The organism is Chitinophaga sp. sic0106 (assembly GCF_019219075.1).
Lineage (GTDB): Bacteria > Bacteroidota > Bacteroidia > Chitinophagales > Chitinophagaceae > Chitinophaga.
This window is the reverse complement of the sequence record NZ_JAHUWJ010000003.1, coordinates 57,672-288,357: the sequence shown is the minus strand read 5'-3', so window position 1 is coordinate 288,357 and position 230,686 is coordinate 57,672. Positions and strand designations below refer to the sequence as shown.

The 230,686-nt window shown below is 48.7% G+C and carries 190 protein-coding genes (2 of these 190 only partly in view); 124 read left to right on the top strand and 66 right to left on the bottom strand.

From position 1 onward, the window contains the following. The 6 genes from KW844_RS06205 to KW844_RS06180 form a co-directional block, all read right to left on the bottom strand. Positions 1-1,200 carry the 5' portion of a beta-N-acetylhexosaminidase gene (locus KW844_RS06205; protein WP_218375847.1) on the bottom strand. The gene continues 342 nt to the left of window position 1, outside the view, so the window shows 1,200 of its 1,542 coding nt (coding positions 1-1,200); it begins with the start codon at positions 1,198-1,200; its stop codon lies beyond the left edge, outside the window. Continuing rightward, entirely contained in the window at positions 1,197-2,162 is a 966-nt protein-coding gene (locus KW844_RS06200; RefSeq protein ID WP_218375846.1) for a glycosyl hydrolase family 18 protein, read from the bottom strand. The genes KW844_RS06205 and KW844_RS06200 overlap by 4 nt, the downstream gene beginning before the upstream one ends. Next, positions 2,159-3,496 (bottom strand): glycosyl hydrolase family 18 protein, encoded by a 1,338-nt coding sequence (locus KW844_RS06195; RefSeq protein ID WP_218375845.1) that lies wholly within the window; start codon positions 3,494-3,496, stop codon positions 2,159-2,161. Before KW844_RS06195 ends, KW844_RS06200 begins: the two co-directional genes overlap by 4 nt. Before the next feature lie 21 nt (positions 3,497-3,517). Beyond that, positions 3,518-5,101 carry a SusD/RagB family nutrient-binding outer membrane lipoprotein gene (locus KW844_RS06190; protein ID WP_218375844.1) on the bottom strand — a complete coding sequence of 528 codons (1,584 nt, stop codon included), beginning with the start codon at positions 5,099-5,101 and terminating at the stop codon, positions 3,518-3,520. 21 nt (positions 5,102-5,122) lie between these two features. Beyond that, entirely contained in the window at positions 5,123-8,344 is a 3,222-nt protein-coding gene (locus KW844_RS06185) for a SusC/RagA family TonB-linked outer membrane protein (RefSeq protein ID WP_218375843.1), read from the bottom strand. 426 nt (positions 8,345-8,770) lie between these two features. Continuing rightward, positions 8,771-9,835 carry a LacI family DNA-binding transcriptional regulator gene (locus tag KW844_RS06180; RefSeq protein WP_218375842.1) on the bottom strand — a complete coding sequence of 355 codons (1,065 nt, stop codon included), beginning with the start codon at positions 9,833-9,835 and terminating at the stop codon, positions 8,771-8,773. Between the two features lie 219 nt (positions 9,836-10,054). On the opposite strand from KW844_RS06180, the gene KW844_RS06175 reads away from it, so the two are divergent. The 6 genes from KW844_RS06175 to KW844_RS06150 all read left to right on the top strand — a co-directional run bounded on the left by KW844_RS06175 (position 10,055) and on the right by KW844_RS06150 (position 16,010). Then, positions 10,055-11,866 carry a glycosyl hydrolase family 18 protein gene (locus KW844_RS06175; RefSeq protein ID WP_218375841.1) on the top strand — a complete coding sequence of 604 codons (1,812 nt, stop codon included), beginning with the start codon at positions 10,055-10,057 and terminating at the stop codon, positions 11,864-11,866. 192 nt (positions 11,867-12,058) lie between these two features. After that, a complete protein-coding gene (locus tag KW844_RS06170; protein WP_218375840.1) occupies positions 12,059-12,544 on the top strand; it encodes a hypothetical protein in 486 nt (161 codons plus the stop codon). 20 nt (positions 12,545-12,564) lie between these two features. After that, the gene (locus KW844_RS06165) at positions 12,565-13,302 is read left to right on the top strand and encodes a hypothetical protein (RefSeq protein WP_218375839.1); all 738 of its coding nucleotides are present in this window, start codon (positions 12,565-12,567) and stop codon (positions 13,300-13,302) included. Between the two features lie 10 nt (positions 13,303-13,312). Further along, positions 13,313-13,873, top strand: a complete 561-nt coding sequence (locus KW844_RS06160; RefSeq protein WP_218375838.1) for a LemA family protein — start codon at positions 13,313-13,315, stop codon at positions 13,871-13,873. Positions 13,874-13,888: 15 nt separating this feature from the next. Continuing rightward, positions 13,889-14,881: a DUF3137 domain-containing protein gene (locus KW844_RS06155; protein WP_218375837.1), complete on the top strand. Its 993-nt coding sequence runs from the start codon at positions 13,889-13,891 to the stop codon at positions 14,879-14,881. 154 nt (positions 14,882-15,035) lie between these two features. After that, positions 15,036-16,010 (top strand): DUF2167 domain-containing protein, encoded by a 975-nt coding sequence (locus KW844_RS06150; RefSeq protein ID WP_218375836.1) that lies wholly within the window; start codon positions 15,036-15,038, stop codon positions 16,008-16,010. A 67-nt stretch (positions 16,011-16,077) separates the two neighbouring features. Here the strand turns inward: KW844_RS06150 and KW844_RS06145 are convergent, their stop codons facing one another. Beyond that, positions 16,078-20,472 (bottom strand): T9SS type A sorting domain-containing protein, encoded by a 4,395-nt coding sequence (locus tag KW844_RS06145; RefSeq protein ID WP_218375835.1) that lies wholly within the window; start codon positions 20,470-20,472, stop codon positions 16,078-16,080. Positions 20,473-20,867: 395 nt separating this feature from the next. On the opposite strand from KW844_RS06145, the gene KW844_RS06140 reads away from it, so the two are divergent. From KW844_RS06140 to KW844_RS06120, 5 genes are all read left to right on the top strand, one after another. Further along, the gene (locus KW844_RS06140; RefSeq protein WP_218375834.1) at positions 20,868-21,449 is read left to right on the top strand and encodes an RNA polymerase sigma factor; all 582 of its coding nucleotides are present in this window, start codon (positions 20,868-20,870) and stop codon (positions 21,447-21,449) included. A 226-nt stretch (positions 21,450-21,675) separates the two neighbouring features. Further along, on the top strand, positions 21,676-22,806 hold the full coding sequence (locus KW844_RS06135) for a FecR family protein (RefSeq protein WP_218375833.1): 1,131 nt from the start codon (positions 21,676-21,678) through the stop codon (positions 22,804-22,806). A 99-nt stretch (positions 22,807-22,905) separates the two neighbouring features. Beyond that, positions 22,906-26,430 (top strand): SusC/RagA family TonB-linked outer membrane protein, encoded by a 3,525-nt coding sequence (locus KW844_RS06130; protein ID WP_218375832.1) that lies wholly within the window; start codon positions 22,906-22,908, stop codon positions 26,428-26,430. Between the two features lie 21 nt (positions 26,431-26,451). Continuing rightward, positions 26,452-27,918, top strand: a complete 1,467-nt coding sequence (locus KW844_RS06125) for a RagB/SusD family nutrient uptake outer membrane protein (RefSeq protein ID WP_218375831.1) — start codon at positions 26,452-26,454, stop codon at positions 27,916-27,918. A gap of 99 nt (positions 27,919-28,017) precedes the next feature. After that, positions 28,018-29,154 (top strand): TlpA disulfide reductase family protein, encoded by a 1,137-nt coding sequence (locus KW844_RS06120; RefSeq protein ID WP_218375830.1) that lies wholly within the window; start codon positions 28,018-28,020, stop codon positions 29,152-29,154. A 168-nt stretch (positions 29,155-29,322) separates the two neighbouring features. Here the strand turns inward: KW844_RS06120 and KW844_RS06115 are convergent, their stop codons facing one another. After that, on the bottom strand, positions 29,323-29,655 hold the full coding sequence (locus KW844_RS06115; RefSeq protein WP_218375829.1) for a hypothetical protein: 333 nt from the start codon (positions 29,653-29,655) through the stop codon (positions 29,323-29,325). A gap of 131 nt (positions 29,656-29,786) precedes the next feature. On the opposite strand from KW844_RS06115, the gene KW844_RS06110 reads away from it, so the two are divergent. The 9 genes from KW844_RS06110 (at position 29,787) to KW844_RS06070 (ending at position 38,562) form a co-directional block, all read left to right on the top strand. Then, positions 29,787-30,431, top strand: coding sequence for a sigma-70 family RNA polymerase sigma factor (locus KW844_RS06110; RefSeq protein WP_218375828.1), 645 nt, complete (start codon positions 29,787-29,789; stop codon positions 30,429-30,431). Between the two features lie 287 nt (positions 30,432-30,718). Next, positions 30,719-30,895, top strand: a complete 177-nt coding sequence (locus KW844_RS06105) for a hypothetical protein (protein ID WP_218375827.1) — start codon at positions 30,719-30,721, stop codon at positions 30,893-30,895. 46 nt (positions 30,896-30,941) lie between these two features. Further along, a complete protein-coding gene (locus tag KW844_RS06100) occupies positions 30,942-31,139 on the top strand; it encodes a hypothetical protein (protein ID WP_218375826.1) in 198 nt (65 codons plus the stop codon). An 85-nt stretch (positions 31,140-31,224) separates the two neighbouring features. Continuing rightward, complete coding sequence (gwsG, locus tag KW844_RS06095; RefSeq protein ID WP_218375825.1) at positions 31,225-32,199, top strand: grasp-with-spasm system ATP-grasp peptide maturase; 975 nt, start codon at positions 31,225-31,227, stop codon at positions 32,197-32,199. A 59-nt stretch (positions 32,200-32,258) separates the two neighbouring features. Continuing rightward, positions 32,259-32,438: a hypothetical protein gene (locus KW844_RS06090; RefSeq protein ID WP_218375824.1), complete on the top strand. Its 180-nt coding sequence runs from the start codon at positions 32,259-32,261 to the stop codon at positions 32,436-32,438. 2 nt (positions 32,439-32,440) lie between these two features. Continuing rightward, complete coding sequence (gene gwsS, locus KW844_RS06085; RefSeq protein WP_218375823.1) at positions 32,441-33,511, top strand: grasp-with-spasm system SPASM domain peptide maturase; 1,071 nt, start codon at positions 32,441-32,443, stop codon at positions 33,509-33,511. Between the two features lies 1 nt (position 33,512). Next, entirely contained in the window at positions 33,513-35,720 is a 2,208-nt protein-coding gene (locus KW844_RS06080; protein ID WP_218375822.1) for a peptidase domain-containing ABC transporter, read from the top strand. Further along, on the top strand, positions 35,710-37,011 hold the full coding sequence (locus KW844_RS06075; RefSeq protein WP_218375821.1) for an HlyD family secretion protein: 1,302 nt from the start codon (positions 35,710-35,712) through the stop codon (positions 37,009-37,011). The genes KW844_RS06080 and KW844_RS06075 overlap by 11 nt, the downstream gene beginning before the upstream one ends. Before the next feature lie 228 nt (positions 37,012-37,239). Next, positions 37,240-38,562 carry a glycoside hydrolase family 28 protein gene (locus KW844_RS06070; protein WP_218375820.1) on the top strand — a complete coding sequence of 441 codons (1,323 nt, stop codon included), beginning with the start codon at positions 37,240-37,242 and terminating at the stop codon, positions 38,560-38,562. Positions 38,563-38,629: 67 nt separating this feature from the next. Here the strand turns inward: KW844_RS06070 and KW844_RS06065 are convergent, their stop codons facing one another. The 8 genes from KW844_RS06065 to KW844_RS06030 form a co-directional block, all read right to left on the bottom strand. Next, positions 38,630-41,140 (bottom strand): zinc-dependent metalloprotease, encoded by a 2,511-nt coding sequence (locus KW844_RS06065; protein ID WP_218375819.1) that lies wholly within the window; start codon positions 41,138-41,140, stop codon positions 38,630-38,632. A gap of 5 nt (positions 41,141-41,145) precedes the next feature. Continuing rightward, on the bottom strand, positions 41,146-42,012 hold the full coding sequence (locus KW844_RS06060) for a peroxiredoxin (protein WP_218375818.1): 867 nt from the start codon (positions 42,010-42,012) through the stop codon (positions 41,146-41,148). Between the two features lie 89 nt (positions 42,013-42,101). Beyond that, a complete protein-coding gene (locus KW844_RS06055; RefSeq protein ID WP_218375817.1) occupies positions 42,102-43,568 on the bottom strand; it encodes a PKD-like family lipoprotein in 1,467 nt (488 codons plus the stop codon). A 19-nt stretch (positions 43,569-43,587) separates the two neighbouring features. Next, positions 43,588-44,412 carry a DUF4843 domain-containing protein gene (locus KW844_RS06050; RefSeq protein WP_218375816.1) on the bottom strand — a complete coding sequence of 275 codons (825 nt, stop codon included), beginning with the start codon at positions 44,410-44,412 and terminating at the stop codon, positions 43,588-43,590. An 8-nt stretch (positions 44,413-44,420) separates the two neighbouring features. Then, a complete protein-coding gene (locus tag KW844_RS06045) occupies positions 44,421-45,920 on the bottom strand; it encodes a RagB/SusD family nutrient uptake outer membrane protein (protein WP_218375815.1) in 1,500 nt (499 codons plus the stop codon). A 12-nt stretch (positions 45,921-45,932) separates the two neighbouring features. After that, on the bottom strand, positions 45,933-49,283 hold the full coding sequence (locus tag KW844_RS06040) for a SusC/RagA family TonB-linked outer membrane protein (RefSeq protein ID WP_255578248.1): 3,351 nt from the start codon (positions 49,281-49,283) through the stop codon (positions 45,933-45,935). A 338-nt stretch (positions 49,284-49,621) separates the two neighbouring features. Next, positions 49,622-50,839 carry a FecR family protein gene (locus KW844_RS06035; protein ID WP_218375813.1) on the bottom strand — a complete coding sequence of 406 codons (1,218 nt, stop codon included), beginning with the start codon at positions 50,837-50,839 and terminating at the stop codon, positions 49,622-49,624. Positions 50,840-50,893: 54 nt separating this feature from the next. Then, entirely contained in the window at positions 50,894-51,478 is a 585-nt protein-coding gene (locus KW844_RS06030) for an RNA polymerase sigma factor (protein WP_218375812.1), read from the bottom strand. 354 nt (positions 51,479-51,832) lie between these two features. On the opposite strand from KW844_RS06030, the gene KW844_RS06025 reads away from it, so the two are divergent. From KW844_RS06025 to KW844_RS06015, 3 genes are all read left to right on the top strand, one after another. Next, positions 51,833-52,708 carry a porin family protein gene (locus tag KW844_RS06025; RefSeq protein ID WP_218375811.1) on the top strand — a complete coding sequence of 292 codons (876 nt, stop codon included), beginning with the start codon at positions 51,833-51,835 and terminating at the stop codon, positions 52,706-52,708. 149 nt (positions 52,709-52,857) lie between these two features. Beyond that, the gene (locus tag KW844_RS06020; protein ID WP_218375810.1) at positions 52,858-53,367 is read left to right on the top strand and encodes a hypothetical protein; all 510 of its coding nucleotides are present in this window, start codon (positions 52,858-52,860) and stop codon (positions 53,365-53,367) included. A gap of 207 nt (positions 53,368-53,574) precedes the next feature. Beyond that, positions 53,575-54,024 carry a hypothetical protein gene (locus KW844_RS06015; RefSeq protein ID WP_218375809.1) on the top strand — a complete coding sequence of 150 codons (450 nt, stop codon included), beginning with the start codon at positions 53,575-53,577 and terminating at the stop codon, positions 54,022-54,024. Between the two features lie 3 nt (positions 54,025-54,027). Here KW844_RS06015 and KW844_RS06010 read toward each other — a convergent pair whose 3' ends face one another. The 3 genes from KW844_RS06010 to KW844_RS06000 form a co-directional block, all read right to left on the bottom strand. After that, a complete protein-coding gene (locus tag KW844_RS06010) occupies positions 54,028-54,885 on the bottom strand; it encodes a hypothetical protein (RefSeq protein WP_218375808.1) in 858 nt (285 codons plus the stop codon). 5 nt (positions 54,886-54,890) lie between these two features. Then, positions 54,891-56,039, bottom strand: coding sequence for an HNH endonuclease (locus KW844_RS06005; protein ID WP_218375807.1), 1,149 nt, complete (start codon positions 56,037-56,039; stop codon positions 54,891-54,893). Positions 56,040-56,233: 194 nt separating this feature from the next. Then, positions 56,234-56,740, bottom strand: a complete 507-nt coding sequence (locus tag KW844_RS06000) for a GNAT family N-acetyltransferase (RefSeq protein ID WP_218375806.1) — start codon at positions 56,738-56,740, stop codon at positions 56,234-56,236. 231 nt (positions 56,741-56,971) lie between these two features. Here KW844_RS06000 and KW844_RS05995 point away from each other — a divergent pair, with 231 nt between their 5' ends. After that, positions 56,972-57,526 (top strand): NADPH-dependent FMN reductase, encoded by a 555-nt coding sequence (locus KW844_RS05995; protein WP_218375805.1) that lies wholly within the window; start codon positions 56,972-56,974, stop codon positions 57,524-57,526. A gap of 18 nt (positions 57,527-57,544) precedes the next feature. Then, the gene (locus KW844_RS05990; protein WP_218375804.1) at positions 57,545-58,570 is read left to right on the top strand and encodes an NAD(P)-dependent alcohol dehydrogenase; all 1,026 of its coding nucleotides are present in this window, start codon (positions 57,545-57,547) and stop codon (positions 58,568-58,570) included. A gap of 53 nt (positions 58,571-58,623) precedes the next feature. Here the strand turns inward: KW844_RS05990 and KW844_RS05985 are convergent, their stop codons facing one another. Then, positions 58,624-60,987: an arylsulfatase gene (locus tag KW844_RS05985; RefSeq protein ID WP_218375803.1), complete on the bottom strand. Its 2,364-nt coding sequence runs from the start codon at positions 60,985-60,987 to the stop codon at positions 58,624-58,626. A 198-nt stretch (positions 60,988-61,185) separates the two neighbouring features. On the opposite strand from KW844_RS05985, the gene KW844_RS05980 reads away from it, so the two are divergent. Genes KW844_RS05980 through KW844_RS05965 form a run of 4 tightly spaced genes read left to right on the top strand, consistent with a single transcriptional unit; the run spans position 61,186 to position 62,963 of the window. Continuing rightward, complete coding sequence (locus KW844_RS05980; protein ID WP_218375802.1) at positions 61,186-61,509, top strand: helix-turn-helix transcriptional regulator; 324 nt, start codon at positions 61,186-61,188, stop codon at positions 61,507-61,509. 6 nt (positions 61,510-61,515) lie between these two features. Further along, positions 61,516-61,983, top strand: coding sequence for an SRPBCC domain-containing protein (locus KW844_RS05975; protein WP_218375801.1), 468 nt, complete (start codon positions 61,516-61,518; stop codon positions 61,981-61,983). A gap of 6 nt (positions 61,984-61,989) precedes the next feature. Next, on the top strand, positions 61,990-62,373 hold the full coding sequence (locus KW844_RS05970) for a DoxX family protein (RefSeq protein WP_218375800.1): 384 nt from the start codon (positions 61,990-61,992) through the stop codon (positions 62,371-62,373). A gap of 11 nt (positions 62,374-62,384) precedes the next feature. Continuing rightward, on the top strand, positions 62,385-62,963 hold the full coding sequence (locus KW844_RS05965) for a YdeI family protein (protein WP_218375799.1): 579 nt from the start codon (positions 62,385-62,387) through the stop codon (positions 62,961-62,963). Between the two features lie 45 nt (positions 62,964-63,008). Here KW844_RS05965 and KW844_RS05960 read toward each other — a convergent pair whose 3' ends face one another. Continuing rightward, positions 63,009-63,893 carry a helix-turn-helix domain-containing protein gene (locus tag KW844_RS05960; protein WP_218375798.1) on the bottom strand — a complete coding sequence of 295 codons (885 nt, stop codon included), beginning with the start codon at positions 63,891-63,893 and terminating at the stop codon, positions 63,009-63,011. Between the two features lie 126 nt (positions 63,894-64,019). On the opposite strand from KW844_RS05960, the gene KW844_RS05955 reads away from it, so the two are divergent. From KW844_RS05955 to KW844_RS05915, 9 genes are all read left to right on the top strand, one after another. Continuing rightward, the gene (locus KW844_RS05955; protein ID WP_218375797.1) at positions 64,020-65,012 is read left to right on the top strand and encodes an aldo/keto reductase; all 993 of its coding nucleotides are present in this window, start codon (positions 64,020-64,022) and stop codon (positions 65,010-65,012) included. A 152-nt stretch (positions 65,013-65,164) separates the two neighbouring features. Then, positions 65,165-65,713 carry an RNA polymerase sigma factor gene (locus KW844_RS05950; RefSeq protein ID WP_218375796.1) on the top strand — a complete coding sequence of 183 codons (549 nt, stop codon included), beginning with the start codon at positions 65,165-65,167 and terminating at the stop codon, positions 65,711-65,713. A 42-nt stretch (positions 65,714-65,755) separates the two neighbouring features. Then, positions 65,756-66,769 carry a FecR domain-containing protein gene (locus tag KW844_RS05945; RefSeq protein ID WP_218375795.1) on the top strand — a complete coding sequence of 338 codons (1,014 nt, stop codon included), beginning with the start codon at positions 65,756-65,758 and terminating at the stop codon, positions 66,767-66,769. Between the two features lie 13 nt (positions 66,770-66,782). Further along, positions 66,783-70,304, top strand: a complete 3,522-nt coding sequence (locus tag KW844_RS05940; protein ID WP_218375794.1) for a SusC/RagA family TonB-linked outer membrane protein — start codon at positions 66,783-66,785, stop codon at positions 70,302-70,304. 10 nt (positions 70,305-70,314) lie between these two features. After that, positions 70,315-71,703 carry a RagB/SusD family nutrient uptake outer membrane protein gene (locus KW844_RS05935; RefSeq protein ID WP_218375793.1) on the top strand — a complete coding sequence of 463 codons (1,389 nt, stop codon included), beginning with the start codon at positions 70,315-70,317 and terminating at the stop codon, positions 71,701-71,703. A gap of 66 nt (positions 71,704-71,769) precedes the next feature. Beyond that, the gene (locus tag KW844_RS05930) at positions 71,770-72,831 is read left to right on the top strand and encodes a TlpA disulfide reductase family protein (RefSeq protein ID WP_218375792.1); all 1,062 of its coding nucleotides are present in this window, start codon (positions 71,770-71,772) and stop codon (positions 72,829-72,831) included. A gap of 11 nt (positions 72,832-72,842) precedes the next feature. Continuing rightward, positions 72,843-74,102: an amidohydrolase family protein gene (locus KW844_RS05925; RefSeq protein WP_218375791.1), complete on the top strand. Its 1,260-nt coding sequence runs from the start codon at positions 72,843-72,845 to the stop codon at positions 74,100-74,102. Positions 74,103-74,109: 7 nt separating this feature from the next. Next, entirely contained in the window at positions 74,110-74,700 is a 591-nt protein-coding gene (locus KW844_RS05920) for a hypothetical protein (RefSeq protein WP_218375790.1), read from the top strand. A gap of 458 nt (positions 74,701-75,158) precedes the next feature. Further along, positions 75,159-75,572, top strand: coding sequence for a GNAT family N-acetyltransferase (locus KW844_RS05915; protein WP_370626478.1), 414 nt, complete (start codon positions 75,159-75,161; stop codon positions 75,570-75,572). A gap of 166 nt (positions 75,573-75,738) precedes the next feature. Here KW844_RS05915 and KW844_RS05910 read toward each other — a convergent pair whose 3' ends face one another. Further along, positions 75,739-76,440: a hypothetical protein gene (locus KW844_RS05910; protein WP_218375788.1), complete on the bottom strand. Its 702-nt coding sequence runs from the start codon at positions 76,438-76,440 to the stop codon at positions 75,739-75,741. Between the two features lie 147 nt (positions 76,441-76,587). On the opposite strand from KW844_RS05910, the gene KW844_RS05905 reads away from it, so the two are divergent. Together KW844_RS05905 and KW844_RS05900 are read left to right on the top strand one after the other, a co-directional pair. Beyond that, on the top strand, positions 76,588-77,718 hold the full coding sequence (locus KW844_RS05905; RefSeq protein WP_218375787.1) for an RtcB family protein: 1,131 nt from the start codon (positions 76,588-76,590) through the stop codon (positions 77,716-77,718). Positions 77,719-78,059: 341 nt separating this feature from the next. After that, complete coding sequence (locus KW844_RS05900; protein WP_255578247.1) at positions 78,060-79,520, top strand: right-handed parallel beta-helix repeat-containing protein; 1,461 nt, start codon at positions 78,060-78,062, stop codon at positions 79,518-79,520. A 64-nt stretch (positions 79,521-79,584) separates the two neighbouring features. Here the strand turns inward: KW844_RS05900 and KW844_RS05895 are convergent, their stop codons facing one another. Next, on the bottom strand, positions 79,585-80,082 hold the full coding sequence (locus KW844_RS05895) for a methylated-DNA--[protein]-cysteine S-methyltransferase (RefSeq protein ID WP_218375786.1): 498 nt from the start codon (positions 80,080-80,082) through the stop codon (positions 79,585-79,587). 154 nt (positions 80,083-80,236) lie between these two features. Between KW844_RS05895 and KW844_RS05890 the strand changes: the two genes are divergently transcribed. Then, the gene (locus KW844_RS05890) at positions 80,237-80,674 is read left to right on the top strand and encodes a hotdog fold thioesterase (protein ID WP_218375785.1); all 438 of its coding nucleotides are present in this window, start codon (positions 80,237-80,239) and stop codon (positions 80,672-80,674) included. A gap of 4 nt (positions 80,675-80,678) precedes the next feature. On the opposite strand, the gene KW844_RS05885 is transcribed toward KW844_RS05890, so the two are convergent. The 5 genes from KW844_RS05885 to KW844_RS05865 all read right to left on the bottom strand — a co-directional run bounded on the left by KW844_RS05885 (position 80,679) and on the right by KW844_RS05865 (position 86,870). Beyond that, entirely contained in the window at positions 80,679-81,773 is a 1,095-nt protein-coding gene (locus KW844_RS05885) for an acyltransferase (RefSeq protein WP_218375784.1), read from the bottom strand. 146 nt (positions 81,774-81,919) lie between these two features. Next, positions 81,920-82,675: a M57 family metalloprotease gene (locus KW844_RS05880; protein ID WP_218375783.1), complete on the bottom strand. Its 756-nt coding sequence runs from the start codon at positions 82,673-82,675 to the stop codon at positions 81,920-81,922. A 362-nt stretch (positions 82,676-83,037) separates the two neighbouring features. Further along, the gene (locus tag KW844_RS05875; RefSeq protein ID WP_218375782.1) at positions 83,038-83,802 is read right to left on the bottom strand and encodes a M57 family metalloprotease; all 765 of its coding nucleotides are present in this window, start codon (positions 83,800-83,802) and stop codon (positions 83,038-83,040) included. A gap of 276 nt (positions 83,803-84,078) precedes the next feature. Beyond that, positions 84,079-85,755: a phosphoethanolamine transferase gene (locus tag KW844_RS05870; protein WP_218375781.1), complete on the bottom strand. Its 1,677-nt coding sequence runs from the start codon at positions 85,753-85,755 to the stop codon at positions 84,079-84,081. Further along, positions 85,755-86,870: a BamA/TamA family outer membrane protein gene (locus tag KW844_RS05865; protein ID WP_218375780.1), complete on the bottom strand. Its 1,116-nt coding sequence runs from the start codon at positions 86,868-86,870 to the stop codon at positions 85,755-85,757. Before KW844_RS05865 ends, KW844_RS05870 begins: the two co-directional genes overlap by 1 nt. A 116-nt stretch (positions 86,871-86,986) precedes the next feature. Here KW844_RS05865 and KW844_RS05860 point away from each other — a divergent pair, with 116 nt between their 5' ends. After that, positions 86,987-87,496 carry a YtfJ family protein gene (locus tag KW844_RS05860; protein ID WP_218375779.1) on the top strand — a complete coding sequence of 170 codons (510 nt, stop codon included), beginning with the start codon at positions 86,987-86,989 and terminating at the stop codon, positions 87,494-87,496. 81 nt (positions 87,497-87,577) lie between these two features. Next, positions 87,578-88,156, top strand: coding sequence for an RNA polymerase sigma factor (locus tag KW844_RS05855; protein ID WP_218375778.1), 579 nt, complete (start codon positions 87,578-87,580; stop codon positions 88,154-88,156). Here KW844_RS05855 and KW844_RS05850 read toward each other — a convergent pair. The 4 genes from KW844_RS05850 to KW844_RS05835 all read right to left on the bottom strand — a co-directional run bounded on the left by KW844_RS05850 (position 88,133) and on the right by KW844_RS05835 (position 91,606). Beyond that, positions 88,133-89,275 (bottom strand): NAD(P)/FAD-dependent oxidoreductase, encoded by a 1,143-nt coding sequence (locus tag KW844_RS05850; protein ID WP_218375777.1) that lies wholly within the window; start codon positions 89,273-89,275, stop codon positions 88,133-88,135. The two genes, KW844_RS05855 and KW844_RS05850, sit on opposite strands and share 24 nt — an antisense overlap. Positions 89,276-89,380: 105 nt before the next feature. Beyond that, positions 89,381-89,983, bottom strand: a complete 603-nt coding sequence (locus KW844_RS05845; protein WP_218375776.1) for a TetR/AcrR family transcriptional regulator — start codon at positions 89,981-89,983, stop codon at positions 89,381-89,383. Between the two features lie 172 nt (positions 89,984-90,155). Next, positions 90,156-90,827 carry a hypothetical protein gene (locus KW844_RS05840; RefSeq protein WP_218375775.1) on the bottom strand — a complete coding sequence of 224 codons (672 nt, stop codon included), beginning with the start codon at positions 90,825-90,827 and terminating at the stop codon, positions 90,156-90,158. A 38-nt stretch (positions 90,828-90,865) separates the two neighbouring features. Continuing rightward, the gene (locus tag KW844_RS05835) at positions 90,866-91,606 is read right to left on the bottom strand and encodes a hypothetical protein (RefSeq protein WP_218375774.1); all 741 of its coding nucleotides are present in this window, start codon (positions 91,604-91,606) and stop codon (positions 90,866-90,868) included. A 275-nt stretch (positions 91,607-91,881) separates the two neighbouring features. Between KW844_RS05835 and KW844_RS05830 the strand changes: the two genes are divergently transcribed. From KW844_RS05830 to KW844_RS05795, 8 genes are all read left to right on the top strand, one after another. Beyond that, positions 91,882-93,063, top strand: coding sequence for an acyltransferase (locus KW844_RS05830; protein ID WP_218375773.1), 1,182 nt, complete (start codon positions 91,882-91,884; stop codon positions 93,061-93,063). Positions 93,064-93,122: 59 nt separating this feature from the next. Further along, the gene (locus KW844_RS05825; RefSeq protein WP_218375772.1) at positions 93,123-94,661 is read left to right on the top strand and encodes a M20/M25/M40 family metallo-hydrolase; all 1,539 of its coding nucleotides are present in this window, start codon (positions 93,123-93,125) and stop codon (positions 94,659-94,661) included. Positions 94,662-94,888: 227 nt separating this feature from the next. Further along, positions 94,889-95,848 carry a MoxR family ATPase gene (locus tag KW844_RS05820; RefSeq protein WP_218375771.1) on the top strand — a complete coding sequence of 320 codons (960 nt, stop codon included), beginning with the start codon at positions 94,889-94,891 and terminating at the stop codon, positions 95,846-95,848. Beyond that, positions 95,841-96,782: a DUF58 domain-containing protein gene (locus KW844_RS05815; protein ID WP_218375770.1), complete on the top strand. Its 942-nt coding sequence runs from the start codon at positions 95,841-95,843 to the stop codon at positions 96,780-96,782. The genes KW844_RS05820 and KW844_RS05815 overlap by 8 nt, the downstream gene beginning before the upstream one ends. Position 96,783: 1 nt before the next feature. Then, entirely contained in the window at positions 96,784-97,266 is a 483-nt protein-coding gene (locus KW844_RS05810) for a DUF4381 domain-containing protein (RefSeq protein ID WP_218375769.1), read from the top strand. Beyond that, positions 97,256-98,248: a VWA domain-containing protein gene (locus tag KW844_RS05805; RefSeq protein ID WP_218375768.1), complete on the top strand. Its 993-nt coding sequence runs from the start codon at positions 97,256-97,258 to the stop codon at positions 98,246-98,248. The genes KW844_RS05810 and KW844_RS05805 overlap by 11 nt, the downstream gene beginning before the upstream one ends. Further along, entirely contained in the window at positions 98,241-99,971 is a 1,731-nt protein-coding gene (locus tag KW844_RS05800) for a VWA domain-containing protein (RefSeq protein WP_218375767.1), read from the top strand. The genes KW844_RS05805 and KW844_RS05800 overlap by 8 nt, the downstream gene beginning before the upstream one ends. Next, positions 99,965-101,293, top strand: coding sequence for a BatD family protein (locus KW844_RS05795; protein WP_218375766.1), 1,329 nt, complete (start codon positions 99,965-99,967; stop codon positions 101,291-101,293). Before KW844_RS05800 ends, KW844_RS05795 begins: the two co-directional genes overlap by 7 nt. Position 101,294: 1 nt before the next feature. Here KW844_RS05795 and KW844_RS05790 read toward each other — a convergent pair whose 3' ends face one another. The 9 genes from KW844_RS05790 to KW844_RS05750 form a co-directional block, all read right to left on the bottom strand. After that, complete coding sequence (locus tag KW844_RS05790; RefSeq protein ID WP_218375765.1) at positions 101,295-102,056, bottom strand: DUF2490 domain-containing protein; 762 nt, start codon at positions 102,054-102,056, stop codon at positions 101,295-101,297. A gap of 154 nt (positions 102,057-102,210) precedes the next feature. Then, a complete protein-coding gene (locus KW844_RS05785) occupies positions 102,211-103,776 on the bottom strand; it encodes a discoidin domain-containing protein (RefSeq protein ID WP_218375764.1) in 1,566 nt (521 codons plus the stop codon). Positions 103,777-103,991: 215 nt separating this feature from the next. Then, complete coding sequence (locus KW844_RS05780) at positions 103,992-104,750, bottom strand: SDR family oxidoreductase (RefSeq protein ID WP_218375763.1); 759 nt, start codon at positions 104,748-104,750, stop codon at positions 103,992-103,994. Between the two features lie 200 nt (positions 104,751-104,950). Next, entirely contained in the window at positions 104,951-105,550 is a 600-nt protein-coding gene (locus KW844_RS05775) for a TetR/AcrR family transcriptional regulator (protein WP_218375762.1), read from the bottom strand. A 74-nt stretch (positions 105,551-105,624) separates the two neighbouring features. Beyond that, positions 105,625-106,578, bottom strand: coding sequence for a metallophosphoesterase (locus KW844_RS05770; protein WP_218375761.1), 954 nt, complete (start codon positions 106,576-106,578; stop codon positions 105,625-105,627). A gap of 121 nt (positions 106,579-106,699) precedes the next feature. After that, a complete protein-coding gene (locus tag KW844_RS05765) occupies positions 106,700-107,089 on the bottom strand; it encodes a hypothetical protein (RefSeq protein WP_218375760.1) in 390 nt (129 codons plus the stop codon). A 3-nt stretch (positions 107,090-107,092) separates the two neighbouring features. After that, on the bottom strand, positions 107,093-107,953 hold the full coding sequence (locus KW844_RS05760) for a sigma-70 family RNA polymerase sigma factor (RefSeq protein ID WP_218375759.1): 861 nt from the start codon (positions 107,951-107,953) through the stop codon (positions 107,093-107,095). A 25-nt stretch (positions 107,954-107,978) separates the two neighbouring features. Then, positions 107,979-108,431, bottom strand: a complete 453-nt coding sequence (locus KW844_RS05755) for a carboxymuconolactone decarboxylase family protein (protein ID WP_218375758.1) — start codon at positions 108,429-108,431, stop codon at positions 107,979-107,981. A gap of 137 nt (positions 108,432-108,568) precedes the next feature. Beyond that, complete coding sequence (locus KW844_RS05750; protein ID WP_218375757.1) at positions 108,569-109,177, bottom strand: alpha-ketoglutarate-dependent dioxygenase AlkB; 609 nt, start codon at positions 109,175-109,177, stop codon at positions 108,569-108,571. Positions 109,178-109,481: 304 nt separating this feature from the next. Here KW844_RS05750 and KW844_RS05745 point away from each other — a divergent pair, with 304 nt between their 5' ends. After that, positions 109,482-110,801: a DUF5077 domain-containing protein gene (locus tag KW844_RS05745; RefSeq protein WP_218375756.1), complete on the top strand. Its 1,320-nt coding sequence runs from the start codon at positions 109,482-109,484 to the stop codon at positions 110,799-110,801. 91 nt (positions 110,802-110,892) lie between these two features. On the opposite strand, the gene pth2 is transcribed toward KW844_RS05745, so the two are convergent. Together pth2 and KW844_RS05735 are read right to left on the bottom strand one after the other, a co-directional pair. Next, complete coding sequence (gene pth2, locus KW844_RS05740) at positions 110,893-111,288, bottom strand: aminoacyl-tRNA hydrolase (RefSeq protein WP_218375755.1); 396 nt, start codon at positions 111,286-111,288, stop codon at positions 110,893-110,895. Positions 111,289-111,327: 39 nt separating this feature from the next. Further along, positions 111,328-111,765 (bottom strand): DinB family protein, encoded by a 438-nt coding sequence (locus KW844_RS05735; protein WP_218375754.1) that lies wholly within the window; start codon positions 111,763-111,765, stop codon positions 111,328-111,330. A gap of 114 nt (positions 111,766-111,879) precedes the next feature. Between KW844_RS05735 and KW844_RS05730 the strand changes: the two genes are divergently transcribed. Both KW844_RS05730 and KW844_RS05725 read left to right on the top strand, forming a co-directional pair. Then, positions 111,880-112,758 carry a hypothetical protein gene (locus KW844_RS05730; RefSeq protein WP_218375753.1) on the top strand — a complete coding sequence of 293 codons (879 nt, stop codon included), beginning with the start codon at positions 111,880-111,882 and terminating at the stop codon, positions 112,756-112,758. Positions 112,759-112,862: 104 nt separating this feature from the next. Continuing rightward, positions 112,863-116,081 carry a S41 family peptidase gene (locus KW844_RS05725; RefSeq protein WP_218375752.1) on the top strand — a complete coding sequence of 1,073 codons (3,219 nt, stop codon included), beginning with the start codon at positions 112,863-112,865 and terminating at the stop codon, positions 116,079-116,081. A gap of 83 nt (positions 116,082-116,164) precedes the next feature. Here the strand turns inward: KW844_RS05725 and KW844_RS05720 are convergent, their stop codons facing one another. Further along, positions 116,165-116,866, bottom strand: coding sequence for a DUF92 domain-containing protein (locus KW844_RS05720; protein WP_218375751.1), 702 nt, complete (start codon positions 116,864-116,866; stop codon positions 116,165-116,167). Positions 116,867-117,258: 392 nt separating this feature from the next. Here KW844_RS05720 and KW844_RS05715 point away from each other — a divergent pair, with 392 nt between their 5' ends. From KW844_RS05715 to KW844_RS05700, 4 genes are read left to right on the top strand one after another with little or no spacing between them, the layout of a single operon-like run. Next, positions 117,259-118,620 carry a TolC family protein gene (locus KW844_RS05715; protein WP_255578242.1) on the top strand — a complete coding sequence of 454 codons (1,362 nt, stop codon included), beginning with the start codon at positions 117,259-117,261 and terminating at the stop codon, positions 118,618-118,620. A gap of 12 nt (positions 118,621-118,632) precedes the next feature. Further along, positions 118,633-119,865 carry an efflux RND transporter periplasmic adaptor subunit gene (locus KW844_RS05710; RefSeq protein ID WP_218375750.1) on the top strand — a complete coding sequence of 411 codons (1,233 nt, stop codon included), beginning with the start codon at positions 118,633-118,635 and terminating at the stop codon, positions 119,863-119,865. Further along, complete coding sequence (locus tag KW844_RS05705; protein WP_255578241.1) at positions 119,862-120,608, top strand: ABC transporter ATP-binding protein; 747 nt, start codon at positions 119,862-119,864, stop codon at positions 120,606-120,608. Before KW844_RS05710 ends, KW844_RS05705 begins: the two co-directional genes overlap by 4 nt. A gap of 9 nt (positions 120,609-120,617) precedes the next feature. After that, positions 120,618-121,838, top strand: a complete 1,221-nt coding sequence (locus KW844_RS05700) for an ABC transporter permease (RefSeq protein WP_218375749.1) — start codon at positions 120,618-120,620, stop codon at positions 121,836-121,838. 2 nt (positions 121,839-121,840) lie between these two features. Here KW844_RS05700 and KW844_RS05695 read toward each other — a convergent pair whose 3' ends face one another. Then, positions 121,841-122,767: a DUF6268 family outer membrane beta-barrel protein gene (locus tag KW844_RS05695; protein WP_218375748.1), complete on the bottom strand. Its 927-nt coding sequence runs from the start codon at positions 122,765-122,767 to the stop codon at positions 121,841-121,843. A gap of 133 nt (positions 122,768-122,900) precedes the next feature. On the opposite strand from KW844_RS05695, the gene KW844_RS05690 reads away from it, so the two are divergent. Continuing rightward, on the top strand, positions 122,901-123,395 hold the full coding sequence (locus KW844_RS05690; RefSeq protein ID WP_218375747.1) for a hypothetical protein: 495 nt from the start codon (positions 122,901-122,903) through the stop codon (positions 123,393-123,395). A 72-nt stretch (positions 123,396-123,467) separates the two neighbouring features. On the opposite strand, the gene KW844_RS05685 is transcribed toward KW844_RS05690, so the two are convergent. Both KW844_RS05685 and KW844_RS05680 read right to left on the bottom strand, forming a co-directional pair. Continuing rightward, the gene (locus KW844_RS05685) at positions 123,468-123,890 is read right to left on the bottom strand and encodes a VOC family protein (protein ID WP_218375746.1); all 423 of its coding nucleotides are present in this window, start codon (positions 123,888-123,890) and stop codon (positions 123,468-123,470) included. Between the two features lie 101 nt (positions 123,891-123,991). Then, on the bottom strand, positions 123,992-124,414 hold the full coding sequence (locus KW844_RS05680; RefSeq protein WP_218375745.1) for a hypothetical protein: 423 nt from the start codon (positions 124,412-124,414) through the stop codon (positions 123,992-123,994). 39 nt (positions 124,415-124,453) lie between these two features. On the opposite strand from KW844_RS05680, the gene KW844_RS05675 reads away from it, so the two are divergent. From KW844_RS05675 to KW844_RS05660, 4 genes are all read left to right on the top strand, one after another. Then, positions 124,454-124,942 carry a 2'-5' RNA ligase family protein gene (locus tag KW844_RS05675; RefSeq protein WP_218375744.1) on the top strand — a complete coding sequence of 163 codons (489 nt, stop codon included), beginning with the start codon at positions 124,454-124,456 and terminating at the stop codon, positions 124,940-124,942. Between the two features lie 71 nt (positions 124,943-125,013). After that, complete coding sequence (locus KW844_RS05670; protein WP_218375743.1) at positions 125,014-125,601, top strand: Crp/Fnr family transcriptional regulator; 588 nt, start codon at positions 125,014-125,016, stop codon at positions 125,599-125,601. A 96-nt stretch (positions 125,602-125,697) separates the two neighbouring features. Continuing rightward, entirely contained in the window at positions 125,698-126,480 is a 783-nt protein-coding gene (locus KW844_RS05665; protein ID WP_218375742.1) for an alpha/beta hydrolase, read from the top strand. Between the two features lie 13 nt (positions 126,481-126,493). After that, on the top strand, positions 126,494-126,973 hold the full coding sequence (locus tag KW844_RS05660) for a DinB family protein (protein ID WP_218375741.1): 480 nt from the start codon (positions 126,494-126,496) through the stop codon (positions 126,971-126,973). Here KW844_RS05660 and KW844_RS05655 read toward each other — a convergent pair whose 3' ends face one another. Then, complete coding sequence (locus KW844_RS05655; RefSeq protein WP_218375740.1) at positions 126,974-127,675, bottom strand: XRE family transcriptional regulator; 702 nt, start codon at positions 127,673-127,675, stop codon at positions 126,974-126,976. A 98-nt stretch (positions 127,676-127,773) separates the two neighbouring features. Beyond that, a complete protein-coding gene (locus tag KW844_RS05650) occupies positions 127,774-127,968 on the bottom strand; it encodes a YwbE family protein (RefSeq protein ID WP_073086560.1) in 195 nt (64 codons plus the stop codon). 38 nt (positions 127,969-128,006) lie between these two features. Here KW844_RS05650 and KW844_RS05645 point away from each other — a divergent pair, with 38 nt between their 5' ends. The 13 genes from KW844_RS05645 to dinB all read left to right on the top strand — a co-directional run bounded on the left by KW844_RS05645 (position 128,007) and on the right by dinB (position 142,095). Beyond that, positions 128,007-128,609, top strand: coding sequence for a pseudouridine synthase (locus tag KW844_RS05645; protein WP_218375739.1), 603 nt, complete (start codon positions 128,007-128,009; stop codon positions 128,607-128,609). A gap of 32 nt (positions 128,610-128,641) precedes the next feature. Continuing rightward, positions 128,642-130,012 (top strand): exodeoxyribonuclease VII large subunit, encoded by a 1,371-nt coding sequence (gene xseA, locus KW844_RS05640; protein ID WP_218375738.1) that lies wholly within the window; start codon positions 128,642-128,644, stop codon positions 130,010-130,012. After that, entirely contained in the window at positions 129,990-130,193 is a 204-nt protein-coding gene (gene xseB, locus KW844_RS05635) for an exodeoxyribonuclease VII small subunit (RefSeq protein WP_218375737.1), read from the top strand. The genes xseA and xseB overlap by 23 nt, the downstream gene beginning before the upstream one ends. Before the next feature lie 46 nt (positions 130,194-130,239). After that, positions 130,240-130,803 carry an HPP family protein gene (locus tag KW844_RS05630; protein ID WP_255578239.1) on the top strand — a complete coding sequence of 188 codons (564 nt, stop codon included), beginning with the start codon at positions 130,240-130,242 and terminating at the stop codon, positions 130,801-130,803. Positions 130,804-130,892: 89 nt separating this feature from the next. Further along, positions 130,893-131,285 carry a DoxX family membrane protein gene (locus tag KW844_RS05625; protein WP_218375736.1) on the top strand — a complete coding sequence of 131 codons (393 nt, stop codon included), beginning with the start codon at positions 130,893-130,895 and terminating at the stop codon, positions 131,283-131,285. Between the two features lie 339 nt (positions 131,286-131,624). After that, positions 131,625-131,975 (top strand): hypothetical protein, encoded by a 351-nt coding sequence (locus tag KW844_RS05620; protein ID WP_218375735.1) that lies wholly within the window; start codon positions 131,625-131,627, stop codon positions 131,973-131,975. A 12-nt stretch (positions 131,976-131,987) separates the two neighbouring features. Continuing rightward, a complete protein-coding gene (locus KW844_RS05615) occupies positions 131,988-132,386 on the top strand; it encodes a hypothetical protein (RefSeq protein WP_218375734.1) in 399 nt (132 codons plus the stop codon). Positions 132,387-132,579: 193 nt separating this feature from the next. After that, complete coding sequence (locus KW844_RS05610; RefSeq protein ID WP_218375733.1) at positions 132,580-135,732, top strand: glycoside hydrolase family 2 TIM barrel-domain containing protein; 3,153 nt, start codon at positions 132,580-132,582, stop codon at positions 135,730-135,732. A gap of 347 nt (positions 135,733-136,079) precedes the next feature. Continuing rightward, the gene (locus KW844_RS05605; RefSeq protein ID WP_218375732.1) at positions 136,080-137,156 is read left to right on the top strand and encodes a DUF1573 domain-containing protein; all 1,077 of its coding nucleotides are present in this window, start codon (positions 136,080-136,082) and stop codon (positions 137,154-137,156) included. A 19-nt stretch (positions 137,157-137,175) separates the two neighbouring features. Then, positions 137,176-137,436, top strand: coding sequence for a chitin binding peritrophin-A domain-containing protein (locus tag KW844_RS05600; RefSeq protein ID WP_218375731.1), 261 nt, complete (start codon positions 137,176-137,178; stop codon positions 137,434-137,436). Positions 137,437-137,512: 76 nt separating this feature from the next. Beyond that, on the top strand, positions 137,513-138,223 hold the full coding sequence (locus KW844_RS05595) for a hypothetical protein (protein WP_218375730.1): 711 nt from the start codon (positions 137,513-137,515) through the stop codon (positions 138,221-138,223). A gap of 54 nt (positions 138,224-138,277) precedes the next feature. Beyond that, positions 138,278-140,938: a TonB-dependent receptor gene (locus KW844_RS05590; RefSeq protein WP_218375729.1), complete on the top strand. Its 2,661-nt coding sequence runs from the start codon at positions 138,278-138,280 to the stop codon at positions 140,936-140,938. 38 nt (positions 140,939-140,976) lie between these two features. Further along, positions 140,977-142,095 (top strand): DNA polymerase IV, encoded by a 1,119-nt coding sequence (gene dinB / locus KW844_RS05585; RefSeq protein ID WP_218375728.1) that lies wholly within the window; start codon positions 140,977-140,979, stop codon positions 142,093-142,095. Between the two features lie 38 nt (positions 142,096-142,133). On the opposite strand, the gene KW844_RS05580 is transcribed toward dinB, so the two are convergent. Together KW844_RS05580 and KW844_RS05575 are read right to left on the bottom strand one after the other, a co-directional pair. After that, positions 142,134-142,439 carry a hypothetical protein gene (locus KW844_RS05580; RefSeq protein WP_218375727.1) on the bottom strand — a complete coding sequence of 102 codons (306 nt, stop codon included), beginning with the start codon at positions 142,437-142,439 and terminating at the stop codon, positions 142,134-142,136. A 127-nt stretch (positions 142,440-142,566) separates the two neighbouring features. Next, positions 142,567-143,403 carry an ankyrin repeat domain-containing protein gene (locus KW844_RS05575; protein WP_218375726.1) on the bottom strand — a complete coding sequence of 279 codons (837 nt, stop codon included), beginning with the start codon at positions 143,401-143,403 and terminating at the stop codon, positions 142,567-142,569. A gap of 169 nt (positions 143,404-143,572) precedes the next feature. Between KW844_RS05575 and KW844_RS05570 the strand changes: the two genes are divergently transcribed. Both KW844_RS05570 and KW844_RS05565 read left to right on the top strand, forming a co-directional pair. Then, the gene (locus tag KW844_RS05570) at positions 143,573-144,106 is read left to right on the top strand and encodes a DUF4251 domain-containing protein (protein WP_218375725.1); all 534 of its coding nucleotides are present in this window, start codon (positions 143,573-143,575) and stop codon (positions 144,104-144,106) included. A gap of 37 nt (positions 144,107-144,143) precedes the next feature. Further along, positions 144,144-144,764, top strand: a complete 621-nt coding sequence (locus KW844_RS05565) for an HAD family phosphatase (protein ID WP_218375724.1) — start codon at positions 144,144-144,146, stop codon at positions 144,762-144,764. A 283-nt stretch (positions 144,765-145,047) separates the two neighbouring features. Here the strand turns inward: KW844_RS05565 and KW844_RS05560 are convergent, their stop codons facing one another. Next, positions 145,048-145,533 carry a DUF1440 domain-containing protein gene (locus KW844_RS05560; protein WP_218375723.1) on the bottom strand — a complete coding sequence of 162 codons (486 nt, stop codon included), beginning with the start codon at positions 145,531-145,533 and terminating at the stop codon, positions 145,048-145,050. Positions 145,534-145,753: 220 nt separating this feature from the next. Between KW844_RS05560 and KW844_RS05555 the strand changes: the two genes are divergently transcribed. From KW844_RS05555 to KW844_RS05535, 5 genes are all read left to right on the top strand, one after another. After that, positions 145,754-146,386, top strand: a complete 633-nt coding sequence (locus tag KW844_RS05555) for a TetR/AcrR family transcriptional regulator (protein ID WP_073086933.1) — start codon at positions 145,754-145,756, stop codon at positions 146,384-146,386. Next, the gene (locus KW844_RS05550) at positions 146,376-147,746 is read left to right on the top strand and encodes a TolC family protein (RefSeq protein WP_218375722.1); all 1,371 of its coding nucleotides are present in this window, start codon (positions 146,376-146,378) and stop codon (positions 147,744-147,746) included. Before KW844_RS05555 ends, KW844_RS05550 begins: the two co-directional genes overlap by 11 nt. 64 nt (positions 147,747-147,810) lie before the next feature. Continuing rightward, positions 147,811-148,899 (top strand): HlyD family secretion protein, encoded by a 1,089-nt coding sequence (locus KW844_RS05545; RefSeq protein WP_218375721.1) that lies wholly within the window; start codon positions 147,811-147,813, stop codon positions 148,897-148,899. Positions 148,900-149,073: 174 nt separating this feature from the next. Continuing rightward, the gene (locus tag KW844_RS05540; protein ID WP_218375720.1) at positions 149,074-150,657 is read left to right on the top strand and encodes a DHA2 family efflux MFS transporter permease subunit; all 1,584 of its coding nucleotides are present in this window, start codon (positions 149,074-149,076) and stop codon (positions 150,655-150,657) included. Between the two features lie 127 nt (positions 150,658-150,784). Then, positions 150,785-151,360, top strand: a complete 576-nt coding sequence (locus KW844_RS05535; protein WP_218375719.1) for a hypothetical protein — start codon at positions 150,785-150,787, stop codon at positions 151,358-151,360. Here the strand turns inward: KW844_RS05535 and KW844_RS05530 are convergent. Continuing rightward, positions 151,357-151,818, bottom strand: a complete 462-nt coding sequence (locus tag KW844_RS05530) for a DUF962 domain-containing protein (RefSeq protein WP_218375718.1) — start codon at positions 151,816-151,818, stop codon at positions 151,357-151,359. The genes KW844_RS05535 and KW844_RS05530 overlap by 4 nt on opposite strands. Positions 151,819-151,861: 43 nt before the next feature. Beyond that, entirely contained in the window at positions 151,862-157,600 is a 5,739-nt protein-coding gene (locus KW844_RS05525; protein WP_218375717.1) for an alpha-2-macroglobulin family protein, read from the bottom strand. Between the two features lie 156 nt (positions 157,601-157,756). Here KW844_RS05525 and KW844_RS05520 point away from each other — a divergent pair, with 156 nt between their 5' ends. Then, positions 157,757-158,641: an NAD(P)-dependent oxidoreductase gene (locus KW844_RS05520; protein WP_218375716.1), complete on the top strand. Its 885-nt coding sequence runs from the start codon at positions 157,757-157,759 to the stop codon at positions 158,639-158,641. Between the two features lie 503 nt (positions 158,642-159,144). Here KW844_RS05520 and KW844_RS05515 read toward each other — a convergent pair. Continuing rightward, positions 159,145-159,510, bottom strand: a complete 366-nt coding sequence (locus KW844_RS05515) for a helix-turn-helix domain-containing protein (RefSeq protein ID WP_218375715.1) — start codon at positions 159,508-159,510, stop codon at positions 159,145-159,147. Positions 159,511-159,730: 220 nt separating this feature from the next. Between KW844_RS05515 and KW844_RS05510 the strand changes: the two genes are divergently transcribed. The 3 genes from KW844_RS05510 (at position 159,731) to KW844_RS05500 (ending at position 165,696) form a co-directional block, all read left to right on the top strand. Further along, the gene (locus tag KW844_RS05510; protein ID WP_218375714.1) at positions 159,731-160,612 is read left to right on the top strand and encodes an ROK family protein; all 882 of its coding nucleotides are present in this window, start codon (positions 159,731-159,733) and stop codon (positions 160,610-160,612) included. Between the two features lie 428 nt (positions 160,613-161,040). Continuing rightward, the gene (locus tag KW844_RS05505; protein ID WP_218375713.1) at positions 161,041-162,312 is read left to right on the top strand and encodes a Gfo/Idh/MocA family oxidoreductase; all 1,272 of its coding nucleotides are present in this window, start codon (positions 161,041-161,043) and stop codon (positions 162,310-162,312) included. 12 nt (positions 162,313-162,324) lie between these two features. Further along, the gene (locus tag KW844_RS05500) at positions 162,325-165,696 is read left to right on the top strand and encodes a DUF1080 domain-containing protein (protein ID WP_218375712.1); all 3,372 of its coding nucleotides are present in this window, start codon (positions 162,325-162,327) and stop codon (positions 165,694-165,696) included. A gap of 103 nt (positions 165,697-165,799) precedes the next feature. Here the strand turns inward: KW844_RS05500 and KW844_RS05495 are convergent, their stop codons facing one another. Further along, positions 165,800-166,543: a zinc-dependent peptidase gene (locus KW844_RS05495; protein WP_255578236.1), complete on the bottom strand. Its 744-nt coding sequence runs from the start codon at positions 166,541-166,543 to the stop codon at positions 165,800-165,802. A 76-nt stretch (positions 166,544-166,619) separates the two neighbouring features. Continuing rightward, positions 166,620-168,239, bottom strand: a complete 1,620-nt coding sequence (locus KW844_RS05490; RefSeq protein ID WP_255578235.1) for a M28 family metallopeptidase — start codon at positions 168,237-168,239, stop codon at positions 166,620-166,622. A 59-nt stretch (positions 168,240-168,298) separates the two neighbouring features. Between KW844_RS05490 and rpiA the strand changes: the two genes are divergently transcribed. Next, positions 168,299-168,994, top strand: coding sequence for a ribose-5-phosphate isomerase RpiA (gene rpiA, locus KW844_RS05485; protein WP_255578234.1), 696 nt, complete (start codon positions 168,299-168,301; stop codon positions 168,992-168,994). Here the strand turns inward: rpiA and KW844_RS05480 are convergent. Then, positions 168,991-170,280, bottom strand: coding sequence for an MFS transporter (locus KW844_RS05480; protein WP_255578233.1), 1,290 nt, complete (start codon positions 170,278-170,280; stop codon positions 168,991-168,993). The two genes, rpiA and KW844_RS05480, sit on opposite strands and share 4 nt — an antisense overlap. 245 nt (positions 170,281-170,525) lie before the next feature. Between KW844_RS05480 and KW844_RS05475 the strand changes: the two genes are divergently transcribed. The 21 genes from KW844_RS05475 (at position 170,526) to KW844_RS05375 (ending at position 196,011) form a co-directional block, all read left to right on the top strand. Continuing rightward, entirely contained in the window at positions 170,526-170,717 is a 192-nt protein-coding gene (locus tag KW844_RS05475) for a cold-shock protein (RefSeq protein WP_073086969.1), read from the top strand. Positions 170,718-170,930: 213 nt separating this feature from the next. Beyond that, positions 170,931-173,150, top strand: a complete 2,220-nt coding sequence (locus KW844_RS29290) for a helix-turn-helix domain-containing protein (protein WP_218375708.1) — start codon at positions 170,931-170,933, stop codon at positions 173,148-173,150. Between the two features lie 107 nt (positions 173,151-173,257). Then, complete coding sequence (locus KW844_RS05465; protein WP_218375707.1) at positions 173,258-173,995, top strand: (Fe-S)-binding protein; 738 nt, start codon at positions 173,258-173,260, stop codon at positions 173,993-173,995. Beyond that, positions 173,995-175,383, top strand: coding sequence for a lactate utilization protein B (locus KW844_RS05460; protein WP_218375706.1), 1,389 nt, complete (start codon positions 173,995-173,997; stop codon positions 175,381-175,383). Before KW844_RS05465 ends, KW844_RS05460 begins: the two co-directional genes overlap by 1 nt. Then, positions 175,367-175,936, top strand: a complete 570-nt coding sequence (locus KW844_RS05455; protein ID WP_218375705.1) for an LUD domain-containing protein — start codon at positions 175,367-175,369, stop codon at positions 175,934-175,936. Before KW844_RS05460 ends, KW844_RS05455 begins: the two co-directional genes overlap by 17 nt. 498 nt (positions 175,937-176,434) lie before the next feature. Continuing rightward, a complete protein-coding gene (locus KW844_RS05450; protein ID WP_255578231.1) occupies positions 176,435-178,372 on the top strand; it encodes a nucleoside-diphosphate sugar epimerase/dehydratase in 1,938 nt (645 codons plus the stop codon). 44 nt (positions 178,373-178,416) lie between these two features. Then, positions 178,417-179,244, top strand: a complete 828-nt coding sequence (locus KW844_RS05445) for a polysaccharide biosynthesis/export family protein (RefSeq protein ID WP_073086994.1) — start codon at positions 178,417-178,419, stop codon at positions 179,242-179,244. A gap of 9 nt (positions 179,245-179,253) precedes the next feature. Then, positions 179,254-181,626, top strand: a complete 2,373-nt coding sequence (locus KW844_RS05440; protein WP_218375704.1) for a polysaccharide biosynthesis tyrosine autokinase — start codon at positions 179,254-179,256, stop codon at positions 181,624-181,626. A gap of 18 nt (positions 181,627-181,644) precedes the next feature. After that, the gene (locus KW844_RS05435; protein ID WP_218375703.1) at positions 181,645-182,931 is read left to right on the top strand and encodes a nucleotide sugar dehydrogenase; all 1,287 of its coding nucleotides are present in this window, start codon (positions 181,645-181,647) and stop codon (positions 182,929-182,931) included. 25 nt (positions 182,932-182,956) lie between these two features. After that, positions 182,957-183,955, top strand: a complete 999-nt coding sequence (locus KW844_RS05430) for an SDR family oxidoreductase (protein ID WP_218375702.1) — start codon at positions 182,957-182,959, stop codon at positions 183,953-183,955. 34 nt (positions 183,956-183,989) lie between these two features. Then, positions 183,990-185,279, top strand: a complete 1,290-nt coding sequence (locus tag KW844_RS05425) for an oligosaccharide flippase family protein (protein ID WP_218375701.1) — start codon at positions 183,990-183,992, stop codon at positions 185,277-185,279. Beyond that, positions 185,276-186,319 (top strand): RimK family alpha-L-glutamate ligase, encoded by a 1,044-nt coding sequence (locus KW844_RS05420; RefSeq protein ID WP_218375700.1) that lies wholly within the window; start codon positions 185,276-185,278, stop codon positions 186,317-186,319. Before KW844_RS05425 ends, KW844_RS05420 begins: the two co-directional genes overlap by 4 nt. Further along, entirely contained in the window at positions 186,316-187,527 is a 1,212-nt protein-coding gene (locus KW844_RS05415; protein ID WP_218375699.1) for an O-antigen ligase, read from the top strand. Before KW844_RS05420 ends, KW844_RS05415 begins: the two co-directional genes overlap by 4 nt. Positions 187,528-187,545: 18 nt before the next feature. Beyond that, on the top strand, positions 187,546-188,610 hold the full coding sequence (locus KW844_RS05410; RefSeq protein ID WP_218375698.1) for a glycosyltransferase: 1,065 nt from the start codon (positions 187,546-187,548) through the stop codon (positions 188,608-188,610). A 28-nt stretch (positions 188,611-188,638) separates the two neighbouring features. After that, complete coding sequence (locus KW844_RS05405) at positions 188,639-189,709, top strand: glycosyltransferase (RefSeq protein WP_218375697.1); 1,071 nt, start codon at positions 188,639-188,641, stop codon at positions 189,707-189,709. Positions 189,710-189,712: 3 nt separating this feature from the next. Beyond that, positions 189,713-190,852: a right-handed parallel beta-helix repeat-containing protein gene (locus KW844_RS05400; RefSeq protein WP_218375696.1), complete on the top strand. Its 1,140-nt coding sequence runs from the start codon at positions 189,713-189,715 to the stop codon at positions 190,850-190,852. Positions 190,853-190,883: 31 nt separating this feature from the next. Next, positions 190,884-192,011, top strand: coding sequence for a glycosyltransferase family 4 protein (locus KW844_RS05395; RefSeq protein ID WP_218375695.1), 1,128 nt, complete (start codon positions 190,884-190,886; stop codon positions 192,009-192,011). Beyond that, entirely contained in the window at positions 192,011-192,952 is a 942-nt protein-coding gene (locus KW844_RS05390; RefSeq protein ID WP_218375694.1) for an NAD-dependent epimerase/dehydratase family protein, read from the top strand. The genes KW844_RS05395 and KW844_RS05390 overlap by 1 nt, the downstream gene beginning before the upstream one ends. Before the next feature lies 1 nt (position 192,953). After that, a complete protein-coding gene (locus KW844_RS05385) occupies positions 192,954-193,907 on the top strand; it encodes a glycosyltransferase family 4 protein (protein ID WP_218375693.1) in 954 nt (317 codons plus the stop codon). Next, the gene (locus KW844_RS05380) at positions 193,904-194,437 is read left to right on the top strand and encodes a hypothetical protein (RefSeq protein ID WP_218375692.1); all 534 of its coding nucleotides are present in this window, start codon (positions 193,904-193,906) and stop codon (positions 194,435-194,437) included. The genes KW844_RS05385 and KW844_RS05380 overlap by 4 nt, the downstream gene beginning before the upstream one ends. A gap of 29 nt (positions 194,438-194,466) precedes the next feature. Continuing rightward, positions 194,467-196,011, top strand: coding sequence for a gliding motility-associated C-terminal domain-containing protein (locus tag KW844_RS05375; protein WP_218375691.1), 1,545 nt, complete (start codon positions 194,467-194,469; stop codon positions 196,009-196,011). On the opposite strand, the gene KW844_RS05370 is transcribed toward KW844_RS05375, so the two are convergent. Together KW844_RS05370 and KW844_RS05365 are read right to left on the bottom strand one after the other, a co-directional pair. Continuing rightward, positions 195,995-196,756, bottom strand: coding sequence for a tyrosine-protein phosphatase (locus KW844_RS05370; RefSeq protein WP_218375690.1), 762 nt, complete (start codon positions 196,754-196,756; stop codon positions 195,995-195,997). The two genes, KW844_RS05375 and KW844_RS05370, sit on opposite strands and share 17 nt — an antisense overlap. A 41-nt stretch (positions 196,757-196,797) precedes the next feature. Next, positions 196,798-197,271, bottom strand: coding sequence for a GAF domain-containing protein (locus tag KW844_RS05365; protein WP_218375689.1), 474 nt, complete (start codon positions 197,269-197,271; stop codon positions 196,798-196,800). 231 nt (positions 197,272-197,502) lie between these two features. On the opposite strand from KW844_RS05365, the gene idi reads away from it, so the two are divergent. Together idi and KW844_RS05355 are read left to right on the top strand one after the other, a co-directional pair. Continuing rightward, positions 197,503-198,042 carry an isopentenyl-diphosphate Delta-isomerase gene (idi, locus tag KW844_RS05360; protein WP_218375688.1) on the top strand — a complete coding sequence of 180 codons (540 nt, stop codon included), beginning with the start codon at positions 197,503-197,505 and terminating at the stop codon, positions 198,040-198,042. A gap of 339 nt (positions 198,043-198,381) precedes the next feature. Further along, positions 198,382-199,353, top strand: coding sequence for a hypothetical protein (locus KW844_RS05355; protein ID WP_218375687.1), 972 nt, complete (start codon positions 198,382-198,384; stop codon positions 199,351-199,353). 164 nt (positions 199,354-199,517) lie between these two features. Here KW844_RS05355 and KW844_RS05350 read toward each other — a convergent pair whose 3' ends face one another. After that, entirely contained in the window at positions 199,518-200,546 is a 1,029-nt protein-coding gene (locus KW844_RS05350; protein WP_218375686.1) for a hypothetical protein, read from the bottom strand. Positions 200,547-200,582: 36 nt separating this feature from the next. Beyond that, the gene (locus KW844_RS05345) at positions 200,583-201,287 is read right to left on the bottom strand and encodes a TMEM175 family protein (protein WP_218375685.1); all 705 of its coding nucleotides are present in this window, start codon (positions 201,285-201,287) and stop codon (positions 200,583-200,585) included. A 161-nt stretch (positions 201,288-201,448) separates the two neighbouring features. Between KW844_RS05345 and KW844_RS05340 the strand changes: the two genes are divergently transcribed. From KW844_RS05340 to KW844_RS05325, 4 genes are read left to right on the top strand one after another with little or no spacing between them, the layout of a single operon-like run. After that, positions 201,449-202,795: a TolC family protein gene (locus tag KW844_RS05340; protein ID WP_218375684.1), complete on the top strand. Its 1,347-nt coding sequence runs from the start codon at positions 201,449-201,451 to the stop codon at positions 202,793-202,795. 26 nt (positions 202,796-202,821) lie between these two features. Further along, the gene (locus KW844_RS05335) at positions 202,822-203,973 is read left to right on the top strand and encodes an efflux RND transporter periplasmic adaptor subunit (RefSeq protein ID WP_218375683.1); all 1,152 of its coding nucleotides are present in this window, start codon (positions 202,822-202,824) and stop codon (positions 203,971-203,973) included. 23 nt (positions 203,974-203,996) lie between these two features. Then, positions 203,997-207,170 (top strand): efflux RND transporter permease subunit, encoded by a 3,174-nt coding sequence (locus KW844_RS05330; RefSeq protein ID WP_218375682.1) that lies wholly within the window; start codon positions 203,997-203,999, stop codon positions 207,168-207,170. 2 nt (positions 207,171-207,172) lie between these two features. Next, complete coding sequence (locus KW844_RS05325; protein WP_218375681.1) at positions 207,173-207,925, top strand: class I SAM-dependent methyltransferase; 753 nt, start codon at positions 207,173-207,175, stop codon at positions 207,923-207,925. Between the two features lie 75 nt (positions 207,926-208,000). Here the strand turns inward: KW844_RS05325 and KW844_RS05320 are convergent, their stop codons facing one another. Beyond that, on the bottom strand, positions 208,001-210,925 hold the full coding sequence (locus tag KW844_RS05320; protein ID WP_218375680.1) for an FAD-binding and (Fe-S)-binding domain-containing protein: 2,925 nt from the start codon (positions 210,923-210,925) through the stop codon (positions 208,001-208,003). An 85-nt stretch (positions 210,926-211,010) separates the two neighbouring features. After that, positions 211,011-211,904 carry a DUF72 domain-containing protein gene (locus tag KW844_RS05315; RefSeq protein WP_218375679.1) on the bottom strand — a complete coding sequence of 298 codons (894 nt, stop codon included), beginning with the start codon at positions 211,902-211,904 and terminating at the stop codon, positions 211,011-211,013. Positions 211,905-212,012: 108 nt separating this feature from the next. Here KW844_RS05315 and KW844_RS05310 point away from each other — a divergent pair, with 108 nt between their 5' ends. The 6 genes from KW844_RS05310 to uvrA all read left to right on the top strand — a co-directional run bounded on the left by KW844_RS05310 (position 212,013) and on the right by uvrA (position 221,345). Next, entirely contained in the window at positions 212,013-213,431 is a 1,419-nt protein-coding gene (locus tag KW844_RS05310) for a glycogen synthase (RefSeq protein WP_218375678.1), read from the top strand. Positions 213,432-213,459: 28 nt separating this feature from the next. Next, the gene (locus KW844_RS05305; protein WP_218375677.1) at positions 213,460-214,731 is read left to right on the top strand and encodes a glucose-1-phosphate adenylyltransferase; all 1,272 of its coding nucleotides are present in this window, start codon (positions 213,460-213,462) and stop codon (positions 214,729-214,731) included. Between the two features lie 18 nt (positions 214,732-214,749). Continuing rightward, positions 214,750-216,219: a glycoside hydrolase family 130 protein gene (locus KW844_RS05300; protein ID WP_218375676.1), complete on the top strand. Its 1,470-nt coding sequence runs from the start codon at positions 214,750-214,752 to the stop codon at positions 216,217-216,219. Positions 216,220-216,415: 196 nt separating this feature from the next. Beyond that, on the top strand, positions 216,416-218,002 hold the full coding sequence (gene bshC, locus KW844_RS05295; RefSeq protein ID WP_218375675.1) for a bacillithiol biosynthesis cysteine-adding enzyme BshC: 1,587 nt from the start codon (positions 216,416-216,418) through the stop codon (positions 218,000-218,002). A gap of 184 nt (positions 218,003-218,186) precedes the next feature. Beyond that, positions 218,187-218,762, top strand: a complete 576-nt coding sequence (locus KW844_RS05290; RefSeq protein ID WP_218375674.1) for a hypothetical protein — start codon at positions 218,187-218,189, stop codon at positions 218,760-218,762. Positions 218,763-218,852: 90 nt separating this feature from the next. Next, on the top strand, positions 218,853-221,345 hold the full coding sequence (uvrA, locus tag KW844_RS05285) for an excinuclease ABC subunit UvrA (protein ID WP_218375673.1): 2,493 nt from the start codon (positions 218,853-218,855) through the stop codon (positions 221,343-221,345). A 332-nt stretch (positions 221,346-221,677) separates the two neighbouring features. On the opposite strand, the gene KW844_RS05280 is transcribed toward uvrA, so the two are convergent. Beyond that, positions 221,678-223,906: an FUSC family membrane protein gene (locus tag KW844_RS05280; RefSeq protein WP_218375672.1), complete on the bottom strand. Its 2,229-nt coding sequence runs from the start codon at positions 223,904-223,906 to the stop codon at positions 221,678-221,680. A gap of 268 nt (positions 223,907-224,174) precedes the next feature. Here KW844_RS05280 and smc point away from each other — a divergent pair, with 268 nt between their 5' ends. Both smc and KW844_RS05270 read left to right on the top strand, forming a co-directional pair. Beyond that, on the top strand, positions 224,175-227,705 hold the full coding sequence (smc, locus tag KW844_RS05275; RefSeq protein ID WP_218375671.1) for a chromosome segregation protein SMC: 3,531 nt from the start codon (positions 224,175-224,177) through the stop codon (positions 227,703-227,705). Between the two features lie 72 nt (positions 227,706-227,777). Then, positions 227,778-228,176, top strand: a complete 399-nt coding sequence (locus tag KW844_RS05270; protein ID WP_218375670.1) for a DUF4259 domain-containing protein — start codon at positions 227,778-227,780, stop codon at positions 228,174-228,176. A 109-nt stretch (positions 228,177-228,285) separates the two neighbouring features. Here KW844_RS05270 and KW844_RS05265 read toward each other — a convergent pair whose 3' ends face one another. Beyond that, positions 228,286-229,554 carry a NupC/NupG family nucleoside CNT transporter gene (locus tag KW844_RS05265; protein ID WP_218375669.1) on the bottom strand — a complete coding sequence of 423 codons (1,269 nt, stop codon included), beginning with the start codon at positions 229,552-229,554 and terminating at the stop codon, positions 228,286-228,288. Between the two features lie 167 nt (positions 229,555-229,721). On the opposite strand from KW844_RS05265, the gene KW844_RS05260 reads away from it, so the two are divergent. Further along, positions 229,722-230,686, top strand: partial view of a c-type cytochrome gene (locus tag KW844_RS05260; protein WP_218375668.1) — the 5' end (the start) only. 1,300 nt of this gene lie beyond the right edge of the window; the window shows 965 of its 2,265 coding nt (coding positions 1-965); the start codon lies at positions 229,722-229,724; its stop codon lies beyond the right edge, outside the window.

The following is a 230,686-nucleotide window of genomic DNA, read 5'->3' as shown; positions in this document are numbered from 1 at the left end:
ATCCAGCAATGCAGCCAGACTAATGTTGGCGCCCACCACCTTTCCCTGGGAAACCTCATAGGGTGCGCGTTTTAGCGCATTCCAGAAAGCTGCCGATTGCGCAGTGCTAAAGCCGAACTGATTTTTCGTATAGTCGTTAACGAAATAATCGGTTTGAAGTGGTGATATGCTGTTTATACTTTGCAGATAGGCGGCTATAGTCATATCAAAGCCTGAAATAGGATACACTCTCCTGACAGCTACCAGGTCATTGACTCCCGAAGCAGTTTCAAACACCGGAGAATATATGCCGGAGGTAGACCAGGAAGTCATGATGATGCCGGTATATCCCAGCTGCCGCGCCTGTGGTATAAAATCACGTATGTTGTTGAAATGTTTTTGCCAGTCGGTCAGGAAAAAGTTATCAGGGCCGCTGCGGATCGCCGGCGCTCCCCATATTTCAAACCCGCTCTGCATCAGTTTTTCATGATCCCCAAAGCGGTTCAGGTCCCAGCCGTAATTCCAATCTACAAAAACAGTTTGTTTAGGAAGGCCCTGCAGTGCATCAGGATATTTCAGGGCGATGTCCGCCCATACTACCGGAATTTTGTGCATGCTCACCACCAGTTCGCATAGCATTTTGATGTAATCGCCATATAGTCTGCCTTTGCCGAGTTTATCCGCTTTGGCTTTAGACTCCGGTGAATGCCCCAGCAGGTACGTTTCATCGCCGCCGATATGGAAGTATTTGGAGTGGTGGGTACTCATCAGATCCTTGTAGAGGTCCGCAAACAGGGCCTTGCAGGCTTCCTCCCGGATCGGGTTTACCTGGGAGTAGTCTTTCTGGTCTTCCCGGAGTGCTTTATAGCGGGCATGCCTAAGAATGTATTCCACGTGCCCAAAGCTCTGCTGCAAAGGAATTACATCAAGGTGCAGGCTGTCGCAATACCGGATGAATTCTTTCACCTGCTCCCGCGTATAGGCGTATTGGTTAGCGATCACTGCATGTTGCTGGTATGGGTAGCTGGCTTCCCATTCCATCACAAGGGTGTTAATGCCGTGGCGACTCAGCTGTAGTGCAAATTGCTTTAAGGCGGGCAATTTCATTACCTGAATGCGCAGGTCCAGATGGAAGCCTTTTATTTTAAAGTCCTGCTGCTGCGCCATGGCGGTGTAACAGCTAAAGCTTACCAGGCAACATGCTACGATCTTTCGTATCATCGTTTCGTAGATTTGATGGTTTGGTCAATGACGTTCAACAGCGAGGTATCGTCCCTGGTATCGGCCAGCAGCTGCCAGATCATGACACCACTGCCTTTGGCCAGCGCTACCTGCGTTTTTTCACGGATAGTAGCTACACCGTTATAGTACAGGGTACCGCCATTGTTGGGTAGTGGCACTTCATCAGTGGCTGCTGCATTGGGAAAAGCAGCAATGATATCTTTATACACCATCGACTGATACCGCTTGCTGGTATCCGCCAGCGGACCGAATCCATAACCGTAAAAAGGAACGCCCACGACTAAACGTTCTTTTGGCACTTTTCTTTCCTGACCCCAGTAGTTCAAATGATCCATTACATACGACATAGGGGAGTGCTGCCCGGGATTGGCAGGCCGCCAGGGACCTGTTTTATCGTAAGCCATCAGGTTTACAAAATCAAATTGCTGCAGGGCACGATCGGAGATGCGGTTCCGGGTGTAGTAGGCCAGCGCCGCTGTCAGCAATTTGTTTTGCTGATGTAGTGGCTGGCTGAGGGCCACTACAAAATTTTCATAGTTATCGTCGATATCATCACCCTCAATGTCTACGTCAATTCCGTCCAGATGGTACTTGTCCGCAAACGCAATGAAGTTGTTGACTACCTGCTCCCGGCAGCTGTCTGACAGCAGTTTGGCATAATAAGTATGCCGGCTGCCACCGCCGCACGACATCAGTACCCTTACTCCGTGGTCATGCGCCATTTGTACCACCGTATCCAGTGCCGGAAAAGGCATGAATACACCGGTGGTATCGGGATTGATAAAGGCAATATTCAGGTGGGTGATTTTGTCCAGCTCGATTTTTTTCATATCGGAGACAATATTCCCGCGGGAAAAGATGTATCCGATCACTTTCACCTGCGCCATGGCAGGCATGGTAAACAGTAGGGCTGCCGTAGCAAATAGTTTTATCATTTTCATTGGAGAGAATTATAGACATTAGCTGTTAACGATTGCTGCCCGGTTACATCGTATTCACCTGCCCAGAGGTAGGCGCCGAGAAATCCGTTTTGCTTTAACCATGCGGCCTTCTGCGTGGCCAGCGGTATCCCGTTGAAATAAACCCCTTTGGCAATCTCCGCATATTCTTTGGTGGCAGCGGCAGGAACCGCGGCCAGGATTTCTTTATAAGGGATGTAGTTATAGGATGTCCAGCTAAGGTTGTTGCCATTGGCATCGAGACTATTATATCTCAATCCGAAAGCCGGAATGCCCATCACAATTTTTGCGGCCGGGTACTTTGATTTCCATAAGCCGGCACATTGCACAAAATAATCGAATCCGGATGGTTGTCCAAGCGGTTTTCCGGGCCCTACGTGTACACCGTCTTCATAGGCGTGTACATTGATCCAGTTGGCGGCGGAGAGGTCGGGGTAGCGGTCGTAATAGGTGGAGCCGGCTACGGTTGCAGTAAGGATGGCATTTGCGCCCAGTGCGGCCCTCAGCTCAGTGAGCAAGGTGCCGGTAGCGGCAATATTCGCGTTGATGATGCTTGCGGACGCGTTGATGTCTGTCATCAGGAGATCTACACCGTCCATGCGTTTGGCTGCCACGTATGCTTTGATGGATTGTACCAGGGCGGCACGTTTAGCCACGTCCGTTATAACGGCCCCAAACTGGTTGCTCTGGCTTACACTCCAGCCATCAGCAGACAATGCGCCGCTGATGCCCAGTAACACCGGCACTCCCGCCACATGGGCGCGGCCTACGGTTTCTTCGGCCTTACGGGCTATTTCACCTTTGGAAATATCCATGGTGCCGGCAGCGGTAATGGTGGCCACCTTGTAGGCCATATGGGTCATTGCGGAGAAGTCCACCTGTTTGTAACTGGCGGTATCACTGATATACGCCATCACCACATTAGCCGCGGCTTTCGGCTTATAGGTATTCGGTATTACGAAGATATCCCGGTAGCGCGAGGTGGTATAGCCCTGGTAGGTTACGTTTACGCTTACACGAAAGGCCCCTCCTTCTCTTGCTATAAAATAATATTGCTTGTCAGTAGCCGCCACGGAATCATTGATTTTCCAGGCAATGTCTGCCTGTACCGGAGAATACTGGAGGCCGGTGAAGGCCATGGTGTCGCCCACGTTTAAAATGCGGATGCTGTCGCGACTCTCCGGGAACAATGATATCTCATTAAACACCCGCGGTGTAAATGGCTTGCCTGCCGCCTGATCGGCTGCTTCATCTTTTGTGCATCCGGCTAGCAGGCCTGCTGCTAAAAGGAAGCATATATGTAGTTGCTTTTTCATTGATAGTAGTTTTGCAGATGATTATTCTTTGTCCCACCATACGCGCCTGGTCCAGTCATCCTCGCCAATGCGCTCCACTGCTGCCTGTACGTTTACCGCGTTCTGCTCTTTCTCTGATAATGGATACTGGAAGCGGCGGGGAATAGTGGTGGAGGTTGACTCATTGGTAGGCGTGGCTTTTAATTCAGGATAACCCGAGCGGCGCCAGTTGGCGAATGTTTCCGGGCCATTGAGCATGAGCGCAATGTAAAGCTGTGAGTTAATCTGCTTCAGCTCTGTACCGGCTGCCAGCGGGTTTTCGGTGAGGAACCGTGCAATGGCCGTATCGGGTACTACAGGGCCGTTAGGGTACAGACTCAGCTGCTTCATAGCCGCTTCAATGCCCTTGCGATAATGGGTGGCTGCATCATCTCCCAAAGTAATACCCAGCCGAATGCTGGCATCCGCGAGTAACAGCTCCACTTCCGCATAGGTCAGATGCAGGAAAGGCGCATTGTTACGGATGAAGCAGTTGTTCAGTTCGCATTTCAGGTCCCCGTTTACGGCGCTGTAGTTGGTGCCATTGGCCAGTTTGATGGTCACAGGGCCTACCCAGTCGTCATACACATACCTGCCCGGATTGGAACCGGTCAGGCCTACAGTGGTCACTTTCACCTGCTCGGTAATATCTTCCCGTTCAAAAGGTTTCATGGGATTATTCTGTTTGTAACAGCGGGGGATGTAGTTCAACCGCGGATCATTGGTGTTTTTCAGCAGGTTGAGGAAAGTGCTGATGATTTTAGGCATGCCCGACTGCTGGTTGATGGCCACGGAAACTGCGTTGCCGCGCACATCGGAATAGGTGCTCTGGATATCCAGGTGTTTGGTCATGCAGATATCCGCATTGCTGGTCATCACCCCACCACTATATGCCTCCGTAATCTCCGTTTTCGCCTTGTCGGGATTTCTTTTGGCAATGCGCAGTGCGAGTCTGATGCGGAGGGAGTTGGCAAATTTTTTCCAGGCATTGATATCTCCCTTGAAAAATACTTCCTCGGGTACCTTGTCTTTTGTAGCGTCCAGCTGGGCGGCAGCGGCTTTTAATTCTGCCAGGAAATCATTGTATATATCTTCCTGTTTATCGTATACCGGTCGTTTGATTTGCGAGTAATAAGCGGTGCCGGCCTGCGAGTACGGGATATCACCATACAGGTCCGTAAGGCGGGCAAAGGTGTATACCTTCATAATGCGGCACATGGCATTTAGATTGGATTGCGTAGCTACGTCCTTCGTACGTTCAGCGGCATCCACAATGTTGACCACATCATTCGGATAACTGTTTTCCCACATCACCCACATGCGGGTAGCATCTTTTACATACATGCCACCTACACGTGCATAGTACACAGCGCCAAACTGCTGTACCAGCGGCAGCAGCACGATGCTGTTCGTTCTTTCCTGGGTGGACAGATCCCCTGAAAACCAGAGCTGTGCATAGATCAGCTGGTTTTTGGGATTCATGGAGCTGGATTTTGTAGGATCTGTATTTAGTGTTCCGAACTTACTACAGGCGGTAAGCAGCAGTAGCAGCGGAAGTATATAGTTATAGTTGCGATTTTGTGTCATAGCGGTAAATTATTTTGTCCGTTAGAACTTCACATTCAGGTTAAAGCCCCATCCTCTCCTGGATGGCAGTGAGCCATATTCCAGTCCCTGTCCGTTACCGTTGTTGTAGTTGGAGTCGGGGTCTACGTTTGGAATATCTTTATAGATGATAAAAGGATTTCTGGCTACCAGCCCAAACTGGGCGTCTTTGATGTGGAGGCGGTTACTGATATTACGGGGAAGCCTATACGATAAAGTAATTTCACGGACTTTTACATAAGTGGCTTTGTAGATGAATGGTACCGCAATACCGTTGCCATCCGAGTAGTAGTTGGCCCAGTACACGGAAGGGTCTACCGCGCGGGTATTCTTTTCGTACACCGGCTTACCATCCGCATCAGTACCGGTTTGCACCACGCCTTCAGGTACGTATCCTCTTACCATGCCCATGCTTCTCCATTCACCTGCAGTTTTTTTGGCGGCCAGTCGCTCCTGCTCGGATTGTATCCATTCTTCGCGGCCAGGCAGCGTTTTTTTGCTGGCGCCGCGTACAACGGAGAACAGGTCGGTCATGGAGAAGATATCGGCGCCATACTTCACATCAAATACTGCATTGAGACTAAAATTCTTATAGTTGAAACGGCTGGTCAGGCCACCGGTCCAGTCGAATACGCCTTTGCCAAGTACGCGCCTGTCCGTAGTAGGTACCGGTGCCAGGGTAGTAGGGTTCAGGATAATGTTGCCCTTAAGATCGCGCTGATAGTCGTAGCCAATGATAGAGCCATAGCGCTGCCCCGGCATAGCCGCCACCAGGAGTCCCAGCCAGCGTGCCTCTGAGAGCGTGATAAAGGGTACATCCGGCGCAAGCGACTGCACATTGTTGATATTCCTTGCGAAGTTCACGGATACATCCCAGCTGAAATCCTTTTTGGAAATGGGCGTACCGGAGAGCATCAGTTCCAGGCCTTTGTTGGTGATGAGGCCGGCGTTGATGATCTGTTTGGTAAAGCCGGAAGATACCGGTGCAGGTACAATGTTGATCTGATCGCGGGAGCGGCTGGTATAATAGGTACCATCGAAAGTGAGTCGGCCGTTGAAGAACTTCATGTTCAGCCCTGTTTCGAAACTACGTGTACGCGTGGGCTTTAGTTCTTTATTGGGAATGATTTTAGTAGAAATATTTGCAGGTTGTGATCCGTTAAACGACAGCGGGTAGAGGCTGTAATAGAGATCGAGCATATACGGATCTGTATCGCTGCCTACTTCTGCCCAGGAGGCGCGGAGCTTACCGAAGCTCAGGATATTGCTTTTAATGTTGAAAGCATCGGTAAAGATGAGGCTACCGGATACAGACGGGTACGTATATACGTTGTTGCCTTTAGGCAGAGTAGAAGAGGCGTCTGTACGTATGGTACCGTCGATGTAAAGGAAGTCTTTATAACCTAGTGTAACCAGACCGTAGCCGGAGCGCACTTCCCTGCGGATATTACTTTCTTCGATGCTTTTATCCTGGTAGCTGTTGATGCTTTTTACATCGGTAACGGTCATGTTGGAAAATGTGCCGGCGGTGCCTTTGCGCTGGCGCTGGTTGAGGCTGGCGCCCAGGCGTGCGGAGAGGTTGATATCGCGACTCAGTTTATGCGTAAACGTTGCCATCACGTCCGCCTGGTTGGTCATGTATTTCTGGTCGAGGGTGTTCATCATACCGGAGATTGCCAGTGGCGTGGTGGGTGGACTATACTTCTGATAGTTCAGGAACGTGATGTCAGTAGATGCCCTGGCGAGGATGCTGAAATGTTTGTTAACGGTGATGTTGGCGTTGAAAGCGCCGGTGAGGCGGTCTTTCATTGTTACGTTCGACATTTCATACAGCACCCAGTATGGGTTGAGGCGGTATTGTCCGCCGCCCCATTCTACATATTGTCCGCTGGCAGTTTTGTAGTTGTCACCAAATACGGACTGGTCGATATTATTAGCGAGGCCGTTGAAGTTCTGGCCTACATTGGTAGGCGCATCGCCGAGGCCGGCCCGGTTATTCACTCTTTCGTTGAGGTAGGTGGCCCTGGCATCGAAATCGAGGTACTGACCGAATTTGGACCTTGCGGAGAAGCTGAAGTTATCACGTCGGATATCACTGTTGGGCACGATATCCTTGTAGCGGAGGTCGCCTACGGAAAAGCGGAAATTTGATTTGTCGGTAGCGTTGGTGAGGGACAAGGTATTGTTGAAAGAAGAGCCTGTCCGGAAGAAGCTACCGAAATTATTTTCTGCCAGTGCGTATGGGCGGGTTTTACCGTCGAAGCCGATGATATTGACGTTGGGATCGAGGCGGGGCCCGAAGTTGGTAAACATGGTATTTTGTGCCTGCTGCTGGTCCTGGGGTAGGTTGCCGTTGTTACCCTGGCCGTAGAGGTACTGGTTGCCGTTTACTTTGGTGAGTTGTTTTTCGATGGTGGAGGTACTGGAAAGTTCTATACCGAGTTCTTTCTGTTTACTTCCTTTTTTTGTGGTGATGAGAATGACGCCGTTGGCAGCGCTGCTACCGTATAAAGCGGCGGCAGAGGGGCCTTTGAGCACTGATATTTTTTCAATGTCATCCGGGTTGATGGCGGAGATGGCATCTCCCATATCTACGCCTTCGGCATATTTGGTATCGCCTACCTGTCCGTAGTTGGAGTTATCCATGGGGATACCGTCGATTACATAGAGTGGTTGGTTGTTGCCGGTGATGCTGGTGTTACCGCGGATGATGACGCGGGAGGAGCCGGAAGGTCCGCCTGCGGTGCTGTTGATCACCAGCCCTGCCACTTTACCGGCGAGGGAGTTGATGACGTTGGTTTCTTTGGCTTTGTTGATATCATCCCCGTTTACTTCCGTGAATGCGTAGCCGAGTTCGCGTTCTTCCCTTTTGATGCCGAGTGCGGTAACCACTACATCTTTCAGGTTTTGTGAGCGGGAGTGGAGGGTGATATTGACTGGCTGTCCGGATAATTTGGCGACGAATCCGTATCGGTCGTAGCCGATCATCTGGATGATAATACTGTCTCCGTTTTGTGCTTGTATGGCGTACTGGCCGGCAGCAGTGGAGATGTTGTTTTGTCTTGAATTTTTATTATAGATACTGGCGCTGGGAATGATGTTACCGTTTTCATCGTTTATTTTCCCTTTGATGGTACCGGGCGACTGCGCGTTAGCGTAGTACTGGCATAAGGTCAGCACGGCTGCACAGCAGCCTATGTGCTGTAGTTTGACAATAGCATTCATATCGGTGGTAATTTTGGTTGTCTTATTGCAAATTGTACACGCAATAATCAATAAATACTTGTCCTGTGGTAATCACGGGCTTTCTTTCAATACATGTTGGTTGACGGCAATGATGAAAAGTGGTTCCAGGCTTTTGTTTCATTTTACGTTAACGTACACGAAAAGTTGGTAAAAAAATCAGGCTGGTTGCCTGTATAGTTCGTGTACGTTAACGGTTTCGTTGTGTAAAAAAGAACTCGCTGGAGTTCTTGAATTTTTCGTTAACGTACACGAATATAAAACTAAAAATTAAAAAGAAGGATTTTTTTTGAAATTAATTTCTGCAGATGCGGAGTTTCCGTTGGTGCCACTGCGGCTGGGTATACCAGGTGCATCTTTAAAAAAGCTATGACCTTAGTAAGGCCGTGCTGGCAATACCCTTACACATTAATTCCTATAGTTCCGGTAGTTTTCCCGCGTAACAATATCAATGGGCATATGCTGCGCATCTTCCACCGGAAGCCCCTGTACCAGGTAGTTATAAAGCGCCATCACGCCCTTATGCCCTTGTTCCTGCGGCTTTTGGCAGATCAGGAAATCAATCACCGACTTTTCGAGGAAAGCAATATTTTCTGCCAGGAAATCATAGCCGATCAGGCGGATGTTTACGTCCCCGGATTCCTCGAGGAAACGCGCCACCGTGTGTACGCGGGAGTTAGTTACGAATATGACATCGATATTATTTTCCCGGAGGAGTTTGGAGAGTTTAGTTTTAACGGAGTGATAATCTGTTTGTCGTATATCCGTTTTGTTTAGTTTTACCGGGCGCTTATTATTTCTGAAATAGGCCCTGAACCCTTCTTCCTTTTTCAGCAGGTGGTGGTGCAGGTCCATTTCCTTGGAGATGTTAACGATGAGGACTTCCTGCTGGTCCTGTAATAAATAATTAACAAGATGTGCTGCCAGGTGGCCGCTCTGGTACAGATCCGGTCCTATATAGCTGAGGCGTTCCTGCCCTTCAATATCGGAGTTAATAAACACATAGGGGATCTGTTTGGTATTGCATTTTTTAATCAGCTTGAGCGATTCCTCTTCAAACATGGGCGCAAACAGCACCCCGTCGAACTGCTGTTTTAAAATGCTATTGGCATTGGCTGTAAAAGTCTGCTTATCATTTTGGTCAAAGAGAAAAACCTCTACCTGTGCACCAAAATCGCGTATTTCCGCCGCGGCCTGACGGATGCCTGCCAGAGGAGCATTCCAGTAACCGGTTTCAGACGACGTGCTGGGTATCAGCACGGCAAACTTCCAGGTGCGCCTGGATGCCAGCCGCCGGGCCATCAGGTTGGGCTGGTAGTCCAGCTCCTTGATGATCTCCAGTACCCGCTCCCGCGTTTTGGCAGCCACCCCGGTGCGATTGTTCAGCACCCGGTCCACCGTGCCTATCGAAACATTTGCACGCCTCGCAATTTCTTTTACGCCCGCCGGTGCCGATTCTACTGTTTTTTTCATGAATACGCAGCTGTTTTTTTTGATACAGCTCTTGGAAAAATAAAAATAAGGATTATTTTTGTGTACGTACACGAAATTTTCAGTTAATTCTTGTTAACCACTTCCGGAACCCCGGAAAGCTACGGCTATTACGTCTTCCCAATACATATTTATATCACCCCTTCCTGTTTTCCTTTTAGGGAGATAGTTACTTGTATTCACGCTAAAAACAACCAAAAAATGAAAACAAAACTCTTGTTCTCCGTTGCCTTTTCATTACTGGTACTGGCCTGTAATAAGCAACAACAGTTATTCAATACGGATAAGCCATCCGCGGCGCGAACAGAGCTGCTGTCGGCCCCGGCGGGATTTAAAATCATCGCCTACCTTCCCAAATACACCACCACACTGGCAGATCACATCAATGCATTCGACTTTACGAAAGTCACGCATATCAACATCGCCTTCTTCAACCCGGACGTAAACGGTAACTTCCCCGCCTCACAAGGCACCGGCCTGGATACCATCGTATCCAAGGCGCACGCCAACAACGTGAAGGTGCTGCTTTCCCTGGGCGGTGGCTCCAACCAAAGCCAGTACGCCAACCTGCTCACCAGCGCCAACAGGGCTGCCTTTATCAATAAGGTAATAGCACTGGTATCACTGTACAACGTGGACGGTATCGACGTTGACCTGGAAGGCGATAACATCGATACCAACTATGAAGCCTTTGTAACCGGCCTCTCCGCACAACTGAAGCCCAACGGCAAGCTGCTCACCGCAGCAGTTGCCTGGTGGACGCGTAGCCGCATCACCGACAGCTGCCTCGCCGCCTTCGACTTCATCAACGTAATGGCCTATGATATGGCCGGCAGCGAGCACTCGCCCTACAGTTACGCCACCCAGCATCTCAACTACTGGACGGGCGACCGCGGCCTCGCCGCCTCCAAAGTGGTGATAGGGGTGCCTTTCTATGGCTACTATCCAAACGGTACCGCACAAGGGGAAATGAAATTCAGCCAGATAGTTAGCGCCTACCCCGGCAGTGAATGGAAAGATACCACCCGGCGTACAGACGGTAACGTTGTCAACTACAACGGCATCACCACCATTCAAAACAAAACAGCCCTGGCTGCGGAAAAAGCCGGTGGTATTATGTTCTGGCAGGTACTGCAGGATGCATCCGGATCTTTGTCCCTGCTACAAGCTATCACTGATAAACTAAGCAGCAACAACGGGTGGAATGATCCGTATGTTACCTGGAAATATGATCTCGGCAGCACGGCCACCGTCACTTATGGCGACAGCACCGCCATCAGGCAATCCGTGTCCGTAAAAGGGACACCCGGATTTTTGCCGGCGCCTTATTACGGCTATAGCCGCGTTTTCCTGCCCGCCAACAGCGGTGGCTATTTCCAGACCCAGCCCGGTACCACACCAAAAGTGAAACTGGCCGCCAGCAGTACCAGCACGCCTGCCAAGTTTTCCTGGTATGCAATAGATCCGGCAAAAGCTGTGACCACGCTCAGCTTCACGCTGGCCCTCGATGCTGCCAATACCAACGGACAGCTTATCATTCCTTTCGGCTACAGCACCACCAGCAGCACTACCTTCAATAATACCAACCAACTCACCGGAGTGAACACCCCCGGCGTGTTCGGTACCATGCGACTGGATTTCTACGGCGGTACCAATGCCACTTTATCCTACCGCACTAACACTTATAGCTATACGACGATTAACAACACCGTATTCAATAAGGTAGGCACCTACGTGGTGCAGATCTATTGCAACAACGGTACTAACAGTACCGTATATACGAAAAACGGGACGAGCTTTAGCCTGGGCGTACAAACCTATCACATATGGGTAAATAACGTGCAAATGCAGACCAGCGCCGCTGTGAGCAACTTCCCGGCCACGGGCGAACTAGCCACCGGCACGGCGCTCAACAGCTTCTCCATCAACGCATCGGGCAATACCAGCCCCACACCAAACACCTTAATGGCTACCCTCTCGGACATCAATATGGCTTATAGGCTGAAAGATTAATGGAATAGTGAGCATTCAGTTTGACCCGCGGCGCCTCCCAATGGGGGCGCCTTTTTAATGTTTTGTAGACCTACGGAATCATTTCCTATACGCAGCCACCCCTTTCGTATACTATTCCACGGTACTTACCAACTTCATTTTTTTGATCCGCCGCCACGTTGCACATTTATGGTGTAATTACAACCGACGACCATGAAAAAATACATCTACACTTGCTGTGTCCTGCTGGCAACCGCCACTGTTGCACAAGCACAGCACAGCTCTCCTTCGCCATCCAAACAAGTTGTTGTCCCTAAAAAAGGTGCGGAAGTACCCTATGCCATTGCCAAAAACTACTATGTAAAAAATAGCTATCCCGAAAAAGGCATTCATGCAATGCAACTTAAATCGCAGCAGGAATTTGATCAGGTTTTCGGTATGGCACCACTGGCAACCAAGGATGGAAATCCGACTGCTATTGACTTCTCCAAAAAAATGGTATTGGCACTGGTGAATGGCAGCAGCAATAACGTGGCAGACCTCCGGGTAAAATCACTAACCAAAGTGGGAAAGAAATTGCAGGTAAACTATACACTGGTAACAACCCCTGCACCGCAGTCGTTTACCTCCCGGTATTGCCACCTGCTTATTATTGATAAGAAATACGCCGGCAACCAGGTGGTCCTTACAGCTTTGTAAACAGTCCTTAAAATATTCGCATGAAAAAACTAATTGCATTATTCGCCGTAACGGTGATGACCTTCTATGCCCGAGCCCAAACAAAAGTCTGGCTGTCCGGCTACCATTCCAACGCCTCTATCAAGTACCTGTACAATGGCAGCTATACCACCACTGATGCCGTGTGGGAAGGTGGAACACCAAAAAGTAACAGCAATGTGGTAGTGTACGGGCAATTTAAAAAAGACGCATCTGGCAGAAGTTATTTCTCTATTGAAAAATCTGCGAACACAGTTACATTATTTACCGGCAATTACACGCGTGCCCGCTATAACTGCGCCATCAACGGTGATGAAGGACAAATCGTTACCAATACCGGCTCAAAGATTATTTATACCAGCCTGGAACCCTTGGGGGACGAAGGTTACATCAAAGTAACCCGGGCAGAATGGGGGGTAAAGGTGTGTCAAAACAAATTATCCAGTGTGTACTATATCCGGGAGTTCAATACTGAAGAACCCCGCCAGAGTGCCGGCGCATCCAATGAAAACACCATGGGCCAGGTAAGCGGTAAAATCATCAGCGTGCAGAAACCTGCGGAGCTTAATGTCCCTAACTACGCGGTGCTGCTGAATGAAGACGGAAATGAAATTGAAATTTCTGCCGCCAGACCTATGAAGGTAGGAGAGTGGGTTAACCTTCAGGGTTATACGAAAACGGTGTACTGGAATGGTGTGATGAAAGTCAGCCAGGTGTTTTACGTAAAAAAATCATCTTAAAATTATTACCATGCAAATGATCATTATCCTCGCCATCATAGTACTTGCAGTGGCCATATATTATTACAACAAATTAGTCCGCAAGCAAAATGAAGTGACCAACGCCACCGGTAGTATCGACGCCATGTTAAAAAACCGGTACGACCTGATCCCCAACCTGGTGGATACCGTAAAGGCATATATGTCGTACGAAAAAGAGGTGCTGGGTAAACTCACCGCTATGCGTACAAAAGCGCTGTCCGACGATGTTTCAGCGGAAGATAAATTGAAGCTGAACAGCGAAATATCCGGCGCACTACGCCAGGTGATGGTAGCCGTGGAAAATTACCCGGACCTGAAATCAAGCAACAACTTCCTGCAATTGCAACAGAGCTGGACGGATATAGAAGACCGCATTTCCGCTTCCAGAAGATTTTATAATAATGCGGTAACTGAATACAACAATGCTATTCAATCTTTCCCTGGAACGCTCTTCGCTTCCCTGATGGGCTATAAGCCCAAACCGGTTTTTGAAGCGGCGCCTGCCGAAACGCAGGGCCTGAGCGCAAAGGGATTATTTAGTCATTCCTAATACCACCGCAAAAGAATGAATAGCTCCAAACTGTTAGTGCTGGAGGGCCTGCGCAAAAAACTGCTGTTAAAAGTGCTGATGAGAGTTGGCATTTGGATGGCCGTATTTTTGCCGGCCCTCGGTTGGCTGACCTGGAAAGTAATACAGGTATACAGTCACGAATTTCGTATTACAAACGATGGGGAGATATTATTGGCAGCTATTGGGCTGTTACTTTTCGCCTATTTCCTGGCAGCCATATATCTCTCTAAAAAAATTAAAAAGATTATTTATAAATACCTGTACCAGGGCGGGTATGCGGACATGTACAAAGCGGAAATTTTGGTAAAGGCCATCCCGGAAATGCTGCCCGGACTGAGTTATAACGCTACACAGGGCATCCCACGGGATGATTTTAGTCAAAGCGGTTTTCCCTTGTTCCGAAACCCGGACAGATACTATTCCTCCGGTGAGTTGACAGGCGCCATAGGCAGTACTGCCTTCAGTTTCGCCGAAGTGCTGGCAGAAGAATACCGGCAGGATGGGGACTCGCAACCGACCTGGCAGGACCTCTTCCGCGGTGTGTTTTTTGTAGTCGATTTGCAGAAACACACGGATTCGAACACCTTAGTATATCCCGATGGGGTTAAGTATTTTGCGCCATTGCTGCTGGGAAAGCTGAGTCAGGAAAAACTCAGGTACCAAAGGGTGAAACTGGAAGATGTAGCTTTCGAAAAATATTTTGAAGTATACGGTACCGATCAAACGGAAACGCGCTATATGTTGTCGCCCGCACTGATGGACAGGATGGTGGATTTTACAAAACAAACCGGCAAGAAGTTGCAGTTTTCTTTTAAGGGATCTAAGGCCTATTTTGGTATTTATTACCCAATGGGCAAAATGTTGTTTATACCGCCGCTTTTCAGCAGCGTCAATGATACACGGACATTGGAAACCTATGTAGCGCAAGTCCGCATGATGACGGAAATTATCAAAGCGCTCAATATGAATGCTGCATATGTAAAATAGGAACCGGGCGTGCAGGAAAAGCATGTTCATGGAGAAAACTGACGTACTTGATAATTTGCGCTGATTTGCCAATCCGCCATGGACAGTGCTTTCAGCGCATTTTTTTCTTCTTCCCGTATTTTGTCGCAATTTGCCCCCGAAATTTTTCATCATTATGCGCAAATACCTATACCTGGCTGCCACCTTTCTGTTAGCAGCTCTTCAATTAAAGGCGGACCCTGTCCGCGATTCAGCCGAAATCTACCAGGAGCAGGTCAACCACATTATTGATTCCATCCGCAGCACACAAAAGTATGAAACCGGTACAATTCAACTACCCGGCGGCAAGGCGGAGATCAAGATCCCTGCAGGGTTTAAATTCCTGAATGCCGAACAAAGCAAGTACGTACTCACCAAGCTGTGGGGCAACCCGGAAGCCAATGCTGCCAATACCCTCGGCATGATCTTTCCTGAAAAATCTGATCCGTTTTCTGACAGTAGTTATGCCTTCATCGTAGAATTTGAGGACATCGGATATGTAAAAGACGATGATGCGGAGAAAATCGATTACGACGAGATGCTCAAAACCATGCAGAAAGAGGAGAAAGGCGAAAACGAAGAACGTGCGAAAGCTGGTTATGCGGCCATACACTTTGTAGGATGGGCCCAAAAACCTTTCTACGACAAGGAAAATAAAGTATTGCACTGGGCAAAGGAAATCCATTTCGACGATCATGAAGCAGGCGCCAATACGCTCAATTACCAGATCCGTATCCTCGGCCGCCATGGTATTTTGTCGCTCAACGCGGTATGTACCATGCAGGAATTGCCACTGGTAAAAGCGGATATTAGTAAAGTACTGCACATGGCCACCTTCACGGAGGGAAATACTTATTTTGACTTTGATCCTAAAGTAGATGATGTGGCTGCATGGACTATCGGCGGACTGGTAGCGGGTAAGATTCTGGCTAAAGTAGGCTTCTTTGCGCTCATCTTAAAGTTCCTGGCGGCCGGCTGGAAATTCATTGTGCTGGGCTTTCTGGCGCTGGTGGGTTACCTGCGTAAATTCATCGGCCGTAAAAAGGAGGAAGAGCCTTTGGCACAGGTGCCAGCGGAAGTTCCTGCTGATGAACCTCCTGCCACATTGTAAATACACCTGATATAAAACGAAAAGGGCGGCTGAAAAGCCGCCCTTTGTTGATTTTAAAACCCACGTTTTATTGAACTATTACAATTGAAGTTTTCGCATACAATCCCAGCGTCACCGTTACCAGGTACATACCACTGCTGGCTTTTTTCAGGTCTACATTTTGCTGGAATACTTCACCCTGCTTATTGCCGGTGAGGTATTGCACTATCAATCCGCTCTGGTTACGCACAGTGATGGTAACCGGTCCTTCCTCTGCACTACTTAGCCGTACTTTAAAGTTGCCATTTGTTGGATTTGGGAAGATGGTCAGCATATCTTCCGCGCCATGGCCGCCGCCATTACCGTTGGTATAACTGGCAGGCGCACTCTCTGCTGAACGATTACCGGCAGCATCTGTAGCAACTACCGTAAACGTATATACGTTGTTTCCTATCGGTGCATCCGTGGTAAATGAAGTAGTACTTACCGGCGTTGAATTGAGCAACGCGCCATCTCTGTAAACAAAATATCCTGTTACCCCAATATCATCCGCAGGAGCCAGCCACACCAGCTTTACATTGTGAGCAGTGGCTTTAAACGCCGTGAGAGCCGCTGGCTGCTCCGGGCTTACCATATCCTTCACCGTTAGTAACTGTGTTTGAGCTGTAGCGGCTTTGTATAGGTTGTTACCCGGCTGGGCAGCAGTAAGCGCCGCAATGCCCAGGCCATTTATATGTACTTGTCCGTTTACAATCGATGCGATATTGTGATCATTGCTGCTATACACGACCTCCAGTCCTGATGTAGCAGTAGCGCCCGGATTGAAATTATTGCTGCCAAAGGCTTTTTCAGGTATCGGGGAGAAGGTAATGGCTTGCGCTGCACGCATCCGCGTATAGGCGATAACGTTATTGCTATCCGCAAGCGGGGAATTGCCATTGCTATCTGTTATGCCAGTTGTTCCATTTACCTCCAGCCGAACATTGCCTTCGCCTTGCAGGTTGCCGATGGTAACGGAATACACCGCAGGTGATATCGCGGTAACTGCTGTTACGTTGCCGGTAATACTGGTATCAGCAATCACGCCAAATGAAGCGGGTGTTACCCCGGTTACACTTTCGGTAAACACTACACGATAATTCACACTGGTAGCATTGGTGGAATCCGCATCCTGTCGGCTGATGCTGCTGATGGCAGGAGCTATCAGATCCGTTACGGCGATGTTTGGTTGCGCCGGTGTCTCCATATCATAACCCAGATAGAAAGATGGATATGGCGGCTGATTGTAGCCGGAATTTTGCCAGGCCACCGCTGTGCGGTATTGCGGATCATGCATCAGTGTAGTAATGCGGTGCTCCGTGGGAATATTGGTGGTAAACAATACGAGGGCTGTATTATCAGATCTGCGCAGGAGTATTTCCTCGCGCCAGTCGCCCAGCAGGTCCGCGGTGAGACAAGGATTCTTTTTAGTATCGTTGTTGCCGGTCACCGGGGCTGCCTGGTAAATGGTGAACAGGCGGGTCATGGCATTCACCGGTGAGGGGCGCCACTTATCCAGCACGTTGCCATCCAACAGTTCCCGGGCCAGGTCGCCGTCCCACCATACAGCATGGTTATATGAAGGGCGGTTGGTGGAAATCAGTTCCCCTTTTAAGCTGTACACGCCGTTGCCGGAGGAACCCCACACTTCGTAGCCTTTATAGGCGGAGTCGATATCTGCTGCCAGGGCGCGACCCACATCGCCGGTAGTAGGCACCCCAAAAAGTGTTTCTCCTGTTTTAGCATCGTTGAAACGGAGGCCATAGGGCGCGTAATCGCCCGGACTCTCCTGGCATTGCCAGATCTCCAGTCCCGGGTGATCAGGGTCCATATCGGTCATGTGCAGGGCATCGCCGTGACCATTGCGGTTGCTCCACAGGCGGGTACCGTCGTCGTCGATGGCACATGCGCCGTTGATCACTTCATCTTTACCATCGCCATCCACATCGCCGATGGTCATCTGGTGATTGCCCATGCCGCTGTATGCCTCGTTGGCCGGGTTGTTGGGATCTTTGCTATCAAACTTCCAGCGCAGCGTCAGCTGGCCGTTGCGCCAGTCGTAGGCGGCACGCACCAGCTTATTGTAATAACCACGACCCATAATCAAACTGGGTCGCACGCCATCCAGGTAGGCAATAGCGTTTACGTAACGTTCTGCACGATTGCCGTAATTATCTCCCCAGTCGGCATAGGCACCTCTTGGTGGCTCATAGTTAACGGTAGCCATGGCCCTGCCGGTAAGGCCATTGAACACGGTAAGGTATTCAGGTCCCTGATCGGCCCAGCCGCCGCTGTTGCGGTAATCCACTACCGGATCACCGATAACGGTGCCGGTACCATCGATGGTGCCATCGGCAGTTTTACAGGCCATTTCTGCTTTACCGTCGCCATCCAGGTCGTACACCATGAACTGGGTAAAGTGCGGGCCTGCATTGATATTTTTCCCGAGGTTGATACGCCATAGCAGCGTACCGTCCAGCTCATAACAATCGATGATCTGATCACCGGAGTAGCCGCCGGAGTTATGATTGAGCTTTGTAGGGTCCCACTTCAGGAATATTTCATATACGCCATCGCCGTCCACATCGCCTACGGAGCAGTCGTTGGCGGTGTACGTATAGGCCACCCCGTCAAACGTGGTGCCACCCGGCGGAATCTGTAATGGGATCTGCATTTGATTGCTGGCCCATACCTCCATGGCAGGTGTTGGTGCGCCTTCGGCACCGTTAAGGACCGGGCGCACGGTATATTGGTGATTGGTGGTGGTGCTGTCTACGAAGTTGGTGGAAGTGGTGACAGGTGTGGTGTTGATTTTAATACTGTCGCGGTACACGTTAAAGGCAATGTCTTGCGGATCGGTACCAAGGAGTCGCCACCCGATGTACACCGTAGCGGCATTGCGGCGCACGGCCACCACCGCCCTGGTGAGGTATTCCATTTGCCTGGGAGCCGTCACCACGGCATCGGGGGTGGAGAGGGTGCTTAGGCGAATATTGTTACCATAGCTGGTGCCGCCGGCATTAATAGCATAGGCGCGCACATAGTAAGCCGTGGCAGGGGTGAGGTTATTTAGTGTAACAGTGTACACACCAGTGTCTGCGCTGGCTGCGGCCACTTTATTGCCGGCAGTGGTAGGGTTGGTGTTGAGTCCATATACGAGTCCTCTTTCAATAATAGGGGAACCGCCATCGTCTGTAATATGCCCGCCGCCGGTGGCCGTGGTAGGTGTAACACCCGTCAGCACGGCTGTGGTCATCATTATCGGATCGGGTGGCGGTATATAGCCACGTACTACGGGCGTGGATATACTGCTGCTGTTTGTTTTCGTATAGGCGATGGCGGGACTGGCCGTATCGCTGCCAATAGCGATGCTCAGGTTGCCCACCGGCTGGTCGATGCCGGTAGCTACTGCCGGGTCTTTCAGCTCCCGCCAGGCGGTAGTGCCCACATACTGCTTAAACACGCGGGCGGCAGAAACGGAACTGCTGCTGACTGCATCAATGAAAGAGCAGTAGAGGTTACCGCTTTGATCGCGCAGCATGCTGATGGCCGGTGCATCACGACCTGAAAGGGAAGTGGCGGTACCCCAGGTGCCGGTGGTTCTGTTATAGGTGATGACCGTGGCGCGGTTGGAGTTGCCAGTGTTGAAGTAAGCAATGGCCAGGTTATCGGCCGACTGCACCGCCATACTGGTATGGCGGATGCCGGAAAGGGTGGAGGTAGCGGCCACCCAGGTACTGCCGTTGAAGTTATACAGTGCCATACTACCCGTGGTAGCGGTGTTGCTGCTCAGGTTACAGAAAACCAGCCAGGGCATATCATTTTCATCGAGGATCAGGCTGAGGGCAACGGCTTTGGCGGCTGCATTCACGGAGCTGCCGCCTACAGTTACCCAGCTGCTACCATCGAACATTTTCACAAATGGGACCAGGTTGCCGTTATCGCCAAAAGCGATATAAGGCCTGTGGTTGGAGTCGAATGCGAGCGTGCTGCGGGGAGTAGAACTGTACTGCGATACGCTGTTGGTCACAGAACCGGCAGAAACATATAGGTTGGCTGTATTGCCATCCATTGGCTCCCAGGCGCTGGTAGCGGTATTGTACGTTTTTACGGCGAGCTTGTTGCCGGTGGCAGCGTCTACATAAGTCACATACAGTACACCGGTTTGATCTGCATATAGTCGGGTATAGGTGGTACTGGCACTGGTTACATTGCCGCCTACCTGTGCCCAGGTGCTGTCGGCCTGCATTTTCTTCACCTTGGCGATGCCGCCTTCGGTGAATACCACATAGGGTACATCCCCTACGAGTGCGATATTGGTATGGGCAGATGCCAGCGAGGCAAGGGCCTGCTCATTGCCCAGAATTTTCCATTGCTGGGCGTAAGTGCTGCCGGTAATAAACAGTAACAGCACCATAGAAAATAGTAGTACAGATTTTTTCATGTGGAATCGTTGAGTATTTAGTGGATGGAGAATAAGCACAAGCGTGTTGGCCGGACCTGTACAATGTGGTCCGGAAATAGGAAATTAACACGGCGCCTCCGATGGGTGTATAACTAGCTATTGCCCGTAGCTGAAAGTGGTTTTGAGAGGAGGGAATGTCAGCACCGGCCTATAGCCTGTCCTGTACCATATTGTTGAAAATACAGATAGCGTGTGAATTCATAACGTACATGGAATTAAATATTTGCCGATGCCTCGTGGTAAACTATCGTCAATACAGGAAATTACGATTTGTAGCCGGGATGATTGTCCTGTACTATCCTGCCTGCGGCAAAATCAACTTTTTAGATTTATTTATTTTTTTATAGTTTGCAAAAAAATATAGGACCAAAATTTTGCCGGCTATTCAATCATACGAAGAGAAAGAGCTGCTGCAGCGCATAGCGGCAGGTGACGAGCAGGCATTTGCAGTCATATTCGACCATTATTACCCATTACTCTATACTTATATCAATAGGATTACAAGGGTACACGCCGATACAGAAAGTATCCTCCAGGATGTTTTTATGAAGATCTGGCAGGGCCGCGAAGCACTGGAATTCGTGGACAAATTTAGTAACTACCTCTGGGTAATGGCACGCCATCATGCCCTGAATGCGATCCGTAACATGTCACGGCGGCAAGCCATACTGAATACCTTACCCGCGGAAGCTGAAGATGAACAGCGTGCCTGGCAGCTATCACTTATTGATGAGGCCATCCGGCAATTGCCTGAACATTGTCGCAAAGTGTGGACCATGAACAGGATCGATAAAATGAAACAGGCTGAAATAGCCAGAGAACTGGGTATTGCGCTTCCTACCGTTAAAAAATATATGCAACAGGCAGTGAGCCTCATTACGCAGCATGTAAAAAATCAGTCCTCCCTCGGATTGGCCATTACCTTATTACTGGTCTTGTTTTCTGAAGAAAAGTAAAATCCCCGTATACTTTTTCCCCGCACCACGTGTCTTAATAGCTATTGTGGTATCCTGCAAATGAACGTACCCTATTTTAACGGCATCAAAAAAAAGTTACTCATCAGCATATACTTTTTGAAGTAACCAGGTGTCTTAATATATAACAGCAGGTTTGCAATTTTTATTTAGGGAGATGCCAACGCCGCTGGTACGGCGCCTCCGAGGCTTGCAATAATAATAGTAAATGGAAAGAATAGCTGAATTATTTCACCGGTACTTTGAAGGTAAGGCTTCGGCTGATGAAGAGCAGGAGCTGATGCAACTGGTAGAGAAAGTAAGTAATATTGACCTGGAAATAATGATGAAGCAGGAGTGGGAAGTATTAACATTACCGGATGCCAACGTGCCTGATGGTACACATCTGCTGCAACAAATACTCTATAAACCTGCGCCACGCAGCAGGATACTGAATTTGCGCAGGAGCGCCGCCGCAGCTGCGATACTGTTATTATTAAGTGTCGGAGGATACTATCTGTATCAACAGCACCACGCAAATCCTCCGGTTACTGTCACCAATATCTTACCTGGTTATAATAAAGCCATGCTGACGTTAGAAGACGGACGCGTGGTATCCCTCGACAGCACCGGGTCTCAGTTGATTCGCCAGGGTGCCTGTACAGTGAGCCAGCAAAACGGCGAGCTCAATTATGACAGTCACCAGTCATCGGAAAAAATAGCGTATAACACGCTTAAAACCCCGCGTGGCGGACAATATCGTGTAACCTTGCCCGATGGTACTGCCGTATGGCTGAACGCTGCAAGTTCCATCAGGTATCCTACCACTTTTAAAGGAACAAACCGGCAGGTGGAAATGACCGGGGAAGCATACTTTGAAGTGGCTGCAAATGCGGATAAACCCTTCGTCGTAACCGTAAACGACGGCGTAAGTATCCGCGTATTAGGAACGCATTTTAATGTGAACGCCTATCCGGAGGAAGGCAGCACTAAAACTACCCTGTTAGCTGGTGCAGTAGCAGTAGGAGCAACAGCTATAAAGCCGCTGATACTTAGACCTGGTCAGCAGGCACAGGTACTGGCCACTACCATGAATATTATAAACAATGTAAATACAGCACAGGTGGTCGCCTGGAAAAACGGCCAGTTCGACTTCAGTCATGCCGATATAAAAACCGTCATGAACCAGCTATCCAGGTGGTATGATGTAGACGTCAGGTATGATGGAACGCTGCCAACACAAATGTTCAGAGGTAAGCTCTCCAAAGAGCTACGCCTGTCGGAAGTATTGGAGATACTCCGGGATGTAAATGTGAAATATAAATTGGACAACAGAACGATTATCGTTTATGGGGAATAGCTCATCCAGCCACTAATCAGTAACCAACTATAAACCGCTGTAGGGCTATTTTATGAGTCCTGTACAGCCGTATGTTTAATCATCTAATCAACCAAAAGTATGTTAAAACGTGTAGGTATTAAACGACCCGGAAACTCCTGGTTGAGCCAGCGCCACAAAACAATGCGTGTTTTGAGGATGGCGGTAATGCTAATGTTGACTTTCATCATCAACGGGTATGCTACAGGGAAAGCCCAGGGTAAAGTATCCGTGACCGTACAGGCAGGGACACTTGCTCATGTGTTATCCACCGTAGAAAAGCAAACCGGCTACTCTTTCTTTTTTGATGAGAAAATACTGACTGCCGCCAAACCGGTAAGTATAAATGTTAAAGAAATGGAACTGGAAAAATTCCTTGAACTGGTATTTAAAGACCAGCCATTTCGGTACAGTATCAGAAACAGGGTCATTACCATCTCCCCTAAAAACCAGATAACGCTTGCAACGGATGATCCGGAGCAAGCTGCTGCCACCAGTGTTTCCGGAAAAGTGATCAACGGTAGCGGGCAACCGGTAATAGGTGCTACTATCCGCCTGAAACCTTCCGGCCTCGGTACCTCCACCAATGATCGGGGTGTGTTTGTGATCAATAACATCCCTGCCGGTACGTATACGCTCGAAATTTCCTGCATCGGATTTACCCATACCTCAGAAAAAATTACTGTAAACAAGCAACCCGTGGAACTGCTGTTTACCATGAAAGAAAAAGTAATTGAACAAAAAGAAGTAGTAATTTCTACCGGCTATACCAGCAAAAAAACAGGAGAGATGACCGGGTCCGTACAAAGGATTTCAGGCGATGACCTCCGTATGGGTATCACCTCCGCAGATCCGGCATCCTTGCTTAAAGGACGGGTAGCAGGCGTATATATTGCAGAGCAAAATGCGGCAGATCCTACCAGCAGCGGCGGCCAGCTATTTGTGCGGGGCCAGAGCAGTATTGCAGGTGTAGGTCTGGACCAGGTAAACGAATTTGTAATCCCTACCTTGTCCTACGGTCCCCTGCTGGTGCTGGACGGAGTAATCATGCCCAATCAGAATTTAAAAGACCTGGTGACGCCGCAGGAAATACAGGATATTACCATCCTCAAAGATGCGGCCGCCACTGCTATTTATGGCTCCAGAGCCGCTGCAGGCGTCATGGTGGTGACCACAAAGAAAGGTCGTACTGAGAAAACCCGCATTACCGCCGATATTAAGCACGGTATCAATATACCTAATACGGGTAACATGCACTTTATGGCTGGTCCGGAACTATATGATCTGCAACAAAAATTTTTTACGGAAAACTATGCACAGAACAATGCCAGCCTCACTCCGCTATTCCCTACTGTAGCCGATTACCTCAACTATATGCTGCCTGCTCAGGAAGCAGTGGCCAACTCCTACGACTGGACAAAATATGCCTTCAGGACCAGTCATACCACCGACGTAAACATTGCGGCCAGTGGTGGAAGCGATAAAACGAAATTCTATATTGGCGCTACCTACTATAAGGAAGATGCTACCAGCATCGTCAACAGCCTTACCAGGAAAACTTTCCGCCTGAACCTGGACACACGCCTTACCGACCGGTTGACAGCCAGTATGTCCATCAACGGCATTATGAACAATGGCAGCAGAGATATCAACAGCGTTGCAGGCTCTGTTCAAACTTATATCCCATGGGCTAATCCGTATAACAGTGCAGGCGCACTAACGCCTGCGCTGCAGTATAAAATGGGCGGAAATCAGCAGGTAAAAGGTAATCCGCTGTACGATAACCAATATAATTTCTACAATCTCCAATCTCAGTTGTTTTTTGGCTCCATCAAACTGGATTACAAAATTACAGACTGGCTGAGCTTATCCAGTACTAATTCAGGCAACCTGAATTACAATAAGAATGTGCAGTATATAGATGTCAGAACCTATGATGGGGGCAGTTCCATTTTTGCACCACAGGGTTACCTGGGTACCACCACCGGTAACCTGATGTCGTACCTGACTTCCAATCAACTGAGCTTTAACAAGCGGATAGGAGACCACTCCATCAGAGCGCTGGCAGCATTCGAATTCGGACAAACAACCAGCGAGGACATGCTGGTAAATGTAAACCATGTGAGGGCGGGGTATCCGGTGATCTCCCTGGCTCGTGAAATGGGCGGCCCTGCGGATCTCTCGTTTTATGGTATACCCTCCACTAAAGTAGGCAACCTCGAAGGTGGTAAGGATGTAAGGGCCGTGTATTCAATTTTTGGTGAAGCAGGATATACCTATAAAGGCCGTTACAGCCTGAGTGGCAGCATTCGCACTGATGCTTCCAGTAGCTTTGGCAGCAATAACAGGTATGGTACTTTCTATTCTGGTGGCGCAGCGTGGAACATCAGCAGCGAGCAGTTCCTGGAGCAATCAAAGTGGCTGAACATGCTGAAGCTACGGATGAACTATGGTACCAGCGGCTCGCAGCTGGGCGACAACTTCCTGACGCGAACACTTTATGATCCGAGGGAAGTATATAGTGGTAGCGGTGCAGCCACCATTACAGTGTTGGGCAATCCGGACCTGCGCTGGGAAATCACCAAAACGCTGAGTACTGGTATAGACGTAGAGCTGTTTAACCGCTTAACTGCCAATATTGATTTTTACCGCCGCCGTTCCCAGGACCTGATTCAGAAAGTAACACTGCCGCCTATGGCGGGTTTCCCGACACAATGGCAAAATGCAGCTGTTGTGCAGAACACCGGTCTGGAAGTAGTACTGAATTCGCAAAATATTATGCGCAGGAATTTTACCTGGAATACCTCCTTCAACTTCAGTTGGAACAAAAACCAGATTGTAAGTTTGGCCAATGATTCACTCAGACAGGGATATTACGATCAAAACAGTTTTTATTTGTATAAAGGAGATGATATTAATTCCCTGAAAGCCGTAAAGTACGCCGGTGTAGACCCTCAAACAGGGAAGCCACTGTTTGAGAAACTTCAATTCGATGCAAAGGGACAAAGAATAGGGGTGGAGTATGTGAACACCCTGGCGGAAGTTGGTGCGGACCGCGATAGCAGACAGTTTCAGACTGTTGGCTCTTTTCAGCCCAGATTTTACGGAGGACTAACAAATACTTTCAGCTATAAAAATTTTTTACTCAGCGTCCTGATTACTTACGCCATCAAGTATACTATGACGAATAATTATGCAGCAAACGCACAAATGGCTTTTATCGATCGGTTCAACCAGCTGAAGTACACCAACGCGCAGATCCCATGGACCACACCGGGCCAAACGAATGCAACAGAGCCATCATTGTATTATCAGGCTACCACCAACTATTTCGGCTCCGATAAATATATGCATGATGCCAGTAATGCCTCACTCCGCAATATCCGGTTGAGTTATGAGCTGCCAAAGGCATTTATTGAACGTTTGAAGCTGGCTAATGCTACGGTGTATGCCACTGCCGATAATATTTATACCCTTTATTCCAAAAAAATAATTGCCTCCAGTCCGGAAGGTCCGGCGGTAGGGGAAGCGCAGAATTTCGGGAACTCAGGTGGAGTGCTGGGTATACCACGCAGATATATGATTGGCGCCCAATTATCTTTTTGATCCACTACAAAAAAGAAAGTCATGAATAAAAATATTAGTGTGCTTTTCTGTACTGCTGCTTTGATGGTGGCGTGTAATAAGAAAATAGATGAAATCAGGCCACTTGTCAAAATAGACCAGGAAGGAGAGCTGTCGTCTGCGGCAGGTATAGTAGAAGCTACAGTGGGCAATTATTCCTTGCTGCGCGGTAGCGCCACCACTTCTTATGACGAGCCACTGGCTAATATCTCAGAGAGCCGTGGCAACAACGTTACTTTAAGAACCTTTGGACCGGTACTAAAAATCACAGACGCATTTGCCTATCAGAATAGTCCGGGGCCGCAGTTGGGTTTCAGCAGCGACTTTTACAGGGGCGCTTACCAGATTATTGTGAGTGTAAACACCACCCTCGAAGGTATTGCGACATTTAAGCAAACCGCTTTTTCATCTTCCACTGAAGCAGATAAAAATAAAGTACTGTATGCAGAAGGGGAAAATCACTTCCTCCGTGCCTTTACTTACTTTAATTTGATTCGCCTGTATGGCAAACCCTATTACCAGGATGCAGCCAATAGCCCCGGTGTTGGCTTAAAATTGACCAGTTCACTCACAGATATGCCCGCACCGGCATCCGTAAAAGCAGTATATGATTTTATCATCAGTGAACTGCAGCTGGCAGCGCAACAAATGAAAACACCGGTAACCAAACCCAACAGCTTTGCTACCACAGGTGCAGCGTGGGCCTTACTGTCAAGAGTTTACCTGTATATGGGCGGCAGTATAGCACAGCCAAACGCTGGTTTTAATGATGCAGTAATTACCTATGTGGATAGTACCTTGAATTATAGCGATGGAAAGTATACATTGATCCAGGGAGCCGATTATCAACATTTGTTTGCCGATGATGAAACCGGCGCCTTAGGCCGGGCTATGTTCGCAAACAACAAGGAAATTATTTTTGCGTTTGATAATGCTACCGGCAGCACCAGGCTTGGACTGCTCTACAATTACGATCCGCAATATAATGGAGGGGGCACGTTCCTGCCAGGACAGGAATTGCTGCAACTGTTGCAGCCGGCGGATATCCGTAAAACGTTTCTGAGAACAAATCCCGCCAACGGGCGGCTCGAAACAACCAAAATGCTGGTGCTCTTCGCACAACTGCTCACCCATGCCCCTAATATATACCTCCGCGTAGGAGAGCAATACCTGAATAGGGCAGAAGCGCATGCTAAACTGGGTAATTTTTCCGCTGCCAGGGCCGATTTGAAATTGATCCATACCAGGGCCGGACTACCAGCAGCTGATGTAGATGCGCTTACGGACCAGGAACTCCTGGAGGCCATACTAAAGGAAAGAAGACTGGAGCTGGCTTTTGAAGGCCATGCAGGGTATGATTATTTCCGGAACGGATTGCCTATGATACGGCAGGCCGCCGATAATAGCGGCCAGCAACTGGTGATACCGCCGGATGATCCTAAAGTCGTGTTTACGATCCCAACTAACTAACAAACACACATTTCCTGCTGTTTTTGCGCTGACCCGTCAGTCGCAGGGGATAACCATGTCTGATAAAATCTAAATCTCAATAAATAAATCTCAACAAATATGAATTTCAGAGCAACAACATCCATGTTCCTGAGTGCAATGCTGCTACTGCTGTTGCAGGTGGCCGGCATTTCAAATGCATTCAGCCAGGAACAACCAAAGCTTTCAATTGGCGACAAAGCGCCGGCCTTTAAGTATGGCAACTTGTTAAAAGGTACACCTATCAAAAATTATGAAAAAGGACGCCTGTATATATTCGAGTTCTGGGCTACCTGGTGCGGGCCATGCATCGCTTCTATGCCACACCTGTCAGTGTTTGCAAAAGAGCACAAGCAGGATGTGACAGTAACAGCGGTAAACATCTGGGAAAAAACAGGGGATAAGCCCTATGAAAGCTCCTGGCCTAAAGTAGCCAAATTTGTTAAGGGTATGGGTGATAAAATGGGTTTCAATGTGGTTACTGACTCGAAAGATGAGCAGATGGCCAATAACTGGATGAAAGCTGCCGGCCAGGGTGGCATTCCTTGCTCTTTCCTGGTAAAAGATGGTATCATCATGTGGATTGGGCATCCGGTAGAAATTGATTCTGTAGTAGGCCTGGTGATGAGCCCTGACTATGATGTACAGGCTGCACGCCAGAAATTCCAGCAAAAAGAGGCTGCAGCCGATTCGGCTATGGGACCATTTATGACCATTATGGAGTCATGGGATAAAGCGGTAAAGGCAAATCAATTTGAGCAGGCACTCAAGATCCTTAACGATGCCATGGGTAAGGATACTACGATGGATAAAAGCCTGGGCTTTTTTAAATTTCAGACAATGATTGAGCATTTTAATGAAGACAGCGCCATGGCTTTTGTCTGTGAATGGCAAAAAGGTACCCCCGGCTATATAGGCTCCACCGCCGCTGTAATTGCCCAAAAGAAAGGACTGAAAAATGATACCTACCTGTATGCCATGGGACTGATTAAAGATAAACTGACCAATCCTAATGAACCGGCAAATATTTATCTCCAGCTGACTGCTGATTTGTATGCCAATATGGGGGACTATAAGAATGCGGTGAATTATCAGCAACAAGCAGTGGATGCTGGCAAGCAATACCTAAAGGAAGGTAAATTTGCTGGCTTTATCCTGGAGGATACCGTGAAAGAAATGGAAGCTAAACTGGCAGAATTTAAGAAACAATTAAAATAAAAACCACTACTCTCCCGGTTGGAACCAGGGGCGGATGCCCCACATATCGGGAGGCCCCACCAGGGTACCTCCCGATACATATTAATATATAAAAAGGCGACCCAACTGTCGCCTTTAAAAGCACACTTTCGTGTACGTTTGAGGGTTATTTCAATATACTGGATGTGATTAACGATGGTTATTGTTTCTGGCCCGTTTATTCTCCTCCGTATATTTTACAAACATGATAAACTGCACGAACTCCAGAAACTGGTAATCTTCTTTCAGTCCTTCCAGGGTTAATCCCTCCTGCTGACCAGTCTGAGAAATCTGACTCCATTCGAATGAAACGAGCTTCTCCTGTAAACCATTGGTAAGGGATTCCAACAAATGGGGAAAGGCCGTAAACGGCTGCGACATAATATGTTGCCCTTTAGGTGTTTGCTTCAGCTCCTGTACACGCTGGTGCGTTAAGGCCGGTAAAGGGACGCCTGATTGTTTGAATTGTGCTACGGTCATCATTGGGCATTAGTGCTTTTAAGGTGGTTCGGTTCCGGTTTATAATTGATTAGAGAACAGTTTTTAAAAAAGGTTACAAAATGTTGGCATTTTTTGTAACTTATTTTCACCTTAACCACCTAATATCCTTCTGAATGACTATTATTCAACCCATTGACACGTTTACTGACAACGAGCTCATCACCCGGGTACTGGCCGGCGAAAAAAGGCTATATGAGCAACTGATGCGCCGACACAATACAAGCCTGTTCAGGCTTGGGATGTCTTTTCTTCATAACGATATGGACGTGGAAGACGTTATGCAGCTCACCTACATTAACGCCTACCAGCACCTGGACCAATTCCGGAAGGATGCCTCATTTGGCACCTGGCTCAAACGCATCCTTATCAATGAATGCCACCAGCACCTGAAAAAAAGGATGAAAACAGCCAGCGATGGCCTGGAACAACATGAGGATGCTCCCAAAACAGCAGCAACACCTGTGGACACCGTACTCAATAAAGAACTGGGTAAAGTGCTGGAAAGCGCCCTGATGGCCATTCCGGAAAAGTACCGTGCCGTATTCGTTCTCCGGGAAATTGACCAGCTCAATGTTGCTGAAACCTCCAAAGCCCTCGATATCTCCCGGGTAAATGTGAAGGTCCGCCAGCTAAGAGCCAAGCTCATGCTCCGCGAACATATCTCCAAATTCTACAACAACGACGTTGTATTTCCATTCCATCTTATCCGCTGCGACAGGATCGTTTACGCCGTACTTGATAAGTTGGAAATTAAATAATCATTCATCAAAAGATGTAAGTTTATCCATTAGCGGACAGGCCTGCGGTCTGTCCGCTAAGATTTTAACTTACCTGCTTTGCGAGCAAAAAAGATAAAACAAAATCCTTGAGGGAGACGGTCATAAAATCCTGACCTGCTTTACTTTACGTTCTGTCCTGCCACTATCCGCAACAAATATTCCCCCAAAGCCTGCGAATATAAACCCACACCCCTCAAATAAATATTCCCCATCCCCACACTTAGTCCTGACTCCTAATTTTAGGTCGTTAATAAAAATTATATCTCATGAAAAAGTTAGAAAAACTGGTTACCAAAAAGGTAACATCCCCGGAAACCGTTAAAGGTGGTTTAATGGCATTGCAACCTGAATTCTCTTTCGATGATCAGCAGGTAACAACCGAAAACTATGCTTCCTGGAATGGTCAGCATTGGGTAACCGATGTACGCAAAGACCCTAAATAATCACCTGTAACACACAAATTTCAAAACCATTTTAAAATTGAAAACTATGAAAAGCAAAAAAAGTCTGACAAAACTGAATGCAAAAAAAGTTGAATCCCTGGACGCTATTAAAGGTGGTCTGATGCAACTCTCCAACGATTTATCAGCCGACCTCGGTGAGTCAGCAGGTGGCACCACTGTACATACCCCTACCCATTACGAAGGTCCGGATGTGTACATTTGCGATCACAAAAAAGATAAGTAATAACACCTCCTTCCGTCATAGCAGTATGACCATTATTTAAGCACTGCCGGCGACGCCGGCAGTGCTCTCCAAAAAACCATATACCATGTCTGCTCAAATCCTCATCTTAAGCCAGTCGCACCTGGAAGGCTCCACCGATCAGGTGTGCCAGTGGTTATCCCACCTGCGGATACCTTTCCTTCGGGTAAACGGGGAAGATTTGTGCCAACTGCAACGGCTAAACGATCTGCCGGCCAATGAAAATATTAGCGCTGTATGGTACCGCAGAAAGATTCACAGCTTTCCGGCAAAATACCAGCTCAAAAAAGCGGACTTCAACACGGAGTACACGCTCAAACGCTTCCTCATCGACGAATTTAACGGCCTTCATTCATACCTGTTTCACCTCATCGACCGCCAAAAGTGGCTCAACGACCCATTCACGGAAGAGAGCCTCAATAAATTACAAGTGCTCGCACTTGCCCGCAAATGCGGCATCCATACCCCTTTCACGGAAATTGTGACCACTAAAAAAGAAATTGAATCATTGCTGGAGAACTACACTGCCATCATCGTAAAACCTGTCAGTGAATGTATTTTTCTGGAAGATGCTGATGGTGGTCATTATAAAATGCTCACCAAAACCATCAATCCTGCCAATCTGCACCTCGTGCCGGAAATATTTTTTCCTTCCCTGGTACAGGAAAAGGTAGATAAGAAATTTGAAATCCGTACGTTCTACCTCGATGGTGAATGCCACTCCATGGCCATCTTTTCGCAGAACAACCACAAAACCCGGGAGGATTTCCGCAACTATGACAACGAACGGCCCAACAGGACCGTCCCCTATAAACTACCGGCAACGCTGGAAGCTAAGCTGGATCAGCTGATGAAGCTTCTGCACTTTCGTACCGGTTCCATCGACCTGATGGTGGACCAACAAGGGAATTACCATTTCCTGGAAATCAATCCGGAAGGGCAGTTTGGCATGGTGTCGTATCCATGTAATTATTATCTGGAAAAAAAGCTGGCAGTATTGCTGGGCCAATCCATTCAGGTTAAAGGGCCGCAGGTCCTATAACCTGAATGGATTTTTTCGCCCGCCCGAAGGCAAGCGAAAAATCACTAAATCTAATATCCATGAAAAAGAAATTCATCAGCAACCTGAAAGAAAAAAAGTCGCTGCCACTTTCATTATACTTCCTCGAGAAGAGCAACCCGCAGCCCGGCCGATACATCCTCAAATTCGAAAAAGCAAAAGCACTGAATTCAGAAGGATTCGAATTGTTCAATTTTTATAAAACCATCTCCAAATTCTGATCATGGAATATTTTAATCGCTACGCAAACTGCCAGCTTGTAACAGGCGCTAATATGTCGCTGCTATGCGACCTGCAGCTGCGCCGGTATTATCATATCCCTAACGATACGGCGGAAGTAATCACCTTCCTGGAACAACACAGCATCAACGAATGCATCGCCTGCTACGGTGAAGATAACCGCGAAGCCATCACCGGCTATATCGATTTTCTGCTCAGCAAAGAACTGGGCTTTACCGATACACAGCACCTGCCTGAGCTCACACCGCTGGACCTCAGCTGGGACCGGTTCGGAGATATTACCAACGTGATCATCGAATACAACGAACAAATTGATTATAACAGCACTTTCTTCCATGACCTGTTTCATCAACAGGTGCAGGGCCTTGAAATCCGTTGCTATCAGCATATATCGCTGGATAAACTACGTAGCTTTCTGGAACGCTTCAACGGTACCACACTGAAGTATATCAAACTGGTACTCCCGTTCGACCTCACCCTTGAACTGAAAACACTGGACCAGCTGGTAAAGAAATACCCAAGAGTGAAATCAATTCTCCTACATGCGTCACCGTTAGATAAGCTGGAAAAGATATTCGAAGGCTCCGTGCCGGTTACCTTCTATCAGGGCAACATCAACTCCTGCCTGGCCTGCGGTGAAATCCGTACCAACTACTTTTTGGCCAACATGGAATTGTTTACTGAAAGCCAGCAGCATAACACCTGCCTCAACAGAAAGCTCAGCATCGACCTGCAAGGCAATATTAAAAACTGCCCCTCGCTGCCGGAAAACTATGGCAATATTGCCACAGCCAGGTTGCAGGAAGTACTGGATGATAAAGCCTTTCACAAGTACGATAACATCCGCAAAGACGATATCAAAGGCTGTAAGGATTGTGAGTTCAGACATGTATGTACCGACTGCCGCGCCTACCGCGAAGATCCGAACGATCTGCTTTCCCGCCCCCTGAAATGTGGCTACGATCCCTACACCAACAACTGGGAAAACTGGTCGCAAAATCCCCTGAAACAGCAGGCTATCGCCTGCTATGGGTTAACAGAGTTAATCAACTGATATGAAGCTGAAAGCATTCCCTTTTTATATGCAGCCCGACAGGAAAGACTGTGGTCCTACCTGTATCAAAATCATCAGCCGCCACTACGGCCGGATGACGGACCTGGAAGCTATCCGCTCGCTGGCAGAAACCACGCGGGAAGGCAGCTCCCTGATGGGATTATCTGCTGCCGCTGAGGGACTGGGATTTAAAACACTGGCCGTGAAAATCGATTTTCTCACGCTCGTGGAAGAAGTGCCACTGCCCTGTATCTGCCACTGGGGTCAGCAACACTTCATTGTAGTGTATGATATCAAAACGACCGGCGGTAATACCACCATTTACGCATCCGACCCCGCTTACGGACTTATTAAATACACCAAACAGGAGTTTATTGACGGTTGGGTAGGCCGTGGTAAAAAAGAAAATGAAGAAGAAGGGATTGCCCTCCTGCTGGAACCTACCCCCGTGTTCTATGAAGCAGAATCAGCCACTCCACGGAGCCGGAAAAATTTCTCTTTCCTCTTCTCTTACTTCTCCCGATATAAAAAACTGATCGGACAGCTCTCCATAGGCCTGCTGGCAGGCAGCTTGCTGTCGCTCATTTTCCCTTTCCTCACGCAAAGTATCGTCGATATCGGCATCCAGAACCATGACCTCAACTTTATATACCTGGTGCTCCTGGCGCAGGTAATGCTGTTTTTAGGGAGAATGGGAATTGAACTGACACGTAGCTGGATCCTGTTGCATCTCTCCAGCAGAATCAATATCTCCATTGTGTCCGACTTCTTCATCAAATTGATGAAGCTCCCCATCAGCTATTTTGATACCCGCATGACCGGCGATATCATGCAGCGCATCAGTGACCACCAGCGGATAGAACAACTGCTGACCAACTCCTCGCTGAATACCCTGTTTTCCCTGGTAAACCTCGTTATTTTCAGCGTAGTACTGCTGATGTACGATTACCGGTTGTTCGGCATTTACCTGTTGGGCGCAGGTTTATCTGTTGCGTGGATTTCCTTTTTCCTTAAAAAGAGAAAAGAACTCGACTATAAAAGATTTTCGCAGGTAGCCCAGGAGCAAAGTAAGGTGATAGAACTGGTGAACGGGATGCAGGAAATCAAGATGCATAACGCAGAAAAGCAAATGCGCTGGGGCTGGGAGTTTATGCAGGTGAAACTGTTCAAGATCCAGATCAAAGCGCTGTCGCTCGAACAATGGCAAACCGTGGGCGCCAACTTCATCAACCAGGTGAAAGATATTTTTGTCAGCTTCCTCGCCGCCAAACTGGTGCTGGATGGCAATATCACCCTGGGGATGATGTTGTCTGTACAGTATATCATCGGGCAGCTCAACGGTCCGCTGATACAGCTGATGGACTTTGTAAAGCAGGTGCAGGATGCAAAAATTTCGCTGGACAGGCTGGGTGAAATTCACGATAAGGCAGATGAAGAACAGCCGCATGTGCAAATAGCCACCGACTTACCGGAGCAGGATATCGCATTGGAGAATGTTACCTTCCGCTACGTAGGCGCGGGTTCGCCGGTGTTTGAAAACCTGAGCCTGCGCATCCCGCATCGTAAAACTACTGCGATTGTAGGCGCCAGCGGTAGCGGCAAAACGACGCTGCTGAAATTGCTGATGAAATTTTACGAACCGGGAGAGGGAGATATTAAAATCGGTAATGTACAGCTGCAGCATGTTTCAGCGCGCTACTGGCGGGATCAGTGCGGCGTGGTGATGCAGGAAGGATATGTGTTTAATGATACCATCGCGCGTAATATCGCAGTGGGCGTGGATGATATCAATCGCAAACAACTGCGCGAAGCCGTATCCGTCGCCTGCATTAAAGATTTTGTGGAAGGCCTGCCCCTGAGCTATAACTCTAAAATAGGGAACGAAGGTATCGGTATCAGCGGGGGGCAGCGGCAGCGATTATTCATTGCCCGCGCCGTTTACAAGGCACCGGAATATATCTTTTTTGATGAAGCCACCAGCGCGCTGGATGCCAATACCGAAAAGGCGATCATGGGCAACCTGGAACAGTTCCTGAAAGGGAAAACGGCTGTGATTATTGCCCATCGCTTGTCGACCGTGAAAAACGCAGATAAGATCATTGTACTGGATAAAGGTAAAGTGGTAGAGGAGGGTAGTCACGATGAACTGGTAGCGCTCCGTAAAGAATATTACAGACTCGTTAAAAATCAGCTGGAACTTGGAAACTAAGAAAGAAATACTGGATACGGTTCACCTGCATTCCGAAGGCGTGCAGGACATCCTCACGCAGCCTCCCGGCTGGATGGCGCGTTTCGGCAATACCGTGATTTTTTTTATACTGCTGCTCACACTGGTGATGAGCTACCTGATCCGGTATCCTGAATTTATTCCGGCCACAGCCCTGATATCTACCCAAAACCCGCCGGAGAAGCTGGAAGCGAGAACCAATACACGGATAGCACAGATTTTTGTGGAAGATCACCAGCAGGTAGCCCCAGGGCAGCTGCTGATTGTATTGGAGTCCACCGCCGACTACCGGGATGTGATGCAGCTGCGTAAGATCATTGACTCACTGGACACCATGGGAGTGGCCCACTTCCCTGTGGAAGTAGTAAGAACTTTTAAATTAGGGGATATACAGGGAGACTATAATGCCTTTGCCAAAGCACTGATTGATGAACAGCTTTATTCGCGCCTGCAGCCCTATTCACCTGAATACGCAGCCGCAGAAAAAGGACTGTCGGAATCCCGCAGCCGGATACGTAGTCTGCTCCTGCAAAAGAAACTGGAGCTGACAAAGTACGAAGTATCCCAACGTGAATTTGACCGTTACACGGAACTTTTCAAAGAAAGGGTGGTGTCTGCCTCTGAATATAACCAGGAAAAGCTGAAGTTCCTCCAGGCAGAGCAGAACCTCGAAAATATTAACCTCACCATTTCGCAATTACAGGAAGGAATAGTGAGTATAGAAAGAACCAGGAGCGGCGCGGCTATTAACGCGCAGAAAGATCAGGTAAGCCTGTCCGCTCAAAGTACACAGCTGTTTGAGCAGCTTCGTAAATCCCTCAACGCCTGGGAGCAAAACTACCTGCTGCGCGCCTCCGGGGCAGGGGTGGTCAGCTTTCAGCAGCTGCTGGGTAACAACCAATATGTGAAAAGCGGAGATGTGCTGCTGTCCGTAATGCCGGTGGAAAATGTACAGCCCATCGGGCGACTCAAACTGCCCGCCATTAATTCCGGCAAAGTCAGGGAAGGCCAGAAGGTGCTCCTGAAACTGGATAACTATCCTTACCAGGAGTTTGGTTTGGTAGAAGGTAAAGTCAAAAACATCACCAATGCACCGGATAAAGATGGTAATTACTTCGTCACCATTAGTCTGCCCAATGGCCTCCAAACGAGCTATCACCGCACATTGCCATTTGATAAAGAACTGAAAGGTAATGCAGACGTGGTTACCGAAGACCTGCGGCTGATTGAACGGTTCTTTTACCAGATGCGGAAACTGCTGCGGTACGAATAATGGAATACAGGATGGTACAGGATAATATTTCAGTTGAATCCTTGTATATTACCTGAATTACGTTATTATTTCGTATGTAGAGCCGCAATGTTTGCGGCTCCTCGCAAATATCTCCTCCGCAAACTTCCCGGTATTTAACCGGGTTAATTGCAGTGAAGATACCAGTGAAGATTTTAGCGGGGAGACGCAAGCATTGCGTCTCTACATAGGATAAACAGTTTTCGCAACATGAAACAACTGATAGTACTTTTCACCTGCACCGCTTTAGCCGCGGCCTACAGCTTTACACCGGCTGTATTACCGCCACATCAGACCACTGAAACGCAAAAAGTTAAACGATATAAAATTACCGACTATGGCGCCATTGGCGACAGCACCACGCTCAACACCAAAGCCATACAGTCGGCCATCGATAAATGCGCTGCCAGCGGCGGCGGCATCGTGGTAATACCAAAAGGCATCTTCCGCAGCGGCGCCCTCTTCCTCAAAAAAGGGGTAAACCTGGACATCCAGGAAGGGGCTGTGCTCAAAGGCTCTACCGACATCAACGACTATCCGAAAATTAACACCCGCATTGAAGGGCACTTCGAAATGTGGCGCGCCGCCCTCATTAATGCGGACGGTATTGATCACCTTCGTATAACGGGAACGGGCACACTGGATGGCAGCGGCGCTCCTTTCTGGAAAAAATTCTGGGATGAACGTGCCAGAGATGGCAAAACTAAAAACCTGGATGTAGAACGCCCCAGGCTGATGCTGATACAAAACGCCGGGGATGTACAAATCAGTGGCATCCATTTCCTGAACTCCGGTTTCTGGAACCTGCATATTTACAAGTGCAGCAAAGTGGTGGTGAAAAACTGCAGCTTCATTGCCCCGGCGGTATCCAAGCCGGATAACCACGCCCCCAGCTCCGATGGTATTGATGTAGACAGCTCCCAGGATGTGCTGATTGCCGGCTGCTTCTTCTCCGTTGGGGACGACTGCATCGCGCTGAAAGGCAGCAAAGGCCCGTTTGCCGGTAAAGATCAGAGCAGCCCGCCGGTAGAGCGTATTACCATCACCGATTGTATCGTGGAGAAAGGCGGTGGCCTGGTCACCTGCGGCAGCGAAGCCACTATTGTAAAAGATGTGGTGGTGAAAAACAGCATCACCCGCGGGCCTACCGTATTGCGACTCAAACTGCGCCCGGATACCCCGCAGCAATATGAAAACATCCTGCTCGAAAATATTACCGTTGAAAATGGAGGCGCCATCTTCAAGGTGTCGCCCTGGAGCCAGTATTTCGACCTGATGGGGCAGGAGCCACCTACCTCTATTGTACGCAATGTGCAGATTAAAAACATTCACGGTAACGCACAAACGTGGGGCGAGCTATTCGGTCATGCCAAAGCAACGATTACGGATATACGCGTAACCGATGCAAAGCTACAGCTGGCAGAGCCAGGCCTGAAGCTGGGCAATGTACAGGGGCTTAGTTCCACCAACGTATCTGTAAATGGCCAGGCAGTACAGCTCTCGGAGTTTAAACAAACAGTGGCTAATAAGTAAGCATAAAAAAAGGTTGCAGGTGAATACCTGCAACCGCTTCTTCGTTTTTGCTTATGAGAATTAAGGACTATTTCGTTTCCTGTTCTTTGCCCGATAATATCACCGTTATCCTGCTCTCCATGTCCTGCAGGTGATACTTTGAAATACCGGATTGCAGTGGTATCGCTTTCCGGATATCCCCGCGAAGGGCCACCAGCTGCGCACGCACAAGACTGGATGCATCATTGCCGGTTGGGTCCGGGTTAATGTAGAAAATCGTTCCGTTACCATTGTTACGACCCACAATCTCGTTTACCTGTTTAAAGGCTTTCTTCGACTGATCCACATACATTTTCTGGAGATTACGGCGGTACACATCAATAGGCTTGTTATTGTATAACTCCGTCCAGATACTGGTGCGCAGATCATCTAACATCTCCAGGGCCGAATATGTTTTGATATTTCTGTTCAGCGCAGCATCGCGGGTCAGTGTCATAATGGTACCGGAGCCCATCAGGCGCATGAGTACATTGAATTGTCCTGCGGAAATGTAGTTGGCTCCATCGGTACCGGTAAGCGCAGTCAGGGTATCGTTGATCAGCCACATCGGAGTGGTAAACACATATTCCTGCAGGAATTTCATGGCTTCCTTCTGTTGCTGGTAAGGCACCGGAGAAAGCTGAACACCCGGCTGCTCCACGCTTTTAAACGTCTGATATCCGCCGCCCACACTTTTCATCACCTGTGCGCCAAATAACATGTACTGACGCAATACTGTTTCGTACATCGTTTTCAGGTTTTCATACCCCTCATTAGGCACGCGGGTCCAGGTGCTCAGTTGCGGTAATACACGCTGCAGGTTTTTAATGCCGTATTTGGCTGCCAGCACGTTATTATCGCCCAGATCCTCGCTCTGACTACGCGGGTCTGACCCGGCGTTTTCACTGCCAAAAAACAGGCGCTGGTTAGCAGCGAGACTATCAATCACCAGTTTATTCAGGAAGGCTGCTTCTTCATTAGGCGTTTTATACTGCGGATACCAGCGGTAGCCGTATTGAATGGCCCACCTGTCGTACTCGCCTATACGGGGGAAAATTCCTTTTTCACCGATGTTATCTTCCGGCTGCGCCACCCAGTTAAAGCGGGCATAGTCCATGATGGACGGCGTGTGGCCGTTAGCTTCTACCCAGGCCTTGTTGCGCAGCTTTTCTACCGGCACTGTGGAGCTGGAGCCGAAGTTATGCGCCAGTCCGAGGGTATGACCCACTTCATGACTGGAAACGAACCGGATCAGCTGCCCCATCAGTTCATCATCAAATTCCATTTTGCGGGCACGTGCATCCAGCGGGCCTGCCTGCACCATATACCAGTTGTGTACCAGCTGCATAATGTTGTGGTACCAGTTGATGTGTGATTCTATGATTTCGCCGCTGCGTGGGTCATGTACGTGCGGGCCGCTGGCATTAGCTATGCTGGAAGGTTTGTACACGATCACGCTGTGCCGCGCATCATCAATACTCCAGGTGGAATCATTTTCCGGTGCCGGTAACGCTTTAATGGCGTTTTTGAAACCTGCCTGTTCAAAGGCTTTCTGCCAGTCGTTTACACCTGCAATAAGGTATGGCACCCACTTCTTGGGCGTGGCAGGGTCGATGTAGTAAACGATGGGCTGTGCTGGTTCTACCAGTTCGCCACGTTTGTATTTTTCTACGTCTTCCGGCTTTGGCTCCAGGCGCCAGCGGGTAATCAGGTAGCGGGCTTTAACACCTTGCGGGTCTGCATCAAAGTCCACATACCCTCTCGCAAAAAATCCTACGCGTGCATCGGCGTAGCGGGCCTGCATCGGGCCTTTCGGCAGCAACACCATAGAGCTGTTCAGCTCATAGGTATCCGGGATGGTGGCGCCAGGTTGGGCCCCGGTGGACAGGTAGCTGCGCAGGGTGCGTATTTCAATATTCATCGGGAAGGCTTTGAGCCCGGTGATGAATGATTTATCTGTTTGTGTAGCGCCTATTTTGAGGGCAGCCTTTACCTGCGGACCAAAATGGAAAATCTCATTTTCGTTGTTGAGGATATCGGTTACATCGATGACGGTGGAATGCGCCGCGTTATTATAGGCTTTTACGGGAAATACCGCTGCAATCGGCTCCAGGTTTGACTTTATCACCGCACGGAACATACCGTTTTCGGTGGTGTCGGCAGAGCGCTCCTGGAAGCGCATTACTTTCAGCAGGATTTTGTCGTCCTGCCCTTTATCGAAGTGGATGACATTTTCTGCGATCTGATCACCGGCATAGCCGGTCATGTTAGGGCGTGGGTTGGTGGCCGCTTTACCGATGCGGTTTACGACCAGGATAGCGCGGGTGAGCATGCTGTCCGGAATCTCAAAGTAGTAGCGACTATTGAGATAATGCACGTTAAACATACCGGCATAGGTTTTAGCCTTTGCAGTGATCACCTGGTCATATGGCTTGATGGCCGCCGGCAGCGTATCCGTTTTTTTTGCGCTGCTGTCGGCAGGAGGAGGTGTTTTCTTTTGTGCCTGCGCACTGGCGCCGATGGCCAGCAAGGTAGCCACGGCGATGTTGATTTTTAGCATGGATATTATTTAAGTAATTCTTGTAGTTGCTGTGATAATGCTTCGCCACGGAGGTCTTTGGCAATAATTTTCCCCGTTGGGTCAATTAGAAAGTTCTGTGGGATGGACCTCACCATATATTTTTTCGCTACCTCGCTGTCCCAGTATTTCAGGTCAGAAACATGCTGCCAGGTAAGCCCGTCTTTTTCAATGGCTTTGATCCAGTCGGCCCGCTTGCCGGCCTGGTCAAGGGATACGGACAGTATGTCGAAGTTTTTATCCTTAAATTTCTCCCAGGCTTTTACCACTATAGGGTTTTCTTCCCGGCAGGGACCACACCAGCTGGCCCAGAAGTCGACCAGGACATATTTGCCTTGGTAGTCGCTCAGTTTCACCAGGTGGCCGCTGGTATCGGCTGCCTCAAATGCAGGCGCCATTGCACCTACCCGCACGGCCATATATTGATCGATCATTTTAGCGGTGCTGATACCAGCTTCGCTCTGGCGTACGCTTTTCTTCAGCTTGCCGAACAGCGCCTTGTAACGCACGATGTCTTCCGGCAGCGGGCCGATAACGTCTTTCAAAGCATCCAGGCTCACCATGTAATCAGGATGTTGTTGTATGAATTCGATTTCGCGTGCCTTGCGCGCCTGTTTCAGCAGCTTCATCTGGTAGCGCCATTCACCCAGGCCGATAGTGTCGTAATGGCCTTTTGCTTTCTGGGCATCATAATAGTTTTGCTGACAGGTGGCCAGCTTTTGATCTGCTTCGGCCAGAAACGCGGCCAGCTCTTGTTTTTGCGCAGTGCGTATAGCCGTATCTGTTAGTTGTTTCTGAGCGGTTGCCGTATAGCCAAAGCTACAGGCGATTGCTACCAGGAGTGTATGTTTCATGCGATGAGTTTATAACTTTGCGGACATGCACTCCCCTGTACCGGTGTAAATACACCGGCCACAGGAGTGTTTCATGTATTGTGATGTGCTTAGAAAACGCGGCTGCCTATACCTTTTTCCATGTAGATGATGGTGTTGATACGGCCATCCCCTTCGTAGGTGGGCTGTGCCAGCGGTTGTATAGTGCCGGTAGAGCTGATTTTATGCAGCCATACCTTATAACGTCCATCCTTATACGAAGCAATGGCCAGGTAGTCGGTGGTATACACCACATTGGTAGCCGGCACCGGATACTTGATATGTTGTATGGATGTTACGGTTTCACCTTCCGGCAGGGTTACCTGCAAACGCTCCGTGGTAGTGGTTACATCTGTCAGGTAAATATTATTGCCGATGGCGTAGTAGATATAATCGGAATCGTAGTTGCCCGCGATTTTACTGGCTTTCATGAGGCCATGGGTAGGCGCGAGGGTATCCCGTTTCATGACCAGCGAATCACTACCCAGCAGGAAGCCGTAGAGCGTATTCAGCTTATACAGCATCCCGCGTTGGTCAGGCAACCTGAACAGCGTGAGCGCCACACTCCGTGGACCCGGGTAGCCGCCCATCCATAGCAGATCAGCGGTCATGTTCTTCAGGCTTTCCCCGTTTTTTGCCAGCGCTGCATAGGCGGTACCGTTATAGCAGAAGATGGATTTGGTTTTGATATCCCATCCGAGGTCCATTGCGCCTACCACCGCCAGTGGTGCGGGCGTATAGGTTTGCGGGAGACTGGTAAACAGCGCGCCTTTAGTCATGCAATAGGCGCGGTTATCGTTGAGCAGCATCAGGTTGCCGGATGGCATCGGCTGAAAAACGTTCTGTGGCCTGCGGTTGGCAGGTTTAGCAAAGAACATGCTGTCGAATCCATAGACTTGCGCACCGTTACTCACCCGGTAAATAGCAGCATCATTTTCAGAGAGTACCACCAGGCCTCCGAACAGATCGGCGGAGGTGAGCGTGGTACGCAGGTCCGCGGTGAATAAGCCTTTTACAGCATTGCCATCCAGGCTCTTGCCCTTGTTGTTGAAAGCAATCCAGTTATCGATCCTGCCGGTTTTATAAATGAAGTCTACATCCGTTTTCCCATTGTTATCTTTGATGAGATACCAACCATTCTCATTCCTGGTGGACACGTTAAAGATGATCTCCTTTAGCTTTACCACGCCGCTACGCTTGTCCCGCACGTTAAAGATGAGGTAGTACTGGCCGGGATCGAGCATTACCGGGAGTTCCAGGTTTTTGGTAAATGCCAGCGTATCCGTTTTGTTTCTGTTACCATAGAGAGATACAAAGTTCGCGCTGATATTGGTCCAGTAATAATCGTAAGTTGTTTCACCGGCAACATCAGGAGAAATTCGCAATGTATCCTGGTGTGTATACAGGTTGATGGTATCCGGAACGCCGGCTACATCAAACGCCGGCAAAGGCTGCGTGATGCCGGTGCTTTTATCTTTTGTACAGCCAAAGGCCAACAGGCCAATCAGCCCTATGAATAGTATATTATTGCGTTTCATGTAATTGTTGGTTGATGGATTATGGGAATGTAATGGCCGGGCTGGTAGGGGAAGCGTTTTCCCGAACAGGTGCTTTACCGCTGGCAATGTTAGCCGGATCACTGTTGTACGCTGCCAATGCTTCCTTTAATACTATTACAAACTGCCGCAGGGAACCATTGCCGTTGGCCGCCTGGTACCACGCCTCATCAATGTTTTGCTTCAGTACATCGATCATGAACTGGTGCTTACCCACGCTGTACTTGTTAAACCAGCTATAGGCAGGTGATAGTCCGTTGTCTGTTTGCCACGATTTAAAACGCTCCAGATGGTCAGAAAACGTCAGCGTTTTTTCGCGGGCTGCTTTCTCTCCCAAACCAAACTGGTCATTGGCTACCAACTGCACCCGTAGGCGATAGGTGTTCGCAGCCAGACTTGCATCTCTCAATAAAATAACAGGGATTTTAGCCGTAGCCTCATTCGCTTTTACGACCATGATGGCCTGCACAGCTTTATCGTTGAAGTCCACATAATGCACACCCGGCAGGGCTTTGTAGGGCAGTTCCGTGGCAGTGCTGTCGATAATCAGGTTAGTCGCCGGATCGCGTTTATACGTCCACGTTACCTCCGGTACCTGCACCAGTTTCACCGGCCGGTCGTAGGGCGTTATCCCGCCGATAGTATTGATGTCTATATACACGGTATCCTGGACCAGACTTTTGCTTTCAAAAACAAAAGTGGCTGTTTGGGTAGTGGTGTCACTCATTTGCACGCGCGCAATATCACTGTAGGTAAGGTAAGGCGCCTTTTTGCAGCCAGAGGTGATCATCAGGGCAAGGGCGCATAAGCAGATAATATTTTTCATGGCGGTAATTACTTGTTGTTATAATTAATTTCACGATCTGGTTTAGGCACTACATACCTGGCAGGGGTGCCGGTATAATAACTGTACGTCCAGCTGGCAGGCAGGGTAGTTACGTTGTAGCGCTTGTAGGTGAAAAACGTTTGTCCTTCCCCGTAAAACTCACGCACATACTCGCGGATCATTTTATTCTTACGGTCCGTTTCCCAGGCAGTGGCATTAAAGCCGGAAGGGAAAGGAATACCTTTTTCGTTGCAGTAAGCACGATACCAGGTTTCCGCCGTTTCTTTGGTGCCGGCGCATTCCGTAAGTATCAGGTACATTTCGCTGAGGCGCAGCAGGGGCACCTGCAACACCGGTGCGGATGGCTTTTGTATAAACTTGCGGTACATCACATAGGAGGGGTTGGTGAGTTTATACACCCACATCTCTTTCCATCTTACATCGGATGTACGCTCGGCTACCGGAAACAGGTTGTTGAGATAATAAAAGCCATCCTGGATGTTGAAATCGTTACGCGCCAGCTGGCCGGATTCGCCAAATGTGCCGGTGGCAATGGTTTCCAGGTTGTATACACTGAGTGCGGCAATATGTTCGGCTGACATCAGGTAGTCGCCCGCCACCCGGTCGCTCTCACGGCCAAGCCTAAACGTAGGCCGCCCTGTACGATCTTTTGCATCCACCACCAGCTGTGCATATTGAGCCGCCTTTACTTTGTTGGCGGGATCAGTAGCCGCGAGGTACATATATACACGTGCTTTCAATGCCAGCACTGCATAGTAGTTCAGCCTGATCTGACGGTACATGTAAAAGTTATCCGCTACCACCGGGGGCGCGCTGGAACTGGCAACAGGATTGAGTTCTGCGAGGGAGTAGCTGAGGATAGGGTCTTTGTCTTTCATCAGTGCTTCGGCAGCATCCAGGTCCGCCAGGATATTTTTTGCAAACTCCTGGAAGTTCACCGGCGTAATAATATCATGCGTTACTTCCGTTACATACGGCAGCAATGTTGTATTACCGCTGTTATCCGGCATAGGGCCGAACATGCGTAAAACATCGAAATGGTTGAACGCACGCAGTGCAAGGGCTTCTCCTTTGATGAGGGCGTAGTTGTTACCCGTGAATATGGATTGCTGGCCGTCTATTCTCTCCAAAATGCTGTTAACACTGGCAATCACCTTATACAGGTCCGCATAGGTATTATCCAGCGTACCTCTTACCTGCGCATCGGTATAGGTGGCGTTGGTAAGGTTGGTAATGGTGATACTGTTGCCTTGCACATCCCAGTTACGCGCCATGTACTCAATGGTGCTCCACATGAGGCCACCCCCGTAGGTATTGTTGCTTTTCATTTGGATATAAGCACCTGTCAGCGCATCCCTGAAACCTTTTTCTGTACTGAAAATCTGGTCTTTGGTGGTTTGCGCCCGGGGAGTTACATCCAGGTATTTGTTACAGCTGCTGAATGCCAGCGCGCCAAAAAGTATAGTCGTAATAGTTAGTCGTTTCATGTTTGGTCTGGTTTAAAAAGTGGCAAACACATTAAAGGAAACCTGTCTGGTAAACGGATAGTCCAGTCCGCGTTCCTGCTTCACCGTAGAGATGTAGAACAGCTCCCCGGTGTTGGCAGAGAGCGTGAGCGCCTGTAGCCCGATGTGTTGCAGCCATGCCCTGTCCAACACGTTATAGTTGATATTGATGTTCTGGCAGGTAAGAGTGGATTCATGCTGCACGAACCTGGAGGAAGGGAAGATCACCCCATAATCATTAATGCCTTTAAAGAAAGCCTTGTCCCCCGGCTGTTTCCAGCGGTCGGTAAACACGCGGGCATCTACGTTAAAGAATTTATCCGCGCTTTCTACCCGGTCAACCAGCGTTTGGTTGTAGATCTGGCCACCCAGGCGGTAACCAAAGGAAGCATTCATGCTGAGTCCTTTGTAACGTACCAGCGTGCTGAAATTGCCTCGGTAGGTAGGCTGATTGAGGCCCACGGCTACACGGTCGGCTGCATTCCAGGAGTAGGTTACCTCGCCCTTACGGGTCAGGAACAGTTCCCGGCCGGTGCTGGGATCAATCCCCAGCGAGCGGACAGCGTAAATGGTATTCTGGGAAGCGCCTTCCCGGATGATTTTATTAGGCGTGCTGCCATTGGTTTGCAAGGCCAGCTTTTCATTAGCGGCTTTCATGGCTTGCGACAGCTGCACAATCTGATCTGTGTTGTGGGCGATATTACCGGTCACTGAAAAGCTGATGCGGCGGGCATCATTCTGGATCAGCATCAGCGTTGCGCTGGCCTGCCACCCCTTTTGTTCCAGCTGGCCAATGTTTTCGATGTAGCTGGTGAAGCCATTAGAGTAAGGCAGTTCGAGGGAGCTGAGCAGATTAGAGGTCCTTTCTCTGTAAACATCCGCTACCAGGGTAATCCTGCCACGGAAAAGCTCCGCTTCCACGCCGCCATTGTATTTCTGGTTTTTCTGCCATTGCAGGTTAGGGTTGCCCAAGGATGTTTGGGTAGCACCGAGCCAGTTTTTATAGTGGTCGTTGATGATGTAACCATAGGTAGCCAGCGGCTGATAGGCCGCAAAAGCCTGGTTACCGGTAACGCCGTAGGAACCGCGCAATTTCAGTCTGTTTACAAACTGGAGTTGATTGTGAATGAAATCGATGTGGTGCAGGTTCCACCCGGCGCCCAGGGAATAGAAAGGAGCAAAACGACTGTTGGTGCCAAATTGAGAAGCCCCATCCACACGGTAGCTGGCATCTGCAAAGTAGCGGTCATCAAAGCTATAGCTGATGTTGCCTACAGCACTCACCCTTCTGGTAGTAGCTTCTGTACCACCTGGCTTACCATCTTTCTGGTATTGCAGGGCCATGCCTAAAAAGTCGATGCTGGCATCGGGGAAGCCTTCCGCCGCAAAAGTGTAGTTGGTGCTTTTATCTTCCGCCGCTTCCAGCTGCGCACCGATGCTCAGGTAGTGCAGCCCTTTAAACAGGTTGCTGTATTGCAGGTTTAAGGTGCTGGTATAACTGAAGGATCTGCCGCTGCCGTAATCGTAGGTGCCTTTACGTAAGATGTCGGCATCGCTGTAACCTGCAAAGGCGGAATGTTCGGCAGGCTTGAAATTATCAGTGTTGGCATTGGTGGCGTTAATACCCAGTCCGCCGCGCACGGTGAAGTGGGTAAACGGTGTCCAGTCCACCTGGAAGTTATTGATGATATTGAGGTACTGACTACGGTCAAATGTATTCAGCGTAGCATCATACATCGGGTTGGCATACGGCTTTCCGCCGGTGCCGTTTTTCTGTACCCAGTAGTCGTAGCTAAATGGGGTAAATGTTTTGGCAATGTGGCCGGCAGAGTCGTACGGGTTCCAGTAAGGATTGAGCTTTACATAGTCGCCAAAGGAGCCCCAGGGCGACTGATTCGCTTTCACGCTGCCTACGGTCAGACTATTTCTGAAGTTCAACTTTTTCAACCGGTAGGAGAGGTCCACCGTACCGTTGATGGTTTGCCTGTCGGAGCCTTTCATGACCCCTTGGATTTTATGCACGTCACCGATGAGCGCATAGCGGAAGGCAGCGTCGCCACCTTCGAGGCGGAGGGAGTGCTGCTGATCTACGCCGTTGCGCAGCGGCTGTGCCATCCAGTCGGTATTCACGCCGCTTTCCACCAGTCCTTTCACCTCGTTGTAATAGGTTTGCAGGTTGATGTTTTGCTGCGGGCTTTTGGTGGCATTGTAATAGAAGCCGGAGAGGCGCTCCAGCTCCAGTTTATCACGTGCGTTGAGCAGGTGGTAGGAGCTGAGGTCTGGTGTGCTGAGACTTAACCCACCCCTGTAGGTCAGGCGCAGCTTACCGGCTACCGGTTCTTTGGTGGTGATTACGATTACGCCGTTGGAGCCTCTGGAGCCGTAAATGGCGGTGGCAGGGCCGTCTTTCAGCAGGGTGATGGTGGCGATTTCGTTGGTGTTGAGGTCCATCATACGCTGCAGCGTGATGGGAAAGCCGTCCATGATAATCAGCGGCGTGTTGATCAGCGCGGAAGTATTATCCTGCAACTGGTCTATGTTTGGGAGGTTCCTGTTGCCACGCATCTGGATATCGGGGAGGTGGTTGGGGTCCGACCCGAAAGTATTATCCGGCACGATATAGAACGAAGGATCGATGTTACCGAGGGTCACAAAGATGTTTCTTCCCTGGAAGTTCTGAATTTCTTTGGCGGTAATGGTTTTAGCCGCGCCGGTATAGGATTCTTTTGATTTGTTGAAGATACCGGTGACTACTACATTGTTGATGGAAGAAATGGCCGGCGCCATGATGATGGACAGGGATTTATTATTCCGGATGGTGTGCTGCACGGGGCGGTATCCTACAAAGGAGATGAGGAGTACATCGCCGGTGGCGGCTTCGATCTGGAAGTTTCCCTGCGCATCGGAGGAGGCGGTAGCGGTTTTGCCTTTCACGCGGATGGTGGCTCCCGGCAGGGCGCAGTTGCATACGCTGTCGGCCACATGCCCGGAAATCTTAGGCAGCGGCTGTTGCTCGCCGGCGTCGCTGCTAACAGTGGCCAGCGGTTGTGGCCTCGGCGTGATGACGATGGTTTTCGTATTTTCTTTCAGCTCCATGCGGAACGGCTGATCTTTGGAGATGATCTTCAGCAATTCCGGCAGTTCGATGTTTCCGTTTACCGTAACGGTTTTTGCATTTGCCAGCATGTCCTGGTTGTAGAAGGCCACGTAGCCTGTTTGCTGACGGATGGTCAGCAGCAGTGACTTTACCGGTAGGTTGGTGCCCGATACTGATACGGATTGGGCCTCTACGGCGGCCTGCACATGAATCAGCGTGACAAAAAGCAGGAAAAATGTCAATCTCATAGCAAGAAAAATTGTGGCTGCGCCGTTGCTTTGGCCTGGCTTGACTTTCAGGCCACCGGCAGGCAGCAATTTGGTTGATAACCCCTGCGCCGGAGGTTCCTGAACGGGCATAACATTCAGGTACGGCTTGGGAAAAGCAGTAAAATCCATAACTTACGTGTTGGTTAGGGTTGATAAAAAAGCAAATTCGTCCTAAGAAATTGTTGAGGGATCAGCCCAGCCGCCGGCCGAGAGTGTTGCAAGCGCTTTCGGCCTTTTTGCTGCTGTTCCCCAGGGATACATCAGGTCATGTTGTTGTGATGTTTATTGTTAGCGATATTGAATTCGTTGGTATGTAATTATGGCATTACAATGAGTTTACGGCCTTCCAGCTGGAAGTGCACGTTGGAGCCTTCCAGTATCTGCAATACGTCCTGGAGGGTATTCTGTTTGTTGATTTCCCCACCAAAGCGGGTAGGAGGGATACCTTTCTCATAAACTACTTCTATGTCGTACCAGCGCTCCAGTTGCCGCATTACTTCGTCGAGGCTGGCATTTTCAAAATTAAACAGGCCATTTTTCCAGGCCATAACCTGATCTGTATTTACTGCGTTGAGCACGGCCAGTTGTGTGGTGGCTGGCTTTACGGCTGCCTGCTGTGCAGGTTTAAGTGTAGCCGTGTGCCGGTAGGCGTTGATCCTCACTGCTCCGCTGAGGAGGGTGGTCCTGATGCTGTTTTCGTTGGTATATGCGTTTACGTTAAAGCTGGTGCCCAGCACTTCTATGGTGGTGGAGTCACCTGCGGTAACCTTAAAAGGTGCCTTATCGTTGGCGGCTACTTCAAAGTAGGCTTCGCCCTGTAAAGAGATATGCCTTTCCTGCCCGCTGAAGGAGGTCGGGTATCTGATGGCACTGGCGGCGTTGAGCCATACTTTGGTACCATCTGGTAGTATGAGTTTAAATTGTCGCCCTTTAGGAGTGCTAACGGTGTTGAAAGTGGCGGCGCCGGATTGCCCGGCGGCGTTATAGGCCAGTTGCCCGTTTTGCAGTATTACCTGTGTGCCGTTCTGGTTGGCCACCACGCCATTGCCGGTGCTGTCGAGCACCAGTTGGGAGCCATCGGCCAGGGTGAGGATGGCTCCATCCTTGCCAGGGGCTATTGGCGCGGTTTCCCCGAGGGCAATAGTGGGTGTGGTCGTGTGTTGCCGTTGCCAGTAGAAGATGGCTATGCCGATCAGCAGGGCGGCTGCGGCGGCGTAGCGGAATGCTTTACTGCGCAGCAGGGATAGCCGTGGTTGGCGGACTATTGCCGGCGGCTGCAGCATTGCCAGGAAGCGTATTTTGTTTTGCGCCCGGTTGCGGTCAATGTTATGCCAGGTTTGCAGCAGCTGATGAACGGCCGCCTCGTTGTTTATTTTTTCGAGCAGTGCCGCGTTTGGTACAGACTTATTCCTCCAGGCTTCCAGCTCCTGCAGCTCGGCGGGGGATAATACTTCCCCGGTAAGCTGCCGGTGCAGCAGTTGCGCTATTCTCTCCTCAAAAGCATGGTCCATAAATGAATTATCGGCTGTTGGCATGTCCCCTCATTTCCAGTATAACAACTGACTATTTCAAAGCGTGACAAAAAATTCTTAAAAAAATAAAATACTCAGGAAACGGTCGCTCACGCCCTTTTTCAGGAGAGCTGTTTTAAGCGCCGTAATGGCCCTGCCTTTGCGCTGGCGGAAGTTTTCCATGCTGATACCCAGCTGTGTGGCGGCATCGGCAGAGGGCATGTCCTGCAGGTACAGTAATTCCACCACCTGGCGATAGGTATCCGGAAGCCTGGCTATTTCTTCGTAGATGAGGCGCATCAGCTCTGATTCCACCATCAGAGACTCTATACTGACGTCGGTATCCGATTGCCCGGAGATATCCGGCCCGTGCTTTTCCCGCACCCGGAGGTGCTTCAGGTAATTTAGACTGGCGTTCCGGGCCAGGGTAAAAAGGTAGCCCCTGAGCTTGCCGGTGGACTCAAACCGGGCCGGGGCCTGCCATAGCTTCAGCAGGCATTCGGTGGCTATGTCTTCCGCCTGGTGCTGATCCTGGATAATGCTGAGGGAAAAATATACCAGGGTGCTGTAATAGGTATCATACAAATGGGCATATGCAGCGGTGTCGTTTTCCGCTATTGCAGTTAGTAATGCATCCTCCTCATATGGTGTTACACCTGGCAAAATCGATTTTTTATTATGGTCTGGTCCGGTACAAACTTATAAATAAATGCACAAAAATACTAGCTGGTATGGGGGTAGGTTTTACCTTTTATTTTTTACAGAGAGATGAATGGTCGCGCATATATAACCAATTAGTAACGGTAATGCCTTCGCCGCTGTTGATCACTATTTAATAGCCCTGCACTTTTGACCAGGCCAACCCGGCCTCTGATATCTCCCTAAACCACCTGATTTATTTAACCTAAATAAATGTTACCTTTAGTAAATACCTTCCCGGGCATAAACAGCAATAAGCGGCAATCGTCTCATCACGTACGAAATAGTTGGATACAATTAATCACCAAAACCAGTACCATGAGTACAGCCGGATACCAATCGCCTCAACGCTTATTTATTGCAGCATGCATCATTTGCTGCCTGACACTGGCTTTCACCGCAAATGCGCAGGAAAAACACAAACCATCTCCACCCTGGTATGTAGAAAAATATAAGGTCTCGGCAGGTGCATTTTTCCCCATTAATAATACCGACATATCATTGGGTACCCAGAATGGCAACGCCGGCACGAATCTGGATTTTGAAGATGATCTCGGGTTTAACCGTAATACTTCTACGTTTTATGCGGACCTTCAATGGCGTGCCTCCCCGCACTCCCGCTTTAACCTGACTTATTACCGGGTGGCCCGCAAATCTACCAAAGTATTGCAGCGTGATATCACCTTCGGTGATCATACCTATAACGTGGACGCAGAAATCGACGCACATTTCAATACCAATATTTACCGCTTCTCCTATGGATATGCTTTTTTCGTAAAGCCCAACTGGGAAGCAGGATTACTGGTAGGTGCGCACGTGGTGGGACTAAACACTGGTATTGGACTTACGGGGAATAACGTAGGCGCAAACTTTAGTGACGACTTCGGCATCACCGCACCACTGCCTGATCTGGGTATATGGGGTAGTTATTCCTTCGCAAAAAAATGGTACATGAACGCCGAATTCGATTACTTCTCCCTGAAAATAAATGACTACAAAGGGCAAATCCTTGCTTATAACCTGAATGTAAACTATCGTGCCTGGCGCGGACTGGATGTAGCGGTGGGGTATACCGGCCTCAATGCCCGTGTAGACGCGAATAAGGAGCATTTGGTGGGTTACTTCAAATGGGGGTATAATGGTCCTTCTGTTACCGTTAGCTATTCATTTGGACGAAATAAATGGAATAGATAATTCTCTTAATATAAACTTTTTTCGCTGTCCGATGTTAATTACATCCGGACAGATGTTCCATTCCTCTTGCATATCCTCATTAGCAGCACATCATCCTTTATTCCAGGTTACGGGTTCCAGGCCCTTATTCGTTCAATAAATAGTCGCTCATGAAAAGCGTATGTCTGCTGTTATGCAGCCTGTTGTTATATTGTCACGTTCACGCACAGGAAGAAAAACGCAATGAAATTGCGGTGGCTATCGGGCACGCACATATCAGCAAAGGACTCAATGAAAACGGTGACCGTAAATGGCTGATAGCAGCTTCCTGGAGCCTGGATTACAATTACAACTTCAATAAAAAATGGAGCCTTGGCTTACATAATGACATCATCCTGGACGACTTCGATGTAGAGAGAGAAGAAAAAGTAATCAATAGAAAGTTTCCTGTATCCTCCTGCCTTGTGGGCGCTTTCAGACCTGTTGAAAAACTGGCTGTTATGCTGGGTGCGGGCGGTGAATTTTCCTCCGGGGAATCCTTCTTCTTAGGGCGTATAGGCGTGGAATATGGCTTCGAACTAGCCAAATCATGGGAGCTGAGTCCGGGCATCACCTACGATATAAAATTTAACGGATACGATACCTGGGTCGTTAGCCTTGGTATTGGCAAAAAATTCTGATACCGCCCATGGAGCAACTGCTGCCTCTCCGGCGCCAGAGAACTTTCGAATTCATCCCATGCAAGAGCGAACAGTTTAATATCAGGTGTAATGTACAAGCACCTTGATATTATCTTTGAAAACTAGGATATAAACAGCCCCATTGTTTCTTTTTCATTGCAAATCTTGTAAAATTTCCGTAGCTTAATTGCCGTAAATCCGACTCTTATGAAGTCATTGCTCTTACTCTTCCTCCTGATGCCCGTTCAGAAAAACCAGATAGCGGAAATCCGCAACCACGTGTATTATACCAATCTGCACCTGAACCTGTACAAACAGAAACAATTGTCACACCACGACGGCCAATCCAGCGAAGGCGGTATGTCCGTTGCCTACTACGCAAAAGATACCCTTAAATTAATCACAGATAATACTTATTGGGAAAGTGGAAAAGAAATCGCACAATACTATTTTCATGCCGACGCACTCATCTTTGCATATATCATCCACCTGAAATATAACGTTCCTATCTACGATAAAAACTTCGACTATAACAAAAGCAAAAAAACAGAAGAACGCTATTATTACGAGAACGAAAAAATTGTCAAAGGTCGGGAGCGTGGTAAAGACCTGATAAAAACAGCCAGGGTGCTCGCTCAGAGCTTCCCCCGGCCGTAGGTTTTATTTCCCAAACACCACATTTGCTTCATTATTCAATCCGGTAAACGGATGCTCACTACTCGCCAGCACTGATTTAATGAGTTCCAGGTCGCCGCTCAGTTTTTGAAACACCGTCATCCATACCGACCAGTTGCCGCTGTACCAGGCCGTCATGGCAATCTGTTTGATCAGCATCTGGCGCATGGTTGCTTTCTCTTCGGACGTATCCTCTTCCACGGCATCCATGGCTTTGAGGCGCAGCAGGGCTTCTTCGGCTTCCTTCCAGGCGCGGGTTCTTTTAAACATCCGGTTGTCGGAGCGTTGCTGATCTTCTTCAAAAGGAACACGTAGTTCGTTGGTATCCGGATGGTAATACTCCAGTTGCATGTTTAGCTGAAAATGCCGGATAGTGTTAACCGCTTTTTCATAGGACTCCTCACCTGCATTTTTATTGGCCACCACAAACACCAGCTCCATTGGCTCCGAAGAAATATCTTCCCCATCAGCCTCCACCACGTAATTTACTTTTCGCAATTCATACAGGAAGGGGCTGTTTTGCAGGGAAAATGTGATGTCCCTGTCCGGCCACAGCATGGCGTCTGCGCTTTCTTTGTTGAGCTCGGGTACGCGGATGTGGGAGCGGCAATCATTGCAGATCAGCAGCAGGTCATCCCAGTCGCTCAGACTAAGAATTTGTGGCCATGCAGCCAGGTAGCGGAGGTGCTCCACATGGTAATCGCTGAGCGGCATTTCGCAATAAGAGCAGTAATTGCCCATGGATTCAATCAGCGCGTGATGGATATGCGCGGTTTGTTCCTCCGCACTGGTAGCCGTGAGGGAGTGAAGGTAAGCAGGTTGTATTTTTTTTACTGGTCGCATAATTGTTAAGTTGTGGGTAAAGCATTCTGGTTTGTACCTGGGAAATAGTAGAGCGGCTGGGTAGGATCACAGCTTACATTCCTGAATATCATGTAAACGGAAAACTGCGCAGATGGGCCGGAGATCCAGTAGAATATCCAGGACCATACTTCGAAAAATCCTGCATTTTTTGCCGTTTGGAATATCTGCCCCAGCATCAGGTACCAGCCTTCTGAGCCGGCGGTAAATGCGCTCAGGTTGCTGAGGGAGGTAATGCAGCTGAGCCATGCCAGTGTGCGATTGGTTACCCTTCGGTCTGAATAGTTATCGGCTTCAAAAAGGTTCAGTTTTACGATGTCAATGAAATTATCTTCCATTGCCTGAAACTGCGCCTGGTTAGGAGAGTTGCCACCAGGGTTGGTGCCTACCTGTGCTGCCACTGGAAGAGCTTGGGCAAAGCCAATAATTTTTGCGGTCACTATATTCTGACTAACGCCAACCAGACGGTTGCCCAGGTCGAGTGCACTGTTGTTGCTCAGGATGGTGTTGCTGTTCAAATTGTAAAAGACCATCGGTAAACCTGCCCAGGCCATATTGGCATTGGTAGGCCACACCTGCCGGTCCATACCACCCGCCATTACCTGGGCAAGGTTAGTAGGGGCGCCATTGTACCTGGTAGCCCACGTAACGGAGTCTGCCCAGCTAGGTTTGTCCCCTTTTTGGGTATTGCAGGAAGGACATGCAAGGAAAAAATTGGTATAGTACAGCATTTCTGAAGGGAATACTGACTTAGGTAAACAGTGTTCTATTGCCAGCGCGCTGTCCTGAACAGGCATGCCGCAATAGCTGCAATATTCGCCATAGTTCTGGATCAGGGAGCCTCTGGCATTACCATACTTCATGGTATCGTTGTTGGAAAAATACAGGATCAGTGATTCTACCAGACTTTTTCCCGTTGGAGGTAGGTTGGCCCATTTTGCGGCGCCGCCGTTCTGTGCAGTCAATGTGGCGAGCTGGTTCAGTACCTGCCCGGTATTGTACGTATTGGTAGTACCGTTTCCAGACACTGGCTGAATCGCGTAGAAAGTCAAACCCTGGATGATCGCTGCCGTTTGAGTTTTCATGAGGGCCGGAATCGTGTAACTGGGATTTTGATTCATTAATACAGGTCTCATATCTGTGTTTTTTGTTGAGGATAGTGAAATCGGATCGGATAAGTCGCTTTGGTGGGGTATTAAAGCGGTTACCCTTGCATCGCTCAACAAAATTGCTCTACTGCCACGAAAATCTCTATTTCATGATATTTCAATGATTGGCGGTGGGGTTAACATCTCCCTGAAAAAAATAACATCCATGAATGACGCAGTAACTACGGCAATACTTTTTCAAATGCTTTTCTGGCACTGCCACGGAAAAATACTTCCCCGCAGTAGGTATAGCCCAGTTTTTCAAATATTTTCAGCATGCCGGGGTTGTCAAAATTAGTATCGGCACGCACACTGTGTACCTGATGCCGGAGCGCAAAGGTTTCAATTTCTTTCAGCATCACCTGCGCCAGCCCTTTGCCCAGCTGGTTTTCAACGATGGCTACGCGGTGGTACACCACAAAGTCGCCATCGGTGAGCCATTGGCCCTGTATGTCGGCATACGCGGGTTCGTTGTTAATCATCACGGCCGTGTAACCGATAACGGTATCACCTTCGGTGAGCACATACCCATAACCCTTTTCAATATCCTGCTGTACTACCTGCTCATTGGGGTACCCGTCCTGCCATTGCTGACTACCATCTGCCTTTCTTCTGCGTATGGCCTGCTGGAGGATAGTCCAGATCGCTGTAATGTCGTTGTTGGTGGCCTCCCGGAATGTATATGCCATTTAAAAAAGAATTTATGATCCGGGGCAAAGGTCCGAAGTTCTGCTCAGCTGCTGTAATCTTTTTTTAGATGGAACCGATCGGTAAAACCGATCCAAGAGCGCAGCTGCAAATATCACGTATGCCCCATGCCGTTAGTATACTGGCTGATATTATAAGAAAATGTTACGCGAACTTTTGCTGCACCCGGTTGTTACGAAGGGACGCGTTAAACCTAAACCATCAGTTATATTATGAGCAAGGTAATTGGCATCATCGCCGGAAGTCTCCGCAAGGAGTCCTTTTCCAAAAAAATCGGCCGCGTAATACAGGGCATGGCGCCGGAGGGTTTTGAATTTAAAATCATTCCGCTGGACGACCTCCCTATCTACAACCAGGACTTCGATGATCATCAGGAAGTACCACCGGCCTATGTGACATTCAGAGAGGCGATCCGTGCACTGGACGGAGTGATTTTTATTACACCGGAATATAACCGGTCGGTACCCGGTGTGCTGAAAAATGCGCTGGACGTGGCCTCACGGCCTTATGGCAAAAGTGCCTGGACGGGAAAGCCTGCTGCCATCTTCAGCAACTCTCCCGGTAACCTTTCTGGTTTTGGCGCCAACCATCACCTGCGTCAGAGTCTCGTGTTCCTGAACATGCCCGCCATGGCGCAGCCGGAGGTATACCTGCACTCCATCAGCAAGGATTTTGATGAGAGCGGCAATATGACCAACGATGGTACCCGCGAATTTCTGAAAAAGGCCGTGGATGCCTTTATCGCGTTTTATAAAAAGAATGCCTGACTATCTAAAACCATTCATATGAAAGCAGTAAGATTTTTCGGACATAAAGACGTCCGCGTAGTGAATGACATGGAAAAGCCATCCCCAACGGGCGATGAGGTATTGCTGAAAATCGGCGCTGCCGGGGTTTGTCACTCTGATCTCCACATCATTGATGAAGGCACCGTACCCGGCGCTCAATTTACATTAGGGCATGAAAATGCAGGTTGGGTAGAAGAAGTGGGGCCCAGTGTGAAAGGCTTTAAAAAGGGCGATGCCGTGTTGGTGTATGGTCCATGGGGATGCGGCCACTGTAAGCCTTGCCAGCACTCAGCTGAAAACTATTGTGATCATCAGTCGGAGCTGCCTTTCGGCGGCGGCCTGGGCTTAAACGGCGGTATGGCCGATTACATGCTGGTGCCTTCCTCGCGGTTGCTGGTACATATCTACGACCTGGACCCCATCATCGCAGCACCACTGACGGATGCTGCACTTACACCCTACTCCGCCATCAAACGCTCCCTGCATAAATTAATGCCGGATGAGTATGTGGTGGTTATTGGTATCGGTGGCCTCGGCCACGTAGCGGTGCAAATATTACGCGCCACCACCGGCGCCACCATCATCGCCTGCGATGTAACGCAGGACCGCCTTGATTTTGCGAAGGAACTGGGCGCTACCTATGGCATCAATTCCAAAGATGCAGATGCGGCAGAGCAGATCAAGAAAATCACCGGTATCAAAAAAGCGAAAGTAGTGCTGGATTTCGTAGGTGCTACCTCCACCATAGAGCTGGGCGCTAAAACTGTTTCACTGGATGGTGACCTTACCATTGTAGGCCTGGGTGGTGGTAACTTTCAGTACAACATGATGGGCCTGCCATTTGGAGTGAGCATGACCAATCCCTACTGGGGTAGCCGTACAGAACTGATGGAAGTAGTGGGACTGGCCCGCCAGCAGAAGATTCACATCAACATAGAAAAATATAAGCTGGATCAGGCGCTGGAAGTATATGATAAACTGAGAAACGGGAAAATCAAGGGGCGGGCAGTGCTGATTCCATAAAATCTTCGTTACAAAAAAATCCCTCACAACCTTGTGGGGGATTTTTTTGTCGGCTATTGCGTACGCATTTTTGTTTTGAAATCTCTTTCCAGGTCCGTGTATCCGTCACTTCCCACATCATACACTACTTTGTAAATGGTGCCGCCACGGAACGGAAAATGGTTGGTGTAATTTTTGGAAACGGCATCCCCGCTGTCATACCCGATGCACAAACCTTCGCCGGCTAAAGCATAGTGCCCCGATTGAGTACGGAACGGCGCTTCCCTGACCAGCTTACCATCTACATACAACCTCATTTTACCCAGTGTTTCATTTTTGGGCGACATGCTTTCTTTCACAAACTCGACCCCGATGGTATGCTTGCCTGCTGCCGGCAGATTGGTGCTCAGTTCCTGCTCGGGGGCTATGCCCAGGAAGTTATAGACGAAGAAAATTTTACCTCCTTTGATATACATGGAATAGCCACCGAAGCGACTACCTTGCGCCACAATTACGCCGGTTGATGTAGGCGTTACCGTTACATCTGCCAGGATTTTAAACGAGCGCCCCAAAGTAGGTGCAGCGGAGGCTTCCGGGATTTCGGTGGTGCCAGGATAGTAAATGAATCTGCCATCCGGAGGGATGGATGTTTTGTATTCCAGTGCGTGGAAGTGAGGAAGGTCAAGGTCATTCAACGGTAATACATTATTTTTCTTCGCTTCCTCCAGCCACAGGGCCGTGAGTTCCTTCACTTTGTCCGGATATTTATCGGCCAGGTTGTCGGATTGTGAACGATCAACATCTGTATGATACAGTTCCCATTTGTCTTTCTCAAAGTTGCCTATGTTGACCGGGGCGGGCCCATGCTGCGTAACGGCCATCCAGCCTTTATGCCAGATGCCGCGGGTGCCCACCATTTCGTAATACTGCGTTTCTTTTTTGGTAGGAGCACTGCTGCTCTCAAAGCTCGAAACCATGGATACACCAGCCAGTGGTGTTTGCTTTATACCTACTACTACATCAGGCATTTTTACGCCACATGCATCCAGGATAGTAGGTACGATATCGGTACAGTGGTAATACTGGCTGCGAAGCTCACCACGGGCCTTTATTCCTTTAGGCCAGGAAATCACCAGTGGATCGCAGGTGCCACCGCTATAGCCGCTGTAGCGTTTAAACATTTTGTAAGGCGTAGAAAATGCAACCGCCCAGCCGGTAGGATAGTGATTGTAAGTTTCGGGAGAACCCAGTTTATCCATCAGAGCCAGGTTCTCTTTCATTTCATCCGGGTAGGCATTAAAAAACTTGTATTCATTTACCGAGCCTTCAGGGCTACCTTCTCCGGAGGCGCCATTATCCGCGCAATAGATCACCATTGTGTTTTCCAGCTGACCGGATTCTTCCAGGTAATCAATCACACGGCCCACCTGCGCATCTGTGTATTCGGAGAAACCGGCAAACACTTCCGCCATATGCGAAAAGAGCTTCTTCTCTTCCGCCGTTAAGGTATTCCAGGGTTTTACAGCGTCCTCTTTTGTATAAGTGCCGGGAGGCATGGGATTGATGTCAGTGAGCCTGGTGTCTTTCGGAAGAACCCCTTTTTCAATCATCCTTTTAAGCACCCATTCGCGGTAGGCTTCATACCCATCGTCGAACTTGCCTTTGTATTTGGCAATGTATTCTTTAGGAGCATGGTGGGGGGCATGATTGGCTCCAGGGCAATACCACATAAACCAGGGCTTATCGGGATTGGATTGCTTACTGTCACGGATATACTGAATAGCTTTATCTGCCAGGTCTTTGGAGAGATGATACCCTTCCTCTGGCTGCGCAGGCTGGGGAATAAAATGATTGTCCTCAATCAGTGCGGGGTACCATTGATTGGTTTCACCGCCGATGAATCCATAAAAGCGATCAAAACCGAGTCCTAATGGCCAGTCTTTCTTAGAGGCGCCCATGCCGAAGGCATCTACCGGCACATTGTGGTTTTTACCTATCCATAGGGTGGTCCATCCGGCATTACGCAACACGGTGGCCAATGTGGCATTGGTTTGCGGGATGTGCCCTGCATAGCCCGGGAAGCCGACGGCCGATTCCGAGATAGAGCCAAACCCGTTCTGGTGGTGGTTCCTTCCAGTTAAAAAAGTGGATCGGGTAGGAGAGCAAACCGAGGTGGTATGCCACTGCGTATAGGTGAGCCCGTTTTGGGCCAGCTTGTCCAGCGTGGGCATGTTTACCCGCCCGCCGTAGGTGGACCAGGTAGCCTGGCCGGTATCATCATACAGGATGAATAAAACGTTCGGCGCACCTTTAGGCGCTGTTTTGTAAAGGAAGGAAGGCCAGTCCGGCTTTGAATCACGGATATCCAGTTCAATCTTTCCTTTGAACGGCTCCTGCGCCTGGGTGAATATTCCTGTCAGCAGACATGGAATCGACATTGTCAATAGGCTGCATTTGGAAAAGGACAACGTTTTCATATATGGACATTATAAAAAGGGGCGTTGCTAAATGTCCGTTTATGCCAGGTGAAATTGTAAACACGTAGTGCTAACTAATTGTTTCTATTCCGTCTCTCAAAAAAATAAATTTGCGTAGTTAAATGGCTACATGTATATTTGTAGTCAAATAGCTACATAATGAATTTACGAAGAGATGTATTTCAGGCAATAGCTGACCCTACCAGAAGGGCCATATTAGTACTGGTGGCAGTCCACGCTATGACGGCAGGGGCGATTGCCGCAAATTTCGACACCGCCCGGCCTACGGTATCCAAGCACCTGGCAATACTCACGGAATGCGAATTGTTACGACAGGAACAGAACGGCAGAGAAATTTACTATCACCTAAATCCTGACAAAATGAAAGAGATCGCTGATTTTATTGAACCGTTCCGCCAGCATTGGGACGATAAGTTCAACAAGCTGGAAGACATCATGCGTCAATACAAAACCAAAAAATAAATTCACATGGAAAGGAAAACCCAGGTACAGGCTGCTGAAGGAAAGCAGGAGTTAACGATCACCCGCGAATTTGAACTGCCGGTAGAGCTGCTCTTCAGGGCATATGCCGAACCCGAAATCATTGAACAATGGATGGGCACCAAAGTGCTGGCTTTTAACGGACAGAAATTTGGTAACTGGCAATACGCTACCTCCGACAAGGAAGGCAAAGTAGTATTCAGCGCCAACGGTACTTTTCATGAGTTTGTTACTGATCAGAAAATTACCAGGACCTTCGAAATGGAAAACACGGGCTTCGGTATACAACTGGAGTTCCTAAATTTCGAAGCGCTGTCGGATGATACCAGCAAACTCACCGTACATATCTTGTACGGCAGCCCCGCCGAGCGTGATCAGTTCCTGAAAATAGGCATGGACAAAGGCATGAATATGGCTCACAACCGCTTACAACAAGTTGCAGAAAAATTAAAATAAGATTGCATGTCAAAGACTAATAAAATCATCTACTGGATTGCTACGTTATGGCTCTCATTAGGCATGGTTTCCACCGGAATGGTTCAACTCATGCATATGCCAAAAGATACTGAAATGCTGGCCGCTATTGGCTATCCGGCCTACCTGCTCACCCTCATCGGTGTCTGGAAAATACTGGGTGTTATTGCTATCCTGGTACCAGGGTTTGCGCTGGTGAAAGAATGGGCCTATGCAGGATTTTTCTTCTGTATGTCAGGCGCCGTATATTCGCATATCGTATCGGGCCAGGGCTTCAGTGATATCTGGCCCCCCATGTTACTGCTGGTGCTCACCGTAATATCCTGGTATTTCCGCCCGGCAAACCGAAAACTCACTACCGTTAACGCATAAACGTACTGACTATGAATCCGAAAATAGATGCCTTCATCGACAGAGCCGATAAATGGCAGAAAGAATTTGAAACACTCAGAGCTATCCTGCTGGATTGTCCGCTGGAAGAGGAGTTGAAGTGGGGAGTGCCCTGCTACACCTATCAGGGCAAAAACGTAGTGCTGATGCATGGTTTTAAAGACTACTGCGCTATCCTCTTTCACAAAGGCAGCCTGATGGCTGATCCGGAAGGCATCCTGATTCAGCAGACAGAAAACGTACAGGCCGCCCGGCAGATCCGCTTTACATCTCTCAAAGAAATTGTAAAGCAGAAAGCAGTGATAAAAGCCTACATATACGAAGCTATTGAAATTGAGAAATCCGGGCTGGAAGTGAAGTTCAAAAAAGTAAAGGAATACCCGGTGCCGGAAGAGTTTCAGCAAAAACTGGATACCACTCCCGGACTCAAGAAGGCTTTTGAAGCGCTCACCCCTGGCCGCCAGCGTGGCTACCTGCTCTATTTTGCAGCCGCTAAACAGGCCAAAACCCGTGAACAAAGAGTAGAAAAATACCTCGACGCCATCCTGGAAGGTAAAGGACTGGATGACTAAAATGATCCTGACACACAATCGCTGCCACCGGCAGCGATTGTTGTTTTAAATGGTATTCATCACCCGGTTCTGCTGCCGGTATTTGTTAGGCGTCATCCCCGTCACCTTCCTGAAAACCTTTGAAAAATGCGGCAAATTATCAAACCCAACTTCCGCAGCAATCTCCGTATAGCCGGCATCGGTAGTGGCAATTAAATACTGCGCCCGCTCTATCCGCTTTTCATGCATATAATGTAAAGGCCGCAAGCCGGTAAACTGCAAAAACTGCCGGGAAAAATAGTCCTGGTTGTGATTTACCCTCGATGCCAGAAAAGCCACCGTCAGCGGTTCTTTCAGGTGCAGCTGTATATAACTGATGGTGTCCATAATTTTGGATGGTATCACATGTCCTTCATCAGCCGCCTGCGACTGCTGATCCATAAAGCGCGACAACAACTGCAGCAGTATGCCCTGCGTTTCAAGATATACCGCGTCACTCTGCAGATTGTTCAGCTCCTGGTATTCCCGGTAAAAGGCATCTTTTTCGTATACCCGTGGATTGTCGGACCGGTTGATACCCCTGTTGGGATTCAGTTGCAGGAGCCGCTTAATATTTGAAATGTCACCCGGGGTAGCCGCTTTCTTCATCAGCACCCGCTTGTTGTAAAACAGCGACAAGCCATCAGGGGCTTCTTCAAAAAACTGTACGAAATATTGACTGAGGTAGGCACTGCAATGCAGGTTGCACAGGGTGAAGCTGGGGATCAGGTACAGGTTGCCCGGACTCAGTTTAATCCGCGCCGCGGGGCCTGAAATGGTGCCTTCACCTTCATCGATGTAATACAGCCGGTAGTAAGGACTGATCACATGTTTGTAGTTCCACCGGGTATCCAGGTGTACATGGTCCACGTGCAACAGTGAAAAAGAATGTTTTAACAGGCGCTTTCCCATAGTCGTAAATGTACAGGTTAAAGGTCGGATTTGTATAAAATAAAGTCTTAATTGTAATTGCTGCCAGGTATAGGCTATGCTATTTTTGGCGCGTTATTTCATCCTAATCAACGCAAATTAATCATAATGATGCAGCTTCCAAAAGTCGTTTTTGGTAATAGCGCCCTCGGTAATCTTTACCAGGCGCTTTCCCAGGAAGATAAAAATGCCATCGTGGGAGCATGCCTGCAGCAGGTAAATCAACCCGCTGTATTTGATACCGCCGGTAAGTATGGCGCAGGGCTGGCATTGGAGGCCCTGGGTACAGCACTCCGCCACTGGCAGGTGCCACAGGAGCAGGTATTGATCAGCAACAAGCTGGGCTGGTATCGTATTCCGCTGAAAGGCGCGGAGCCCACCTTCGAGCGGGGGGTATGGAAAGATATCAATTACGATGCTGAGCAACGCATCAGCTATGCCGGTATCCTCCAATGCTTTGAGCAGGGAAATCAGCTGTTGGGCAACTACCATGCGCAGCTGGTATCAGTACATGACCCGGATGAATACCTGGCTACCGCCGACACAACAATGGAACGCGCCAGGAAACTGGAAGATATAAAGGATGCCTATCAGGCCCTGCATGATTTAAAATCGCAGGGTAGGGTACAGGCCATCGGCGTAGGCGCTAAAAACTGGGAGGTGATCCGGGAAATAACGGAACTGGTATCACTCGACTGGGTGATGATCGCTAACAGTATGACGCTGCATGCACATCCGGAAGAGCTGGGGGCGTTTATTCAATCGCTGCAGGCACGCGGGATAGCGGTCATCAATTCTGCCGTGTTTAATGGCGGTTTTCTCACTGGTGGCGACTACTACAATTACAAACTCGTGGATGGCAGTGAACCGGCGCATGCAGACCTGATCCGCTGGCGTAGCCACTTCTTTGCCGCCTGTGCACTGCATGGCGTGGATCCTGCTCATGCATGTATACAGTATGGACTCAATGTACCGGGTGTAAGCGCGGTGGCTATGAGCACCAGCAAGGCTGCCAAGGTGAAAGGCAATGTGGATATGGTGAAAAATGCCATCTCCCCGGAATTTTGGGAATACCTGAAAAGTAAACAATTGATCAGGTAAGGCTTAAGCTTTCCATGGTCTAAAAATACTTTTCGCGCAGGTCGTTTTTAAATGAAAAAAAACAATACGCACTCCTGATAATTATCGTGTTTCGAAAAATAAAAAAGGAATATCTTTGGTTATCCAACCAAAGAAAAATTTTCCCACTATATATGATGCAGGAGGACGCAAGTATCTGGAGAAGCTTTTGTGAGGGGGATGAGAGTTCGTTCCGCGATTTATACAGCAAGTATTACTCCTACCTTTTTGTATGGGGCTGTAAATGGCTCGATGGGGAAGCTGCATTCGTAAAGGATAGCTTACATGATTTTTTTATATATCTCTGGGAGAAGAAAGGGAATCTTTCAAGGGAGGTGCACGTATCCCGCTATCTGCTCACTTCTTTCAAACGCAGGCTGATAGAGCAATGGGGTAAGGAACGCCGGCTCACCGATATTGCTGACCTGATTGATGTATCGGAAGAGGCGGACCGGGAGCTGGAACTCTTTGATGCCCGTTATGCCCTGATTCAGTCGGCCTTACAATCTTTGACACCCTCCCAGCGGGAGGTGATAGAGCTGCGATTCGTCCATCATAAGTCCCTCCAGGAAATTGCGACCCTGAAAAAAGCTAGTCTCAGAACCGTTTATAACCTCACCCACAGGGCGATTGCGCAACTTCGTGCAGCAGTCGGCAAAAAAAATATTTTATTTCTGTGGTAAATTCGCATTCATTATCTCTCTGTTAAATTAAAAGGTACCACCATGGATGAACTGACCGTAGACGGGTTGTTGCAACAACCGTCATTTATTAACTATTGTATACGTGCAAATGAACAGGATGTTCATTTCTGGGAGCAATGGTTACGGCAGCATCCTGCGCATACGGCTACTTTCCGCGAGGCGGAAGCCATGGTAAAATCAACGGGCTGGCTGCTGATAGCAGAACAGGAAAAGGCAGGCGCCATGACCCGGATGGATGATTACCTCCGTAGCCATACTGCGAAGAAGCCGGTGATGAAACCGGTTTATTGGTGGGCAGCAGTAGCTGCTGTAGTAGCGGGGCTAATGGTTGGACAACGCTATCTGCATCAGGCGAAACAGCCTTCACCGGTACAACCGGCGATACTGGCCAAACAGCTGCATTATAGCGCCGGCAGTAAGGGCCGCAGCGGATTTATGTTGCCTGATAGTACCTATGTGCTGCTGGAAAAAAACAGCAGCCTGGACATAGACAGTAACTATAATGTGGCCAACAGGCACGTGAAACTAGCCGGTACCGGTTATTTCCGGATCAAAGGGAAAGCCAGCCTGCCATTTGATGTGCAAGGCGCCGGCTACCTGGTGACTGCCCTGGGAACGGCGTTTAAAATGACAGCGCATCCCGGTCGTGTACACGTGATGCTGGAACAAGGGAAAGTGAAAGTGGAACAGGAAACAGGCAACCAGAAAAAGTTGCTTACCTACCTGCAACCCATGCAAAGCTTCGCTTCCGATTCGATGAATGACAACGGGAAACAGCAGGTGTTCGAACCAAAAGCCCTGGCTGCCTGGAAAATACAGGAAATAATATTTGAGAATACACCACTACAGGAAGTGGTATTCCAAATCGAATCCTGCTATAACGTAAAGATTAATGTGGAAGGTATGGATATTAACAAAGAAACATTCTCAGGAAAATTTAGGAATGACTCCTTACAGTCTGTCCTGGATGTCTTATGCTTTGCAGTGAATAAACAATATGAATTTACAGATGAAACCAACGTTCTAATCAAGTAATCAACCAAAACTTATGCATTTAATCAAATGTCGGTTATCTGAAAAGATAACGAAACGGACGTTCCATGCCATCCCGGTACTTATTTTATTAGGCTCCCTGCTGCTGCAACAACCGGCAGCAGCACAGGAGAAAAGAACAGTGAACATTGTTGGAGTGCAGGCTGATAAAGCATTTAATCAGCTCGGCGCACTCTATAAAGTAAGATTTTTCTACAGTGGATCAACAATTAACACCGGCCAGGCTATCTCTATACCAACCGGTAAAATGTCGCTCGAAGAAATCCTGCAATACCTCGCCGATCATTACAAGTTTTCCTTCAAAAGGAATAATAACATGATCAGCGTTACTGCCAAAAAAGAAGTGACACCCGTACAACCCGGCGCTGAAAAAGTAATTCAGGGCAGGGTAGGACTCTTCGAAGGTAATGATGTGCTCTACCTGCCAGGTGTAACCATCCGCGAACAAGGTCACCAGACAGTAGCCGTTACCGACGACAGGGGTAACTTCTCCATGAAACTACATACGGAGCCAGCCACGCTGCTGATCTCCTACATCGGTTACGAATCCACCGAAGTGGAAACCGGCAGCCGCTCCCAGGTAAACGTGACGCTGAAACAGGCGCTGCAGTCCATCCGGGAAGTAGTGATATCCTCCGGCTATCAAACCATGGCTAAAAAGAATACCACCGGTGCCTACGCCAGCATCACTGAAAAGGAAATTGAACGGCGCAGCAGCCAGTCGCTCAACGGCGTGCTGGAAGGAGCCGTGCCAGGCCTCACACTGTCGCCTACCTATACGGGTATAGCCGCTAACCGTCAACCCGGAGCCACCTCCATCCAAATCCGCGGTGGTAGCTCCCTGCAGTCGGACCGTACCTCCCCACTTATCATCGTGGACGGCTTCCAGGTAAACCAGCTGCCGCAGAATATGAACGACGTGGCCACCATTGATGTGCTCAAAGATGCCGCCGCCGCCGCCATCTGGGGCGCCGCCGCCTCCAACGGTGTAATCGTCATCACCACCAAACGAGGGAAAGAGGGGAATCTGCGGGTAAACTATACCGCTAATACCTACTTCACCCAGCGACCAGATTTTTCCAAACTGGGCCGCGCCAGCTCCGCCGACATGGTAAAGTATAATAAAGAACTTTACGATAAAGAATTTATTACGCCTAACATGTTCCTTAATAGCAAATACGGCTATACGCCCTCCTACGACCTGCTGCTCCAACTCGACGCCGGTACCATCACCGCCGAAGAATACAGTCGCCAGGCCGACTCCCTCGGAGGCATATCCAACAACAGTCAGATCAACGACCTCCTGCAGCAAACCGGTGTTCGCACCAACCATTACCTCTCCCTCGCCGGAGGAGGTAAAGGCTATCGCTTCATGGTGTCAGGCTCCTATGATTACGATAAAGGAACCATGATCGGCAGTAAATCCGATAACACACAACTCAATACCCGCAGCGATTTCGACCTGAGCAAAAATTTCCAGGTAAGCGCTGATATCAATGCTGTATTTTCCAATAGTAAACAAAGCGCAGTTTCCACGTATGATATAGTAGACCTGGCACCATATCAGCTGCTCACAGGCGCTAATGGGGAATACCTGTACGACTATACGGACTTCAACCACGTTTCCAACGACGACCTGGTAAAGAAAGGCTACTATAATTTTGGCCGTAACCTCCTCGAAGATGCACGCCTGGCCAATAACAACACCAAAACCATGGCCCTGCGTACGAGGGTAAATGCCAACTGGAAAATCGCAAAAGGCTTGTCGCTCAACGGTACCTTTATGTACGACCGCTCCAAAAACAGTACTAAAAACGAGCGGGACTCCAACTCCACCTATGTACGTAATGCACTGAACCAATACGCTACACTCGTTAACAATGCCGCCAGCTTTAACCTCCCTAAAGGAGATATCCTGGATCAGTCGGAAAATACACTCAGCAACTGGGCAATAAGAACACAACTGAATTATACCAACACTTTTAAAGGCAAACACTTTGTCAATGTGCTCGCAGGTATTGAGCTCAAAAAGTTCATTACTGAAGGCAGCTCCGCCCGCCATTATGGTTATAACGACCAAATGCTCTCCTGGCAAACGGTGGACCAAAAGACACTGGCAAAAGGAGGCCTGCGCTGGTGGGATAACTCCGGCATCCCGGTTTTCGATGCCACCAGCTATGATGTATTTTCGTATAGGGATGACCGTCATGCTTCCTACTATGGAACGGCCGCCTACACCTATGATGAAAAATATACCTTCACCGGTAGCTACCGTGTAGATCAGTCCAATCTATTTGGTACCGATCCGAAATACCGCAGCAGCCCGCTCTGGTCCATCGGTGGGGCCTGGGACGTAGCCAAAGAAGATTTCATGAACATCCCGGCCGTATCCATGCTCAAGCTGCGCGCTACCGTAGGGCTCACCGGTAACTTCGATAAAACCACCACACCACTGCTCACCGCCTCACAGCGTTACCAGGTAAACCTCAACGATTTTGCCTTAAGAGTAGCGAACTATAATCCTAAGTTGCGCTGGGAACGTACCCGTACTTTTAACCTTGGCGTGGATCTGGGACTGCTACGCAACAGGTTCCAGGTGACTATTGATGCTTATAATAAATACGGCTACGATCTTTTCGGTACACAGGTCCTTGACCCTACCGTTGGTTTCGCCAGCATGAAAATAAATGCCGCCAAGATGCGTAACACCGGGCTGGAACTGGCTCTCAGGGGTAATGTCATCGAATCAGCAGATTTCAGATGGGAGAGCCGCCTCAACTTCGGCTACAATAAAAATAAAATCCTGACCAACAGAATGGCCGACAGCAACCCTGCTTTGAACCGTGTATCCGGTTCCAGCCAATATGTGGAAGGATATAGCCGCGAAAGCCTCTGGAGCTATAAATGGGCCGGCCTCGATCCTGTAAGTGGTGACCCGCTCGTGTACGGCGACAAAGGCGCGAAAGTAAAAGTGCCGGTATTATCCTCCCTGGAATATAGTGGCGTATACCGTGCCCCATACGTAGGTGGCTTTACCAATATCTTCTATTACCATGACTTGTTCCTCAGCGTGTTTGCCACGTATAACTTCGGAAATGTATTGAGGAGAGAAATGCCAACCATGAACGGTTACGCTGGCGCTGCCAATCTCAATTACCAGATTGCTGACAGATGGAAAGTTCCCGGCGATGAACTTAAAACGGATATCCCGTCTGTTTCTGCCTCTCCGGTTGATTTCTATGATGGGCGCGACCGGGCCGCCATCTATTCTTCCAATAGCATCATGCCTGGCGATTATATCCGCCTGAGAGAAGTGCAGCTGGGATATTCCCTGCCTTCCAGGTTAATTAAAAATACAGTGTTTAGAAATGTGCAGGTGATCGCGCAAATGAACAATGTTGCCTTGTGGACAAAAAACAAATACGGACTGGACCCGGATGCAGTAGATCCGATCACTGGTGGTTATAGTCTGCCGGTACCAAGAATAACCACTTTAACCGTTCGTGTTGACTTGTAAAATGCTTATCATGAAAAAATTATTCTTATATACTTTCGCCGGACTCACCATCTTCACTGCCAGCTGCAGTAAGTTCACCGAGGTAACACCCAAAAACATGGTGCTGCCGCAAACAGTAGCCGATTACGAAAAATTCCTGAATGACTTACTCCTGGCAGATGCGCCATTTGGATACAATGAGCTCAAGAACGATGATATTGCCTATACGGATGCAAGTGTGGTAGGGCTGGGTGACCAGCGCACTGCTAAATCCTATCTCTGGCTCGATGAGGAGTTCAAAGCTGCGGAAGACGATGCAGAATGGAATAAATCATACGCAAATATTTATGTATGTAACCTGGTGCTGGACCGACTTCCACAGGCCAGCGATGCGGCTACCAACGGGGATCTGAAACGACTCCTGGCAGAAGCCAAAATCCAAAGGGCCTATTATTATTTCCAGCTGGCAATGCTGTTTGGAAACGATTATCAGCCTGCCACCGCGGCTACTGACCTGGCAGTGCCCCTGCTGCTGAAGCCTGATCTGGAAGCCATGCTGCCACGGGCTACCGTAAAGGAAGTTTATACACAGGTATTGAAGGACCTGGCAGAAGCAATTGCGGAAACTACCCTGCCTGACTTTGGTAGAAACTTTGTTCACCCTGGAAAGGCCGCTGGTTATGCGTTGCTGGCGCGTGTGCAATTTTATATGGGAGACTTTGAAGCCGCAGCGAAAAATGCAAACACTGCACTCACCTTCAGAAACACACTGCTGGATTTCAACAAGATGAGTTTTGCCAATCCGGCCAAGCCCTGGGGCGGCGTAACAGGCAAGCCCTCGGTTGACCAATGGCCGGAAAATATCTTCACTAAAACAAATAGCCAGAATGGTATTATCCAGCGTTTTATGATCAGTCAGGACCTCCTCAATATACTGGGCGAAAAAGACCTGCGCTACGTATATACGTTTACGCGACTCACCTCTACTGGTGCTGCTTCCGCTAATCCGCTACCGGACTATTTCGGTAACATGCTGAACAGCAGCATCACCGTTCCGGAAATGATGCTCATCAATGCGGAATACCTGGCACGTAACGGCAAAGCCAGTGAAGCCATGGATGTACTGAACGCTATTCGCAAAAATCGCTTCAAACCTGCGGATTATACCGCACTCACCGCAAGTACGAAAGAAGAGGCTTTACTGAATGTATTGCAGGAGCGCCGCCGCGAACTGATGTTCCATGGCCTCCGCTGGTTCGATTTGAAGCGACTTAACAGGGAAACAGCATTCCGCAAAGACCTGAAGCGCACCTATAAAGGGAACGACTACACGCTTGTGGCACTCAGCAATAAATACCTGTTTCAGATTTGTCCTAAAATCATTCAGATAAATGGCAATATAGCCCCGAATCCAAGATAATCTCCTGTGAAAATGGGCTGGGAGACGGGCATAAAACCTGTTCCCGGCCCTGCTTAATACATGTTTATGATACGGAACCTGCTAATGATAAGCCTGGGCATTGCCACGGCACATACTACGTACGCACAATCGTTGCATATTTCCTCCAAAGCGCATGCGGATGGAACCAAGGTCACCATCTATAAAGAATGGCCGCAAAGGGTACTGTTTGATACGCTGCATTTGTCCGGCGGACAGGCGGAGCTGCAACTGCATGACTCCCTGCCCACCGTATACAGCGTTTCCATGCGTACTCCCTATCTCCATACCATCCTTTTTTCCAATGAAGGCGATATGAGTATCACTGTTCCTGAAAACGGCCCCGCGGTGATAAAAGGAGGCGATTACCAGCAGCAGCTCAGCGCCTTTGAGAAATCACTGGAAGCCGATCAGAAAGCCTGGAATGAGTGGGGAACTGCATACGGTAAGGCCACTGACCTGGAGGTGAAGCTCAAAGCCAATAAAGAAAGTAATAAATACGCCGCTAAAGTGATGCAGGCCAGGCTGAATTTCGCACTGAAGCATCATCATGATATTGCCGGCGCCTGGAGTGCTTACAACCAGGCCGGACTCTGGCAGGCTGCGGACCTCAATAAACTGGTGCCTGCCTATAAAACAAATCCTTTGTCACCTGTTACTTACAACAGACTCCTCCAGCAGCAACAACTACAGCAGGCTAATATAATGACCGGCAAAAAAGCACCGGCGTTCAGTTTGCAGGACATGGAGGGAAATGCAGTGACCCTGGAATCGCTCCTGCAACAAAATAAATACGTGCTGGTGGACTACTGGGCCTCCTGGTGTACGCCTTGTCGCGCAGCCAACAGGAAACTGGCACCCCTATACGAAAAGCTGAAAAGTAAGGGTATCGCACTGGTGTCTGTTTCGGTAGATGTAAATGATGAGCTCTGGAAAAAGGCCGTGACGGCGGATAATATCCCCTGGCTGCAACTCCGCGCTGATAAGGCAATGGATAGCGAATCGGTGAAAGCGTACAAGGTGAAAACATTACCGGCAACTTTCCTGATCGATCACACGGGAACGATTATACGTCAACAGGTTTCAGAACAACAACTCCTTCAATTATAAGCAGCATCATCATGTTACGACTCACGAGCTTACTGGTCCTATGTGCCGGTTTTACACTTCAGGCAAAAGCGCAGCTGGTATTGCAGCACGCCACCATTGTCAGCGGCGATGCTGCCGCAAAGCCGCGCGTAGGCACCGTCTATATCGATAAAGATAAAATCACCAAAGTTGTATATGGTAAGTCGCGCAAAACGCCTGCGGGTTATAGAGTGATTGACTGTACCGGAAAGTACATTGCACCGGGGCTTATAGATGCGCATGTGCACCTGGCCACCGGCAACCTGAGCAACCTGGAGGAGGCAAACAAAAAAACAGATAGTATACTCCGAAATATGTTCCGTCACGGCATTACCACCGTCCGGGATATGGCGGGCGATGCACCGTATCTGGCGGCTGTTAAAAAAAGAATTGCCTCCGCACAGGTAACGGGGCCGGATATATTTTACGCCGCACAATTCGGTGGTCCGCATTACTGGGAATTGATCCGCCGTGGTAGCCGCAATAGCAGCAATCAGGGTACCCGGCCGTGGTATGCCACTATTGCTGATACTACCAATATGGTAGCTGCGATTGCAGCTGCTAAAAATTGTGGCGCCACCGGGATTAAAATTTACCATGACCTCAGTAAAGAGTTGGTGGCAGCCATCACCAAAGAAGCATACCGGCAAGGCCTTCTGGCCTGGGCGCATGCGGCCGTATTTCCGGCCAAGCCAATTGATGCCGCCAGGGCAGGGGTGAACAGTATGTCGCACGCCGCTGATATGGCTTTTGAACAATTACCGGGAGATACGATTGAATCTGGCAAAGCATGGGCTGCTATCTATAAAAATTTTACCCTGGACACCACCCGGCAATTGCAATTGCTGAAGGACATGAAGGCGCGCAACATTTTTCTGGACGCAACAGTGTTTCATGCAACGAGTAATAAGCTCACCTATGCACAAACGGTTACCCGGTTGGCATACCAGACAGGGGTGAACATTGTAGCCGGTACCGACTGGATTTACCCGGAACAAGGCGGGACCATGCCGCTGCAGGAAGAGTTAGAACTGCTGCAAAAGAAGTGTGGCATGCCGGCAGCTGCTGTTATCCAGGCTGCTACCTGGAATGCCGCCAGGGTTACCGGCCTCACTGATCGTGGCCTGGTGAAAGCGGGAATGCTGGCTAACCTGATCGTACTTGGACAAGATCCGTATACGCACCTGAACGAACTTTTCTCGCCCGAACTTGTAGTAAAGAACGGTATATTACATGAGCTCAATCATAAATAACTCATCTATGAAAAATGTGATTCTCGGCATTGGTGTGCTATCGGCCCTGCTGGTGGCCTGCCAGCCTAAGGCAGGTACAGAAAGGGCGGATATTACTACTGATACCGCCACAGCAGGTACGGAAAATGTAGCGCCCGTCGTTACTGACACCTTACAACCTGTTGCTGTAAAAGTAACCGCCACGTTACAGCAACTGTACGCCGAAGACCTGTCTAAACAGTTGATCGACAGCAATAGTCGAAGCTATAGCGTAGCCATAGCCGATCTGAACAGCGATGGCACCTATGAAATCTTTGTAAAGCTGAATGGTAGTTATTTCTGCGGTTCCGGTGGCTGCACGGTGCTACTGCTCAATAACGAGGGTGGCGTGATCACCAAATTCACGGTAACGGATACACCGATCAGCGTAAGTGCCAACCTGACTAATGGCTGGAAGGATCTGCTGCTCCCAAGCAACGGGAAAATTCACCTGCTGAAGTATAACGGTAAGGCCTATCCGTCGAACCCTAGTACACAGCCTGTGGTGGCTAAAAAAGAAATTAAGGCAGCGATGGAAACGTTGTTGTATGATCCGCCTGCTACCAGTCATAAATTTTAGTGGCTCAGAGGATGTATCAAACGTAAACGAACGTCCTGAGAATGACCTAATTGACTGCCTGACTTCATCAGGTACCTGAATAAAAAGTGGGTGTATCAGACTTTTGATACACCCACTTCCGAATGTTTGTCCCCCCCGCAAAAAATTCCGTCAGGACCTGACACTATCTGCAGAAAATTTCTATTTTTGCAGCATCAAAATCAAGTTTTTGCATATCACCCAACAACACAGGCAATGCTCACTGCCTGGAATACTATAACGGATTACACCGCTAATCCGTTTGCACCGCTCTACCTGCGGTGCTGTTAATCTATTGTCTTTTTTATTTCAATTAATTCAACATGTTTTTCCTTGAAACGGAACGGCTAAAGCTGCTCCCTTTAACCCACGAACTGTTGCAGTTATGCAACCAGAACAGGCCTGAAATGGAAGCCAGGCTTGGATTAACCACTAGTGTTATGAAAATTAGTCCCGAATATGCTACCGAAATCCAGGATGCCATGCAGCATTTCTGGTTGCCGCAAACGGCTGCCCATCCGGCATCTTACTACTGGTATACCAACTGGGAAATCGTGCTTGCCTCCTGTAACAAGGCCATTGGCGGGATAGGTTTTGCCGGTGCGCCGGATGAGAATGGTTTGGCAGAAATAGGTTTTATGCTGGACGAAAACTTTCATGGGCAGGGCTATGCCACAGAAGCGCTGCTGCAAATGATAAATTGGGCATTTAGTCACGATGCCGTGAGGGGAGTAGTAGCCAGAACTTATGAAGATAACAGTGCTTGCCGTAAACTATTGCTAGGCGCGGGCTTTATGCCGGTAGCGGCGGATGGTAGGTTACTGACCTACAGAAAATCCCGCCCGGTGTGCTGATACATTTCTCCTGCCGCAGGCAGCCAGGGCCTGAAGGACATCAGGAATTATGGGGCAGATGTGATAGAATAGCGCCGGCGTATGCCTTGGCCTCCCTGAGTAAAATATGAGCAACAACTGCTGCTGGAGAAAATCAGTAACGATAAACTATAAACGGAACTACAGTTTATTTTTCAGGTGCGGTCACCAACTGATTCAGGTAGATCTGGTTTCCCCGGACTTCAATGGACCCGGAACTGTTCAGCCCTTTAAACGGAATGCTAAGCTCTTCATCAGCCAGGCGGACCACATCACCATCCGGCCTCACCGGGTGGTGATATAAAATTTGAACAGGCACAAATGCCCTGTTTTCTATCAGGGAGATATAGGTGTTCTTGTGGTCGGAGGTTACGTGATACAAACGGTTTTTCCAGGGAAAGCTGGCCAGTATTACAATGCCGCCTGTGTCGAGCACGGTAGACGTCCCTTTCATGGAATGGGACTCTCTGTCGTTTGGATGGTCCGTAGCCGGTTCTTTCCAGAAATCCATGGAGTCCGGCGCAGGTATTTTTAATACAGATGCCAGGTCCGCAAAATGGTGCAGGTAGCAGCTTACATAATATACACCGTTCAGGCGGCTTACGCTTACGGGACACATCGCCGCACAGCAGTATTCCTGATTAGTCTGCTTGTTTTTGAAATAAACCGTCCCTCCCAATTCGCCGCTACAAGTTTTGCGGACGAGGTATTTCTCATCTTCATAAAAAGCCTTGGCCGGCAAGCGCGGTGTAACCCTATCAGTGGTGTTTACAATGGTAATTTTGAATGGCTCCTGGGCGTAGCCAACCAGGGGTGCTATCAGTAAAAGCAAGAATAGGATTAATTTCATAACGGATGATTAAAATGGAAACAACAACCTATTAAATTTTCCACTACCTTTGCACCTCCGACCAAGTCGGCTGCTGACATCTCTGACAGGAGCAGGTGTTCTCCAAACGCTCCTACAAACTAATCTTTATTTTAATAATTAAGGAATATGCAAACTATTGCATTCTATTGCGATGCCAACAGCATCGAAGCAAATGCCTTGCATCAGTTACAGGAGTATGCCCAGCGGCCATATATTAATACGATCTGCGCATTCACTGATATACACTATTGCACGGAAAAAGCACTGCCGGTAGGCGTGGCTTTTCATACTAACGATTACGTCTACCCGCTAATAACAGGAAAGGATGTTGGCTGCGGAGTTATGTACCTGAAAATCAATAAGGCACACTGGCTCAAACCATTCGATAAAGCCGCTCATTACAAAGCCTTTTGCCTGGCACATACGCAGATGACGGATGATGGCCTCGGTGGTGGCAACCACTTCCTCTCCATTGAGGAGGATGCTGATAGCGTATACATTATCTGCCATACCGGTACCCGCAACCGTGGTATCGCCCTGTACCAGCAGTGCCTGGAACTCACCCGCCAGTATGCACTGGAAAGCGGGAGCCAGGGGGAGGTGATGCATCGTGATTTCCTGGACCCGGCATTTATCCGGTACTATGATGACACGCTGTCGTTCGGCTACCAGCGCAGAAAAAATTTCTGCCTGAAGTCCATGATCTTCCTCCAGATGGCCGGTTACCTGCGCTGCGATAAAAACAGCATTGACCGCCAATACATGCAGCAGGATTATAGTCTGACCGCGGCCACCGGGCAATTGTATGGTACCCCGTACTCCCTGGAAGATTCAATACACAACCACCTGCGCTTTACGCCTGATGGTATCATGCACCGCAAAGGCAGTACTGAACTCAGCCCTGGGAAAACAGTGGTGATTCCGTTGTCAATGTCACGAGGCAGCCTGCTGGTACAAATCCGGGATGAATACAGTGCTGCTCAGGCCTTGTACTCCTGCGCCCATGGCGCCGGAAGAAAGCTATCGCGCTATAATGCCATGAAACACTGGAAAACAGTGCTGAAAGAAAAGCAGCGCCGCAGTTATAAGCAACAGTTCTCTGAATTGCTCGATAAGTCGGGCAACTTCCCACAGGGCTATGTCCAGGAATTTGATTTTGCTTATAAAGATGCCACCGATATTCTGCAACACCAGCCTTACCTGCGTATCGTAACCCACACCACTCCGGTGGTAACGGTGAAATACACGGAAATTTAAGGTCATCAACTGTTGATGGACCGTCGGTCCATCAACAGTTGATATATTCTATTGCCGAAGGCAAGAGAATATATCAACAGACTTGCATATCCAAAAAAATATCCGTAATTTTTGTATTACAATCACGTGACGACCAGAATCTGTTACCAATACTTTTAGGGCACTCATCTCACTACTCAAAATGCAATTTCATTCCCTGTAAGCCGGAAACGTATTCCGCTGCAATTCACGCTCATAAAGGCGTGCAGCTATTCGTATGCCCGGCAGCCAGGTGAAGCAAACGTCCTGAAGAGTAAACCGAAAATCTTTAAGAGTAGGTAATAACTTTTTAAATTTCACGTATGTCTAATTCTCCCAGAAGAGGGTTCCGCCTCTTCATGCTCGCGGTGTTGTTAACTTCGTATAGCCTGTCGGGTTGCCAGCGAGATCTTACTAATAGCAACACTGTCTCCGCCCGTACCGAAGCAGTTACCCTGGCGCCCGCCCTGCACTACTATTTTGTAGCGCCAAATGGTAACGACGCCAATGCCGGTACAGAAGCCGCTCCTTTCCTCACCGTCCAGCGCGGGCAAACCGCCGCGGTACCAGGTGATATCGTCTATATCCGTGGTGGCAGCTATACCATGAGCACTTCACAGATCGCAGAAAATGGTACGCTCTATGCCAGCGTCACCAAACTCGACAAGAGCGGTACCGCCTCCGCACGCATTCAGTACCTGGCATATCCCGGCGAAACACCAGTGTTTAATTATGCCAATGTAAAACCCGCGGGCAAACGCATTACCGCCTTCCTGGTAACAGGCTCCTATATCACCATCAAAGGCATCGAAGTGATTGGCGTGCAGGTAACGATTACCGGCCATACACAAAGTGAATGTTTCCGCAATGAAGGCAGCAACAATATCTATGAAGCGCTCAAAATGCATGATGGTATGGGCATTGGTTTCTACCTCACCAGGGGCGGTAATAACCTCGTGCTGAACTGCGATGCCTATCGCAACTGGGATAATGTTTCCGAAAGCGGTAAAGGGGAAAATACAGATGGCTTTGGTGCACATCCCTATAAACAAGGGGTAGGCTACACCGGCAACGTGTTCCGCGGTTGCCGCGCCTGGTTCAACAGCGACGATGGCTTCGACCTGATCAACGCCTACGAGGTGGTGACCATCGAAAACTGCTGGGCGTTCTATAATGGTTACAGCACCAGCTTTGCCAGTTTGGCCAATGGAAATGGTATTAAAGCCGGTGGCTTCGGTGTTACAGATCCCAGCGGCGTGCCGCCTGTGGTGCCTCGCCATATCGTTCGCTTCTGCCTGGCAGTAGGGAATAAATCGGCCGGTTTCTATGCCAATCACCATCCCGGTGGACTCACCTTCGAAAATAATACTGCCTATAAAAATGCGGTGAACTACAATATGCTTAACCGCAGCGCCGATTTCTCTGCGGACGTTCCGGGATGGGGCCACTACCTCTATAATAACCTGGGCTATGCCGCTACCAGCAGCGAAGTGAGCAATCTGAATACCGGTGCGTCTTCCACGAGCAACAATTATTTCCAGATTTCAGGTATTACGGTAAACGCATCAGATTTTACTGCTACCACGGAAAGTATGATGTCGCAGGGCCGCCATTCTGATTTTACGCTGCCTACCAACACCTTCCTGCGGCTCGTGACCGGCAGCGACCTGATAGACAAAGGAGTAAACCGGGGGTATACTTACACCGGTGCCAGCCCTGACCTGGGCTGCTTTGAAGTAGGGATTAACAAAAGCCCGATAGTTTCCTGGCCGGTGGCGCCATAATAGTCACCTCGCAGTACGGGCAGTTTTTCCGGGACGTTTGGAACCTGCATCGTACTGCGATGTTTTAAAACAAGGTGCTGTTGGGAATGGCACCTTCCATTCTTAATAATCTTTCCTTCACCGCCACGCCGCCGGCAAAGCCAGTGAGACTCCCCGAGGAGCCTATCACACGATGGCAGGGAGCTACAATGGAAATCGGATTCTTGCCATTGGCGGCACCTACGGCCCGCACGGCCTTCGGATTTCCAAGCTGGTTAGCCAACTGCGCATAGCTCACCGTTTTCCCATACGGAATTTGTAATAAAGCCGTCCATACCTGCTGCTGAAAAGGTGTTCCTTCAAAATGCAGGGGCAGGTCAAATGTGCGGCGATTGCCGGCAAAATATTCATCCAGCTGTCGCGCAGTTTCATCCAGCACAGGATGTGTATCATGATCCCCTTCAACGGGCAGTTTCACACGGCTGCCATCTTCATCTTCCCATAAAATCGCGCGCAGGCCTTTGTCTGTAGCTATTAACAGCAGTTCGCCCACCGGCGTGGTTATTTTCCTGTGGTAGTACATAATGGCAATTTACAACATTGTTAAACAACAGAAAGTAACCCATTCCCACTGGAAGTACACCACCCGCGCGAAGCGCGGCACCACTCCCCAGTGGCACCGAAGGTGTCATTGGAATCCGCTATATTTACCTGCATACACCACAACTACAGAAAAAATGATAACCGACAGCATCTGGTACAAACCCGTATCCATCGCCACTTTAAACGAAGAAAACGCGGGCACGCTCAACGCGCACCTGGGAATGGAGTTCACTGAAATTGGTCCTGATTTCCTCACTGCTTCCATGCCGGTGGACCACCGCACGGTACAGAAGTACGGCATCCTGCACGGAGGCGCTTCCATGGCGCTCGCAGAAACGGTGGGCAGCATTGCCGGCACACTGGTAATTGATCCGGATTTATTTGTATGTTTTGGTATGGAGATTAATGCCAACCACATCCGAAGTGCCCGTAGCGGCCGTGTATACGCCACCGCAAGGGCATTGCACCTGGGTGGCCGTACACAAGTATGGGATATCCGGATTCAGGATGAATCCGGACAATTGATATGCATTTGCCGGCATACAGTAGCCGTGGTGGCTAAAATCCGCTAATGCTTTATTGCTTTTTTAATAATTTTTTAGTGAGATATTGTCGTACCGGCACATCAAACCAGCGCATAGCCATATAGGCCACCGCTATCAGTATCAGCACCCCGGAAATCACTACCATGGTCAATTCCGTTGTTCCTGGTTTGTAAGTATTGAAGTAATTGGCAAATATCCAGATGGCGCCATAATGGGTCATGTACAGTGGGTAAGAGAGGTTGCCGGACAATACGCACAGTGGTTTCAACGCCGGCTGTAACACCGCGCCTGCGCCCAGCGCTACCAGTAATGGGAAGTACACCAGCACGATGCCCAGCTCCACCGCCCAGTTAAACTGGAAGTATGGCATCATCAACGCTGCCAGTAGGAGCAGGGTCAGGCCAGGAAAGCCAAGTTTATTCGGGATGATCAACCTATAGCGATAAATCAGTATGCCTGCCGGAAACGAATAGGCTACCCGCGCAAAGCCATGCCAGAAGGTTCCTCCGCTCCAGCCGCCTACCACATTACCCGCGGTAAAGGCTACATAACTGATACCGCCGGCTGCCAGTAAGGTAAGCAACACCATTACGCGGCGGGGGAGTCGCCATAACACCAACGCATATACGATATTGGCTACATACTCCCAAAACAGCGACCAGGAAGGGGCGTTCAGGGAAAAGAGATTGAAATATCTTTCCTCCATCACCGGATAAGGAATCAGCAACACCGAAGTCAGAAATATCAGGGCTACGCTACCCACGCCATAAGTAGCAAAAGGTGGCACTATTGGATCCAGCAGGTATAATACCAATGCCATAGTAGCACCCAGCACTACCAACGGATGCAGGCGGATCAACCGCTGCAGGAAGAACCTGCCGGTGCTCATTGTCGCCATACGGTTGTCGTAGGCATAAGCAATCACAAAACCTGACAGGCAAAAGAAGAAATCCACCGCCAGAAAGCCGTGCCCTACAAAGTTGGTGGTGGGGTCAGTGAAAATCACCTCCATAAAATGGAAAATCACCACCATCACGGCAGCAACACCCCTTAACCCATCCAGAATTTCATAATGTTTTTTTGCCTGCATTGCCTCCGGCTTCGCAACCATTGTTCCTGTTTCCATAAATAACAACTACACTCGATAAAAAGTAAGGTTGCAATATAGGACGCTGAAGGCTGATTTGCAAGCATTTTGGGATGGATGGAGCCGCTGGGGCACAAAAAAGCACCCCATTACAGGGTGCCTTTGCGCAGAAGAAGAAAGAAATATTAATACAATGCTGCAATAGCATTTTTATCTTTAGTAGATAAGGTAGTGGCGCCGCTTCCGCACTGGCCGCCATTCATCAGCGATGAAGCATCAGTTCCGCCAACACCAGGAACAGCAGTAGCACTGGATTCACCAATGGCTGACCAGTTGGTATGACGCAGGGAAACGTTATGTCCCAGTTCATGACAAATGGTACGGGCACGCTGTGCAAAACTGTTGCCGGCAATGTAGTTTTTGTTGATGCGGATCAGGTTTCCGGCTCTGCCACCACTAGGGAAGGTTCCCTGGCCGCATACACCATTACCCAGGTTGTAGTTGGTGATCAGTACATCATAAGTACCACTGGTAACTACCACCCAGTTAACATTACAACTAGCTACAGCATTCCACTGTGCAATCGCGCTGCTGATTTCTGATGACATAGATGTCATAGAGGCATCTACATACAAACGCAGATTGGCAACGTTTGCAGCAGAAACCAGGCTACCAGTGTAGTACTGCTCGGTAGTGGCGCCGGTAGGTACTTCCATGTCTTTAGGGAAACGGATGTCACCTTCTACAATGTATTCACCTGGTTGGTCAACAATTGTGTGGGCCGGAAATCCCAGACCAATAATGTAGTTGTAAACTTTTTTAGCAGGATCGGTTATTTCTGTAACAGATTGCAGGTCTGCAGGGGCATCAGCAGATTTTTTACAGGATGCAATAGTAACGGCCAACAATACAGCCAGCATGATGAAAAGGTTCTTTTTCATGTTGTGAAGCGTGTTTAAATGATAAAAAAAGGGTATTGTGAGAAAAAAAATCCTGCACTTTGAATACCTATGAACAAACCGGGGTAACTATGATAATATCCATTATCAATGCATACGACAGATACAATAAAACATACGTGCAGACCAGCTGAAACCTCAGCAGGATGCGCTCTCCGGAAAATTTGCTTAAATGGGTTTGAATAGGTTAAACTACGTTCAGATTTTGGTTATAACAATAATACAAATATTTATCGGGTTGCAAAATTTTTTTTGTCTGCATCCTGAGGTGCAATTGCAGCAGGTAATATTATAAAGCAAGCACCCTGATCAGGGTGCTTGCTTTATCTCTAAAAAAAATCAGATCAGGGATACAACGCTTGTGCAGCCTGAATATCTTTGGTTGAAAGTGTAGTAGCACCACTATTACATTGACCACCATTCATCAGGGAAAGGGCATCTGTGCCTGGTACTCCAGGAACATCTGTAGCAGTTGGCTCGCCACGTGAAAACCAGTTGGTATGACGGAATGAAACATTATGTCCCATTTCATGACAGATGGTACGTGCACGCTGCGCAAAAGTATTGCCCGCAATGTAAGCCTTGTTGATGTAAATTAAATTGCCGGCTTTACCACCACTTGGGAAAGTACCCTGACCACAAACTCCGGTACCAAGATTGGTGTCCGTGATCAGTACATCATACGTGCCGCTGGTAACAATAGTCCAGTTGATAGCACAACTGGTAATCCCATTCCATTGACCGATAGCAGAAGTGATTTCCGAATTCATGGAAGTCATGGAAGCATCCACAGATAAACGGATGTTGGTTACCCAACTGGTAGCTACCAGGCTGCCGGTGTAATATTGCTCTGCCACAGCTTTAGGCAGCACCATGTCTTTAGGGAACCGGATGTCTCCTTCCACGATAAAGGCATCCCGCTGATCAATGATCTGGTGCGCAGGGAAGCCCAAACCAATAATGTAGTTGTAGACTTTTTTAGCATGATCGTTTGTGAGCGTAATGGTTTGTATTTCCGGCTCAGAATCGATTGCTTTTTTACAGGCAACAATCGCAAAAATGGCTACTACGAAAAGTAAAGCCAGCATTAGTAGTGCTTTGTTTTTCATTTTTTTGAGGGGTGTTTAAGTGATTGAAAAGGTATTGGGTAAATTCCTGCACTGTAATTGCCTATTAACAAACCGGGTTATCAATGCTGATGTGACAGAACAGTATAAATACAATCCAGCCCACAACGCAGCGGGTTGAGTGCTTCAGAGATTTGCTTCGTTAGGTTTGAATAGGTTAGCTATGAACAGACTTTGGTTATAACAATTATACAACTATTTATGGAGCAGTAAAATTTTATTTATAAGCCCTGTGAATGGGGGTTGCAGTGGGAAATATTATCTTTTTAGCAACGAGTCTTCCCGGTGCATTTCGTCAAAATCCTCCGTCTTAAAATAGCGGGAAAATTCCTCCGGTTCCTCATGATCTCCCAATATCCTGCGCGGAACCTGCGGCTCGAACGATTTATTTACCACGCTCAGTTTCGGCTGCACAAACGGACTGTAAATACCGGCAATGTCCGCCAGTGTATGAAATACCACACGGGTGTCCGCAGGTTCATGCAAATATTGCTGTGCCACACTATACCGCTCCGGCCAGGTCTCCAGGTATTGCCTGCTAAACCATAACAACATGGGTATACGTAACTCATAATAGGTAGGAAACGGTGTGCTGTGTAAGAACAAGTGCCGGTCATCGTCCATTAAATTCTCCCCATGATCAGACACATACAGCATACTGGCACATAATTCCCGCTCCTGCAACATATTAATCATCACATGCAGCAGGCTGTCGCTGTAACGGATAGTGTTGTCATAAGCATTCCAGAGTTCCGTTTTATGCTGCAACTTAATCGCCAGCGGCTGATCAGGTTTGAAAAAGGATTTATCCACCGGATAACGGTTGGAGTATTTGAAATGCGATCCGTGCATATGCAGTACAATAAAGGCTTTGCCGGTATCCTCATCCAGTACTTTTTTGAAATGTGGTATCAGGTTGGCATCATATTGACCGATCTCTTTTTTATCCACTCCCTTATTAATATCTATCCATACATTGGCTTCTTTACTGTAAAAACCTATCAGCTGCTGATTAGCTACCTGGTTGGTAATGAAGTAGGTTTTGAATCCCGCTTCTTTAAATAAGGTAATAATACTTTTTTGTGTATAGAGATAGGGAGCCGACGAAGCATCCGCCGGCGAGAGAATCAACGGTACACTCTTTTGCGTGGCGTTCGATTCGCTGGTAATATTGGAGAACGTAAGCAGCCCCGGTTGGCCGGTCAGAAAAGGATTGGTGTTCACCTGGCGGCCGAGCAAACTCCAGCTCATCGCGCGGGACGATTCACCCAAAACCAGCACGTATACTTCTCTCTCCTTAGCATGTATTTTTTTATTTGCATGAAAAGTGAAACCATAGGAGGTAATCGGATAATTCCTTTCCCGGTACCACTTGTCCACTGCAAAGTTGAGATTGTAGATAACGTTTAGCGGATACACTTTTTCATCCATTCGTACTCCTGCTACCAGTATGATACCAGCCATTACCAAACTGGCAATGCCGGCATATAAACTGAATTGGCGTCTGAAACCCGCGTGCAACCGCATCTTCATACAACAGGACAGGATAGCCAGCGCCAAAACAGGTAGGTACAATACGCATACAATGATGATAGATGGCATGATATTGCCCAGCAGCTCGGTACTTTCCTCCACGTCGGTAGTTACCGTATTGAGAAACATATCCGTCGTGATCACTCCTTCTCCAAACAAATACAAAAAAACTATTTCATACGCATGTATGATCAGCATGGGCAGCATCAGCAACATCATAATGCCTGGTTTCCTGAAAACAGCCATCAATGCAATGCCCAGCGTAAATGGGAACAGCAGGTTTGCGATAATATTGAACCAGGAAAAATCGATCCACACCAGCACCATGTTGGGGATTACCCAACTGATGGCGAATAGCAGGAGGTAGGTCGATTGCCGGTTCCAGTGCAGACGTATAGCCATTAGAAAACTTCATTTATACCAAAATAAAATCCATATTGATCTGAGCCAATACCAAAGTCGAGGCGGATATTCACCCTGTTCTTAAACTCCCAGCGATAGCCAATGCCGTAGCTTACCAGCGTCTGATCCAGGCGCAGGTCCTTATAGGCAGGGCAAACATTTCCAGCTCCGATCCATACTACGGCTCCGTTGCGGCCCACAATCTTTTGCCGCAGCTCCACCTGGCCGCTCAGATATTTTTTATCCCTGTACCGGCCCTCAAAATAGCCACGCAGGCGGTTGCTGCCGCCTGCTTCTGCCATGAGCGACCATGGCACCTCGCCATAATTGCTTTCTGTGAAAAAATCGGTGGCCAGTATGCCGGTACGCCATAAGCGTTTGTACCAGTCCACCTGCACCTCCAGCTTTCCAAACACCTGGTCATTACCAAAAGCAGAAGGAAAAAATTTATAGCCCGCCCGTACGTATACGCCTTTGTAGGGATTGGGGATGAAATCACGTGTATCGAAACTGATGAAAGGTCCTGCGCCAAAGGCAAATATGTGATCCGGCTGCATCAGTGGGGTGCCGCCGCTGGTATCAATTTTTTTCGCACTGCCATCATTGAGCATTACGGAAACGCCGCCAAACAAGCGCCCATGGATCTTGGCACTGAAATCGGCACTAATCTTTTTGGTGACCAGTGTATAGTCCGTATAGGCATCTTTGTTACTGGCGCTAACATACCCAATGCCCCAGTATTTATTTGGCATGGAACTGAAGGAGGCTTTTGCCAGCAGCCTGAATTTTTCTTTCGGGAAGATGGTATTGCTGTTGATCCCAACGCCATAGAAACCGGTGAGCGACACGGAACCATATATCGACGCACTCGATACAGGCAGCAGGGAGTCGCTGGGATCTGTTTTGTAAAGGCCTGCTGCTATAACGGCAATTCCTCCACTGGTTTCAGGAGCGTAGTAAGGACCACCAATCACACTGAAGTCGAATTTTTTCTGAGGCTTAACATCGTTGGTGTGTTTGAGGTAGTAAATGATACGATTGAAAATCCCTTTGGGGGCGCTACTGTCAGTCGCCTGCTGCTCTTGCCCAGTCGCCGAAAAAGTACTTAGAACCAAAATCAGGAAACAAATGTTTTTCATCATATAGCAGGCATCTCATTTCTAATAACACTAATTCCTTCAAAAGGATGTACAACCACATAAAAAATCTTTCACCTCAATACGGGGCGCATATGAAAAACATTTTCCTGTTACTGCTGATCCTGTCCGGCGTTCCTGCCGCCGCCCAGCTACGGGTAGGCGACCGGGTTAGCCAGGTCACCATTCGCGATGCCAGCAATAATCCTATGCAGCTGCCCTACTGGGGACAAAAAGCCTATCTCATCTTTTACCCCGACCCCGATCATGCCTCGCAGAATAAAACCATCACAGATTACCTGAAGCAACATCCCGTATCCAGCACCAATATCTTTTCCTTTGGCGTGGTAAACCTCAACGATGCCCCACTGCTCCCTAACAGCATCGTCCGGATGATGGTGAGGAGAGAAGTAAAGCAGACAGGGGCAGATATCTACACCGATGTAGATAATACCCTCAGCCGTAGCTGGCGAATGGGGGATGTGAATAATAAATTCGTGATCATATTCGTTGATAAAAACCACATCGTCCGGTTTTTTAAGGCCGGGGAGCTGTCGACGGAAGAGCAAAAAGAATTATTACGGGTAATCAAAGCATTTAGCTGAACAATCAGCGGGTGAGATCTGTTATATAAGGCTCTATTGATGGTAAGGATCATTTTCAGGCCTTCAAAAATAACTGTAGGTATGCAAGAAAGCGAATACTGGGAATCTTTCAAATCCGGTGAAGTAAACGGTTTGGAAGCCCTTTACGGGCAATACTACCAGTCTCTGGCAAATTACGGGTGTAAATTCACTCACGACGATGTATGCATAGAAGAAAGTATCCAGGACCTTTTCCGGAGGCTCTGGCAAAACAGGGAGTGGGTACACCACGCCACTGCTGTGAAGCAGTACCTCTATCATTCTTTCCGCCGTATTCTGCTGGGCAAACTGGATTATGGGGCTGATGCCTATAACGAAGCACCTGACGAGCAGGTGCCTTTTGAGTTACAATTGAAAGATGAGCATCCGCTGTTTTCCGGCGAACGCATGTCGGCCCTGCTGCACCGTGCGCAGCACCTCCTGGGCTCTATGGCTCACCGCCAGCGTGAAATCCTGTTTCTCCGCTATTATGAAGGCCTTAGTCACGACGAAGTAGCAGAAGTAATGAACATGCACATCACAGGTGTTTCCAGACTGATGTACCGCACATTAGATCACTTGCGGAACAAAGCCTGTAATTTCTCCCTGCTCACGCTGCTATATCTGTTGCGGCAGTCCTGAAAACATGGCTACCATTCTTTCCAGCGCGCCTTCGGTGTGCATGGATTCCGTTTGCTCCAGCGTCATCTGCGCTACTTCCCCTGCGCGCTGCCGCATATTTGTTTCGTAAGCTGCTATTGCTGCAGCCTCATTCGTGTATTTTCCGGAAGTCAGGCATTCGCTGAGTTCCAGCGCGTCCAGCATGGCCATATTCACCCCTTCGCCGGCAAATGGCGGCATCAGGTGGGCGGCATCGCCTATCAGCGTGAGGTTGCTGTGGGCTTCCCAATGTTGATCCGTAGGCATGCAATATTGCGGGCGTAATACCAGCGGCAGTGTTGCCTGTTGTGCCAGCGTATGCCATACCGGCGACCAGCTGCTGAAAGCATTGCTGAACCATTGTATCACCTGTTCGCGGTTGTTAAAATCGATGCCGCTTTCTTTTGTCCAGTTTTCAGGCAGGTACATACCGGTGTAAAATACCAGGCTGCCATCTCCCTTACTGCTTACAATCAGCGTGCTGGCGCCATCCAGCGCAAATAGCTTTCCGCCTTTCAGCAGGGCGGCAATTTCCGGGGTGGCCGTTTCAGGGTGGTACACACTGCCTTCCACCATGGTAACGCCGGAGTAGAAGGGCCGGATTTCGGTTACGTAGGGGCGTATACGTGAGTTGGCGCCATCGGCCCCGATCACCATATCCGCATAGGCGGTATGCCCATCCTGGAACTCCAGTTGCCAGCCGTTTTCCGCAGGTTCCATTTTTACAAATTGCTTATCCCAGCTCACAGTGCCGGGATGGAGGGAGTCCAGCAGGAGCTCGCGCAGCGGTCCGCGGTCAATTTCCGGGCGGTCCTCTGACTTGCCCTGCCCATGATCATCCACGAGGATATTGGCAGCAGCGTCCGTGATCCGCATCAGGTCGGCCCCGGGGCGGTAATGCTGACGGAAGGCATCCATGAGTCCTGCCGCTGCCAGCGCTGCCAGGCCGGAGTCCTCGTGCAGGTCGAGCGTGGCGCCCTGCACCCGCACGCTGCGGTTCTTATCGCGTTCGTATACGGTTACCTGTTTTCCTTTTTGTTGCAGCAGGCGGGCCAGTGTGAGTCCTCCCGGGCCGCCGCCGATAATGGCTATCTGTGTCATGATTTTTAATGTTGAAGTTGTTGTTGAATAAAGGCTTTCCTGGTCCACCCATGGCAGCCTGTCTGTGGCAACGCATCTGAGCGAGGTTCGCCGATCCGTGCTAACTTATCTCGACCGTTGAAGTCCCTTAATCAGCGCATGGCAGCATTGTAGCAGCACATCCTCAGTGATCACCTGCTGCGGGCGCACGGTATGTTCAAAATATTCACTCACGAGGTCCATCAGCGGGGCAAACAGCATGGCGCGCAGCACTTCAAATGGCAGGGGTACCAGGTTGCCGGCTGCTAACTGCTGTTGCAAAAACTGGTGGATCGGTTTAAAGTAGGAGCCTTCGGTAATGTTGTGCTCCTGGAATGCTTTCACTAGCAGGGGAGAGGCCTGCCCGTGGCGGATCAATGCAAATGCCGGCTGGTGGGTGCTGAGATAACGGAACCCATTCAGCCAGATTTTGGTAATGCCCGCTTCCAGGGACATCGCCGCATCAAAGCCTTGCAGGACCGCCTGCTCATATCCTCCCAGCACTTCCTCTATGAAGAGCTTTATCAGTAAATCGTCCTTGTCCCTGTATTTAATGTAAATCGTTCTCGGGGAGATGCCTGCTGCCGCTGCCAGCTTTTGCATCGTCAGGTTCTCCAGGCCCTCGGTGGCAATGATGTCCAGGGCAATGGTTTTGATGGCTTGCTCTTTCTCCAGGTTCTTTGGTCGCATGGTCTGTAATTTGACAATGCAAATATAAGTAAATGTTTATTTACTTATTGTGAAAAAAAATCCTAAAAAATCATAAGATATTGATAATGAAATCAGTAGAGCCGCAATGCTTGCGGCTCCTGGCACCAAAACGGGCGCAGCCCGTTTCCAAAACGCAAAAAAAGAATAAAACCTAATTCAGCGCCGTCGCCATCTTCACATTGAGCGACTCATAATACCTTGTAAGATTACTGATATTTCTGATAAGGGAATCCTCGCCGTTTGACTGCCCTTTGGCGTAAGCAATCAACTGATGGCATATTTTAACGAGGGCGCCGGAGCGACTACCAGGATTTGGGGTAAGTGCCTGGGCACGCAGCATGCCGTATTTTTCATTATAAGAGGAGAAGAAGTAGCGGATACCGTCCAGCCCCGGATCAGCTGGCGCACCGGTGGTGCTCAGCGCCACCTCAAAAAGGTCTTTAATTTTTATAGCCAGCTCCTTGTCAATAGGGCGACTCACAGAAACCGGCTGGTCGGGCACAATACGCTTTTGCTGCAACGCATCATAATAGGCCACCTTGATATTGGATTTCAACTGGTAGCCTTTGGCGTCCCGCTCCACCGACAACGCGTATTCAGGACTAAAAGGCGGCATCACTACCACCCTTGCCATTGGCCGGTCCGCAAAGCGGTACAGCAGCTTCTGATAGAGATTGTTATAATAACTGTCCACCGCATTTCGCGTGGGTTCGAAAGGTTCCAGCTTGTCGGCCGTTTGCGCAACAGATTGGAGGGCAACCAGCAGGCATATTACCATGCCTGGAATAATACATCGCACTCCGCTGGTAGTGTGTTTTAGCATGACAATCTAGTAGCTTTAGGGTATATAACAGTATAATACTATATTATACTGGCATTCGTTTTATCAATGATTGGGTATCGCTTCACTTTATTGTACCTGCACACCAGTTCAATCAACTTATCAAAAAAAATAGTGCCAATTACCTCTCCCTGGTTATACAATCCGATCACCTGCCGGTAGCGCTGCGGCTGGTTCATGGATGTGCTGAAAGCCACCCCTTTATCCAGCTGCCGGTATTCCACCGGATCAATCACCTCGTGGCCCAGTACCATCTCAAACCTGCCACCCATCGGGTATTGCGGCATCAGATCCGGACCAGATGGAAGCGGACCTCCTATGGCCTCTACCTCCCCGCTGATGGTACTTCTGATCAACGGATGGGAATGAACGGAAAAATCAAGTTCATCGCCCCTGCTTACAAGTGTTGTCTTTGCCTGTTGGATGACGTTCGGGAAAATGGCGTCTATAATACCACGCTCAATGTCGGACATTTTGGATCGCTTACCCACCACAAAAAAATGTTCCAGACCAAGGGAATCAGATAAGTGGTAAGCCGTTGTGATGTGGTCCAGTAGTGCTATGCCGGGGTTGAGGAGGTAATAGCCTTTTCGTATCGTTTCCTGAATATCATCTTCTTTTGTAAAGACAATATAGTAATCGCTTTTGCCATTCTTTTCAGTGAAGCGTTTGCCTTTCAGATTGTAATATAAGGTAACGCCGGTGCTATCGGAAAAATCCAGACTATCTGTTAAAGATAATAAGCTTTCCTTATTATACAAATAATGGTCGCTATTTGTTTGCAAGTTAGAGGCTGCTAGGGTATTATCCTTATGTAAATCATGCATTAACGCAACAAAAAAGATAACACCTATGACGGAAAGTAAATAAATTTTATTCATTATTGAGGGACGGCGGGGGTTATGAAATTACAGGTTACTTTGGAATAATGGACACTTCAAATTAATAAAAAAAATCCGTTTCTGCGCATGGAAAATCCTGAGGCACCACCGCAGTACTTCTCCTGATATTAGCGACACCTCCAATGATATCGCCTATGACGCCCGTGAGTTTGTTGCCGATGTTACTGATCCTGCTCCTGATCCTGCTATGGATCTCAGTGGTGAGCCGCTGGCTGCGGGTATCCCCGCAGGAAGGCCGCTACAAATCCATCGATGGCCTGCGCGGCTACCTGGCCGTATACGTATTCCTGTACCATGCTATCATCTGGTACTTTTTCCTGCGGTCCAACAAATGGACCTCCCCGCCGCCATCCATCATCCATGCCAATCTGGGCGCCATCTGCATCTCCCTGTTTTTCATGATTACCGCCTTCCTCTTTTTTTCAAAACTCTTACATGCAAAAGAGCGTAAGGTGGATTGGGTGAGATTGTATATTTCCCGTATACTGCGTATCTACCCGGTGTATACGGCCGTGGTGATTGCACTGCTGGTAGTGGTGGGCATCCTCACGCACTGGCGCCTCCGCGAACCGCTGCCGCAACTGCTGGGGCACGTAATACAATGGATGATCTCCATGGCGGCAGATGTTAACCATATTGCAGGTACTAAACTGATCATCGCAGGCGTAGTATGGAGCCTGGCATTTGAGTGGCTGTATTATGCCTCCCTGCCTTTCCTGGGGCTGTTGCTGGGTGTACGCTCCCCATTTTACATCTATCTGTTGGCCGCAATGTTCCTGGCCCTGTTCATCGGCATTATTTATTACTGGTACCCCGCGAACGCCTGGAACAAAACACTGGCCTTTACCGGAGGCATGATACCTGCATTTTTTGCAGCCCATCCGAAAGTACGCCAATTAGCCGCTCACTGGATCACCTCCCTGCTCATGATCGCAGTACTGATCATTGCTACCTTGTTTTCTCCCTATATTTATTCCTTTTTTACCTACCTGTGTACCACCTTCATTTTTGTAGCCATTGCCTGTGGAAATACCCTGTTTGGTGTCCTAACCTGGAGGCCATCCTGCCTGCTGGGGCAAATAGCGTTTTCGCTCTATATCATCCATGGGCTTATCCTCTTCATTACTTTTATGTTTATAGTGAGTATGCCTGTTGCGCGACTCCAATCACCGTTATGGCACTGGCTCACTACTGCCGGTTGCAGCCTGGTGCTGGTCACCATATGCACGCTGTCGTACAAATACCTGGAAAGGCCTTTCCTGAAAGCCACGCCACAGGTAACTGCCAGGGCTAAACGCTGGTTCCGTTTGCGTTAGCAGGTTCAAACAATTATACCACACGGCTGTTAATGCAGGTAGGTTCAAACTCTTTATGTATGAAGAAGTTACTGGCAATCATCGGCGTGTTAATCGTTTTATTGGTAGCCGTTCTGGTGGTAAAAACATGGATCTACCCCTTTACGAAAGTGAATACCGGCGCCGCCGCCTATGAAAATTTCCCGATCAGCGACACCACCCTGCAACGTTTTGCCGGCGGTATACGTATCCCCACCGTGTCGGATGTGGACTATACGCAGTTTAACTTCGGCCCCATTCAGGAATTTGCCGCCTACCTCCGCACTGCCTATCCTAACGTATACGCCGCTACGGAAAGCTATACGGTCAACAATCACGGGCTGGTGATCCACTGGAAAGGCCGTAATAGCGCCCTGCAGCCGGTATTATTCCTCTCGCACTATGATGTGGTGCCGCCGGGAGAATACGAAGGAACGGACAGCGGTCAAATTATCTTCTCCCCGAAAGACAAACCCCAGCCACCGGTAACGGCTATACAGGATAAGTGGACACATTACCCCTTCAGCGGTGCAGTAGCAGATGGCCGTATCTATGGCCGTGGCACACTGGATATGAAAAATATGTTGTTCGCCCTGATGGAATCAGTGAACAACCTCATGGCGCAACAATATACCCCTGAACGGGACGTATACCTGGCCTTTGGCTTCGATGAAGAAGTAGGCGGGGTAGAAGGTGCCCTAAAAATCGCAGAAGATTTTAAAGCCAAAGGCATCCGCTTCGATGCAGTATATGATGAAGGAGGTATCGTATCTTCCAAAGGCAGCATAAGTGGGCTCAATGCCACCGTTGCCCTCATCGGCTGCGCGGAAAAAGGCTTCTGGTCCGCCAAAGTAAAAGTCAAAGGCCTCGGTGGCCACTCCTCCATGCCGCCCATGCAGAGCGCCATAGGCAAAGCTGCCGTGATCATGCAACGCCTCGAAAAAGAACAGATGAAGCCAATGATTATTCCCGTGATCGACCGCTTTTTCACCAACGTGGGCGGAGCCATGGATTTTAAAAGTCGCCTCGCCATTGCCAACCAATGGCTGCTAAAAACAACGCTGATGAAAACCCTGGCAGCCAGCCATACCACCAATGCGCTCATCCGCACCACCACCGCCCTCACCATGATGAAAGGCAGCGATGCCTCCAATGTGCTGGCACCGGTGGTCGACTTCGTGGTGAACTTCCGTATCCTCCCAGGCAATACCGTCGCAGAAGTGAAGGAGCACCTGCAATACGCCTGCCGCGGCTTCGATGTGGAAATCGAAGACCTGCGCCCTCCACGCGAAGCCTCCCGTATCTCCGATATCAACTCCCAGGGCTACCGGGTGATGGAAAAAACAATTAAACAATATTTCCCCGACGCTATAGTAACACCCTATCTCACCATAGGTGGCACGGATGGGTATAAATATGAAATCGTGTCCGATCACGTATATCGCTTTAACCCGGTGCTGATCAATAACAATGAGCAGCAAACGATTCATAACAATAACGAGTACATCAGTATTGATAACTACAGCCGCATGATTCACTATTTCGAAACACTCATTAAAAATTATGATGGTAAACAATAACGACATTATTGTGTTAATCAACAAAACAAACTTCTACTCCTGAGCATATTCTTTAGCAGCTTCACTTTTTTGATTCTATGGATCTTCTCTTGAAGAGATGCTGGCAAGTTGTCGCCGCTTCCATAGTTCCGGTTTATATGATGTAATGAGATCCATCATTAATAAATTTTCACCTAATACATATTTGAGGAAGCCTACCTTCTTCGATATTTCCTAATTCCGTTACGATGAGTACACTCGACGATATCAAAACACTGCGGCAGCGCATCACCGAAGATGTAATCGGCCAGGATGACGTAATAGAAAAGATCCTGGTGGCGTTGCTAACCGATGGTAACGTATTGCTGGAAGGCCTGCCGGGACTGGCAAAAACAAGGTCCGTGAAAAGCCTGGCCAAACACCTCGATAGTAAATTAAGCCGTATCCAGTTTACCCCCGACTTACTACCCTCCGATGTTACCGGTACAGAAATTTACCAGACGGAGGCCACCGAAAAATTTTTCTTTCAACCAGGTCCCATTTTCTCCAACCTCGTACTGGCAGACGAAATCAATCGCGCCCCGGCCAAGGTACAATCAGCCCTGCTGGAAGCCATGGAGGAACGACAAGTATCAGTTGCCGGCAAAACACATAAAATGGAACCCCTGTTTATGGTGCTGGCCACCCAGAACCCCATTGAACAGGAAGGTACCTATCCCTTGCCGGAAGCACAGCTGGACCGCTTCCTCCTGAAACTGGAAATCAACTATCCTACGGTAGACAATGAAATGAAGATTGTACAACTGGTACGGGAAGAATCCAAAGGAGCAGCGAACAATGAACCTGCTTTATCACAGCAGGTAATTTTTGATGCACGTAAAGCGATCGGGGATATTAAAGTAAGTGATGCTGCAGCACGCTATATCGCTGAAATTACCAATGCTACCCGCTTTCCGGAAAAGTATAGTGAGGAGTTGGCCAAGTGGGTGGACTATGGGGCCAGTCCGCGTGGTAGCATCAGCCTGGACAAATGCGCCCGCGCAGTGGCCTGGCTGGATGGCCGCGACTACGTTACGCCCGATCATGTGAGGCATATGGTACACGATGTCCTGCGCCATCGCATCATCCTCAGTTACGAAGCCAACGTTGCCCGCATGGGCGCTGATAAAGTGATTGATAAACTGTTAAAAGTTGTGCCTGTTGCGTAATAACCATTCACATAGCTGGCCTAAAGGAGTGGTAGCCACCCTGGACGACCTGATGCGGTACGAATACTACGTGCAGGAAATTCCTATCCTGCCGCAGCACCCGGTGTACAGCATCCTGGCGGGCAGGCATGCGAGTCGCCTCAGAGGCCGTGGCCTCGACTTCGAAGAAGTACGTGTATACGTACCCGGTGACGATGTGCGCAACATCGACTGGCGCGTAACCGCCCGCACCGGTACCACACATACCAAAGTTTTTAATGAAGAAAAAGAGCGCCCTTCCTTCCTCGTAGTGGACCAGAGCAGTCAATTGTTTTTTGGATCGCAGGACCAGGTGAAGTCGGTAATAGCCGCTCAGGTTGCGGCACTCAGCGCTTTCTATACCATCCGGCGGGGCGACAGGGTAGGGGGCATCGTCTATAACGAAGATGGTTTTGAATTTATCCATCCCGCCAGAAGTAAAACACATGTGCAGTATTTACTGAAAAGTATTGCAGACAAAAATGCATTACTGCCCGTGCGTAAGCCTGCGGCAGTAAACATTTCACTGCTCAATGATATGCTGAATCGTACAGCCGCTTCCGTTACACATGATTATGTGATTGCGGTGATCAGTGACTTCACCGCCGCGGATGATACAACTGTGAAACTCTTGCGTGGACTGGCTTTGCATAACGATGTGATGCTTGTGCATATATCTGATCCGTTGGATGCGGCACTGCCGGATGGCAGGCTCATACTGGGAGATGGCAGGAAACAACTAAGATGGAAAAATAACCTGCACAACGCAGGACAAAAATATGAGGATGCCTATAAAAAGATGCAACTCAGGCTGGCGGAGGAATTCAGGAACTACCGTATTCCGGTGATATTCATGGATACCACACAGCCGGCCTCCTCGCAGGTGATTGGTTTTTTCAGTAAAAGAAACAAATAATATGGCGCAACCCGGCAACGATATAGGAGAACTGATAGTGCCCGACCCGGTACCATTTACCTTTGCGGCGCCCGGCTGGTATGTGGCCGGCGTACTATTGCTGTTGCTGCTGGTTGCCGGTGCATTTTTGTTAGGGAGAAGATACCGGCGCAACCGATATCGCCGTCACGCACTGGCCTGGCTGGAAGCTAAGCAACAATCGGAACTCACCCCTGCGCAATTACTTTTTGATACGGATATGCTGATGAAACAGATTGCCATGCACCGCTACGGCGCTGCTCAGGTAGCCTCACTACAGCAGCAATCCTGGATTGATTTCTTGAATAACAGCAGCAAGCCGGCACCAGGCTTTACCGCCACAGATGCCGGCTTGCTGGCTGTTTCATTATACAAGCCTGGAGCAGATACCATGGCGCCGGAAGCTATAGATCAATTTATTACCAAAGCGAAAAGCTGGATACGACATCACAAACATGCATTTTGAAATAGCATATAAATGGGTTTTTTTGCTGTTGCCACTGCCGCTGCTGATATATTTTATATTACCGGCATGGCGGCGGCGCAGCGCAGCGCTGATACTGCCGCATTTCAGCCTGGCCGCCGCAGCTATCGGCCATAAGCCCCGCAAGCGTGCATGGGTCACCGGTAGTAACGTATTAGGCTGGGTGGTGTTTTTCCTGACCTGGGCCTGCCTCCTCGCTGCCGCCTCATCTCCCCGGTACGTAAGTGAACCGGAAAAAGTGCCCAAAACGGTACGCAGCTTTTTGATAGCAGCTGATATTTCCGGGAGCATGGCGCAGCCCGACTGGATCGTACGCGGTAAGCATACTACCCGCTGGGATGCCGTGAAGCAACTGATGACCGAATTTGTAAAACGCCGCAAGAGTGATCAGATAGGTCTCGTGGTATTTGGTAGTAACGCCTACCTGCAGGCGCCGCTCACCGCGGACCTGAATATGATCACCTGGCTGCTGAACCAAACGGAAGTAGGTATGGCCGGCCAGATGACCAACATCGGCGACGCCATCGCCTTTAGTACCCGCATCCTGAAAGCTGATACCTTAAAGCAAAAAATCCTGCTGCTGCTGACAGACGGTGTGGATACCGGTGCGGACATATCCCCGCTGGATGCCGCTACCAGTGCGGGAAAAGACTCTATCACTATTTACACGCTCGGCATTGGGCAGGCCAGTGGCTCCGGCGGCTACGACCTCGACGAAAACACGCTGAAGTCGGTAGCAAAAAACACCGGCGGCCGGTATTTCAATGCCATGAATGAAAAAGAGCTGGAAGCCGTTTACCAGATGCTGGATCAATTGGCGCCGGTAGAGTACCTGGAACAAAATTACAAGCCGGTGGAACTCCTGTACTACTATCCGCTGGCGGCGGGTTTACTGCTGGTATTACTGTATTATTTCTTATTGTCTTTATATCTGCTGGCAGCAAAAAACTGGAACCATGCATGAATGGTGGCAACATATCGACCTGCATATCGACTGGCAGCAGTTTCATTTTCTGCGGCCCAGGCTGCTGCATTTATTTGAAGCACTGGGCATCATTGTAGTGCTGCTCGTAATTGGGGCAAGGGAACCCGAACGCTGGAAACGCTTTATTGGTCCGGTATTGCGGCCTTACCTGTTTTCTAAAGGAAGCAGGTGGAGCATCGTGTGGCCGTTGCTGTTACTGGTTTTGGGAGGCAGCGCCGCCATACTGGGTATTGCCGGCCCTGCCTGGAAGAAAACGGAGATTCCCGGTCAGAAGGTGCAGGCGGTAGTGCTGATTGTTTTAGATCTCACCAAATCCATGACAGCCACCGATATACCACCCACCCGGCTGGAGCGTGCTAAATTAAAAATCAGTGATTTCCTGGATGCGCACCCCGGCGCAAGGGCAGGACTGATGGCCTACGCCGGTACGCCACACCTGGTGTTGCCATTTACCAGTGATTACAGCATAGTGAAAATGCATGCCAGTAGTTTAAATACTTTTGAGATGCCGGTGCCGGGAGGTAATACCCAGCTGTTATTGCAGGAAATTGATACGGTGATGCGGCCTATACTGGCGCCTAGCACCATTCTGCTTTTTACCGATGAGATTACATCTGCTGACGCTATCGCCTATACGAACTTTTTGAACAGCAGTATACACCGCCTGGATGTAGTGTTGATGTCATCGCCGGAAGGGGCCGCAGTGCCGGGTGTGAGTAAAGTCACCTCCAAACAGGACCCTGCCGTATTGCAGCAGCTAAAAAATGCCAAACTCGCCGTCACACCACTCACGCTCGACACAACAGATGTGGGGGGAATTGCAGCGCAAATAAGGAAAAACCTCGTTTTTGAATCCGATAAGGAAAAAAGCAGTAAGGACTGGGATGACATGGGCTACCTGCTGATAATACCGGCGATGCTTATTACGCTGTTCTTTGCCCGCAAAGGCTGGGCGGTACACTGGTGCCTGCTGTTGCTGGTAATGAGCAGTTGCAGTGTGAAAAGTAAACAGGCATCGTGGTGGTATACGCCGGATTACCAGGCACAGGTACTGTATAACCAGCACGACTATACGGAGGCGGAAGCACGTTTTAAAGATTTGCCACATAAAGCCGCTGCCGCATATCAGGCGGGCGATTTTGAAACAGCGGCTGCATTGTTTGCACTCGATAGCAGCGCTGCCGGGGCTTATAACCGGGGGCTGGCACTCAGTAAACTGGGGCGTTTTGAAGAGGCTGCAGATGCGTTCAATACAGCAGAAGGATTAGATCCGAGCCTCTCCGATAAAGTGCAGAAAAGTATGAAATTGAATCAGCACGCGAAATATGCTGCTGACAGTAGTGCGGCCCAATTTCATAAAGACACAAAAAGTAAGAAGATAAAGGAAGATACAACAGGAGGTAAACTAAAGGAAAGAAAGCCGCAGTCTAAAGACGAGGAGCTATCCTCCGATACCAAAACGGATAAACTCCCTACCCATGGCGACCGCAATACTGACGAGGTAAAAACCAACATCCACCGCGGTCAGGAGAGCGATCAGATGGGGGAGCCGGGAGATACCACGAAACAAAAAAATGATGACCTGCAAAATATCATCCTTCGTAAGCCCCCGGCAGATCCCGGAGAATTCTTGCATAAGCGTTTTATCCTGCAACAAAAGAAATTTTACCCCAACGTAAAACCCGGAAAAGAAACATGGTAAGGATAGGCTGGATCATAGTATTCCTTTGTATACAAGTGCAGCTGGCAACTGCGCAGGTGCAATGCTTTGCGCAGGTGGAACTGGATAAAACGGAAGTATATGTGCAGCAGCCGGTAAAAGTAACCTTCACAGTTTTAACTGCAACGTGGTATACGCAGCCACTGGAGTTTGATAACCTCCAGGTGCCACAGGCCTTTATCGTACCGTTCACCAAATCTTCTCCGGGACGGTTTAACGTTAATGGAAAAGAGTATTCCGGGATACAGTTCTACTACCTCGTATTTCCTTATAAGTCGGGCAGTTTCCAGGTGCCGCCCATCAAAATAACTGCTGTAACGCCGCCGGAAGGTAGCGCCACCAGTCAAACGGTGGTGATTCATAGCCCGGCTAAATCCTTTGTGGTGAAGCCCGTGCCCCATACGTTGCCGCAGGGGGAAAGCTGGCTGGTGGCCGCTGACGTGCAGCTTACCCAGCGTTGGAATAAGGCGCCTGATCAGCTTAAAGTTGGGGATGTGATAGACCGGAGTGTAATCGTCGACGTTAGTGGTACGCTGCCCCAGTTTATTCCCGAGCTGCCTGATACGAAACTCAGCTGGGCCAGCACTTATCCTAAGCCAGCTACGCTGAAGGATACACGTAATGACGTGATGGCGAATGGCGAGCGTATACAAACTACGACTTATCTGCTCACCGGCGCGGGCGATTTCGAACTGCCGGCTATTAAAATATCGTGGTGGAACCCTTATGCCGCGCGGATGTATTCCCGCAGCTTACCGCCGGTAAAGCTGCACGTAGCAGAAAATCCTTCCCTGGGGATGATGACGACCCTGAAGGATAGTCTTGCCAAAACAGTGGCGGCTGCATCTCCCCAACATAAAAAAGGACCTAAAGAATTTTTTGGAATACCCTGGTATATACTGAGTATATACGTAGCTGTTGGCCTCTTACTGCTGTATATTTGGGTACGCTGGCTTACGGACCTGTACGGAATTCTGAAACCAGCCTGGCTGCGGTACCGCGATAGTGAACCCTGGTGGTACCTGCGCTTTAAATACGGGGATAATGTGTTTCCGGATATTTACCATTGGTGGGACAGGTTCGATTTTCCTGACAAGCGCGCTTCTATTGGCAGTACCCTGCAATCGCAGCAGGAGCAGGAATTATACCGGGAATTCAGCCAATACGCACGGGATATATACGGAGGGGGACAACCCGATAAAGCCCGCGAGAAAGCGCTGAAAGAGGGCTTTGCGGCGTTTCGTAGGCGCCGGTTGCAGCATTTGCGTCAAAAGCAGTATGATTTTTTACCCGAAGAAATATAGCTTACTCATCTTCATACTGTAAGGCCGGCAGCTCCTTGCCGCCTTTTTTCCGATTCCAGGTATAGTAGAAGAACCAGCGGAACGTATGGTTGTAATCGTACTGGTAGCCACTGGCTTTTTGCTGGCTTACAAACATGTAACCCATATCAAACGACCAGCCATGGCCCAGATCCTGACGTATGCCGGCAAAGGCGCGGAACTGATCAAAGGTATTGTTGACGATGGCCTTGCCAAACTGCACAGCCACTTCATTAGCCAGGGAAATTTGCGGTACCCATCTGTTTTGGCTGAGTGGAATGCCTACGCTGATCAGGTAGCGGAAGCGGTTGGAGAAGTAGTAGTCGCCGGTGGACTGATCGTTCTGTAATATTTCCCGCCAGCGTTGCTCGCTGCGGAAGCGGTTGAGCAGGGATACCCTGCCTACTTTGGTGGCATAGGCAATTTGCTCGTACCCGCGGTTTTCATCCGCAAAGGTTTTGTACCCCGGCGTGGTAGGTGCCAGCCAGAGGTGGCCGTAGCCGGTAATGAAGGACAGCTGGTCGTTGAGCCAGTAGCCTACGCCTGCGCGGATAAAGTAAAAGCTGTTGTCGGCCACGAAATTATTGCGCCGGATATGGAAATCGCCAACGGCACCCCAGTGATTGTTAAACCGGAAGGTACTGTTTATGCTAAACCAGGACTGTGACTGGGAGTTGATTTCTTTCTGTTGCTGCCCGTAAGATAATAGCGGTAGCATCAGGAACAGCAGTAATGGGCGCTTCATACATTTGAATGCCGGAATAGGGCACTACTGCATTACAAATTAGTGTGGCGATATGTTCATTGCGGGATTCCGGGCTTGTTGTTTAAAGATTCTCCCGCCAGGCGGGAGAATCTTTAAAGTTTTCAAGGGGACCGAAGGCCCCCTTGAAAACGAATTAAAATGCGCCCAACTCTGACAACACTGCATAGTGTGTTCCCAGGTAATTAGACGCCGTTACCACCTTAATATACCGCACTGTTTGCGGGCTGCTCAAAGTGATATACTGTCTGGAGTTCACATTAGCGAGGGTATAGCTGCCGATGGTAGTCCAGTTGACATTATCGGTGCTGGTATACAGCGTAATGTCTTTCAGCGAACCGTTTAAATTAGCGCGTTGCAGGAAAGACACGCCGGCAATGCTACGCTGGGCGGCCATATCCACCACTACGGTATGTGGATGTGCCGGTTGTGTGGTTTTCCATTGGGTATGCCACACGGTGCTCTGGTTGTTATCGAGCAGGTTTACGGCTTGACCGTCGTTTTCCTGGCTGCTTACATAAGCGATGCTCCATCCGGTTTTACTCAGTTCATCTTTGGTGCTGAAGTTGAGTACGGGTTCATTGTTCACGAAGCTGTAGGGGTATGAAATTTCGGTAGAGGAGCCGTTGGTATACAGGAAGCGTACCCGCATGGCGTAGTTACCGGTTTTCTTTTGCAGGTCTGCGATGGGCATGGTGAGCGTGATGCTGTCGCCGGCGGGAGTAGCCACCCATGGTACGGCGTCGTAGTCGTTACCACCTTCGGGATCATTGTATACCACTACCCGGTTTACAGTTTGTGTAGCGGTATATTTTACTTTCAGGGAGATGTTACCGCTGGCGTAATCAGCTTTGATCACGTTGATGGAAGTGGACCCTCCGCCATAGATACCACTGGCCGTAGCGGTGCGAAACACCTGGCTGTTATTGAGAATAGCGCAGCTGGCTGCGGTAAGGAAGGTGGCGCTTTTACCGTAGGTGTAATTGCCACTGCCCATTAAAGCCGTTCCTTTGGTGGCATCGGCCCCTTCGGATACTTTTTCTTTGTTGTGGGGCAGGTTGAGGCCATGGCCCAGTTCATGCATAAGGCCTCCGATCCATTTGGTGGCGCGGTTGCCGAGGGTGGTATTTTGGCCCAGGTAGCTGGTATCCATTTCGGCGTAGTCGAGTGCAAAGCACCAGCGGCCAAGTCCGTAGAAGGGTACACCACCGGGATCGCCATCGGCCGCATAGGTGCTGGCAGGCATGATCACGAGGGTATGCTCGCTGAGCTTCTGGGTAGGGTTGCTGGCAAACCAGGTGTTGAGTTCACCGATGACGGTATTGCCGCCGCCTTCATAAGGGTAGGCGCTTTTGGGCTGTGCGCCGTGAATCACGGTTACTTTTACTTTTCCGGCATCCATTGGGAGTCCGAACGAGCGGTCGCCATAACCATAATAGCTCATCCATTTACCGTAAAATTGCTGCCCCTGGAGCAGGATACCGTTTAGGCGTTCCCGGTAGCCAGTGATGGTATCGGCATCGGAAGGCACAAAGTAGATGATGTTCACTTTGTAGGCGCTGGGCGTAAGGTTGATCATAGTGCTTTTGTCGGCCGACAAAGGCTGTAATCCCTCTGTGATGCTACGTTTACAGGCACCAAGCAGTACAGAAGTGCACAGGAGTGCTGCTGCAATCATTGATTTGCAATTGATGTTTTTCATTGCTCGTATTTAGTGGTTAAACAAGACGTGGTTTGATGTTGACAGACTTTGGTTTGCTACTTACGCGATATCAGGGCTTCACTGTTGTTATAAATGTAATAAATACATTTCATTAATGCAAGCAATATATTCTCTTAAGCGTTCTTTCCCGCCAGTGGCGGGAAAGAACGCTTCCGGTTAAAACGAGCCGCAGGCTCGTTTTAACCGGAAGTAAATTAAGGCACTAGTGTTTCCGCTGCCACTGGATTCATTACTTCCAGCGCCTGTTGCGGAGAGCTCAGGTACAACTGATAGAAGGCTTCGGTGTTGCCTACACGAATTTCATAATTATTCACCGCCAGTGCCTCCAGGAATTCCGTGGCTACCTGTGCTGCAGGGATACCATTTTGGCCGCCTATTTCAGAAGAAAACTCCGTGTTTACCAAAGGAGGCATCAGTTCAAATACTTTGATGCCGGCTGGCTGCAGGGCTACGCGCAGGGAGAGCGAGTAGGAGTGGAGGGCTGCTTTGGTAGCGGCGTAGGTGGCGAGGCGACTACCCGGTGCAAAGGCTACGATGGAAGATACGTTTACAATGGCTGCCTGTGGCTGGAGGCGGAGTAGTGGAAGCAGTTTTTCATTCAGCCGGATGATGGAGAGGTAGTTGGTCAGCATTTCTTTGCTGGCTTTTTCGAAGGTATCCGCATCTTCGAGGAGGTTGTTGAGCTGCGCGTACCCGGCGTTGTTGATGAGGATATTGAGTGCCGGATGGTTGTTATGGAGATGTTGTACCAGCGCGTCAACGTCTGCGGGATCGGCCACATCTCCCCGGAAAGTATGCACCCCTGGCAGCGCTGCTGCTGCGGCTTTCAGGCGGGTGGCGTCACGACCGGTAATGATGACGGTGTTGCCTGCTGCCAGTAAGTATTTGGCCAGTTCGAAGCCAATGCCGGCACTACCGCCGGTTACAAGAATGGTATTTGCTGTGGTGTTCATTTTTTAAATTTTATGTTTGTATATAATAGACCGATCGGTCTTTTTGTGACGCGAAAAAAAGCACTTACGTGCGTGGGTAGAAAAGACACAATTCCCTGTTTAAGAAAATCACAAACGTTTTCCATGATGTACTAACACTTACGTGCGTGGAATCGAAAAAGACTCAATTCCCTGTTTAAGAAAATCACAAATGTTCACACCTACGTGCGTGAAATCGAAAAGGACTCAATTTCCTGTTTAAGTATACCGCAGATGGTTTTCATCTGGCTGGTATTATCAGTTACTTTCGCTACGAGAATACCTCCTTCCATCATAGTAAACATTTTCAGTGCAAACTCAGCTGGATGTGCATTGTGGGAGAATTCTCCGGCCTTTATCCCGTTGGTAACCAGTTTTTCAATGCGCGCCTGCGTACTTTTAATCCCAGCCGCTACTTTTGACTTCATTGCCAGGTCAGTATCATCTGCCTCGGTACCAAAATTCAGCATCGGGCAACCGCCATTGTTATTAGCCAGTACCAGGTCGTAATAGAAATCTACCAGTGCCAGTAATTTCTCCCGCCAGGTGTTTTCCTGTGCCAGCCTCGCTTCAATCCGGGCCGACATTTGTGACATCAGGTAGTCAAATACTTCCCGGCATATTTCCTCCTTATTGGCAAAGTTACCATAGATACCACCTTTGGCCATTTTAGTGACCTCCATGATATCGCTGATAGCGGTGCCAGCCATGCCCTGCTTATTGAGCAAAATGGCCGATTGCTCAATAATAAACTGCCGGGTTTTTTCTCCTTTTGTCATCATGATGCAAAATTAGACCGATCGGTCTAATTTTCCAAATTTATTTTTCTACCGTGAACCTATAGTCAGCGTACGGGCTACCTTTTGAACTGTATCCGATGGTCGCTGATGCCAGTAGGAAACCTTGCCTGAATGGCCGGCTTCACGGGATCGCGGTAGATAGTCTGCCGCCCGTGAATCTGCAATATCCCGCCCGGGTCGAGTGTTATAAAAGCAAACAGCGGCTCCTTGTAATAATGTGCCCCGGACTCGGTATACACATAACTGGCGCTGTTCATAATGAAGTAATGTACGCCATTGCGTTCGGCATGGCGGTCGTCATGATCATGCCCCATAAAAACTGCGGCAATGCTGTTATTAGCCCCGCTTTGCCGGGCATTGAAGTTGTGGGTATCAAAAATCGTGAGGATCTCATTTGCATTGCCCAGCTCCGTAAACCAGTCACTCAGAAACACCGGCTGATGCATAAATACGATCACCGGCAGCGTTGTTCCTGCCAGGTCCTGCTGCAGCCAGGTGAGCTGCGCTGCATCTGTGAAGCTGCGGAAGGTTGGCCCGTAGGGCGACCAGTTACTGTTATTGTAATCCACCAGGGTACCATCCTTTTGGAGGAAGTTACGGTCCATCACTACAAAATGATATCCACCGGTATCAAAAGAGTAATATGGCTTTTCCATTTCCCAGAGCCGCATTATGGTGGCTTTATCGCATACATCCATGTCATGGTTGCCCAGTACATGGTATTTGGGCCCTTTGAAGCGGCGCCACTGCGCCATGATATTATCTGACCCGGTAGGGCGACAAAAATCACCGCATTGGATAATGAAATCCGGTGTTTCCTTCATTACGGCATCCATAAACACCGTCATGCGGGCGTCTTCCGGCTTGCCGAACTGCAGGTGATGCAGGTCTGTAATAAACCCGATACGGGTACTTTTTTTTGCGCTGGTAGCAGCGATGGAAAAAACCGGGGAAGCAGCGAGCGCCCCAGCGGTCAGGCTGATGTTGCGGAGAAAATTTCTGCGTTGCATGTTCACTGTGTTATTACACAATATACATGATTTTTTTGGGGGAGTTATTTAGTTTATCTCCTGCGTGTATAGCAAACCGTTATACTGTGGATGACACAGTATAACGGTCCATGTTTGATGGTTATTTTTTCGGTTTTTTCACCTTCATCAGCAAGCTATACGAAATACTATTACCCGCCTGGTGGTTCATCAGGTATTGGTACAACCATTGTGCCTTACCGGCAAGTGCCGGCTGTTGGGTGCTGTTGCCTTTCTGTTGTAAGGTATCGGCAATCAGTTCCAGCAGCTGCTCATTCTGCGGTTGGGCCTTCAGGGCAGCTTCCAGCTCCGCGATGGGTTGCTGTTCAAAGCTGGCCAGCGTAAGGCCGGCAGGAGTTAGCAGTTCGTTAATCCTTGCTTCCAGGTCCTGCAGGGCAGTAGGGGCAGTATTCCCTACCAGGCGGTTAAAGGCCTGAAATGCTTCTGCAATGAGTTGTTCGAAATAATCTTCTTTCCGGTGTTGAATAGCCATAATTTAGTTTGTATCGTTTGCTGCCAGCATTTTTAGTTTGTCTGGATCTACCACATTGTTTACCTGTACGATGCGGGTACCATCAGCGCTGAACTCCAGTACCTGGCAGGTTGCCAGTCGCCCTTTCACATAAAAGAGCAGGGCAGGCTGGTGATTAATCCAGCGGACAATAATTTCTGCCTTGCCAAGGTAACGTTCTATCACAATACCCAATACATTGGATACTTCTTCGAAGCCTGTGCTGACTTTAGCCACCACCTTAATTTTACCGCCACCATCGGTGATGAGGGTCACTTCGGCCGATAGCATTTCTTCGAGGCGGCTGAGGTCCCGCTGACGGATCGCATTAACGTAGTCGGACACCAGCTGGCTGGTATTGTCCATCACGTCCTTGCTTTTTACTTCAGCCCCTGGCTTAAACAGCCTGGTTTTAGCCCTGCTCAGCAGTTTGCGGGAGTATTCTTCCGTGATGGATAGTACCTCCGAAATCTCCTGGTGGGAGTAGTCAAAACTCTCCTTCAAAATGAATACCGCTCTTTCGATGGGACTCAACCGCTCCATCAATACCATCAGTGAATAGGAAAGGATATCTTTCAGATACAGATTCTTATCCGCATTATCATCCGTGGCTACCGGCTCCGGCAGCCATTCTGCCGGCTGCGGAGTCATCCGCTTGTTTCGGTTTTTGTAATTGATGGCCAGGTTAATCACACTTCTGATGAGGTAGTTCTTTTCATCTGCTACATCATCGTGCGAAGTGGTAAAATAACGGGAGAGTACTTCCTGTACTGCGTCCTTGGCATCTTCAGCTGTTCCGAGTATGTTATAGGCATACGGAAACAGCAGTTGTTGATAATCAGTCATACAAACTTTTAAACGGCAAATAAAATCAACCCAGACTACCTACTACATAACCGCCCGGAACAGTGTGGAAAGCACGGTTAAGCATGTTCCAGGAGTTGATGTTTACAATCGCCAGTGTAATATCGGCAATTTGTGCTTTATCGAAGAATTTAGTGAGGTGGTTATATGTTTCATCGGAAACATTCATGGCGGTTACCTCTTCGGTGTAGGCCAGCACCGCGCGTTCTACGTCGCTGTAATAAGGGCATTCCCTCCAGGCGCCCAGGGAGTATAAGCGCTGCTCTTTTTCACCGAGATGAATGGCATCTTTCCAATGCATGTCCAAACAAAATGCACAATCATTTATCAAAGAGGCGCGGAATTTAATCAGTTCTTTCAGCAACGGGTCCAGGCCGGATTTTTTTAAATGCATTTCTGATTTAAACAGTCCATCTGCAAAACCTTTGTTTACATCTTCGAATTTGATTCTTGCTTCCATGGTGTGTAGTTTTTTATGGTGATTATTTAATTATTGCGATCTACTCAAGGAAGACAAACTCGAATATCAAAACGTGACCGATTTCACCAATTTTTTTAAATTTTTATTTTATGAAATTGTAAACAACTGTTTTTTAGTTAGATTCGAATGCTCCGGAAGGTGAGATTTATTCGTGGTTTCAGTTTGTACCCGGCTTTGGCTATGCGGTGTTCCCACTGTTGCTGCAAATCTCCCTTCATCAGGAGTAGTGACCCGTTTCCGAGTGTAAGCGCGTATTTATTACTATGGTTATCTAACTGTCTGAATTCGAAGGGTCTGGCAGCGCCCAAACTCACGGACGCAATCACGGGCCGGTTGCCGAGCTCACTTTCTTTATCGCGGTGCCAGGCCACGGAGTCATTTTCATCTCTGTAAAAATTCAGTAACACACTGTTAAAAGTATGACCAGTAGTCGTGGTAATTTGTTCCCGCAGGGCCTGCAACTCCGGCAGCCAGGCATGCATCTGCAGGGTTTTGCCCGCCATATGATAGGTTTTGTCCGGATCACCATACCAGGCAGTGAGTCGCGGCGTCAGTACTTCCTTATCATACATCCGCTGTAGATGCTGCTCCCAGGGAACGGTATCAATCAGTGTATGCATTAACGTTAGTGCTGCCGTCGTTTCCATAAAACCCGGAAAATATTCCAGGAGCTCCTCCGGAAACCGGAATCCTTCTGTTTCATTAAACAAATTCAGCTGTGACATGTGATGGTTGTTATTCTTTTATTACAATTTTCAGCAGCGGTTTGTTATCTGCCCAACCCCCTCCAATGCCTTTGGCATTGGAGGGGGTTGGCTTTATTGCAGGCCGACGGCCTGCAATAAAGCCAACAGAAGCATCATGGTGTAGCGCCAAAAAAAATTCTTGTTTTAATTTATCATGCTGTATATTTAAGAGAACAATGAATCAACCAAGATCTGTGGGGTACCCGAATTTTTTCCAGTGAACAAAACTCCATCTCTATAAGCAAATCTGTCTGAAAATTTCACTCAAAAACACTACCATCCAATGAAAGTGAACACTAAGTTTATTTTGACCCTACTTGTGTCTGCTGCTTTGCTATCCTGTAATAAAAACGACGATGCACTGACCGCCGGCACCACCACCCCTGCACAAACAGAAACTGTTCCTGCCGCTTCGAGCTATGCGGTGGCACTCGCAGGCAACGCTTTTGTTACCAACCTGCCAACCGGTGCGGCAGAAGTGATCACCAGCAATGGCCTCGGCAACTGGACGAACGTTAACAGCGTAACCAGCGCCTATTTCCGGCTTGGACTTACCGGTACCCTCAAAGTAGGTGTACGCATGAAAGTTCCTTCCGGCACCAGCGTTATCAAAGTAACAGTGAACGGTACCGCATTTACCAAAACCGTAACAGGAAATTCCTACATTGATTACAACATCGATTCCATTAACATCACCAGCGCCGGCTATGTAAAGGTAGACCTGCAAGGGGTGAGCAAAACGGGCAGCTACTTCGGGGATGTATCCCACATCCTCATCAGTGGCAGCGCTACAGCCAACAGTGTAACCTATGCAAACGATGCCACTAATTATTACTGGTCGCGCCGCGGCCCTTCGGTACACCTCGGCTATACCATTCCTTCCGGCACCACTGCCGAATGGTTCTACAACGAAGTAACCGTGCCTACAGGGGAAGATAAAATCGGCTCCTACTATATGAGCAATGGTTTTAACGGCGGTTATTTCGGTATCCAGGTAAACAGCGCCACCGAACGCCGCATCCTCTTCTCCATCTGGGACCCCGCAGTGGGCACCACATCACTGGTACGCAAAGGCACCGGTGTTGTAGACAACACCTTCGGCGGCGAAGGCACCGGTGGACAGAGCTACCTCGTGTTTAACTGGCAGGCAGGTACCACCTATAAATTCCTGACACATGTACTGCCTGACGGAGCCGGCGGAACTGATTTTTCTTCCTGGATCTATACGCCTGAAAGCAGCAGCTGGCGCTTCATTGCTACGTGGAAACAACCGAATACCACCACTTACCTGGGCGGACTCTATTCTTTCCTCGAAAACTTCAATGATACCAAAGGCTACCTGGGAAGAAGTGCGCAGTATAGCAACGCCTGGATTCGTTCTACCGCCGGAGTATGGACGGAAATTACTTCCGCCAGATTTACGGCAGATGCCACTGCCACTGCTGACCAGCGCCGCGATTACGCCGGTGGGGTAGACAGCGGTACAGGCAGATTCTTCCTGAAAAACTGCGGTTTCTTCAGTAATTATGTCAATTACAATACGACGTTTACACGTACGGCTACCGGTGTAGCACCTACGGTAAATCTGACTACGCTGCCGTAAAAAACTGATTTGCTTATAGTAGGGGGGTTAATGGTCAGGGCCTTTGGCCCTGACCATTAACTGAACCTCCCGCTGACGTCGGGAGGTTCAGTTATAACAATTTGAGATCCTTCGTAATGCTGTCAATGTCCTCATTTTTATTAGGCCCAATAGCACAGCATGTTTTAGTAGGCACGCCTCCAAACTCCGTATAGCCGCTATCCGTGATAAGTGAAGCTATCAGTCCGTCCGCCACTGCCTGTTCGTATATGCGCACCAGTTCCTCTTCCGAATCAACCGACAGGCATATTTTTGTAAAGCCTAAGGAGATCCATTCCTGCACTTCTTCGGGGTTACGTAACGATGTTTGCAAAGTATTGCCTTCAATGGTGGCATGCCGGGTAAGAAAAGCCATGGAGGCATGCGACCCCTGGGCAATCATTTTCCCTTTACGCATGTTCAGGTCCTTACGCATGACAATCACCTGCTTGATATTCCTGGATGACATAATGAATTGGTTTTCCACGAAATTATGGAAATGTTATCACTACAAAATCTGTTTAAGATGATGATCCATGTGATCTACATAGTCGTCCACGATGTAGGCGAGTGTAAATGGTTTACCTTCTCCGCCAATGCCAGTGCGCTCCAGCGCAGCTTCCGGAATTTGCTGCAAAAGCGCCAGCAGAAAGGTGTTGTGTGCTATCCATGTTTGTAACAACAGCCGCTCATTTTGCAAATGATGATAGCTGTATTGATTCCATTCTTCTTGTGCATAACGGATCACCGGCGAATCCTCAAATTGTATACGTACAAAGCGTTGATGATTATTCACAGCACTATCGATCAAATGGCCGATCACCTGTTTCTTATTCCACTTGCCGGGAGCATAAGGTGTGTTCCATTCTGCGCTGGAAAATTCCGATAATCTGGCGGGTACCTGGTGAAGGATTTGGGCTAATCGCTCTAAAGAGGGGCGTTTCATAAATATTTATTTTTTGACCGTACTAAAGGTAGCTGGTATTTTTTAAATATATATATCGCTTATTCTGATATTCGTATCTTTAGGGCTGACCATTTCTGATAAAACCCTTTTATCATGAGAAGCAATACTATCTTATTAGCCTGTTTGGCCCTGATTATCAGCGGTTTTTTTTCCTGTAAGGAAAAAGTACCCGGCGTTAAAGGAAAGCGTGGAAATGAAGCGGTAAAAGTGGCGAAAATTATTTTTGGTAAAGATTCAGTACCGGATATGTATAAATACATCACCGGTGAATACGACGGTACACCTAACGGAAGGGATCTCGGAAATGCCGCCCTGCAATGGAGAGTGCTCGATCAGCGCGATACGCTCGCATTGATCAATCTTACCGTGATCGACTCCACCGGCAATGGTGCGGACCTATACCTGCGCATGGTACGCGATACGACCTGGAAATTGCAGAGCGTACGCTCACTGGCTATGACAGGCATTATGCAGGCGGAACTGGAAGAACTGGAACAAATGCCGCAAGGCTACCTGGATACACTCATAGCCGCGGCACAACAGGATAAACAAGGGAACGCACTGAAAATGCTGACTTCCATGGATGATTATCATTTTCTGATTGGTAACCTTCGTTTAGCCCTCGCTCTCGATGATTCCATTGCAGCTCATTTTAAACGCAACAAGGCCGCATTCGATCGTTTGAAAGATACAGCCATGGCGGAAATACAACGTCATCCAGCACAAAAAGGAAAGTATCACAAACTGCTGCGTAAATACGTACCCGATTATAAAGACCTGCTGATAGAAACAGTGCTCACCGGCGAACCGGAAGGCTCCACCGCCATCCGTTTCATGATCGGAGGTATGATCGATAACTTCGTAGGCTACCTCTTTGTACCTGATAAAAAGGAACTGCCGGATTTGTATAATTCGGACCTGATTATGCTGCGCGACCTCGGCGGCGGATGGTACCTCTATAAGACCACCTGATTTTCCAGCTATTGGGCTTCCGGACCGCTTGTCAAGTAAGGCATTGCCAAAGCGGGAGTAATTCACTATTTTAGGCGGTTATACAAAGCTATCTAATACCGCTTATGAAGAAGATTTTATTCAGTTGTGCGGCCTTACTGCTCGCCGCCTCTTCCTATGCCCAGGATAATGCCCTTTGGTTAAGAAATCCAGCCATTTCCCCGGATGGTAAAACCATTGTTTTCGGCTATAAGGGTGATATTTACCGCGTTGACGCCAATGGTGGAGTAGCAGTACCTCTCACCATCCATGAAGCACATGATATGATGCCGGTATGGAGTCACGACGGTAAATCCATTGCATTTGCCAGCGACAGATATGGTAACTTCGATGTGTTTGTAATGCCAGCCACCGGTGGTACGCCGGTTAGGCTTACTACCAACAGCGCCGCCGATTATCCGTATGATTTTACACCGGATAACAAACAGGTGCTCTTTGGTAGTGTACGCAATGCCCCTGCTGTAAGCGTACGTTTCCCCTACCGCATTTTCCGTAACGTGTATACGGTACCCGTTACAGGTGGCCGCTCCGTACTCCTGAGCGCGGCCGGCATGGATGCTGCCCGCTACAATAAAGACGGCAGCAAAATCGTATTCCAGGACCGTAAAGGTTACGAAGATCCTTTCCGTAAACACCACACCTCCGCGGTTACCCGCGATATCTGGGTGCTGGATGTAGCCAAAGGAAAGTATGACCAGGTGTCGGCCTACGAAGGCGAGGATCGCGAACCCGTATTCGGTAACAACAACGAGGTGTACTACCTGAGCGAAAAAGGTGGTATCTCACAAAATCTGTTTAAATCCTCCCTGACCGACAAAGGCAACATCCAACAGCTCACCAGCTTCACCAATCATCCGGTAAGAGGTTTGAGCAGGGCGGATAATGGTGTTTTGTCTTTTACCTATAACGGGGAGATATATACGTTGAAAGATGGCGAAAAGCCAAAGAAAATCAACGTGCAAATCTTTAACGACGGTCGCGGATCGGTAGTAAAAAATATGCCGGTATCCGGTAACATCACTGAGTTTGCCATGAGCCCTGATGGAAAACAGATGGCGTTTGTTGCAAGAGGTGAAGTATACGTGACGAGCGTAGATGGAAACATGACCAAGCGCCTCACCAATACTCCGCAACAGGAGCGTATGGTGAACTGGTCCCCGGATGGTAAAAAAGTAGTATACGCGGCTGAACGCAATGGCAACTGGGATATCTTCCAGTCCACTGTAGTGCGCAAGGAGGAACCTTTCTTCTTCAACGCTACGCTGTTGAAGGAAGAACCGCTGCTGGCCACAGCTGCCGAGGAGTTCCAACCACTGTTTTCACCGGATGGCAAAGAAGTGGCTTTCGTGGAAAATCGTAATGAGCTGAAAGTATTAAACATCGCCAGCGGTAAAACCCGTACCATCCTGCCGGAAGGCCATAACCACAGCTATTCTGACGGCGACTGGACGTTTGCCTGGTCACCAGACAGCAAATGGTTACTGGTAGATGATGAGCAAAACTATTTCGGTTCCAGCAACCTCGCCGTATTGGCTGCGGATGGCAAAGGCACACCTTTCTATCCTATCAACAGCGGATTTGGAGAAGGTAATGGTAAATGGGCTGCTGAGGGTAAAATGATGACCTGGTCCAACAACCGTGAAGGCCGTAAATCGCTCGCCAAACAAGGCAGCCGCGAAGTAGATATCTACGCGGTATTCCTCGATCAGGAAGCCTACGATAAATTCAAATTATCGAAAGATGAATTTAATTTATTGAAAGAAGGTGGTGATACTAAAAAAGATACTGCCAAGTCAAAAGAAAAAGATACTACTGCTAAAAAAAACTGGCAGCCGAACTTCGATAACCTGGAAAACCGCCGGGTACGACTCACGATCAACAGTGCTTCCATCAGCGATTATGTGCTGAATAAAGATGGTAGCAAATTGTTTTACATGGCTGCTTTCGAAAAAGGTTTTGACCTGTGGGTAACCGAACCGAGAACCGGTGAAACCAAAATCCTCGCTAAGCTGGGTGGCTCACCGGGTGGCCTGGAACTGAGTAAAGACGGTAACACCGTATTTGTGAGCAACCGTGGTAGTGTAGTAAAGGTAGATGCTAATTCCGGTAAAATAACACCGGTATCTATCGGCTCAGAAATGGCCCTGAATCAGGAGAAAGAGCGGGAATACATCTACTGGCATGCCTGGAAGCAGGTGAAAGAGAAATTCTACGATCCAAAAATTCATGGGATCGACTGGAAGATGTACGGTGATACCTATGCGCGATTCCTGCCTTATATCAGCAACAACTACGATTTCCAGGAGCTGCTGAGTGAACTGTTGGGTGAACTGAACGGTTCCCATACAGGTGGTCGTTACAGCCCTATGATTCCTAACGGTGATGTGACAGCTGCCCTGGGCCTGCTCTACGATGAAGCCTCCACTGCGGATGGCCTGAAAGTGGATGAGGTGATCAACGGTGGACCGCTGGATAAAGCCAGCATCAAACTGAAAAAAGGTGACATCATCGAAAAAATCGATGGCGTGGCAATCACCAGTGCATTCGACTGGGCAACGCTGCTGAACCGCAAAGTAAACACCAACGTGCTGCTGAGCGTGTACAACCCTGATACCAAACAACGTTGGGACGAAACCGTGAAGCCTATCAGCAGCGGGGAAGAATCAGGCCTGCTGTACAAACGCTGGACCGACAGGATGTCCAGACTCGTAGATAAACTCAGTGGTGGCAAAGTGGGCTATGTACACGTAGAAGGCATGAACGATGCCAGCTTCCGCTCCGTATACGACGTAGTAATGGGTAAGAATAAAGACAAGAAAGCGCTGATCGTTGATACCCGCTTCAACGGTGGTGGCTGGCTGCATGATGACTTATACTCTTTCCTCAGCGGTAAGAAGTACCTGGAATTTGCACCACAGGGTCACCGCCTCAGCGGTGGCGAGCCAATGGGCGTATGGCAGGGACCTAGCTGCGTGGTAATGAGTGAAGGTAACTACAGCGACGCCTTCATCTTCCCATATGTATATAAACAAGGTAAGCTGGGTAAACTGGTAGGTATGCCTGTGGCAGGTACCGGTACCGCTGTATGGTGGGAAACTCAGATCGATCCAACCATCGTATTCGGTATCCCTATGGTAGCTACCATTGGTGCTGAAAACCGCCCTACCGAAAACCTGCAGGTAGAGCCGGATATCCGCGTGCCTTTGCCATTTGAGGGCTTCCTCGCTGGTAACGATGCACAGATGGAAGCTGCGGTGAAAGAAATGCTGAAGGAGATTAAATAAAGTAAAGTAATTAACTGGTTTAAAAGAGAAAAGCTCACGCCGGCGGCGTGAGCTTTTCTCTTTTAGGTTGACCGGAGGTCAACCTAAAAGAGAAAAAAATAAAGTATTAATGCAATCGCAACCGCCCCCACGGTATTCAGCACATTCACCATATCATTATTCAGTTGCTGCTTTCTTTCCAGCGTGGCACCCAATACCGAATCAATATAATTCCCCAGTATACCACTTAGCGCGATAATGATACAGCCGGCATCCACCTGGCGGAAGGCTGCATACACGCCTGCAACGGCAATGGCACCTGCGGCGCCTATCAGCGTGCCTTCCAAACTTACCACACCATCCAGCCCACGGGTATCTTTTTTCCAGGAAATAACATTGTAAAACCGGCTGCCATACACCGTTCCAAGTTCAGACGATAGGGTATCTGCCGTGGCGGATGCAAAGCCCGCGGCCATCAGCAGCGTAAATAAAGGCTGGTAGGGAGGAAACAGCCAGGCTGCCAAACCCAGCAACGCAGCTACGCCGCCATTGGCCAGCACCTGGGAGGCCTTACGGATTTCCGTATGTTCTTCTACGTTGGATTTAACACCTCGCTGATGCCGCGTCGCCCAGGTAGCACTCCCAAAAAATAAAGCCAGGTAAGCCAACCCTTCATAACGGGTACCCATATATATAGCCATCGCCACCAGCCACCCGGTAATGCCGGCTGCCAGTGTGAGCTTTTTCTTAATTACTACCAACGCAGCGGCCAGCGCAACTACCACTGCTATTATGATCGTTTCCATAGTTGTGGCCAAAAATACAACCTTAATGAAATTCTATTGTTATATGATTTAGTACAACGTTTTGACCAGCGCCTTCGGCGCTGGTCAAAACGTTGTAGGGGCGCACCACCAGTGCGCCCCTACAGCAAACAGGTAACGACCTTCGTAGGCAAAGCGGGCCAGAAAGCCGCCCGCGCGCAGCGCGGAACACCCCCAAATGAGACCGAACGTGTCATTTGAAATTCGCTCAAAAAAATCTCAGTGGATCAAAAAATACCCAAATGTTATTTAATGTTAAGCAATGTTAGATACTGTTATCGTCCGACATCATCACCACCATTCCAGCGTTTCCGGCTTGAAGTTTGGCGGACAAATCAGCGTAACCCATCATGGATTTAAATATAGCAGGGTTTATGATACCATCACAGGGGATTAATAATTTTTTCAGGCAGATGCCAAAGGCCATATTCACCTGGGTGCTGCTGCTACTGGTAACCGGTAGCTTTGCTCAGGCGCCGGCAGATTCTGTTTCACCGGTAGAGTGGGACCTGCAGCAATGCCTCGATTACGCCATGCGCTATAATATTACACTCAACAGTCTGCGGCTCAGCCGGCAAACGAGTGAGCAGGACTTGATCCTGTCCAGAGCCGCCAGGCTGCCTAACCTGAACGCCTCCGCCACACAGAATTTTACCGGTGGTAAAAACACCAACAACAGCACGTCTTACGGTACCGCCGCTTCCGGCAGCTACAGCGTGAACTCCAGCGTCACCATCTACAACGGTGGCTATCTCAACAGAGATATACAACAGAAAAATATACTTACGCAGGTGGCAGATCTCAGCATTGCACAGCAGATGAACGATATTACCCTGCTGATTACCCAATCCTATCTGAACATCCTGCTAGCCAGGGAAAATATCATCTACATAAAAGATATTGTAACAACCTCCGAAGCACAGGTAGCAAGGGCACAACAGCAGTATGATGTAGGAAGTATCGCCCTCAAAGACCTGGCACAGCTACAGGCCCAGCTGGCCAATGACAAGTATACACTCATAACGGCAGAGAATACACGCCGGCAAAATATGCTTACCCTGAAGCAAATATTACAATTGCCCACCGGTAAACCTTTTGATATCGTGGCGCCGGATACACTTATGGCCACCGGTTTGCTCACCCCTGTGGATGAGGCCCAGCAGGAAGCATTTGACACCCGCCCGGAAATCAAAAGCGGCAACCTGAACGTGGATGTGGCACACCTGGACCTGGCCAAAGCCAGAGCAGCACGTTTGCCCGTGCTCACCGCCGGCGGGTCCTTGTCCAGCAACTATCTCACCGGTAATGATTTTGCCTATTTCAAACAGTTGGATAATAATTTTTACCAGCAAATAGGACTCACACTGTCGGTGCCCATCTTCACAAGAAAAGTGAATAAAACCAATATTGAAAAGGCAAAAATCAATATCGATCAATCGCACCTCAATCTCCAGAATACAAAAACAAACCTCTCCCAGGATGTGGAACAGGCCTACATCAATGTACTCAATGCGCAGGGCCAGTACGACGCCGCCGTGGAGCAGTTTAAATACGTACAGGAAAGCTACCGCATTGCTAATGAACAACTGAAAGTAGGCGTGGCCAATATCGTAGAGTTTCTTCAGCAAAAGAACCTCTACATTCAGGCAGTTCAGGCTTACGTTCAGTCGAAATACAATGCAGCACTTAATATAAGGATCTATGATTTTTACAGGGGCATCCCGGTAAAACTATAAAAGCTGACAGCTATGGCAAAATATAAACGGGTGATCATAATAGTTGCAGTAGTGCTGTTGGCACTCCTGCTGATCTGGTATTTCTTTTTCAGAAAGCCACCTGTAAAAGCAACATTCACCACAGAGTTTCCCCGGTATGGCAACATTTCCACTACCGTTACCGCCACCGGCACCATTCAGCCTGTTGATACGGTGGCCGTGGGTACACAGGTATCCGGATACCTGAAATACCTTTATGTAGACTTTAATTCCCAGGTGAAAAAGGGCCAGTTACTGGCACAGCTGGACCAAACCCTGTTTCAGGCATCGGTGGATCAGTTTTCCGGTCAGCTGGCAGTTGCCAACAGCAACCTTACCTACCAAACGGCTAACTTCGGCCGCCAGGAACTGCTCTATAAAACAGGGGCTATCAGTCGCGCCGATTACGATAACGCCTCCTACCAGTTAAACGCCGCCAAAGCCAATGTAGCCGCTGTTACAGCACAATTGAAGTCGGCCAGAACAAACCTCGATTTTACCAATATTTATTCCCCGATTGATGGGGTGGTACTCAATAGAAATGTGAGCATAGGGCAAACAGTAGCAGCAAGTTTCAACACACCAACGTTGTTTGTTATTGCAAAAGATATTACCAAGATGCAGGTGGAAGCCAGCGTAGATGAAGCGGATATCGGAGAGGTGCGCGACAGCCTGCGTGTATCCTTCACCGTAGACGCCTACCTGGATGATGTATTTGATGGGCGTGTACAGGAAATCCGCCTGCAGCCCAGCGTTTCATCGAATGTGGTGACCTATAACACCATCATCAACGCCAGCAATAACCAGATGAAACTGAAACCCGGTATGACGGCAAACGTCACGATCTATACCGCAGAGCGCGACAGTGCCCTGCTTATTCCCGTACGTGCCCTCAAGTTCAGACCGGATTCTGCGAGTTTGTCCAAACAATATATCATACTTCCGGCAGTACGCCGCAACGCACCACCAGAGCCTAAAGACACCAACCGCGTGACTGACCGGAAAGTGCGGGAAGGTACCGTTAACTATGTATGGGTGCTCCGTGGTGATACCCTGCAGCAAAAACGTATCCGTACCGGCCTCGATGATAATACCCAGCTGGAAGTGCTGCATGGCCTTTCCATCAATGATAAGCTGATCACCGGGCAGGAAGGAGGCACTACTACGTCCACCGCCAGCCAGAGCGGCGGCTCTCCGTTCATGCCTAAAATGGGAAGAAGACGATGACGAAGAAAATATTAGAAATAGACGATATCAAACGTGAGTTTCACATGGGCACGGAAGTAGTGAGAGCCCTGAAAGGTATCCATTTCACCGTGGACGCAGGAGAGTTTGTGACCATCATGGGTAGCAGCGGCAGCGGGAAAACCACGCTGCTCAATATTCTTGGCTGCCTTGATAAACCTACCTCCGGTACTTATATGCTCGACGGTACCAATGTAGGTAACCAGTCCCGCAACGAACTGGCGAAGGTGCGTAACCTTAAAATAGGTTTCGTGTTCCAGGCATACAACCTGCTGCCCCGTACTTCCGCACTGGAAAATGTGGAGCTGCCCCTGTTTTACAATAAAGCCATTAACACGCACCAGCGCCGGGAAAGAGCCATCAAAGCCCTGGAGGCGGTGAAGCTGGCGGAGCGACTGGATCATACCCCCAGCCAGCTTTCCGGCGGACAACAACAGCGCGTGGCCATTGCCCGCGCGCTTGTGAACGAGCCCGTGATGATCCTCGCCGATGAGGCCACCGGGAACCTCGATACACGCACCTCCTACGAAATTATGGCGCTGATGCAGGAGCTGAACCAGCAAGGCAAAACCATCGTGTTTGTAACGCATGAACCGGATATCGCGGCGTTTAGCAGTCGCACCATTATGCTCCGCGACGGCCGCGTGCAAAAGGATTATTTAAATGAAAATGTACGTTCCGCCAAAGAGGCGCTGGCAGCGCTTCCGGTATCGGACGACTACTAAAATATTGCTATGAGCATTTTCAATCTCATACGGCTCGCCTTACTCGCCCTGCAACGCAATAAGCTGCGGGCCTTCCTTACCATGCTCGGGATCATCATCGGCGTGGCCGCCGTAATTGCCATGGTGGCCATAGGGGAGGGTTCCAAGGAAAGTATTCAGTCGCAGCTCGGCAACATGGGCTCCAACATGATCACCATCATGCCTGCCAGCAATGTGGCTGGTGGCGCACGCCTGGAGGGTTCCAGCGTGCAAACACTCCGTGTGACAGATGTGGAAGCCTTGCAAAAGCAGGCGACTTTGTTGTCCGCAGTATCGCCGGTATCTTCTTCCAGGGGACAATCCATTTCCGGCGCCCTCAACTGGCCTACCCAATTGCAGGGAGGGAACACTGATTACTTTGATATCCGCAAGCTCACCCTGCAGGATGGGATATTATATTCAGAATCAGATGTAGCGGCTGCCGCCAAGGTTTGCCTGCTGGGCAAAACCGTGGTGGATAACCTTTTTCCGAGCGGTGAGAATCCCATCGGCAAAGTCATACGTTTTAATAAGATACCGTTGCAGGTAATAGGTACGCTGGCGCCTAAAGGGGTGAGTTCCTTCGGACAGGACCAGGACGATATCATCGTGGCGCCATATACGACTATTCAAAAGCGCGTACTGGCCAGTATTTACCTGCAAAATATCCAGGCATCTGCCATCAACGAAGAATCTTCAGAAGCTGCGGTAGATCAGATCACCGCGATACTGCGAAGCACGCACCGGCTACGTGCTTCGGATGAAAATGATTTCCAGGTAAGGACGATGGCAGAGTTGATCAAAACACTCAGCTCTACCAGCAGCCTGCTCACGGTATTACTCACTGCCATTGCAGGAATTTCACTGGTGATTGGCGGCATCGGCATTATGAACATCATGTATGTTTCTGTAACCGAGCGTACCCGCGAAATTGGCCTGCGTATGTCCATCGGCGCACGAGGCATTGACATATTATTGCAATTCCTGGTGGAAGCCATTATCATCAGTATTACGGGCGGTATCATTGGAGTGGTGCTGGGTGTTACCACCTCCACGCTTATCAACGTATTGTTAGGATGGCCTACACTGGTATCCGAAAGCTCTATTATATTATCGTTTCTGGTGTGTGCGTTTACCGGTGTTTTTTTCGGGTATTACCCGGCGCAAAAGGCCAGCAGACTAGATCCTATCGAAGCATTACGTTACGAATAAATTTATTTATGCGGCATATTCCAACGCAGGCCCGCACTCATAAACACATTGGTAGCCAGCCGGTGGCTTGGTTTCTCTTTAAACATCTCTGATAATTTTTTATCCGAATAGGATACCTGGCTGGCCAGGATGCTGCCGCAGGATAGGACAAAATCAAACTGGTGTCCCAGGTGCCAGGTGCTTTCCAGGCCCGCACTGAATTCTGAATAACTCATCAGTTTTTTACCTGCTACACCATGGGTGGCATCATAAGCCCCACCGCGTACACGTACAGCCAGTGCCAGGTCTGTAAAGCTATTGAGCTGCGTGCCGATAGAGATCTTCTCCGGGAAATTAATATCCAATTTAAAGCGGTTATCGGTTTTATACTGGATACCAAAGGCCGGCAGCACCATTGGGGTACCAAAAGCATTGGTGAGTACCACGCCCACGCCATAAGCAAACCGTTTGTTATGCTGTTTCATGAAGATGACACCGCCCTGGAGGAAGAGATCATCGAAAGTGATTTCTTCCATGTCCGTACCAACGGTACCATTGACCATGGCCAGCAAAGTCCAGTTGTTGTTAAGTGAATGGATGTATTTGAGGCCGGCAGAAGCCTGTAGCAGCTCCCCGGGAAATATGGTTTTCGTATAGTCCTTGTTGTCCAGTTTAGTGTAGGAGCCGGATAAATCGGCGGTCCACATCCGCAGCTTACGGGTAGCGGTATCCATTTTTGACGACAGCACAAAGCTGGCGCCGAAATTATAACGGAGCTGACTGGTGGTGGACTGGGTTTTTACGCTGTCTTCCGGACGGATATAGCGGCTGGCCGGGAGGTAATCGGTACTGATGCCAATGCCTGGTCCTTTGAGGGAGGTAGCGCCCAACTGCGCCTGGGCCTGGGTCGCAGCGCCTAACAGTAATAAGATCGGTAGTTTTTTTAACATCACAGATAAATTAGATATTACCTCCGACACGATCCCCTAAGGTATACCCCTATGCCCATCGTGTTAATTTTATCTGGATATCCTGAACATTTGCAGGAAACCTGTGTTATATCTCCTTGAAAACTGGCTTTTTATGAGATATGTACTGTTACTGGTTATGCTTTGTTTCGGCAACATGGTATTTGCACAGGACGATAGTGATTTGAAAACGATTCAATCTGTGTTTGGGAAGGAGAAGAAGGCACTGGTCACACAGTATATGGATTTCAAGAATGGTAGTAATGATCCGTTTTGGTCGCTCTATGATCAGTATGAGTCCGACCGCCGTTCCCTGAGCCGCGAGCGCCTGGCCATACTCCAGGATTACAGCCGGATGTACGAAACTTTAGATGACGAAGCAGCCACGTCACTGGCTAAACGGACATTATCGAACGACCTTTCATATGATAAATTCTATCAAAGATATTTCAAGAAATTTTCCAAGGTATTAGGTGGCAAAAATGCAGCTAAGTTCATGCAACTGGAACTATATCTGCAAAACGCCATTAAGTCATCTATCCTTAATGCAATACCCTTTATAGGAGAGCTGGAGAAGAATCGCGACGCCTATCCTGCACAGCGCAGTTAGGCCTTTGATTGAACCAATAAAAAAGTCTGCATCCTACGTGGTGCAGACTTTTTTAGTTTCAGTCATTTTCGTTTATTGTTTCACGTAGTTCACCATCCAGTTCACCCCCCAGCGGTCCACGCACATCCCGAATTTTTCTGCCCAGAAAGTTTTTGCGATTGGCATGGTGATGTTACCACCTTCGGAGAGGCCATTGAAAATGCGATCTGCTTCCTCTTCGCTTTCCGGCGCAACCGCTACGGCAAAGGAGGCGGAAGCTGTTTCGGGTTTTTGGTAGTCTTTGGGAGTATCACTGCCCATCAGCACGGTACCATTGCCGATAGGCAGCATCACGTGCATTATTTTTTCTTTTTCTTCCGGGTCACAGGGATGCTCCGGCGGCATTTCACTGAAGCGGGAGAGGAAGGCGATTTTTGTGCCGAACACAGTTTCATATTGCAGAAAGGCCTGTTCGCAGTGACCGTTGAAGTTCAGATAAGGAGTTACACTTGCCATATACTAAGGTTTTTTGGTGGATAATTTCTTATACAAAAGTACTGGCAATGTTGTTCCGGGGAAATGGTGGATTAAGACAAAATAGGGGTTAAAAGTGACATTTACAGGTCCTCCATGGTGAGGGCATGGAAAAGATTCTGCAACTGGTGTACATGTGCCAGCGGACGGCCGTAGGGCACTTGCCCGGAGGGACTGTCGGCCACGGGCTGAAAGATGCCTTGCTGCACCCTTATATGCACGCTGTGGAGGCGGTTGTATTTCAGGGACCAGACATTTGGATCTTCTCCATGATCGGCATCGCCGGGGAGGAACCCGAAGTTTTCCAGCCAGCTGATCTCCAGCGGAATGGGGTTGGCCTTCTGGCAGGGGATCTTGCTGAGCGGCAGGCCGGAATTATAGATAAATCCCTGCCATACCCCCTCTACTGCAAAGATGCTTTCCTGCATGTTGCGATCATAATAGGCCACTAGGTTGCCATTTCGTATATCCGTTTCTTCTATCACTGTGGTAAGCTCTTGCTGCAAATATAAATAACCACGGATTAACTTTAAATTGCAGCGGATATGATTCTTACGCTACAAATGGAAGATAGTGCACAGGCGTATTTCAATGCGCTGCGTGCAGCTCATTTCCCCGCGCATGCCAACTACCTGGACGCGCATATTACCTTGTTTTACAAACTTCCTGATGAGGAGGAAGGTATACTGTCGGCGCTCCCAGGGCTGGCTGGCAGACCACCGTTGTTGCTGGATGTCACGGGTGTTTTTTCCTTTGGGCAGGGTTGTGCATATTCGTTGCACAGCGAAGCGCTGTCGTCGTTTCACGCTGCCATGCAGCAGCAGTGGCTCCCGCATCTCATTAAACAAGACCAGCAACCACTGCGCCCACATATTACTATTCAAAATAAGGTGACCACTTTTAAAGCTTCCCAAACGAGAGAAAAATTAATGGAAGATTTTTCACCCTTTCAGGTGAAAACGACGGGTATTTATACCTGGAAATACCTGCATGGGCCCTGGAAACCACTTGCTTTCTATCCTTTCGTCAGATAGATGTTGTACCGCAGGAATACCGCAGCCTGCTAATTATTGCTTATCTTAGAAATCCGTCATTTAACCACTTTATGGAAACTTTTTTTAACTATATCCGGCGATATACGGAGCACCCCATTTCAGAAGAGGAGCTGTTATCATTACAAGGCGCCTTTAAACCCCGCAAAATTCGTAAGCGGCAATACCTGCTACAGGAAGGAGATGTGTGCCGCCACCTGTCATTTATTACCAAAGGAGCGCTGCGCCAATACACTGTGGACGATAAGGGAGTGGAACATATTGTGCAGTTTGGCATTGAGGACTGGTGGATGTCCGACAGGGAAAGCTTTGAACTGGGGTCGGTGTCTTCTTACAATATTGATGCATGGGAAGATTCCGAACTGTTGCAGATTCATTACGACGACTGGTGGGAGATCCGCCACAGCATTCCGGCTATGCGCATCCTTACTGCCGAAATGGATAAACGCCATGCAGTAGCCGCACAAAAGCGGATTCATGCAGCCATCACGTTAACGGCAGAAGAGCGATACCTGGATATGCTGAAGCATCAGCCTGCATTTATACAGCGATTCCCTCAGAATATGATAGCCTCTTACCTGGGCATATCCCCTGAAACACTGAGCCGTATTCGTAAGCAGGCCTATCTGAAAAATGAGTAGTTGATATTTATCAATACTTTTTTTTGCCGTTTGTCATTTGCCGCCCATCTGCATTATGGGAATTTTGGTATCAGCAACTGATCCCAAAATTCCGGTATGAGAGAACTGAATACAAGAACGATTTTATTGATCCATGGCGCCTTTGTAACCGCCACACTGTGGGATAACTGGAAACGTTATTTCGAGCAGCATGGGTATAAAGTGATTGCGCCGCCCTGGCCGCATAAAAATCTGGCAGTGCCGGCATTGCGGGAGCGTCATCCGGACCCGCTGGTAGCCAGTATCCGCCTGCGCGACCTTGTTCATTACTACGGTGATATCGCGAGTGTACAGGCTGAAACACCTATTATCATGGGGCATTCGCTGGGAGGCCTTATCACTCAGCTTTTATTGCAACGTAATGTTGGCGCGGCCGGCATTGCTATACATCCGGTACCACCGCTCGGTGTGTATTCATTGAGATATTCAGTGCTGAAGTCCACCTTTAAGCCCCTGGGTTTTTATACTTCGGCTAACCACCCTTACCTGCTGTCGTTTAAAGAATGGCAGTACGCATTTACGAACGGTATGCCGCATCAGCAGCAATTGCAGGCCTATGAGCAATATGCCGTGCCTGAATCCAGGCGTATCCTGCGGGATGGACTCACGGCTGCTGCGAAAATAGATTTCAGCAAGCCGCATGCCCCCCTGTTGCTTATCAGTGGCAGCAATGATCGCCTGGTGCCGCCTTCACTCGTGTATTCAAATTTTAAAAGGTATAAACAGAACGGCTATCTGACACAATTCAGGGAGGTGCCCGGGCGCAATCATTTTGTGCTGGGGCAGCCAACCTGGGAGGAAGATGCTGCGTATGTACTCGATTGGATCAGAACTTATTAATATCAATATTTCCATGAACACAAACCCATTATTAGCCATTACACTCTCCAACTGGGACAGCCAGGTAAAACGAATGACCACAGCATTTGATAATTACAAGGATGAGGACATGTACCTGCAGGTGGCTCCAGGCAGGAACCGGATTATTTATATTCTCGGGCATATGACGGCGGTACACGACATGCTGTTGCCCTTGCTGGGACTGGGGGAGCGCAGGTATCCGAATCTGGATGAGTTCTTTATCACCCATCCCGATAGTCCTGAAACGGCTTTGCCTATGCCCGGGGAGTTAAGGAGTTATTGGAAAGATGTGAATGCTGCTGTTAGTGCGGCTTTCAGGGAGTTGCCACCTGAGCAGTGGCTGGAGCGCCATACCATGGTGACGCCGGAGGAGTTTGAAAAGGAGCCTCACAGAAACCGTTTTAATGTGTTACTGTCGAGGCTCACGCATATTTCCTATCACCTGGGCCAGCTGGCGTTGGTGAATAAATAATCAGCTGGCAGCCGGCATTTCGCGGCTTACATACCCGATGAATTTCCATATTTCGGACACTTCGTTGGCATTCACTTTAAACGGCTTGTAAGTCGGGTTAAGGGAGTGCAGGCGTAGTGTGCCATCTAGTTTCATGGTGTTGTCCACCAGTTTAAACAAAATATCTTCCTCGTCTTTCAGCACTACTACACAAGGGGTATCTGATTTTACCACGCTCCAATCGTCCACATATTGTGCAATCACATGGCTGCCATCAGGGATGGGCTGCATGCTGTCGCCACTCACCGGAAACATACGGATTGTTTTTTCTCTTGGTAATCCTGGCAAGGAAAATTTAGGGAGAGATGCAATGAATTCTGGATCGCTAAACCCGCGGCTGTAGCCGGCTTTCGCTTTCACCGGTACAAATTCCATGTTCTCTTCGTTGTCGCTGTTAACGGTGATGGGTAATACGCGTATATGCTTACCGGTTATATCGAGCGGTGCGGCAGTTTCCAGGTCGTACAACTGTTCTGCCGTAAGCGCGGTGAGGTCTGATTTAATCAGATGATCCACCGCAATATTGAAGTAGGTGGAGATGCGTACCTGGTCTTCCATACGCGGGTTGCGGGTTTTACCGCTTTCCTGTGCGGCCAGGCGACCTTTTTTTATGGTGGTGGCATCTGCGAGCTGCTGTTGTGTTAAGCCTTTCCGTTTACGCAAAAACCTAAGATTTCCAGCCCAGTGAAAAATTAACTGATCCATTCGTTTTAGCAAGTAATGAGTTAGTAAGTAGTTGGGTATGCGGGCAAATGTAAGGATTATCCGATGATTTCGGCTACGCGGCCTATCTGGCCATCTTCCAGGCGCACCTTGATACCGCGGGAATGATAGGCCGCTGAAGTGAGCAGATCTTTTACGATACCATAGGTTTTTTTGCCGCTGCGCTGGTCTTTTTTGAGTATGATGCCTACCTCCAGTCCGGGATAGATATCTTTTCTGTATTGTCCGTCCATGCGGCAAAGTTACTTAATTCTGTACCTTTGCGCTCATCATGAATAGTAGTGGTCACCGATATTTCGTAGTACATAAGCCTTATAATATGGTTTCTCAGTTTGTAAGTCCGCATCCCGTGCGGTTGCTGGGGGATCTTGATTTTGATTTTCCGGAAGGTACCCATGCCATCGGGCGACTCGATAATGCCTCCGAAGGGCTGCTGTTGCTCACTACCAACAAGAAGGTGACCAAATTGCTTTTCCAGGGCACGGTACCGCATAAACGTACTTATGTGGTGAAAGCAAAAAATATTGTGACGGATGAGAGCATTGATGTACTTCGCAACGGTATCACGTTTATGTCCGGCCACAAGGAAGATTATACCACCCTGCCTTGTGAGGTGGATCGCACTACGCCGCCGGATAACCTGGCCAACCGGCCCGGCGACTATAACGATCATCCGCATACCTGGCTTCGAATGACGCTGGTGGAAGGCAAGTTTCACCAGATCCGCAAAATGCTGGACCATATCCGGCATCGCTGTCAACGCCTGGTGCGGGTATCTATTGAGGATATTACGCTGGGAGACCTCCGTTCCGGCGAGGTGCTGGAGTTGCGGGAAGAAGAATTTTTTGCCCGCCTCGGCATTACCGAATATTAATAGGCTGCTGCCAATTTCTTTATCTTCGCAGTATGAGTCACCCTAACGCTATACGCTTATCAGAGCTGAGCGCCCGTATACGGGCAGTGGTACAGCAAGCCTTTGCCGGGCAAAGCTATTGGGTGAAAGCTGATATTACCAGCCATTCCTTCTATCCCGATAAAGGCATTCATTACTTTGATTTGGTGGAAAAAGATGAGCGCAGTGGCATTGTTGCCCGCGTGGCTGCCAACGCCTGGGGTAATGGCAGCAAGCAGATCAAAGCTTTTGAACTGATCACCGGGCAGCCGTTCCGCAATAACATTCATGTGCTGGTGCAGGTAACCGTGAGTTATCACCAGGTACATGGGTTGCAGGTGACAGTGCAGGATGTGGATATCAGCTTTACGATAGGACAGCTGGAGCAGCAGAAGCAGCTGACATTAGCACGGTTGCTCGCAGAGAATGCAGATGCCGTGCGGCTGGTGGACGACCGTTATATTACCCGCAACCAGGAACTGCCGCTGCCGGCGGTGATACAGCAGATAGCCGTGGTTACTTCCGGTAACAGTGCCGGCTACCAGGACTTCCATCATACGCTGGTGAATAACGGTTTTGGCTATACGTTTACACTCGATACTTATTTTACGGTGGTGCAGGGCGAAGCCAATGCGGAGCTGGTACAGCAGCGCATGTTGGATGTTTTCAACGCCGGAAAGGCCTATGATGCCGTGGTGATTATCCGCGGTGGGGGTGCACAAACAGATTTCCTGTTGTTCGACAGCTATCAGCTGGGCAGGGTAGTGGCGAGGTTTCCGATTCCGGTGATTACGGGGATCGGTCACCAGAAAAATGAGACCGTAACGGATATGATGGCACATACGGCCGTTAAAACCCCTACCAAGGCGGCAGAGCTGATCATAGCGCATAATCGTGGTTATGAAGAGGAACTGTTACAATTCAGGCAGCGTATACTTGTGCGTGCCCAGCAGGCCGTGGCCATTGGCAACCGCCAAATGTACCATCTCCAACAGGATATTATCAATAAAGCCAGGTCTGTTATAGGTGTAGGGAGAGAAGAACTGCTGCACATGCAGCATGGTATAGGCCTTGGAGCGAAGCAGCTGCTCAGGCAGCAGCAGCAACAGGTGCAGTATATGCAGGCATCGTTGCAGGCAAGGCCACTCACGCGTTTGCAGCGGGAGCAGGAAAAGTTATGGCAGCAGGCGCAGTTTTTTAAAATGCTGGCACCTGAAAGTATGCTCAGGAGAGGATTTGCGCTGGTATACAAAGACGGACAGCTATTGAAAGATGCCACAGATATTATTGCCGGTAATCATATAACCATTCAATTACAGGATGCCGCCATTCAGGCAGTAGTCCAATCTAAATCCAATACAGATGAGCGAGGAACTGACATATGATGCGGCCTACCTGGAGCTGCAGGAAATAGCCGGAGAGATAGAGCAGGAAACGGTTTCCGTGGACCTGTTAGCAGAAAAGGTAAAGCGTGCCGCTGAACTGATTGCCTTTTGCCAGCAGAAGCTGCGGGCTACCGAAACAGAGGTGAATAACATTATCCGGCAGCTGGATAATAACAAGTAGTGTTTTAATTGTGGGAGCCAAATATTAATTTTGCGCCACGATTATTATGAAACACAGGATTAAACGTAGCATACGTGTGGCCCGGTACGTGATGTACAGGGAAACCATGATTGATAAGCAAAATATTATATGGTCTTTTGTGGGCGCTTTTGTAGGGATAGCAGCAGTGGGGATGTTGAGCCATTTTTATTTGCCGGTAAAAGATAACCTATTTCTGATCGGCTCTTTCGGAGCCTCTGCTGTACTGATTTACGGGCATACACAAAGTCCGCTCGCCCAACCGCGTAATCTGATTGGCGGACATATCTTTAGTGCCATTGTGGGCGTTACTGTACGATTTCTGATTCCCTGGCCTGAGCTGGAATGGCTGGCCTGTGCGCTGGCGGTGGCATTGAGCCTGATTGTGATGCAGATGACCAAAACCGTACATCCACCTGGGGGCGCCACTGCTTTGCTGGCAATTGCCGGCTCTCCCGCAATCCGCAAGCTGGGATACTGGTATGTAATCAGCCCGGTAGCCACTGGCGTAGCGATACTGTTGCTGGTAGCGGTGTTGGTGAATAATATGACCAGCATCCGGCAATACCCCGCCAACCGTAAATGGTGGTAGATCCAAGAATTGTACAAATAAACCACCTAATTATACTAGTTACACCCGGGCAGTTCTGCGCATCTTTGTATCATAAAATTTAATGATACATGAACGCAACGGTTTATTTGTTATTACGACTGGCGGTAGCCGCCAGCATGTTTGGTCATGGCCTGGTGCGATTACCAAAGCTGCATGGCTTCAGCAGCTGGATGGTAGGCTCCTTTGAAAAATCCATGCTGCCGGCAGTTTTGGTAGTACCTTTCAGTTACATCCTTCCTATTGCCGAATTCATCATTGGCTTATTGCTGTTAGCTGGCTTGTTCACCAGACCTGCGCTGATAGCCGGGGCACTGGTAATGACTGCGCTTATTTTCGGCAGCAGCATGATTGAAAGCTGGGATTACATTCCTTCGCAACTGATTCACGTAGCCTTTTTTGCGATACTGCTGCAGTTCAGTGCCAGTAATATTTGTGCTGTTGATAATGTACTGAAGAAATAGTAATGCCCAACCCTGGTAGCAGGGAATAATGGGGGAGCTAATTTCCCTGAGAAATGCCAGGAAAGGTGGATAATGTCCGCGTACTGAAGAAATAGTAATGCCCAACCCTGGTAGTAGGAAATAATGGGGGAGCTCGTTCCCCCCGGGAAATACCCGGAAAGTTGTGACCATGTCCACTTTTCCGGGTATTTTTTTGCCGCCGCCCCAGCGGCTTATTCAATTTCAATTGTTTGCAGAGAGACCTGATAACTTTCTGAAAGTTTGTAAATACTAAACTTTCAGAATATTTTGAAAATTCGGAAAACTGATATAGCTTTGTTTCAACAAAAGCAAACAGCGATGAATATCCTCGCATACCTCATTTACCTAACGATTACCTGGGTAATCACCGTGCAGGTGGGATGGCTTTTTTACCGCAACGGGCGCGTGTTTATCCTGCACTTTTTTAACGGTGACGCACAAACGACGGATGCCATCAACAGGATATTACTCACCGGCTATTACTTACTAAACCTGGGCTATGCCACCCTCATGATCAGCACCTGGGAGGTCCTGCACAACTGGCTGGAAGTGATAGCATCAGTAGCGCAGATGACGGGCAGGATTATGTTGACGCTGGGTGCCATCCACTGTATGAACATGCTGGGTATTTACCTCCTAGGAAAGCGAAATTTTCATCTCCACAAATAAAAACACATCAATATGAACCACACATTCAACTACACTGCTTACCTGATCTACCTCCCCGTGGTAGCCGTTGTTACCTGGTTTGTTGCGTACACCTTATTTAAAAACAGTAAAGTGTTTATGCTCGATATCTTCAATGGTCGCGTAGAAATTGCCATGAGCACCAACAAACTCTTTGAAACCGGATTTTATTTGCTGAACCTGGGGTTTGGCGTAAAAATAATGCAGATCAGCTATGGTCTGGAAACGCACCAGGAAATGCTGGAGGCGCTGAGTTCTAAACTGGGAGGCTTCTTTATATACCTGGGTGTTATGTTATTCCTTAATCTTTATCTCTTCTTCAGGGGAAGACGGATATCTAAAGCAAAAGAACGGTTGGCCACTGTTACCAATCCGCCATTCCCTAAAGCCTGAGTATTGATGTAGCAGGAGTGAGCATCCCACAGCATCCGCCGCTGGGGATGCTTTTTTTTATCAGGAAATTAAGAAACGTATTTTTTACGCTCATCACAATTATTGAGTACTTTCGGAAATAATACTTTTCTTAGCGTCCGTGCCTTTGAAAGTGTGTAGCAGCAGCGATGAACAAATTATTTTATACTGAACAATGAAAGGAAAATTACTTCTTGCCGCATGCGTGAGCTTTGCCATAAAGTTGCACGCACAGCAATTACCTTCCGAACTCCAAACCCCGGAAGTAGTATCTGTAAACCGAATGCCGATGCGTGCTTCGGCCTTTGCTTTTGAAAATGAATCCCTGGCGCAACAGCAAGCCAAAGAGAAATCAGCCAATTTTATGTCGCTCAACGGACCCTGGAAATTTAACTGGGTACAGGACCCCCGCAAGCGCCCCGCTGATTTTTACCTGCCGGACTATAACGACAGTAACTGGGATACATTTAAAGTGCCGGCCAACTGGGAAGTAAACGGTTATGGACTGCCCATCTACGTGAACCATCCATATGAGTTTACGGGTCGCGCTAAAATGGGAGCCGCTCTCAACCCTCCATTCGATATCCCTGAAGATAACAACCCGGTGGGCTCTTACCGCCGGAAGTTCACCCTGCCGCAAAACTGGAGCGGCAAGCAGGTGTTCATTCACTTAGGTGCAGTCAAATCGGCCTTTTACATCTGGATAAATGGAAAGAAAGTAGGGTATAGTGAAGACAGTAAACTGGCTGCGGAATTCGACATTACCAAATACCTTAAGCCAGGTGAAAACCTGGTAGCACTGCAGGTTTACCGCTGGAGCGATGGCTCCTACCTGGAATGCCAGGATATGTGGCGCATCTCCGGGATCGAAAGAGATGTATACCTCTATGCGACCCCTAAAATGGATGTGCGCGATTTTAAAATTGCGGCAGGCCTGGATCAATCCTATACCAACGGTATACTGGACGTGAACCTGGAAGTAAACAGCTATCGCATTGATCAGCGCACCAACCACAGCAAACCGGATACCTTTTCCGTGGCAGTGAAACTAACAGATGCTACCGGCAAAACGGTATACGAGGAAGAAACTTCCACCGTACAAAAAGTGCTGGGCAATTATAAATCCAATGTTGCTTTCAAAAAAGAAATTCCGGCGGTAAAAAAATGGTCCGCCGAAGTGCCTTATCTATACACGCTTTACATCACCCTGAAAGATAAAACGGGCAACGTGCTGGAGGTAATACCACAGCGCGTTGGCTTCCGTTCCATTGAACTGAAAGACCGTAACTTCCTCGTGAATGGTAAACGGGTATTCCTCAAAGGGGTAAACCGCCACGAGCACAACGCTACCCAAGGCCACACCCTCACGCACGACGATATGCGTAAGGATATGGAGATGATGAAAAAGCTCAACGTAAACGCGGTGCGTCATTCTCACTATCCTCCTGATCCTTACTGGATGCAGCTTTGCGATGAATACGGTTTGTACGTGATTGATGAGGCAAATATTGAATCGCATGGCCGTTACTACGATCTCGGCTATACGCTTGCTAACGATAAGCAATGGCGCATGCCCCACCTGGAGCGTGTTTTACGTATGTACGAGCGGGATAAAAACCATACCGCCGTAATTACCTGGTCGCTGGGAAATGAAGCCGGCAATGGCGTAAATTTCTATGAAGCATACGACTGGCTAAAAGCACATGATACCCGTCCGGTCCAATACGAGCGCGCAGAACATGACTATAACACCGACATCATTGTGCCGCAATATCCTGGCCCTAATTCACTGGTACGGTATGCGCAGCGTAATCCTGACCGCCCGATGATCATGAGCGAATACGCTCACATCATGGGTAATAGTCTCGGTAACTTCCAGGAATACTGGACCGCTATTGAAAATAATCCATACCTGCAGGGTGGCTTCATCTGGGAGTGGATTGACCAGGGCATTGATACTGTTAAAAATGGTAAGCGTATATTGGCCTATGGTGGCGACTTCCCACTGAGCGGGCCTGTAAATGAAACTTTCAGCGATAATAACTTCTGTGTGAAGGGAGTGGTGACCGCCCATCGTGAACTAACGCCCATGGCTATTGAAGTAAAGAAAGTGTATCAGCACGTAAAAACCAGCCGTACTGCCAATGGTGTTTCCGTACGTAACGCCTACTTCTTCCGGGATCTTTCCAATTACCAGTTAAACTGGGAATTACTGGAAGATGGGAGAGTAGCGGAACGCGGTAGTATAGCCAACCTGAACGTGGCAGCACAGGATTCAGCGGCCATTACTATCTCTCCTAAAACTAAAATAACCGGAAACAAAGAATACTTTTTGAATGTACGCTATGTGCTGAAAGCTGCCGAACCATTCCTGCCGGCGGGTTATGAAATTGCAGCAGAACAGTTTGCCTACAGTACACCGGCAACCGCTCCGGCAGCGGCTCCTGCCAATGGTAAGCTGACTGTTGCCAAAGATGGGCAAACACTGAAAGTAAAGGGTGCTGCCTTTGAAGTGAACTTCGATCTGGTGCATGGGTTATTGTCTTCCTATAAAATCAATGGCGAAAATATAATTGAGAACGGCCCGCAGCCTGCCTTCTGGCGTGCACCAACCGACAATGATATTGGTGCGGATTATAACCATCGCCTGCGTAACTGGCGCGATGCATACAGTAAGGCAACTGTTACGGCTACCACGGATGAAAAACCATCAGCCGTTACCGTTACATTCAAAGCTAGTCTGCTCAATGGTGATGCAACTTCTGTGCAAACCTACACCATTGCTGCCGATGGCTCCATTTTGGTGAACAATACCTTTGAAGGCCTTAAAGGAGATCATAAAATTTTACTGCGCTACGGTGCGGATATGCAACTGGCCAAACAGTTTGACCAGATCAGCTGGTACGGCCGTGGCCCATGGGAGAACTACTGGGACAGAAAAACGGCGTCTTTCGTTGGATTGTATAACTCCAATGTAGCCGCGCAATATTTCCCGTATGCGCGCCCGCAGGAAAGTGGTAACAAAACAGATGTTCGCTGGGTGACCATGACTAACAAAAAAGGAAAAGGTATCCGCATAGAAAGCGCGGGCACTACCTTGTTCAACTTTGCCGCCTTGCCATATAGTCTGGATGACCTGGACCCGGAAGCGGATAAAAAGCAATACCATAGCGGAGAAATGATGGCACGCGACCAGGTATTCATGCATGTGGATCTTCAGCAATCCGGTGTGCAGGGGATCGACAGCTGGGGCTCACAGCCACTGGAGCAATACAGGATACCTTTTGGAAAACTGAATTATAGTTTTGTGATTAAGCCGTTGAAATAGAGAAACTGCAAAAAGTAAATTACCAAAAACGCCGTGCAGCCAGCTGCACGGCGTTTTTGGTTGTTGTGAAGGTTTGGATTCCACCCTATGGAAAACTTGATAAGTTGGGTATTGGGGAGCTACAATATGTTTAATAATAAAATAGAAAAAATATTCACAAATAAAAATCTTTATCCGGCGCAAGGACTTGTTTAAATAAATTTTTAAAAATATTATTGTAGTGCTGGAAGAGAAGAAAATGATTGCCCTCAGAATAAGATGACATTGAGCCAACCGAAGCAATAGCGCATGTGACTTCCAGAGATCCCTGATACGTGTAATAACCAACCAGATCAAAATAACCGACAATGAGAAAATTATCTCTATGGGTATGCCTGTTTATACTCGTTAGTTGCGGGGCCTCCAAGCCTGAGGTGGATTTGAGTGAACTTACCTCTATTGATGAGGTGTTGAGAGATGCTAAAGCAGCCAATAAACATGCGGTAGTAATCTTGTCAGAGCAAGGCTGCGATGCCTGTTTCGTATATAAATCCATGCTGGCAGCCAGCCTGAAAAAGGAGCATGACCTGCCGGGTGATCTTATCATTCGCGCAGTTAGTACAAAGCATCCACAAAACCTGTGGCTCAATCAGCTGCTACATGAATACGCTTTTCCCATCATCGTAATGTTTAGTCCTGATGGGCATATCAGGGGAGTTTCCAAAGGAGGGAGTCCTGCTGATTTGTCCAAACAGCTACGGCCCATTTATGATGGCGGTATCTATTATTCCGCCAGCAGTAAGGCTTTTGAGCCGGCAGATACTTCTCGCCGCTTTACCAATGAGGATCGGATTGCTTTTATTGATGCGGTGGCGGCCCTGTATACCACCTATAGAAAAAGCGGTGGTTTTAGCGAATCCGAAAAGCAGCAACTGCGGGACAATGTAAAGCTGAAACCCTATTTTTTAAACCGATACCTGCTGACACAACTCCTGGTAAAGGAGGGTAAGAAAGACTCCGCAGCAGTGATGGCAGCAGATCTGCTCTTTAGTACCAAGGGGATTGATCGTATGCTGTACAGCACCTATATCGGTGAGTTAGAATTTGTAGCCGGAGCCGTAGCCACAAAAGACAGTGCCGTGATCACCACGCCATCAGTGGATATTGTACTGGAACCTGCTCCGGTAAATAGTTTTAAAACAATTAAAATCCCAATAAGAAATGCAGGGGGAAAGCCATTGTTGCTGAGTGATGTACACCCTTCCTGCAGTTGCCTGAAAGTACAGTGGCCGAAAGACTCCATCCACGCCGGTGAAGTACGTGATATCAGTGTCACCTATCAGCTAAAGGATACCGGTAATTTTCAACAGAATGTTTTTGTTTTTTCCAATGCCTCCTCACGACCATTATTGATCAATATACATGGTAAAGTAAACTTTCATTAAAAACTAATCACAAAACCTTATGAAAAAGAAAATTGCTATGTTCGTTGCAGGCGTTGCCTTCATCGCAACCGCCGCTGTGGCTCAAATCCCTTTCAATCCTAATTTCTGTGCGCAGAATGAACTGGCTCCAGGTCACTATCCACACCCTTCATCCCCTACAAACTTCTATGTGTGCGATGATAATGGTATGACTTATTTAGGCCAATGCCCTCCGGGACTGTATTTCAACCCACGTACCGCTGTGTGCGACTGGCCTGAAAACGTTGAAACAGGTATCTAATTTCGTACAGTAATAGCTGTTGGCGACCGCAGTATACGGCAGTTGTCAACAGCTATACTTTTTAATTTAGCCAACGATGAAGTATGTAGTTGTGATAATCGCCATGCTGGCAGCCAAGCCGGTGTTAGCTCAGCAGCCCGCAGATATCCAGGAAAAAAGTATATGGGCTTCCAATAAAATAATTGACGGCAATGTGGAGGACTGGGGCGCTTCCCTGGCTGCCTATAATACCACCAACAAGATGTGGTATAGCATTGCCAATGATAGTGAGTATGTATATTTCGCATTCAGGAAAACCGATAACCTGAGTAAAATTTATTCGCCTGCATCCATCCAGCTTTATTTCAGTACCAACGGTGAACGTAAAACGGAACTATTGCCCCTGCTGCATTTCCCGATAACAACGGAAGGCATCAAAAGAAAGCTCCCTCAAAATTGGGATGAAATTGCTGTACGGAACATCCCTGCTATTAAGGATTCACTCATATCTATCTATAACCAGTACGGTATTAAAGCGGCCTGGAAAATACAGGAAGCTGAAAAAGTGTTTACCTGTGAATTACGTATTCCCCGAAAATTATTGTCGCTCAACGGCGCTTCATTTGATTACGATATCTGCCTGATGGGCTCCGGTCGCAGGGGGCAAAGTTCCATGCTGCTGGCGCCGGGTATGCAGATAAAAAGGGCAGACGGACAACCTGTGAGTACACAGGAGTTAATGCAGTTGGCAGAAGTAAGCACGGTCACCGAGTTTTGGGCTACCTACCAATTTGCACAACTACCTTAAAATTTGATACGTCAATTACTATTGATATTATGCCTGTTGATAACAGGACATGCGATGGCTCAAAAGCCTCCAGCGCTGGCGCTGCGTCAGGTAAGTGGGGTGGTACGGGACTCCAGCGGAGCTGTAGAAGTGCCGCAGGCAACAGTTGTATTAATAACGTTAACGGATACACTACATACCGTCACGAATGAGGATGGTATCTTCGTGTTTCCAGCGGTAAAATCAGCTGAGTTTACCGTGGTGATCAGGCATATGGGGTACAGGCCATTTCTGCAACACTATATGATGAACGATACCAGGCCACGCCTCACGCTGGCGCCTATCCTGCTGCACATGCAAATGCAGTCGCTGGCAGGTATTACCGTTAAAGGTAAAATAGGTCCGCAGTTACTGGAAGATACCGTACAGTATTGGGCGGATGATTACATTGTACGCGACTACGCCCGCCTCGAAGAGCTGGTCAGAAAGCTGGAAGGGGTAAACGTGGATAAAGAAGGGAATGTCTTATTCATGGGCCAACGGGTAAAAAAAGCCATGTTTAATGGTATCCGGTATTTTGGCGGAGATGTGAAGCAGTTGCTCAAAGAACTGCCGGCGAATATTGTAGAAAGAATTCAAATTATCGATGACTACGGTGAACAGGGGAATGCCGCCGGTATTAAAACCGGGGAATCCACCAAAACAATCAATATCGTTTCCAAAAAAGATAAATCTGTTGCCAACCTCTATGAAATTACTGCATCTACAGATGCAAACAAACGTTATAACGGGCAGGGATATATAAAAAAGATTGATGGGGTACATCAATTTGAAGTACAGGCCGGGGCCGACCAAACGGTAGCGGGTGTGCTGGCTGGTACACCTGTAGGTACTATCAGCAAAGCGAATGCCCTGCTGTTCCCTCCGGTAGGGCAGGCCGGTGTGTCGGATGGGCATCATAAAAATGCCTTTGGTATCGTTACCTACAAAAATAAATGGAAGGAGTTACTTACCTATGAACTGTACTATAATGTGCAGCGAAAGGATAATGTGGAATTAAGAGAGATGAAACAGCGGGAGTATTTTTCAACAGGTGAGTTAACGACCGCAGGGAACAGCCAGTGGATGCAACAGCAAACAAAGCATGATCTCAAAGGAGTATTCAATACGCGGCTCTCTAAATATTCACAACTAAATACAACCATTAATTTCAAAAGCACTAAGGAAACGCAGGAGAGGAATAACAGGGAGGATCAAAGCGGCTTGTTACAGAATCGTACTCTCCTGATGGGGCTCCAATCCTTCACGCAGCCTTCGCTGGATGTGGACTTATTGTATATTCATAAATTAAACCTGTCGAAAGGTATACTCACAGCCGGTTTCCGGGCGCTGAACGGAAAAGATCAACGGCATAAATCAGAGGAAGGCAGCATTACTTTCTGGCATGACCCTTTACCTGAAAGTGACAGTACTTACCAGGTGATGGTGGATGTAAATAGTCGCCCGGTAAATTATACTTCCACCCTGACTTATACGCAGCCGCTTAATGTACGTACCACCCTGCAGGTAAAATCTGATTTACTGGTTCGCCGGGTGGACTACCAACAGCAATTTCAGCATGGAACGCAGCTGGTAGATTCTTTGAGCAGCAGTTTTTTTTATAACAGCATTGATAACCCTACTGTACTTAGTGTAAAGCGTAGCATAGGCGGAAGGAGTCAGCTCACTGCCGGTGCAAAACTGCAACCAACCTGGATGAGCACAGGTGTGCATACCCTGAAACTCTTTCCTGATGTGGTATATGAGTATGCAAATGGCATGCGTACACAATGGTCGTTGCGGTATGGAGGCAATACCATATTACCGAGGATGGAGGAGGTATTACCGATCCCAGATGTGAGCAATCCATTGAATACGGTAGCAGGTAATCCCGGATTGCGGCCAGCCGTGGTGAATCAGATCCAGGCGAGGTTTATGCGTTTTATCATGCGTGCGGATATGTTTTTCAGTATGACAGCTATGTACGGTATGACCTCCGACAAAGTAACGCCTGATATCAATTTTCGGATGAATGGGAATGTGATGACGAGGACAACAAGTTTTGCTAACGTGGACGGAGATACGAAAATGATGGTGTATTATAACCTGACCAAAACCCTGCCTTATCGTTCGCTGAGCCTAAAGCTGGACGGGCAGCTATCCCGTAGCCGGATGATATACCTTCATGAGCATGTGGCCCGCAGCAGCGTGAGCCTGATGGATGTAAATACCATTACGGCCACTTTGACGCCCTGGAAGTGGCTCGATTTCAACTTCGTTTCCGGTCTGGAATGGAACCAGGGCAATCAGTTTGCCGGATTGAACAGTACGCGTGGTCGTTTTAATATCTATGGTACTGCTTATCTGACGCCGGAATGGCTGGTAGGCTTTGATATTAGCAAAAAGCTGGAGCGCAGTAGCGACCAGGCTTTAAACAGGTCGCCGCTGGTGATAGGATTAAATATGGAGAAACGCATTTTTAAACAGAAGAATGGCGTGATCAGCTTCCTGGTTATGGACCTGTTGCGCCAGGATAATGCGGTGACGAGGCAATTACTAATAAATGGTTTTCGTGATATTTCATCTTCACATGATAGCAGGTATTTTATGCTGCAGTTTTCCTGGAGTCCGCAACGCTGGACGGGCGGGCGTAATGCAGGTAAGGTGCGGAAGAATGACGGGAGTTTTGTGAATTGATTTCACCCTAAGCGCCGTATCTTTGTCCACTCGTATTCATGGACACCACTCAAACAACACGCCGCAAGATCATCCACATTGATATGGATGCCTTTTATGCCTCTGTAGAGCAGCGCGATAACCCGCTGTACAGGGGAAAGGCGATCGCAGTGGGTGGTAGTCCCGAAGGGCGTGGTGGCGTGATTGCTACCGCCAGCTATGAGGCAAGGAAGTTTGGGGTACGATCGGCCATGCCAAGTAAGCGTGCGCAACAGCTTTGTCCGCATTTGATTTTTGTGCGGCCCCGCTTTGACGTATACAAGGAGGTGAGCAGAAAAATCCGCGAGATATTCGGGAGGTATACCGATCTGATAGAGCCGCTGTCGCTGGATGAGGCCTACCTGGATGTAACCGTCGACAAGCTGGGGATTGGCTCGGCCATTGAAATTGCGACCCAGATTAAGCAGGCCATCAAAGATGAGCTGCAACTGACTGCATCAGCAGGTGTTTCTATCAATAAGTTTGTAGCCAAAGTGGCTTCTGATCTGCAAAAGCCGGATGGGCTCACGTTTATCGGGCCGTCTGCCATAGAAACGTTTATGGAGCAGCTGCCCGTGGAAAAATTTCATGGCGTAGGTAAGGTAACGGCTGATAAAATGAAGCGCATGGGGCTTTTTACAGGGGCAGACCTTAAGAAGATGGCGGAGCAGCAGCTGTTACAGCATTTCGGGAAAGTAGGCGCTTTTTATTACCGGATTGTAAGAGGGATAGATAACCGGGAGGTGCAGCCGCATCGGGAAACCAAGTCGGCCGGTGCAGAAGATACTTTTCCGCATGACCTGACCCAGGTGGAAGAAATGCATGCAGAACTGGAGAAAATTGCGGAAACGGTGACTAAAAGGCTGGAAAGGCATCAGCTGAAAGGCCGTACCGTGACGTTGAAAGTAAAGTATAACGATTTCCGGCAGATCACCCGGAACCAGTCGTTTCCATACCCTGTCAATGATTATGAAACTATCCTGGAAACGGCAAAACAGTTGCTGGCAGGTACACTGGCAGAAGGACAGCCAGTCAGATTGCTCGGAATAACCTTATCTAATTTCGGAGAGCTGAACCCGGGCGGGGGGAAGGAAGGGCCTTCGCCGCAATTGTCATTGTTTAACTTCGATGAAGAATAGGAGGAGGTTACATCTCCCGATATAACCTCCTAAAAATTTTATTTGGCATACTTGGGCAGCACCACTTTGCGTACAATGGTATGCGCAATGAGGGACAACGTAAACGCCAGCACAATCAGCAGCGCCGATTTCAGAGGCGTATCAAATACATCCACGACAGACGAAATATTTTTACCCGCAAACAGGATGGTGATCAGGCAAGCCAGGCTCCCGGCGATCCATAAGGTAATATGGGACCAGAGGTATTTTGGTTTGTTCATGCCACCTTTTCCGAAGGAGGTAAACAGCAGGAATACGTGTGCAAGAAATGACAACAGGCACAGTGCAGTAAGGGTACTTAACATCTTGTGGTTCTTTTAAGGTTAGGATATTGGTTGTTATAGTACCAAAATACTAATTCCCTGGAATATTCCAAATCTTGAACAGGTTGATTTTATACTGGGGTATTCACCCCGGCCCTTCTGCTAAATATTACCTGGCAGTACTCGCTTTTTCCCACATAAGCGCAATATGTTCCGCGATCATATGCAGCCGGTAATAATATTTTTCAAATATCTGCTCAAACATCCGGTGCCGGTTGTGCAGAAAGGCATTCAGGGCAAGGTAGATGAACTCTTCGAAGGTAGTATCTGCTTCTACCTTGATAATACAATTGGCTACCGGTTCCATATAGGTAGCATACCGGGCGGTTACCAGCACATCATCAATGGAGGTAATTATATTTTTATAGAGATGAGGGGACTTGGCGAACGGCGCATAGTGGATGGCAGTAAAGCCATCTTCGTCATATGCGTACTTGTTAACCCCTTCGGACAGGAGAAACTGGACCACATCCGGGTTAGAATTATGCTTCATCGCCAACAATAACGGCGTTTCTTTGTCTTCTAAGGTGAAGTTGAAATGAATATTATGCTGAATAAGAATCAGCAGCATATCCGAGATGGCACTTAGCCGGTGCTGGCGGAAGATGTAGGCAATGGCAAAAAGGTAGTCGGAATTGTCGACCAGAAGAGTGGCGCCTTTACTCAGTGCATATTCCACCGCCATCGGTTTATTGGCGCCTACGGCACAAAAAATGGTGGGGATCATCCCTTCCTTTTTGAAGTGGATATCAGCGCCGCCAGTATTGATCAGTAATTCGGCGGCTTCAAAAAATATTTCCTGGTATTCGAGTAATTCGCAGAGTAAGGCAGAATTTTCGTCTTTCGTGTAATAGGCAAGGTTATAGCTGATATAGGTAATGATCTCGTCCGGATCCTGGCTGTTTCTTATTTTTCGTTTTAACTCCTGTGGAGATATTTTCTGCATAAACCGTTTTAACGTGTTATTGGACGGGATCGCGGATGAAATACATGTGCAATTTAGTTAATTTGTTTATAGACTGTTAGTATTTGTGTCACATTTAAGTTTTTAGGTGAATTTTTACGAAATTTATTAGAGGCATCACAACGATGTTTCCCCATTTAAAAGCAGCATTATGAAACGTACGATTATCCATGTAATGTTGTTCACCGGCCTGATTACTATGGGCCTTACAACAACCATATCCGCCCAGCAAAAGGAAACCAGGGCAGAAAAAGAAGCAGCCAAGGCCGCCCAGGTAAAAGGGTGGGTAGATGCAAAACAGTATGTATTTGTTCCCCAGTCGGCCATACCGATGGGAGGCCGCGTGGTACAGCTGACGGGCGAGTTTTTCCTGTCTGTTACCAGGGATTCCCTGGTGAGCTATCTGCCTTATTACGGTCGCGCCTATACGGCGCCGATTGATCCTACTAAAAACTCGATGGACTTCAAGAGTAAGTCGTTCGACTACAGTACGGCCGCACGTAAAAAAGGAGGCTGGGATATCACCATCCGCCCGAAGGACAACCGGGAAGTGGCTACCATCAACCTTTCTGTCAGCGAAAGTGGTTACGGTACCCTGCAGGTGACGAGCAATAATAAACAGCCGATCAGTTACAACGGCTATTTAAGAGAAAAGAAGGATAAAAAAGATAAGAGCAAAAAGTAAAACAATTGGCCGGAGTACCGGCTATCAAAAACGGAACATGTCATCTTCAAAAAAAATCACGACGCTCTTCCTGGATATAGGTGGGGTATTACTCAGTAATGGGTGGGACAGAAAAGCGCGCAAACTGGCGATGGAAAAATTTGGGTTAGATGCCGTGGAAACTGAAGAGCGGCATCACCTGACTTTTGATACTTATGAAGAAGGGAAACTTACGCTGGACGAGTATCTCCACCGGGTTGTGTTTTATACGAAACGCTCCTTTAGTCCTGCCGATTTCCGGGAATTTATGTTTGCTCAAACCGAGCCTTACCCGGATATGCTGGAGCTGATTCGTACTATTAAAGTAAATCATCAGGTAAAGATTGCGATCGTAAATAATGAAGGCCGTGAGCTGAATGAGCATAGGATTCATCATTTCGGCATTGGCGCCATTGCTGATTTCTATATATCGTCCTGTTTTGTACATTTTCGAAAACCGGATGCGGATATTTATAAGATTGCGTTGGATATTGCACAGGTAAAGCCGGATGAAGTGGTATATATTGAGGACAGGAATATGTTTGTGGACGTGGCGCGGGGACTTGGTATCAATAGCATCTGCCATACCGGTTACGAACCTACGAAAGCAGCGTTGGCCACTTATGGATTGAGTGTGTAATTAAAAATAGTATTGAACATTTTGGAGCCAATCCTGTTAGTATAATCAACAGGGTGGCTCTTTTTGTATAATGTACGCAAAGTAATTATCCTCCCGAAAAACACCCGCGCCAAGGCGCGGGTGTTTTTCGGGAGGAGCATAACAGCCGAAGGCTGTTATGCTCCTCCCGAAATGAAAATAAAAATCCAAAGTTCTAAATACGGTTGATAAAAAACAGGTACAACATCTTGACGTAATGCGAGATGTGCAGGGGCGGGCTTTCCTCATGTAGCGCCCGCCCTTATTATTTTTTCTCAGGCGCACTTACTTTCTCTGCCACCAGCGCCAGTGGTAATCCTATCATAATTATTAATACCAATGCTCCTACTACCACGCCGAAGGTGGTAAACGGTACTTTTCTGACGTGGGTGAGTGGTAGTACAATGAGGTTCATTACTACCCATACCAGCAGGCCATAAAGGACTGCTATCAGGTAAGTATTATGTATCCATTTGCGGACTACCGGATAGGCCAGGAAAAATACCGTGGTAAATACGAAGGCGATGGCATAATGAAATAAAACGCCCAGCCAGGGAATAGCGGGGTTGCCATTATAGGCAGCGGGGCCTAATATGGCGCTGGCGATGAATTTCAGTACTTCCACGAAAGATTTCCCGGATCTGACGGTAAACAGGATGCAGGCGGTGGCAAGATCCAGTGTTCCCGCCAGGAGGGCGGTGAGCGCAATGGTGCCCGAAGTGAATTTGTTGTATTGGCGGGTTGCTTCCATAAATAGTATTATAAAATATCTATTAAGATAAAATATTTCCCCGGCAATATCGCCTTCTGTTAAGGAATAGTGAAGTCAAAATTTATATTTTATCTAAATGTACTTTAAATCATTTAAATATAAGTTAGTATTTAAAATATTTAAACAAACGATTAATTAAGTTCTTGTTTAAATCAAACGTTTGTTTAACTTTGTGCCGTCGAAACAATAATCAAGAAACATGGAAGGATACAGTGAAAAACAACTCGGTATTTTATTAGTCGCCGAGCGTCTGTTTGCCGACAAGGGCTTTCATGGCACTTCGGTAAGGGATATAGCACAGGAAGCGGATGTGAACATTGCCATGATTTCCTATTATTTCGGCTCAAAAGATAAACTACTCGAAGCGGTATTCCGGTATCGTATGACAGCCACCAAAGCTTTTATACAGGATCTGGTAGATAATGATACCATGGGACCGCTCGAAAAAATATACTCGCTGATTGATCGGTATGTGAACAAGATGCTGAATGAGCAGAATTTCCAATGCATCATGAACAGGGAGCAGATGAACCGGGAACAAAGTCCGGTGAAAGACCTCATCTGGGAACTGAAAAGGGAAATGATGGGACTGATGGAGCCTATCGTTACCCGCGCACAGGAAGAAGGTACCTTCTATAAAGATGTAGACGTGGTATTGTTAATGTCCAGTCTCTTCGGCACCATTCACCAGGTAGTTCCTGCCAAATCGTATATCAGATCAAGTCCTGAATTTGCGGATATGCCCGACGACGAATTCGTTGAATATCTTAAAGTCAGGGTGAGCGCCCATCTTAAAAAAATGTTTAAAGCAATCCTTACACATGAATTCTAAAAGCATATACGCACGATTATATGCGCTTACAACGGGAATCTTGCTGACGCTGGTTTTTCAGGCCGCCTCGGCACAGCAACAGTCTGCCACAAAGCAACTGTCGTTAAGTGAAGCCATATCGCTGAGTATTCAAAACAGTAAACAGTTAAAAGTAAGCCAGGCAAAAATTGAAGAATCGAATGCCAAACTGAAAGAGGCTAACGAACGTCAACTGCCCGACTTCAGTGTTACCGGTGCTTACATGCGCGTTACCGAACCTAACATCGATCTGAAGATGGCAAAGGATAACTCCGGCTCCGGTGGCGGCACTGAAATGCCTAAGGTTAACAGCGCAGCCTACGGTATGGCTAACCTCAGCATCCCTGTATTCGCAGGTATGATGATCCAGAACGGAAAGAAAGCAGCCACTTACCTGGCTACCGCTTCCCGCCTCGATGCTGAAAAGGATAAGGAAGACGTAATGCAGAACACCATCGCTGCTTACGCTAACCTTTATAAAGCACAGCAGAGCGTAAACCTGATGAAAGAGAATGTAAGGCAATCCTCCCAGCGGGTGAAAGACTTTACCAACCTGGAGAAAAACGGTTTACTCGCCCGCAACGACCTCTTAAAAGCTGAACTAAACCAATCCAACTACGAGCTCCTGCTCATGGATGCGGAGAACAGCCTGAAAGTGGCCAACCTGAACATGAACATCATGCTCGGTCTGCCGGATAACACCGTGCTTGCACTGGATACCACCATTTTCAACAGCAGCAGTCAGGTAGATGCAAGAGGAATAGGAGAGTTTGAACAACTGGCCTATCAGAACCGTAAAGATGCACAATCACTGCAGGCGCACGAAGGTGCTGCTTCAGCCAACGTGAAATCTATCAAAGGTGAAATGTATCCTCAGCTGGCAGTAACCGGTGGTTACGTAGCGGCTTACATTCCAAATTTCCTGACCATCACCAACGCTATCACGGCCGGTGTGGGACTGAAATATAACATCCATTCCATCTGGAAAAACAAATCCAAAGTAGCTGCTGCTAACGCTCAACTGGCTCAGATCCGCGCCAATGAAGCACAGGTAACAGATGCCATTCATATGGATGTATACCAGTCATACGAAAATTATCTGCTGAGCCACAAGAAAATGGATACCTACGTTAAGGCCATTGAGCAATCAGAAGAGAACTACCGTATCACTAAAAATAAGCACGACAACGCCCTGGCAACCACCACGGACCTGCTGGATGCCGACGTCGCCAATCTCCAGTCACACCTGAACTACGCCTTCGCTAAAGCAGAAGCCATCGTAGCCTACAACAAGCTGCTGCAGGCAGCCGGTATCCTGGACCAGTCAATCAATAAACAATAATCACACAAATTTATAAGCTGTGGAAACGCAAACTAAAGCTTCTAATAATACTAATAATACAACCATGCAGGAAACAACCGCGCCTAAAAAACGCAGCAAAGGGTTCGTCATCGTACTGGCAGCGCTGGTAATTGGTGGTGGCGCCTTCGGTATCACCAAATATATTCACGGTCAGCACCACGAAGAAACTGATAACGCGCAGATTGATGCTAACGTGAGCCCGGTAATCCCAAGAGTTTCCGGTTACGTGAAGGAAGTACGTGTGAAAGATAACCAGTTCGTGAAAAAAGGTGATACCCTCATCATCCTCGACGACCGCGACCTGGCCATCAAGGTGCAGTCTGCCGAAGCAGCCCTGCTCGCCGCTGAAGCTAACAAAACTGCCGCAGCTGCCGCTACACAGGCCGCTGAAACCGGTATCGGACAAGCACAGGCACAGATCGGCACCATCGACGCGCAGATCGAAGCCGCTAAAGTAAACGTTTGGAGAGCCAACCAGGACTATGAACGTTATGCTAACCTGATCAAAGATCACTCCATCACCCAACAGCAATACGAACAGGCGCTGGCTGCCAAGCAGTCCGCGGAACGCCAGCTGGATGTACTGCAGCGCCAGAAAACTGCCGCTACACGCCAAACAACAGTAGTGTCTTCCCAGAGCACTGCCACCTCCAAACAGATCAGCCTCGCTGATGCTGCCATCAAACAACGCCAGACAGACGTTGCCGATGCTGAACTGGTAAAGAGCTACGCAGTACTGATCGCTCCTGAAGATGGTTACCTGTCTAAAATATATGTGCAGCCAGGTCAGTACGTAAACGCCGGACAGTCCCTGTTTAGCGTAGTACTGAACAATACCCCGTGGGTAGTAGCTAACTTCAAGGAAACACAGCTGACCAAAATGAAACTTGGCCAGAAAGTAACGATCAAAATCGACGCTTATCCTGGTAAAGAGCTGGAAGCTAAAATCACCTCCTTTGCGCCAACAACCGGTGCTAAGATGGCCCTGCTGCCTCCTGATAACGCTTCTGGTAACTTCGTGAAAGTGGTACAGCGCCTCCCGGTGAAAATCGAATTCACAAATCCTTCTGATGAACTGGTTAAAAACCTCCGTCCAGGTATGAACGTAGAGGTAGATGTTCATCTCGACTAATCTGCTTTAGCAGAAAGCGTAATGACCCGGAATTAATAATTAATGGGAACCATGATCACATAATCGGCGGAAACCATTAGCATAAACAAAGAATCATCAAACGGCCATGCTCCGGCATTAATTATTAGTTCCTGGTCATACAGCTTTCTACTTCTCTATATAATTTAGTATTTCATGCTGCAACAAGAATCATTGATAGAATACGGCTCGCGCAGGGTGATCATCACGATCACGGCTATATTTTGTGCGCTGCTGGAAATCGTCGATACCACTATCGTGAATGTGGCACTTAATGATATGCGCGGTAACATGGGAGCCACCATGTCGGAAATTGGTTGGGTAATTACGGCCTATGCAATCGGTAACGTAATTGTTGTTCCAATGACCAGCTGGCTCTCTCAGCAATTTGGCCGCCGTAACTACTTTGCGGCTTCCATTATCATATTCACCGTGTCGTCGTTCCTTTGCGGTAACGCCTCTGCCATGTGGGAACTGGTACTGTTCCGTTTCATACAGGGTATTGGTGGTGGTGCACTGCTGGTTACTTCCCAAACTATTATTACTGAAAGCTACCCACCGGAAAAACGTGGTACTGCACAGGCAATCTATGGTCTTGGCGTAATCATCGGCCCTACACTCGGCCCGCCATTAGGTGGTTTTATTACAGATAACTACTCATGGCCTTATATCTTTTACATTAACATTCCTATCGGTATTATCGCTACACTGCTTACCCTGCAGTTTGTACGCAGCCCTAAATACGCAGAGAAACGTTCTGTCAGCGACGTGGACTTCCTCGGTATCGGCTTGCTGGCATTATGTGTGGGTTCCCTGCAGTACGTACTGGAACGTGGTCAGGAAGACGACTGGTTCAATGATCCGTATATTACGATCCTTGCCGCCACCAGCGCTTTAGCGCTCTTCTTCTTCATCTGGCGTGAGCTTACCTATAAATACCCGATCGTAGAACTGAGAGTACTCAAAAACGGGAACCTCAGAACAGGTACTATCCTGTCCTTCATCCTCGGTTTTGGTTTGTACGGCTCTACCTTCATCATCCCGCTGTATACACAAGGTATCCTGGGATGGACCGCCACACAATCAGGTATGCTGATGGTGCCTGCGGCACTTACCACGGCATTTATGATGCCTATAATCGGTAAGATGCTCGAAAAAGGGGTGCCCCAGCAGTATCTCGTGGCCGCCGGTATGTTCCTGTTCTTTGGATATAGCTTCTGGGGATATAAAATTCTCACCCCGGCAGATACAGGCTCCGATGCCTTCTTCTGGATGCTGATCGTTCGTGGGGTAGGTATGGGGTTATTGTTCATTCCAATTACCACACTGGCACTCTCCAGCCTCAAAGGGCAGCAGATCGGCCAGGGTGCAGCCTTCACCGGTATGATGCGCCAGCTCGGCGGTTCCTTCGGTGTAGCACTGATCACCACCTTCATGACACGGCGCACACAAATGCACCGGAGCGACATGGTAGCCTACATCGACACCAACAACCCGGATGTGGTAAACCGGATCAACGGCCTCACTGCCAACTTCATGTCCAAAGGATTTGATATGGCCACCGCCAAACATAAAGCGTACATGGTACTGGATTATAGTGTTACCAAACAGGCTTCTGTACTGTCTTACATGGATTCCTTCCTGTATCTCGGTATCCTGTTCCTCATCTGTATCCCGTTTGTACTGATGGTACGCACCAAAAAACAACAAGGTAAGCTCGACCCAAGTGCCATGCACTAAGGCAAGAGTGACACATAAAAATAATTGTTGCAATAACAGTGTAACAGTTGTAGGTTTAGGTAAATAAGCCCCGATATTCATCGGGGCTTTATTTTTTTCGGTATATTCAGGATAAGAATATACGCCCATGGAAACGTTTAGTCATGTACGTACCGTCATCGGCATCATCCTGAGCCTCAGTATTGCCCAGCTTCTCAAGGGTACTGCAAAGTTCATCCAGCACCCCGGCCGCCAAAAAATCTATTGGGTACACCTGGGATGGGTACTCTACCTCTTCCTGATATTATTACACTTCTGGTGGTGGGAAATCAGCCTCAGCAATATTGTGCAATGGACTTTCCTGGAGTACTTTTTTGTGACCATCTACATCATCATGTTCTTCGTGCTGAGCGCCCTGCTTTACCCGGATGATATAAAAGAATATACGGGCTATGAAGATTATTTCTACTCCCGGCGAAAGTGGTTTTTTGGCTTGCTGGCGCTTACTTTCGTGGCTGATGTGGTGGATACACTTATGAAAGGCGAAGCCTACTTTCATATGCACTATAACGCAGAATACCCCATCAGGGGTATCACGCATATCCTGCTTTGTTTACTGGCCATTAAGTATGCCAACAGAACATTTCACGGTTTTTTAGTGGTCCTGGTCATCCTATACGAGCTATCATATATCCTGCGTTTATTCCTGACCGTTCATGGTTAGAATGGAATGCCGGCCTTGCGGTAGATAAAGCTCAACAGCCAGGCCGGCCCTATCAGCAAAAATTGCAAATCTTTAAAGAAAGATGGTTTGGCACCCTCAATCTTATGCCCGATAAACTGGCCTACCCACGCCACCACAAAAATGACCAGGGATAATATCCAGGGCGTGATGCCAAAACTGTCCAACACCCGCCAGGCCCACAGGCAAAGCAGCACAAATACCAGCATGCCCATACTCAGACCGGGAGAGAGCCGGAAGTAATATATCAACACCAGCAACAGCGCTATATGCGCCACCGTTACCTGCAATCCGCCAATATGAAAGGGAAGGGGGATGCTATATAGTAAGCCTACAATACTGAAAAATATCGCGGGCACACAAATCCAGTGAATCGATTTGTTGGTGGCGTTGCGGTGGCTGGTGCCGTATTCGTCCAGCCAGGACTGTATGGATCTCATATGGTGGATGATTGGGTATTACTAAATATAATCAATTTTTTCCTTATTTGATGGGTACCCTTTTCATTGCTTCCCGGCCATGAAACACGGGGAAATACATCATTTCCGCTTTGGCGGGATTCAGCTGGAAGTTGCCGGTATACCGGGGCATCAGCGGAATGGTAAACGTGTAGGTGCCTTTATGCAGGTACTGGCAGAAAATACTGACTTTTTCATAGTAATACTCGCGGTGTACCTCACTGTTACTATGTGGCTGGGGCTTCCCGTTATAAGAGCAGCCGGCAGGTATCGGTACTTCAATCATCACGAAACCGGCATCTTCCTTTACTTCCACAATGGCCTCCAGCGTTACTTTTTTACCTGCTGTGAGCGTAGTTAGCACGGTGTCCCCTGCCTTGAATACGCTGCGCACTTTAAAGGCGCTGTCCACCCGCGCCGGGTTGGTATTAAACCGGTGTTGCCAGGTATTCAGGTACAGCATACGATTGCCCGTTTTGGAAATGCTGAGCGCCTGCCCGGCAGGTAATTGCGTTTCATAAGGGAACCTGGTAACGGTGGTATTATTCACCTGCAGCAACGGCGCTTTTTGTTCCTGCTCGCGGAGAATGTCATCGCCAATGGTTGCCATGATTGTAGCTGATTCATAGGTATTGCGCCAGCATAGCGGGCCACGTTGATCCAGCAGCCATGCCCTGGTAGTACGTAGCAGGGCATCATGGCCACCTTCCCGGCGCAGCACGCGGTAGGCCAGCAGCGTGTATTGTATGCGGCTGTTGTAAATATCCAGGCTATCGGGCCCCCACCAGGTGTTGCCGAACAGGTTTTTTTTCACGGATTGCAAGAGTGGTGTTGTGCTAACGGTAATGCCTGCACGCTGTTTGATTTCAAGCAGGCGTAGTTGTTGTATAGGGGTGAGATGTAAACCGTTAATGGTATCTACATGTGCCCGTAAGTTAAACGTGCTGTCGGTATCCCGGAGGTACCCCAGGAAGTCAAGCCGCGTGTCGATGGAGTACTTATCGATTTGCGGCATTAAGAATCGGGTCAGATCCTTATTGTCCGATTTATTCCTGAAGCCCGCCACCGCTGCCATATCCATTGCTTTCAGTACATGGGCGCTGATCCAGCCGGAGGTGGCGCCATTTGCCCACCAGCCCCATAAGCCATCCATATTGCGGGATTTCTCCAGTTTGCTGATCATATTGCGGATATGCTTATTGATGTGGATGTTGGTGTCCAGTGCAGCGGCCCAGCGTTTTTGCAGTAATGCAGCGATCAGCCTGGATGCCAGTTGTTCATTACAATCGTACCGGTAGGTATACAGGTTCTCCGCCTCCTTCAGCAATACCGGCATGGCAGATGTAGCGGCGTACAGGTGAACTGCTCCTGTATCCCGGGTACCTGGCAGCGTGAGGCTGGTATCTCCCGGTAACTGGAAAAACTGACCAAATGCTTCGGTAGTCCCAGCCGGGTAAATCGGAATTGCGCGGTATTCGCCATCTCCCCAATCATTATTACTCATTTCAAATTTATGGCGCAAGCTGTCATTTGCAGGAACCGGTACCGTACTGGTTTCTATAAGACTATGCTGCAACTGAAGCATCCCGTTTTTCAGTTGCTTACCATCCACGGTAAGGGTACGGTTCACTTGTATGCTATCCCCGTTATAGTTCATAATTTTGGTGAGCACATCCAGCGTATCGCCTGCCAGGGTAAACTGTGGCAGGGCCAGGTTGGCGCTTACCTGGTTATAGGCCCGGATAAGCGTAGAGGCAAAGCCTGATTGTTTATTATTGCCCGCTACCAGTGCGTACGATTTCCAGCTGGTGATATCATCCGGGAAGGTGACGTTAAAAGAGGCTTCTCCATTTTCGTTGGTACGTAACCGTGGTTGCCAGTAAGCATCGTCTCTGAAATTATGACGAAGGGGCGCTTTAAGGTTTTCTTCTGCTACTGCAGGAGCTTTCAGGCCGCCTTTCACGTTGGTGGTAATGATCACTACCCCGTTGGCAGCGCGGTCGCCATACTGGGCTACTGCCGCATCGCCGGACAAGACCTGCATATTATTCACCAGGTCTTCGCTGATATCGGCCAGGGTGCCATTAAACGGAACGCCGTCTACTATCAGCAACGGCGCTTTCGAATCATCTGTGCTTCCGGTACCACGGATGCGCAGCTCCTTACCTATCCCGGAAAAGAATTTTCTTTTGGCGGCGCCTACGGATACGCCGGCAACCCGGCCTTGCAGCGATTGTGTAACAGACACTGTAGCAGATAAATTTTTTCTTTGCGTGGTGCCGTAACCCATTACCACCACTTCTTCCAAGGCATCTTCGCGCGGGAAGAGCATGACATCATAAATCTTATCCGACCGGATCATTCGTATTGCCATATTGTAACCAATGCAATTAAATGCCAGTGTGCCCGTTTCCGTTACATGCAGTGTATAGGCCCCCTGTTCATTGGTATAGGTGCCTATCTGCGTGCCCTGAATCATTACGCTGGCTCCCGGAATAGGAGTGCCGTGACTATCACGCACCGTTCCCCACACGAGTTTTGTAAGGCCCGCACCTTTATTGGTAACCGGTTTGGGATCAGGATAGGTAGCCGGCTGCTTTGGCTGAGGCGGATTAAATTCCCGCTCATAATTGCCGGTGATGATGGCCATGTTAAGACGCTGCCGCAAGCGATTTACAGTATCGTTATCCGGCTGTATGTTTAACTGGCTGTATTTGTAAACCGATTCGTAGCCTGTTTTGCTTTGCAGACTATCCAGTGTAACGAAGCCCTGGCGTTTCATCAGCACCAGCAGCTTATAATAACCGGCAGGTTGACGGATGATGTCTATGTCACGTCCCTCGGCCATTTCCAGCCACCTGGCGTCATCATATTTATATACAAAAACCTGTCGTATCTGTTGTTGGATACTGTCGGGCAACAACAGCCGGATGTTATTCTTAGCGCTCCCGTATGTCTGTATTTTCATCCCGATGGACTCCAGATGGCTGTTGTATAAACTGTCCATGTCGGTGGAAGTAAGCACATAGTCGTTCAGCCTGAGAGGATTATCCGGCAGGTTCAGCAGCCGGTGGCTGAAATAGTCCTTTGCCAGGTCTACCTTTTCCATCTTTACGAGTCCTTTGGTGATCGTATAACGGTAGCCAGGTTCGGGATCAAATTGCTGGTGCATTAATGGACTGGCAAAGTAATAACTGGAGGATTGTAAAACTGGTCCTACTATTACATCCCGGTAGTGTTGCGGGGTAATGTGAAATATGCGCCCGTCATTATTGACATACTGTGGGGTGGAGTTTTGCTCCGCATTCAGCACCAACAGCCGGCCATTAAGCACACTCTTTTCCAGTTGAGTGAAATATGGTTTTTTACGGGGTGTGATGGTGATACCTGGCCCGGGCTTGTCTACAGGTATACTGATGAAAGTTTTCATGCCTTCCGGGGCATATACTGAATCTACCACCACTTCATATTCCGCTGTTACAATACGTATCGATTGCTTACCCGGCGTCACCCGGAAACTATAAGGATAGTCCGGGTAGGTGCCGAAAACATACTCCAGATTGTCGTTTATCCATACCAGTTGTGGTATTAGGGAGCGGTTGTTTTTTATAACGAAAGGAGCAACTTGTGCAATACCGTTAATGGCGGGTTCGAAATTATAAAGCAGTCCTTGCGGGTGGAAGAAACGGAAATAGGGCATGGTATCCAGGCCGAGTATAGTTTTCCACCGGCTCCAGTTCAGGGGGCCATTTTCCTGGTAACGCTCTTTGGTAGCCACTCCCATGGGAGTCAGAATTTTTGGTCCGGAAATTTGAAAGCGGTTGAGGTAAGGTACTTCCGGGTCAGCCGCATTAAATTTGGCAGTATGGGCGTAGGCGGTAACGTCCGCATCTGCTACCGGTTGCTGCTGGTCGTTACTAACGGCAACGGTTATACGTGCGGTTTGCCCTGGCTGAATGGTAGGAGGAGCCTGGATTTTTACATCGAGACTGGCAGGAAGGTAATGTACATATTGTCCGTAATCGGTACTAACATCTCCATAAATAAAAGAAGTATACAGGGTATAAGTGGTGTTGGCAGCTTTGGCGGCCCAGTCGAAGGAAGTGCCTTTACCGGAAATCACCTGTTGCTTACCAGCATATACCTGGTACCATACAGGCACTTTATGAGGGTTCTCCAGGTGAGCAAAAATGGAATCCTGCTGCCGGTAACCGGCAAATGAAATCCCGGACTCGTTTCTTTTTATATCATACGACTTTGTATAATCGTCTGCAACAGCTGTATATCGGGCTATATAGGGAGATGCTGGTATCGTGGCGGGTAATGTTGTCAGTAACTGGCCTGTGCTATCGTTGGCGGCGTTGTAAAAAATGATCCTTGCAGGGGTGGACTGGGGAAGGCCACCAGCGGTATAGCTAATGGCAATGGAATCGGCCAGGTGTTCAAACCGGATATCCTTTACCGTTTTTTTCCGGGAGAAGTAAAAATTTTCTGTTTTGGTATCGTTACTGCTGCTGTTCAGTTCACACCGTACCCTGCATTGAATTGTTGCATTCGGGAAGATGCTGTCCGGAACAGTCACTGCAGTTTCGCCGGTTGGTTCCAGTTGCACTTCCTGCTGCCATAGCTTTTCAGGGATAAAGGTGGTACCGGTTTCATAATCGGAACTGGAATAAATATTAACGGTAACGGTTACACGACCATCCAGCACGGGCAGATTATTTTCATCTGTTGCTTTCAGAAAAAATTTCACCGGCATACCGGGGGAATAGGCGGGCTTGTCGCTCCGCGCACTGAAGGTGAGCTGGCTTAATTCGTATGCTTCATATCCGAAGGTCCGGCTGATAAATTCTTTTTTTCTGTTGGTTTGTAAATGTGTGCCGAGGCTAAGTTTGTACTCGTTGTCCAGACTGAGGTCCAACGCTTCCGTGAGTACAAATGAATGTTCGTATGCCCCAGGGCGGTAGGGATGCAGGACCTGTAAAATGGTATCTTCGTCTTCTTTCGTTAATCTCAGTTGCAGCGGGGTATTCACAGGTGTTCCCTTTGCATTGGTGATAAAGGCTTTGAGCCGTACGGTGTCGCCCGGTTTGTACTTAGGTTTGTTGGTAACGAGGTAGCCTTTATGCGTGTTGTGATGGGAAGTTTTCAGTGCTTTCCATTTTCTGGCTATCCAATGCGTATTGAAATACTTATATTCCTGCACATAAAAGAAATTGGTGACCCCTTCATGTTTAACTTTCAACACGCCTTTGCTGTTGGACCTGGGGAGTCGGTAAACCTGGTAGGCCGTTTGGAAGGGCAGTTGTTTCCGATGGAAAATGACCTCCGGGGTGCTTAGTGGGAGGCTGTTTTTATCTGTCAGGGAGATATAACGGCCATCTGGATTTTTATTCAAATGTAACCGCACGTTTTTCACGGGGTAATATTCATATCGCAACAGATTTTTTTCACCATGGACGAGCAGGTAATGTCCGGCCGGAATATCGGCAGGAGTGGGAGCATTAGCTGGCCAGGAGCGCACAAAAGTATGGAGCAGTGCATCTGTAGGAGCGATAGTGCGCACTTTGTTTATTTTCGTACTGCCGTAGGCGGTACTTACCTTAGCAACTTGCAGGGATGCCTGGAAGAGCTTGGCCGCTTCGGCATCAGTGATGCTGAAGAGCGCAGTGGTTTGTCCGGCCGTTTTACTGTTGGACAGTTGCTGGGCATAGGTGACTGCAAAAGTCAACTGGATAAGTACAGCTGTCAGAATTCTTTTCATGGTAAGGGAGTTGGCATGAATGTAAGTAATTAAAGAGTAATTTTTATGCAGTTGGGGCGGTTACCCTGTTAACAGGGAGAAAGGATATTGCACCTTTTTCCTTAACTTTCCTAGAGCGTTTATAGCGCTTTGATACTTCAACATAAACAAACATTTATGCAAAAAATCGGATTTATTGGAATAGGCAACCTGGGGTTTCCTATCGCGGAGAATTTACTGAAGGCAGGTCATCAGTTGAAAGTATATAACCGTACCCGTGAGAAGGCGTTGCCGCTGGAAAAGCTCGGTGCGGAGATTGTGGATAGTCCTGTTGGGGCTATAGAAAAAGGAGGGATTGTGTTTACCCTTGTTTCTGATGATGCGGCGCTGCGGGATATTGTGACGCCTGAATTTCTGGAAGCACTTGGTACAGGCGGCTTGCATGCATCTATGAGTACGATTTCACCGGAAACGGCGAAGGACCTGGCCGAGTTGCACAAAAAAGCGGGGGCAATTTATATCGCTTCGCCGGTATTTGCGCGTCCGGAGGCGGCAGCGGCGAAAATGGGTAATGCAGCTATCAGTGGTGATGCGGCAGGGAAGGAGCGTATCAGGCAGCTGCTGCACGATGGCTTTGCCAAAAATATTTTTGACATGGGCGCCGAACCGCAAAATGCGAATGTGATGAAACTGATCGGCAATTTCATGATTGCCGGGGCTATGGAGCTGATGGCGGAGTCTTTTGTTTTGGCAGAGAAGAATGGGCTGGATGTGAAAGCGGCTTATGAATTGCTGACCACCACGTTATTTACAGGGCCTATATTCCGCAACTACGGTGCGATGATACTCAACAGGGAGTTTACCGGTGATGCGTCATTCAAGGCATCGCTGGGTTTGAAAGATGTGGACCTGGTGCTGGAAATGGCACGTAACAGCTATACACCGATGCCAATTGCCAACCTGGTACATCAGCGTTTATTGACTGTGCTCAGCAAGGGCAGGAGAGATGCGGACTGGGTAGCGCTGGCTACAGGGGCGCTGAATGATGCGGGGTTGAAATAGGTTTTTTCCTCGCAAAGGATTTTAAGCTCGCTCCTGGTGCCTTCGGCACCGGGAGCGAGCTTTTTTGCAGGCAAAGCAGCCAAGCAGATAAGCAGCAAAGACTTGTGTTTTGTTATTTGTTACAATCATGGTAGCAGGAGAGCAGCAAAGTATTTTTGTTTGTTGTATTTTATGTTTTTACCTGATCCCTTCGGGAGATATAAAAGCCGCGGAACCAATGGCTCCGCGGCTTTTATATTTTTAATATTGCGGAGAGTACTCCTAAATCATATTTATACGTATAGTCGTCCCAGTTATATAAGACAAAGCTTTTTACGCTGCATGCCATTCATCTCTCCAAACTCCTTAAAAACAACAAAACACAAGTCTTTGCTGCTTATCTGCTTGGCTGCTTTGTGAGCAAATAAGACAAAACACATCCTTAGCTGCTTTGCCAGCAAAAAAGACCGGAGAGGCCGAAGGTCCCTTATGAAAACATGATCCTTTGCGTGAAACAAATCCGCCTACGACACATCTGCCAGCGCCTGTGGCATATGTTCAATCCCCCAGTCCGACATCACTTCCAATATCGGCTCCATGGACCTGCCCAGAGCTGTTAATTCATATTCCACACGTGGGGGCACTTCCGGAAACACAAAGCGATTGATGAGCCCATCCTGCTCCATTTCACGTAGCTGCATTACCAATACCCTTTCAGAGATCCCGGGAATGGATTTACGCAACTCGCTGTACCGCTGCCTGTCCTGCAACAGTCGCCATAATATCACCGGCTTCCACCTGTTGCCTATGAGCGACAAGGTAAAGATGGTGCCGCAGTCGCCCCGTAGCTGCCTGGCATTTTGCGAATTGGTGGATGCGTCTTTTTTCATGTTGCTAAACATTTACAGGATATAAATGTAAAACATCTGTACTAGTTATGACGCCTGCGGCTGCATAACCGGATATATTCCTAATTTAGAAAATCGATTTTGTTCAATGCCAGTATAGGTTTTAACGGAGAGTTCAGAAAAAACCTACCTGAATAAAAAAATATATTATATTTGTCCTCATCGCTAAAACGATTTAGCGTAAAACCTGATTTTTTAACATATGAAAAATTCCATGGCTGTAGGAGTGGATATAGGAGGCTCGCACATAACGGCAGCATTAGTAGATCTGGAAAACAGATCCATCATCGAAAAAACATGGCGTCGTGAACGCGTGAACTCCAAAGGCGCAGCGGACGATATCATCACCGCATGGGCAGCAGTGATCAGCGAGGTCACCAAAGAAGCAGCCAACGATAATATAGTGATAGGCATCGGAATGCCAGGCCCGTTTGACTATGACCTGGGCATCAGCAAAATGCAGAACCAGGATAAATATGATGCACTATTCAACCTGAATGTAAAGGAACTCCTCGCTGCAAAATTGAATATATCACCCAAAAATATCCAGTTCATCAATGATGCCGGCTGCTTCCTGCAAGGGGAAGGCTTTAGCGGTGCCGCACGCGAATTTAAACGCGCTATCGGGCTTACACTCGGTACCGGCCTCGGATCAGCTACCTACGACGGGCACCTGGCCAAAGATGCCGACCGCTGGTGCGCTCCCTTTAAAAACAGCATCGCAGAAGATTATATATCTACCCGCTGGTTTGTAAAACGCTATGAAGCAATGAGCGGGCAAACCGTAAAAGATGTAAAAGCTTTATGCGAACTGGTAGAACAGGACGACCGCGTAAAATCCATCTTCCAGGAATTTGCCGTTAACCTCGCCGCATTCCTCGTCCCATTTGTACAGGACGAAAATCCGGAAGTAATCGTACTCGGTGGAAACATCGCCAACGCTGCCCCGTTATTTTTACCTGCACTGACCCTTCAGCTCGCCGCACACCACATACATCTCCCTGTTCGTATAGCCATGCTGGGTGAGTCTGCCGCCATCATCGGCGCTGCCAGCGTTTGGTACGGCGAAACAGTGAATGCGTGATTGAGGTCCAATAGCCCTTGTAATTGCTTTTGACGCAGAGCAGCACAAGAGTATAAGCAGGCCTGCGTTTTTTCCCAATAAGTTTTTTTCTCCCTGGATGTAAAGACCTTTGGTCTTTACATCCAGGGAGATTTATTTTCCTCCAACGGCGGAAAATAAATCTCCCTTAAAAAAACAACAAAATACAATCCTTACCTTTCTGCCCGCGAAGCGGGCAAAAAGGTAAAGCAAAATCCACCCACCGTTCATCACATTTAATCCGCCCATGCTTGCAAATCCCCCCTTTCGCCATTATCTTTCCAAGATAATCATGCGCACCTCGTAGATGTACTGATAACTGACGCTATTCCTGAATCCACAGTGAACCTTTGACCGCTGCGCATGCCTATTGCTAGTGAACAAATAAATCTACTCTATAATCACACCTTATGACTAAACAGACAAGCAATTCCAGGCGCTCCTTTATCAGGAACTCCCTTGGCGCACTGGCAGCTTTCACAATTGTTCCCAGACACGTGCTGGGACGCGGATACCTTGCACCCAGCGATCAACTCACCAAAGCCGTCATCGGTACGGGTAGTATGGGACGCGGACACTTCGGATACGCCGGCACCCGCGTGGTAGCCGTATGCGATGTAGACCGCAGTCACCTCAAACTGGCCATGGATCAGCTGAAAGATAAATCAGTAAAAACATTTACCGACTACCGCGAGGTCATCACCCTCCCGGAAGTTGATATCGTTCATATCGCCACACCACCGCACTGGCACGGTATCATCGCCGCCGATGCCGCCCGCGCCGGAAAAGATATCTGGTGCGAAAAACCAATGACAGCCACCATAGGTGAAGGTAAACGCCTGGTGGAAGCCGTACAGCAACATGGCCGTATCTTCCGCCTCAATACCTGGTTCCGCTTCTCGGATAACTTCTACGGTATGGGCACCACCGTAAAGCCAATTAAAAAACTGGTGGACAGCGGCCTGCTCGGATGGCCACTCAAAGTGACCGTGAGCAAACACACCGGCTTCGACTGGAAATTCTACTGGGTAGGGAAAACCAACCTCCCTGAAATGCCGGTGCCGGCCGATCTGGACTACGACATGTGGCTGGGCCCCGCCCCTTATAAACCATACACCCAACACCGCGTACACCAAACCTTCCGCGGCTACTGGGATTACGACGGCGGTGGACTCGGTGATATGGGCCAGCACTACCTCGATCCTATCCAATACTTCCTCGGCAAGGATAACACCAGCCCCGTGAAAGTAGAAGTAGACGCACCTCAGCAGCATCCGGATGCCGTAGGCACCTGGCGCCGCATCATCTACACCTACGCCGATGGCTGCCAGATCATCCTCGACGGAGAAGGTAAAGACGAAAAAGCCGCCTACATCGAAGGACCTAATGGTAAACTATACCCTGGTTTCAAATCCACCATTCCAGACCTGGAAAAGAAACTGGCCGCCTTCCCTGATCCGCTGCCACAGCAAACCGACTTCGTAGAAGCCGTGAAACTGCGCCGCAAATTTGCCCTCAATGAAGAAAATGGCCACCGCTCCGCTACCCTGGTAAACATGGGTAAAATCGCCCTGCAGCTCAATCGCAACCTGCAGTTCGATCCGGTAAACCAGGTGTTCCTCAATGATGAAGGCGCCAATAACCTAATTTTCCAGCCTATGCGCGGACCTTGGACCATTTAATTTCAACTGATCATGAAGAAATTTTCATTTACCATACTGCCGCTGTTGTTCCTCGGAGTGGGCGCCTTTGCTCAGCCAGCCCCGGACCAGCGCGCACTGCATACCAAAGTGGCCGATGTACTGGCCCGTTTCCCGGCCAGCAACAGGGCCGAACAGAATAAGTACTTCCTGGAAATATCCTCCCTTGGTGCTACCGGCATCGGCCAGATGGCTGATCTGCTGTCGGCCCCGGGAAAAGGCGACAACACTAAAATGGAATACGCCCTCGCCGGCTACGCATTTTATGTGACCGCACCGGGTCAGGAAAGTAATCGCGCCACCGCCGTACAGGCTTATTCCAAAGCTGCTGCCAAAGCTACCAACCCGGAAGTAAAAGCCTTCCTGGTACGCCAGGTGCAAACGCTGGCCGGTAACCCGTCCGTAGCCACACTCACGCCGCTGCTGGCAGATGAACGCCTCTGCGATCCTGCCGCCCGCGCACTCGTGAAAATTAATACACCGGAAAGTAAACAGGCACTCGTTGCTGCCCTGGCTACCGCCACAGGTAATCGCCAGATTACCCTGGTACAGGCTTTGGGAGATGCCAAGGCCGCTGCAGCCAATGCAGCCATCATGAAGCTCGCCGCCGGCAACAATGCGGATCTTGCCAAAGTCTCGAACTACGCACTGGCACATATCGCCGATCCTGCCGCCGCCAGCACACTCAAAGCCAACGCTGCTAAAGCGGCCTACGGTTACGACCGTACGAACGCCACCGCATCGTATCTTACTTACCTCGCTGCACTGAGCGATAAAAAACTCGCTACTAGCCTGGCCGCCGCTCTGCTGCCGGTTACCAAAGGAGTGCCGCAGGAAAATGCTTACGTGGCAGCCCTGCACATCATCAGTGCCAACGACGGGGCTAAAGCGCTGAGTACCTGGCTCACCGCCGCCAGCGATCCGCGTCCCCGCGTAAGAGATGCTGCCTGGAAACTGATCGGCGCCAACAGCGCCACCCTCACCACCGCCCAGCAGGCAATGGTGTTAAAACAGTTCCGCACGGCAGATAACGCTACCAAGGCTGCCGCTATCCGCATTTTCGCCGATAACAAAGCCGAATACGCCCTGCCAGCCATCACTGAGCTGATTTCCAGCCAGGACCCGCAGATCAGCGTTGCCGCTATTGACGCAGCAGGTCGCATCGGCGGCACTAAACATCTCCCTGTATTAATCAATACCTTTAATTCCAGCAACCCTGCCACAGTGGAAGCCGTGGAAAATGCACTGCTCATTATGCCAGGTGGGGAAGTGGTAACAGCTGTTGCCACCGCATTCCCTACGCTTACCCCGGCTGCTAAATCAGCCGCTATAACGGTACTGGCTGCACGAAAAGCGGCAGACGAGGGTAAACTCATCACCGACGCTGCCTCCGGTACCGACGCAAACCTGCGCACGGCTGCCTATAAAGCATTGCCAGCCATCGCTGATCAGAAGAGTGTACCCGTACTGGTTACCCTGCTCAACAATGCTACCAACAGCCTGGAAACTACTGCTGCACAACAGGCGCTGATTAACGCAGCCATCTCTCCGGAGCAGGCAAAGCAGTTTATGCAGGCCGCACCGGCAGCCAGCAAATCCCGCTACCTGGGCGTACTGGCAGGTATCGGTTCTAAAGATGCACTGGAAGCGGTGGTAGATGCCTTTAATAACGGTGACGCCACTACGAAAGATGCTGCCATCCGCGCACTGGCCGACTGGTCCAATGCGGATGCCGCGCTGCCGCTCCTGCGCATCGCAGGTAACAAAGACTTTGTGGTATACCAGGAACAAGCGCTGCTGGGCTATGTAGGACTGGCATCTGCCAAAACAATACCTGCCGATCAAAAGGTATTGATGGTGCGCAATGCACTGGACATCACCTCCAGCGAAAAAGTACAACTCAAAGCTTTACAGGTACTCAATAAATGCAAATCCTATAACGCCCTGCTGCTGGCTGGCCGCTACCTGGAATCGCCTAACTTGGGCGCCGCCGCTGCTGATGCCGTAATGGATATTGCCCTGGCCGATAAATCTTATGCCGGCCCGGTAGTTAAAACACTCCTCGAAAAAGCAAGCGCTCAACTCAAAGGTGGCGATGCCGACTACCAACGCCAGTCTATCCGCAAATACCTCAACGAAATGCCCGCAGGCGAAGGCTTTGTGTCCATCTTCAATGGCACTGACCTCAACGGCTGGAAAGGCCTCGTTGAAAACCCGGTAGCACGCGGGAAAATGACCGAAAAAGCACTGAAGTCTGCCCAAACAAAAGCCAACGAGAAAATGAATAAAGGCTGGTCCGTAAAAGATGGCCTCCTCGTTTTCAACGGCGAAGGGGATAACCTCTGCACCACCAGAAAATATGGCGACTTCGAAATGCTGGTAGATTGGAAAATCACCGCTAAAGGTGACGCCGGTATCTATCTCCGTGGTACGCCACAGGTACAGATCTGGGATACGTCCCGTACAGATGTAGGGGCTGAAGTAGGCTCCGGTGGCCTCTATAACAACCAGTCGAATGTAAGCAAGCCACTAACGCTGGCAGATAACGCCATCGGTGAATGGAATCACTTCCACATCATCATGAAAGGCGACCGCGTTACGGTTTACCTCAACGGACAACTGGTCACCAACAATACCATCATGGAAAACTACTGGGATAAAGGCCTGCCTATCTTCCCGGAAGAGCAGATTGAACTCCAGGCACACGGTACTTATGTTGCCTACCGTGATCTTTATATCAAGGAATTGCCACGCCCTAAACCTTACGTATTAAGCGATGAGGAAAAAAAGGCCGGGTATAAAGTACTGTTTGATGGTACCAATATGCATGCATGGACAGGCAACACCACCAGCTACGTTATGGAAGACGGTGACCTGGTCATCTACCCCAAAAGAGGTGGTTCCGGTAACCTGTTTACCAAAGAAGAATTCAAAGATTTTATCTACCGTTTCGAATTTCAGCTCACGCCTGGTGCTAATAACGGCCTGGGTATCCGCGCACCGCTTTCCGGTGATGCCGCTTATAAAGGCATGGAATTGCAGATCATCGACAACGAAGCAGATATGTACAAAAACCTGCACGAATATCAGTACCATGGCTCCGTGTATGGTGTGATCCCTGCCAAACGTGGCTTCCTCAAACCAGTAGGAGAGTGGAACTATGAAGAGGTAGTAGTGAAAGGCAATAAAGTGAAAGTCATCCTCAACGGTGAAACCATTCTGGATGGTGATATCGCTGCTGCCAGTGCCAACGGCACCTTGGATCATAAGGAGCATCCTGGTCTGAAAAATGAAACCGGTCATATCGGTTTCCTCGGACATGGGGATGTGGTGCGTTTCCGCAATATCCGCGTGAAGTCGCTGTAGTCAAATATTTGCACAAGAAATAAAATGGAAAAAGGAGGTCCACCGGCGGTGGACCTCCTTTTTCCGTAATCAGACCTTCGGTCTAATTACCGGGTTATAAAAATCAAAAACCAGTTTCCGGATGCTGATGATTCGCCGCCGGGTCCTGCTGAAAAATTTTTGTCAACATGGCATACAACTCCGGATGCTTCTCCGCCAGCAGATCCGGTCGTTCAAAAAAGTATTCCGAAATCACGGCAAAAAACTCTCCTTCATTGGTAGCGCCATAGGGATTGATATCCGTATGTCCTGCTGCCATCTGCTGAATTGTTTGGTGCACCAGCTTCATCCACGGTATACTGTAGCTGTGTTCCAGCAGGTGTCGCGGCATGCCGTCCACATACCCGTCGGATTTATCCAGCAGGTGTACAAACTCATGAATAGCCGTGTTATTCTTATCTGTTACATTGGAGAATCCTTCGCGGAGGGCACTTCTGGAGAGTACCATTTGCCCGTTGAGAGAACCGCTGCCTACCATCCCCAGTATGTTACGCCGATTGCCTTCGTATTGATAACTCTCATTGAAAGTATCCGGATAGAGAATCACGTTAGTGAGATTAAAATACTCCCAGTCCTTAAAACCAAAGATGGGAATGATAGCACTGGCAGCTACCAGTACGCGATCCAGTGGTTCGATTGCAGTGCCCACTCCTTCAATCGTCGTCCGTTTCAGGAAGCGGGCCACTTTACTGTCGAACCGCGCTTTGTCCGGTTCGTCCAATTGCTGGTAGTAGCGTACATGCTCCTGCAGCAATGGTTTGTAGGTATCCGGAACGGAGTTTTTCAGCTTTTTCCTACGGACGAACATATTCCATATATAAAGGAATAAAATCAATCCCATCATAATTAATCCAAACAGTACCATCTTATATTCGTCTTTTGATTTACTTTCTAATGCCCTTAAACTCTGATCCTTCCTTCCATTTAGGGAAGGTAGATTCATTGCTTAGGGAGAGTCCTACGTCAAATACCAGTTTCAGGTCTTCGATCATACCATCCAGTTTCCAGGTGTTAGGGTCAAATTCGTCTTTAGGTGAATGATAACGTTCACGGTTATACGTAGCAATCTGTTCTTTTGCCCAATTCGGATCTTTGCCTATAGCACTAGTGCCAGGCCCGATGTATAATCCCGGTACACCTTTTTTAGCGAAATTGAAGTGGTCGGAGCGGAAGAACCAGCCACCCTCCGGATGGTCTTCCGGAATGGTGACCCTGCCTTGTTTTGCCGCGGAGCGCTGTACATATTCATCCAGTTCCGACTGTCCTTTTCCAATTACCGTTACATCTTTGGTGCGTCCGAAATAATTCATCACGTCGAGGTTGATATCGGCAACGGTTTTGGCTGGTGCAAATACGGGGTGACTGGCATAGTATTCTGAACCCAGCAATCCTTGTTCTTCGCCGGTTACAGCGAGGAAGAGCAGGGAACGTTCGGGGCCGGGCTGTACTTTGGTGAATGCGGTGGCAAGTGCAATTAAACCCGCCGTTCCGCTGGCATTATCTACTGCGCCGTTGTAAATGGAATCACCGTTGATGCTTTCACCAATGCCAAAATGATCCCAGTGGGCGGAGTATACCACGCATTCCTGTGGCCTTTTGGTGCCGGGGAGAATACCGAGTACGTTATGGGAGGTTGATTTCTTAATCGTGTTATTGATAACGAGTGAAGTTTGCAGATGCAGGTCCACCGGTTTGAATCCTTTGTTTTTAGCCTGGCGCATGAGGTCGGGGGAGAGGCCGGCGAGTTCAAACAGCTTAACGGCCGATTCCTGGCTGATCCAGCCTTCCAGGATGGTGCGCGACATATTATTATCCGCTGTTTGCAGGTGCAGTTTGGAATTGCTCCAGCTGCTGCGCACCACTTTCCAGGGATAGCTGGCGGCGGCCGTTTCATGGATGATGATACAGCCGGTAGCGCCCTGGCGGGAGGCTTCTTCGAATTTATAGGTCCAGCGGCCATAGTAGGTCATGGTACGCCCCTTAAACAGCGTGCTGTCCGCAAAGCCCGGGTCATTGACCATTACTACCACCGTTTTGCCTTTTACGTTCAGGCCTTTATAGTCGTTCCAGTTGTACTCCGGCGCTACAATACCGTATCCGGCAAATACCAGTTCGGAGTTGGAGAGCGTTACCTGGTTTTGTACGCGGCGGGTAGCGGCCACATAATCCTCCAGGTATTTAAGGTTGATGGCACCTTTGGCACCTTTGATGACCAGGTCGGAGGCTGGCTGGGAGAAGATATTGACCATAGGCACCTCCTGGAAATAGCTGTTGCCATTGCCCGGCTTAAGGCCCAGGGCTTTAAGCCGGGCAGCTATGTAGTTAATGGAGCTGTCCTCCCCGCGGGTAAACGGTTTGCGGCCTTCAAACGCATCAGATGCCAGCACGCTGATATGCCTGCTGAGTACATCGGCGTTGATGGCGCCGGCAGCCGGATTTTCCTGCCCAATAGCAGGAAGTTGGCCAAGGGAGGCTGCCAGTAACAGTAATGAAAATTTTCTCAAAGCAAAAAGATTTATTAGCAAAAATTAGTTGAGTTCGGCAAGATTTCCAAATTGTACCGATGGCTTATATTTGTTACATGCAGGTAAATATCGCGAAAAAAGCAGCTGCGGAACAGGCAGCAACATATATCAGGCCGGGAATGACGGTGGGACTGGGAACGGGTAGTACGGCGTATTACGCCATTATGCGTATAGGCGAAATGGTTAGGGAAGGGTTGCAGATAAAAGCAGTGGCAACCTCCCGGGAATCGGAGGACCTGGCCGGCGCACAGGGCATTACCATTATTCCTTTCAGTGAAGTAGAAAAGATTGATCTAGATATTGATGGCGCAGATGAGGCGGATATGCAGCTGCGTTTGATCAAAGGCGGGGGCGGTGCGCTGCTTCGGGAAAAGATTGTGGCTGCAGCATCCGAACAGATGATTGTGATTGCGGAAGAGGCTAAATTAGTGCAGCAGTTGGGAAAATTTCCACTGCCGGTAGAAATTATTCCCTTTGCGTATGAGCTCACCCTGCGCAGGCTACAGCAGCTGCATGCAGCGCCGGCATTGCGTAAAAAAGGGGATCAGTATTTTGTCACCGACAACGGTAATTTAATTGCCGATTGCCATTACGAGCATATTGCCGATCCGGAAACCTTACACGCCCAGCTCAATGATATCCCGGGTGTGGTGGAAAATGGCCTGTTTATAGGCATGGCGCACCTGCTCATCATCGGTAAGGAGGATGGCACTTTCCGGGAAATCCGCCGCTAGGCTTTCATTTCTTTGTCCAGATAGGAATGCTTTTTACTGTCTTTGGACGTAATATAAACCAGCAGGGAGATAAATATGCAGCCGGTTACGTACCAATAGTAACCGGATTCCATTCCCTGTTGCTTAAAGAACAGGGCGAGAGGTTCCGCTGTGCCGCCAAAAACGGCCACCGTTAAGGCATAAGGGAATCCCACGCCCAGTGCCCTGATTTCGGCAGGGAATAATTCTGCTTTCACCACCGCGTTAATACTGGTGTAGCCGGTTACAATGATCAGCGCACCGAGGATCAGCCAGAAGGCGCCCCATACCGTATCGGTATGACTCAGGGCCGTCAGCAGGGGCACAGTACATAGGGTGCCCAGGATGCCAAAAGCCATGAGTAAGGGTTTGCGGCCAATTTTGTCCGACAGCCAACCTGCCAGCGGTTGCAAACAGGCATATATCAGCATCAGGAAAAACGTGATGGTAGTAGCTTTTTCAATGGTCATATGCACCGTATTCACCAGGAATTTCTGCATGTAGGTGGTGTAGGTATAAAAGGCCACGGTACCGCCCAGGGTAAGACCTACCACGGTTAACACTGCCCGCGGATGTTTGGTGAACAGTACTTTTACAGACCCCTGATCCTTTGTTTTTTTCTCTTTTTCAAAGGCGGTGGATTCATGCATGTTTTTGCGGAGATATAATACATAGAAGGCCAGCAAAGCCCCGATGATAAAAGGTATGCGCCATCCCCAGGTGTGTAGTTGGTCCGGCGTAAGAAACACTTTTTGCAGCAGCATTTGCACGCCCAGGGCCAGGAGCTGGCCGCCGATCAGTGTTACATACTGGAAACTGGAGTAAAAGCCACGTAGGCCGGCAGTAGCTACCTCGCTGAGGTAGGTGGCGCTGGTGCCGTATTCGCCGCCCACGCTGAGGCCCTGCAGGAGCCGCGCCAGGCAAAGCAGCACGGGCGCCAGTACGCCTATTTCCGTGTAACCGGGCGTAAAAGCAATGAGCATGGACCCGAACGACATCATCAGCACAGAGAGTGTCATGGCGGCTTTACGCCCTTTCCGGTCGGCAATAGCGCCAAACATCCAGCCTCCGATTGGGCGCATCAGGAACCCTACCGCAAAGATGGCCGCCGTATTCAGTAACTGGGCCGTATAACTGCCCTTGGGAAAAAAAACAGGGGCAAAGTATAAGGAAAAGGTCGAATAAATGTACCAGTCGTACCATTCTACCATATTCCCCGCGGAACCGGTGAGTATGGCCTTTATGCGCCATGAATCAGGATGTTTCATATGCATACAAATGTATATCTAAAACATTAGAATGTCTATTCCATGCAAGGTTTCGTTAAAAAAGAAAAAAATTAGGATGGTAAGTAGATTAGACCTATCTTCGTAACGCTTCTTAAGAATATTGAATTGCATTTCAGTCAGTGATCATCACTTCCCGATCAGCTTTCCTCTTTTTTCTTTTAGTTGCGCAGCGAGCCTGCTGAGTTATAAAGGCGAGAATACGTTCACTATTAAAAATTAAATAAATGCAAACAGGTGTTGTAAAATTTTTTAATGAAACTAAAGGTTTTGGCTTCATTAAAATCGAAGGTACGAATCAGGAAATCTTTGTTCACGTATCTGGTATTAAAGAAAGCATCGGCGAAAACGACCGCGTAGTATTCGACGTGGAAGAAGGTAGAAAGGGCCCGAATGCTGTAAACGTAAGATTAGCATAATATTATTCCGATAATAGTTTGGTAATTTAAAAGACCCGCCGTCCACGGCGGGTCTTTTTTTATATCTGCTGCCTGTTTCCTCAAACGGATGGGTCTTTCTCCCCACGCGTTTTTTTCTCACAATGGCAAATAAAACCCACCTCCAAACTATAATTCTTCGCAAGAAAAGTCTCCCCCGAAATCCCTATATTCGCAGTTTCAACTTGACGCTTAATGGCCCAACCAGACAACTCAAATGTCATCTTTCACCTGGCGGCAGATTTTGTTAACCAGACCAACCGCCACATCTTCCTGACAGGAAAGGCAGGTACAGGAAAGACTACATTTCTTAAATATATAAAAGACCAATCCCGCAAAAATACGGTGATCGTGGCACCTACCGGTGTAGCCGCCATCAATGCGGGAGGTGTTACCATGCACTCCTTTTTTCAGCTGCCCTTCGGTCCCTACGTGCCAGGCACTAAAAGAGGCTTCTCTGACGACGGTGTAAGCAGTACCGACAGGCATTCCCTGTTCCGTAACATCCGCTTTACCAACGACAAGAAATCACTGCTCCAGGAACTGGAGCTGCTCATCATTGATGAAGTAAGTATGGTGCGCTGCGATATGCTCGATGCAATTGATCAGATCCTGCGGCACTTCCGGAATAAGCCACTGCAGCCATTTGGCGGCGTACAGGTCCTGTTCATCGGGGACCTCTACCAGTTGCCACCAGTGATCCCCGAGGATGAATGGGCACTCCTCTCTCAATACTATAATTCTCCTTTCTTCTTTGATGCTAAAGCCCTGGAACATGAAACGCCACTTTACATCGAACTGAAGAAAATATACCGCCAGAATGAGCAGGTGTTTATCGATGTACTCAACCGCATTCGTAACAACGAAGTGGAAGGAGAGGACCTGCAACTGCTCAATGAATATTACCAGCCTGAGTTTACCGGGGAGGATGCGGAATACATCGTGCTCACCACGCATAACCGCAAAGCGGATGATATCAATAACTATCGCCTCAACTCCATGGAGGGGAAGCTCTATCGCTTCGAAGGTAAGATAGAAGGGGATTTCAGCGACAAAGCCTTGCCTACAGAAATGGTATTGCAACTCAAAGTAGGTGCTCAGGTGATGTTCCTTAAAAACGATATCGCACAGCCAAGAAGATATTATAATGGCAAAATCGCCACAGTAAAGGAAATAGATGATGACCAGATCACCCTGGTGCTCTCCGGCTCCCACGAAGAAATGAAGCTGGAAAAGGAAACTTGGCGTAATATCCGCTATCACTATAATGCAGATGAAAACAGCATTGAAGAGGAAGAAATAGGCAGCTTCACACAGTTTCCTATCCGCCTCGCCTGGGCTATTACCATCCATAAAAGCCAGGGGCTTACCTTTGAAAGGGCTATTATTGATGCCGGTTACGCCTTTGCAGCCGGGCAGGTGTACGTGGCGCTGAGCCGCTGTACCTCCCTGGAAGGACTGGTACTACATTCCCGCATTGGCTTCGGCAGTATTAAAACGGATTCGCGGGTTGTAGAATTTTCCCGTAGGGAAAGTGAACCCAATGAGCTGGTGGTATTGCTGGAAATGGAACGCAAAAAGTTCCAGGCCAATTCCATCATGCACCTGTTCGACTGGTACAAGATGCAGTCGCTCATTAAGTCACATGCCGTATGGATCGAGGATAAGAAAATCCCGGATTTTGATGCGGCGCTAAAAACTACCCGGTACCTCTCCAGCATCATCGTGCAGCAGGCGGAAGTAGCCGCTAAGTTCACCAATCAGCTGAAACAGCTGCTGGACGTGGTGGCACAAACCGGTGAAACCGATCAGATGGCGGAGCGTATCACCAAAGCAGTAGGGTACTTTACCAAAAGTATATATGAGGAGATGATTGTGCCGCTGCAGGAACATATAGAAGAAGTGAAGAAGGCGAAAGCCAAGAAATACCATCTGCAGCTGATGGCGCTGGAATCAGATTTCTGGAACAAGCTGGCGCAGGTATGGGAATGCAGCTATGGTGACCTTCAGTTTAACAAAGGGCTGACGGACTACCTTGCTAAGCGTAACAAAGCAGAAGCTGCGGAAGTGATCGCCAAAACCAAAGGTAAAGTAGAAAAGGGCAGTAGCCGTAAAGGCACGCTGGAGCTCTTCCTGGGCGGGAAAACGGTGGCCGAAATTGCCGGTGCCCGCAACCTGGCCGTGAGCACCATCGAATCGCACCTGGCACAATGCGTAGAGGCGGGAGAGTTAGAGCTGGAAAAATTTGTGCCGGAAGGTACCGTAAAGCTCATCATGAACCATATACGTGACCTTGGCGCTACCGCTGCCGGCCCTATCAAGGAAAGGACCGGGGATGCTGCCAGCTTCGCAGAAATCAGGGCCGTACAAGCCCATTTACAACGCAAACAAAGGGAGGAAACCCTGGCGGATTAAAATATTACCACAAAAATGTTAATATAAAACCAGAAACCGGTAAAAATCTGCATGGTTTACTATAGTTGCACCCGCTAAATTTGCATACAACTTATAAATCAAGCATTTTGAAAGTCGGACTCTTTATACCCTGCTATATAGATCAGTTTTATCCGCAGGTAGGCATAGCCACGTTACAGCTTTTACAAAAGCTGGGTTGCCAGGTGGTATATCCGCAAGGACAAACCTGTTGCGGTCAGCCGATGGCCAATTCCGGTTTCGAACATCTTACACATGGCTGCAATAGCCTGTTTGTGGATCACTTCGACGGATTCGATTATGTTGTTGCCCCTTCCGGCAGCTGTGTGCTTCACATTAAAGAGCACCTGCATGAGCCCAAAAGAGAGGCAGCAGCCACCAACATACGTCAGCGCGTATACGAACTGTCTGAATTCCTCACGGATATCCTTAAAGTGGAATCCCTGCCTGCACGCTTCCCGCATAAAGTAGGCCTGCACCAGAGCTGCCACGGGCAGCGCGGCCTGCACCTCGCACAAATGACCGAACTCGTTGATCAGCCTTATTCCAAACCCGGACACCTGCTCGGTATGGTGGAAGGACTGGAGCTGGTAGACCTCGACCGCAAGGACGAGTGCTGCGGCTTTGGTGGCACCTTCTGCGTGGCGGAAGAAGCCGTATCCGTGAAAATGGGTGTAGATCGTATAGCCGATCACGTTAAGCACGATGCGGAAGTGATCACCGGTACTGACGTGAGCTGCCTCATGCACCTGGAAGGAATCATCAACCGCCGCAAACAACCACTGCGCGTAATGCATATCGCTGAAATCCTTAACAATACTATCTGATGAACAGTCATACTTCTGATCACGCTACGCTGGCCGGCAAGTTCAACGAAAATGAACCCCGCGTCAACTGGCATGATGAAACTTTGTGGTGGGTAAGAAAAAAACGCGACCGCATGGCCTGGTCTGTAAACGGCTGGGAACAGCTCAGAGATGCGGCCTCCGATATAAAAAGGCATGTGCTGGGTAACCTGCACGACTACCTCGTTCAGTTTGAACAACAAGCCATCGCCAACGGTGCAATAGTACACTGGGCCGCCGATGCGGAAGAACATAACCGTATTGTACTGGATATCCTGCAAAAGCACCAGGTGAAGCGCATGGTGAAAAGTAAGTCCATGCTCACGGAGGAATGTCACCTCAACCCGCACCTGGAAGCCCATGGCATCGATGTGATTGATACCGACCTGGGAGAGCGCATTGTGCAGCTGGCCAAAGAACCACCCAGCCACATCGTACTGCCATGTATTCATAAAAAGAAGGAAGAGATAGGCGACCTGTTTCATGAGCACCTGGGAACACCCGCTGGCAATGCAGATCCGCAGTTTCTGACTGCGGCAGCACGTATGCATTTGCGCCAGGAGTTTTTACAGGCAGATGCAGCCATCACCGGGGTCAACTTCGCAGTAGCGGAAACAGGGGAGATGGTGGTATGTACCAACGAAGGAAATGCCGATATGGGCGCACACCTCGCCAAAGTGCACATCGCCTGCATGGGGATTGAAAAGCTTATCCCCAGGCGCGAACACCTGGGCGTGTTTCTGCGCCTGCTGGCACGCAGCGCCACCGGGCAGCCGATCACCACCTACAGCAGCCATTTCCGCCAGCCAAGGGAAGGGCAGGAGCTGCATATTGTTTTGGTGGATAATGGCCGCTCCAGGCAACTGGGCCGCGAAGATTTCAGGAACAGCCTGAAGTGTATCCGTTGCGGCGCATGCATGAATACCTGCCCGGTGTATCGCCGTAGCGGAGGGCATAGTTATCATACCGCTGTTGCAGGTCCGATAGGTTCTATCCTGGCACCGAATCTTGATATGAAAGACTTCGCAGACTTACCGTTCGCATCCACACTTTGTGGCTCCTGTAGCAATGTTTGCCCGGTTAAGATCGATATACATACACAGTTGTACAAGTGGCGGCAAGTGATTGTGCAGGAAGGTTATGCCGCTACCGGAAAAAAAGTAAGCATGAAAGCAATGACTGCCGTGTTATCATCGCCCGCTACCTTTAAAGTGGCCGGTAAGATGGGACGCTGGGTGCTCAAGGCTTTGCCGGGAATGGTCAATAACGGTTTCAATCCATGGTATAAGCAAAGAGACATGCCGGCACCTCCTAAAATGTCTTTCTCCGAATGGTACGCTAAAAATAATAACGATGAGCAGCAGGGATAATATATTAAAGGCAGTTAAAAAAAATCAACCGGAGTCATCCTTGCTTCCTTCGCTGAAAGGCTTGTCTGATATGCCTGACAGCTTTGAAGACTATAAACGTGTAGTGGAAGGATTGGGTGCGGTAGTAGAAGAAGTAGTCACGGAAGAAGATATTATTCATGCGCTGGATAAACATCTGCCGGAAAGAAAAAGAACATTGGATGCAAGGTCATCCATACAACAGGAATGGATATACGAAGATCCGCATCAGCTCGAAGATGTTGATGTGGCGCTGGTTGCCGGGCAACTTGCTGTAGCTGAAAATGGTGCAGTATGGTTAACCGAGCAGCAAATGAAAGTGCGTGCGCTACCGTTTATCACGCAGCACCTCGTGCTTATCATCTCCCGTAAAAATATAATTGGTACCATGCATGATGCCTATGAAAAAATCGGCGGCCCTGAAACTGGCTTCGGCGTTTTTATTGCAGGCCCGTCAAAAACAGCAGATATCGAGCAGTCGCTTGTACTGGGTGCACACGGCGCAAAGAGCCTGCTGGTGCTGGTTACGCCTTAGTTAATAATAATACTTTTATTTTTGATAATATTAAACGCTGCGCTCGCAACGTTTAATATTATCAAAAAAAGATAGCCCCAAACCATTAGTTGGTATAATGTTTGTTTCTACTCTGTGCTTTGAGAAAAAACCATATCGAATTAGGAAATTCGAATAGCAATAACACCATATCATCAGCATTTGATAACCAGAAAATTGAAAGACCATGTATCGCAAATTAACTTTAGAGCAGCTGCCAGAGCGAACTGTAACGAGGTGCAATAAGTATCATTATAAAATACATATTAATTTTCCGTTTCGTTGATAGAGTTTTAAATTTTATTTTCTACTTTGCATTCACTATTGAAAACCGAAAATAAGTTCGAGCGTAGGAATGCAGACTTGTTAACTTGTTTAGTCCTTACAACGATGGCCTCTATGAAAAGCCTTCCACCAGCGGCTGTACAGGGACTGAACTGAGAGAGAATATTATATAACCATATCTTATTATTGAAACCTATGGTGCGGAAAACATCATGGATCACCCCGTCATGGCTCATATTGATCCTGGACTTAGGGTGTTCTATCCTCGCTATCAATCTCGCCTTTTTACTCAGGCTGAATTTTGATATGAATGACATTGCGCCTTATCCGATCGCGCATATTTCCTTGTTGGTGCTGGGAGTAAACCTCCTGTTATCATTGTCCCTGCGGACATACAGAGGAATTGTACGGCATACAGGCATGGCCGATATCGGTCACATCGCTGGTATGAATATACTGAGCAGTGCTATCCTGTTTACTATCGGTGCCGTATACACGCAGTATGCAGACTTCAACATACTGCCGCTTTCCATCATTCTGATTTATTTCTTTATCGGCACTTTCGCCCTGTTGTCGTACCGGCTGCTGGTGAAATGGACCTTCCGGTATTATTCCCTGCTGCGTTCGCAGAATAATGTGCGCGCGGCTATTTATTATACCGGTCCCACAGGCCTGCTGCTGCGTAAAGCATTGACGGAAGACCCGGCATCTGAAATACGCGTGGTGGCGTTTCTGGCGCATAATCCGGCACATGCAGGCAAGTCCATGGAAGGCCTGCACATTTATGCAGCCGAATCCGGACAACTGCATCGCCTGGTCAAACAGGCAAACATAGATACGTTGTTAATTCCTGAAGAAGATATCGAACCCTCCCGGCTAAACGAACTCGTGGACGCCTGCATGCTCCTGGATATTAAAGTGCAGAAGGTAGTGCCCGTAAGTCAGTGGATTGATGGTGTTCCTAATAATGGTGTACAATTGAAAGATATTCATATTGAGGACCTGCTCGAGCGGGCAGAAATCAAAATACGAAACCCACGTATCAGCGATGAGCTGAAAGGAAAAAATATCCTGGTAACAGGTGCTGCCGGTTCTATTGGTAGTGAGATAGTAAGGCAGCTGGTGAAATATGAACCGTCCCTGATTGTGCTGTGCGACAAAGCGGAATCCCCGCTGCACGAGCTGGAACTGGAGCTGGCAGAGAAAAGCGGGAATGTACAGATCATTCCGTTTATCGGGAATGTGTGCGACAGCAACCGTATGCAGCAGCTGTTCGATATCTATCAGCCTGCCATGGTGTACCACGCCGCCGCTTACAAACACGTGCCCATGATGGAAAAAAATCCATCCATCGCCGTGATCAACAACGTACTGGGTACCAAGGTAGTGGCCGAGCTGTCGGTAGAATACAACGTAGAGAAATTCGTGATGGTATCCACTGACAAAGCAGTGAATCCTACCAATGTAATGGGCGCTTCCAAACGCATCGCTGAAATTTTCTCCCAATCATTTAATAATTATCTCAACGATCAATACCAGCGGCCGGGGCCAGTGTATGGCACACCTCCGACACGCTTCATCACCACCCGTTTTGGCAACGTACTTGGTTCTAACGGGTCTGTAATTCCACGTTTCAAACAACAGCTCGAAAAAGGTGGCCCGCTTACCGTAACACATCCGGAAATTACCCGTTATTTCATGACCATCCCTGAAGCCTGCCAGCTCGTGCTGGAAGCGGGTTCTATGGGACAAGGCGGCGAAATATTTGTGTTCGATATGGGTAAGCCCATGAAAATTGCCGAGCTGGCACGTAAAATGATTCGCATGGCCGGCAAAGAGCCTGGTAAAGACATACAGATCGTTTATACCGGCCTGCGCCCCGGCGAAAAACTCTACGAAGAGCTGTTGAACAACGCCGAGAATACTATGCACACCTACCACGAAAAAATTATGATCGCCAAAGTGCGTACCTACGATTTCCTGGTAATAAATGAAGAGGTGGAAGACCTCATCGCAGCCGCACGCAAACATTATCTGATGCCAACAGTGGCCCGCATGAAAAAACTGGTACCCGAATTCATTAGTAAAAATTCTTCCTACGAAGAGCTGGACAAAGGGACTATAACGATGTAAACTACGGCGTACGCAAACGCCTATATAAAAATTGAATAGTGATTATGATTGTAACAAACGAAAAACGGACAGATGCAACGCAGCCCAGGTACAGATCTCTGTACTGGCTGCTGCTACTGGTCTCCTTTGGCATGTTTGCCTGTAGTACACCCAAAAATATTACGTATTTCAAGGATCTGTCGGATACACTACCAAATGCAGCAGTCACACAAGCTATCTATAAAACGCCTTCCATCCAGGTGGACGACATTTTACAGGTAACCATTCAAACACTCGATCCGAATGCCACTGCCATGCTCAATCAGCAAGGTCAAACGCAGCCGGGACTTGCACCTGCCGGAACGCCGGTGACCAACATCAACGGATATCTCGTGGATAAGGATGGCAATATCTCTCTCCCTATGATTGGAAAGATGATGGTGAAAGGAAAAAGCACCGATGCGGTAAGAGATGAAATCCAGGCTAAAGCCGCCACTTTTTATAAAGATCCGGTGGTAAACGTACGCTTCGCCAACTTTAAAGTGACCGTACTGGGAGAGGTAACCAAACCATCTTCCTATATTATGCCAAACGAAAAAGTAACCTTAATGGATGCTTTGGGTATGGCCGGCGATCTTACCATCTACGGTAAACGCGAGAACGTACTCCTCATCAGGGAAAATGATGGCAGAAAGGAATTCGTTCGCTTTAATCTTAACAACAGCAACCTGTTTACCTCTCCTTACTACTATCTGCGGCAGGGAGATGTCATATATGTGGAACCTAACAAAAACAAAGTGGCCTCCACAGATATGCAGCAGGTAAAACGTATTTCAATTATGGCCTCTGTACTGTCGCTGCTGATCGTGGTGGCATCCAGGATTAACTTTTAATCATTTACCATGCAGGAGAACAAATATCAATCATTCAACGGGAAGTACCAGGTAAATGGCAACGGCCATTCCACTCAGCCGGAAGCCTCATTGGATCTGCGTAAACTGCTGGACCGCCTCGGCAGGTCGTGGTACTGGTTCCTGCTCAGCGTGATCCTCACCTGTTCACTGGGATTCGTGTATCTGCGGTACGCTTCACCGGGATATAAGATTAATGCAAAGATCCTTGTGGAAGATCAGAACAAGGGTTCGGAAATCCCAGGCGCTGAAATCCTTCAGCAGATGGAGATGTTTAGCAACAAGAGCAGTGTCGACAATGAGCTTGAAATTATTACCTCCCGCTCCCTCATGGAAAAGGTGGTCAAAGACCAGCACCTCAACATCAGGTACCTGATAGAAGGAAGGCTGAAGAAAACAGAACTCTACGGCAACGTGCCTTTCACCATGAATTGGCTTACCTTAAAAGACAGCGTGGCACTGGCAAACTATACGGTAAAACCATTGGGTAAAGACAGCTTCCAGCTGAGTACCCCGTTATGGAGCCGCAATGGTGCCTGGGGCGATACCATGCAGGTTACTGCTGGGCTGCTCCGTATGGACCGTAACAGCGATTTCGCGCTGGACCACAGTGAGTACACCGTGCAGGTGGCAGCCGTTGATAAAACGGTAGCAGAGTACCAGCGTCAGCTGGAAGCCAGTATTCCGAATAAACAGGTAAGTACCATCGACCTTACCCTGTCATCAGAAATTCCAAGAAAAGGGGAGATGGTGCTCAATAAGCTCATCGATGCGTATAAGCGTGCCAGTGTGGATGATAAAAACCGCATCGCCGATAGTACCATCGCCTTTATTGATGCACGCCTGGGCATCGTTACCGGCGAGCTCTCCGGCGTGGAAAGGAATATCCAGCGCTTCAAGGAAGACAATCAGCTGGCTGATATCAGCGAACAGGCCAAGCTGCTGGTGGCTGGTACCGGGGACTCCCGCAAGCAGCTGATCGACAACCAGGTGAAACTGAATGTGGTGCAGTCGCTTGAAAACTATGTAAAAGACGAAAAGAACAATAAAAGGGTAGTGCCTGCGGCTATCGTCGTGCAGGACCCCACCTTCATCGGCATCGTTGAAAAATACAACACCCTGCAGCTGGAACGCGAACGCCTGCTGCTGGCTAACACCGAAGGCAACCCGATGATCCGCAATATCGATGGTCAGCTGGCTGGCCTCCGTGGGGACCTGCTCAGCAACCTGTCCACCTTCCGGAAAGGGTTGGAGCTAAGTATGGAAGCCTTGCAACAGGACGCCGGCGCTCTTAATGCCCAAATACAGAAAGTGCCAAGAACCGAACGCGTATATCTCGATTACTCCCGCCAACAAGCAATAAAACAGGAACTATACCTGTATCTGCTTAAAAAGCGCGAAGAATCGGCGATCTCCAAGTCTTCCAATCTGGCTATCGCAAAAGTGATTGACGCGGCTAAAAGCGATCCTAAGCCCTTTAAACCGAAAGGTTTGTTTATCTATCTGATCGCCTTTATCTTTGGTATGGGCTTACCGGCAGGACTTTTCTACCTGGGCGACCTCCTCAACAGGCGTATCCGCAGCAGGGAAGAATTGCAGTCACTCACCCCGGTACCTGTACTGGCAGAGATTGGCCATAACACCGAAGGTGAACTGGTAGTCGTAAGAAAGGATGTAAGAACCCCGCTGGTAGAACAGTTCAGGGCATTGAGAACAAACCTGCAGTTCATTATGGCAAACCCGCAGGAAAAGGTTATCCTCCTCACCTCCAGCATGAGCGGAGAAGGAAAATCCTTCGTAGCCACCAACCTGGCAGCAGTAATCGCTCTTTCAGGGAAAAGAGTGCTGCTCATGGAAATGGACCTGCGTAAACCTAAAATTTCTGAAAACCTGGGTCTTAGCAACCACACCGGCTTCAGTACCTACGCTATCGGTAAATCAGCCCTCGATTCCGTGCTGAAACCCTCCGGTATCCATGAAAACTGCTGGCTGATGTCGTCCGGACCCATCCCTCCAAATCCGGCAGAACTGCTGCTGATGGAAAATACCGGCCTGCTCTTTGCAGAGCTCCGCAAAATGTTTGACTATATCATTGTTGATACCGCACCGGTAGGACTGGTGACAGATGCCCAGCTCCTCGGACGCCTCGCCGATGCATCACTTTATCTGATGCGCCAGGGGTACACGTTCAAGGAACAGGTGAAACTTACCAAAGACCTGCAGCAGAAAATGCCCCGACTCAATATCATCCTCAACGATGTGAAACAGGGCACCTCCTACGGTTATGGCTACGGTTACGGCTATGGCATGGAAGAAGAAGACAACAAACCAATGAGAAAATTGAAAAAAGTATTCAGCAAATAATAAATTTTTGAAAACACTATGAATCAGGATATTAAAATCGGAGTAATTGGCCTGGGCTATGTAGGATTACCACTGGCAGTAGAATTTGCCAAAAAATTCAAGGTGATCGGCTTTGACATCAACGCAGCCAGAGTGGCTGAACTCATGGCAGCAAATGATCATACGCTGGAAGTATCTTCTGAACAACTCAAAGAAGTGCTCACCGACTGTACCACGCCAACCGGTTTGTATTGTACCAATGAACTGGATCGTATCGCACCGTGCAACTATTACATCATCACAGTGCCTACACCAGTGGATAAAAACAATCGCCCCGACCTCACCCCGCTCTTCAAAGCAAGTGAAACAGTAGGGAAGGTGCTGAAAAAAGGAGATATCGTGGTGTACGAATCCACCGTATATCCAGGCGTTACAGAGGATGAATGTGTACCTGTACTGGAAAGAGTTTCAGGACTCACCTTCAACAAAGACTTCTTTGCCGGCTATTCTCCGGAACGTATCAACCCGGGCGATAAAGAACATACCGTATCTAAAATCCTGAAAGTGACTTCCGGCTCTACCCCTGAGGTAGCTGAAAAGGTAGATCAGCTGTATAAATCCGTGATCACTGCCGGCACGCATAAGGCTACCACCATCAAAGTAGCAGAAGCAGCCAAGGTAATTGAAAACGCACAACGTGATATCAACATCGCCTTCGTAAACGAACTGGCGAAAATATTCAACCGCCTCGGCATCGATACCGACGAAGTATTGCAGGCCGCCGGCACTAAATGGAACTTCCTGAAATTCCGTCCGGGACTGGTAGGTGGTCACTGTATCGGTGTAGATCCGTACTACCTGGCACAAAAAGCACAGGAAGCCGGCTACCATCCTGAAATCATCCTCGCAGGCCGCCGCCTCAACGATGGCATGGGCGCCTACGTTGCTCAGGAAGTAATCAAACTGATGGTGAAAAAAGATATCCCGGTAAAAGGTGCTAAAATCCTCGTTCTCGGTATCACCTTCAAGGAAAACTGCCCGGATGTACGCAACACCAAAGTGGTAGACATCCTCAACGAACTGCAGGACTTTGGTACAAATATTACCGTATACGACCCATGGGCTACCCCTGCGGAAGTAGAACATGAGTACGGCTGGAAATCCACACAGGAGTTAAGCACCGTATGCGACTACGACGCTGTAATCCTGGCTGTATCACATAATGAATTTAAAGAGTTAAATATTAATAAGCTCTGTAAGAACCGTGCTGTAGTGTACGATGTGAAGGGAGTGCTGCCGAAAGAACTGACAGACGCCCGTCTTTAATCTCTTTTCTCTTTAAAACAAAAAAATGTACGACAAACAATATCATAACGATCAAATCAATAACGCCTCCTTCCTCATCACCGGTGGCGCAGGATTCATTGGTTCCAACCTGGTGGAGTACCTGCTGAAATACGGTGCCGGCAAGGTGCGCGTGCTCGATAATTTTTCTACCGGCAGCATGGATAACCTGCGTCCTTTCCTGGATAATCCGGCATTCGAACTCCTGGAAGGAGATATCCGTAATCTGGATACCTGCCGCGAAGCCGTGGCCGGTATGGACTATGTATCCCACCAGGCGGCACTGGGCTCCGTGCCAAGGTCTATCAACGACCCGGTTACTTCCAATGATGTCAACATCACCGGTCACCTCAATATGCTGGTAGCCTCCAGAGACGCTGGTGTGAAGAGAATGGTGTACGCCGCCAGCTCCAGCACCTACGGCGATCACCCGGGCCTGCCTAAAGTGGAAGACCAGATCGGTAAGCCACTCTCGCCCTACGCAATCACGAAATATGTAAATGAATTATACGGAGATATTTTCTCCCGCACTTATAAATTCCACACGATAGGACTACGGTATTTCAACGTATTTGGGCCACGCCAGAATCCGCGCGGACCATACGCTGCCGTTATCCCGCTGTTTATTGAATCGGCGCTGAAAAATGAAGCACCTTTCATCAATGGCGACGGTGAAACCAGCCGCGACTTCACCTTTGTGGAGAATGCAGTACAGGCAAACGTAAAAGCCATGCTGCTGCCGGAACTGGATAAACATGAAGTGATCAACATCGCCTTCGGTGAACGTACCACCCTCAATGAACTGTGGGAAGGTATCACCGCCATGACAGGCATCACCCTCCAGGCCCAGTACCGCGATGAGCGTGCCGGCGACGTACGTCACAGCCTGGCCAATATAGGTAAAGCTAGTAACCTGATAGGATATACACCCGAATTTTCAGTGCAGGATGGCCTCAAACTGGCCGTGAGTTGGTATGCCGCTAACCTGCAGCGCAGCGCAATCTAATTTTTTACCGCAGTAGCGGTTGGAGAACCTTTTTATGAACTTAACCATATCAAAGCTACGACGCAAGTGGTCAGACACTGCCGTGAAATACCGCAGTCATGCCCCTAAGAAGTTGTCCGGAGAACACAAAACACTCCTGCGCAACTTCGGAGCACTCTCGGTATTGCAAGGGCTTAACATGATCCTGCCCCTCATCACACTCCCATACGTGCTCCGCATCTTCGGCGCCGAAAAGTATGGCGTGATCGTACTGGCAAACTCCTTGCTGATGTACTTCCAGGGCTTTGCAGATTTCAGCTTTAATATCACCGCCACCAGGGATGTGGCTGTACACCGCCACAGCAAACGTACACTCAGCCTGATTTACAGCCGCGTGCTATCTACCAAGGCAATACTCGTGCTGTTTTCGTTCCTGCTGTTTTTACCACTGGTACTGCTGGTGCCACAGTTTGCAGAAAACAAACTGGTATTTCTGCTGACCTTCCCCGCACTGGCCGGATATGCCTTATTTCCAGACTGGTTCTTCCAGGGAGTAGAGGAAATGAAAGTAATCACCATCCTTTCTGCCTGCATAAAAATTTTCTTTACGATCTGCATTTTCGTGTTCATCCGCAAACCCGAGGACTTCTTCTGGTATCCGCTGTTCCAGGCGCTGGGCTACATCGGCGCAGGCCTGTACGCACAATACCTGATGCTTACGCGCTATCAGTTGCGGTTTAATTTTATCGGGTTCGCCAGGATAAAGGAAGTGTTGCGTAGCAACTTCAGCATCTTTATCAACCAATTTCTTCCTAATCTCTACAACAATTCTACCACCTTCCTGCTGGGGATACTTACGGGTACCTCAGCAGTGGGGGTGTACGGTGCCGCCAAGAGCCTGATCGAAGCGGCCAATGCAGGGCTTAACATTCTGTCGAGAGTATTTTTTCCATTCCTCAACCGCAGGAGCGGCGCCTTCAGCAAATTCCAGAAACTCATACTGGCCGCTGGTGTAGCCCTCTGCGCAGGAATCTGTGTATTATCCATTCCTATTACTAAAATATTTCACCTCCAGGGCACAGCCGCCGTTTGGATACTGTGCATCATGGCTGTCAGCGTATTTTTCATGGCCATGTACTACTGCTACGGCACCAATTACTTTATCGTAAAACGTGCGGATAAGCTGGTAATGAAAAATACCTTATACGCTTCCATAACCGGCTTTGTGATGGCCTTCCCGCTGATCATGCTGTTTTCAGGTGTAGGCGCGGCCATCAACCTGGCCATGGCAAGAGGAATGATGGGCATCGGCCTGTGGTGGAAATATAAAACTGAAGAGAAATGAAATTAGCCATTCATCATACACCGGGATCTTTCAGTGACAGATGGATCGATTACTGTCGCAATAATGCGATACCATATACGCTGGTAGACTGCTACCGCAATGATATCATCGAACAGCTGAAAGACTGCGACGCCCTGCTGTGGCACTGGCATCATGGCGATTATAAAGCGGTACGCTTTGCGCGCCAGCTGACCTATTCGCTGGAAGCTGCCGGCAAACTGGTGTTTCCGGATAGTAAAACCGTTTGGCACTTTGATGATAAAGTTGGTCAGAAATATTTGGCGGAAGCCTTGAATGCCCCTATGGTGCCTTCTTTTGTTTTTTATGACAAAACGCAGGCACTCGATTGGATCAATACCACCACCTTCCCAAAGGTGTTTAAACTCAGGGGAGGCGCAGGTGCTTCAAACGTGCGCCTGGTAAAGGATGCAGCCGCTGCCAGGAAACTGGTAGGTAAGGCTTTTGGCCGGGGATTTGCAGCCCGTGACCGTTTTAATCGCTTCATTGATGCGGTGTGGCGGCTAAAGCGCGATAGAAACGGTGCTGCTTTTCTCGGTCTGTTCCGCGGAATCGGCAGAATCTTTATCCCCACCATGTACGAAAAAATGCACGGCCGCGAAAAAGGTTATGTCTACTTCCAGGAATTTATGCCGGAAAATAACTTTGATACACGTATCATCGCTATCAACGGGAAAGCCTTTGCCATCAGGCGTTACAACCGGGAAGGCGATTTCCGCGCCTCCGGCTCCGGCCTCATCGGGTACGAGCGTAAACTCTTCGATGAAAGATGTGTACGCATTACCCTCGACCTCGCAGAAAAAATGCAGTCTCAAAGCCTGGCACTCGACTTTATATATGATCAGCACCAGCAACCGCTGATCGTAGAAATGAGCTATGGCTTTGCCATCACCGTGTATGATAAATGCACCGGTTACTGGGATGCTGACCTGCACTGGCACGAAGGTCCTTTTGTGCCGCAGCATTTTATGATCGACGGTATGCTCGATCAGATTGCCAAACAAAAACCTGCGTACACATGAAGCCACTGCCGGTAAAAATATTGGTAACCATGTTCATTATGAGCCTGCTGTTCCTCAACAAGGAATGGCTGGTAATCTATGGATGGGGAATTACCATACTCATGTACTTCGCTTTCTTCCTGGACCTCCATAATGTGAGGACCTTTAATTTCAGTGCCAATGTGCATGGCTACAGGATTTTCCTGCTGGCCATGCTGGCATTGCTTTCTACCATATGGTCCCCCGATCCGGATGCTACCTTGCAGCACTCCCTCGTTATGCTCATCCTGGTAGCGAATAGTTTTATACTCTATTATTTTATGGTGAGATATAACCTGTATTCCACCATGACTACCCTGGTACTGATCTATTCGTTCGTCAACTACTCGCTGGCGGTAGGTATTCCGGTGTTCAGATTCCTGGAGAATAAGGATGAAGAAATGATGCGCTTTATCGGTACAGAACTCAACCCAAATTACCTGTCCATCATGCTGATGTTCTCCATCTTCCTCAGCCTGCTGGCTTTTCATCGCCATGAGTTGAAAACCAATGCGGCTAAGGGAATTCATATCGTGAACATCCTGCTGGCATTATACACCATTTTCCTCACGGCCTCCCGCAAAGGTATTGGCTTCAGTCTGCTGCTGATATTCGTCTACCTGATGATTAATATCCGCAGTCTGCTTGGATCATTTAAAACCATCGCCTTTGCCGCCATCGCTGTTATGGTAGCCTCTTTTTTCCTGAAAGGAGATTTTTTGAGTGAGACGTTAGCGCCGGCGTTTGATCGTATCGGTCGTTTATTCTTAACGATCGGCGGCCGCGATAGTGAAGGCAGCACGGAAGACCGTGTACGCTTCATCCGCGAAGGGTGGGAGCAGTTTACTGCCAGTCCGCTCGTAGGATACGGTGCTGCCAGCTTCAAATATTACTATCATTTTTACGCGCACAATAATTATATAGAACTGCTTTTTGGGGTAGGCTTCCTCGGTCCCATCATCTACTACAGTATTCACTTTTCCGTATTGCATAAGCTCTGGAAACATCGTACAGGATTGTTTCTGGCAGCATTTGTGCTGGTGTTGATGCTGATGGATGTAGGACTCGTAGCCTATTATGATAAACGAATTATGCTGATGTTGCTGGTGATCATCATCACCGCCGAAAAGGAAATACAGGAGAAAGATCTCATGGTAAGCCTGCAGCGTTTTCCACTGAGCCTTAACTAACCGTTAAACCTCTTGTTGATGAAAAAGAAAATAGTATTCATATTACCCAGTCTGAAAGGTGGCGGCGCCGAGAAAGTAGTGATGAACATCATCAACTCCCTCGACGCGTCCAAACTGGAAATATACCTGGTGGTAATTTGTCCGGCTTATGATTATATAGACCTGATTACCCAACAGGTGAAACTGATCAAACTGGAGAAACCTAACGCCAGCGCAGGTACGCGCGATTTATTTAGAGTGCTGAAAGAACTGCAACCAGATGTAGTGTTCACCACACTGAACCATATCAGCATCATTACCATCCTGATGCGTAAACTGACAGGTGGTAAATATGTTAATGTAGTGCGACTACCTACACTGCCAAGCAACCGGCTGGGCGCAGGTTTCAAAGGTAAGCTCGAACGCTTCCTCAACAGTCGAGTACTCCGCCATGCACATCACGTGATCGCACAAACGGCGCAGATGAAAGAAGAGGCTGAAACATTTTATCGCATACCGGCAAAAAAAGTAAGACATATTCCTAACCTGGTAAACACCAAACAGGTAGAAACACTGGGAAAGGAGCTGATTAACGTTTTCGATAACACGCGATTCAATATAGTAGCGGCTGGCTCGCTGTATTCAGCTAAGGGGTTCGATGTGCTGATTAAAGCCATGCCGGCCGTTTTAGAGGCCATCCCCCATGCAAGACTGCACATCCTCGGCAGGGAAAATACCGAACCTGGATATGGTAATATGCTGCGTAAACTCGTGGCCGACAACCAACTGCAGGACCATGTATTGTTCCATGGTTTCAAATCCAATCCATATCCTTATTTCCGGGAAGCGGATCTATTTGTGCTCTCTTCCCGCAAAGAAGGATTTCCTAATGTAGTGCTGGAAGCGCTGCTACTGGGAACGCCGGTGGTAGCCACCAACTGCGTGGATTTCAAAGGAATTATATCACCCGGTATCAACGGGTTTACCGTACCGGTAGCTGATGAACAGGCGCTGGCAACAGCCATCATCGATGCCCGGCATATGGCCGCTCCTAAACTGGCGGTCAGCAATTTTGACTATTCATCATTTTTTATGTCCGTTTAAGCAGATGAACAACCGTAAAATTTTATTCGTGATTACAAGCCTTGGATTTGGTGGGGCAGAAAGTCAGCTGCTGGGAATTATTCCTGCACTGGCCGACAGAGGCTATGAAATCTCCCTGCTTACCATCAAAACCGATCTCGGCCTGCTGGGCAGGCTGGATAAGCGTGTGCGCCACTACGACCTCGGTCTCAACGGCGCAAAGTCCATCCTGTCCGCCTTCCGTAAGCTCACACAGGTAATCAAAAAAGAGAAACCGGATATTATCCATACACACCTGTATCACGCTAACCTGATCGGGCGCTTCGTAAAAATGCGCTACCCCGCTATCCGCGTCATCAATACTTCTCATAGTAACTACGATGCGCGCAAACGCGTGATCAGTCCATACCTGTTTTATAAACTGACTTCCCGCTGGGTCGATTATCATACAGCCGTGTCCGTGCCCGCACTGGAACTGCTGCACGAGAAAGGTAGTATCGATGCACGCCGTTCAGCAGTAATCTATAACGCTATTGACGTAGATCGATTTGCGATGCCTGCTGAAAAGCCCGCTCATCCGGTATTTCGGTGGATTGCCATCGGTCGCCTGATCGAAGTAAAGGACTACCGCAACCTGTTCGATGCCTTACAGCTGCTATTGCGCTCAGGCATGCAGTTTACCGTTGATATTGCGGGAGATGGTGATTTGAAGCATGACCTAAAGGCACAGGTAGAGCTGGCAGGCCTCAATCGCCACGTGCGCTTTTTAGGGTTGGTAAAAAATATTTCTCAGGTCCTTCCGGACTACGACGGATACGTGATTTCCTCCCGTAGCGAGGGCATGCCAATGGCGCTGCTCGAAGCGATGTCCGCCGGCCTGCCGGTAACAGGTACAGATGTAGGCGGTATCCGCAGCATCCTCGAAGGTGCAGGCGGAGGAGTAGTTGTAGCTCCCCGTGATCCGGTAGCCCTGGGCGCCGGCATGACGCAGCTCATGAAAATGGATCACGACAGCAGAACCAAATGGGGCAGGCAAAATGCCGACTTCGTAAAAGATAATTTCGAAAAGTCCATGATCCTCAATACCTGGGAAACGATATACGAAAACACAAAAGCTTAGTTTATGCGTAGACGTTGTTTTGCATTTGCCGCTGCCCTGACCCTCTGGATGGGCTGTTATGCACAGGATATATTCCAGTACAAGCCACTGCCGGCTACTTACAGTAACCTGTCGGCCGCGGGGCAGTACAGATCGGAAGCGGCATCGCTGACCAGTGGCGCTTACGATCTCACTAAAGCCTTACCTGCAGGTTATGTGAAAGATGGATCAGTGGATTATACGACAGCATTGCAAAACGCGCTCAATGCCAACAAGGTAGTGAAGATGCCCAATTTTCCGGTGCTCATCAACGATAACGGATTACTGCTGAAAAGCAATTCCACTGTCGTTTTTCAGCCCAACTCTTCGCTGGTGTTACAGTCCAGCAACAAAGGAAAGTACGCCATGCTGAAGCTGCTGAATATACAAAATGTGAAGCTCTATAACCCGGTACTGGTGGGCGACAGGGATCATCACAGCGGCAACGGCGGCGAATGGGGAATGGGCATTGATATACGCTCCAGCGATAATATTAATATTTATCATCCACAGGTGAGTAAGTGTTGGGGAGATGGGATTTATATTGGGCACGCCGATAAGTCCACTACCAATACCAACATAAATATATACTACGCCAACGTGGATAATAACCGCAGAAATGGTATTACCATCGGCTCGGTGAAAGGCCTGAAGCTGATCAACCCCGTGGTGAGTAATACCGCCGGAACCTTGCCTATGGCGGGTATTGATATAGAGCCTAACAGCAGTGCCGAACAGGTCGATGACATACTGATTGATAAACCAGTTACGTATAATAATGCCCGTTATGGCCTGGTGGTAGGTTTAGGACGCCTGCCTGGCCCTGACCAGAAACAGGTAAACATCACCATCAACAAGCATGTGGATGATGCCAGCGCTATCGCTTTCTGGATGGGAGGGATGGACGGTAAGTATACTGCGGCAGATAAACCGCTTGCAGGAAACATACAGGTAATAGATCCGGTGTGGAAGAATAACAGCAATGCCTTTAAAAGCTCTCGTAACTACGAATTTGCACCGAAGTGCAAGTTTAAAAATATATCGATTCAGAAGCCCGGCAGCAACAATGAACTGGACAAACTGAAAAAAGCACAGGCCAATAAGAAAAACCTGGAGATAGAATAACCGAAAAACCGAAAAAATTTAACCATATCACATGAAACTGTTTATCGTTGTAAACGTAGACTGGTTCTTCCTGTCGCATAGACTGCCCGTAGCACTGGCAGCCAAAGCCGCCGGCTACGACGTTACCATCGTAACAGCCGATACCGGCCGCGCAGATGAAATCCGCAGTCATGGCTTAAACGTCATTCACCTGCCTTTCAAGCGCTCCGGCATGAATATGAAAGAGGAACTCAATTGTATTCGCCTCCTGTACAATCTGTACAGGCAACATAAGCCGGATGTGCTCCATCACGTAACCATTAAGGTGGCATTATATGGCAGCATAGCGGCACGCCTCTCCAACATGAAGGGCTCCGTAAATGCCATCAGCGGCCTGGGATATAATTTCACCGGCGGCAGAAAAGGACTGGCACAGCGGGTCCTGCTCACCATGATGAAATTTGGATTCCGCGGTGGTAACCGCCACTTTATTTTCCAGAATGAAGATGATGTGAGTGTATTCAAGTCCCTGAATATTGTGGACGACCGCGATGTCACACTTATCAAAGGCTCCGGCGTGGACCTGAACGAATTCACCTTTGCAATAAAGCCACCTACTGCTGAACGCGTGAAGGTAGTACTGCCGGCACGTATGCTGCGGGATAAAGGGGTCATGGAATTCATAGCCGCTGCGAGACTGCTGAAAAAGGAACTGGCGCACAACACCCAGTTTATACTCGCCGGAGATGTAGATCATGAAAACCTCGCTGCTATCAGCGCTGAAGAGCTAACCTCCCTCACGGACGGTGAATATATCAAATGGATAGGTTACCAGAAAAATGTACGCCAGCTCCTCCAGGAAGCTGATCTGGTAGTACTACCCAGCTACAGGGAGGGCCTGCCGAAATCACTCATCGAAGCCGCCGCAGTAGGGCGCCCTATTATCACCACGGATGTTCCCGGCTGCCGCGAATGCGTAATACCAGACTACAACGGATTTCTTGTTCCCGCCCAGGATGCGGAAACACTGGCCGCCGCCATGCGACGCCTCGTATTATCTGATGAACTGCGTAAAGAAATGGGCGCTAATTCCAGGGAGCTGGCAGAAAGAGAGTTTGGAGTGGACAAGGTGATTGAAAAGACCCTTCATATTTACAGATCATTAGCAAAAGTATCGTAATGAATATTTTAATGAGCGGATACCGCGGTTTTGTAGGTACTAACCTGATGGCATACACGAAAGACAGGTGGACGGTAACCGGACTAACCAGGCATAAGGTGGCAAACGACGTATGTTCGCAAACTATTACCTGGGCAGAGCTGAACCAGTTGCCGCTGCCGGATGTAGACGCCGTCGTACACCTGGCAGGAAAGGCGCATGATATGAAGAATGTAAGTTCTCCAAAGGATTATTTTGAAGCCAATACCTACCTCACCCAGCAGCTCTTTGATCGCTTTCTAAAAAGTGATGCACGCTTCTTTATTTATTGCAGCAGTGTAAAAGCTGCGGCAGATAAGGTAACCGGGGTGCTCACGGAAGAAGCGCCTCCCATGCCGCAAACCGCCTACGGTAAATCCAAACAAATGGCAGAAGCCTACCTGCTGCAGCAACTGCTGCCGCCGGATAAACACCTTTATATCCTGCGTCCGTGCATGATTCACGGTCCCGGTAACAAAGGCAACCTGAACCTGCTGTATGGATTTGTACAAAAAGGTATTCCGTATCCATTAACCGCTTTCGACAATAAACGTTCGTTTCTTTCCGTAGAAAACCTTTGTTACATTATTGATGCACTGCTGGTCGCTGATGGGCGTATCCCTTCTGGTGTTTATAATCTTGCCGACGATGAGTCCCTTTCCACCAACGACCTCGTGCAGATAATGGAACAGGTAACAGGAAAGAATATACGAAAGCTCCATATCAATCCGTCGTTTATCAAAAGTATGGCCAGGGTAGGGGACTTTATCAGGTTCCCGCTTAATACCGACCGCCTGCAGAAACTGACGGACTCGTATGAAGTATCCAATACAAAAATCAAACAGGTGCTGGGGCTGGACAAACTCCCACTGGATGCAAGGTCCGGCCTGACAGCCACTATCCGAAGTTTTCAAACATCCTGATATGACCTATCTTATCATTATCACTATTTTACTGGTGGCCATGCTGGGCTATTTCAAGCTGGCTGACCGGCTCAATATCATCGATAAGCCTAATCAGCGCAGCTCGCATACCGAGGTGACTATCCGCGGTGGTGGTATTGTATTTCCACTGGCAGCTATCACCTATGTGCTGTTTTTCAACGGTGTTTCCTGGTATACCATTGGTGGCCTGGTGCTCATCAGCGCCATCAGTTTTGCTGATGACGTGAGTAGCCTGAGCAGCAAGGTGCGCCTGCTGGTGCAATTGATTTCCGTAGCGCTGATCCTTTATGGGATGGGGGCTTTTGGGGCCTGGCCCGCGTGGCTGATAGGCCTGAGCGTGGTGCTCATCATCGGCATCATCAATGCGTATAATTTCATGGACGGCATTAATGGCATTACCGGATTGTACAGCCTGGTGGCCTTCCTTTCCCTATGGTACATTAACACCTACGTGCATACGTTTACGGACAGCGCTTTTATCATTTGTCCGATACTGGCCTGCCTGGTATTTCTGTTCTTTAACTTCCGTACCAGGGCCCGCTGTTTCGCCGGCGATGTAGGCAGTGTATCCCTGGGATGCTGGCTGGCCTTGCTGATCCTCAGCCTGATCTGGCAAAGCGGCGAAATAAAATATATATTGGTATTAGCCGTGTATGGCTGCGATACGGTGCTGACCATTATCCACCGCCTGCTGCTGAAGCAGAATATTTTTGAGGCGCACCGCCTGCATTTTTATCAGATACTGGCCAACGACCAGCGGGTGCCGCACCTGATCGTGAGCGCCGGCTACGCCATGCTGCAACTGGCGATTGATGTGATGTTGCTGAATACCCACTGGGATTTTATTACCACGCTGCTCGTTGCCTGCCTGCCTTTAGCAGGAATTTATGTGGCCATGAAAAATAAATTGATGACAAAATCCGTTGCTGTATGAAAAAAGAAGTAGTTATATATGGCGCTGGCGGTCACGCACGTGTGGTGTCCGCTTTAGTCAGGGATCATAACCATGAGGTGCGCTGCTTTTTTGATGACCAGGAAACCACTGATACCGATGTGATGCCTTACCGCGGGGATGCTTTTCCGGAGGCAGCCATGGTAATTGCGATTGGGAACAACACCGTACGTCAGCGACTGGCAGATACGGTGGCACATTCATTTGGCACTTTTGTGCATGCAGATGCCAGTGTAGACGCGAGCGTTAGTCCGGGTGCCGGCACGGTAGTACTGGCCCGGGCAGTAGTGCAGGCGAATGTGCAGCTGGGTGCCCATGTGATTATCAATGCGGGTGCAGTGGTTGATCATGATGCTATTATTGAAGACTATGCACATATAGCTCCCAACGCCTACATAGGTGGCGGGGCACATATAGAAAAAGGGGTAGTGATTGGCGCCGGTGCAGTGGTAACACGCTTTGCACGCGTGAAAGCCAATACGGTGGTGCCACCGCTTACATTGGTGGTATAGCGCCCCTATTGTTAACGTATTAATTAAACATGCAATTATTGAAAACCCTCACGGCGATGGTAGCCGTGGCATTATTGAACAACAACCCGTCCTTCGCACAGGACATCAGCCTGGGTAACCCTTCGATAGAAGGGCCCCCCAAGGCTGGTAACGTACCGGTCCCCTGGTACAGAGCTTTTCAATCGCCCGATACCCAGCCCGGAAACTATGGAATTACGCTGCCTGCATCTGATGGTAAAACCTATGCAGGCTTTATTATTGGAAACCGCTGGCAGGAAGGAATTTCCCAGCAGTTACCCACGCCGCTTAAAGCTGGCAGCACTTATCAGCTATCCTTTGATCTTGCATTTCCTGTACACTATGACACCTTAACTTTATGTACCGGCACCATGGCCGTTTACGGTACCAACAGCCCCACAGAACAGGGCGAATTACTCTGGCAGTCCGGCACTTTCACCCACGAACAATGGCAGCGATATACCGCTAACATGCGGCCGGCAAAGGACTATAACTATATCCTGCTGATGTCATACCTGCCGCCGTCCTGCCCCGGCAAAAGCTATGCAGGTGCGCTGGTGGATCATTTATCGCCCAGCCTGGCGCAGGCGCCCAACGTGACCTTTGCCATCCAGCCTACCTGCAAAGGTAAAAGTACGGGAAAGCTGACGGTAATTGCCACCGGCGGAAAGCCGCCATACACCTATGAATGGCAGCAGCATGGAGAGCATTCCGCCACCATCGCTAACCTGGCTGAAGGGCAGTATAGTGTTACCGTACGATCCGCCAACGGAACCAGTGTAACAGCGGTAGCTAACGTGGAAGCCTACACGCTGGAGGTAAAAGCAATGCCTGATATGCCTTTATGTTATGGAGATGCCAATGGCGCCATTACTTTACATCCGCAAAATGGCGTAGGGCCGTTTGAGTTTGCATTCGCAAATGGAACGTTTAGCCAGGACAGTGTGTATGACGGGTTGAAAGCCGGTAATTACCGTTATGCTGCCACAGACGCTGTAGGCTGTATGATGAGTGCCACGGCAGTGTTGCCGCAGCCGGATGCACTGCAGTTTAGCCGCGTTAAAATTCACCATGTGAGTTGTACTGATGTGACAGACGGGAAGATTGTGCTCAGCGGCACCGGCGGTACTGCGCCGTATACCTACCGGCTGCAATATGGCCCCTGGCAGGCCGACAGCCTATGGAACGGCCTGGATGCGGGCGATTATCATCTCCAGATAAAAGACAAAAATAACTGTGAGATAAACACCGATTCAAGCCTGATACGCTACATACGGGAGTGCGCGGTATTTATGCCTACTGCCTTTTCACCCAACCTGGACGGACAGAATGATGTGTTCCGCGCCAAGGTGCATGATGCCGTAACGGATTTCCGGCTGGCAGTATATAGTCGCTGGGGCGAGCTGACATTTGAAACCCGTGATCCTGAAGGCGGCTGGGATGGCATGTATCGTGGCAAAAAGGCGCAGGCCCAGGTGTATGTGTGGATACTCACCTATACCGATAGCCGCCAGCAGGCGAGGAAACAAACGGGGACGGTTACACTGGTACGTTAGCCATCGGAATAGTATTATTCCGGAATGGATAAGTATCGAGTACTGCCCGGAGTTTTTTATTATTCGCTATGTCCTGGATAGCCTGTAAATGCTTATGGTGATGGAGGTCTGTACCTATGTAGTCGGCCAGGCCTTTCTGTAACAGGTATTCAGCAGCCAGTTTTATATGTTTACCATAATAGCCGGTGAGAGATAAGAGATTCACCTGCAGCATACAGCCACGTTCCTTGAAACGGGCATACATTTCCGGGTGCTGGTGGTAGTAGCTATACCTTTCGGGGTGTGCCATCAGCACCTGGTAGCCCGCTGCCTGGATATCAAACAGCCATTGAAAGATCTGAGGCGGGGCCGACATGAACGACATTTCTGCCAGTACCACGTTGTCGAATACTTTCATTAAAGGCTGTTGTAACAGCTGGGGGAGGGATTCATCCAGGTAATACTCACCGGCATGCCTGAACGAAATTGGGTTTCCTGCGGCCTGCAGGGCCTGGGCTACCTGCTGGTAAGGGGCGGCGAGGGTTGCAGCGGAATTGGGAAATCGATCCATCATTACATGCGGCGTCGTAATAATCTGGCGGATGCCCATTTCCTGTAAAGCCGTGATAAAATGAAGGCTGGTATCCACATCCTGCACACCATCATCTACTGCGGGCAGCAGGTGGGAATGCAGGTCTGTCCCCATAAATGCCAGCAAAGCGCTGACGTTGGCATCAGATGCATTTTTTTTACGGAAAAAAAACATAAGCGGTTTCGAATAAAGATTACAATTAAAATGCTTGTCCTTTACATCGAAATTAATGCCACAATCTGCTCCAGGTATAATTTATCGGTTTCGTCGAATTGGGATAAATGCTCGCTGTCTACGTCCAGTACGCCTTTCACCACACCGTCGCGGATAATGGGCACTACAATTTCGGAACGGGACAGGCTGCTGCAGGCGATATGTCCGGGAAATGCTTCCACGTCCGGTACAATCAGCGTTTGTGCCTGTTCCCAGCTGGTGCCGCAAACACCTTTACCTTTACGGATGCGCGTGCAGGCAATTGGTCCCTGGAAGGGGCCCAGTACCAGCTGATCTTGTTTTACGAGGTAAAAACCTACCCAAAACCAGTTGAATTGTTCTTTCAGCGCACCTGCAATGTTGGCGAGGTTTGCGATCAGATCGGGCTCTCCGTCTATTAATCCTGTGATCTGCGGAATCAGGGAAATATACTGTTCCGCTTTATTTCCGGTTGCTACTTTTAAATCTTCAGCCATAGCGCAAAGGTACGGCATTTGTGTTTCATGGTATTGTCATTCCGGGAGCGGCCTGCTGCGGCCATTCCGCAGGATGATCACCCATGTAAATATTTGCTCATTTTATGATTAATATCGTATATTTAAAAGAGTAACCATTAATGCGATCATTTAAACCAGTCTGGATTTCAGCGGCAAAAAAATCTGCTTAACTGCATGCTGAAAGCATAATTAAAATATCTTTGTTGCGCTATGAAACATCCTGAAGTTATTCTTGTAAACGAATCCGACGAGGCCATTGGCGCAATGGAAAAAATGGAAGCCCATGAAAAAGGGTTGCTGCACCGCGCTTTCTCTGTATTTATAGTCAATGATGCCGGAGAAATCCTGATACAGCAACGTGCGTTGGATAAGTATCATTCAGGAGGATTATGGACTAACACCTGCTGTAGTCACCCTTACCCGGGAGAAACTACGCTGGATGCGGCACATCGCCGCCTTCGGGAGGAAATGGGATTCGACTGCCCGCTGCAGGAGATATTTTCTTTCATGTATAAAAATGTTTTCGATAATGGCCTTACGGAGCATGAGCTTGATCATGTGTTTGTAGGCACCTATAATGGTCCTGTTGAAGCAGATACTACAGAAGTAAACAGCTACCTGTATATGTCTGCCGATGAAATCCTCACCAGGATGGAAACAGAGCCGGATAGTTTTACTGTCTGGTTTCATCGCGCATTACCAATGGTATTGCAACACCTCAATACGACCATCAACGAAGTAAAAGCATAAAGCACCGGTTTTGCCAAACTTTAGATGTTACCTGTGCCAGCGCAGTTAGTTTTGCCCTTGAGATATTCCTGCTGCAACCAGCAGTGGGATGATAGAAGCAACCATTCACCCGGTTGCTTCGTATACGGGTGCATATGCCACTACCTGTAAGCAAAAACGGCTGAATTTTAACTGTATCGTTTTAACTGTTAACCGAATAACTATCGCGGCTTTCGCCGGCGACTAACACCTGCATGCCTGTCCGATCCTTACTATGCTACTGCACAGCGGCCGCACGACCGTTGCCGTCACCCTACATTCTCTAAACCATAATATGTTAACTTTTAAACAATGAGGCACATGAATCTAATCCACCTTCCGCAATTGAAGTATCCGTTTCCATCCCGCGTGAATGCCCGCGCCGAAGATGCGCAAGCCCATATACAACAATGGGTACAAAAATTTGACCTTATCACCGACGAAAGAGCACTGTTCAAATTCAACAAGGCGCGCTTCGCATGGCTGGCAGCACGCGCCTTTCCTGATGCACCCTTCCCGGAACTTTGCCTCATTGCCGACTTTAATACCTGGCTGTTTTTGCTCGACGATCAGTGCGACGAGAATACAGCAGGTAAAAAATCTGATTACCTCCGCACCATCATGGCCGGCCTGATGGATATCTTCCACACCAATAAGGTATTTAGTCTGGAAGATGCCGGCCCTTTGCCTGCTTCATTATCCGATATCTGGGAACGCATGCGCGCCATCAGCAAACCCGCCTGGCGCCTGCGCTTCATCCGGAGTATGGAGGATTACTTTAACTCCTGTATCTGGGAAGCAGAAAACCGTGAAGCCGGCAGAATACCATCCGTAAAGGACTACGTACGTATGCGCCCCTTTACCGGCGCCCTCTTCGCAGATGTGGAGGCTATCGACATCATTGAGAAAATTTACCTGCCCGGGGAACTCCTGGAAAATTCCATTCTCCAACGGATGATCCTGGCATGTAATAATATCGTTTGCTGGGCAAACGATATCATCTCCTGTACAAAAGAATCCAAAGCAGGCGATGTACATAATCTGGTGCTGGTACTACAGCACGAACAAAACCTTCCACTACAGGAAGCCGTAGCGGAAGCCACCCGTATGCATAACGAAGAACTGGCCATCTTCCTGGTATTGGAAAAGTTACTCCCGCATGAAGATGTGCCGCTTAATTATGAGCTGATTCGCTATGTAGCTGTGTTGCGCAGCTGGATGATCGGCAATTACGAATGGAGTGTACTCGATACCGGTAGGTATGGAGTGGCGATGCAACAGGTAGTGAGATAGGATTGGAGCAATGATAACTGGCAGCGTAGAGACGCCTTGGAGGCGTCTCTCAAACGACAATCTCCGCTAAATCCAGGAAATTGATGGTAGCGGAGATTGTGGAGGAGACTTAAGCGGGGAGACGCCTTCAAGGCGTCTCTACACCGCTGGGTAATACATCCCCATTACTTTTTACTGAAACGGCGTTCAATCAGCCGCCCCAGCCCCCAGAAGCTCAACGCCAGTATGGCGAAGAACAATCCTTTGTTGGTGCGGTCCCACAGGTATTCAAAATAGCGGGTATATAAGTTCAGGAGAAAGAAGATGATGCCCATATCGCGGATCATGGGATCTTTACGTTTCAGGCCCCAGAGGAAAGTCAGAATACATTGCGCTGTAAACGCAAACACCCAGAACAGCAGATGTACCTGCCGTAACTGCTGCCATTCCGACCAGGAGGCGGTATTCCCAAAAATCGAAATCAGCCAGCCAGACAGCAAAAAGAGCAGCCAGCCGCCACTGCGGGTAATATCCTTGATAGGCGCATATAAACGGGAATTCCTTACCAGTACGCCCGTGAGTACCAGCAGGGCGCCCAGTACCGCCATGCGGCAGGGGAGGTTCATGCCCAGGAAAAAGGGGGCATCATCCGTTATATAATAGGTGAGCTTTACATAAGCCGGTATCAGCGATAGCAGCATGGTCACCCATAGTAAGCGGGAGTGTAACGCCAACGCCAGTACGCCATAGATAACCGTTGCCAGCAGCCAGAAGGCACCGTAATTACCATCCAGGTAGTCCATGGACTTGCCCAGATATACCACGGTAACGCCTGTACTGAGCACCGGTAGCAGCCAGAAAAGTTCACGGTTAAACGAAAATCCAAGCTCATGGCGCTTTTTACGCCAGCCATGGTAGCAAAGGGCTACCGTAACGGCCGCAAAGAGGAAAGCAATCACACCGTCGGTGAGACTGAATTTTTTCCGCAGTATCTCTATCCATTTCTCATCCAGCACCAGAGAGCCAAAGGCCATCAGTGCACAGGAAACGGCAGCAATGAATATATATAATGCGATAGTTTGCCAGTCCGTGGTGCGAACCTTCACGGTTTCATTCAGCTGCCTGGCCTGATCCTCACTGATCAGTGACTGGTGCTGCCATTCCGCAATGGCCCGGTGGAGTATGCTGGCTTCCTTTTTATCTACCTCTGGCATGCGTTGTTAGATCTGGTGATAAAATACGACAGGACACTACACTTGTTTATCTACAATATGCACGGCCCGTAACGTGTTACGCTTCTTGATTTTTAACCGGAAATAATTGAACAAAGCCAATGCCGGGATAATCCAATAACTCAGATATTGATAATGTACATTATCCGGAAAGAAGAAATAAACCATGGAAATCACCGTGAACCCGGTGGCCATCGTCAGGAAATTATACTTGTACCGCTGATACATAATCTCTTTTTCGGTATAATGCCCCGGGGCTGTAATGGATGGTTTCTTTTGAAACGCATAGTAGGCCATCCAGAACATGGCAGCCAGGCAGCCAGCCAGGTTGCAGAGATAAATAAACAGCGGCAGGATAAAGTGTGGCTGAATATGCACCATCGCCCGGGCCGCAAAAGGAAAAGTGATGATGAAAAACAGGAAAAACAGGTTCCTGGTGACCAACCCGTTATCCTGGTGATGCAATAACCGGAATAACTGCAGGTGACGCCGCCAGAAATTAACCATAAAAATAAAAGTAGCTACAAACACCAGCGCCTGCATCGTCATGGGACGCAGGTAGTTCATGTAATCGGCTACAGGTACAGCATCAGGGATCTCAGGTAACTTAATATCCAGGATCAACAGGACAATGGAAACCGCAAAAACAGCATCACTGAAGTGAGCAATGCGCACCAGTTCCAGCTCCCGCTGTTCAGATTTGGGTTCCTTAATAACAGACATTGACATAATAGGAGCGTATCTTTATAAGCTTCGTACCGGCAATATACAAAGTATCCCCCAAAGTAACCCTTTCTGCCTCATGCCACATTTTCTTCCGTCAACATTTTCAACATTTTATTGTTATCTACCTAACAATCGTCATAGACCGTCAATGATTTAATATGCGTGGCAACCAATTGCTGTTATCTCTTCTGCTTATTACAGGATTTCAGTCTGTTTTCGGACAGGCAGATACCGCTAAAGGCGCTTCCTACGCCTTCAACCTGGAAGATTGTATCAAATATGGACTGCAACACCACCGCGATGTGGTGAATGCGCACCTTGATGTCAATTTTTCTGAAGAACAGGTGAAGGAGGCTACCGGTAAACTCCTGCCACACGGCAATATATCTGCCTCTTTCAACGACAATATGAAACTGGCAACCTCCCTGATCCCCGATATCGCAAATGGGAACTATGATGTGAAGATCCCGGTGCAATTCGGTACCAGGTACGCATCTGCGTTAACCGGGCAGCTGGACCAGGTGATCTTTAACAGCGACTACTTCCTCGGTCTCAAAGCCTCCAGGGTGTATACCGACCTGTCAAAGAAAAGTCTTACCCAAACCAATATCCAAACCACCGTAGCCATTACCAAAGCCTATTTTGCGGTGCTTACAGATAAGGAAAATATCCGGCTGACAAAGTCAAATCTTCAACAGCTTACCAAAACACTGGAAGATACCCGTCATCGTTATGACGAGGGCGTAGCCGAAAGAATTGATGTAGACCGTATCCAGGTATCATATAATAATACGGTTACCCTGGTAACCAACCAGATACGTACCCTCGTATATGGATTACAGTTACTCAAATTTCAAATGGGTATGCCCCAGGAAACTCAACTGACCCTCACTGAATCAGTGGATGATTTTAACGGGGAACTTTACCTCGCTGATACCGTCGATTATAAAGCTGAAGACCGCATCGAGTACAGTATGCAAACCACACAGATTGCACTCAATGAGCTCCAGCTTAAAAGCACGAAAATGAAATACCTGCCGCAGCTTTCCGCTTTCGTGAACTATGGCTGGAACTATTTTTCAACAGACTTTGGAGATCTGTATAAAACCGGATTCGGCGCCTCCGTACTGGGGTTAACACTCAACTGGCCCATTTTTACAGGTACAGAACGCCTCCACCTGATCAGACAAAATAAAATCACCGTCGAAAAATCCCGTAACGACCTCGATTACCTCGTTCAGTCCATCAGCAACGAAGTGAAGCAGGCCAATACACTCTACCTGAATAACAGAGACAATTTTGCTACCGCCAAGAAAAATATGGATCTCACCCAGGGTATTTACGACAGAGTAGTATATAAATATGATCAGGGTGTTAGCACCAGCCTGGATGTACTATCTGCCGAAAATGAACTGACGCAGGCCAGGGTAGACTATATCACCGCATTGCTCAACATCCTCGTCAGCAAAACTGATCTGGATAAGGCCATGGGTAAAATCAAGTAATTCGTCAATCGTAATTTCTTCTCCATATGTATCTTAACAAATATTCGAACATACTTCTGTTTTCATCAGCAGTAATCCTCAGCGCTTGCGGAGGAGGAAAGAAGAATCAGCAGGCAGCTATGATGGGTCAGATGAAAGCTACAGTGGTGCCATACGTTGTACAGGCTGGCTCCTACACGGTTTCGGAGAAGTTCCCGGCAACCCTTACGGCCAATAATATCGTGGAAATCCGTGCGGATGTTACCGGCTTCCTCGATGCCATCAAAGTACCCGATGGCGCTGATGTACAGAAAGGAGAGGTACTTTACGAAATTGAAAGGAGTCGCTACACGGCCGCCCTGGACCAGTCCGCCGCCACCCGCCAGCAGGCAGAGGCCGACCTGGCACAGAAAGAACGTGACTACGAACGCTATAAAAACCTCCTCGAGCACGACGCCATATCCAAACAAACAGTTGATCAGGCCTACACCGCCATGCTTACCGCTAAAGCTAATCTGGCAGCCGCACAGGCAGCCGTAGCCCGCGCAGGTACGGATGTGAACCACTCCCTGATCAAAGCGCCCGTGAGTGGTAAAATTGGTATCGTCCTCATTAAAGTAGGAGATATCGTAAATGCCGGCCAAACGCTGATCAACACCGTGGTAAACGAGCAACCGATGTTTGTGGACTTCGACGTGTCCCAGTCCCGTGTCCAGGAGTTTACGAAACTCAAAGTAAACCCTGGTGATATCAAGTTCCACCTGCAATTCACCAACGGAGAACGTTACAATGAAACAGGTGAACTCATCACGATTAATAATACTGTAGACCAAGCTACAGGTACCGTAAAAGTGCGTTTGCAGTTTGCCAACAAGGACAGACTCCTTACCTCCGGTATGAGCCTGGTAGTGATCATGGAATACAATACAGCACCCACACAAGTCGCCATTCCGGCAAAAGCCATCATACAAAACCTTTCTGAAACAAGCGTAATGCTCATTAATAAAGACAACGTCATCCAGCAAAAAGGGATTGATCCCGGACCCCAGGCAGATACTATGCTGCTGATCAGATCCGGATTGAACGTGGGCGATAGAATAGTCGTGGATGGCCTGCAGAAAGTAAGACCAGGAGATACGGTAAACATTGCCGGTGCCACACCGCCACCTGCTGCCACAAAAGCTCCTGCCGGTAAATAAATCATCAAAACTGCATTCACAGCATGATTTCGAAAACCTTTATAGAGCGCAAGAATACTACGATCGTAATTGCTATACTCATCGTGATTGTAGGTTTGATCTGTATGTTTAATCTACCGATCGCGCAGCTGCCGGATATTGCTCCGCCCGTAACGGATGTACGTGCCAGTTACGTGGGCGCCAACTCCACCACGGTAGAAGAAACGGTAACCACTCCCATCGAAAACCAGGTAAACGGTACCCCCGGCGCCATGTATATTCAGAGTGTGAGCGCCAACGATGGATCTATGAGTCTTACCGTTACCTTCAACCTCGGCACAGACCCCGATATCTCCACCCTGGACGTACAAAACCGCGTGAGTCTGGCGTTGCCCAGTACGCCGGATGAAGTACGTCGTGTAGGCGTTACCGTGAAGAAGCGTTCCAATGATATGTTGATGGTAATCGCAGTGAACTCGCCCAAAGGCTCACATAGCCGCGAATTCCTCGATAACTACGTAAATATTTACCTCAAACCTGAGCTGGCGCGCTTGTCCGGAGTAGGGGATGTAAATGCCTTTTCCCAGGACTATAGTATGCGTATCTGGCTCAACCCGGATAAGCTGGCCGCCCTCGGCCTTACTGCCGGAGATGTGGCCGCAGCCATCACAGAGCAAAACCAACAGGTGCCCGCAGGTAGCGTAGGCGCACCGCCAATCGATAAACACCAGGCTTTTGAATATACCGTTAGTGTGAAAGGCCGCCTGGCTACTTCTGAGGAGTTTGGAAACATCGTAATCCGCCGCAGTCAAAATGGTTCGTTGGTGCGACTCCGTGATGTAGCCCGCATCAACCTGGGCTCCTTCACCTACGCTATCGAAGCGAAAGCAGATGGCAAAACCGGTTCGGGTGCCGCGATTTATTTGTCGCCCGGCGCCAACGCCCTGGATGTAAACGACCGCGTAATCGCACGTATGGAGGAGCTCTCCAAATCATTTCCGGAAGACATGCAGTGGCTGGTGCCCTTTGAAACCACTTCTTTCGTAAGAATTTCCATCGAAGAAGTAATTCAAACATTCCTGGAAGCCTTGCTGCTGGTAGTGATTGTGGTGTTCATCTTCCTGCAAAACTGGCGGGCCACCCTCATTCCTGTGCTGGTAATCCCGATATCCCTGATTGGTACCTTCATCTTCTTTCAGCTCCTCGGATTTTCCATCAATACCCTCACGCTCTTTGGTTTCGTACTCGCGATCGGTATCGTGGTGGATGATGCCATTGTGGTGGTGGAGGCGGTGCAGCATCACATCGATGCGGATTTGATGTCGCCGCGGGAAGCCACGTTCAAGGCCATGTCAGAGGTGCAGGCGCCGGTAATCGCCATTGCCCTGATACTGGCGGCGGTGTTTGTGCCGGTGGCATTTATTCCCGGTGTAAGTGGGCGCTTGTATCAGCAGTTTGCCCTCACGATCGCATTTTCCGTGCTGTTGTCGGCATTCCTGGCGCTAACCTTAACGCCTGCACTGACAGCCATCCTGCTGAAGCCTGCCCATCTCACAAAAGAATCACATGGCTTAAATAAATTGTTCTATAAATTCAACGTATGGTTTGGAAAAGTGACAGAGCGCTATGGAAACGGCGTCAAACATGCCATCCATCAAACCTGGATCGTACTCATTATCCTGGTCGGCTTATTTGCAGTTGCCGGTTATCTCTTTAAGAAAACGCCTACCACCTTTGTTCCTCAGGAAGATATGGGGGCTTTGTTTATTGCCCTGGAGTTACCGGACGCCTCTTCATCAGGTCGTACTAAAGAAGTGATAGAACAGATTAACCAGATACTGCTGGCCGACAGCGCCGTGAGCCATTTCTTTGGCATTGCGGGTATCAACTTTGTGGCCAACGCTACCAAACCTAACTCGGGTACTTTCTTCGTGAGTCTTAAACCATGGGACGAGCGCTATGCACACGGGGACGACATCGGAACCGTAGTTGGCAGGATACAAGGGAAGGCCGGCCGCATTTTAGGCGCTACTGTTATTTGTATTCCTTCTCCTACGTTACGTGGTTTAGGTAACTCCGGTGGTTTCTCCTTCATCATGGAACAGAAAAGTAACCCGGATATGGCCCAGCTGAACCAGGTGCTGGGGCAGTTCCTGATGGCAGCCAATCAGCGCCCGGAGATTGCCCGTGCTTACGCTTTCTTTAGTGCCAATACGCCGCAGTTTAATGTGGAAGTGGACAGGGATAAATGTAAGCAGCTGGGAGTGGCCGTGAGCGATGTTTTCGGTGCACTGCAAACGTTCCTCGGAGGATTGTATGTAAACGACTTTACCCGCTTCAGCCGCAGCTTCCGCGTAGTGCTGCAGGCCGATTCGCTATATCGTACCAGCATTGATAACCTGGCCACTTATTATGTGCGTAACAACACCGGCCAGATGATTCCACTCAGTGCGCTGATCTCCAGTAAAAAAGGAGGCGGTGCGCCGGTAATCAACCACTTTAACCTGTACCGCTCTATCGAAATCGACGGGGATGCACAACAGGGCTATAGTTCCGGGGATGCGATCAAAGCCCTGGAGGAAGTGGCCGCGCAGGTGCTGCCATCCAACTTTGGTTATGAGTGGGCCAACGTATCGTTGCAGGAAATTGAGGCCGGTAATAAAAGTCTCCTCATCTTCGGATTATCAATATTGTTTGTATTCCTGTTGCTGACGGCCCTTTATGAAAGCTGGTCCGTACCATTTTCCGTACTCCTGGCGGTACCGGTGGCACTGTTCGGTTCCATCTGTGCGCTGGCACTCACCAAACAGGCAAACTCCGTGTACTCGCAGATTGGTTTGATCACCCTGATCGGGTTGTCGGCCAAAAACGCCATCCTGATTGTGGAGTTCTGTAAAGAGCGCGTAGACAGAGGGATGCCGTTGCTGCAAGCCACGCTGGAAGCGGTAAAGCTCCGTTTCCGCCCGATCCTGATGACTTCCTTTGCATTTATCCTCGGGGTAATGCCGCTTTGCTTCGCTAAAGGTGCGGGCGCCGCCTCCCGTGTAAACATCGGGTTTACCGTGGTAGGGGGGATGCTGGCTGCCACTTTTGTGGCTATCTTTAGTGTGCCGGTATTATACGTACTCATCACCAAACTGGCCTACGGTAAGAAAAAACTGGCAGAACTGGAGCAGTTTGGTAACGAAGACAAAAAACCTAAAGGACTCGGGGAATAATCATGAAAAACACAGAAAGATTCAGCTCAAGGGTAGAAAATTATGTAAAGTATCGTCCGCATTATCCGGACAGCCTGATACCGTTTCTCAAAGAAGTTGGTGTATTGCACAAAGATACCGTGGTGGCCGATATTGGCGCCGGTACGGGAATTTCTGCGGAACCATTTCTGGAACAAGGTAATAAGGTATATGCAGTAGAGCCCAACAGGGAGATGCGGGAGCAGATGATCAAAATACTTTCGCCCTACTCACAGTTTGAGCCTATAACGGGCACGGCTGAACGTACTACGCTGGCAGATGACAGTGTGGATCTGATCGTTGCAGGGCAAGCCTTCCATTGGTTTGATGCGCCTGCTGCCAAAGCTGAATTTATTCGTATAGGCAAGCCCGGTAGTTATGTTGCGCTGATCTGGAATGTGCGTCAAACGGAGCATCCTTTTGAACATGCCTACGAAGCGCTGCTGCGGAAATATGGCACCGACTACGCCACCGTGAATCATAAAAATATTACCCCTGCCCAAATGGAGGCTTTCTTTGCGCCCGCCACGTATGCGCTGAAGCAGTTGACACATGCCCAGCAATTTGATTTCAAAGGGCTGAAAGGGCGGTTACTGTCCGCCTCCTATGCACCGGAGTCAGGGCCACAGCATGATGCTATGCTACGGGAGCTGGAAGATATTTATGATAAATTCCAGGTGAATGGCATGGTGAAGTTTCACTTTTTAACGGAAATATATTTGGGGAAACTACGCTAGCTTATCAAAAACAAAAATTCCGGACCATAGGTCCGGAATTTTTGTTTTCACCCGTGCCGCAGGCACGGGTGAAAACTATGCGAGTGATTCAAACAAAATTTCAATCGGATGTTTCGCAATTACCCCGGTACCATCTTTCACCTGGTGGCGGCAACTCGTACCCGGCGCCGCAATGATAGTGCCGGAAGCAGCATTGCGCACCGCAGGAAACAGCACCATCTCGCCAATTTGCATACTCAGGTCGTAATGTTCCTTCTCGTATCCAAATGACCCGGCCATACCGCAGCAACCGGATGGAATCACTTCCACGGAGTAGTTACTCGGGATAGACAGTATTTTTTTACTGTGCAGGGCAGATGACAGCGCTTTTTGCTGGCAGTGGCCGTGTAATTTGATATGTTGCGTGCGGGTAGTAAACTGTGCAGCTGTGATATTGCCTTTGTCGGCTTCTATCGCGAGGAACTCGTCCACCATGTACACATGTTTGGAGAGTTCTTGTGCACCTTTGCGGAGTCCGTCCCGTACCAGGTCAGGGTATTCATCGCGGAAGCTCAGGATGGCAGAAGGTTCCACGCCCAGCAGTGGTGTATTTTCGTTGATGATAGTCTGGAAAATGCGAACATTGTCTTCTGCAATTTCCCGCGCTTTGCGCAGCAGGCCTTTGGACATATACGCTCTGGCGCTCTCCGGATGCTCTATCATCTCCACCTGATAACCCAGCTTATGCAGCAGTTTTACTGCTTTGATACCGATCGTAGTATCGTTATAGTTAGTAAACTCATCGCAGAAAAGGTACACCTTGCGGCTGCCGGTTTTGCCTTTCTTTTCAGACGGCCATATGCGCGTATACCAGTTCCGGAGGGTGGTAGTATGCAAAGTAGGCAGTGAACGTTTAGGTGCAAACCCGGAGAATTTACGTATAAGGCTGCCCGTTAGTGGATTTTTTACAAGACTGTTATAGATAGATGGTGCGATAGCAGCCAGTCCGTTGAGTCTGGAATAGTTGCCGATCATGTTGGCACGCATCGGTACCCCGTTGGCATCGTAGTAGTGCTGGAGGAATTCCATTTTCAGCTTTGCCATATCCACGTTGGACGGGCACTCCGACTTACAACCCTTACAGGCCAGGCAGAGGTCCAGTACTTCGTAGATTTCTTTATGGTCGAAGCGGTTTTCCTTGTTGGAATGGGTGAGGAATTCGCGCAGGATATTGGCCCTGGCGCGGGTAGTATCCTTTTCGTTGCGGGTAGCCATGTAGCTGGGGCACATGGTACCGCCGCTGAGCTGTGTTTTACGGCAGTCGCCACTACCATTACACTGTTCCGCATGCTGGAGAATGGTTTGCTCCGGGAAGTGAAAGATGGTATTGATAGTAGGCGCGGCCTGTCCTGGCTCGTAGCGCAGCATGCTGTTCATGCTGGGCGTATCCACAATTTTGTTGGGATTGAAGATGTTTTCCGGGTCCCAGGTGTATTTGATTTCCCGCAGCAGTTCATAGTTTTTATCACCCACCATTTGTTTGATAAACTCGCCACGAAGGCGGCCATCGCCATGTTCGCCGGAAAGGGAGCCATGGTATTTCTTCACCAGGGTGGCAATTTCTTCGGCAATCTTGCGGAAGAGGTGATTGCCTTCTACTGTTTTCAGGTTGATGATAGGGCGGAGGTGAATTTCACCGGAGCCGGCATGGGCGTAGTGTACAGCGTATAGACCGTACTGTTTCAGGATGTCGTTGAAATCACGGATGAAGTGGGGGAGGTCTTCCACGGCTACGGCGGTATCTTCGATTACCGGCACGGCTTTTTCATCGCCGGGCAGGTTGCTGAGTAAGCCGAGTCCCGCTTTACGCAGTGCCCATATTTTTTTGCTGTCGTCCCCGAAGAGCAGCGGGAAGTGGTATCCCAGGCCAGCTTCGCGGAGCTTTGCTTCCACTTGTGCGCATATGGCGGTAATTTCTTCGCGGGTATTGCGACAAAATTCCACTACCAGGATGGCGCCGGGATCTCCCTGTACGAAGAAGCGGTTTTTGCTTTGCTCAATATTATCTTTTGTGCACTCCAGGATGTAGTGGTCGATCAGCTCACTGGCGCTGGGTTTGAAGTCCATTACCAGCACGTTGGCGCGGAGCGACTCATCGATATTATTGAAGTGTATGCACAGCAGGCCCACCTCTTTGGGAGGGATGGGGTCTACATGGATTTTTATTTCAGTGAGGAAGGCCAGGGTGCCTTCTGATCCCGCAATGAGTTTGCAGAAGTTGAAATCTTCTGTGCCGGCGGTGAAGGGGCTGGTTTCCAGCAGCATGTCTACGGCATAGCCGGTGTTGCGGCGTGGAATGCTCTTTTTAGGGAACTCTTTCCTGATTTCAGCTGCGTTGTTATGATTGCTGAGCGTGGTACGGATCTGTTTATAGATGCGTGTTTCCAGTGTGTCCGGGCCTTCGCATTTCTGGTGGAAGGTTTCCGCATCCATGGAACCGAAGGTAACTTCCTGGCCATCGCTGAGGAGGGCTTTTACTTCCAGCAGGTGCTCGCGGGTACTGCCGTATACCACGGAGTTGGAACCGCAGGAGTTGTTGCCCACCATACCGCCGATCATGGCTCTGTTGGCGGTGGAGGTTTCAGGGCCGAAGTACAGTCCGTGTGGTTTGAGGAACATATTCAGTTCGTCTCTGATAACGCCTGGTTGTACGCGTACCCAGCCTTCCTCTTTATTCAGTTCCAGAATTTTTGTAAAGGTCCGGGAAACATCGGTGATGATACCGTTGCCTACTACCTGCCCGGCGAGGGAGGTGCCGGCAGTTCGCGGTATCAGTGATGTTTTATTTTCACGTGCAAATCTGATCAGTGTTTTAAGATCTGCTTCATCGGCCGGAATCGCCACTGCTAAGGGCATTTCGCGGTATGCCGAAGCATCTGTGGCATAAAGGGTCCGCATCGTATCGTCTGTGTATAACGTGCCTTTCAATTCCCCGGCCAATTGCTCTAGCTTGTCGCGCATGATATATGTACCTGTTTTGAGAGGGCAAAATTAATATATCATTGCGGCTTTTTCATCTCCTGTAATATAATCGTCAAAAAAAGAATCAATGTTTTATTAACTCAGGTTTTTTTATCTCAATACCGCATACTCTTTTCACCTGGTCGGCCAGGTACATGCCCAGTTCGGGAATATTCTTTTCGCTGCGGGTATGCAGGAAAAAATAAAATTCTTTAAGACCCTTATCCAGCCAGTATTTTAGGCGATGAGTCCAGTCGTCGATGCGGGTAAAGTCAGTAGGATGCAGGTCGTTGGCCACAAACCTGATAAAAGCTTTGGGAACGGTCAGGTGCATATGGAGGCAGTCGCGCCGTCCCGGCGTATCCGTCATCACTACGCCCACCTTATGTTTCGCCAATGTCTGGAACAATTCCATGCGAATGGCCTCATCCTCAAACCATTCGGGGTGGCGTACTTCCACAAAAAACTGGAGATCGGCGGGGAGTCCGGCCACATAATCGTATAGCTGTGCACGCCGGGACGGACTGAATTTCTCACTTAACTGTAAAAATATGGGTCCCAGGTGTTTACCAAAGCCCAGCATGCCATCGAGGAATTCGGTGGTACGCTCGCCGGCATTGCTTAAGCTGCTGTAGTGGCTGATGATCTGCGGCACCTTCGGGCAAAATACAAAGTCTTGTCCCCGGGCCTTTTCACCCCAGCGGCGCACGGCGGTTTCATCGTAAATTTTATAGCGGGTGGCGTTTAGCTCAATGCTGTTGAAGTGTTTGATGTATTCCTGGAGATATTGATTTTCGCGGGTGCCGGCGGGGTAGAGGAGGTCTATCCATTCCCTGCGGGCCCATTTGGCGGCGCCGGAAAAAACGCGGGGCTTGCGTACCGGCGTGCCTTTCAATACACGCTTGTTCCACAGAGGCTCTGCAGGAATCTTGAAATCTATATCATCCAGCATGGATGCGGGAACCGTACCAAACTTCATAATTACTGTTATTAGATAATACTCCGTCGGCAAGGGTTGTGCCAGCAAGGTAAGAAAATTTTGAATTTCAGTTTTTTGCAACTAACTTAAGGAAATACAATTAGCAGCATGGAAATTTTACACGTTAGCGCGGAATGTTATCCGGTAGCGAAGGTCGGCGGACTGGGAGATGTGGTAGGTGCCCTTCCCAAGTACCAGCAGGAGCTCGGGCATATTGCCAAGGTAGTATTGCCGGCCTACAGGAATAAGTTTTTCGATACCCATGAGTTTGATGTGGTACACCAGTCCGGTATGTGGTTAGGCCATCAGTGGTACCATTTTAATATTTTAAAGGAGAGACATAACAGCCTCGAATTCGACCTGTACCTCGTAGATATTCCGGGGTTGCTCGACACACCGGGCGTTTATGGATACCCTAACGATACCGAACGTTTCCTGGCATTCCAGATCGCTGTACTCGACTGGATAAACGAATGGCATCACCACCCCGATGTGATGCATTGCCACGATCATCATACTGCACTGATACCTTTTATGCTGAGCTATGGTTATAAATATAATCGCCTCAGCCAGATACCATCCGTATTAACCATCCATAACGCACAGTACCAGGGCCAGCTTGGCTGGGATAAACTGTACCTGCTTCCCGGCTTCGACCTGTGGAAGGCAGGGTTGCTCGACTGGGGCGGATGTATCAATCCGCTGGCCGCAGGCATCAAATGTGCATGGCGGGTGACCACCGTTTCTCCGGGTTACATGGAGGAGTTATATCAAAATGCCAATGGCCTGGAAAGCCTTATCAGCAGTGAGCGGGCAAAGACCAGCGGCATCATTAACGGCATCGATACCGTAGTGTGGGATCCGGCAACAGATCCCCGCATTTCGAACAATTATACCCCTGAATTGATTCCTGAAGGAAAAGAAGTGAACAAACAGGCACTTTGTGAAAGGTTCGGCCTGGACGCATCCCTGCCGCTGATTTCATTTATTGGGCGGCTGGTGGGCGACAAAGGCGCTGACCTTCTCCCTGAAATCATAGGAAGAAGTTTACACGAGCTGCCCGGAGAAGTGAACTTCCTGGTGCTCGGCAGTGGTGATCCGCATATTGAATGGATGTTGCAGGAAACAAGAAATTATGCCAGCTACGGATTTAATCTCCACATTGGGTATGATGAGTCATTATCGCACCTGATCTATGCCGGCACCGACTTCCTGCTGATGCCCTCGCGGGTGGAGCCCTGCGGCTTAAACCAGCTGTACGCACTGCGTTATGGCACGATACCTGTTGTGAGAAGTACCGGAGGTTTGAAAGATACCGTCACTGACTTCGGCGATCCCGGCGGCGTTGGTATCCGGTTTATTCAGCCCTCGGTATGGGATGCATGCAGTGCCGTGAAAAGAGCCATTGAGTTATACCAGGATAAACGCAGACTGCGCGATGTGCAGCTCTCCGGAATGCACCTGGACCACTCCTGGACATCTTCCGCACAACAGTATGTAGCCCTCTACCAAAACATGCGCACCTGATTCAGAAAAAATAACTCCCTTTATATATATGTCTAACGCCGTAATATCCATTATACTAGGAGGTGGGGCCGGAACCCGCCTGTACCCGCTTACACGTCGCCGCTCCAAGCCGGCAGTACCGCTGGCCGGTAAATACCGCCTGGTAGATATCCCCATTTCCAACTGCCTGAATGCCGGGTTGAACAGGATCTTTGTGCTCACACAGTACAATTCCGCGTCGCTGAACAAGCATATCAAAAACACCTATCGCTTTAGCAATTTTGATAAAGGCTTTGTGGACATCCTGGCGGCAGAACAAACCCCGGATAACCCTACCTGGTACCAGGGTACGGCAGATGCTGTGAGGCAATGCCTTCACCATATGGAGAATTTTGACTTCGAGTATGTGCTCATCCTCTCCGGTGACCAGTTGTACCAGATGGACTTCAGCAAATTTATTCAGCAACATAAAGATACCGGCGCAGATATCTCCATTGCTACCATCCCGGTGGCAGCCAAGGAAGCATCTGATTTCGGTATTCTAAAAACCGATGAAGAAGGAGCAATCGTATCCTTTACCGAAAAGCCGTCACAGGAACAGCTGCCACCATGGGCTTCCGAAGTGAGCCCGGAAATGAAGGATGCCGGCAGGGAATACCTGGCCAGCATGGGCATCTACGTTTTCTCCCGGAAAGTGCTGTTCGACATGCTGATGGGTAACCCCGATCAGGCCGATTTCGGTAAACAGGTAATTCCATTTGCCATCTCCTCCGGATATAAAGTATTTAGCTATCAATATGAGGGCTATTGGACAGACATCGGAAATATCCCTTCTTTCTTTGAGGCAAACATTGGTCTCACAGACGATATTCCGTTGTTTAACCTCTATGATGAGTCACAAACCATCTTTTCCCGAGCCAGAATGTTGCCGCCGGCAAAAATTTCCGGTGCCATTGAAAGAACTATTGTGGCCGACGGTTGTATTATTTTGGCAAGCCGTCTGGAACGTTGTGTAATTGGGATACGTACCCGCATTGGCAAAGGAACGGTAGTCACCAACAGCTATATTATGGGCAGTGATTACTACCAAACCCTGGACGACCTGGAAAAGGCACAGGCCAAAGGGTTTCCGCCCATCGGTATCGGGGAAGACTGCGTGATCAACAATGCTATCATCGATAAAAACGTTAGTATAGGCAACAACGTACGTATTAACGGAGGTAAACACCTTGTTGATGGCGACTTTGAAAAGTACACTGTAAAAGATGGTATCGTTGTTGTGAAAAAAGGAATGGTACTGAACGACGGTTTTGAGATTTGATGACCAAATGTGCTAAACATGCAATTGTCTATAGAGAGGAAAAACACGAAAATTTATCCTGACCTCAAAAGGGTGGTGGCCAGGTTCTTTTTCAATGGTGAAGCCAGAGCCAAATCCATTATCCAGAAAGTAGTAGAAATGGATGATTCCGAGGTTAACCTAACAATGATGCCTATACTGAGAGAGTTCTCCCGGCGGCATCGTAATATAACCAGGATCTTCGCGCGCCACGCGGACAGGGTAAGTCACCTCTTTGAGGCACTGCAGCTCAGTTACGAGGAACTCAGTGATCGTAAAAAACTGCTCATAGGCTCGTATTTTACCAACGAATATTCCATCGAATCAGCCGCATTCTTTAACCCAAGTATTATTGAAGATATTGATCAGAGTGGCCTGGAAGAAGGAGAGAAACGCATCATCATCAGTTTCAGGGCAGTGGGAGAAGGACACGTATCCTCCATTGCTTTCAGAAATGGTGTGATAGACCAGCACAATGAAATATTCCTGGAATCACCGGGTAACTATATCGATGAAGCGGAGGTGATCCGCAACGCCGTTTACCAGAAACAGTCCTTTTTCCAGAATGCGGTGTCCATCAAGCTGCCGGATTCTATTATGCAGGAGGTACAAAACAGCCTGTCCGATAAGTTCGAATACCAGGCGCTGAAGCGGACCATCCGGGATATGCAGCAGCGTTACCAGGTAGATCATTTGCTCAAGAAAGAGCTGGAACGCGTGTTGTGGCTCGCGGACAGCTATTATGAACTCAACTTTTCGCTGGATACCGATATTTCGGACAGAATAATTTTTCCTTATTCAGATGCCGAGAGTCGCGGTATAGAAGATGCGCGGTTCGTGAAATATACTTCCGACGATGGTTCGGTCACTTACTACGCTACCTACACGGCGTACGACGGTATCACCATCCAGCCAAAGCTGCTGCAAACCAAAGATTTCTATAATTTCAAGATATTGCCGTTATACGGGGAAGGAGCACAGAACAAGAACCTGGCGCTCTTCCCCCGTAAGATCGGTGGTAAATATGTGATGATCTCCCGCATTGATGGCATTAATGGCTACATCATGTATTCAGATAAAATTAATATCTGGGAGAATCCACAGATCCTGCAAACGCCGAAGTATCCCTGGGAGTTTGTACAGGTGGGCAACTGCGGCTCGCCTATCGAAACTGCGGAGGGGTGGCTGGTAATTACCCACGGGGTAGGGCCTATGCGCACTTATTGTATAGGAGCCAGCTTGCTCGACCTCAACGATCCCCGTATAGAAATCGGCCGCCTGCGGGAGCCGCTGCTGGTGCCGAAGAAGGACGAGCGCGAAGGGTATGTACCGAATGTGCTCTACAGTTGCGGGTCGATTATTCATAACAATGAACTGATCATTCCCTATGGCTTGTCCGACTATGCGTCGGGTTTTGCCAGCGTAAACCTCGACAAATTACTCTCCACTATTAAAGCAGATGGTGTTTAATCTCTCCCGGTAACAAAATTTTATTTTTTCCATTTGTCAGGATATCCACAAGTTATTCCTGCAATTCTGCCGTTCCTTAATTACCTGGTGCTGGTAATGAAAAACTATTTAACTTCGTACATTCAAATTTTTCGATGTATTGGTTTCATTGAGCTCCACCACATCTGTAATTCATCATACGTAATTATTGATAGATATGCTCGAGTATATTCCTTATGGGGAAACAGGTTATTTTAACCAGCTGGTAACAGATTTTTTGGCAGAAGATCCACAGATAAGGCCTTTTTACAAATATTCACCCGTTAGACCGGATTTTGCAGCAGCGATAGAAGCCCGTAAGGCATTTGCTACACCGCGCAGGGAGCTGGTAGCAGCGCTTGAACAACAGTATGCTACCCTGGAGCCGGAAGCCGCCGTGCAACAAAATATAAGTAGTTTACTCCGCCCTGATACCTTCACTGTCTGTACCGCCCATCAGCCTAATATTTTTACCGGTTACCTATATTTTGCCTACAAAATCCTGCAAACGATTAAGCTGGCAGGGGAGCTGAAACAGCAGTATCCGCAATATAATTTTGTGCCTGTATATTATATGGGTAGTGAAGATGCTGACCTGGAAGAATTAGGTAGTATTTACCTGGAAGGGAAAACGCTTACCTGGAACACGCAGCAGCAGGGACCTGTAGGCCGTATGGTGCCGGAAGGACTGGAGCTGGTGATCAACCAGATTGAGGACAGCATCGGATTTTTACCACATGGGCCGGAACTGCTGGAGATTTTACGCAAAGCCTACCTGGAACACAGCAACATCCAGGAAGCTACGCTTTACCTGGTACATACGCTGTTTGGCCGTTTCGGGCTGGTGACGGTAGTGCCGGATAGTGCGGCATTAAAACGTTTATACGTTCCCGTTATGAAGGATGAACTGTTGCATCAGCGGTCGCACGACCTGGTAGCAGACACGCTTTCTAAAATCGGGAATCATTATAAAATTCAGGCAAATCCAAGGGATATCAACCTGTTTTATCTTGAAACAGGCTTGCGGGAGCGCATTGTGCGGGAAGGAGATCTCTGGAAAGTATTGCATACAAAAACGGTTTTTGATCAGGCTAGTCTGGAAGCTGAGCTGGAAGCGCATCCGGAGCGGTTTAGTCCGAACGTGATCCTGCGGGGTATGTTCCAGGAAACGATTCTGCCAAACATAGCCTTCATAGGTGGTGGCGGGGAAATCGCCTACTGGCTTGAGTTACAACAGTTGTTTGCACATTATGGTGTGCCTTACCCGGTATTGCTGCTTCGCAACTCCCTGCTGCTGGTGGATGAACAGAGTAATACCCGCCTGCAAAAGCTGGAGATGCCGGTGCGAACATTATTTCAAAGCACCGATGATATCATCAACGGCTATGTGCAGCAACATACAGATGCCGCGCTGGTATTGAAAGATGAATATGCGGAGATGGAACGATTGTTCGATATCCTGCAGGAGAAAGCGGGAAGCATTGACGTTACCCTGGTGGCTTCTACCAATGCGGAAAGGAAGAAGGCGATGAAGTCCATCAGTAAGCTGGAACATAAGTTCCTGCGTGCAGAGAAAAAGAAATTTGCCTGGCAAACGGACCAGATCAGAACGATTAAGGCGCGGTTATTCCCAGCGGGTTCTTTACAGGAAAGAAAGGAGAATTTTATTCCCTGGTTTGCGATGGAGGGGCCGGCGTTTTTTGACAGGTTACTAGAAGTTCAAACGCCGGTGACGGATCAGTTTACGATTGTGACAGCTGGCTAATCAGCGTCTAAATAAGTTTAAGCTGGAATTGCATCGGATGATGCAATTCCGGCTTTTTGTTTGCGATTTGCTTATCAAGAAAAGTTCGCATGTGAAAAAATGCCTATTTTTTAAGGTTTCTTTTCAAAATCTTTAAAAATTGTATTTTTTTGCGACCTATAATTCTATACCTAATTCTATACTGATGAAAAAATTATTTACGCTGCTGGTTGTCTGTTTGATGAGCACCTATGTTTTTGCGCAGGAATTTCGCCACGGTGTTGGTTCAGGTTTCCTGGTACAGGTGCCTGAAGGTGACGAAGGGGAGGCGCTTCCCACGTTGCTGTATTACCCGCGGGTATGTTTCCCGATGTCTTCCGGTAAAACCTCTATTTCAATAGGTGTTCCGCTGACTTTCGGAATAGCTGCGTCATGGGGTGATAGTGGAAACAGTGCTTCTTTTGCCTTCAATGCACCGGTTACCGCCGAATTTAACTTTGGCGCAGGTGCTGTAAAAAACAGTGGCAAACGATTTGGCTTTTTTGTAGGCGCTGGTTTTGGCTACCATTATGCGAGTTATACTGAGGATTTTGACTATTGGGGTGGCGAAGATTATGTATACAGTGGCAGCAGTTCCAGTGTAGGCCCGGCAGGTGATCTGGGGGTGCGGTTTAAAGTTGGTAAGCAAAATCACAACATTGAGATTCGTACATCGTATATGCGTACGGTTTCCGATGATGTATATGACGTATTCGGTTTAAATTGTTTGTTTAATTTCTAAACCTGGCTGTCCGGAAATGACGTAATGAATTTCCGGACAGTGGTTTCATTGGAGTATCCCAAAGGCACAATTCTTGTGGCATAAACACTTATGCAACAACACTCAACCCCTGGCTTTGTGAATGTAAGAGGTGCGCGTGAGCACAATCTCAAGAACGTTGACCTCCTCATCCCCCGCGATGCATTAGTAGTATTTACAGGCATTTCCGGCTCCGGAAAGTCTTCCCTCGCTTTCGGAACATTATATGCGGAGGCGCAGCGCCGTTATTTGGAGTCGGTGTCGCCCTATGCGCGACGGCTGTTTCACCAGATGCCGGTACCGGAGGTGGATGAAATTGAAGGGCTGCCACCGGCGGTAGCCTTGCAGCAGCAACGGGGGACACCTACTACGCGGTCTTCTGTAGGTAGTGTGTCCACGTTGAGTAACCTGATGCGCATGCTTTTTTCAAGAGCGGGCGATTATCCGAAGGGGCTGGAGATTATTCACGCGGAGGCTTTTTCTCCGAATACGCCCGAGGGGGCGTGTCCTACCTGTCATGGTATGGGCCGTATTTACGATGCTACAGAGCAGTCGATGGTGCCTGATCCTACGCTTACTATCCGGGAGAGAGCAGTGGCTGCCTGGCCTACAGCCTGGCAGGGGCAGAATTACCGCGATATCCTTACTACGATGGGATACGACGTCGATAAACCCTGGAAGGACTTACCACAAAAATTACGTAACTGGATACTGTTTACCGAAGAGCAGCCCACCGTTCCGGTGTATGCCAGTTTTACTTTAGAAGAAGTAAAGGATGCTTTAAAACGTAAGATGGAGCCCAGTTATATGGGCACGTTTATGGGTGTACGCAAATATGTGATGCATACGTTTGCCCATACCCAAAGTGCAATGATGAAAAAGCGTGTGCAGCAATATATGCTGAGCACCCCCTGCCCGGAGTGCCATGGGAAAAGGCTGCGGCGGGAGTCACTGTCGGTGAAGTTTGGAGGAATGGATATTGCGGAGATATCGGCCGTCCCACTGAAACGCCTATACGAAATTATGCAGGGTAAAATGAAAGAGGTATCGGACGACCGGCATCCGGAAAAAGCGATGGTGATCCAGCGTATAGCGGTGGACCTGGTGGCCCGGTTGCAGGTGATGCTGGATCTTGGCCTGGGGTATCTTTCCCTGGAAAGAAGTACTCCCACGTTATCGCCGGGAGAGCTGCAGCGGTTAAGGTTGGCAACCCAGGTACGCTCTAACCTCTTTGGAGTAGTATATGTATTGGATGAGCCTTCGGCGGGCTTGCATCCGGCGGATACGCAGTCGCTGCTGCGGGCACTGGACAAGCTGAAAGCGGCAGGTAACTCTTTGTTTGTGGTGGAGCACGACCTGGAAGTGATCCGTCATGCCGATTGGATAGTGGACGTGGGGCCGTTCGCGGGAGAAAAAGGTGGTGAAATTTTGTACAGTGGGGAGTCGCAGGGCCTGAATCAGATTACAGATTCAATAACAGCTAAATATCTTTTTAATAAACTTCCACCTGCCAAACATCAACCCCGTAAGCCCGGCCAGTGGCTGCAATTGCAGGGGATTACCAGAAATAATCTACAGCAGCTGGATGTAAATTTTCCATTGCATTTATTTACAGCAGTTACTGGTGTAAGTGGTTCCGGTAAGTCGAGCCTGGTGAGTCAGGCCCTGGTGGAGTTGGTAGCCGGGCATTTAGGAACCGCGCTTGCGGAAGAGGATGATGCGCCGGACCTGGCGGAGGACAAGCCTGAAACCCTGGATGGCCGTATCGTTGGTGGGATGGACCAGGTGAAACGCATGGTGCTGGTAGACCAGAAAGCTATTGGTCGCATCCCGAGGTCCAACCTCGCTACCTATACCGGTCTTTTTGATCATGTCCGCAAGCTGTTTGCTGCCACGAAGGCTGCAAAAGCACGTAAATATGATGCCGGCCGTTTCTCCTTTAATATGCCCAAGGGCAGGTGTGAAAACTGCAATGGGGAAGGTTTTGTGATGGTGGAGCTGTTGTTTTTGCCGAGTGTATATGCGCCTTGTCCGGTATGTCATGGTACCCGGTATAACGCCAAAACGCTGGAGATAAAATATAATGAGAAAAATATAGCCGAGGTGCTACAGATGACGGTGGACGAGGCGTATCATTTTTTTGAAGCGGAGAGTGGGGTGTATCATTCCCTGCACGTATTGCGGGAGGTGGGCCTCGGCTATCTGCGGCTTGGGCAGCCGGCTACGGAGTTGTCGGGCGGTGAAGCGCAGCGCATCAAACTGGCTACGGAATTGCAGCGCATGGGCAAGGGGAATACACTTTATATACTGGATGAACCTACCACGGGGCTGCATCCTGCCGATGTAGATAAGCTGATGGTGCAGTTGAATTTACTGGTAGATGCCGGTAACACGGTGATTGTGGTAGAGCATAATATGCGGGTGCTCGCTGGCAGTGATTGGGTGATTGATATTGGTCCCGGTGCCGGTGAGGAAGGCGGGATGATTGTAGCGCAGGGGACGCCGGCGGATGTAGCGAAGGTGAAGGAGAGTAAAACAGCGGCGTTTTTAGGGAAGTATTTGTAGGAGAATGCAAACTAATAATATTAGTATTATTGTTTTGAGAATTATAATATAATCTTTTGAAATGACTGATGGTAAAGGTTTTTGGTTGCCAAAAATAGGTGCTAAGTTTTTTGGTAATTTGAATTTCTTGTACTACCTTAGTTATACATTTATACATAGTGCATTAACAAATTATAACCTTTACCTGGATGTCGGCTAACATCCAGGCTTTTTTCTCCCCTGCTGCCTCCCTAAAAATTTATTTTACCCAAAGGTAAAATCGCTCAAGCTACCAGGGCGATGGTTTGGTATCCGTTTGGATCCTGTTGAGAATAACCACAAGCATTGCGGTGCTACATCTCCGTCAACGCTTTCCCCATATCCTTCACCAGCGACAATATCGCCATCAGCTGATCATGCACCTGTTTGGCTTCCAGCATCTCATCGCGCAGCGGTGTGGCGCCCACGCCAGCGTTGATTTCCTCCTGGCGAAGCTGCACCAGTTCTTCCAGTCGCTGATCCAGTTGCTCAAAGGTGTTTAAAGCTGCCGGCAGTTGTGCCTGCGTTTTGGTGGCCGGGTCCAGCATGAGTAGCAGCTGGTCCATGTAATGCAGCAGGTAATCGGTTACCTGTTCGTATTCTTCTTTCGGGAATTGTACGCCGTGGTGCAGACTATAAGACCCCAATGCCGCAATGTGCGAAGTGAGGGTATGATTGAGCACCACGAAGTGATATACGGTGGAGGCGTTCTTTTGTTTACTTTTCGGCTCCGTGAGCATGCGCTGGAAAGCCGCCATCATATTGGCACTGGCCACATAGGTGTCTTTACGGGCCAGCTTAAAATCAGTAACGGTTACATCTTCCTTGATATACACGCCCATCACCTTTTCAAAATAATTCCGGTTGGTGACCAGCATTTTCTTCATATAATCAGGCAGGAAGGTATGCTCCCAGCTGGGCCATACCACCATATTGGCTATGAAGGCGAGCGTACCGCCGATGAAGGTATCCAGTACACGCTGGGCTGCATTATACAGGTCCGAGGGGTGCAGGAAGTGCAGCAAAAAGATTACAAACGGCGTTACAAAAAATACGCTGAGCGTATACCGGAAGCTCATAAAGCTGTAAGCACCGAGGATACAAAGCAGCATGGCAAAGAAAATAATAGTGCCATTGCTGGTGAGGTACAACAGGCCGGCAGCAAACAAGGCACCTAATACGGTACCGATTACACGCTGTATACTACGGGAACGGGTAAGGCCAAATCCTGGCTTCAGGATCACGATGATCGTCAGCAGTATCCAGTACACTCGGTCCAGCTCCAGCGCCATGCCCAGGATATAACCTGCCACGGTAGCCACGCTCACGCGGATGGCATGCCGGAAGATATGCGACTTAAAAGTGAGGTTGTCCTTGAAGGTTTCAAAATCGTATTTGTTACGGGTCGTGAATTTGGACAGTTCCAGCTTGGGATCTATCGATTCATCCTTGAGGCGTTCCAGTCGCGTAAGGCGGTGGAGGTTATATACACGCTGTGCCATATCCTGCAGGTTAGAGAGGATATTGGTGAGCGGCATGGTTCGCGTTCTTTCCTTAAGGGTAGGCAGCTTGAGGGTAATTTCTGCAATTTGCTTTCTTACTTTTTCCATTCCCAGTTTCAGGTTGGCTTTAGGGAGACTCCGTTGTCCCGCCGCCACGGCGATACCGATATTTTTGAGTTCTTCCACGAAATCGAGTATCAGGGAATGGTATTTATCCAGGATTTCTGCGTCCTTGAAATTATGGTGTAAGGCTTTATAATCTGTTTGAGATGCCATTATCTGCTCCTGTAAGTCCACCATGTCCAGGAATATTAGCACCATACTTTTGTTGATGCTCGTAGTTCCCTGCTGCGCAGAGCGGCGTTTGAGCAGCTGTTCCCGTACATTTTCCTGCTTTTCGTTTACCAGTACCTGTTGGGCCACTACCAGGCGGTAGTTTTCATCAACATCTACCCCAGGGGTGTAAAAATTAGCCCTGAGCTCGAGGTAACGGGCGGTTTGAATGATGCAGTCGCCCAGCGCCTGCTGTATATTCAGATAGGGGCGTATCTGCCAGAGGATTAATGCCAGCAAACCATACCAGATACTGCCCAGCAACACCATCAAGGCATGCAGCATCACAATGGACGGTGTTTGGAGTGATTCCCCCAGGATAGACACCAGTACCAGCAAACAGCCGGTGCCGATATTACCTCCCCGGTTACCATATACCAGCAGCATGGCAAAAAAGAAGCAGCAGGCAATGATCCAGCCAATCATCGCATAATGATAGGGGATCAGCAATCCCGTACCCAGGGCAGTCAGGAAGATGAGGACGGTGCTGATGATCAGCCCATTGCGCTTGTGTACAATGGTGCCGGGCACGTCGCTGAGGGCGGTACACAAGGCGCCCATCGACATGGCAATGCCAAGCTCCAGCTGCCCAAGGGCCATAAATACCAGTGAAGGCACCACCACACTGATGGTAGTACGTAAACCGTTGCTAAAATGATAACTGTAAAGGAATGTCTTAACGTCGTTGATCCAATTGTCTGTACGCAAACTCTTTCGGGTTTTGGAGCCACAAAGGTAATTATTAGCCCCTGTTAAAAGAATTCTGTGTATTAATTCTCACAGGAATTTAAATTTTAATTAGGGTTTTTACTATATTTATAATCAGACCATTATAGTTCCGGTGTTTTGTTCGGGGATATTAAATATTCACAGGTGTGTATAAAAAAATGCCGGAAGATGCTGTGTTCTCACTTAATTTACTTTTCAATCGGGTAAAATTATATCTTTGACGCCTTAAAAATCTCGGAGTAAAGTCGTGCGCTTAAAAACACTAGAAATTAAAGGCTTTAAAAGTTTTGCAGACAAGACCGTTTTGCAGTTTGATGAGGGGATTACCGGTGTAATCGGGCCTAACGGCTGTGGCAAAAGCAATATTATCGACTCTATCCGCTGGGTAATCGGAGAGCATAAGATCAGTAACCTGCGTTCTGAAAACCAGGCAGGACTGGTATTTAACGGCTCCAAAACCCGTTCCTCCAGTGGCATGGCTGAGGTTAGCCTCACGTTCGAGAATACCAAAAATGTACTGCCTACCGAATTCACCACGGTTACGATTACCCGTAAATTCTACAAAAACGGCGATAGCGAATACCGCCTCAACGATGTGGCCTGCCGCCTCAAGGACATCCATAACCTGTTTATGGATACCGGGGTGAGCACCGACTCCTACGCCATCATCGAGCTGGGAATGGTGGACGATATCATCAAGGATAAAGAAAACAGCCGCCGACGCATGCTCGAACAAGCCGCCGGCATTTCTATCTACAAGACAAGAAAAAAAGAAGCAAAAGCAAAACTGGACGCTACCGAGGGTGACCTCAACCGCATCGAGGACCTGCTGTTTGAAATCAACAATAACCTTAAAACCCTCGAAAGCCAGGCCCGCAAAGCCGAACGCTTCTACGAGGTGAAAAAGGAATACCGAGAAGCCAGTATCGAACTCGCCAAAGCAGCACTCGAAGGCTTCAACATCACTTTCAAAGACCTCTCTGATAAACAACAGGAAGAAAGCGACCGCAAACTGGCCCTGGAAACAGAAATCAAAGCCGCCGAAGCCGCCGTGGAAGAAGACAAACTCCACTTTGTAGCCAAGGAAAGAGAGCTACAGGTGCTGCAGAAATCCTTCAACGACCTCGTTGCCACCATCAGAACCAAAGAAAATGATAAAAACCTCGCTACCCAGCAACTAACCTACCTGCGGGAACGCGAAAAAAATATTACGGACTTCCTCAACAGCGCGGAAGGACAACTAAACGGACTTACTTCCTCCATCGATTTCTCCGAAAAACAGGTAGTGGAAGAATCCGAAATCTTCGAAACCATGACCGATGAGCTGGAAACACTCCGCGAAATGGTAGAAGAAAAGAAAGAAAAATTCCAGCAAAAGAAAGCGGCCCTCGAAACCCTACGCAACGACCAGCAACGCTGGCAACGCCAACAGTTTGAAGCCGAAAAGAAAGTAGCCGTAGCCGATACCTCCGTGCAAAACCTGCAACGCAGCATGCAACAATTGCAGGAAGAAAAAACCGGCCGCCAGCAACAAATCACACAGCTGGAAGCAGAAAAAGCTACCCTGCAGCAAACACTGGAAACAGAAAAAACTGCCCTGGATGAAATGATCCGATTCCAGGACGAAACCAAAGAAAAAATCCTCGCTACGCAGTCAGATATCGAAGGACTCCGTGATAAGCTCGTAGATGAAAATCGTAAACTCGATTCCAAAAAGAATGAATACGACCTGCTTAAATCACTGGTAGACAGTCTCGATGGCTATCCTGAAAGTATCAAGTTCCTCAAAAAGAACCCCGACTGGAATAACGCAGCCCCCATACTCTCCGATATCTTTTTCTGTAAAGAGGAATACCGCACCTGCGTAGAAAACCTCCTGGAACCTTACCTGAACTATTACGTCGTAAACAACACCGCTGAAGCCGTACAGGCCATCCAGCTCCTCGACGCCAATAAAAAAGGAAAGGCTAACTTCTTCATACTGGATCAGTTCCGTCAGCAACCCGCCAGCATCGTGACCCCTCCGGGCACCATTCCGGCATTGCAGGTGGTAGAAATCGAAGAGAAATATAAAGGCCTGGGAAATTTCCTGCTCAGTAAAGTATTTATCGGAGAAGATATCAGCCGCCTGGAATTCAGCCAGCTGGCCAGCGACGAAATCGTGCTGATCGAGAAGTCGGGCCGCATGCACCGCGGGAAATACAATATCTCCGGTGGCTCCGTGGGCCTGTTCGAAGGTAAAAAGCTGGGCCGCGCCAAAAACCTGGAGAAACTGGAAGCTGAGATCAAAGATCTCGAAGCTATCGTAGGGAAACTGCGTGTAGCCATTCAGGATAAACACAACGAAGTATTGGGCTATAATGGTCAGCTCAACGAAAATAATATCAACGCCGGACGTGATAAAATCAACCAGCTGAACAACCAGCTGTTTGGCCTGCAAAACAGGATTGAAAACTTCCACCACCTCATTGAAGCCGGCGATAAACGCCTGGAAGAAATGCAGCAATCACTGGATACCAACCAGCAAAGCATTTCGGGAGTAAGGGAGGAGCTGGACAACCTGAACGACCGCGTAAATGAACTGCAGGATACCATTATTGAGGCCGACAGGGCAGCACAGGAAGTAGAGCAGCAGTTTAACATGGCCAATGTGCAGTTCAATAACCAAAACCTGCAACATACCCGCCAGCAAAGTAAAATACAGGCCCTCAAACAGGAACTGGAATTTAAACGCAAACAACTGGCCGACCTGCACACGCAGATCACCAACAATAAAGCGCAACTTGAGGACGCCGCCGGCAACATCGCTGCAGCTGTTGAAAAGCTCAGTCATGCGGACGATGGCCTGGTAGAACTGTTCCGCCAACGTGAAGAGGAAGAAAAAGCCCTGAACGAAAAAGATCAGGAATACTACAATTTCCGTAACCACTTGCAGGAACTGGAAACCACCCTCCGTAGTAAACAGAAAGCCCGCGAGCAACTGGATATTCAGCTCAATACCATCAAAGACAAGGTGAACGAACTCAAACTGCAGCTGGCATCCATGAAGGAAAGGCTCAGCGTGGAGTTCAAAATAAACCTGGACGAGATTATTGACGAACAGCGAAGCTCCGAACTACCGGTAGAAGAGCTGCAAGCCAGCGCGGAAAAACTGAAAAAGCGCCTGGAAAATATGGGGGAAATCAACCCCACCGCTATCGAGGCTTACCAGGAAATGAAAAAACGTTACGAATTTATTCTGGAGCAGAAAACAGATCTCGTGAACGCGAAAGACTCCCTGCTGGCCACTATCCAGGAAGTGGAGTCCACAGCCAACCAGAAGTTTCTCGATACATTCAACACCGTTAAGGAAAACTTTATCCGCGTATTTAAAGCATTGTTTACCGAGGAAGATCAGTGTGACATGATCCTGAGCGACCCGGAAAACCTTGCCGATACCGGCATTGAGATCATCGCCAAACCGAAAGGTAAGCGTCCGGCAGCTATTACACAGCTCTCCGGAGGTGAAAAAACACTGACGGCCACCGCACTGCTGTTTGCCATCTACCTGATAAAACCAGCACCATTCTGTATCCTGGATGAGGTAGATGCACCACTGGACGATGCCAACGTAGGTAAATTCACCAACATGATCCGTAAGTTCTCTGATAACTCCCAGTTTATCATCGTTACCCACAACAAACAGACCATGGCGGCTGTAGATGTGATATACGGGGTAACCATGCAGGAGCCTGGCGTGAGCAAGCTCGTGCCGGTAGATTTCAGGAGTTTGAACTGATGACAGGAAAAGTTTGTTAGTACGTATTGACTGCTTAATATTATCTGAAAAAATAAAAAAACACTAAACACTATGGGCGCATGGGGCACCAGAAACTTTGAAAACGAAGGATCTCAAGACTGGGTTTTTGATTTGATCGATCACAAAGATGGTGGTATGGTAACTGATACACTGGCTCGTATCATCAATAATCATGAGAAACTTGAAGTTTCCGATTGCGAAGAAGGACTCGCTGCTGCTGAAACAGTAGCCGCACTGGTAGGTCGTGCCAGTGAGGATTACCCTGAAGATCCACTGGACAGGCTGGATATCTTAAACCTGATCGGTACAAAAGCACTGAGAAATCAGGCCATCAACGCAGTGAAAAAGATTACGGCCGACTCTGGAATGCGTGCTGCATGGGAAGAGGCGGGTCAGCTGGCAGAATGGGAAGCCGTACAGGCTGGCCTGATGAAAAGGCTGGAAATATAGTTTCCGCTACTACCACCGATATTATACAGGCATCTGTGCCTGTTTTAATGTATAAAAAACGCCCGCCTGGCATATGCCGGACGGGCGTTTCTTTTATATCGTTAACGGATTATCCCAGTAATATACCTGCGATGGTGGCTGACAGGTAAGAGGCCAGTGTACCACACAGCAGTGCTTTCAGACCCAGTTTGGCCAGGTCGCTCCGCCTGTCCGGTGCCAGCTCTCCAATACCACCGATCTGCATTCCCACGCTGGAGAAGTTCGCAAAACCGGCAATGGCAATGGTAACGATGGCTACTGCTTTGGGAGATACTACATCAATCTTATGGTCGGTGAGGCTCTTAAACGCAACAAATTCATTGATGCTCAGCTTCTGACCGAGCAGGGTAGCTACCTTGCTCACATCCTCCGAAGGTACTCCCATGGCCCAGGCCATTGGGGTGAAGATTTTACCGAAGATCCAGTCGAGACTGAGCGTGAAATTAGGATTGAAGATGTGACCGATGTGAATGAGGCACCAGTCGAGCAGCGCAATCAATGCAATGAACCCGATCAGCATGGCGATTACATTCATGGCAATTTTAAAACCATCGCCGGCACCATGTGAAATCGCATCAATTACGTTGGTGTAATTGCTTTTTACCTCCATTTTCACGCGTCCCATGGTTACGCTTTCCTCCGTTTCCGGATATACGATTTTGGAGATTACAAGTGCTCCCGGTGCTGCCATGAGGCTGGCAGTGATCAGGAAAGGTGCGATGTCCATGCCTGCCTGAAAGCCCATGTTAGCGTATACCACAAGGATACCACCGGCAATACAGGCCAGACTGCCGCTCATCGAAGCGAGCAACTCACTTTTTGTCATGGAAGAGAGGTAAGGACGAATCATTACCTGTGCCTCTACCTGGCCTACAAAAGCGCTGGCTACGTTGCTGAGTGCTTCGGCACCGCTCACACGCATGATGATGTTCATGGCGCGGGCAATCACCGCAACAATCCGCTGCATAATACCAAAGTGATATAAAACAGCTACCAGCACACAAACGAGAATGATAGTGGCGGTAACGTTGAAGGCAAATACAAATCCGCCGTTGGCGTAATCGGCAATAGTGCCGGTTGGGGGTTGGGCTACACCCAGGCCTCCATAAACGAAGGCGGCACCCTGGCGGGCAAAAGCTTCCAGCTTACCCATCGCATGTCCTACCTGCTGAAAAAACCAGGTAACCGGCGGCACTTTAAACACCAAAATTCCAATCAATACCTGCAATGCAATCCCACTAAAAACCAGTCTGTAATTGATCTTACTCCTGTTGTTGGAAAATAAAAAGGCTATACCCAGAATAAGTACTATGCCTATCAAGCCGTGAAAGCGTCCCATAGATGCAAATAAATCGTAAAATGTATGCAAATAAGCGACGAAGATAGGGGTTTTTTCTTTAGTCGCTGCCAAATGCGGGTAATTCTCTTATGCTCCACCACTGATGTAAAGTTGAGGAGAAAAAGTTTTAAAATAATGTATTTTTAACCCTTGCAATAGATCACAAGATGGGCCGTTACCAATACCTTATTTTTTCCGCGTTAATACTGGCTTTTGTTGCCTGTAACCAACATAAAACTACTACCGCTGCCAACAATACAGACAAGGACTCTGCCGGAGTACTGGAAGGCAGGGAAGCAATCAAACACATGCAGCTGGAGGATGGACTGGAGGTGCAACTGGTGGCGCAGGAGCCGATGGTAGTGGCTCCCGTAGCCATGACCTTCGATTTCAGCGGCCGGATGTGGGTGGTAGAAATGACCGGTTTTATGCCCGATACCAGTGGTACGGGAGAAGATATGGCCAGTGGCAAGATCGTGGTCCTCGAAGATAAAAATGGAGATGGCGAAGCTGACGAACGCCAGGTGTTCCTCGACTCGCTGGTATTACCCCGGGCCATCTGCCTGGTAGATTCCGGCATTCTCGTAGCCACTCCGCCACAGCTGTATTACTATGAAATTCATGGAAATAAAGCCGGCAAACGTACCCTCGTAGACGATCACTATGCCGACGGCGGTAACGTGGAACACCAACCCAACGGCCTGCTCCGCGGTATGGACAACTGGATCTACAACGCAAAATCGGATAGCCGTTACCGTAAGGTGAACGGAAAATGGATCAAAGAGCATACGCAGTTCAGAGGCCAATGGGGAATTTCCCAGGACGACGACGGCCGCCTGTTTTATAATAATAATTCCCAAAACCTGCTGGGCGACTACTTCCTGCCAGGACTCTCCGGTAAAAACACCCACCAGCGCGAAGCCGCAGGCTTTGATGAAAAGGTGGTGGCAGATAACAACGTATATCCGGCACGTAAAAACCTTGGTGTAAACAGGGGATACGTAAAAGGTGTGCTGGACGAAGAAGGCAAGCTCATTTCCTTTACCGCAGCCTGTGGCCCGCATATTTACCGTGGCGACCTGCTGCCACGCAAATATTATGGCGGTGCATTTGTAGCCGAGCCGGCAGCTAA

Coding starts and splice junctions, on each gene's coding strand:
- KW844_RS06200 (WP_218375846.1), bottom strand. CDS start 2,162: ATGAAAATGATAAAACTATTTGCTACGGCAGCCCTACTGTTTACCATG.
- KW844_RS06195 (WP_218375845.1), bottom strand. CDS start 3,496: ATGAAAAAGCAACTACATATATGCTTCCTTTTAGCAGCAGGCCTGCTA.
- KW844_RS06190 (WP_218375844.1), bottom strand. CDS start 5,101: ATGACACAAAATCGCAACTATAACTATATACTTCCGCTGCTACTGCTG.
- KW844_RS06185 (WP_218375843.1), bottom strand. CDS start 8,344: ATGAATGCTATTGTCAAACTACAGCACATAGGCTGCTGTGCAGCCGTG.
- KW844_RS06180 (WP_218375842.1), bottom strand. CDS start 9,835: ATGAAAAAAACAGTAGAATCGGCACCGGCGGGCGTAAAAGAAATTGCG.
- KW844_RS06175 (WP_218375841.1), top strand. CDS start 10,055: ATGAAAACAAAACTCTTGTTCTCCGTTGCCTTTTCATTACTGGTACTG.
- KW844_RS06170 (WP_218375840.1), top strand. CDS start 12,059: ATGAAAAAATACATCTACACTTGCTGTGTCCTGCTGGCAACCGCCACT.
- KW844_RS06165 (WP_218375839.1), top strand. CDS start 12,565: ATGAAAAAACTAATTGCATTATTCGCCGTAACGGTGATGACCTTCTAT.
- KW844_RS06160 (WP_218375838.1), top strand. CDS start 13,313: ATGCAAATGATCATTATCCTCGCCATCATAGTACTTGCAGTGGCCATA.
- KW844_RS06155 (WP_218375837.1), top strand. CDS start 13,889: ATGAATAGCTCCAAACTGTTAGTGCTGGAGGGCCTGCGCAAAAAACTG.
- KW844_RS06150 (WP_218375836.1), top strand. CDS start 15,036: ATGCGCAAATACCTATACCTGGCTGCCACCTTTCTGTTAGCAGCTCTT.
- KW844_RS06145 (WP_218375835.1), bottom strand. CDS start 20,472: ATGAAAAAATCTGTACTACTATTTTCTATGGTGCTGTTACTGTTTATT.
- KW844_RS06135 (WP_218375833.1), top strand. CDS start 21,676: ATGGAAAGAATAGCTGAATTATTTCACCGGTACTTTGAAGGTAAGGCT.
- KW844_RS06130 (WP_218375832.1), top strand. CDS start 22,906: ATGTTAAAACGTGTAGGTATTAAACGACCCGGAAACTCCTGGTTGAGC.
- KW844_RS06125 (WP_218375831.1), top strand. CDS start 26,452: ATGAATAAAAATATTAGTGTGCTTTTCTGTACTGCTGCTTTGATGGTG.
- KW844_RS06120 (WP_218375830.1), top strand. CDS start 28,018: ATGAATTTCAGAGCAACAACATCCATGTTCCTGAGTGCAATGCTGCTA.
- KW844_RS06115 (WP_218375829.1), bottom strand. CDS start 29,655: ATGATGACCGTAGCACAATTCAAACAATCAGGCGTCCCTTTACCGGCC.
- KW844_RS06110 (WP_218375828.1), top strand. CDS start 29,787: ATGACTATTATTCAACCCATTGACACGTTTACTGACAACGAGCTCATC.
- KW844_RS06105 (WP_218375827.1), top strand. CDS start 30,719: ATGAAAAAGTTAGAAAAACTGGTTACCAAAAAGGTAACATCCCCGGAA.
- KW844_RS06100 (WP_218375826.1), top strand. CDS start 30,942: ATGAAAAGCAAAAAAAGTCTGACAAAACTGAATGCAAAAAAAGTTGAA.
- gwsG (WP_218375825.1), top strand. CDS start 31,225: ATGTCTGCTCAAATCCTCATCTTAAGCCAGTCGCACCTGGAAGGCTCC.
- KW844_RS06090 (WP_218375824.1), top strand. CDS start 32,259: ATGAAAAAGAAATTCATCAGCAACCTGAAAGAAAAAAAGTCGCTGCCA.
- gwsS (WP_218375823.1), top strand. CDS start 32,441: ATGGAATATTTTAATCGCTACGCAAACTGCCAGCTTGTAACAGGCGCT.
- KW844_RS06080 (WP_218375822.1), top strand. CDS start 33,513: ATGAAGCTGAAAGCATTCCCTTTTTATATGCAGCCCGACAGGAAAGAC.
- KW844_RS06070 (WP_218375820.1), top strand. CDS start 37,240: ATGAAACAACTGATAGTACTTTTCACCTGCACCGCTTTAGCCGCGGCC.
- KW844_RS06065 (WP_218375819.1), bottom strand. CDS start 41,140: ATGCTAAAAATCAACATCGCCGTGGCTACCTTGCTGGCCATCGGCGCC.
- KW844_RS06060 (WP_218375818.1), bottom strand. CDS start 42,012: ATGAAACATACACTCCTGGTAGCAATCGCCTGTAGCTTTGGCTATACG.
- KW844_RS06055 (WP_218375817.1), bottom strand. CDS start 43,568: ATGAAACGCAATAATATACTATTCATAGGGCTGATTGGCCTGTTGGCC.
- KW844_RS06050 (WP_218375816.1), bottom strand. CDS start 44,412: ATGAAAAATATTATCTGCTTATGCGCCCTTGCCCTGATGATCACCTCT.
- KW844_RS06045 (WP_218375815.1), bottom strand. CDS start 45,920: ATGAAACGACTAACTATTACGACTATACTTTTTGGCGCGCTGGCATTC.
- KW844_RS06040 (WP_255578248.1), bottom strand. CDS start 49,283: ATGAGATTGACATTTTTCCTGCTTTTTGTCACGCTGATTCATGTGCAG.
- KW844_RS06035 (WP_218375813.1), bottom strand. CDS start 50,839: ATGCCAACAGCCGATAATTCATTTATGGACCATGCTTTTGAGGAGAGA.
- KW844_RS06025 (WP_218375811.1), top strand. CDS start 51,833: ATGAGTACAGCCGGATACCAATCGCCTCAACGCTTATTTATTGCAGCA.
- KW844_RS06020 (WP_218375810.1), top strand. CDS start 52,858: ATGAAAAGCGTATGTCTGCTGTTATGCAGCCTGTTGTTATATTGTCAC.
- KW844_RS06015 (WP_218375809.1), top strand. CDS start 53,575: ATGAAGTCATTGCTCTTACTCTTCCTCCTGATGCCCGTTCAGAAAAAC.
- KW844_RS06010 (WP_218375808.1), bottom strand. CDS start 54,885: ATGCGACCAGTAAAAAAAATACAACCTGCTTACCTTCACTCCCTCACG.
- KW844_RS06005 (WP_218375807.1), bottom strand. CDS start 56,039: ATGAGACCTGTATTAATGAATCAAAATCCCAGTTACACGATTCCGGCC.
- KW844_RS06000 (WP_218375806.1), bottom strand. CDS start 56,740: ATGGCATATACATTCCGGGAGGCCACCAACAACGACATTACAGCGATC.
- KW844_RS05995 (WP_218375805.1), top strand. CDS start 56,972: ATGAGCAAGGTAATTGGCATCATCGCCGGAAGTCTCCGCAAGGAGTCC.
- KW844_RS05990 (WP_218375804.1), top strand. CDS start 57,545: ATGAAAGCAGTAAGATTTTTCGGACATAAAGACGTCCGCGTAGTGAAT.
- KW844_RS05985 (WP_218375803.1), bottom strand. CDS start 60,987: ATGTCGATTCCATGTCTGCTGACAGGAATATTCACCCAGGCGCAGGAG.
- KW844_RS05980 (WP_218375802.1), top strand. CDS start 61,186: ATGAATTTACGAAGAGATGTATTTCAGGCAATAGCTGACCCTACCAGA.
- KW844_RS05975 (WP_218375801.1), top strand. CDS start 61,516: ATGGAAAGGAAAACCCAGGTACAGGCTGCTGAAGGAAAGCAGGAGTTA.
- KW844_RS05970 (WP_218375800.1), top strand. CDS start 61,990: ATGTCAAAGACTAATAAAATCATCTACTGGATTGCTACGTTATGGCTC.
- KW844_RS05965 (WP_218375799.1), top strand. CDS start 62,385: ATGAATCCGAAAATAGATGCCTTCATCGACAGAGCCGATAAATGGCAG.
- KW844_RS05960 (WP_218375798.1), bottom strand. CDS start 63,893: ATGGGAAAGCGCCTGTTAAAACATTCTTTTTCACTGTTGCACGTGGAC.
- KW844_RS05955 (WP_218375797.1), top strand. CDS start 64,020: ATGATGCAGCTTCCAAAAGTCGTTTTTGGTAATAGCGCCCTCGGTAAT.
- KW844_RS05950 (WP_218375796.1), top strand. CDS start 65,165: ATGATGCAGGAGGACGCAAGTATCTGGAGAAGCTTTTGTGAGGGGGAT.
- KW844_RS05945 (WP_218375795.1), top strand. CDS start 65,756: ATGGATGAACTGACCGTAGACGGGTTGTTGCAACAACCGTCATTTATT.
- KW844_RS05940 (WP_218375794.1), top strand. CDS start 66,783: ATGCATTTAATCAAATGTCGGTTATCTGAAAAGATAACGAAACGGACG.
- KW844_RS05935 (WP_218375793.1), top strand. CDS start 70,315: ATGAAAAAATTATTCTTATATACTTTCGCCGGACTCACCATCTTCACT.
- KW844_RS05930 (WP_218375792.1), top strand. CDS start 71,770: ATGATACGGAACCTGCTAATGATAAGCCTGGGCATTGCCACGGCACAT.
- KW844_RS05925 (WP_218375791.1), top strand. CDS start 72,843: ATGTTACGACTCACGAGCTTACTGGTCCTATGTGCCGGTTTTACACTT.
- KW844_RS05920 (WP_218375790.1), top strand. CDS start 74,110: ATGAAAAATGTGATTCTCGGCATTGGTGTGCTATCGGCCCTGCTGGTG.
- KW844_RS05915 (WP_370626478.1), top strand. CDS start 75,159: ATGAAAATTAGTCCCGAATATGCTACCGAAATCCAGGATGCCATGCAG.
- KW844_RS05910 (WP_218375788.1), bottom strand. CDS start 76,440: ATGAAATTAATCCTATTCTTGCTTTTACTGATAGCACCCCTGGTTGGC.
- KW844_RS05905 (WP_218375787.1), top strand. CDS start 76,588: ATGCAAACTATTGCATTCTATTGCGATGCCAACAGCATCGAAGCAAAT.
- KW844_RS05900 (WP_255578247.1), top strand. CDS start 78,060: ATGTCTAATTCTCCCAGAAGAGGGTTCCGCCTCTTCATGCTCGCGGTG.
- KW844_RS05895 (WP_218375786.1), bottom strand. CDS start 80,082: ATGTACTACCACAGGAAAATAACCACGCCGGTGGGCGAACTGCTGTTA.
- KW844_RS05890 (WP_218375785.1), top strand. CDS start 80,237: ATGATAACCGACAGCATCTGGTACAAACCCGTATCCATCGCCACTTTA.
- KW844_RS05885 (WP_218375784.1), bottom strand. CDS start 81,773: ATGGAAACAGGAACAATGGTTGCGAAGCCGGAGGCAATGCAGGCAAAA.
- KW844_RS05880 (WP_218375783.1), bottom strand. CDS start 82,675: ATGAAAAAGAACCTTTTCATCATGCTGGCTGTATTGTTGGCCGTTACT.
- KW844_RS05875 (WP_218375782.1), bottom strand. CDS start 83,802: ATGAAAAACAAAGCACTACTAATGCTGGCTTTACTTTTCGTAGTAGCC.
- KW844_RS05870 (WP_218375781.1), bottom strand. CDS start 85,755: ATGGCTATACGTCTGCACTGGAACCGGCAATCGACCTACCTCCTGCTA.
- KW844_RS05860 (WP_218375779.1), top strand. CDS start 86,987: ATGAAAAACATTTTCCTGTTACTGCTGATCCTGTCCGGCGTTCCTGCC.
- KW844_RS05855 (WP_218375778.1), top strand. CDS start 87,578: ATGCAAGAAAGCGAATACTGGGAATCTTTCAAATCCGGTGAAGTAAAC.
- KW844_RS05850 (WP_218375777.1), bottom strand. CDS start 89,275: ATGACACAGATAGCCATTATCGGCGGCGGCCCGGGAGGACTCACACTG.
- KW844_RS05845 (WP_218375776.1), bottom strand. CDS start 89,983: ATGCGACCAAAGAACCTGGAGAAAGAGCAAGCCATCAAAACCATTGCC.
- KW844_RS05840 (WP_218375775.1), bottom strand. CDS start 90,827: ATGCTAAAACACACTACCAGCGGAGTGCGATGTATTATTCCAGGCATG.
- KW844_RS05830 (WP_218375773.1), top strand. CDS start 91,882: ATGACGCCCGTGAGTTTGTTGCCGATGTTACTGATCCTGCTCCTGATC.
- KW844_RS05825 (WP_218375772.1), top strand. CDS start 93,123: ATGAAGAAGTTACTGGCAATCATCGGCGTGTTAATCGTTTTATTGGTA.
- KW844_RS05820 (WP_218375771.1), top strand. CDS start 94,889: ATGAGTACACTCGACGATATCAAAACACTGCGGCAGCGCATCACCGAA.
- KW844_RS05810 (WP_218375769.1), top strand. CDS start 96,784: ATGGCGCAACCCGGCAACGATATAGGAGAACTGATAGTGCCCGACCCG.
- KW844_RS05805 (WP_218375768.1), top strand. CDS start 97,256: ATGCATTTTGAAATAGCATATAAATGGGTTTTTTTGCTGTTGCCACTG.
- KW844_RS05800 (WP_218375767.1), top strand. CDS start 98,241: ATGCATGAATGGTGGCAACATATCGACCTGCATATCGACTGGCAGCAG.
- KW844_RS05795 (WP_218375766.1), top strand. CDS start 99,965: ATGGTAAGGATAGGCTGGATCATAGTATTCCTTTGTATACAAGTGCAG.
- KW844_RS05790 (WP_218375765.1), bottom strand. CDS start 102,056: ATGAAGCGCCCATTACTGCTGTTCCTGATGCTACCGCTATTATCTTAC.
- KW844_RS05785 (WP_218375764.1), bottom strand. CDS start 103,776: ATGAAAAACATCAATTGCAAATCAATGATTGCAGCAGCACTCCTGTGC.
- KW844_RS05780 (WP_218375763.1), bottom strand. CDS start 104,750: ATGAACACCACAGCAAATACCATTCTTGTAACCGGCGGTAGTGCCGGC.
- KW844_RS05775 (WP_218375762.1), bottom strand. CDS start 105,550: ATGATGACAAAAGGAGAAAAAACCCGGCAGTTTATTATTGAGCAATCG.
- KW844_RS05770 (WP_218375761.1), bottom strand. CDS start 106,578: ATGCAACGCAGAAATTTTCTCCGCAACATCAGCCTGACCGCTGGGGCG.
- KW844_RS05765 (WP_218375760.1), bottom strand. CDS start 107,089: ATGGCTATTCAACACCGGAAAGAAGATTATTTCGAACAACTCATTGCA.
- KW844_RS05760 (WP_218375759.1), bottom strand. CDS start 107,953: ATGACTGATTATCAACAACTGCTGTTTCCGTATGCCTATAACATACTC.
- KW844_RS05755 (WP_218375758.1), bottom strand. CDS start 108,431: ATGGAAGCAAGAATCAAATTCGAAGATGTAAACAAAGGTTTTGCAGAT.
- KW844_RS05750 (WP_218375757.1), bottom strand. CDS start 109,177: ATGTCACAGCTGAATTTGTTTAATGAAACAGAAGGATTCCGGTTTCCG.
- KW844_RS05745 (WP_218375756.1), top strand. CDS start 109,482: ATGAAAGTGAACACTAAGTTTATTTTGACCCTACTTGTGTCTGCTGCT.
- pth2 (WP_218375755.1), bottom strand. CDS start 111,288: ATGTCATCCAGGAATATCAAGCAGGTGATTGTCATGCGTAAGGACCTG.
- KW844_RS05735 (WP_218375754.1), bottom strand. CDS start 111,765: ATGAAACGCCCCTCTTTAGAGCGATTAGCCCAAATCCTTCACCAGGTA.
- KW844_RS05730 (WP_218375753.1), top strand. CDS start 111,880: ATGAGAAGCAATACTATCTTATTAGCCTGTTTGGCCCTGATTATCAGC.
- KW844_RS05725 (WP_218375752.1), top strand. CDS start 112,863: ATGAAGAAGATTTTATTCAGTTGTGCGGCCTTACTGCTCGCCGCCTCT.
- KW844_RS05720 (WP_218375751.1), bottom strand. CDS start 116,866: ATGGAAACGATCATAATAGCAGTGGTAGTTGCGCTGGCCGCTGCGTTG.
- KW844_RS05715 (WP_255578242.1), top strand. CDS start 117,259: ATGATACCATCACAGGGGATTAATAATTTTTTCAGGCAGATGCCAAAG.
- KW844_RS05710 (WP_218375750.1), top strand. CDS start 118,633: ATGGCAAAATATAAACGGGTGATCATAATAGTTGCAGTAGTGCTGTTG.
- KW844_RS05705 (WP_255578241.1), top strand. CDS start 119,862: ATGACGAAGAAAATATTAGAAATAGACGATATCAAACGTGAGTTTCAC.
- KW844_RS05700 (WP_218375749.1), top strand. CDS start 120,618: ATGAGCATTTTCAATCTCATACGGCTCGCCTTACTCGCCCTGCAACGC.
- KW844_RS05695 (WP_218375748.1), bottom strand. CDS start 122,767: ATGTTAAAAAAACTACCGATCTTATTACTGTTAGGCGCTGCGACCCAG.
- KW844_RS05690 (WP_218375747.1), top strand. CDS start 122,901: ATGAGATATGTACTGTTACTGGTTATGCTTTGTTTCGGCAACATGGTA.
- KW844_RS05685 (WP_218375746.1), bottom strand. CDS start 123,890: ATGGCAAGTGTAACTCCTTATCTGAACTTCAACGGTCACTGCGAACAG.
- KW844_RS05675 (WP_218375744.1), top strand. CDS start 124,454: ATGATTCTTACGCTACAAATGGAAGATAGTGCACAGGCGTATTTCAAT.
- KW844_RS05670 (WP_218375743.1), top strand. CDS start 125,014: ATGGAAACTTTTTTTAACTATATCCGGCGATATACGGAGCACCCCATT.
- KW844_RS05665 (WP_218375742.1), top strand. CDS start 125,698: ATGAGAGAACTGAATACAAGAACGATTTTATTGATCCATGGCGCCTTT.
- KW844_RS05660 (WP_218375741.1), top strand. CDS start 126,494: ATGAACACAAACCCATTATTAGCCATTACACTCTCCAACTGGGACAGC.
- KW844_RS05650 (WP_073086560.1), bottom strand. CDS start 127,968: ATGGACGGACAATACAGAAAAGATATCTATCCCGGACTGGAGGTAGGC.
- KW844_RS05645 (WP_218375739.1), top strand. CDS start 128,007: ATGAATAGTAGTGGTCACCGATATTTCGTAGTACATAAGCCTTATAAT.
- xseA (WP_218375738.1), top strand. CDS start 128,642: ATGAGTCACCCTAACGCTATACGCTTATCAGAGCTGAGCGCCCGTATA.
- xseB (WP_218375737.1), top strand. CDS start 129,990: ATGAGCGAGGAACTGACATATGATGCGGCCTACCTGGAGCTGCAGGAA.
- KW844_RS05630 (WP_255578239.1), top strand. CDS start 130,240: ATGAAACACAGGATTAAACGTAGCATACGTGTGGCCCGGTACGTGATG.
- KW844_RS05625 (WP_218375736.1), top strand. CDS start 130,893: ATGAACGCAACGGTTTATTTGTTATTACGACTGGCGGTAGCCGCCAGC.
- KW844_RS05620 (WP_218375735.1), top strand. CDS start 131,625: ATGAATATCCTCGCATACCTCATTTACCTAACGATTACCTGGGTAATC.
- KW844_RS05615 (WP_218375734.1), top strand. CDS start 131,988: ATGAACCACACATTCAACTACACTGCTTACCTGATCTACCTCCCCGTG.
- KW844_RS05610 (WP_218375733.1), top strand. CDS start 132,580: ATGAAAGGAAAATTACTTCTTGCCGCATGCGTGAGCTTTGCCATAAAG.
- KW844_RS05605 (WP_218375732.1), top strand. CDS start 136,080: ATGAGAAAATTATCTCTATGGGTATGCCTGTTTATACTCGTTAGTTGC.
- KW844_RS05600 (WP_218375731.1), top strand. CDS start 137,176: ATGAAAAAGAAAATTGCTATGTTCGTTGCAGGCGTTGCCTTCATCGCA.
- KW844_RS05595 (WP_218375730.1), top strand. CDS start 137,513: ATGAAGTATGTAGTTGTGATAATCGCCATGCTGGCAGCCAAGCCGGTG.
- KW844_RS05590 (WP_218375729.1), top strand. CDS start 138,278: ATGGCTCAAAAGCCTCCAGCGCTGGCGCTGCGTCAGGTAAGTGGGGTG.
- dinB (WP_218375728.1), top strand. CDS start 140,977: ATGGACACCACTCAAACAACACGCCGCAAGATCATCCACATTGATATG.
- KW844_RS05580 (WP_218375727.1), bottom strand. CDS start 142,439: ATGTTAAGTACCCTTACTGCACTGTGCCTGTTGTCATTTCTTGCACAC.
- KW844_RS05575 (WP_218375726.1), bottom strand. CDS start 143,403: ATGCAGAAAATATCTCCACAGGAGTTAAAACGAAAAATAAGAAACAGC.
- KW844_RS05570 (WP_218375725.1), top strand. CDS start 143,573: ATGAAACGTACGATTATCCATGTAATGTTGTTCACCGGCCTGATTACT.
- KW844_RS05565 (WP_218375724.1), top strand. CDS start 144,144: ATGTCATCTTCAAAAAAAATCACGACGCTCTTCCTGGATATAGGTGGG.
- KW844_RS05560 (WP_218375723.1), bottom strand. CDS start 145,533: ATGGAAGCAACCCGCCAATACAACAAATTCACTTCGGGCACCATTGCG.
- KW844_RS05555 (WP_073086933.1), top strand. CDS start 145,754: ATGGAAGGATACAGTGAAAAACAACTCGGTATTTTATTAGTCGCCGAG.
- KW844_RS05550 (WP_218375722.1), top strand. CDS start 146,376: ATGAATTCTAAAAGCATATACGCACGATTATATGCGCTTACAACGGGA.
- KW844_RS05545 (WP_218375721.1), top strand. CDS start 147,811: ATGCAGGAAACAACCGCGCCTAAAAAACGCAGCAAAGGGTTCGTCATC.
- KW844_RS05540 (WP_218375720.1), top strand. CDS start 149,074: ATGCTGCAACAAGAATCATTGATAGAATACGGCTCGCGCAGGGTGATC.
- KW844_RS05535 (WP_218375719.1), top strand. CDS start 150,785: ATGGAAACGTTTAGTCATGTACGTACCGTCATCGGCATCATCCTGAGC.
- KW844_RS05530 (WP_218375718.1), bottom strand. CDS start 151,818: ATGAGATCCATACAGTCCTGGCTGGACGAATACGGCACCAGCCACCGC.
- KW844_RS05525 (WP_218375717.1), bottom strand. CDS start 157,600: ATGAAAAGAATTCTGACAGCTGTACTTATCCAGTTGACTTTTGCAGTC.
- KW844_RS05520 (WP_218375716.1), top strand. CDS start 157,757: ATGCAAAAAATCGGATTTATTGGAATAGGCAACCTGGGGTTTCCTATC.
- KW844_RS05515 (WP_218375715.1), bottom strand. CDS start 159,510: ATGAAAAAAGACGCATCCACCAATTCGCAAAATGCCAGGCAGCTACGG.
- KW844_RS05510 (WP_218375714.1), top strand. CDS start 159,731: ATGAAAAATTCCATGGCTGTAGGAGTGGATATAGGAGGCTCGCACATA.
- KW844_RS05505 (WP_218375713.1), top strand. CDS start 161,041: ATGACTAAACAGACAAGCAATTCCAGGCGCTCCTTTATCAGGAACTCC.
- KW844_RS05500 (WP_218375712.1), top strand. CDS start 162,325: ATGAAGAAATTTTCATTTACCATACTGCCGCTGTTGTTCCTCGGAGTG.
- KW844_RS05495 (WP_255578236.1), bottom strand. CDS start 166,543: ATGTTCGTCCGTAGGAAAAAGCTGAAAAACTCCGTTCCGGATACCTAC.
- rpiA (WP_255578234.1), top strand. CDS start 168,299: ATGGCTTATATTTGTTACATGCAGGTAAATATCGCGAAAAAAGCAGCT.
- KW844_RS05480 (WP_255578233.1), bottom strand. CDS start 170,280: ATGAAACATCCTGATTCATGGCGCATAAAGGCCATACTCACCGGTTCC.
- KW844_RS05475 (WP_073086969.1), top strand. CDS start 170,526: ATGCAAACAGGTGTTGTAAAATTTTTTAATGAAACTAAAGGTTTTGGC.
- KW844_RS29290 (WP_218375708.1), top strand. CDS start 170,931: ATGGCCCAACCAGACAACTCAAATGTCATCTTTCACCTGGCGGCAGAT.
- KW844_RS05460 (WP_218375706.1), top strand. CDS start 173,995: ATGAACAGTCATACTTCTGATCACGCTACGCTGGCCGGCAAGTTCAAC.
- KW844_RS05455 (WP_218375705.1), top strand. CDS start 175,367: ATGAGCAGCAGGGATAATATATTAAAGGCAGTTAAAAAAAATCAACCG.
- KW844_RS05450 (WP_255578231.1), top strand. CDS start 176,435: ATGGTGCGGAAAACATCATGGATCACCCCGTCATGGCTCATATTGATC.
- KW844_RS05445 (WP_073086994.1), top strand. CDS start 178,417: ATGATTGTAACAAACGAAAAACGGACAGATGCAACGCAGCCCAGGTAC.
- KW844_RS05440 (WP_218375704.1), top strand. CDS start 179,254: ATGCAGGAGAACAAATATCAATCATTCAACGGGAAGTACCAGGTAAAT.
- KW844_RS05435 (WP_218375703.1), top strand. CDS start 181,645: ATGAATCAGGATATTAAAATCGGAGTAATTGGCCTGGGCTATGTAGGA.
- KW844_RS05430 (WP_218375702.1), top strand. CDS start 182,957: ATGTACGACAAACAATATCATAACGATCAAATCAATAACGCCTCCTTC.
- KW844_RS05425 (WP_218375701.1), top strand. CDS start 183,990: ATGAACTTAACCATATCAAAGCTACGACGCAAGTGGTCAGACACTGCC.
- KW844_RS05420 (WP_218375700.1), top strand. CDS start 185,276: ATGAAATTAGCCATTCATCATACACCGGGATCTTTCAGTGACAGATGG.
- KW844_RS05415 (WP_218375699.1), top strand. CDS start 186,316: ATGAAGCCACTGCCGGTAAAAATATTGGTAACCATGTTCATTATGAGC.
- KW844_RS05410 (WP_218375698.1), top strand. CDS start 187,546: ATGAAAAAGAAAATAGTATTCATATTACCCAGTCTGAAAGGTGGCGGC.
- KW844_RS05400 (WP_218375696.1), top strand. CDS start 189,713: ATGCGTAGACGTTGTTTTGCATTTGCCGCTGCCCTGACCCTCTGGATG.
- KW844_RS05395 (WP_218375695.1), top strand. CDS start 190,884: ATGAAACTGTTTATCGTTGTAAACGTAGACTGGTTCTTCCTGTCGCAT.
- KW844_RS05390 (WP_218375694.1), top strand. CDS start 192,011: ATGAATATTTTAATGAGCGGATACCGCGGTTTTGTAGGTACTAACCTG.
- KW844_RS05385 (WP_218375693.1), top strand. CDS start 192,954: ATGACCTATCTTATCATTATCACTATTTTACTGGTGGCCATGCTGGGC.
- KW844_RS05380 (WP_218375692.1), top strand. CDS start 193,904: ATGAAAAAAGAAGTAGTTATATATGGCGCTGGCGGTCACGCACGTGTG.
- KW844_RS05375 (WP_218375691.1), top strand. CDS start 194,467: ATGCAATTATTGAAAACCCTCACGGCGATGGTAGCCGTGGCATTATTG.
- KW844_RS05370 (WP_218375690.1), bottom strand. CDS start 196,756: ATGTTTTTTTTCCGTAAAAAAAATGCATCTGATGCCAACGTCAGCGCT.
- KW844_RS05365 (WP_218375689.1), bottom strand. CDS start 197,271: ATGGCTGAAGATTTAAAAGTAGCAACCGGAAATAAAGCGGAACAGTAT.
- idi (WP_218375688.1), top strand. CDS start 197,503: ATGAAACATCCTGAAGTTATTCTTGTAAACGAATCCGACGAGGCCATT.
- KW844_RS05355 (WP_218375687.1), top strand. CDS start 198,382: ATGAATCTAATCCACCTTCCGCAATTGAAGTATCCGTTTCCATCCCGC.
- KW844_RS05350 (WP_218375686.1), bottom strand. CDS start 200,546: ATGCCAGAGGTAGATAAAAAGGAAGCCAGCATACTCCACCGGGCCATT.
- KW844_RS05345 (WP_218375685.1), bottom strand. CDS start 201,287: ATGTCTGTTATTAAGGAACCCAAATCTGAACAGCGGGAGCTGGAACTG.
- KW844_RS05340 (WP_218375684.1), top strand. CDS start 201,449: ATGCGTGGCAACCAATTGCTGTTATCTCTTCTGCTTATTACAGGATTT.
- KW844_RS05335 (WP_218375683.1), top strand. CDS start 202,822: ATGTATCTTAACAAATATTCGAACATACTTCTGTTTTCATCAGCAGTA.
- KW844_RS05330 (WP_218375682.1), top strand. CDS start 203,997: ATGATTTCGAAAACCTTTATAGAGCGCAAGAATACTACGATCGTAATT.
- KW844_RS05325 (WP_218375681.1), top strand. CDS start 207,173: ATGAAAAACACAGAAAGATTCAGCTCAAGGGTAGAAAATTATGTAAAG.
- KW844_RS05320 (WP_218375680.1), bottom strand. CDS start 210,925: ATGCGCGACAAGCTAGAGCAATTGGCCGGGGAATTGAAAGGCACGTTA.
- KW844_RS05315 (WP_218375679.1), bottom strand. CDS start 211,904: ATGAAGTTTGGTACGGTTCCCGCATCCATGCTGGATGATATAGATTTC.
- KW844_RS05310 (WP_218375678.1), top strand. CDS start 212,013: ATGGAAATTTTACACGTTAGCGCGGAATGTTATCCGGTAGCGAAGGTC.
- KW844_RS05305 (WP_218375677.1), top strand. CDS start 213,460: ATGTCTAACGCCGTAATATCCATTATACTAGGAGGTGGGGCCGGAACC.
- KW844_RS05300 (WP_218375676.1), top strand. CDS start 214,750: ATGCAATTGTCTATAGAGAGGAAAAACACGAAAATTTATCCTGACCTC.
- bshC (WP_218375675.1), top strand. CDS start 216,416: ATGCTCGAGTATATTCCTTATGGGGAAACAGGTTATTTTAACCAGCTG.
- KW844_RS05290 (WP_218375674.1), top strand. CDS start 218,187: ATGAAAAAATTATTTACGCTGCTGGTTGTCTGTTTGATGAGCACCTAT.
- uvrA (WP_218375673.1), top strand. CDS start 218,853: ATGCAACAACACTCAACCCCTGGCTTTGTGAATGTAAGAGGTGCGCGT.
- KW844_RS05270 (WP_218375670.1), top strand. CDS start 227,778: ATGGGCGCATGGGGCACCAGAAACTTTGAAAACGAAGGATCTCAAGAC.
- KW844_RS05265 (WP_218375669.1), bottom strand. CDS start 229,554: ATGGGACGCTTTCACGGCTTGATAGGCATAGTACTTATTCTGGGTATA.